General features: G+C 60.6%; 216 protein-coding genes, 1 tRNA gene and 1 pseudogene (1 of these 218 cut by a window edge). 112 read left to right on the top strand and 106 right to left on the bottom strand.

The window, feature by feature from the left end; all coding sequences use genetic code 11:
- Both J5M57_RS20925 and J5M57_RS20920 read right to left on the bottom strand, forming a co-directional pair.
- Window positions 1-65: the beginning of a GyrI-like domain-containing protein gene (locus J5M57_RS20925; RefSeq protein ID WP_207850071.1), read on the bottom strand. 430 nt of this gene lie to the left of the window's left edge; 65 of the gene's 495 nt are visible here — the first part of the coding sequence; its start codon is at window positions 63-65; its stop codon lies off the left edge, out of view.
- A 68-nt stretch (window positions 66-133) separates the two neighbouring features.
- A complete protein-coding gene (locus J5M57_RS20920; protein ID WP_064588848.1) occupies window positions 134-796 on the bottom strand; it encodes a LysE family transporter in 663 nt (220 codons plus the stop codon).
- Between the two features lie 139 nt (window positions 797-935).
- Here J5M57_RS20920 and alaC point away from each other — a divergent pair, with 139 nt between their 5' ends.
- A complete protein-coding gene (gene alaC, locus J5M57_RS20915) occupies window positions 936-2153 on the top strand; it encodes an alanine transaminase (RefSeq protein WP_064588850.1) in 1218 nt (405 codons plus the stop codon).
- Window positions 2154-2377: 224 nt separating this feature from the next.
- Here alaC and J5M57_RS20910 read toward each other — a convergent pair whose 3' ends face one another.
- Both J5M57_RS20910 and J5M57_RS20905 read right to left on the bottom strand, forming a co-directional pair.
- A complete protein-coding gene (locus tag J5M57_RS20910) occupies window positions 2378-3730 on the bottom strand; it encodes a GntP family permease (protein WP_064588852.1) in 1353 nt (450 codons plus the stop codon).
- 82 nt (window positions 3731-3812) lie between these two features.
- On the bottom strand, window positions 3813-4346 hold the full coding sequence (locus tag J5M57_RS20905) for a gluconokinase (RefSeq protein ID WP_064588854.1): 534 nt from the start codon (window positions 4344-4346) through the stop codon (window positions 3813-3815).
- 216 nt (window positions 4347-4562) lie between these two features.
- On the opposite strand from J5M57_RS20905, the gene J5M57_RS20900 reads away from it, so the two are divergent.
- Entirely contained in the window at window positions 4563-5594 is a 1032-nt protein-coding gene (locus J5M57_RS20900; protein ID WP_207850070.1) for a LacI family DNA-binding transcriptional regulator, read from the top strand.
- 106 nt (window positions 5595-5700) lie between these two features.
- On the opposite strand, the gene J5M57_RS20895 is transcribed toward J5M57_RS20900, so the two are convergent.
- On the bottom strand, window positions 5701-6573 hold the full coding sequence (locus J5M57_RS20895) for a LysR family transcriptional regulator (RefSeq protein ID WP_064588857.1): 873 nt from the start codon (window positions 6571-6573) through the stop codon (window positions 5701-5703).
- A gap of 119 nt (window positions 6574-6692) precedes the next feature.
- Between J5M57_RS20895 and J5M57_RS20890 the strand changes: the two genes are divergently transcribed.
- The 3 genes from J5M57_RS20890 to J5M57_RS20880 all read left to right on the top strand — a co-directional run bounded on the left by J5M57_RS20890 (window position 6693) and on the right by J5M57_RS20880 (window position 9387).
- Window positions 6693-7133, top strand: a complete 441-nt coding sequence (locus tag J5M57_RS20890) for a PACE efflux transporter (RefSeq protein ID WP_207850069.1) — start codon at window positions 6693-6695, stop codon at window positions 7131-7133.
- A 126-nt stretch (window positions 7134-7259) separates the two neighbouring features.
- The gene (locus tag J5M57_RS20885; protein WP_207850068.1) at window positions 7260-8684 is read left to right on the top strand and encodes an MFS transporter; all 1425 of its coding nucleotides are present in this window, start codon (window positions 7260-7262) and stop codon (window positions 8682-8684) included.
- Between the two features lie 310 nt (window positions 8685-8994).
- Window positions 8995-9387: a hypothetical protein gene (locus J5M57_RS20880; RefSeq protein WP_207850067.1), complete on the top strand. Its 393-nt coding sequence runs from the start codon at window positions 8995-8997 to the stop codon at window positions 9385-9387.
- Window positions 9388-9468: 81 nt separating this feature from the next.
- Here the strand turns inward: J5M57_RS20880 and J5M57_RS20875 are convergent, their stop codons facing one another.
- On the bottom strand, window positions 9469-10788 hold the full coding sequence (locus tag J5M57_RS20875; protein ID WP_207850066.1) for a PAS domain-containing methyl-accepting chemotaxis protein: 1320 nt from the start codon (window positions 10786-10788) through the stop codon (window positions 9469-9471).
- Between the two features lie 407 nt (window positions 10789-11195).
- Window positions 11196-12086, bottom strand: a complete 891-nt coding sequence (locus J5M57_RS20870; protein ID WP_207850065.1) for a LysR family transcriptional regulator — start codon at window positions 12084-12086, stop codon at window positions 11196-11198.
- Between the two features lie 99 nt (window positions 12087-12185).
- On the opposite strand from J5M57_RS20870, the gene gstA reads away from it, so the two are divergent.
- Window positions 12186-12779: a glutathione transferase GstA gene (gene gstA / locus J5M57_RS20865; RefSeq protein WP_169842234.1), complete on the top strand. Its 594-nt coding sequence runs from the start codon at window positions 12186-12188 to the stop codon at window positions 12777-12779.
- Window positions 12780-12894: 115 nt separating this feature from the next.
- On the opposite strand, the gene J5M57_RS20860 is transcribed toward gstA, so the two are convergent.
- The 4 genes from J5M57_RS20860 to J5M57_RS20845 form a co-directional block, all read right to left on the bottom strand.
- Window positions 12895-13908 carry an ABC transporter substrate-binding protein gene (locus J5M57_RS20860; protein ID WP_207850064.1) on the bottom strand — a complete coding sequence of 338 codons (1014 nt, stop codon included), beginning with the start codon at window positions 13906-13908 and terminating at the stop codon, window positions 12895-12897.
- Window positions 13905-14432, bottom strand: coding sequence for a sigma-70 family RNA polymerase sigma factor (locus tag J5M57_RS20855; protein WP_207850063.1), 528 nt, complete (start codon window positions 14430-14432; stop codon window positions 13905-13907). The genes J5M57_RS20860 and J5M57_RS20855 overlap by 4 nt, the downstream gene beginning before the upstream one ends.
- Window positions 14433-14630: 198 nt before the next feature.
- Window positions 14631-15422 carry a PhnD/SsuA/transferrin family substrate-binding protein gene (locus tag J5M57_RS20850; RefSeq protein ID WP_207850062.1) on the bottom strand — a complete coding sequence of 264 codons (792 nt, stop codon included), beginning with the start codon at window positions 15420-15422 and terminating at the stop codon, window positions 14631-14633.
- Window positions 15423-15475: 53 nt separating this feature from the next.
- On the bottom strand, window positions 15476-16417 hold the full coding sequence (locus tag J5M57_RS20845; RefSeq protein ID WP_207850061.1) for a fatty acid desaturase: 942 nt from the start codon (window positions 16415-16417) through the stop codon (window positions 15476-15478).
- 323 nt (window positions 16418-16740) lie between these two features.
- Between J5M57_RS20845 and J5M57_RS20840 the strand changes: the two genes are divergently transcribed.
- On the top strand, window positions 16741-17148 hold the full coding sequence (locus J5M57_RS20840; protein ID WP_169842239.1) for a GNAT family N-acetyltransferase: 408 nt from the start codon (window positions 16741-16743) through the stop codon (window positions 17146-17148).
- Window positions 17149-17229: 81 nt separating this feature from the next.
- Here the strand turns inward: J5M57_RS20840 and def are convergent, their stop codons facing one another.
- From def to J5M57_RS20825, 3 genes are all read right to left on the bottom strand, one after another.
- Complete coding sequence (gene def, locus J5M57_RS20835) at window positions 17230-17769, bottom strand: peptide deformylase (RefSeq protein WP_003227403.1); 540 nt, start codon at window positions 17767-17769, stop codon at window positions 17230-17232.
- 2 nt (window positions 17770-17771) lie between these two features.
- Window positions 17772-18722, bottom strand: a complete 951-nt coding sequence (locus J5M57_RS20830) for a YihY/virulence factor BrkB family protein (RefSeq protein ID WP_064588868.1) — start codon at window positions 18720-18722, stop codon at window positions 17772-17774.
- Between the two features lie 162 nt (window positions 18723-18884).
- Window positions 18885-19076 carry a CsbD family protein gene (locus tag J5M57_RS20825; protein ID WP_064588869.1) on the bottom strand — a complete coding sequence of 64 codons (192 nt, stop codon included), beginning with the start codon at window positions 19074-19076 and terminating at the stop codon, window positions 18885-18887.
- Between the two features lie 196 nt (window positions 19077-19272).
- Between J5M57_RS20825 and J5M57_RS20820 the strand changes: the two genes are divergently transcribed.
- A complete protein-coding gene (locus tag J5M57_RS20820) occupies window positions 19273-19650 on the top strand; it encodes a hypothetical protein (protein ID WP_041068691.1) in 378 nt (125 codons plus the stop codon).
- Between the two features lie 276 nt (window positions 19651-19926).
- On the opposite strand, the gene fadD1 is transcribed toward J5M57_RS20820, so the two are convergent.
- Together fadD1 and fadD2 are read right to left on the bottom strand one after the other, a co-directional pair.
- Window positions 19927-21624: a long-chain-fatty-acid--CoA ligase FadD1 gene (gene fadD1 / locus J5M57_RS20815; RefSeq protein ID WP_064588870.1), complete on the bottom strand. Its 1698-nt coding sequence runs from the start codon at window positions 21622-21624 to the stop codon at window positions 19927-19929.
- Between the two features lie 349 nt (window positions 21625-21973).
- Window positions 21974-23662: a long-chain-fatty-acid--CoA ligase gene (fadD2, locus tag J5M57_RS20810; protein ID WP_207850060.1), complete on the bottom strand. Its 1689-nt coding sequence runs from the start codon at window positions 23660-23662 to the stop codon at window positions 21974-21976.
- A gap of 217 nt (window positions 23663-23879) precedes the next feature.
- Between fadD2 and J5M57_RS20805 the strand changes: the two genes are divergently transcribed.
- On the top strand, window positions 23880-24824 hold the full coding sequence (locus J5M57_RS20805) for an alpha/beta hydrolase (protein WP_207850059.1): 945 nt from the start codon (window positions 23880-23882) through the stop codon (window positions 24822-24824).
- A gap of 43 nt (window positions 24825-24867) precedes the next feature.
- Window positions 24868-25338: a MaoC family dehydratase gene (locus J5M57_RS20800; RefSeq protein WP_003227420.1), complete on the top strand. Its 471-nt coding sequence runs from the start codon at window positions 24868-24870 to the stop codon at window positions 25336-25338.
- Window positions 25339-25467: 129 nt separating this feature from the next.
- Here J5M57_RS20800 and J5M57_RS20795 read toward each other — a convergent pair whose 3' ends face one another.
- Both J5M57_RS20795 and J5M57_RS20790 read right to left on the bottom strand, forming a co-directional pair.
- Entirely contained in the window at window positions 25468-25935 is a 468-nt protein-coding gene (locus J5M57_RS20795) for a PA2169 family four-helix-bundle protein (RefSeq protein ID WP_169842243.1), read from the bottom strand.
- 37 nt (window positions 25936-25972) lie between these two features.
- On the bottom strand, window positions 25973-26140 hold the full coding sequence (locus tag J5M57_RS20790; protein ID WP_207850058.1) for a hypothetical protein: 168 nt from the start codon (window positions 26138-26140) through the stop codon (window positions 25973-25975).
- 2 nt (window positions 26141-26142) lie between these two features.
- Between J5M57_RS20790 and J5M57_RS20785 the strand changes: the two genes are divergently transcribed.
- Both J5M57_RS20785 and J5M57_RS20780 read left to right on the top strand, forming a co-directional pair.
- Window positions 26143-26379 carry a DUF3820 family protein gene (locus J5M57_RS20785; RefSeq protein ID WP_207850057.1) on the top strand — a complete coding sequence of 79 codons (237 nt, stop codon included), beginning with the start codon at window positions 26143-26145 and terminating at the stop codon, window positions 26377-26379.
- Window positions 26380-26408: 29 nt separating this feature from the next.
- Window positions 26409-27590 (top strand): aminotransferase class V-fold PLP-dependent enzyme, encoded by a 1182-nt coding sequence (locus J5M57_RS20780; RefSeq protein ID WP_064588874.1) that lies wholly within the window; start codon window positions 26409-26411, stop codon window positions 27588-27590.
- A gap of 5 nt (window positions 27591-27595) precedes the next feature.
- Here the strand turns inward: J5M57_RS20780 and J5M57_RS20775 are convergent, their stop codons facing one another.
- The 4 genes from J5M57_RS20775 to zwf all read right to left on the bottom strand — a co-directional run bounded on the left by J5M57_RS20775 (window position 27596) and on the right by zwf (window position 31344).
- Window positions 27596-28321 (bottom strand): intradiol ring-cleavage dioxygenase, encoded by a 726-nt coding sequence (locus J5M57_RS20775; RefSeq protein WP_207850056.1) that lies wholly within the window; start codon window positions 28319-28321, stop codon window positions 27596-27598.
- Window positions 28322-28494: 173 nt separating this feature from the next.
- Window positions 28495-29160, bottom strand: coding sequence for a bifunctional 4-hydroxy-2-oxoglutarate aldolase/2-dehydro-3-deoxy-phosphogluconate aldolase (locus tag J5M57_RS20770; RefSeq protein WP_007969324.1), 666 nt, complete (start codon window positions 29158-29160; stop codon window positions 28495-28497).
- A 17-nt stretch (window positions 29161-29177) separates the two neighbouring features.
- Window positions 29178-29891, bottom strand: a complete 714-nt coding sequence (gene pgl / locus J5M57_RS20765) for a 6-phosphogluconolactonase (RefSeq protein ID WP_207850055.1) — start codon at window positions 29889-29891, stop codon at window positions 29178-29180.
- Window positions 29878-31344, bottom strand: a complete 1467-nt coding sequence (zwf, locus tag J5M57_RS20760) for a glucose-6-phosphate dehydrogenase (protein ID WP_007969322.1) — start codon at window positions 31342-31344, stop codon at window positions 29878-29880. Before zwf ends, pgl begins: the two co-directional genes overlap by 14 nt.
- Before the next feature lie 226 nt (window positions 31345-31570).
- Here zwf and J5M57_RS20755 point away from each other — a divergent pair, with 226 nt between their 5' ends.
- Window positions 31571-32431: a MurR/RpiR family transcriptional regulator gene (locus J5M57_RS20755; protein ID WP_169842436.1), complete on the top strand. Its 861-nt coding sequence runs from the start codon at window positions 31571-31573 to the stop codon at window positions 32429-32431.
- 207 nt (window positions 32432-32638) lie between these two features.
- On the opposite strand, the gene J5M57_RS20750 is transcribed toward J5M57_RS20755, so the two are convergent.
- The 11 genes from J5M57_RS20750 to edd all read right to left on the bottom strand — a co-directional run bounded on the left by J5M57_RS20750 (window position 32639) and on the right by edd (window position 46196).
- Entirely contained in the window at window positions 32639-33493 is an 855-nt protein-coding gene (locus tag J5M57_RS20750; protein WP_064588877.1) for a D-hexose-6-phosphate mutarotase, read from the bottom strand.
- 113 nt (window positions 33494-33606) lie between these two features.
- Window positions 33607-34956, bottom strand: coding sequence for a carbohydrate porin (locus J5M57_RS20745; protein WP_169842247.1), 1350 nt, complete (start codon window positions 34954-34956; stop codon window positions 33607-33609).
- Between the two features lie 139 nt (window positions 34957-35095).
- Complete coding sequence (ugpC, locus tag J5M57_RS20740) at window positions 35096-36256, bottom strand: sn-glycerol-3-phosphate ABC transporter ATP-binding protein UgpC (protein ID WP_207850054.1); 1161 nt, start codon at window positions 36254-36256, stop codon at window positions 35096-35098.
- A 2-nt stretch (window positions 36257-36258) separates the two neighbouring features.
- Complete coding sequence (locus J5M57_RS20735) at window positions 36259-37104, bottom strand: carbohydrate ABC transporter permease (protein WP_047599569.1); 846 nt, start codon at window positions 37102-37104, stop codon at window positions 36259-36261.
- A complete protein-coding gene (locus tag J5M57_RS20730; protein ID WP_007917874.1) occupies window positions 37097-38005 on the bottom strand; it encodes a sugar ABC transporter permease in 909 nt (302 codons plus the stop codon). Before J5M57_RS20730 ends, J5M57_RS20735 begins: the two co-directional genes overlap by 8 nt.
- 114 nt (window positions 38006-38119) lie before the next feature.
- Window positions 38120-39421, bottom strand: coding sequence for an ABC transporter substrate-binding protein (locus J5M57_RS20725; RefSeq protein ID WP_064588880.1), 1302 nt, complete (start codon window positions 39419-39421; stop codon window positions 38120-38122).
- Between the two features lie 118 nt (window positions 39422-39539).
- On the bottom strand, window positions 39540-40799 hold the full coding sequence (locus J5M57_RS20720; RefSeq protein WP_207850053.1) for an AGE family epimerase/isomerase: 1260 nt from the start codon (window positions 40797-40799) through the stop codon (window positions 39540-39542).
- Between the two features lie 220 nt (window positions 40800-41019).
- A complete protein-coding gene (locus J5M57_RS20715; RefSeq protein ID WP_169842251.1) occupies window positions 41020-42489 on the bottom strand; it encodes an ATP-binding protein in 1470 nt (489 codons plus the stop codon).
- Window positions 42479-43210, bottom strand: a complete 732-nt coding sequence (locus J5M57_RS20710) for a response regulator transcription factor (RefSeq protein WP_025112821.1) — start codon at window positions 43208-43210, stop codon at window positions 42479-42481. Before J5M57_RS20710 ends, J5M57_RS20715 begins: the two co-directional genes overlap by 11 nt.
- 197 nt (window positions 43211-43407) lie before the next feature.
- Entirely contained in the window at window positions 43408-44373 is a 966-nt protein-coding gene (locus tag J5M57_RS20705) for a glucokinase (RefSeq protein ID WP_083368106.1), read from the bottom strand.
- Window positions 44370-46196: a phosphogluconate dehydratase gene (gene edd, locus J5M57_RS20700; RefSeq protein ID WP_047599558.1), complete on the bottom strand. Its 1827-nt coding sequence runs from the start codon at window positions 46194-46196 to the stop codon at window positions 44370-44372. The genes J5M57_RS20705 and edd overlap by 4 nt, the downstream gene beginning before the upstream one ends.
- A gap of 220 nt (window positions 46197-46416) precedes the next feature.
- On the opposite strand from edd, the gene gap reads away from it, so the two are divergent.
- The 8 genes from gap to J5M57_RS20660 all read left to right on the top strand — a co-directional run bounded on the left by gap (window position 46417) and on the right by J5M57_RS20660 (window position 57205).
- The gene (gap, locus tag J5M57_RS20695) at window positions 46417-47418 is read left to right on the top strand and encodes a type I glyceraldehyde-3-phosphate dehydrogenase (protein WP_083368105.1); all 1002 of its coding nucleotides are present in this window, start codon (window positions 46417-46419) and stop codon (window positions 47416-47418) included.
- 203 nt (window positions 47419-47621) lie between these two features.
- On the top strand, window positions 47622-48140 hold the full coding sequence (locus tag J5M57_RS20690) for a sigma-70 family RNA polymerase sigma factor (protein WP_207850052.1): 519 nt from the start codon (window positions 47622-47624) through the stop codon (window positions 48138-48140).
- A gap of 124 nt (window positions 48141-48264) precedes the next feature.
- Window positions 48265-49230, top strand: a complete 966-nt coding sequence (locus tag J5M57_RS20685) for a FecR domain-containing protein (RefSeq protein WP_207850051.1) — start codon at window positions 48265-48267, stop codon at window positions 49228-49230.
- 122 nt (window positions 49231-49352) lie between these two features.
- A complete protein-coding gene (locus J5M57_RS20680) occupies window positions 49353-51911 on the top strand; it encodes a TonB-dependent receptor (RefSeq protein WP_169842254.1) in 2559 nt (852 codons plus the stop codon).
- 113 nt (window positions 51912-52024) lie between these two features.
- Window positions 52025-52621: a biliverdin-producing heme oxygenase gene (locus J5M57_RS20675; RefSeq protein ID WP_083368102.1), complete on the top strand. Its 597-nt coding sequence runs from the start codon at window positions 52025-52027 to the stop codon at window positions 52619-52621.
- A 165-nt stretch (window positions 52622-52786) separates the two neighbouring features.
- On the top strand, window positions 52787-53182 hold the full coding sequence (locus J5M57_RS20670; RefSeq protein ID WP_064588890.1) for a YbaN family protein: 396 nt from the start codon (window positions 52787-52789) through the stop codon (window positions 53180-53182).
- A 366-nt stretch (window positions 53183-53548) separates the two neighbouring features.
- Window positions 53549-55687 (top strand): methyl-accepting chemotaxis protein, encoded by a 2139-nt coding sequence (locus J5M57_RS20665; RefSeq protein WP_169842257.1) that lies wholly within the window; start codon window positions 53549-53551, stop codon window positions 55685-55687.
- 171 nt (window positions 55688-55858) lie between these two features.
- Window positions 55859-57205, top strand: coding sequence for a CoA transferase (locus J5M57_RS20660; RefSeq protein WP_207850050.1), 1347 nt, complete (start codon window positions 55859-55861; stop codon window positions 57203-57205).
- 118 nt (window positions 57206-57323) lie between these two features.
- Here the strand turns inward: J5M57_RS20660 and arcD (J5M57_RS20655) are convergent, their stop codons facing one another.
- Window positions 57324-58751 (bottom strand): arginine-ornithine antiporter, encoded by a 1428-nt coding sequence (gene arcD, locus J5M57_RS20655; RefSeq protein ID WP_064588893.1) that lies wholly within the window; start codon window positions 58749-58751, stop codon window positions 57324-57326.
- 422 nt (window positions 58752-59173) lie between these two features.
- On the opposite strand from arcD (J5M57_RS20655), the gene arcD (J5M57_RS20650) reads away from it, so the two are divergent.
- The 12 genes from arcD (J5M57_RS20650) (at window position 59174) to J5M57_RS20595 (ending at window position 73855) form a co-directional block, all read left to right on the top strand.
- On the top strand, window positions 59174-60601 hold the full coding sequence (gene arcD, locus J5M57_RS20650; RefSeq protein ID WP_207871990.1) for an arginine-ornithine antiporter: 1428 nt from the start codon (window positions 59174-59176) through the stop codon (window positions 60599-60601).
- A 33-nt stretch (window positions 60602-60634) separates the two neighbouring features.
- The gene (arcA, locus tag J5M57_RS20645) at window positions 60635-61891 is read left to right on the top strand and encodes an arginine deiminase (protein ID WP_207848013.1); all 1257 of its coding nucleotides are present in this window, start codon (window positions 60635-60637) and stop codon (window positions 61889-61891) included.
- 68 nt (window positions 61892-61959) lie between these two features.
- Entirely contained in the window at window positions 61960-62970 is a 1011-nt protein-coding gene (locus J5M57_RS20640; protein ID WP_064588896.1) for an ornithine carbamoyltransferase, read from the top strand.
- 149 nt (window positions 62971-63119) lie between these two features.
- Window positions 63120-64049 carry a carbamate kinase gene (arcC, locus tag J5M57_RS20635; RefSeq protein ID WP_207848012.1) on the top strand — a complete coding sequence of 310 codons (930 nt, stop codon included), beginning with the start codon at window positions 63120-63122 and terminating at the stop codon, window positions 64047-64049.
- A 62-nt stretch (window positions 64050-64111) separates the two neighbouring features.
- Window positions 64112-64474, top strand: coding sequence for a DUF5064 family protein (locus J5M57_RS20630; RefSeq protein WP_207848007.1), 363 nt, complete (start codon window positions 64112-64114; stop codon window positions 64472-64474).
- 158 nt (window positions 64475-64632) lie between these two features.
- Entirely contained in the window at window positions 64633-66141 is a 1509-nt protein-coding gene (locus J5M57_RS20625; RefSeq protein ID WP_207848001.1) for a sigma-54-dependent transcriptional regulator, read from the top strand.
- A gap of 424 nt (window positions 66142-66565) precedes the next feature.
- Entirely contained in the window at window positions 66566-66949 is a 384-nt protein-coding gene (gene gcvH / locus J5M57_RS20620) for a glycine cleavage system protein GcvH (protein WP_169842263.1), read from the top strand.
- Between the two features lie 11 nt (window positions 66950-66960).
- Window positions 66961-69813 carry an aminomethyl-transferring glycine dehydrogenase gene (gene gcvP, locus J5M57_RS20615; RefSeq protein WP_207848000.1) on the top strand — a complete coding sequence of 951 codons (2853 nt, stop codon included), beginning with the start codon at window positions 66961-66963 and terminating at the stop codon, window positions 69811-69813.
- A gap of 206 nt (window positions 69814-70019) precedes the next feature.
- Entirely contained in the window at window positions 70020-71396 is a 1377-nt protein-coding gene (locus J5M57_RS20610; protein WP_207847999.1) for an L-serine ammonia-lyase, read from the top strand.
- 131 nt (window positions 71397-71527) lie between these two features.
- Window positions 71528-72652 (top strand): glycine cleavage system aminomethyltransferase GcvT, encoded by a 1125-nt coding sequence (gene gcvT, locus J5M57_RS20605; protein WP_169842266.1) that lies wholly within the window; start codon window positions 71528-71530, stop codon window positions 72650-72652.
- 404 nt (window positions 72653-73056) lie between these two features.
- Window positions 73057-73269 carry a cold shock domain-containing protein gene (locus J5M57_RS20600; RefSeq protein ID WP_003175786.1) on the top strand — a complete coding sequence of 71 codons (213 nt, stop codon included), beginning with the start codon at window positions 73057-73059 and terminating at the stop codon, window positions 73267-73269.
- A gap of 97 nt (window positions 73270-73366) precedes the next feature.
- The gene (locus J5M57_RS20595; protein WP_083368093.1) at window positions 73367-73855 is read left to right on the top strand and encodes an RDD family protein; all 489 of its coding nucleotides are present in this window, start codon (window positions 73367-73369) and stop codon (window positions 73853-73855) included.
- A gap of 121 nt (window positions 73856-73976) precedes the next feature.
- Here J5M57_RS20595 and nadA read toward each other — a convergent pair whose 3' ends face one another.
- From nadA to J5M57_RS20500, 19 genes are all read right to left on the bottom strand, one after another.
- Window positions 73977-75035: a quinolinate synthase NadA gene (nadA, locus tag J5M57_RS20590; RefSeq protein WP_122880485.1), complete on the bottom strand. Its 1059-nt coding sequence runs from the start codon at window positions 75033-75035 to the stop codon at window positions 73977-73979.
- Between the two features lie 271 nt (window positions 75036-75306).
- Window positions 75307-75382, bottom strand: a tRNA-Lys gene (locus J5M57_RS20585).
- 62 nt (window positions 75383-75444) lie between these two features.
- The gene (gene queC / locus J5M57_RS20580; protein ID WP_131671159.1) at window positions 75445-76137 is read right to left on the bottom strand and encodes a 7-cyano-7-deazaguanine synthase QueC; all 693 of its coding nucleotides are present in this window, start codon (window positions 76135-76137) and stop codon (window positions 75445-75447) included.
- A 1-nt stretch (window position 76138) separates the two neighbouring features.
- Window positions 76139-76786: a 7-carboxy-7-deazaguanine synthase QueE gene (queE, locus tag J5M57_RS20575; RefSeq protein WP_207847997.1), complete on the bottom strand. Its 648-nt coding sequence runs from the start codon at window positions 76784-76786 to the stop codon at window positions 76139-76141.
- 167 nt (window positions 76787-76953) lie between these two features.
- The gene (gene ybgF / locus J5M57_RS20570; protein ID WP_064588907.1) at window positions 76954-77790 is read right to left on the bottom strand and encodes a tol-pal system protein YbgF; all 837 of its coding nucleotides are present in this window, start codon (window positions 77788-77790) and stop codon (window positions 76954-76956) included.
- 6 nt (window positions 77791-77796) lie between these two features.
- Window positions 77797-78294, bottom strand: coding sequence for a peptidoglycan-associated lipoprotein Pal (gene pal / locus J5M57_RS20565; protein ID WP_003178634.1), 498 nt, complete (start codon window positions 78292-78294; stop codon window positions 77797-77799).
- A gap of 52 nt (window positions 78295-78346) precedes the next feature.
- Window positions 78347-79627, bottom strand: a complete 1281-nt coding sequence (gene tolB / locus J5M57_RS20560; protein WP_164747834.1) for a Tol-Pal system beta propeller repeat protein TolB — start codon at window positions 79625-79627, stop codon at window positions 78347-78349.
- 17 nt (window positions 79628-79644) lie between these two features.
- Complete coding sequence (gene tolA / locus J5M57_RS20555; protein WP_064588908.1) at window positions 79645-80721, bottom strand: cell envelope integrity protein TolA; 1077 nt, start codon at window positions 80719-80721, stop codon at window positions 79645-79647.
- Window positions 80721-81173, bottom strand: coding sequence for a protein TolR (gene tolR, locus J5M57_RS20550; protein ID WP_162276309.1), 453 nt, complete (start codon window positions 81171-81173; stop codon window positions 80721-80723). The genes tolA and tolR overlap by 1 nt, the downstream gene beginning before the upstream one ends.
- A gap of 23 nt (window positions 81174-81196) precedes the next feature.
- Window positions 81197-81892, bottom strand: coding sequence for a protein TolQ (gene tolQ / locus J5M57_RS20545; protein ID WP_003227517.1), 696 nt, complete (start codon window positions 81890-81892; stop codon window positions 81197-81199).
- Window positions 81882-82349, bottom strand: a complete 468-nt coding sequence (ybgC, locus tag J5M57_RS20540; protein ID WP_047599520.1) for a tol-pal system-associated acyl-CoA thioesterase — start codon at window positions 82347-82349, stop codon at window positions 81882-81884. Before ybgC ends, tolQ begins: the two co-directional genes overlap by 11 nt.
- 127 nt (window positions 82350-82476) lie before the next feature.
- Window positions 82477-83538 carry a Holliday junction branch migration DNA helicase RuvB gene (gene ruvB, locus J5M57_RS20535; protein WP_064588910.1) on the bottom strand — a complete coding sequence of 354 codons (1062 nt, stop codon included), beginning with the start codon at window positions 83536-83538 and terminating at the stop codon, window positions 82477-82479.
- Complete coding sequence (ruvA, locus tag J5M57_RS20530) at window positions 83539-84147, bottom strand: Holliday junction branch migration protein RuvA (RefSeq protein WP_123467207.1); 609 nt, start codon at window positions 84145-84147, stop codon at window positions 83539-83541.
- Window positions 84148-84261: 114 nt separating this feature from the next.
- Window positions 84262-84789, bottom strand: a complete 528-nt coding sequence (gene ruvC / locus J5M57_RS20525) for a crossover junction endodeoxyribonuclease RuvC (RefSeq protein WP_025112787.1) — start codon at window positions 84787-84789, stop codon at window positions 84262-84264.
- A 156-nt stretch (window positions 84790-84945) separates the two neighbouring features.
- Entirely contained in the window at window positions 84946-85692 is a 747-nt protein-coding gene (locus J5M57_RS20520) for a YebC/PmpR family DNA-binding transcriptional regulator (protein WP_064588911.1), read from the bottom strand.
- A gap of 128 nt (window positions 85693-85820) precedes the next feature.
- A complete protein-coding gene (aspS, locus tag J5M57_RS20515; protein WP_064588912.1) occupies window positions 85821-87596 on the bottom strand; it encodes an aspartate--tRNA ligase in 1776 nt (591 codons plus the stop codon).
- Window positions 87597-87696: 100 nt separating this feature from the next.
- Complete coding sequence (locus J5M57_RS20510) at window positions 87697-87918, bottom strand: zinc ribbon domain-containing protein (protein WP_003227532.1); 222 nt, start codon at window positions 87916-87918, stop codon at window positions 87697-87699.
- Between the two features lie 133 nt (window positions 87919-88051).
- A complete protein-coding gene (locus J5M57_RS20505; protein WP_169842269.1) occupies window positions 88052-88387 on the bottom strand; it encodes a ribbon-helix-helix domain-containing protein in 336 nt (111 codons plus the stop codon).
- Between the two features lie 182 nt (window positions 88388-88569).
- Window positions 88570-89040, bottom strand: a complete 471-nt coding sequence (locus J5M57_RS20500; RefSeq protein WP_064588914.1) for a Dps family protein — start codon at window positions 89038-89040, stop codon at window positions 88570-88572.
- Between the two features lie 312 nt (window positions 89041-89352).
- Here J5M57_RS20500 and J5M57_RS29090 point away from each other — a divergent pair, with 312 nt between their 5' ends.
- On the top strand, window positions 89353-89955 hold the full coding sequence (locus tag J5M57_RS29090; RefSeq protein WP_064588915.1) for a cold-shock protein: 603 nt from the start codon (window positions 89353-89355) through the stop codon (window positions 89953-89955).
- 73 nt (window positions 89956-90028) lie between these two features.
- Here J5M57_RS29090 and J5M57_RS20490 read toward each other — a convergent pair whose 3' ends face one another.
- Together J5M57_RS20490 and J5M57_RS20485 are read right to left on the bottom strand one after the other, a co-directional pair.
- Window positions 90029-90235 carry a SlyX family protein gene (locus tag J5M57_RS20490; protein ID WP_207847996.1) on the bottom strand — a complete coding sequence of 69 codons (207 nt, stop codon included), beginning with the start codon at window positions 90233-90235 and terminating at the stop codon, window positions 90029-90031.
- Window positions 90236-90238: 3 nt separating this feature from the next.
- Window positions 90239-90664 carry an HIT domain-containing protein gene (locus J5M57_RS20485; RefSeq protein ID WP_064588917.1) on the bottom strand — a complete coding sequence of 142 codons (426 nt, stop codon included), beginning with the start codon at window positions 90662-90664 and terminating at the stop codon, window positions 90239-90241.
- An 895-nt stretch (window positions 90665-91559) separates the two neighbouring features.
- On the opposite strand from J5M57_RS20485, the gene J5M57_RS20480 reads away from it, so the two are divergent.
- Complete coding sequence (locus J5M57_RS20480) at window positions 91560-92924, top strand: OprD family porin (protein WP_207847995.1); 1365 nt, start codon at window positions 91560-91562, stop codon at window positions 92922-92924.
- A gap of 118 nt (window positions 92925-93042) precedes the next feature.
- Here J5M57_RS20480 and J5M57_RS20475 read toward each other — a convergent pair whose 3' ends face one another.
- Window positions 93043-93885 (bottom strand): mechanosensitive ion channel family protein, encoded by an 843-nt coding sequence (locus J5M57_RS20475; RefSeq protein ID WP_207847994.1) that lies wholly within the window; start codon window positions 93883-93885, stop codon window positions 93043-93045.
- Window positions 93886-94024: 139 nt separating this feature from the next.
- Window positions 94025-94510, bottom strand: a complete 486-nt coding sequence (locus J5M57_RS20470) for a YajQ family cyclic di-GMP-binding protein (protein WP_003227548.1) — start codon at window positions 94508-94510, stop codon at window positions 94025-94027.
- Window positions 94511-94649: 139 nt separating this feature from the next.
- Here J5M57_RS20470 and J5M57_RS20465 point away from each other — a divergent pair, with 139 nt between their 5' ends.
- Genes J5M57_RS20465 through J5M57_RS20455 form a run of 3 tightly spaced genes read left to right on the top strand, consistent with a single transcriptional unit; the run spans window position 94650 to window position 98237 of the window.
- Window positions 94650-95567 carry a putative 2-dehydropantoate 2-reductase gene (locus J5M57_RS20465; protein WP_207847993.1) on the top strand — a complete coding sequence of 306 codons (918 nt, stop codon included), beginning with the start codon at window positions 94650-94652 and terminating at the stop codon, window positions 95565-95567.
- Between the two features lie 45 nt (window positions 95568-95612).
- Window positions 95613-97649, top strand: a complete 2037-nt coding sequence (locus tag J5M57_RS20460; protein WP_064588921.1) for a HAMP domain-containing sensor histidine kinase — start codon at window positions 95613-95615, stop codon at window positions 97647-97649.
- Window positions 97650-97652: 3 nt separating this feature from the next.
- The gene (locus J5M57_RS20455; protein WP_207847992.1) at window positions 97653-98237 is read left to right on the top strand and encodes a cob(I)yrinic acid a,c-diamide adenosyltransferase; all 585 of its coding nucleotides are present in this window, start codon (window positions 97653-97655) and stop codon (window positions 98235-98237) included.
- A 123-nt stretch (window positions 98238-98360) separates the two neighbouring features.
- Here the strand turns inward: J5M57_RS20455 and J5M57_RS20450 are convergent, their stop codons facing one another.
- From J5M57_RS20450 to secA, 4 genes are all read right to left on the bottom strand, one after another.
- Window positions 98361-99305: a Nudix family hydrolase gene (locus tag J5M57_RS20450; RefSeq protein ID WP_207847991.1), complete on the bottom strand. Its 945-nt coding sequence runs from the start codon at window positions 99303-99305 to the stop codon at window positions 98361-98363.
- Complete coding sequence (locus J5M57_RS20445) at window positions 99302-99934, bottom strand: glutathione S-transferase family protein (protein ID WP_064588924.1); 633 nt, start codon at window positions 99932-99934, stop codon at window positions 99302-99304. Before J5M57_RS20445 ends, J5M57_RS20450 begins: the two co-directional genes overlap by 4 nt.
- Before the next feature lie 160 nt (window positions 99935-100094).
- Window positions 100095-101312, bottom strand: coding sequence for a bifunctional glutamate N-acetyltransferase/amino-acid acetyltransferase ArgJ (gene argJ, locus J5M57_RS20440; RefSeq protein ID WP_047296069.1), 1218 nt, complete (start codon window positions 101310-101312; stop codon window positions 100095-100097).
- 122 nt (window positions 101313-101434) lie between these two features.
- Complete coding sequence (gene secA, locus J5M57_RS20435; RefSeq protein WP_064588925.1) at window positions 101435-104170, bottom strand: preprotein translocase subunit SecA; 2736 nt, start codon at window positions 104168-104170, stop codon at window positions 101435-101437.
- A gap of 307 nt (window positions 104171-104477) precedes the next feature.
- On the opposite strand from secA, the gene J5M57_RS20430 reads away from it, so the two are divergent.
- Window positions 104478-104933 (top strand): DciA family protein, encoded by a 456-nt coding sequence (locus J5M57_RS20430; protein WP_169842279.1) that lies wholly within the window; start codon window positions 104478-104480, stop codon window positions 104931-104933.
- A 91-nt stretch (window positions 104934-105024) separates the two neighbouring features.
- Here the strand turns inward: J5M57_RS20430 and J5M57_RS20425 are convergent, their stop codons facing one another.
- Entirely contained in the window at window positions 105025-106512 is a 1488-nt protein-coding gene (locus J5M57_RS20425; protein WP_207847990.1) for a helicase HerA-like domain-containing protein, read from the bottom strand.
- Between the two features lie 186 nt (window positions 106513-106698).
- On the opposite strand from J5M57_RS20425, the gene J5M57_RS20420 reads away from it, so the two are divergent.
- The 4 genes from J5M57_RS20420 (at window position 106699) to J5M57_RS20405 (ending at window position 111636) form a co-directional block, all read left to right on the top strand.
- Complete coding sequence (locus J5M57_RS20420; protein ID WP_064588928.1) at window positions 106699-108588, top strand: methyl-accepting chemotaxis protein; 1890 nt, start codon at window positions 106699-106701, stop codon at window positions 108586-108588.
- 195 nt (window positions 108589-108783) lie between these two features.
- On the top strand, window positions 108784-109875 hold the full coding sequence (locus J5M57_RS20415) for a glycosyltransferase family 1 protein (RefSeq protein ID WP_207848019.1): 1092 nt from the start codon (window positions 108784-108786) through the stop codon (window positions 109873-109875).
- Complete coding sequence (locus tag J5M57_RS20410; RefSeq protein ID WP_169842280.1) at window positions 109868-110644, top strand: polysaccharide deacetylase family protein; 777 nt, start codon at window positions 109868-109870, stop codon at window positions 110642-110644. The genes J5M57_RS20415 and J5M57_RS20410 overlap by 8 nt, the downstream gene beginning before the upstream one ends.
- Window positions 110641-111636 carry a lysylphosphatidylglycerol synthase transmembrane domain-containing protein gene (locus tag J5M57_RS20405; RefSeq protein WP_207847987.1) on the top strand — a complete coding sequence of 332 codons (996 nt, stop codon included), beginning with the start codon at window positions 110641-110643 and terminating at the stop codon, window positions 111634-111636. Before J5M57_RS20410 ends, J5M57_RS20405 begins: the two co-directional genes overlap by 4 nt.
- Window positions 111637-111707: 71 nt before the next feature.
- Here the strand turns inward: J5M57_RS20405 and J5M57_RS20400 are convergent, their stop codons facing one another.
- A complete protein-coding gene (locus J5M57_RS20400; protein ID WP_169842282.1) occupies window positions 111708-111875 on the bottom strand; it encodes a hypothetical protein in 168 nt (55 codons plus the stop codon).
- Window positions 111876-111962: 87 nt separating this feature from the next.
- Window positions 111963-112811, bottom strand: coding sequence for a formyltetrahydrofolate deformylase (gene purU / locus J5M57_RS20395; protein WP_025112763.1), 849 nt, complete (start codon window positions 112809-112811; stop codon window positions 111963-111965).
- A 340-nt stretch (window positions 112812-113151) separates the two neighbouring features.
- On the opposite strand from purU, the gene mvaT reads away from it, so the two are divergent.
- Window positions 113152-113529 (top strand): histone-like nucleoid-structuring protein MvaT, encoded by a 378-nt coding sequence (gene mvaT / locus J5M57_RS20390; RefSeq protein ID WP_003227581.1) that lies wholly within the window; start codon window positions 113152-113154, stop codon window positions 113527-113529.
- A 103-nt stretch (window positions 113530-113632) separates the two neighbouring features.
- On the opposite strand, the gene sbcB is transcribed toward mvaT, so the two are convergent.
- The gene (gene sbcB, locus J5M57_RS20385) at window positions 113633-115063 is read right to left on the bottom strand and encodes an exodeoxyribonuclease I (protein ID WP_207847986.1); all 1431 of its coding nucleotides are present in this window, start codon (window positions 115061-115063) and stop codon (window positions 113633-113635) included.
- A gap of 181 nt (window positions 115064-115244) precedes the next feature.
- Here sbcB and J5M57_RS20380 point away from each other — a divergent pair, with 181 nt between their 5' ends.
- From J5M57_RS20380 to J5M57_RS20345, 8 genes are all read left to right on the top strand, one after another.
- Window positions 115245-115970 carry an RDD family protein gene (locus J5M57_RS20380; protein ID WP_207847984.1) on the top strand — a complete coding sequence of 242 codons (726 nt, stop codon included), beginning with the start codon at window positions 115245-115247 and terminating at the stop codon, window positions 115968-115970.
- Window positions 115967-116944 carry a stage II sporulation protein M gene (locus tag J5M57_RS20375; protein ID WP_169842284.1) on the top strand — a complete coding sequence of 326 codons (978 nt, stop codon included), beginning with the start codon at window positions 115967-115969 and terminating at the stop codon, window positions 116942-116944. Before J5M57_RS20380 ends, J5M57_RS20375 begins: the two co-directional genes overlap by 4 nt.
- On the top strand, window positions 116931-118478 hold the full coding sequence (locus J5M57_RS20370; protein ID WP_207847983.1) for a DUF4129 domain-containing protein: 1548 nt from the start codon (window positions 116931-116933) through the stop codon (window positions 118476-118478). Before J5M57_RS20375 ends, J5M57_RS20370 begins: the two co-directional genes overlap by 14 nt.
- Window positions 118475-119638, top strand: a complete 1164-nt coding sequence (locus tag J5M57_RS20365; protein ID WP_207847982.1) for a DUF4350 domain-containing protein — start codon at window positions 118475-118477, stop codon at window positions 119636-119638. Before J5M57_RS20370 ends, J5M57_RS20365 begins: the two co-directional genes overlap by 4 nt.
- Window positions 119635-120636: a MoxR family ATPase gene (locus J5M57_RS20360; protein WP_064588935.1), complete on the top strand. Its 1002-nt coding sequence runs from the start codon at window positions 119635-119637 to the stop codon at window positions 120634-120636. Before J5M57_RS20365 ends, J5M57_RS20360 begins: the two co-directional genes overlap by 4 nt.
- Window positions 120633-121964 carry a DUF58 domain-containing protein gene (locus tag J5M57_RS20355; RefSeq protein ID WP_207847980.1) on the top strand — a complete coding sequence of 444 codons (1332 nt, stop codon included), beginning with the start codon at window positions 120633-120635 and terminating at the stop codon, window positions 121962-121964. Before J5M57_RS20360 ends, J5M57_RS20355 begins: the two co-directional genes overlap by 4 nt.
- Window positions 121965-122191: 227 nt before the next feature.
- Window positions 122192-122407 carry a hypothetical protein gene (locus J5M57_RS20350; protein WP_064588937.1) on the top strand — a complete coding sequence of 72 codons (216 nt, stop codon included), beginning with the start codon at window positions 122192-122194 and terminating at the stop codon, window positions 122405-122407.
- Between the two features lie 488 nt (window positions 122408-122895).
- The gene (locus J5M57_RS20345; protein ID WP_064588938.1) at window positions 122896-123267 is read left to right on the top strand and encodes a DUF6124 family protein; all 372 of its coding nucleotides are present in this window, start codon (window positions 122896-122898) and stop codon (window positions 123265-123267) included.
- 95 nt (window positions 123268-123362) lie between these two features.
- Here J5M57_RS20345 and J5M57_RS20340 read toward each other — a convergent pair whose 3' ends face one another.
- Together J5M57_RS20340 and J5M57_RS20335 are read right to left on the bottom strand one after the other, a co-directional pair.
- Window positions 123363-123722, bottom strand: a complete 360-nt coding sequence (locus J5M57_RS20340) for a PilZ domain-containing protein (RefSeq protein WP_064588939.1) — start codon at window positions 123720-123722, stop codon at window positions 123363-123365.
- Window positions 123723-123952: 230 nt separating this feature from the next.
- The gene (locus tag J5M57_RS20335; RefSeq protein WP_025112748.1) at window positions 123953-124339 is read right to left on the bottom strand and encodes a hypothetical protein; all 387 of its coding nucleotides are present in this window, start codon (window positions 124337-124339) and stop codon (window positions 123953-123955) included.
- A 189-nt stretch (window positions 124340-124528) separates the two neighbouring features.
- Between J5M57_RS20335 and pyk the strand changes: the two genes are divergently transcribed.
- The gene (pyk, locus tag J5M57_RS20330) at window positions 124529-125980 is read left to right on the top strand and encodes a pyruvate kinase (RefSeq protein WP_003227610.1); all 1452 of its coding nucleotides are present in this window, start codon (window positions 124529-124531) and stop codon (window positions 125978-125980) included.
- Between the two features lie 118 nt (window positions 125981-126098).
- Here pyk and J5M57_RS20325 read toward each other — a convergent pair whose 3' ends face one another.
- The 3 genes from J5M57_RS20325 to J5M57_RS20315 all read right to left on the bottom strand — a co-directional run bounded on the left by J5M57_RS20325 (window position 126099) and on the right by J5M57_RS20315 (window position 129040).
- Window positions 126099-126848 carry an enoyl-CoA hydratase-related protein gene (locus tag J5M57_RS20325; protein ID WP_207847978.1) on the bottom strand — a complete coding sequence of 250 codons (750 nt, stop codon included), beginning with the start codon at window positions 126846-126848 and terminating at the stop codon, window positions 126099-126101.
- Window positions 126849-127005: 157 nt separating this feature from the next.
- Entirely contained in the window at window positions 127006-127941 is a 936-nt protein-coding gene (locus J5M57_RS20320; RefSeq protein ID WP_083368078.1) for an iron-sulfur-binding ferredoxin reductase, read from the bottom strand.
- On the bottom strand, window positions 127934-129040 hold the full coding sequence (locus J5M57_RS20315; RefSeq protein WP_064588943.1) for a GGDEF domain-containing protein: 1107 nt from the start codon (window positions 129038-129040) through the stop codon (window positions 127934-127936). The genes J5M57_RS20320 and J5M57_RS20315 overlap by 8 nt, the downstream gene beginning before the upstream one ends.
- 476 nt (window positions 129041-129516) lie before the next feature.
- On the opposite strand from J5M57_RS20315, the gene J5M57_RS20310 reads away from it, so the two are divergent.
- The 7 genes from J5M57_RS20310 to J5M57_RS20280 all read left to right on the top strand — a co-directional run bounded on the left by J5M57_RS20310 (window position 129517) and on the right by J5M57_RS20280 (window position 137830).
- Window positions 129517-131040, top strand: a complete 1524-nt coding sequence (locus J5M57_RS20310; RefSeq protein WP_064588944.1) for a fumarate hydratase — start codon at window positions 129517-129519, stop codon at window positions 131038-131040.
- 181 nt (window positions 131041-131221) lie between these two features.
- On the top strand, window positions 131222-131416 hold the full coding sequence (locus tag J5M57_RS20305) for a hypothetical protein (protein WP_207847977.1): 195 nt from the start codon (window positions 131222-131224) through the stop codon (window positions 131414-131416).
- Window positions 131417-131494: 78 nt separating this feature from the next.
- Window positions 131495-133255: an ATP-binding protein gene (locus tag J5M57_RS20300; RefSeq protein ID WP_207847976.1), complete on the top strand. Its 1761-nt coding sequence runs from the start codon at window positions 131495-131497 to the stop codon at window positions 133253-133255.
- Entirely contained in the window at window positions 133255-134586 is a 1332-nt protein-coding gene (locus J5M57_RS20295; RefSeq protein ID WP_207847975.1) for a sigma-54 dependent transcriptional regulator, read from the top strand. Before J5M57_RS20300 ends, J5M57_RS20295 begins: the two co-directional genes overlap by 1 nt.
- A gap of 296 nt (window positions 134587-134882) precedes the next feature.
- Complete coding sequence (locus J5M57_RS20290; RefSeq protein WP_083368075.1) at window positions 134883-136202, top strand: MFS transporter; 1320 nt, start codon at window positions 134883-134885, stop codon at window positions 136200-136202.
- Window positions 136203-136668: 466 nt separating this feature from the next.
- On the top strand, window positions 136669-136944 hold the full coding sequence (locus J5M57_RS20285; protein WP_207847974.1) for a hypothetical protein: 276 nt from the start codon (window positions 136669-136671) through the stop codon (window positions 136942-136944).
- Window positions 136945-137200: 256 nt separating this feature from the next.
- Entirely contained in the window at window positions 137201-137830 is a 630-nt protein-coding gene (locus J5M57_RS20280) for a flavin reductase family protein (protein ID WP_064588949.1), read from the top strand.
- A 6-nt stretch (window positions 137831-137836) separates the two neighbouring features.
- Here J5M57_RS20280 and J5M57_RS20275 read toward each other — a convergent pair whose 3' ends face one another.
- Together J5M57_RS20275 and J5M57_RS20270 are read right to left on the bottom strand one after the other, a co-directional pair.
- Window positions 137837-138079, bottom strand: coding sequence for a hypothetical protein (locus J5M57_RS20275; RefSeq protein WP_207847973.1), 243 nt, complete (start codon window positions 138077-138079; stop codon window positions 137837-137839).
- A 43-nt stretch (window positions 138080-138122) separates the two neighbouring features.
- On the bottom strand, window positions 138123-138476 hold the full coding sequence (locus tag J5M57_RS20270) for an antibiotic biosynthesis monooxygenase family protein (protein WP_083368073.1): 354 nt from the start codon (window positions 138474-138476) through the stop codon (window positions 138123-138125).
- Between the two features lie 428 nt (window positions 138477-138904).
- On the opposite strand from J5M57_RS20270, the gene J5M57_RS20265 reads away from it, so the two are divergent.
- Entirely contained in the window at window positions 138905-139834 is a 930-nt protein-coding gene (locus J5M57_RS20265) for an AraC family transcriptional regulator (RefSeq protein WP_083368072.1), read from the top strand.
- A 125-nt stretch (window positions 139835-139959) separates the two neighbouring features.
- On the opposite strand, the gene J5M57_RS20260 is transcribed toward J5M57_RS20265, so the two are convergent.
- The 6 genes from J5M57_RS20260 to J5M57_RS20235 all read right to left on the bottom strand — a co-directional run bounded on the left by J5M57_RS20260 (window position 139960) and on the right by J5M57_RS20235 (window position 147389).
- On the bottom strand, window positions 139960-141015 hold the full coding sequence (locus tag J5M57_RS20260; protein ID WP_169842297.1) for an ABC transporter ATP-binding protein: 1056 nt from the start codon (window positions 141013-141015) through the stop codon (window positions 139960-139962).
- 13 nt (window positions 141016-141028) lie between these two features.
- Window positions 141029-141877 (bottom strand): ABC transporter permease, encoded by an 849-nt coding sequence (locus J5M57_RS20255; protein WP_207847972.1) that lies wholly within the window; start codon window positions 141875-141877, stop codon window positions 141029-141031.
- Entirely contained in the window at window positions 141874-142782 is a 909-nt protein-coding gene (locus J5M57_RS20250; protein WP_064588954.1) for an ABC transporter permease, read from the bottom strand. The genes J5M57_RS20255 and J5M57_RS20250 overlap by 4 nt, the downstream gene beginning before the upstream one ends.
- Window positions 142783-142982: 200 nt before the next feature.
- Window positions 142983-144086, bottom strand: coding sequence for an ABC transporter substrate-binding protein (locus J5M57_RS20245; RefSeq protein ID WP_207847971.1), 1104 nt, complete (start codon window positions 144084-144086; stop codon window positions 142983-142985).
- A gap of 217 nt (window positions 144087-144303) precedes the next feature.
- A complete protein-coding gene (locus J5M57_RS20240; protein WP_207847970.1) occupies window positions 144304-145755 on the bottom strand; it encodes an aldehyde dehydrogenase family protein in 1452 nt (483 codons plus the stop codon).
- Window positions 145752-147389, bottom strand: a complete 1638-nt coding sequence (locus J5M57_RS20235; protein WP_207847969.1) for a 5-guanidino-2-oxopentanoate decarboxylase — start codon at window positions 147387-147389, stop codon at window positions 145752-145754. Before J5M57_RS20235 ends, J5M57_RS20240 begins: the two co-directional genes overlap by 4 nt.
- Before the next feature lie 229 nt (window positions 147390-147618).
- On the opposite strand from J5M57_RS20235, the gene J5M57_RS20230 reads away from it, so the two are divergent.
- Entirely contained in the window at window positions 147619-148500 is an 882-nt protein-coding gene (locus J5M57_RS20230; RefSeq protein WP_169842303.1) for a LysR substrate-binding domain-containing protein, read from the top strand.
- A 122-nt stretch (window positions 148501-148622) separates the two neighbouring features.
- On the opposite strand, the gene J5M57_RS20225 is transcribed toward J5M57_RS20230, so the two are convergent.
- Together J5M57_RS20225 and J5M57_RS20220 are read right to left on the bottom strand one after the other, a co-directional pair.
- A complete protein-coding gene (locus J5M57_RS20225) occupies window positions 148623-149237 on the bottom strand; it encodes an NAD(P)-dependent oxidoreductase (protein ID WP_207847968.1) in 615 nt (204 codons plus the stop codon).
- A gap of 219 nt (window positions 149238-149456) precedes the next feature.
- Entirely contained in the window at window positions 149457-150335 is an 879-nt protein-coding gene (locus J5M57_RS20220) for an MBL fold metallo-hydrolase (RefSeq protein WP_064588960.1), read from the bottom strand.
- 114 nt (window positions 150336-150449) lie between these two features.
- Here J5M57_RS20220 and J5M57_RS20215 point away from each other — a divergent pair, with 114 nt between their 5' ends.
- Both J5M57_RS20215 and J5M57_RS20210 read left to right on the top strand, forming a co-directional pair.
- Complete coding sequence (locus J5M57_RS20215; RefSeq protein WP_207847967.1) at window positions 150450-151355, top strand: LysR family transcriptional regulator; 906 nt, start codon at window positions 150450-150452, stop codon at window positions 151353-151355.
- A gap of 131 nt (window positions 151356-151486) precedes the next feature.
- The gene (locus J5M57_RS20210; RefSeq protein WP_007964044.1) at window positions 151487-151663 is read left to right on the top strand and encodes a hypothetical protein; all 177 of its coding nucleotides are present in this window, start codon (window positions 151487-151489) and stop codon (window positions 151661-151663) included.
- A 131-nt stretch (window positions 151664-151794) separates the two neighbouring features.
- On the opposite strand, the gene J5M57_RS20205 is transcribed toward J5M57_RS20210, so the two are convergent.
- Window positions 151795-152679 (bottom strand): helix-turn-helix domain-containing protein, encoded by an 885-nt coding sequence (locus J5M57_RS20205; protein WP_003227643.1) that lies wholly within the window; start codon window positions 152677-152679, stop codon window positions 151795-151797.
- 177 nt (window positions 152680-152856) lie between these two features.
- Between J5M57_RS20205 and pobA the strand changes: the two genes are divergently transcribed.
- Together pobA and J5M57_RS20195 are read left to right on the top strand one after the other, a co-directional pair.
- Window positions 152857-154050 (top strand): 4-hydroxybenzoate 3-monooxygenase, encoded by a 1194-nt coding sequence (gene pobA, locus J5M57_RS20200; RefSeq protein WP_083368062.1) that lies wholly within the window; start codon window positions 152857-152859, stop codon window positions 154048-154050.
- Window positions 154051-154129: 79 nt separating this feature from the next.
- Window positions 154130-155647 carry an MDR family MFS transporter gene (locus J5M57_RS20195; RefSeq protein ID WP_207847966.1) on the top strand — a complete coding sequence of 506 codons (1518 nt, stop codon included), beginning with the start codon at window positions 154130-154132 and terminating at the stop codon, window positions 155645-155647.
- A 121-nt stretch (window positions 155648-155768) separates the two neighbouring features.
- On the opposite strand, the gene J5M57_RS20190 is transcribed toward J5M57_RS20195, so the two are convergent.
- The 4 genes from J5M57_RS20190 to J5M57_RS20175 form a co-directional block, all read right to left on the bottom strand.
- Window positions 155769-156617, bottom strand: coding sequence for a cache domain-containing protein (locus J5M57_RS20190; protein ID WP_207847965.1), 849 nt, complete (start codon window positions 156615-156617; stop codon window positions 155769-155771).
- A gap of 231 nt (window positions 156618-156848) precedes the next feature.
- Complete coding sequence (locus tag J5M57_RS20185) at window positions 156849-157703, bottom strand: ATPase (protein ID WP_207847964.1); 855 nt, start codon at window positions 157701-157703, stop codon at window positions 156849-156851.
- Window positions 157704-157819: 116 nt separating this feature from the next.
- Window positions 157820-158812, bottom strand: a complete 993-nt coding sequence (locus tag J5M57_RS20180; protein WP_083368059.1) for an NAD(P)-dependent oxidoreductase — start codon at window positions 158810-158812, stop codon at window positions 157820-157822.
- Between the two features lie 53 nt (window positions 158813-158865).
- A complete protein-coding gene (locus J5M57_RS20175) occupies window positions 158866-159759 on the bottom strand; it encodes a LysR family transcriptional regulator ArgP (RefSeq protein WP_207847963.1) in 894 nt (297 codons plus the stop codon).
- A 96-nt stretch (window positions 159760-159855) separates the two neighbouring features.
- Here J5M57_RS20175 and J5M57_RS20170 point away from each other — a divergent pair, with 96 nt between their 5' ends.
- From J5M57_RS20170 to J5M57_RS20125, 10 genes are all read left to right on the top strand, one after another.
- Entirely contained in the window at window positions 159856-160257 is a 402-nt protein-coding gene (locus tag J5M57_RS20170; protein WP_207847962.1) for an ACT domain-containing protein, read from the top strand.
- A 6-nt stretch (window positions 160258-160263) separates the two neighbouring features.
- Window positions 160264-160866: a LysE/ArgO family amino acid transporter gene (locus J5M57_RS20165; RefSeq protein WP_064588971.1), complete on the top strand. Its 603-nt coding sequence runs from the start codon at window positions 160264-160266 to the stop codon at window positions 160864-160866.
- A gap of 166 nt (window positions 160867-161032) precedes the next feature.
- Window positions 161033-161629, top strand: a complete 597-nt coding sequence (locus tag J5M57_RS20160) for a Fe-Mn family superoxide dismutase (RefSeq protein WP_003227660.1) — start codon at window positions 161033-161035, stop codon at window positions 161627-161629.
- A 417-nt stretch (window positions 161630-162046) separates the two neighbouring features.
- Window positions 162047-164098, top strand: a complete 2052-nt coding sequence (locus tag J5M57_RS20155; RefSeq protein ID WP_064588972.1) for a bifunctional diguanylate cyclase/phosphodiesterase — start codon at window positions 162047-162049, stop codon at window positions 164096-164098.
- Between the two features lie 189 nt (window positions 164099-164287).
- Complete coding sequence (locus J5M57_RS20150) at window positions 164288-165631, top strand: imelysin family protein (RefSeq protein WP_064588973.1); 1344 nt, start codon at window positions 164288-164290, stop codon at window positions 165629-165631.
- 316 nt (window positions 165632-165947) lie between these two features.
- Complete coding sequence (locus tag J5M57_RS20145; RefSeq protein ID WP_207847961.1) at window positions 165948-167375, top strand: di-heme oxidoredictase family protein; 1428 nt, start codon at window positions 165948-165950, stop codon at window positions 167373-167375.
- Between the two features lie 26 nt (window positions 167376-167401).
- Window positions 167402-168466 (top strand): imelysin family protein, encoded by a 1065-nt coding sequence (locus J5M57_RS20140; RefSeq protein WP_064588975.1) that lies wholly within the window; start codon window positions 167402-167404, stop codon window positions 168464-168466.
- Between the two features lie 14 nt (window positions 168467-168480).
- The gene (locus J5M57_RS20135; RefSeq protein ID WP_207847960.1) at window positions 168481-169581 is read left to right on the top strand and encodes a DUF1513 domain-containing protein; all 1101 of its coding nucleotides are present in this window, start codon (window positions 168481-168483) and stop codon (window positions 169579-169581) included.
- A gap of 235 nt (window positions 169582-169816) precedes the next feature.
- A complete protein-coding gene (locus J5M57_RS20130; protein ID WP_207847959.1) occupies window positions 169817-170965 on the top strand; it encodes an efflux RND transporter periplasmic adaptor subunit in 1149 nt (382 codons plus the stop codon).
- A gap of 13 nt (window positions 170966-170978) precedes the next feature.
- The gene (locus J5M57_RS20125) at window positions 170979-174014 is read left to right on the top strand and encodes a multidrug efflux RND transporter permease subunit (protein WP_207847958.1); all 3036 of its coding nucleotides are present in this window, start codon (window positions 170979-170981) and stop codon (window positions 174012-174014) included.
- Between the two features lie 81 nt (window positions 174015-174095).
- Here the strand turns inward: J5M57_RS20125 and J5M57_RS20120 are convergent, their stop codons facing one another.
- The 5 genes from J5M57_RS20120 to colR form a co-directional block, all read right to left on the bottom strand.
- On the bottom strand, window positions 174096-174323 hold the full coding sequence (locus tag J5M57_RS20120; RefSeq protein ID WP_169842315.1) for a hypothetical protein: 228 nt from the start codon (window positions 174321-174323) through the stop codon (window positions 174096-174098).
- A 2-nt stretch (window positions 174324-174325) separates the two neighbouring features.
- Window positions 174326-175039 (bottom strand): lipopolysaccharide kinase InaA family protein, encoded by a 714-nt coding sequence (locus J5M57_RS20115; protein WP_027612049.1) that lies wholly within the window; start codon window positions 175037-175039, stop codon window positions 174326-174328.
- A gap of 4 nt (window positions 175040-175043) precedes the next feature.
- On the bottom strand, window positions 175044-175712 hold the full coding sequence (locus J5M57_RS20110) for a class I SAM-dependent methyltransferase (RefSeq protein ID WP_064590073.1): 669 nt from the start codon (window positions 175710-175712) through the stop codon (window positions 175044-175046).
- Window positions 175713-175863: 151 nt separating this feature from the next.
- Entirely contained in the window at window positions 175864-177138 is a 1275-nt protein-coding gene (locus tag J5M57_RS20105; RefSeq protein WP_169842317.1) for a HAMP domain-containing sensor histidine kinase, read from the bottom strand.
- Entirely contained in the window at window positions 177128-177811 is a 684-nt protein-coding gene (gene colR, locus J5M57_RS20100; protein WP_064588981.1) for a two-component system response regulator ColR, read from the bottom strand. Before colR ends, J5M57_RS20105 begins: the two co-directional genes overlap by 11 nt.
- Window positions 177812-178014: 203 nt before the next feature.
- Between colR and J5M57_RS20095 the strand changes: the two genes are divergently transcribed.
- A complete protein-coding gene (locus J5M57_RS20095) occupies window positions 178015-179964 on the top strand; it encodes an LTA synthase family protein (protein WP_207847957.1) in 1950 nt (649 codons plus the stop codon).
- A gap of 261 nt (window positions 179965-180225) precedes the next feature.
- Here the strand turns inward: J5M57_RS20095 and groL are convergent, their stop codons facing one another.
- The 4 genes from groL to J5M57_RS20075 form a co-directional block, all read right to left on the bottom strand.
- Window positions 180226-181872: a chaperonin GroEL gene (gene groL, locus J5M57_RS20090; RefSeq protein WP_207847956.1), complete on the bottom strand. Its 1647-nt coding sequence runs from the start codon at window positions 181870-181872 to the stop codon at window positions 180226-180228.
- A gap of 49 nt (window positions 181873-181921) precedes the next feature.
- A complete protein-coding gene (locus tag J5M57_RS20085; RefSeq protein ID WP_007916610.1) occupies window positions 181922-182215 on the bottom strand; it encodes a co-chaperone GroES in 294 nt (97 codons plus the stop codon).
- A 259-nt stretch (window positions 182216-182474) separates the two neighbouring features.
- Window positions 182475-182951: an FxsA family protein gene (locus J5M57_RS20080; protein WP_064588984.1), complete on the bottom strand. Its 477-nt coding sequence runs from the start codon at window positions 182949-182951 to the stop codon at window positions 182475-182477.
- A gap of 65 nt (window positions 182952-183016) precedes the next feature.
- The gene (locus J5M57_RS20075; protein WP_207847955.1) at window positions 183017-183748 is read right to left on the bottom strand and encodes a HugZ family protein; all 732 of its coding nucleotides are present in this window, start codon (window positions 183746-183748) and stop codon (window positions 183017-183019) included.
- 164 nt (window positions 183749-183912) lie between these two features.
- Here J5M57_RS20075 and J5M57_RS20070 point away from each other — a divergent pair, with 164 nt between their 5' ends.
- Window positions 183913-184671: an SDR family oxidoreductase gene (locus tag J5M57_RS20070; RefSeq protein ID WP_016773416.1), complete on the top strand. Its 759-nt coding sequence runs from the start codon at window positions 183913-183915 to the stop codon at window positions 184669-184671.
- A gap of 129 nt (window positions 184672-184800) precedes the next feature.
- Here the strand turns inward: J5M57_RS20070 and apbC are convergent, their stop codons facing one another.
- Window positions 184801-185895 (bottom strand): iron-sulfur cluster carrier protein ApbC, encoded by a 1095-nt coding sequence (gene apbC / locus J5M57_RS20065; RefSeq protein WP_169842321.1) that lies wholly within the window; start codon window positions 185893-185895, stop codon window positions 184801-184803.
- A 341-nt stretch (window positions 185896-186236) separates the two neighbouring features.
- Here apbC and metG point away from each other — a divergent pair, with 341 nt between their 5' ends.
- From metG to J5M57_RS20025, 8 genes are all read left to right on the top strand, one after another.
- Entirely contained in the window at window positions 186237-188288 is a 2052-nt protein-coding gene (gene metG / locus J5M57_RS20060; protein WP_207847954.1) for a methionine--tRNA ligase, read from the top strand.
- Window positions 188289-188421: 133 nt separating this feature from the next.
- Window positions 188422-188991 carry an Rnf-Nqr domain containing protein gene (locus tag J5M57_RS20055; protein ID WP_207847953.1) on the top strand — a complete coding sequence of 190 codons (570 nt, stop codon included), beginning with the start codon at window positions 188422-188424 and terminating at the stop codon, window positions 188989-188991.
- Entirely contained in the window at window positions 188988-190208 is a 1221-nt protein-coding gene (gene rsxB / locus J5M57_RS20050; protein ID WP_169842323.1) for an electron transport complex subunit RsxB, read from the top strand. The genes J5M57_RS20055 and rsxB overlap by 4 nt, the downstream gene beginning before the upstream one ends.
- A complete protein-coding gene (locus J5M57_RS20045; protein ID WP_207847952.1) occupies window positions 190195-191178 on the top strand; it encodes an RnfABCDGE type electron transport complex subunit D in 984 nt (327 codons plus the stop codon). Before rsxB ends, J5M57_RS20045 begins: the two co-directional genes overlap by 14 nt.
- Window positions 191175-191780 (top strand): RnfABCDGE type electron transport complex subunit G, encoded by a 606-nt coding sequence (locus J5M57_RS20040; RefSeq protein ID WP_207847951.1) that lies wholly within the window; start codon window positions 191175-191177, stop codon window positions 191778-191780. The genes J5M57_RS20045 and J5M57_RS20040 overlap by 4 nt, the downstream gene beginning before the upstream one ends.
- Window positions 191777-192358 (top strand): Rnf-Nqr domain containing protein, encoded by a 582-nt coding sequence (locus J5M57_RS20035; protein ID WP_207847950.1) that lies wholly within the window; start codon window positions 191777-191779, stop codon window positions 192356-192358. Before J5M57_RS20040 ends, J5M57_RS20035 begins: the two co-directional genes overlap by 4 nt.
- Complete coding sequence (gene nth / locus J5M57_RS20030) at window positions 192355-192993, top strand: endonuclease III (protein WP_064588993.1); 639 nt, start codon at window positions 192355-192357, stop codon at window positions 192991-192993. Before J5M57_RS20035 ends, nth begins: the two co-directional genes overlap by 4 nt.
- Window positions 192994-193100: 107 nt before the next feature.
- On the top strand, window positions 193101-193280 hold the full coding sequence (locus J5M57_RS20025) for a hypothetical protein (RefSeq protein ID WP_064588994.1): 180 nt from the start codon (window positions 193101-193103) through the stop codon (window positions 193278-193280).
- Window positions 193281-193366: 86 nt separating this feature from the next.
- On the opposite strand, the gene J5M57_RS20020 is transcribed toward J5M57_RS20025, so the two are convergent.
- Window positions 193367-193993, bottom strand: a complete 627-nt coding sequence (locus J5M57_RS20020) for a response regulator transcription factor (protein WP_064588995.1) — start codon at window positions 193991-193993, stop codon at window positions 193367-193369.
- 477 nt (window positions 193994-194470) lie between these two features.
- On the opposite strand from J5M57_RS20020, the gene J5M57_RS20015 reads away from it, so the two are divergent.
- Window positions 194471-195163, top strand: a complete 693-nt coding sequence (locus J5M57_RS20015) for a hypothetical protein (RefSeq protein ID WP_207847949.1) — start codon at window positions 194471-194473, stop codon at window positions 195161-195163.
- A gap of 121 nt (window positions 195164-195284) precedes the next feature.
- On the opposite strand, the gene J5M57_RS20010 is transcribed toward J5M57_RS20015, so the two are convergent.
- Both J5M57_RS20010 and J5M57_RS20005 read right to left on the bottom strand, forming a co-directional pair.
- Entirely contained in the window at window positions 195285-196502 is a 1218-nt protein-coding gene (locus J5M57_RS20010; RefSeq protein WP_025112375.1) for an argininosuccinate synthase, read from the bottom strand.
- Between the two features lie 129 nt (window positions 196503-196631).
- The gene (locus J5M57_RS20005; RefSeq protein WP_083368041.1) at window positions 196632-197540 is read right to left on the bottom strand and encodes an OmpA family protein; all 909 of its coding nucleotides are present in this window, start codon (window positions 197538-197540) and stop codon (window positions 196632-196634) included.
- A gap of 160 nt (window positions 197541-197700) precedes the next feature.
- Between J5M57_RS20005 and pyrC the strand changes: the two genes are divergently transcribed.
- Window positions 197701-198747: a dihydroorotase gene (pyrC, locus tag J5M57_RS20000; RefSeq protein ID WP_047296199.1), complete on the top strand. Its 1047-nt coding sequence runs from the start codon at window positions 197701-197703 to the stop codon at window positions 198745-198747.
- Window positions 198744-199421, top strand: a complete 678-nt coding sequence (gene rnt / locus J5M57_RS19995) for a ribonuclease T (protein ID WP_003227721.1) — start codon at window positions 198744-198746, stop codon at window positions 199419-199421. The genes pyrC and rnt overlap by 4 nt, the downstream gene beginning before the upstream one ends.
- Before the next feature lie 74 nt (window positions 199422-199495).
- Here the strand turns inward: rnt and J5M57_RS19990 are convergent, their stop codons facing one another.
- Window positions 199496-200098 (bottom strand): peroxiredoxin, encoded by a 603-nt coding sequence (locus tag J5M57_RS19990; RefSeq protein WP_007963972.1) that lies wholly within the window; start codon window positions 200096-200098, stop codon window positions 199496-199498.
- 312 nt (window positions 200099-200410) lie between these two features.
- Between J5M57_RS19990 and J5M57_RS19985 the strand changes: the two genes are divergently transcribed.
- Together J5M57_RS19985 and bfr are read left to right on the top strand one after the other, a co-directional pair.
- Complete coding sequence (locus J5M57_RS19985; RefSeq protein ID WP_003227725.1) at window positions 200411-200629, top strand: bacterioferritin-associated ferredoxin; 219 nt, start codon at window positions 200411-200413, stop codon at window positions 200627-200629.
- Between the two features lie 201 nt (window positions 200630-200830).
- Window positions 200831-201304, top strand: coding sequence for a bacterioferritin (bfr, locus tag J5M57_RS19980; protein WP_007963971.1), 474 nt, complete (start codon window positions 200831-200833; stop codon window positions 201302-201304).
- 131 nt (window positions 201305-201435) lie between these two features.
- Here bfr and grxD read toward each other — a convergent pair whose 3' ends face one another.
- The 3 genes from grxD to J5M57_RS19965 all read right to left on the bottom strand — a co-directional run bounded on the left by grxD (window position 201436) and on the right by J5M57_RS19965 (window position 204408).
- A complete protein-coding gene (gene grxD / locus J5M57_RS19975) occupies window positions 201436-201777 on the bottom strand; it encodes a Grx4 family monothiol glutaredoxin (protein ID WP_016773402.1) in 342 nt (113 codons plus the stop codon).
- A 97-nt stretch (window positions 201778-201874) separates the two neighbouring features.
- Complete coding sequence (locus J5M57_RS19970; protein ID WP_207847948.1) at window positions 201875-203980, bottom strand: molybdopterin oxidoreductase family protein; 2106 nt, start codon at window positions 203978-203980, stop codon at window positions 201875-201877.
- A 137-nt stretch (window positions 203981-204117) separates the two neighbouring features.
- Window positions 204118-204408, bottom strand: coding sequence for a hypothetical protein (locus J5M57_RS19965; protein ID WP_064588999.1), 291 nt, complete (start codon window positions 204406-204408; stop codon window positions 204118-204120).
- Between the two features lie 404 nt (window positions 204409-204812).
- Between J5M57_RS19965 and argF the strand changes: the two genes are divergently transcribed.
- A complete protein-coding gene (argF, locus tag J5M57_RS19960; RefSeq protein ID WP_207847947.1) occupies window positions 204813-205733 on the top strand; it encodes an ornithine carbamoyltransferase in 921 nt (306 codons plus the stop codon).
- Window positions 205730-206839, top strand: a complete 1110-nt coding sequence (locus J5M57_RS19955) for an ABC transporter ATP-binding protein (protein WP_064589000.1) — start codon at window positions 205730-205732, stop codon at window positions 206837-206839. The genes argF and J5M57_RS19955 overlap by 4 nt, the downstream gene beginning before the upstream one ends.
- A 76-nt stretch (window positions 206840-206915) precedes the next feature.
- On the opposite strand, the gene J5M57_RS19950 is transcribed toward J5M57_RS19955, so the two are convergent.
- Both J5M57_RS19950 and ybaK read right to left on the bottom strand, forming a co-directional pair.
- Window positions 206916-207698 (bottom strand): PhzF family phenazine biosynthesis protein, encoded by a 783-nt coding sequence (locus tag J5M57_RS19950; RefSeq protein WP_064589001.1) that lies wholly within the window; start codon window positions 207696-207698, stop codon window positions 206916-206918.
- A 95-nt stretch (window positions 207699-207793) separates the two neighbouring features.
- A complete protein-coding gene (gene ybaK, locus J5M57_RS19945; RefSeq protein WP_207847946.1) occupies window positions 207794-208264 on the bottom strand; it encodes a Cys-tRNA(Pro) deacylase in 471 nt (156 codons plus the stop codon).
- A 362-nt stretch (window positions 208265-208626) separates the two neighbouring features.
- Between ybaK and J5M57_RS19940 the strand changes: the two genes are divergently transcribed.
- The 14 genes from J5M57_RS19940 to J5M57_RS19875 all read left to right on the top strand — a co-directional run bounded on the left by J5M57_RS19940 (window position 208627) and on the right by J5M57_RS19875 (window position 223083).
- Window positions 208627-209478, top strand: coding sequence for an MIP/aquaporin family protein (locus tag J5M57_RS19940; RefSeq protein WP_169842333.1), 852 nt, complete (start codon window positions 208627-208629; stop codon window positions 209476-209478).
- A gap of 78 nt (window positions 209479-209556) precedes the next feature.
- Complete coding sequence (gene glpK / locus J5M57_RS19935; RefSeq protein ID WP_016986644.1) at window positions 209557-211059, top strand: glycerol kinase GlpK; 1503 nt, start codon at window positions 209557-209559, stop codon at window positions 211057-211059.
- A 95-nt stretch (window positions 211060-211154) separates the two neighbouring features.
- Window positions 211155-211910, top strand: a complete 756-nt coding sequence (locus J5M57_RS19930; RefSeq protein ID WP_007916700.1) for a DeoR/GlpR family transcriptional regulator — start codon at window positions 211155-211157, stop codon at window positions 211908-211910.
- A 329-nt stretch (window positions 211911-212239) separates the two neighbouring features.
- A complete protein-coding gene (glpD, locus tag J5M57_RS19925) occupies window positions 212240-213775 on the top strand; it encodes a glycerol-3-phosphate dehydrogenase (RefSeq protein ID WP_207847945.1) in 1536 nt (511 codons plus the stop codon).
- Between the two features lie 440 nt (window positions 213776-214215).
- Window positions 214216-215142: a glutamate/aspartate ABC transporter substrate-binding protein gene (locus tag J5M57_RS19920; protein ID WP_207847944.1), complete on the top strand. Its 927-nt coding sequence runs from the start codon at window positions 214216-214218 to the stop codon at window positions 215140-215142.
- Window positions 215143-215335: 193 nt separating this feature from the next.
- Window positions 215336-216082 carry an amino acid ABC transporter permease gene (locus J5M57_RS19915; RefSeq protein WP_064589006.1) on the top strand — a complete coding sequence of 249 codons (747 nt, stop codon included), beginning with the start codon at window positions 215336-215338 and terminating at the stop codon, window positions 216080-216082.
- Window positions 216082-216753, top strand: a complete 672-nt coding sequence (locus J5M57_RS19910) for an ABC transporter permease subunit (RefSeq protein ID WP_169842335.1) — start codon at window positions 216082-216084, stop codon at window positions 216751-216753. The genes J5M57_RS19915 and J5M57_RS19910 overlap by 1 nt, the downstream gene beginning before the upstream one ends.
- The gene (locus J5M57_RS19905) at window positions 216750-217484 is read left to right on the top strand and encodes an amino acid ABC transporter ATP-binding protein (protein WP_207847943.1); all 735 of its coding nucleotides are present in this window, start codon (window positions 216750-216752) and stop codon (window positions 217482-217484) included. Before J5M57_RS19910 ends, J5M57_RS19905 begins: the two co-directional genes overlap by 4 nt.
- 218 nt (window positions 217485-217702) lie before the next feature.
- Window positions 217703-219604 (top strand): ATP-binding protein, encoded by a 1902-nt coding sequence (locus tag J5M57_RS19900; protein WP_207847942.1) that lies wholly within the window; start codon window positions 217703-217705, stop codon window positions 219602-219604.
- Entirely contained in the window at window positions 219601-220929 is a 1329-nt protein-coding gene (locus J5M57_RS19895) for a sigma-54 dependent transcriptional regulator (RefSeq protein ID WP_064589009.1), read from the top strand. The genes J5M57_RS19900 and J5M57_RS19895 overlap by 4 nt, the downstream gene beginning before the upstream one ends.
- 8 nt (window positions 220930-220937) lie before the next feature.
- Window positions 220938-221267: a GlpM family protein gene (locus J5M57_RS19890; protein WP_169842439.1), complete on the top strand. Its 330-nt coding sequence runs from the start codon at window positions 220938-220940 to the stop codon at window positions 221265-221267.
- A 109-nt stretch (window positions 221268-221376) separates the two neighbouring features.
- Window positions 221377-222297, top strand: coding sequence for an arginase (locus tag J5M57_RS19885; protein WP_207847941.1), 921 nt, complete (start codon window positions 221377-221379; stop codon window positions 222295-222297).
- The gene (locus J5M57_RS19880; protein ID WP_003227768.1) at window positions 222294-222668 is read left to right on the top strand and encodes a hypothetical protein; all 375 of its coding nucleotides are present in this window, start codon (window positions 222294-222296) and stop codon (window positions 222666-222668) included. The genes J5M57_RS19885 and J5M57_RS19880 overlap by 4 nt, the downstream gene beginning before the upstream one ends.
- A 31-nt stretch (window positions 222669-222699) precedes the next feature.
- On the top strand, window positions 222700-223083 hold the full coding sequence (locus tag J5M57_RS19875) for a transporter (protein ID WP_207847940.1): 384 nt from the start codon (window positions 222700-222702) through the stop codon (window positions 223081-223083).
- A gap of 90 nt (window positions 223084-223173) precedes the next feature.
- Here the strand turns inward: J5M57_RS19875 and J5M57_RS19870 are convergent, their stop codons facing one another.
- Both J5M57_RS19870 and J5M57_RS19865 read right to left on the bottom strand, forming a co-directional pair.
- Window positions 223174-224046, bottom strand: coding sequence for a fatty acid desaturase (locus J5M57_RS19870; protein ID WP_207847939.1), 873 nt, complete (start codon window positions 224044-224046; stop codon window positions 223174-223176).
- A gap of 72 nt (window positions 224047-224118) precedes the next feature.
- Window positions 224119-224880, bottom strand: coding sequence for a MipA/OmpV family protein (locus tag J5M57_RS19865; RefSeq protein WP_207847938.1), 762 nt, complete (start codon window positions 224878-224880; stop codon window positions 224119-224121).
- Window positions 224881-225110: 230 nt separating this feature from the next.
- On the opposite strand from J5M57_RS19865, the gene J5M57_RS19860 reads away from it, so the two are divergent.
- The 5 genes and pseudogenes from J5M57_RS19860 to J5M57_RS19840 all read left to right on the top strand — a co-directional run.
- A complete protein-coding gene (locus J5M57_RS19860) occupies window positions 225111-225821 on the top strand; it encodes an HAD-IB family phosphatase (protein WP_207847937.1) in 711 nt (236 codons plus the stop codon).
- Window positions 225814-227208: an aminotransferase class III-fold pyridoxal phosphate-dependent enzyme gene (locus tag J5M57_RS19855; protein WP_064589017.1), complete on the top strand. Its 1395-nt coding sequence runs from the start codon at window positions 225814-225816 to the stop codon at window positions 227206-227208. Before J5M57_RS19860 ends, J5M57_RS19855 begins: the two co-directional genes overlap by 8 nt.
- The gene (locus tag J5M57_RS19850) at window positions 227205-228083 is read left to right on the top strand and encodes an alpha/beta fold hydrolase (RefSeq protein WP_207847936.1); all 879 of its coding nucleotides are present in this window, start codon (window positions 227205-227207) and stop codon (window positions 228081-228083) included. The genes J5M57_RS19855 and J5M57_RS19850 overlap by 4 nt, the downstream gene beginning before the upstream one ends.
- A gap of 36 nt (window positions 228084-228119) precedes the next feature.
- A complete protein-coding gene (locus tag J5M57_RS19845) occupies window positions 228120-229247 on the top strand; it encodes a GNAT family N-acetyltransferase (RefSeq protein ID WP_207847935.1) in 1128 nt (375 codons plus the stop codon).
- Window positions 229244-229495: pseudogene (locus J5M57_RS19840) on the top strand (two-component sensor histidine kinase); the annotation flags it as partial. The gene J5M57_RS19845 and the pseudogene J5M57_RS19840, both read left to right, overlap by 4 nt.

Below are 229495 nucleotides of genomic sequence, written 5' to 3'. Positions count from 1 at the left end.
ATCAGCAGGAAGTGTCCATGTTCGAAGCGAGGTTCAGCCACTTCGACGCGTTTTTGCTCATCCATGACTCGACTCCTGGAACAAAAAAAGGGGTTCGGCAGGTGAGTATAGAAGCCAAACCCGATTCGCAATGTTACAAGGCGTGCAACTGGTCGGCGGCCCCGGAACCGATGAACTCGTTATAACCGGATACGATCACGTAAACCGCGAAATAGCAGAAGATCGCTGCAGATGCCATGTACGAATAGCGCAGCAGCTTGTCACCCAGCAGCTTGCCACCGTGGCTCGCGGCGAAGCACAGACCGGCCGACCACAGCAGCCCGGCGCAAAGAAAACCACCAAGGAACAGCGCCGAGCTCACCGGGCCACCGCCGCCAGACCGCGCGATCAAGGTGCCACCGACGGCGGCGAACCACAGAATCGCGCTCGGCGAGGACATGGCGAGGAAGATCCCGCGAAAGAATTCCTTGCGATGCGAGTTCTGCCCCACTTGCGCCGTCGCCGCCAGTTGCGCCTCGTGGTGAATCGCCGAATAGATCATCTTTGCCGCGAAATAGATCAACAGCGCCGAACCGCCGATCCACAGCACCCAGCGCACGCTTTCGTACTGCAGCAGCACGGTCATCCCGGCCAGCGCCAGCACCGCGTAGATCAGGTCACCGACGCAGGTACCGAGGCCCAATGCGAAGCCCTGAAAGTAACCGCGCTGCATCGCCAGGGTGATCATCGCGATGTTGGCCACGCCGATGTCCAGGCACAGCGAAAGGCTCAGCAAGAAGCCGCTGGTGAATTCCATCTACCGATTTCCTTGGGAAAAATTTGTTTACGCACAGGCTGGACAGTCTGCCATCACAGCCCTTATCTTCGCCAACAGGTCACCGCAGTGACCAGCGTCGCTCGGACGGTTCCGGGCGCTTACGTTATCCGAGGCAACAATGGCCGAACAAGGTTCGCCGCGCCGCTTTGCGCGCATAGATCGACTCCCCCCTTACGTTTTCAACATCACCGCCGAGCTGAAGATGGCCGCGCGGCGTCGTGGTGAAGACATCATCGACTTGAGCATGGGCAACCCCGATGGGGCCACGCCGCCGCACATTGTCGAAAAACTCGTGCAGGTTGCGCAGCGCGAAGACACCCACGGTTACTCCACGTCCAAGGGCATTCCGCGCCTGCGCCGGGCGATTTCCAACTGGTACAAGGAACGCTACGCGGTCGATATCGACCCGGAAAGCGAAGCCATCGTCACCATCGGTTCCAAGGAAGGCTTGGCGCACTTGATGCTGGCGACCCTGGACCAGGGCGACACGGTGCTGGTGCCGAACCCGAGCTACCCGATTCACATCTACGGGGCGGTGATTGCCGGCGCCCAGGTGCGTTCGGTGCCGCTGGTGCCGGGCGTGGACTTCTTCGCCGAACTTGAGCGTGCTATTCGCGGTTCGATCCCGAAGCCGAAAATGATGATCCTCGGCTTCCCGTCCAACCCCACCGCGCAGTGCGTGGAGCTGGATTTCTTCGAACGAGTGATCGCCCTCGCCAAGCAGTACGACGTGCTGGTGATTCATGATCTGGCCTACGCCGACATCGTCTACGACGGCTGGAAAGCCCCGTCGATCATGCAGGTGCCGGGCGCCAAGGACATTGCGGTGGAGTTTTTCACTCTGTCCAAGAGCTACAACATGGCCGGCTGGCGCATCGGTTTCATGGTCGGCAATCCCGAGTTGGTCAACGCCCTGGCGCGGATCAAGAGCTACCACGACTACGGCACCTTCACCCCGCTGCAAGTGGCGGCGATTGCCGCGCTCGAAGGCGATCAGCAATGCGTGCGCGACATCGCCGAGCAGTATCGCCAGCGCCGCAACGTGCTGGTCAAAGGCCTGCATGAGCTGGGCTGGATGGTCGAGAATCCGAAGGCTTCGATGTACGTCTGGGCGAAAATCCCCGAGGCCTACGCGCACCTCGGCTCGCTGGAATTCGCCAAGAAGCTGCTGGCCGAGGCCAAGGTCTGCGTCTCGCCGGGCGTGGGTTTTGGTGAGTATGGCGACGACCACGTGCGCTTCGCGCTGATCGAAAACCAGGACCGGATCCGTCAGGCCGTGCGCGGGATTCGCGGGATGTTCCGGGCGGATGGCCTGGCCCCGAAAACTACCGGCTAACGCAATTTCTGCGCAAGGGCACTTATGTGGCGAGGGAGCTTGCTCCCGCTGGACTGCGCAGCAGGCCCCAATCCTGCAATCACGGTCTGTCTGACTCACTGATACGACTGCTGCGCAGCCGAGCGGGAGCAAGCTCCCTCGCCACAAAAAAGCGCATTACCGCAAAAAGCTCAGGCACAAAAAAACCGCATCGCTGCGGTTTTTTTGTGCCTGCAAGAAGCTGCTTAGACGAACAGCGACAACAACAGGATAAAGCCCAACGCAACCACCGACAGGATGGTTTCCATCGCCGTCCAGGTCTTGAAGGTCTCGGCCACGGTCATGTTGAAATACTGCTTCACCAGCCAGAAACCGGCGTCGTTCACATGGGACAGGATCAACGAACCGGCACCGGTGGCCAGTACCAGCAGCTCACGGTTGACGCCCGGGATCATCCCTACCACCGGCACCACGATGCCCGCGCCAGTGATGGTTGCCACCGTCGCCGAACCGGTGGCGATACGGATCACCGCCGCCACCAGCCACGCCAGCAGGATCGGCGAGATCTGCGCGCTGACCGCCATGTGGCCGATCACGTCGCCCACGCCGCTGGTCACCAGCATCTGCTTGAAGCCACCGCCGGCGCCGATGATCAGGATGATCGCGGCGGTCGGTGCCAGGCTTGCGTCCAGCCACTTGAGCATCTGCTGCGAACCGATGCCCTGCTTGTGACCGAAGGTGTACAGCGACAGCAGCAGGGCCAGCAACAATGCCGAGATCGGGTGGCCGATCATGTCCATCCAGGTGCGGAAGAAATGACCGTCCGGCAGCGCCACGTCAGCGAAGGTTTTCAGCAGCATCAGGAACACCGGCAGCAGCACGGTGATCAGGGTGATGCTGAAGCTCGGCAGGTTCTGCGAGTCGGTTTCACGGGCCAGTTGATCGACCAGTTCCTGATTCGGGTGACCCGGAATGTGCTTGGCGATGAAGGTACCGAAGATCGGACCGGCAATAATCGCGGTCGGCAGCGCAACGATCAGACCGTAGAGAATGGTCTTGCCGATGTCGGCACCGAACACGCCGATCGCCAGCAACGGGCCCGGGTGCGGCGGCACCAGACCGTGTACCGCGGACAGGCCGGCGAGCAGCGGGATACCGATCTTGATGATCGACACGCCGGTACGCCGGGCGACAATGAACACCAGCGGAATCAGCAACACGAAGCCGATTTCGAAGAACAGCGGAATGCCCACCAGGAACGCGGCGAACATCATCGCCCACTGCACTTTGTCCTTGCCGAAGGCGCGGATCAGGGTCTGGGCGATCTGATCGGCACCACCGGACTCGGCCATCATTTTGCCGAGCATGGTGCCCAGCGCGAGGATGATGCCGACGAAACCGAGCACGCCACCGAAGCCGTCCTGGAACGCCTTGATGATGGTGCCGATCGGCATGCCGGACGTCAGGCCGAGGAACGCGGCCGCAATGGTCAGGGAGATAAAGGGGTGAATCTTGAATTTGGTGATCAGGATAATCAGGCCGATTACCGTGACCACTGCATCGAGCAGCAGGTAGGCGTCGTGGGACATGCCAAACATTGGGGGTGTCTCCTGGCTTGTTGTTGTTATTAAAGCGGGTTAAACAGAATTCGTGAGGACAGCGCTAGCTCTTTCAACACACTCATACCGCCTGTTTCAGACCGTGGGCCTGCCACCAGACGTGAGCCTGGGACGCCAGTTCTTCAACGCTGTGGATCGAAGCATTCAGGGCCAGGGTCAACGGCTCGCCGACCGGCGATTCGAGGGTGGCGAACTGGCTTTCGATCAACGTCGCCGGCATGAAGTGGCCCGGGCGGTGGGACACGCGGTCGGCGGCCACTTCAGGGGTCAGCTCAAGGAACACGAAGCCCAGGCCCGGCAAGGCACTGCGCAGCACTTCGCGGTAACTGTGTTTGAGAGCCGAGCAGGTCAGCACCGGGCGTTCGCCCAGTGCATCGACACGACGCAATTCAACGCACAGGCTGTCGAGCCAGCCGGCACGGTCTTCGTCGTTCAAGGGGATCCCCGCGCTCATCTTTTCGATGTTGGCGGCCGGATGAAAAGTATCGCCTTCAATGGCAGTGGCGCCGCTCAATTGGCACAGGGCCTCGCTGACGCACGTCTTGCCGCAACCGGCAACGCCCATGATGACCAGGGCGGTGATGGGATGACTCATATAACACCTCAGCGCGCAGACAGCGCTACCTTTGCTAGCTATGACTCTAGTGCACAGGCAGAAGTTGCCGACGCCTTCTTGTCGTTTTTTTGGGTTGCAGCAGGTTTGCGCCCAACGCCAAAAAGCGAGGATCAGGCAGGACCTCGCTTACGCATTTGCAGCTGCATCAGGACAGCGCTACCTTAGTGCCTTGATTTTTGTTTGGCAAGCCGCCCGATGACCACCTCTAAAAACGATAAAAACACTCGCACCACCGGCCGTCCCACCCTTAATGAAGTTGCCCGCCTCGCTGGCGTGAGCCCGATTACCGCGTCCCGCGCCTTGCGCGGGGTCAGCACCGTGGCCACCGAACTGGTGGAAAAAGTCCGCAAAGCCGCGCTCGAACTCAACTACGTGGTCAACCCTGCCGCCCGCGCTTTGGCCTCGGCGCAGAGCCATTCGGTGGTGGTGTTGGTGCCTTCGCTATCCAACTTGCTGTTCATCGATACGCTGGAAGCCATCCATCGGGTCTTGACGCCCAAGGGCTTCGAAGTGCTGATCGGCAACTTCCACTACTCACGCGACGAAGAAGAAAACCTGCTGCGCAACTACATGGCCTATCAGCCCCGGGGTTTTCTGCTGACCGGGTTTGATCGCACGGAAAGTTCGCGGCGGATGATCGAGGCCAGCAACATTCCCTGCGTGTACATGATGGAACTGGACAGCGCCGCCGGGGTGAACTGCGTGGGGTTCTCCCAACTCAGCGCCGGCGAAACAGCGGCCGAGCATTTGCTTTCTCGTGGGCGCAAGCGCCTGGCCTACATCGGTGCACAACTCGATCAGCGCACCTTGTTGCGCGGCGAAGGTTTCCGCAAAGCCCTGCAGAAGGCCGGTCGTTATGACCCGGACCTGGAAGTGTTGACCCCGCGTGCGTCATCGGTAGGCCTGGGCGGCGAGTTGTTCCTGCAACTGCTGGCGGCGCATCCGGACGTTGATGCGATCTTCTTCGGTAACGACGACCTGGCGCAGGGTGCCCTGCTTGAAGCGCTGCGCAACGGCATCAGGATTCCCGAGCAGGTGGCGATCCTCGGCTTCAACGACTTGCCGATGTCCGAACACATGGTGCCGCGCCTGAGCAGCATCAATACCCCGCGCGAGGCGATCGGCCGGCGCGCGGCGGAACAGATGTTGACGTTGATGGCGGGTAACAGCGTGGCACGGCCGGTGGAAGACATGGGTTTTGAACTGAAGATTCGCGAGAGTACCTGACCCCACCTTTCCCATGTAGGAGCTGCCGAAGGCTGCGATCTGTTGATGTTGATCTTGAAAAACAAGATCAAAAGATCGCAGCCTTCGGCAGCTCCTACAGGGAGGGTCAGTGACCGAGCAATTCAACCAGCGCCAACGCGCCCTTCTGCAGTGGCTGGCTCTTCAGCCACACCGCATGCACCGGCAACACCAACCCATTCTCGATGTTGCGGAAATTCAGCCGTTTCAAGCGTCCGCTGTCCAGCCACGGCTGCACCACTGACAACGGAAAATTGCCCCAGCCCAGTCCGGCCTCGACCATCTCCAGCGCCGCTTCCAGGGTGTCGGTGCGCCAGTGGGATTCGGCCACCAGCGGCCGGGTTTCGCTGATCGGCAAATCCCGGCTGGCGACGACAATCTGCCGCACGTGCACCAGGTCTTCAAGAAACAGATCCTGCCCCTGCAACAACGGACTGTCCGCCGCCAGCGTGGCGATCATCCGTTCGCTGCCGACAAACTGAAAACGCTCCAGCACGTTCATGCTCAACCCGGCAAACGCCAGACAGACGCTGACGCGCCCACTGTGCAGCATCGCCAGCACGTCGTCCTGCGGTGCGGTCAGCACTTCGATGTCGAGCAGCGGATGGCGCTCGGCGATGACTTTGATCGCGGCGAGCAAGCGGCGGCGGTCGATATCCGCCACCACGCCAATCGACAGCTTGCTCTCCAGTCCCAGCGACAGCTCCACCGCGTGCACTTGCAACTGCTTGAGCTGCTCGGCAATCAGCCGTGCATGGGGCACCAGTGACAGCGCCATGGCCGTCGGCTGTGGTTCGCGATGGCTCCGGTCGAACAGCGGATAACCCAGTTCCGCTTCCAGATTGCCGATGCCCATGCTGACCGCCGATGGCACCCGACCCAGCGCCCGGGCCGCCGCGGAAAACGAGCCGCGTTCGATCACGGCGAGAAACAATTCGATGCTGTCGCTGTTGAAATTCACACCACCACCTATCACCAAAACTGAAAGCTACTGACTTTTTCTGTCACCTCTATTGAAGCTATCTTTCGCCGCCTCCGCCAGTCCCGCTGGCCATCGACTGCAAACAGAGGCAAATCCCCATGCAAGGCGTCAAACGCAAACTGGTCTACGTGTCGCTCTACGAAGTGATCGGCATGACCTTCTCCGCCCTCGGTCTGGCGCTGCTCTCCGGCACCTCGCCGGGCAGCACCGGCCCATTGGCGGTGATCATCACCACCATCGCCGTGACCTGGAATTTCATCTACACCTCGCTGTTCGAGCGCTGGGAAAGCCGCCAGCAGTCGCGCACGCGTACGGTCAAACGGCGCATTGCCCACGCGGTCGGCTTTCAACTGACGCTGATCGTGTTCCTGATCCCGTTGATCGCGTGGTGGATGAACATCAGCCTGGTGCAGGCGTTTCTGCTGGATCTGGCGCTGATCATTTTCATCCCGTGCTACACGTTCGCCTTCAACTGGCTGTTCGATCGCGTCTTCGGCTTGCCGGCCTCAGCGCTGCCAGATTCGGCCGCTGCGGCATAAATCGTTAACCTGTAAGCAGTTATTGCAAGAAATCGGCGGTTTTTCCGGGTAAACCGCCGATATTCACAATCCGTTAACTCCGATAGCAGGCTAAGCTTTTCCATCAATAAAAAATGGACCTGCCCCATGACTGCTCACGCCCCTGCCGCCGCGCAACGCGATGGCATTGACCCGATACGCGCCGCCGAGATTTCCGCCCGCATCGACCGCCTCCCTGCCGTCGCCACGATCTGGCGGCTGGTGGCGCTGTTGTCGATTGGCGGCTTCTTCGAGCTCTACGACTTGTTCCAGACTGCCTACATCAGCCCCGGGCTGATCCGCGACGGGATCTTTGCCACCGGCAACCAGGGCGTGTTCGGTTTCTCCGATCAGGCGGCATTTGCTTCGGCGACCTTCCTGGGCCTGTTCCTCGGCGCCAGCCTGCTGAGCCCGTTGGCCGATCGTTTCGGTCGGCGCGCGATCTTCACCTTTGCCCTGGTCTGGTACACGGTGGCCACGGTGCTGATGGGCATTCAAAGCTCGGCGCTGGGGATCATCTGCATGCGCTTTCTGGTGGGCATCGGCCTCGGTATCGAACTGGTGACCATCGACGCCTACCTCTCGGAACTGGTGCCCAAGCGCATGCGCAGTTCGGCGTTTGCCTTTGCGTTTTTCGTGCAGTTTCTGTCAGTGCCTGCGGTGGCGCTGATGTCGTGGTGGCTGGTGCCACAGGCGCCGTTCGGTGTCTCCGGCTGGCGTTGGGTGGTGCTGGCGAGTGCGGTGTTCGCGCTGTTCATCTGGTGGCTGCGCAAGCGCCTGCCGGAGTCGCCACGCTGGCTGGCGCAGCATGGGCGGTTCGAGGAAGCGAACAGGATTCTCGACGACATCGAAGTCCGCTGCGAGAAGGATCACCGTCAACCGCTGGACGCCCCCGAAGCAGTGCCCGTGGATGTCGAGGGCAAGGGCCGCTTCGCCGATATCTGGCAACCGCCGTATCGGCGTCGGGCGTTGATGCTGATCGTGTTTCACGTGTTCCAGGCGATTGGTTTTTTCGGCTTCGGCAACTGGCTGCCGGCGCTGCTGTCCGGCCAGGGCGTGAGCGTCACCCACAGCCTGATGTACGCGTTCATCATCACCCTCGCCTACCCGCTCGGGCCGTTGCTGTTCGTGAAGTTCGCCAACCGTTTCGAGAACAAATGGCAGATCGTCGGCTCGGCCCTCGGCGCCATGACTTTCGGCACCTTGTTCGCCCTACAGACCAGCGCCTTCGGCCTGATCTTCTGCGGGGTGATGATCACCTTCTGCAACGCCTGGCTGAGCTTCAGTTATCACTCGTACCAGAGCGAACTGTTCCCGACCAACATCCGCGCCCGGGCGGTGGGCTTCTGCTATTCGTTCAGCCGTTTGTCGACGGTGTTCAGCAGCCTGCTGATCGGGCTGTTCTTGGATAACTTCGGTACGCCCGGGGTGCTGGCGTTCATCGTCAGCAGCATGCTGATCGTGATGCTGACCATCGGTTATTTCGGCCCGCGCACGCGCAACCTGGCGCTGGAAAACATTGCCCATCGGTAATGGCCGCGCGGCTGGCGGACGACGCGACCACGACCGCCGCTGCCGGTCTGCAAAGCGGCCTGCATGACGCCATGCTGCAACCGTAGCAGAATCAGGCCCAGTCGCAGCCACCGATGCATTCAAGAACTCCATGAGCAAGTCGTCGGAACAGCGTCTGCACGACAGCTCTGTCCGATGGCGTCGGTTAGATACCGTTCATCAGAAACAACGCTGCACCTGTCAGAGCTGACAGTAGTTTTCTTATCGCGCTACCCGGTTCAATAGGTGAGTGATCACATCCGTGTTCACCTAACAGGAACTGGAGTTCATCATGAATACTGACAACTTCACCGGTCGTTGCGAAGCCACGTTCATGTTCAATGGAAACCCGGCAGGCGAAGATTTTTCCGCGGACAACCTTTATTTCGAAAGGAGAGCTTTCCAGGCCAAGCAAGGCGTTAGAGTAATTCAAATCAATTATGGCGAAGATCTTGAACCAGGAACGAAACCCCTGGTCTTCAGTGGCAGAGAGGATGATTTTCCCATATTCGAATACCATGACAGTCAAGGCAGAAAAAGGTTGAGTGGAACGGGAGAGGTCACTATTGGTGAAAATCTCGATCACCAAAAGGGCTCTTTCGATATGACCATGGTGGACAACATAGGCCGGCTGATCGCCGTAAAAGGAGTGTTTGATGTGTCATATGAAGTGAAAAAATCCTGACCTGAATGTCCTGCAAACAAGACAAAGATCAACCGCCTTGTTTGCTGGACAAACTACCTCAGACATTTCGAATTGAAATTATCAATTCAACTGCAGCGTCGCATTGAACTGCCCGATCGCATCCACCACATGCCGTGATCCCTGCTGAATCTCCAGGATCACCTCCCCCGCCTCGTTCGCCAGCTCCACTCCCAGCCCGGTGCGGCTCAGACTGGATTGCATGCTCGACACCGCACTCAGCGACAGGTCATGGTTTTTGCGCACCACTTCGACAATCTCCAGCGTCGCCTGACTGGTACGCGCAGCAAGGCTGCGCACTTCGTCCGCCACCACCGCAAAGCCGCGCCCGTGCTCGCCGGCCCTGGCGGCCTCGATGGCCGCGTTGAGCGCCAGCAGGTTGGTCTGATCGGCGATGCCGCGAATGGTCTGGACGATGGTGCCGATGATGTCCGACTGTTTGCTCACCGCATCGATGCTCAGCGCCGCTTCGTTGAGGTCGCGGGAAATGTCCTGAATGATCTGCACCGTTTGTTGCACGACCTGCGAACCTTTTTGCGCGCAGGCGTCGTTTTGCACCGAGGTGCTGTGAGCCGATTCCGCAGCGTTCTGCAGCGTAGTCATCTGCTGGGTGATGTCGCTGGCGAACTTCACGACCTTGTACAAGCGGCCCTTGGTATCGAACAGCGGGTTGTACGAGGCTTCGAGATAAACCATTTGCCCGGACTTGTTCTTGCGCTCAAAACGGTGCGAGTGATATTCGCCGCGATTGAGTGACGCCCAAAATGCCTTGTACTGCGCCGACTCGGATTCGGAACGGTGACAGAACATACTGTGGTGATGGCCAACGATTTCGTTGAGCGAGTACTGCATCGTTTTCAGAAAGTTTTCGTTGGCGGTAATCACGTTGCCTTCCGGGGTGAACTCGATCACCGCCATCGAGCGACTGATCGCCGCCAGCATGCTTTCTTCTTCGTGTTCCTTGTTGACCCGTGCGGTGATGTCCGACGCCACCTTGATCACACTTTTGACTTGTTTGTCGGCGCCATACACCGGCATGTAACTGGCTTCGAGCCAGATCTCCTTGCCGCTCTTGTTCAAGCGTAGAAACGTGCCGCTGATCGGCTCTCCCCGGGCCAGGTCGCGCCACAACCTGGCGTATTCCTCGCTGCGGTAATACGCCTCGTCACAAAACACCCGGTGATGTTTGCCGCGCACTTCTTCGGCGCTGTAACCCATGGTCCTGCAAAAGTTTTCATTGGCATCCAGAACAATGCCTTCGGGGGTGAATTCGATCATTGCCATCGAGCGGCTGATCGCTTCGAGCTTGGCGTTGGCTTCGGTCAAGGCGCAGCTGAAACGCTCGATTTCCTGCAGGTCAGCCTTGTGATGTAGGTTGAACATGGTTGTATCACCTTCCGCGCGGTCTTTTGATTTGATGAAAGTTCAGGTCTTTCAGAATCCACCACTACGTTCCACAGAACAGGCACACGCATTCCTCCACAGGAGGAAGTTGTCAGGTGATAAATGATGTTTAATCCGAGAGTCCATGCAACGACGCTCTAATCAAGACATCCTTCTCTTGATAGCCCGCGAACGGGCCAGCCCTAACGCGTAGAAGAACTTCCATGTCAAAACAGCTCCTTGTTGGTTCAGTGTCCGGTGCCTTTGAAATGCGCACTCTGGCAGCGTTGAATCACGGCTAACCGATGACGATCGACATGGTTAGTACAGCTCAGCATAGCCAGCGCAAAGCCTAGTGCAAGGCCACTAGTCGGCCAGTATCTGGCACTTTTCGCACAAGAATCGGTTCAGCGGATCGTTGCGCGAGCCGTATCCGCCACCAGATCCAACAGCGCCTGCACCGCCGGTGAAGCCGCCTGCCCCGCTGGCAGCACCAGCGAAAACACCCGTTCGATGGGTGGCGACAGGGCGATCACGCGCAGTCCTTGTCTGTCGGCCGGCAAGGTCATTTCCGGCACCAGGGTCACGCCGAGATTTTCCCGAACCAGGGTGAACGCGCTGCTCCATTCGCGCACCTCGACCCGCACATCCTGCAACGGCAATCCGGCTTCAGCGGCGAGACTGCGGGCGTGGGTCGAGCAACCACCGGTGGCCAGCACAAACGGCAATGTCGCCAGCTCTCGCAGGCTGACGCCCTGCTCGGTTCCTCGCAGCGCGAGCGGGTGCCCCGCCGGCACCACCGCCACCCAGGCATCGCGCCCCAACGGCCCGGCATTGCGCTCGGGGGCCGGGTTGAGCACCACGCCAACGTCCACCAGACCAGCAGCCAACAGGGTTTCGACCTCGTCGTCGCTGACCTCCAGCGCCACCACTTCGATGCCTGGGTACAGCCGATTGAACTGGCGCAGCAGCGGCGGCAGAAAACTCGCTAGCACCATGGGGAAACTCGCCAGTCGGATCGTCCCACGCAGCATCGGACGCACGCTGTCGACAGTCTGGCGAATGGTTTGAAGCGCGCCGAGCATGACCCGCGCCTGTTCGATCACCGGCAAGCCGATGGCGGTGGGCAGGGTCTGCCGGCTCTCGCGACTGAACAGTTGCACGCCGAGGGTTTCCTCCATCAGCGCCAGCGCCTGACTGGCGCCGGACTGCGTCATGCCGACCCGTTCGGCCGCGCGGGTGATGTTGCCGTGATCAGCCACGGCGACCACCAGCCGCCAATGCATCAGGTTCATCATGCCAGTAGCTGTCCTTATGGCTGTTTTCTGAAAGATTAATTTTACCGAGGGTGCGTCGCACTATGACACTGGCGCCAAATCCCCACCAGAGAGCTGCCGATGAAGCTGTATTACGCCCCGCAAGCCTGTTCGCTGGCGCCGCACATTGTCCTGCGCGAACTGAAGTTGCCCTTCGTACTGATTCGCGTCGACAACCGCAGCAAACGCACCGCCAGCGGCGAAGACTTCCTCGCGATCAACCCCAAGGGCTACGTCGCCGCCCTGCAACTGGACAACGGCGCGGTGCTGACCGAAGGCCCGGTGATCCTGCAGTATCTGGCGGACCTGCAACCGCAATCGGGGCTGGCTCCAGCACCTGGCAGTTTCGAACGGCTGCGCCTGCAGGAGTGGTTGAATTTCATCTCGAGCGAGATTCACGGCGGACTCGGCGCGCTGTTCGACGAGCGCCTGCCGGCCGAGGTGATCAAGGAAAAGTTGTTCAGGCGTTTTGCCGTGCTGGTGACGGCGCTGGAGCAACACGACTATCTGCTGCCGAGCGGCTTCAGCGTGGCCGATGCGTTGCTGTTTGTGGTGCTGCGCTGGGCCGGGTTGTTTGGCATCGAACTGGCGCAGTGGCCGGCATTGGCGCGGTTTCAAGCGCGGATTGAGCAGCGGCCGAGCGTGATGGCCGCGTTGGCGGCGGAAGCGGCGTAGGTCGGAAAAACCAATCGCCAGCAGGCTGGCTCCCACAGGGATTTGTGCACGAAAACAGATCCACTGTGGGAGCCAGCCTGCTGGCGATAGCTATCGAACCTTCAACGCAAAATCCCTAGAGACTCCCGCTCACTTTGCTCGCCACCGCCCCCGGCACCCACGCCTGCCACACCTGCGGCTGATCGCGCAAAAACGCTTCGGCGAGCTGCCGCGGTGGCTGGCGTTTTTCGCTCATTCCGGCCAGCGTGCGGTTCAGCAGATCAATCGGCAAATCGACCTTTTCAAAGAACGTCACCAGCTCCGGGTACTGCGCCTTGAACGGTGCCGACACGCCAATCGCCAGACTCGCCGGCATTGAGCGGGTGCCCTTGGGATTGGGGTTGTTGGCATCGGCCAGGGTCTTCCAGGCTTCGGCATCGAATGGCGGTTCTTCGAGCTTCACCAGTTTGAATCGACCGAGCAGCGGCGTCGGCGACCAGTAGTAGAACAGCACCGGTTTGCCACGCTTGATCGACGACGCGACCTCGGCATCCAGGGCTGCGCCGGAGCCGGTGCGGAAGTTGACGTAGCTGTCGTTCAGCGCGTAGGCCTTGAGCTTCTGGCTGTTGACGATCTCCGAGGTCCAGCCGGTCGGGCTGTTGAGGAAGCGTCCGCGGCTCGGGTCTTCCGGGTCGCGGAACACATCTTTGTAGCGCGGCAGGTCGGCCACCGATTTCAGCTCCGGGGCCAACGGTTTGATCCCGCGTTCGGGGTCGCCCTTGATCACGTATTCCGGCACCCACCAGCCTTCGGTCGCGCCTTTGACCGTATCGCCGAGGCCGAACACCTTGCCTTCAGCGGCGGCTTTGACCCACGCCGGACTGCGCCCGGCCCATTCTTCGCCGATCACCTGGATATCGTTTTTCGCCAGCGCCGCTTCCAGGCTGACGGTGCTGCCCGGCAGCGTATCGGTCGGGTAGCCGTAGCCTTTTTCGACGATCAGGCGCAGCACTTCAGTGATGAAACTGCCGCTCTCCCAAGTGATGTCACCAAAGTGGATCGGCGCGGTTTTCTCCGCCGCCGAAACAGCGCCGACGCTCAGGCTCAGCGCCAGCAGCGAACTGCCGAGCAGGGTTTTGATCGATCTCATGCGGACCTCTTGTCTGTCAGGATTTGATTGGCACTGTGGCGATCGCACAGGGCCTGGGAACGGCTCATGTAAACGCTGACCGACCGTTGCGAGATGCCCAGTTCGGCGGCGATTTGCGGGTAGGTCAGGCCATCGATCCGCGCCAGCAAAAAGGTCGAGCGGACCTTGCCGGGCAGGCGCTGCAGGCTGCGGTCGAGGCGGCTCAGGGTCTGTCTCTGCTGCGTGAGTTCTTCCGGCGACGCGGCACACTCGGCCTCGAACTGCTGCGCATAGCGCCGCGCCAGATCGGCACGCCGCCAATGCTGATAAAGCAGGCGCTGGGCGATGGTGGTGAGCAAGGCGCGGGGCTCGCGGATGGCGCTCAGTGCGGGCGCTTCGAGCAGTTGGGCGAAGGTTTCGCAGGTCAGGTCTTCAGCACTTGCCGTGTCTTGCAGTTGGCGGCGCAGGTAATTGCGCAGCCAGTGGTAGTGGGCGCGGAACAGGCCGTCAACGGTGTGGCGATGGGATGAATCGGCGCCGGACATAGGGGCTCCTGGGTAAGGGGTCGCTGAATGTCCGGTGATCCGGTGGCGCGATCCTAGCAAGGCGCCTTATGCATTAATAATATTTATATTTCATTTTTATATTCCTTTTGGAGATATAAAAGCCAAATATCGCAGCCTTCGACTGCTCCTGCATTGGAATGCGGTCAACCTGTAGGAGCTGCCGAAGGCTGCGATCTTTTAGCGCAAGCGGCCATAGCCCGACTCTTCCGCCTCATGTTGATAGTCGAGCACAATCTGATAATCGCTTTCGCTGGCGACCAGCACCTCAGGCAATCCCAACGTCTGTGCAACATCCGGCAGCTCACGCAACGCCTGATTCATCACCCGGTGCAATTTTTCGATCTGCTCATCAGTGGCAGTAGCGACGGTGATAAAAGGCAAGGTCGGGCTGAACGCGCTGCGCGCCACAACCCGCAATCCACTGACCTCCTGAGGGGCATATTGCGCAAGGTACGCATAGGTCACGCTGTCGATGGCCGCAAGATCGGCGCGATCTTCACGCAGCCAGCGCAGACTCTCACGGTGCGCCCCGCTGATGCCGAGCGTGGCGAAGAACTGCCCGTCGTGCTGCAACGGCGCCAGACGCTGACGCAACAGATTCATGCCGCTGTTGGAGTCGTCACTGTTGATCACCCCACGGCTGCCGCGAAAATCCGCCAGGGTTCGGCGTGCATCGTCTACACGACTGAGGATCAGGCTGCAGTGATTGCCAGCACTGGCGTCAGGCAGTTCGTAGCGGGGCCGCCCGACGATCCGCACCTGACCGCGCAGCAAGGTCATCAGCGGATAGCCGCAGGTTTGCGTGAGCAGTAGATCGGGGGATAACCAGAGTTCGGGCAGCGACAGGCCTTCGGCATTCAGCCGCGAATGGCCGAGGTGTTCGAGGATGCGCGCGATCCACTGCTCGTTGGCCGCGCGGATGGGCTCGGGGGCGGTGTACATCAGGAGTTCGGTGAGGTGTTGGGGCATACCCGGTATCCCTGCAAATCAATAACCCTGTGGGAGCGGCGGTGTTCTTGATATTAGTGAAAGGGGTGCTGCGGACTGTCGATCGGTTTGAACCCGTTCTGCCGCCACAACTGCCCATAGCCCTGCACCAGAAACCCGCCGCTGCGCGCCACCCATTGCGCGCGGCGCATCCGGTAGGCCTTGGGCAAGTCGTACCACGCCAGCCCCGGCAAGTCGTGATGCACCAGATGAAAATTCAGGTTCAGAAACAGCCGGCGCCACGGCCAGCCGGCCTCATTGAGCACGGTGCGCTGCTCCGGTTGTGTGTGCGGGCGGTGTTCATAGTAGGAGCGGATCATCGCAATCGACAGCGCCGGCACACTGATCAGCAGCAGGTAGTGCCAGACCGGCAACACGCTGAAGCGCGCGATAAACCACAGCATCAACAGGGTGAATGCGCCGTGGGTCAGCCACATCCGCCAGGCCTGGCGCTCGCCTTTCTTCAAGCGTTGCCACTCTTCGGCGGCCAGCGCCAGTAACGCCAGCGGTGCGCCAATCGCGAAACGGCCGAGCACGGTTTTGTTCAGCCAGTGCAGGCTGCGCTCGAACAGCGAACTGCCCTGCCAGCGCGACGCGGTCAGGTAACGGCTTTCCGGATCGACACCGGGCACGGTCAGGTCTTCATCGCGGTGATGCAACAGATGGCTGTCACGGTAGAGCGTGTACGGATACCACACCGCAAAGGGCGCGTAGCCGAGCAGTTTGTTGACCCCTGTCCAGCGCGTCGGGTGACCGTGCAGCAACTCGTGCTGCACCGACAGCCACAACACCAGCAGCGGAATCAGCAGCAATGTGCTCACGCCACGGCCGAGCCATTGGCTGTTGAGCAGGATGGCGAACCAGCCGGCGTAGACGCCGATCAACAGCAACCAGGTCGGCCATTCGGTACGGGCCGTGAAACGTTGGCGCAGGGTTTCGATCTGTTGCCGATGATCGGCGTCGAAGTAATGGGACATGGCGTCGCTCGGAACGGAAATCTTCCCCTTCTGTGCAACGAGCCCGCGCAATCTTGCAGATTATTTTTCGCTGAGGCGGGAGCCCGAGAACCGGGCTCCCGAGGGACGTGATCAATGACCGAAAATATCGACCTTCTTGGCCTTCTTCTCTGCACGTTTTTCAATGGCGGTCTTGGCCGGTTTCTTCTTCGCGGCTTTCTTTGAATCCATACCTTTGGACATGATGCGTACTCCACTCACAGGGATGTAGGTTCAGGTATACACCTATCCTGCGACGCCCGTTCTTTTATAATCGGCGCTTTGCCCGCCGCCAGTCCGATCCCATGCCCGATACCCAGTACAGCCAGCTCGACGCGTCTCTATGGCCGTTGATGAACAAGTTTTACCGCAGCCACCAATCGTCGATGAAGGCGGTGCGCGATGCGCAACTGTGGGTGGCACGGCGCGAAGAGATCGTCGCCGCGTTGTGCTTGCGGCCGGTGGCGGGCGGGTATTGGCTGACCGGGTTGTTTGTCGATCCGGGTTGCCGTGAGCAAGGGATTGCGGCGCAGTTGATCGCGGCGGCGGTGCAGGATTTGCAGGAACCGGTGTGGCTGTTCTGCCATCCGGATTTGCGCGGATTCTATGAGCGGCGCGGTTTCAGCTTCGACCCTGCCCTGCCCTACGCGCTGGCCGAGCGGTTGAGCCGGTATGCGCGAAGCAAGCCGATGATTGCGATGGGGCTTGTTTGAAGATCAAAAGATCGCAGCCTGCGGCAGCGCCTGCACCGATCTCTGTAGGCGCTGCTGCAGGCTGCGATCTTTTGATTTTGCTTAATCGTCGGCTGTGGGATCGAGATCCGGGAACATCACTTCGGTAAAGCCGAACTTGCTGAAATCGGTAATGCGCGACGGATACAGACGGCCGATCAGGTGATCGCACTCGTGCTGCACCACCCGTGCATGAAAGCCCGACGCCACGCGCACGATCGGCTCGCCCTTGGGATCGAAGCCTTCGTAGCGAATCTGCTGATAACGATCCACCGCGCCACGCAGGCCGGGCACCGACAGACAGCCTTCGAAGCCCTCTTCGGTCAGCGGACTCAGCGGGGTGATCAGCGGATTGATCAGAATGGTCTGCGGCACCGCTTCGGCGTCGGGGTAGCGTTCACTGTGCTCGAAACCGAAGATCACCAATTGCAGGTCAACGCCGATCTGCGGCGCGGCCAGGCCGACACCGCCGACGCTTTCCATGGTCTGGAACATGTCATCGATCAGTTGCCACAGCTCGGGGCTGTCGAACATTTCCGGCGGTACCGGCGGGGCGATGCGCAGCAGGCGTTCGTCGCCCATTTTGAGGATTTCACGGATCATGATCAGACTTCGTCAGTGTCCGGCTTGAGCGAGTGGTCACGCCCCAGGCCAGAGACATGTTGTTTGGGATGCTCATCGAGTTCGCCGGGGACTTTCTCGCCCTCGTCCTTGCCCTCGCTGGACATGTGTTCGATCACCGCATTCATCTCGGCACCGAGCAGCAGCACCGCCGACGAAATGTAGAAATACAGCAACAGCACGATGATCGCTCCGATGCTGCCATACATCGCGTTGTAGTTGGCGAACGTCTTGACGTAAAACGCAAAACCCAACGAAGCGATGATCCACACCACCACGGCCAGCACCGAGCCGGGGGTGATGAAACGGAATTCCTGTTTGACGTCGGGCATCACGTAGTAGATCAGTGCCACGGCGACCATCATCAGAATCACGATCACCGGCCAACGGGCAATCGTCCAGACGGTGACAATAAAGTCTTCGAGCCCTACCTGCGCAGCAATCCAGCCCATCACCTGCGGCCCAAGCACCATCAGCGCCGCGGCCACCAGCAACATGCCGGCAATGCCGATGGTGTAGAACACCGACAACGGAAAGCGCTTCCAGATCGGCCGGCCTTCGACCACATCGTAAGCGGCGTTCATCGCGCTCATCATCAGGCGCACGCCGGCAGACGCGGTGTACAGGGCGATGACGATACCGACCGAGAGCAGGCCGCCCTTGGACTGCTGCAACTGGTCGATCACCGGGTTGACCTGCTCCAGCGCCTGCGGCGGCAACACCAGTTCCGATTGCAGGCGCAGCCAGGTGAAAAAGTCCGGCAGGTGCAGGAAACCGATCAGGGCGATCAGAAACAGAATGAACGGGAATAGCGAGAACAGCATCTGGTAGGCCAGCGCCGAGGCGTAGGTCGACATCTCGTCGTCGACGAACTCAGTGACCGTGCGCACCATGACCCGGTGCAGGGGCAGACCTTTCATGTCTGGAAAAATCATTCGCGTCTCCTTTCGCCGCAATACAGGTTGAAGTCGTGGCGACTCAGGGGCCGTTTTTACATCACGGTAGCCTACTTGGCGACCTTCGTGGATGAGCGTCGGGTTTTGACACAAAAACGGCCATCCTTGGATGGCCGTTCCTGTGTTTCGTTCAAGGCTGGATTACGCCTTGTCGATGGTCTTCTTCACTGCGTCTTTGGCTTTGCCGACTGCTTGCTGGGCTTCGCCTTTTTTCTCTTGAACCTTGCCTTCGGTCTGCAGCTTGGTGTTGTCGGTGGCTTTACCGACGCCTTGCTTGATGTTGCCGACGGCTTCATTGGCCATGCCTTTTACTTTATCGCCAGTGCTACTCATGGTGTTTCTCCTTGGTGCATTGAAGAGGAAAAGTCAGTACGTAATGATTGACCGGGCGGGTTTGCCACGAGTTTCATTTATTTTTGCCGTTCATTTCGTCGTGCAATGCAGGTTGGGCTTTATGTTTGCCCCGCAAGCCCCGAGAATGCGCACCTATGGGCGCCGTGCGCCAACGATCAGATCCCGCAGGAATGTTATGAAACTCGATAAAAAGCAGGCCATTGCCCGTCGTAACCAGGAACTGGGCGGCGCTGTGCTCGGCACCAACAACTGCCACTTCGCCGAACTGAACCGCAACCGCAACATCTGGTGGTTCGACCTGCCGGTATCGCGCCTGGCCGTCGGTCAGTACGAGTGGATTCACCTGCTGATGCACACCCCGGCCACCGACGAACTGCTGCACCTGAAAGTGCCGACGGTGTTCCTGCGGGAAAAACTCGAAGGCCTGGTGATTCGCAACGAAGGCAAGCGCAAGGCGGCGTTGAGCCTGGAGCTGAGTGCGGACAAGGATTCGTACCTGCAGGACATGCGTCCGGCGGGGACCAACGTGAATTTTGCGCCGTTCCGTCAGTAGGATTTGTACGCTAATCGTTACCACGCAGAGCGTGGGAACGATTAATCAAGAAAGCCCCACCTCACTAACAAAAAGCCCCGCATCTGCGGTAATGCTGCTCACTTAAGAAATTTTCCGTTCAATTGAAACCCGTGGCGAGGGAGCTTGCTCCCGCTGGGTTGCGAAGCGGCCCCAAAAGAGGGACTGCTACGCAGTCCAGCGGGAGCAAGCTCCCTCGCCACAGTCACAGTGTCGGACTTAAGTGAACAGCATTACTCATCTGCGGGGCTTTTTGTTTTACGCGGCGTTCTTCGCCTTGATCTTCTTCAGCTCTTCGTCACGCAACTCGCGGCGCAGGATCTTGCCGACGTTGGTGGTCGGCAGCGCGTCGCGGAACTCCACCGAACGCGGCACCTTGTAACCGGTAACGTTGGCGCGCATGTGCTCCATGACGGTTTCCTTGGTCAGGGTCACGCCTGGCTTGGCGACGATGAAAATCTTGATCGCCTCGCCTGATTTCTCGTCCGGCACGCCGATGGCCGCGCACTGCAACACGCCCGGTAGCGTCGCCAGCACGTCTTCCAGTTCGTTCGGATAAACGTTGAAACCGGAGACCAAAATCATGTCTTTCTTGCGATCGACAATGCGCATGTAGCCATCGGGCTGGATCAGCGCGATGTCACCGGTCTTCAGCCAGCCTTCGCTGTCGAGGATCTCGTCGGTGGCTTCCTGACGCTGCCAGTAGCCCTTCATCACTTGCGGGCCCTTGACGCACAGTTCGCCGATTTCGCCCATCGGCTGCTCGACACCGGCATCGTCGATGACTTTGCACAGAGTCGACGGCACCGGAATGCCGATGGTGCCGATCTGGATGTTCTGGATCGGATTGACCGTCGCCACCGGACTGGTTTCGGTCATGCCGTAACCTTCGCAGATCGAGCAACCAGTCACGGCTTTCCAGCGCTCGGCAGCGGCCAGTTGCAGGGCCATACCGCCGGACAGGGTGACTTTCAGGTTGGAGAAATCCAGCTTGCGGAAACCTTCGTTGTTGCACAGCGCCACGAACAGCGTGTTCAGGCCGACGAAACCGCTGAACTTCCACTTCGACAGTTCCTTGACCATCGCCGGCAGGTCACGCGGGTTGCTGATCAGGATGTTGTGGTTGCCGATCAACATCATCGCCATGCAATGAAAGGTGAACGCATAGATGTGGTACAGCGGCAGCGGCGTGATCAGAATCTCGCAGCCTTCGTTGAGGTTGGAGCCCATCAACGCCTTGCACTGCAGCATGTTGGCGACGAGGTTGCGATGGGTGAGCATCGCGCCCTTGGCCACGCCGGTGGTGCCGCCGGTGTATTGCAGCACCGCGACATCACTGCTGTGCGGATTGGCTTCGGCCACAGGCTGGCCCTGGCCCTTGCTCAGCACGTCGTTGAACTTGACGGCTTTGGGCAGGTGATAAGCCGGCACCATCTTCTTCACGTACTTGATCACGCTGTTGATCAGCAAGCGCTTGACCGGCGGCAGCAGGTCGGCCACTTCGGTGACGATGACGTGCTTGACCCCGGTTTTCGGCACCACGGCTTCCGCCAGGTGCGCCATGTTGGCCAGGCAAACCAGGGCTTTGGCGCCGGAGTCGTTGAATTGGTGTTCCATTTCCCGCGCGGTGTACAGCGGGTTGGTGTTGACCACGATCAGCCCGGCGCGGATCGCACCGAAGACGGCGACCGGGTACTGCAGGACGTTGGGCAGTTGCACGGCGATTCGATCACCGGGCTGCAAGTCGGTATGCTGTTGCAGATACGCGGCAAATGCACCGGACAATTCGTACAGTTCACCGTAGGTGATTGTTTTGCCCAGGTTGCTGAAAGCCGGTTTGTTGGCGAAGCGTTGGCAAGATTGCTTCAACACTGCCTGAATATTCGGGTACTCGTCTGGATTGATGTCGGCAGCAATTCCAGCCGGGTATTTATCCTTCCAAAAGTCTTCGATCATGGAAGCCCACTCCTCAGCAACGCGAATTCTTCACCGCATTTGATGCGATTATTATTGGTGTGTGTTTTGTATTGGTGAATCTGGCTTTTATACAGGCCGAGAAGTCACAAAGCGCGCCGAGAGTAGCAGCTTTGCCAAGGGCCGACTAGAGCCAAAAGCGGCCTCCATGGTCACTTTAGTGACTCAAGACTTGCCAGCAGTCATTTTAGAGCAAAAATCCTATACCACCCTGAAAGCCTTGATTTCCCGGGCCTTGAACGCAAAAGATCGCGGCCTTCGGCAGCTCCTACATTGGAACCCATTTCCTGTAGGAGCTGCCGCAGGCTGCGATCTTTTCGCTTCCGGGTTTCTACGCGATATCCCGCAACTCGCGCCGCAGAATCTTCCCGACCGGCGTCATCGGCAACGACTCGCGCAGCACGATGTGCTTCGGCACTTTATAGGCGGTGAAATTCTCTTTGCAGTACGCCTTGAGCTCCTCAAGGCTGACCCCGGTTTCCCGCGCCACGACGAACAGCTTCACCGCCTCGCCCGAACGCTCGTCCGGCACGCCGATCACCGCGCAGTTGGCGACTTTCGGGTGTGCCATGACCACGTCCTCGATCTCGTTGGGGTAAACGTTGAAACCGGAGACGATGATCATGTCCTTCTTGCGATCGACGATGCGCACGAAACCGTCCGGGTCGATCACAGCAATGTCACCGGACTTGAACCAGCCCTCGGCATCCAGCACTTCGGCGGTGGCTTCGGGCTTTTGCCAGTAGCCTTTCATGATCTGCGGGCCTTTGATGCACAGTTCACCGCGCTCGCCCATCGGCTGCTCGACGCCCTCGTCATCGATGACTTTGAGCAGCGTACCCGGCACCGGCAGGCCGACGGTGCCCAGGCGCGACTGGTCGCCATACGGGTTGGTGCAGGCCACCGGCGAGGTTTCGGTCAGGCCGTAACCTTCGGTGATGCGGCAACCGGTGAGCTGCTCCCAGCGCTCGGCGGTGGCCTTGACCAACGCAGTACCACCGGAGTTGGTCAGCTTGAGGCTGGAGAAATCCAGGGTCTTGAAGTCCGGGTGATCCATCAGTGCGACGAACAGGGTGTTGAGCCCGAGCAGCGCCGAGAAGCGCCAGTTCTTCAGTTCCTTGATGAAGCCTGCGATGTCCCGCGGGTTGGTGATCAGCACGTTGTGGTTGCCGGAGACCATCATGCACATGCAGTTCGCGGTGAAGGCATAGATGTGGTACAGCGGCAGCGGCGCCACCATCACTTCCTGCCCTTCGCGCAACAGTGGCTGACCGTCAGGCCCCAACTGCGCGAGACACGCGCGCACCTGCTGCATGTTCGCCACGAGGTTGCCATGGGTCAGCATCGCGCCCTTGGCCAGCCCTGTGGTGCCACCGGTGTATTGCAACACGGCGATGTCGTCGAGGCCGACCTTCAGCGGCTTGATGCCCAGACCGCGGCCCATGCGCAGCGCAGTCTTGAACGAGATCGCCTGCGGCAGCGAGTACGCCGGGACCATTTTCTTCACTTTGCTGACCACGGTGTTGACCAGCCAGCCCTTGGCGGTGGGCATCAAGTCGCCCATCTTCGCTTCGATCAGGTATTGCAGGTCCGTGTCGGGCAGCACTTCCTGGACCTTCTGCCCGAACATGTTCAGGTACACCAGCGCCCGGGCACCGGAATCCTTGAACTGGTGGCGCATCTCGCGCGCGGTGTACAACGGGTTGGTGTTGACCACGATCAGCCCGGCGCGCAAGGCGCCGAACACGGCAATCGGATATTGCAGGACATTGGGCATCTGCACCGCGATGCGATCCCCCGGCACCAGATCGGTGTGGGCTTGCAGGTAACCGGCGAACGCCGCGCTGTAGCGCTCCAGTTCGGCGTAGGTCAGGGTCACGCCCATGTTGCTGAACGCCGGACGGTCCGCGAACTTCTTGCAGGAACGCTCAAACACCTCGATCACCGACTTGAACTCGCCCATGTCGATGTCCAGCGGTACCCCGGCGGGGCGTTTGTCATTCCAGAAATCAGGTTGCATTGTTCTTGTCCTCTTTACCTGAATCGATCCGGGAGCCGCTTTTCTGTCATTTCTGAATAGCGGAGCTTCACGGACACTAGCAGCTATGCCCAATCAGGCAAATACACACAATGTTGTAATTGATTACATGAATCTTCCTGCCGTGGCGTGGGCGAATAGGACGCGCTATACAATGCAACGATTCGGAGCAAATGCCGCTCAATGAAAAGGAACCGCCATGATCCACCACACCTTCTGGCTGGACGCGAGTGACCGCAGCCGCCTGTTCGTCAACCAGTGGCTGCCCGTCGCGCCCTTGAGAGCGCTGATCCTGCTGGCCCACGGCATGGCCGAACACAGCGCGCGTTACGAGCGACTGGCGCAAGCGTTGTGCGCACACGGTTATGGCGTGTACGCCCCGGACCTGCGCGGCCATGGCAAAACCGCCGAACACGGGACCCTGGGGCATTTCGCCGATGACGATGGCTGGTGCAAGGTGGTGGGCGATCTGGCCAGCCTCAATCAACGCATCGGCCAGCAGCATCCCGGCGTGCCGATCATCCTGCTCGGGCACAGCATGGGCAGCTACCTCGCCCAGGGCTATCTGCTGCATCACAGCGCCAGCCTGCACGGGGCGATTCTCAGCGGTTCGAATTTTCAGCCCGTGGCGCTTTACGGCGCGGCGCGGCAGATCGCCCGTTTCGAGAAACTGCGCCAGGGTGGCACGGGCCGCAGTGCGTTGATCGAGTGGCTGTCGTTCGGCTCGTTCAACAACAAATTCAAACCGGTACGGACAGCGTTCGACTGGCTGAGCCGCGACCCGGTCGAGGTCGATCGGTACGCCAGCGACCCGCTCTGCGGCTTTCGCTGCACCAATCAATTGTGGATCGATCTGCTCGGTGGCTTGCAGCAGATCAGTAAAGCGTCCAATCTCGCGCAGATCGACCCGGGCCTGCCGCTGCTGGTGATCGGCGGTGAATGTGATCCGGTGAGCGAAGGCAAGCGTCTGACAGATCTGGCCAATGCGTTGCGCGCGGCCGGCAGCCAGAACCTGCAACTGAAGATCTACCCGCAGGCGCGGCACGAATTGTTCAATGAAACCAATCGCGATGAAGTGATTGCCGATGTGCTGACCTGGATCGACCAGGCGCTGAGCCATCGTCGCCCTCATCGCAGCGAATAATGTTTTGTGGATTCACTTTAATCCGTCACAGGAATCAAGACCGATGACCCAGGTTACCAACATCCCTTACGAAGCCCTCGAAGTCGGCCAGACCGCCAGCTACAGCAAGACTGTCGAAGAGCGCGACATTCAGCTGTTCGCCGCGATGTCGGGCGACCACAACCCGGTGCACCTGGACGCCGAGTTCGCGGCCGCCAGCATGTTCAAGGAACGCATCGCCCACGGCATGTTCAGCGGTGCACTGATCAGCGCTGCGGTTGCCTGCGAGCTGCCTGGCCCGGGCACCATCTACATCGGCCAGCAGATGAGCTTTCAGAAGCCGGTGAAGATTGGCGACACCCTGACCGTGCGCCTGGAAATTCTTGAGAAGCTGCCGAAGTTTCGCGTACGCATCGCCACTCGCGTGTTCAACCAGCGTGATGAGTTGGTAGTGGATGGCGAGGCTGAAATTCTGGCACCGCGTAAACAGCAGACGGTGACGTTGCCGACTTTGCCAGCCATCAGCATCGGCTGATTGTTTTGTTGTTTCTCGGTAAGAGCTTTCCCCTCTCCCTCCGGGAGAGGGCTTGGGTGAGGGGCTTCTGCTTTTTCCAGGCACAAAAAAACGCCAGACTAGCTGGCGTTTTTTGTGACCGGCGAACGCTTACGAGTTTGCACGAGCCTGGTTACGCAGGGCTTTCACCTGGTCGTGATTGCGTTGTACGCCGTGGTATTGGCGTTCAACCAGGTCACGAATACCCACCAGGTTGTGCTTGGTGATTTTCTCGAGAGCTTCTTTGTAGGCCTTCAGTGCGTGGTCTTCACCGCGCTCGGCTTCGTTCAGCACAGCCTCTTCGTCCTTGCCGGTGAACATGGCTTTGACGTCGACCCAGCGACGGTGCAGGTCACCGCTGACGCTGGTCGAGGTTTCCGGATCACCGCCCAGTTTACGCACTTCAGCCTGCAGTTCAGCGGCGGCGGTTGCGCAATCGGCAGAACGGGTCACAAACAGGGTTTTGAGTTCTGGATGCTTGATGTCTTCAGCGCAAGTCTTGAACCCTTCCTGGCCGTCCTTGCAGGTTTCGATCAGGTCGTTGAGTACAGAGATGGCTTCTTTATTGATATCAGTCATTTTTTCAATTCCTTGCGGTTGGTTGAAGATGCAAGGGTTATTGCAGTGTGCGTGCCAGCTTTTCAAAAAGATTATTTTCTTTATTTTTCAATAACTTAAAAATAAATGAACCATCTGTATCACGGTTATTTGCATGATCTGTCATTTGGCCTGCATGCAGAATGCCTGTATTTTCCAGCGTGATTAGAATCCAGATGATTGCCACTGATGAATCCTGAAAAACTCGAACTGCTGATCACCCGTGAAATGCCCTTCGGCAAGTACAAGGGCCGGATCATTGCCGATCTGCCGGGGCCATACCTGAACTGGTTCGCCCGCGAAGGTTTCCCTCACGGCGAACTCGGCGGACTGCTGGCGCTGATGCAGGAAATCGAACATAACGGCCTGTCGGACCTGCTTGAACCGCTACGCGCCAAACACGGCAAACCTGCCCCGCGCCACTGAAGCGCCCTCCTCCCTGAGCCGAATCGATCATGCCTGACAACACCCGCCGTGCCCGTGACGAAGCGTTCTGGCAAACCTTCGCCGATCGCTACGAGGCCCAGACCGGACCGCTGAACCTGGAGAACGGTTACTTCGGGCGCATGTCGCGCACGGTGATCGAGGACTACCAGCGCAACATCGAGCTGATCAACACCAGCAACTCGGTGTATGTGCGCCAGCGATTCGAACAGCACGACAGCCTGGAGATCCGTGCGCAACTGGCCGAGATGATCGGCGTGCGCGCACAGAGCGTGGCCTTCACCCGCAATGCCACGGATGCCCTGCAGTCGCTGATCCGCAACTACAATCGCCTGCTGCCCAACGACCAGGTGCTGATCAGTGATCTGGAATACGACACGGTCAAAGGCGCCATGCGCTGGCTGTCGCGGCATCGCGGCGTGGACGTGATCGAGATCAACCACACTCATCCGGCGAGCTTCGACAGCCTGCTGGACACTTACCGCGAAACCTTCATCCGCTACCCGAAAATCAAGCTGATGGCCCTGACCCATGTGACCCACCGCAGCGGGCTGGTGATGCCGGTACAGGCGATTGCCGCGCTGGCGAAGCAACATGGTGTAGACATTATTCTCGATGGCGCCCACGCCCTCGGCCAGATCGAGTTCAACCTCGAAGCAATGGGCATCGCCTTCGCCGGCTTCAACCTGCACAAGTGGATCGGCGCGCCGCTGACTTTGGGCTTTCTGTACATCGCGCCGCAGCGTCTGGCCGACATCGATCCGGACATGGGCGAAATGCACTTCCCTGCCAACGATATCCGCGCACGCACGCCGTACAGCACGCCGAACATTCCAGCCCTGATGTCCCTGCCGCTGGTGTTCGAGGAGCACCGCTCGCTCGGCGGCGCCGCGGCCAAAGGCGCACGGCTCAACTATTTGCGTAACCTGTGGGTCAGCGCGGTGCGGCACCTGCCGGGGATCGAAGTCATGACCCCGGACGATCCACGCCTGTATTGCGGCATCACCTCGATGCGCTTTACCCGCCACGCCGATCAACAGGCGATGGTCGAGCGCCTGCTCAACGACTACAACCTGTTTACGGTGGTGCGCAACGGTGCGGCGAGCGGGCCGAGCATCCGTATCACGCCGGGGCTGACCACCACCGCCGCCGACATGCAGACGCTGACCCGCGCGCTCAACGAGCTGCGCTGATCCGTTCACACGGTGTATTTGTCGAAGTCCTCGGGCTTGATCTGCGATGAGGCCGCGAAGGTGTCTATGCCGATGGTCAGGTGGCCGAAATAACCGTCCTCGTGAGATTCACGGCCGATCGGCCACACGGTCAGCGTCGAGCCATCGCCGCCCATGTTCGTGAAATAGCTGTCTTCGGCGTTGTTCAGTGGCGTCGAAGCCCGCCCGCGGTAGTCCCGGGCGCTGAGTACCGAGCGCGAAACGACTTCAGGGAAATACAACTGGCCGACCCAGGCCACGTTGCGCTCCTCCAGATACTCACTGCCGGCAACGATGCGCACCGCGACATGAATGTGCAGCGCTCGACCGGCGTAGAACCCTGGATAAATCGTGGTAAATCGTGCCCGCCCCTGCTGATCGCAGAACTGGCTGCCGCGCAGGTAGGTGTCGTCGTCGGTGCGCGGGATCGAGCCGATGGCCTCGGCATCGACTTCAAGATCGGGGTTGACCCGGCTCCAACCCGAATAGGCGCCACGTGCGTTGCAGTGCCAGATATCCACCAGCGCCCCGCTCACCGGCTCGCCGGTCATGGCGTCGACGATGGTCAGGCGCAACAGCAAGGGCAGGCCTTCGGCACCTTCGCTGATGTTGCGCCTGAGCAGCTTGGGATTGCGAAAATACGGCCCGGCGATTTGCTCCGGGGCCAGTTGATACACCGGCTTGGGTGATGCGGCTGAAGTCTCTCGTTCCATGACACGTTCTCTCTTCCATAAGATGAACGCAGATTAACGACGCGCGAGCGCTTCGGTGCGGTAACTATGTATCGCGCCATTTCCCACGGCTTTTTCCAGGCAAAAAAAAACGGTGCACCGACCAAGCGCACCGTAAAGCCGTAGAACACACAACGAAGTGTCAGGTAAAGCGTTTAGTCCAGCAGTGCCAGGGCCTCGGCGGTGCATTCCTGAATGCGCGCCCAGTCGCCGTTCTTGATCCACTCAGGATCGAGCATCCAGCTGCCGCCCACGCACATGACGTTTTTCAGCGCCATGTAGCTCTTGATGTTGGCCGGGCCGACGCCGCCGGTCGGGCAGAATTTCACTTCGCCGAACGGGCCGCCGAGGGCTTTGATGGCTGCGACGCCACCACTGACTTCAGCCGGGAACAGCTTGAAGCGGCGATAGCCCAGGCCATAGCCTTCCATGATGCCGGAGGCGTTGCTGATGCCCGGCAACAGCGGAATCGGGCTGTCGACACTGGCTTCGAGCAGGTCACGGGTGATGCCCGGGGTGACGATGAATTGCGAACCCGCCGCTTCGGCCGCCGCGAGCATGTTGCGATCGAGCACAGTGCCGGCACCGGTCACCAGTTCCGGACGCTGCTCGCGCAGAATCTGGATCGCCTTGAGACCGAACTGCGAACGCAGGGTCACTTCCAGCGCTGTCAGGCCACCGGCAGCCAGAGCGTCGGCCAGCGGCAGCACGTCCTGTTCGCGAGCGATGGTGATCACCGGCAGGATCCGCGCCTTGGCGCAGAGGCTGTCGATCAGGGCAACTTTGTCCGCCATGGAAACGGTCGGGGATGGGGTTGTCATAGCGGCTGTTCCTTGGCTCATGGGCACCAGTAAATCTCTAACGTAGGTTGCAGAAACGCGCGAACCGGCATGGCCGCGACGTCGTCGGATGCCAGTGCGGCATTCAGGGTGGTCAGTTTCGATTGACCGGAAATCGACAGAATCTTGTGCTTCGCCGACGCCAGCAGCGCACGGCTCATGGTCAGGCGCTGACGCGGCACACTTGGCGCCAGCATCGGCCAGCAGCGACGGCTGCCGTCCGCCTGCAAGGCTTCAGTCAGGTTCGGGCTATCGGGGAACAGCGACGCGGTGTGACCGTCATCGCCCATGCCCAGCACCAGCACATCAATCGGCGGCAATTCGGCCAGCAAACGGTCGGCTTGTTCGGCAGCCTGCTCGACGTTGGCCGCCGCGCTATAGAGGCTGAGAAACTGCGCCTCGGCGGCCGGGCCCTTGAGCAGATGTTGCTTGAGCAGGCCGGCGTTGCTGTCGGCGTGTTCAACCGGCACCCAGCGCTCGTCGGCGAGGGTCACGACGACCTTCGACCAGTCCAGCGCCTGCTTGGCCAGATGCTGGAAAAACGCCACCGGGCTGCGACCACCGGACACCACCAGCACTGCGTTGCCGCGTGCCGCAATGGCATCAGTCAGTTGCTTGGCCACGTTCAGTGCCAGACCTTCGGCCAACAGCACCGGGCTCTTGAATTCGTGGGCGTTCACGCCCGCAGGCAGTTTCACATCAGATATCGCCATACCACGACCTCCCGTCCCGCGTGATCAATGCAATGGAGCTCATCGGCCCCCACGACCCGGCCGCATACGGCTTGGGCGCGTCACCGGATTTTTTCCACCCGGCGATCAGCTGGTCACACCACTTCCACGCGGCTTCGATTTCATCTTTACGGACAAACAGGTTCTGATTGCCGTTCATCACTTCCAGCAACAACCGCTCGTAGGCGTCGGGGATCCGCGCGCTGCGCCAGGTGTCGGAGAAATTCAGTTGCAGCGGACCGCTGCGCAGTTGCATGCCTTTGTCCAGACCTTGTTCCTTGGTCATCACGCGCAAGGAAATGCCTTCGTCCGGTTGCAGACGGATGATCAGTTTGTTGCTGATCTGCAGGCGTTGCTCCGGCGCAAAAATGTAGTGCGACGGTTCCTTGAAGTGGATGACGATCTGCGACAGTTTCTGCGGCATGCGCTTGCCGGTCCGCAGGTAGAACGGCACACCAGCCCAGCGCCAGTTGCGGATATCGGCCCGCAGGGCGACGAAGGTTTCGGTGTCGCTCTGGGTGTTGGAATTGGGTTCTTCCAGGTAGCCCGGGACGGACTTGCCTTCGCTGTGACCGGCGATGTACTGGCCGCGCACCACTTGCGTGGTCAGGCCTTCCGGACTGATCGGCGCCAGGGCCTTGAGCACTTTCACCTTTTCGTCACGGATGCTGTCGGCGGACAGGTCGGCCGGCGGGTCCATGGCGATCAGGCACAGGAGCTGCAGCAGGTGGTTCTGGATCATGTCGCGCAGTTGGCCGGCCTTGTCGAAGTAGCCCCAACGGCCTTCGATGCCGACCTTCTCGGCCACGGTGATTTCCACGTGGGAGATGTAATTCTGGTTCCACTGGGTTTCGAACAGGCTGTTGGCGAAACGCAGGGCGATCAGGTTCTGGACGGTCTCTTTGCCCAGGTAGTGGTCGATGCGGTAGGTGCGATTCTCCGGGAAGAATTGCGCCACGGCGTCGTTCACTTTGCGCGAGGATTCCAGATCGGAACCGATCGGCTTTTCCAGGACTACGCGGGTGTTTTCTGCCAGGCCGACTTTCGCCAGGTTCTCGCAGATCGCGCCGTACACCGCCGCCGGGGTGGCGAAGTAGGCAATCATGCGTTGCGCAGTGCCGGCAGCTTCGGCCAGCGCTACATAATCTTCAGCCTTGAGGAAGTCGACGTGCAGGTAGCTCAGGCGCGCGAGAAAGCGCTCGGCCACGGCTTCGTCCAGCTCTTTGCCAACGTAACGGCGCAATTCGGCGGCGATGAACGCCAGGTGCTGCTGCTCGGAGCCGGGTTCACGGGCCAGCGCGATGATGCGCGTGTCTTCGTGCAACAGGTCGGCGCCATCGAGGTGATAAAGGGCAGGAAACAGCTTGCGCAGGGCCAGATCGCCGAGAGCGCCGAACAAGGCAAAGGTGCACGGTTCAACCGTAATCGAAGGCATGATGTTTGTTCTTTTATCAAGTTAAGCTACAAATACCTTTTTTCAAGGCATCACTCAAGGGAAAATGTAGTAATAACTACAACATTTTCGCAAAATACAGATTCCGAGTGGTGGTCGGTCGGAGCCATCAGTAGGATAGGCCACCGTCACGGGCCATATCAAAGGCCCAATTTGCATAGCCCGGCGCACCTTTGCGCAGGTGAATTAGGAATTCCATATGGACCGCGTGCGAAATTTACTGGAACAGATCCAGAGTCGCCTTGAAGAGCTGAACAAGGCCGAACGCAAAGTCGCCGAGGTGATCCTGCTCAACCCACAGCAGGCCACTCGCTTCAGCATCGCCGCCCTCGCCCAGGCGGCGTCGGTGAGCGAGCCGACGGTCAACCGTTTCTGCCGCTCGTTCGGTGTCAGCGGCTACCCTGAGCTCAAGCTGCAACTGGCGCAGAGCCTGGCCAGTGGCGCGGCGTATGTCAGCCGCGCGGTAGAGGCCGACGACAACCCCGAGGCGTACACGCAGAAGATTTTCGGCAGCGCCATCGCCTCGCTGGACAGCGCTTGCCAGGCACTCGATCCGAACCTGATCAGCCGCGCCGTCGACCTGTTGATTCAGGCGCGGCAGATCCACTTCTTCGGCCTCGGCGCTTCGGCACCGGTGGCGCTGGATGCGCAGCACAAGTTCTTCCGTTTCAACCTGGCGGTCACCGCGCATGCCGATGTGCTGATGCAGCGGATGATTGCGTCGGTGGCGCACACCGGCGAGCTGTTCGTGATCATTTCCTACACCGGCCGCACCCGCGAACTGGTGGAAGTGGCGCGCATCGCCCGGGAGAACGGCGCTTCGGTGCTGGGCCTGACCGCCGAGAATTCGCCGCTGGCCAAGGCCAGCACCTTGAGCCTGAACATTCCGCTGCCGGAAGACACCGACATCTATATGCCGATGACTTCGCGGATCATTCAGTTGACCGTGCTGGATGTGTTGGCAACCGGCATGACCCTGCGCCGCGGGGTGGATTTCCAGCCGCATCTGCGCAAGATCAAGGAGAGCTTGAATGCGAGCCGGTATCCGGTTGGGGATGAATTCAACTAAAGATCAAAAGCCCCTCACCCCAGCCCTCTCCCCGAGGGAGAGGGGGGCCGACCGAGGGGTCTTGCGCGGTACATCGACCTGAAATATCCAGTCGATCATGGATTCGGAACTGCACTTTCACGTCGGCGTAACTCTTGAGCATCCCCCATTCGGTCCCCTCTCCCTCTGGGAGAGGGCTAGGGTGAGGGTATCGGTGTACTTGACGCACTAAGCCGCCGCCCACGCCTGCAAACTCAAATGCGCCTTCTCCCCCGGCGCCAGATGCAGGCTGTCCGTCCCGCCCGCCGCCGCTTCGACACAGACAAACTCGGTCACTTCATCCCAGCTCACGCCCAGCAACGGCCGTGAACCCGGGTGCCAGACCACGGTGTCGGCACTGTCGCCGGTATCGATGCACAGCTCGCGCTGCCAGGCGTGATCCTTGAGCTGCAATTCGCCGTCGTGCTGGAACACCCGCTGACAACCGCCATCGACGCGCAACTCGCCTTCCTGCTGGCAGGACTGGCGGCTCAACTGGTCGTAACCCTGCGCACCTTCCAGCCCAGACAGCGCTATCTCACCGACATCGCCAATACGCCAGTAAGCGTGCAAAGCCTGGCTCAACTGGCACGGCATGTCGTCCTGATGCTCGGTGCTCAGACGCAATTCCATACGCTCGCCCAGGTGCGCATGCAGGTCCGCCTGCCAGTCGCACAACTGCAACTGCCAATGCAGGCGCACGCCGTCGTCGGCACTGCTGCTGTCGATCAATTTCCAGTCGAGCAGCCGCGCCCACCCATGGGACGGCCAGGCGTTTTCACTCGGATGACGGCCATACCACGGCCAGCACACCGGCACGCCACCGCGAATGGCGCCAACGTGCGGCCACTTCGCCGCGCACCACAACCACGGTTTCTGCCCGCGTGGCTGAAAGTGCAGCAACTGCGCGCCCTGCCGACTGAACACCGCCTGACACAGCGGATGGTCGATCACCAGCACATCGCGCATCTGATAGCGCTCCCAGGCGAACACCGGTCGTTCGCGCAGGGATTTGAAGAAGCGTTGCAGCGGATGCTCATGCATTGGCCACGGTTCCGAATTCGACTGTCATGGGTTGCGCCACCCTCCAAAAAAAAGCGGACAGCCTGGGCTGTCCGCAAATATGCGCACATAGAGAGGAGCTTATCGCAACAGCGTTAGAACACCGACTGAATTTTCAGGCCGGCGACCAAAGCGTTGTCCACTGCGTCAACGCCACCCGGGTGAGTGATGTATTGCAGGTTAGGACGCACCGTCAGCCAGTTGGTGACGTGGAAGCCGTAGTTGATCTCGTAGTTGTATTCGGTTTCACGAATCGGCGAGAACACCGGATTGTCGTAGTCCGAGACACCGTTGGAAGCATTCAGCAGTTCGGCGTTTTTCTTCACGTCATCGTTGACGTGGATGCGCGCCGCGCCAATGCCGACATCATCCTTCGGACGCGCGTCGAACGGGCCTTTGTAGACAAACATCACCGACTGGTAGTTGTCGATGAAGTTGGTGTCCTTGTCGTGGAACGTGGCGTTGGCCGCAATGTTCAGACCGCGAGACGCATCACCGTTGTGACTGGTGAGTTGCTGCTGCGCGACGAACCAGTAGCCGTGTTTGCTGCTGTGGGTCTTGTACGCATCGCCAGTTTTTGCCGCGTCGAGACCGTTGACGTCTTCACGGACGTCGCTGGCATCAGCGGTGCTCTTGTAGTAACCGACGCGGTATTCGCCCGGCAGGCTGTTGACCTTCGGCGACCAGACCAATTCAACCGGCAGAACAGTACCGGCGGTGCCGCTGCCACTGAGCTTGAAGCCGTTGCCGTGTTCCAGCTGCGACGGGTTCTGGTTGTACGCACCGATCTGCGCGTAGAGCTCGTCGTTGATGTTGTACTTGACGCGGATCGCGGCCTGGCTGACGGGCCAGTTGTACCAGATGTTGGTCGCCCAGTTACCCACCTGCGAGCCGCAGAACGCCAGGTTCTGGAAGTCGCACGGGAAGGTGTTGAAGTCTTCGCCTTCGCCGAAGTAACCGGCCTTGACGTCGAGCTTGTTGTCGAAGAACTGGTGCTGAATCCACAACTGGGTCAGACGCACCATGTGGCCACGACCGTAGACTTCCTGCGAGGACGACAGGGTGCCGGCACGCGGATCGCCCACACGATCGTTGGAGATGTTGTAACCGTTACGGTTGGTCAACTGGATCTTGGCCTGAGTGTTGTCCCAGCCCCACAGTTTTTGCAGATCAAGTGCCACGCCCAGACCGAACTGGTCAGCGTAACGCGCAGTCTTGTCGTCGTTGTAGCCGCCATGCAGGTTGCCACCGACTTCCCCAACGTAGTCAGCCTTGATGTCGATACCTTGCTCGATCAGCTTGGTCCGCTCGCCACCCCAGTCGCCGGTCATCCATTTCGAATCGGAGCTGAATGCATCGGCAGCCATTGCATTGCCGGCCAGCACCAATGCCGCCGCAGCTGACACTTGGCAGATCAACCGGGCATTGACGTGTTTCTTTTTCATCCCTACATCCTCGTCTTTATTGTTATTAACTGTTTTTTTCCAACGTGGTTTACATAATTTGCGATGGACTACAGGCAACCCACCGCGTGCTCCTTTTGGAATCCAGCTCCCACATGACTGCATTCCAGCATTTATCTGTTTACCGGCCTTTGAACTGCGCCACGTTCGCAGACCGCGCATCGGTCTGCGGTTGCCCGGCAACGCCCAGACGCTCGCCAGTCTTGGCATCGAACAACAACACTTTTGACGGATCGAATTGCAGGGTCAGGGTCTCGCCCACCTGCGGCGCCACGTCCGGTGCCAGGCGGCAGCAGACCTTGGTGTCATTCAGGTTGACGAACACCAGCGTGTCCGGACCGGTCGGCTCGGTGACCTGCACTTCGGCCTTGATGCTCGGCAGACCATTGCCATCGCCGCTCGCCAGAACAATCTGTTCAGGGCGCAGGCCGAGGATCACTTCGCGATCTTCCAGCCCGGCGTCCTGCATGCTCATCGGCAGCTCGCAGCGAGCCTGACCGCTGTCGAGCAGTGCCAGCAGACGACCGTCCTTGCGTTGCAGACGCAGCGGGATGAAGTTCATCGGCGGCGAACCGATGAAGCTCGCCACGAACAGGTTGGCCGGATCGTTGTAGATCTCTTTCGGCGTGCCGAACTGCTGGATGATCCCGTCCTTCATCACCGCCACTTTGTCGCCCAGGGTCATCGCTTCGATCTGGTCGTGGGTCACGTAGACCGTGGTGGTTTTCAGGCGCTGGTGCATCAGTTTCATTTCGGTGCGCATCTCGACGCGCAGCTTGGCATCGAGGTTGGACAGCGGTTCGTCGAACAGGTAGATCTTTGGCCGCCGCGCCAGGGCCCGGCCCATCGCCACACGCTGTTGCTGACCACCGGAGAGCTGGCCCGGCTTGCGGTTGAGCAGGTGTTCGATCTGCAACAGCTTGGCCACGCGTGCGACTTCTTCGTCGATCGCCGACTGCGGCATCTTGCGGATCTTCAGACCGAACTCGATGTTCTCGCGCACGCTCATGGTCGGGTACAGCGCGTAGGACTGGAACACCATGGCGATGTCGCGATCCTTCGGGCTCATGCCGCTGACGTCCTGGTCGCCGATCATGATCGCGCCACCGGTGATGGTCTCGAGGCCGGCGATGCAGTTCATCAGGGTCGACTTGCCGCAGCCCGACGGGCCGACCAGGATCAGGAACTCACCGTCCTTGATCGACAGTTCGATGTTCTTCAGGGTGTCCGGCAGGCCGGCACCGTAGGTCTTGTTGACGTTGCGAAGTTCGAGCGTTGCCATGATTACCCCTTGACTGCGCCGGCCGTCAGCCCGCGCACGAAATACTTGCCTGCGACCACATAGACCAGCAGGGTCGGCAGCCCGGCGATCATCGCCGCTGCCATATCAACGTTGTATTCCTTGGCCCCGGTGCTGGTGTTGACCAGGTTGTTCAGCGCCACCGTGATCGGTTGCGAATCGCCGCTGGAGAACACCACACCGAACAGGAAGTCGTTCCAGATCTGGGTGAACTGCCAGATCAGGCAGACCATGATGATCGGGGTCGACATCGGCAGAATGATCCGCCGGAAAATCGTGAAGAAACCCGCGCCATCCAGGCGTGCGGCTTTCACCAACGCATCGGGAATGCTCACGTAGTAGTTACGGAAGAACAGCGTGGTGAACGCCAGACCGTAGACCACGTGGACAAACACCAGGCCGGTGGTGGTGCTCGCCAGGCCCATCTTGCCGAGGGTGAACGAGGCCGGCAGCAGCACGGTCTGGAACGGCAGGAAGCAGCCGAACAGCAGCAGACCGAAGAACAACTGCGAACCGCGGAAGCGCCACATCGACAACACGTAACCGTTCAAAGCGCCAATGGCAGTGGAGATGACCACGGCCGGCACGGTGATCTTGATCGAGTTCCAGAAGTAACCGTCAACGGTGGCCCAGGCCTTGACCCAGCCGATGCCGCTGACCACGGTCGGCCAGCTCAGCAGGTTGCCGGTGCTGATGTCTTCCGGGGTCTTGAAGCTGGTCAGCAGCATCACCACCAGCGGAATCAGGTACAGCAGGACCGCGAGGATCAGCACCGCGTAGATCGCCACGCGACTGAGGCTGAAGGCGGGTTTGGCAGCGAGACTAGTCATTACGCTTGGTCCTCAGCTCGGAGTACAGGTAAGGCACGATGATCGCGAGAATCGCACCGAGCATCAGAATCGCACTGGCCGAGCCCATGCCCATCTGGCCGCGACTGAAGGTGAACGAGTACATGAACATCGCCGGCAGGTCAGAGGAATAACCCGGGCCACCGGCCGTCATCGCCGCGACCAGGTCGAAGCTCTTGATCGCGATGTGCGCGAGGATCATCACCGCACTGAAGAACACCGGGCGCAGGCTTGGCAGCACCACTTTCCAGTAGATGGTCGGCATGCTCGCGCCGTCGATCTGCGCTGCACGGATGATCGATTGATCAACACCGCGCAGGCCGGCGAGGAACATCGCCATGATGAAGCCCGAGGCTTGCCAGACAGCGGCGATCACCAAGCAATAGACCACGCGATCAGGGTCAATCAGCCAGTCCAGACGGAAGCCTTCCCAGCCCCAGTCACGCAACAATTTGTCCAGGCCCATGCCCGGGTTGAGCAGCCATTTCCACGCGGTACCGGTGACGATCATCGAGAGCGCCATCGGGTAGAGGTAAATGGTGCGGATAAAGCCTTCACGACGGATGCGCTGGTCGAGGAACACCGCCAGCAGCACGCCGATCACCAGAGTGATGCCGATGAACATGCCACCGAACACCGCCAGGTTCTTGCTCGCCACCCACCAGCGATCGTTGTCGAACAGCCGTGCGTATTGCGCCAGGCCGGCCCACTTGTAGTTGGGCAGGAACGTCGAGGTGGTGAACGACAGCACGAACGTCCACAGGATGTAGCCATAGAAGCCCACCAGCACGATGAACATGCTCGGCGCCAGCACCAGTTTCGGTAGCCAGCGCTGCAGTGCATCGAACGGCGAGGCTTTGCTGAACACAGCAACAGAACTCATGGGGAAATCCAGTACAGGGAATTAGGATTACAAAGAGGTTCCCTGTGGGAGACCGCCTGTGGTGAGGGGATTCATCCCCTCACCACACAGGCTCACTCCTACAGGGGCCAAGGATTACTTGGCCGACTGAACCGCCGCGCCGAGTTTCTTGGCCGCATCGGCCGGGTCGGCTTTCGGGTCGTTGATGTAGTTGGTCACGACATCAAAGAACGCGCCCTGCACTGCCAGCGTGGTCGCCATGTTGTGCGCCATGCTTGGTTGCAGACCGCCGGACTTGGCGTCAGCCAGGAAGTCCTTGGCAGCGGTTTGCGCGCAGGAGTCAAAGCCGAGCTTTTCCATGTCGTTCAACATGTCGTTGCGAACCGGGATCGAGCCCTTGTTGATGCTGAAGACTTTCTGGAAGTTTTCACCCAGCACGACTTTGGCGATGTCCTGCTGACCGGCAGCAGTGCCTTTGTCTTTCTGCTTGAACACCGCCAGCGAGTCGATGTTGTAGGTGAATGCCTTGTCGGTGCCCGGGAACGCTACGCACTCGTAGTCCTTGCCGGCGACTTTCTTGGCAGCGGTCCATTCGGACTTGGCCCAGTCACCCATGATCTGCATGCCGGCCTTGCCGTTGATGACCTTGGCCGCTTCCAGGTTCCAGTCCTGGCCCTTGCCGTCGGCGTCCATGTAGGTCGCGACTTTCTTCAGCTCGGTCAGCGCCTTGACCATTTCCGGACCGGTCAGCGCTTTGTTGTCCAGCTCGACCAGGGCTTTCTTGTAGCCATCAACGCCCATGACCGAAAGCACCACGGCTTCGAACACGGTGCTGTCCTGCCAAGGCTGACCGCCGTGGGCCAGCGGGATGAAGCCCGCGGCCTTGAGCTTGTCGCCAGCTGCGTAGAATTCTTCGAGGGTGGTCGGGTTCTTGGTGATGCCGGCTTTCTTGAAGACTTCCGGGTTGATCCACAGCCAGTTCACACGGTGAATGTTCACCGGCACGGCCACGTAATCACCGTCGTACTTCACGGTATCGGAGACTTTCTTGTCGAGCAGGCTGTCCCACTTCTCTTCTTTGGCGACGTCCTTCAGAACGTCGGTGTCGAGCAGACCGGTCGACGCCCATTCCTGGATGTCCGGACCTTTGATCTGGGCAACGCCCGGCGGGTTGCCGGCAACGGCACGGCTTTTCAGCACGGTCATGGCCGTGGCACCGCCACCGCCGGCGACAGCGCCGTCTTTCCAGGTGAAACCGTCTTTTTCGACTTGCGCCTTGAGCACATCAACGGCGGCTTTTTCGCCACCGGACGTCCACCAGTGCACGACTTCGACCGAACCTTTGGATTCGGCAGCTGAAACACTGAGAGGCAGAATTGCGAGCGGGAACAGGGAGGCGACAGAAATGACAGTAGCGAGGCGAGAAATCGCATTCATCTGAGATGTACCTTTCTTGTTGTTATGCATGCAAGTCTGGTGCTTGCGCTGCACAGGAGTTTAAACAGGACGTTTCCCCCCGCAGGTAACGAAGGGATGCGCAAATGTCACCACATGGTTACACAGGAACGCTCCGCGACCATTGCGCCAGAGCCGTTGCCATACTGGGTGACAAGGGTAGACGAGGAATCAGCACCGCCTGCCAGGCATGGTACAGGTCGGGTTTGCCCGGCCAGATATCGGCGCTCGGACGGTTTTGCGGATCGAGTTCGTGATGCCAACTGCCATCGCAGCGATCGATGAAATGGTTTTCGCAGAACTCCCAGAACCGTCGGTACCAGGTTTCGTATTGCGCATCGCCGGTACGCTTGAGCAAGGCACTCGCGGCAGCGCTGGCCTCGGCATGGGTCCAGTGCAAGCGATGGCGGACCACGGCTTTGTTGTCCCAGTCGAGGGTGTAGACGATCCCCGGCGCGCCATCGACGTCCCAGCCGTGACGGCAGTTCTGCTCGAAGAGTTTTTGCGCATCGGTCGCCAGCCAGCCAGGCGTGAGCATCCCGGCCTGAACCCGCGCCGCTTCGAGGTGCAGCAACAGCCGCGCCCACTCGAAACCGTGGCCTGGGGTGGTGCCGTAAGGGCGGAAGCCGTCGGCCGGGTTATCGTGGTTGTACTCGCGCTGCGGTTGCCAGTCGCGGTCGAAGTGTTCGATGACCAGGTAACCATTGGCGGCGGCGTGGCCGTGAATCACCCGCTCGACGATGCGTTGCGCACGCACCAGCCAGCGCGGGTCTTCGGTGACATCGGCCAGCGCGAGGAACGCTTCGGTGGCGTGCATGTTGCTGTTGGCGCCGCGATAGGCTTCTTCTTCACGCCAGTCGCGATTGAAGCATTCGCGCATGGCGCCCTCTTCTTCGCTCCAGAAATACGTGTCGATGATGTCGATGGCGTCATCCAGCAATGCCTGGGCACCGGGGCGTTGCGCGACCACCGCAGAACTGGCCGCGAGCGCGACAAAAGCATGCAGATAGGCATTCTTGCCGGTGTTACCATCGCGATGCTCAGCGACCGCAAACCAGCCGCCGTGCAGGGCATCGCGCAATGGCCCGCGCAGGGCTGCGATGCCGTGATCGACCAGTTCGGCAAACCCCGGCAGGCCCTGAATGTGGGCCATGGCGAAGCTGTGGGTCATGCGTGCGGTATTCATGGTTTCGGCGTGCGCGTGCGCCGGCAGACGGCCGCGCTCGTCGAGGTTGCCGAAACCTTCGGGCAGCTTTGAAGCCTTGGCGAATGCCAGCAGGCGCAGACCTTCGTCGGCGAGCCATTGCTGGTGGGCAGGGGCGTTCAGCCAACTGCTGAAGCCTGGGTGAAAGGTGTCCATGGAGTGGCCCTTTTTTGTTGTTATGACTGCGGGCAGTCTAAACAACGGGCCGGGGTGGTCTTGTAACGAAGGGGGCGGGTTTTGTCACCAGCCAGTGACATAGGTCCGAAGTGAAACCTGTGGCGAGGGAGCTTGCTCCCGCTGTGGCGCGACGCGGCACCCAAAAGACGGCCTGCTGCGCAGTCCAGCGGGAGCAAGCTCCCTCGCCACAGGGGTGGTATCAGTCAACACTGCGCGGCAACTGCAACGTCACCCGCAACCCACCCTCACGCAAATTCTGCAACGTCACCTCCCCCCCATGGCTGTGGGCAATGTTGCGCGCAATCCCGAGGCCGAGCCCGTAACCCTGCTGCTGCCCCGCCAAGCGAAAGTGTGGCTCGAACACCTGCTCCAACCGTTGCTCCGGCACACCCGGGCCTTCATCGTCGACGTGCAGGACAAACGCGCGCTCATCGTCGTCGATGTGCAGATGCGCGTTTTGTCCGTACTTCAACGCGTTGTCGATCAGGTTGCCGATGCAGCGTTTCAACGCCAAAGGCTTGCCCGGATACGCCGCCAGTGCCTTGCCTTGCAGGGTCACGCGGCCATTGCCGTTGGGCGCCAGATACGGCTCTACCAGACAGTCGAGCACATGGTTGAGGTCCACCGGCTCGATGTTCTCGTGGATGTCGGTGTCTTTCACGCACTGCAGCGCGCCTTTGACCAGCAGCTCCAGCTCATCCAGATCACGGCCGAACTTGGCTTGCAGCTTCTCGTCTTCGAGCAGTTCGACGCGCAAACGCAGGCGAGTGATCGGCGTGCGCAGGTCATGGGAAATCGCGCTGAACAACTGGCTGCGCTCGGTCAGGTAACGGCTGATGCGCTCGCGCATGGTGTTGAACGCACGGCCCACTTCCACCACTTCACTGCCGCCGCCCTCGGCCACCGGTTCGACGTCGGCACCCAACGACAGATCCCGCGCCGCCCGCGCCAGACGCTTGAGCGGCCGGCTCTGCCAGTGCACCAGCAGGCCGATGAACAACAGCAGAAAGCCGCTGGTGAGGACAATGAACCACACCTGCTGCGCCGGCAGGCCTTGCTCTTCAAGACTGGTGTAGGGCTCGGGCAACAGCGATGCGATGTACAGCCATTCGCCCGGGGCCATTTGAATCTGGGTGACCAGCACCGGCGGGTTCACCGGTTCCAGGGTCAGCGCGTAATGCGCCCAGGAACGTGGCAGTTCGTCGAGTTTCAGTCCGGCGTTGAAGATCCGCAGGTCTTCGGGGCTGACGAAGGTCACCGAGATATCGGCGTCATGGCCCAGCGACTGACGCAGCACCTCGTCCACCGCTTGAATCACCGCGGCCTTGCGCGGAGTAATCGGCAGCACGTCCATGCCCAGCGGCTTGTCGTTGAGCGTGACCACGAAACGGGTGCCGCCCATGCTGCGCAACTGATCGAGCACCAGCGGCCGGTACGCCACCGGCAGTGAACGGAAATAGCTGACGCTGGCGGTCATCGAATGGGCGAGGCTGCGGGCGCTGGTGACCAGACCTTCGAGCTGAGTCGCGCGCAATTGCGAGACCCAGATCACGCTCGACAAGGTCTGCGCGAACAGCACCGCCAACAAGGTCAGCAGGAGCATCCGCCCGAGCAGCGAACGCGGCACCGGCACTTTGCTGGCGAGCCGGCGCAGCGACTCAGTGACCATTGCCGGCAACCACATTGGCTGCCAGTTGGTAGCCACTGCCGCGCACGGTGCGGATCAGGCGTGGCGGTTTCTCGGTGTCGCGCAGGCGCTGGCGCAAGCGGCTGACGGCCATGTCGACGATGCGGTCGAGCGGCATCAGGTCACGGCCACGGGTGGCGTTGCCGATGGTGTCGCGGTCGAGGATTTCCTGGGGATGGTCGAGGAACAGCTTCAGCAGCGCGAAGTCGGCGCCGGAGAGAATCACTTCCTCGCCGTCGGTGTGGAACAGCCGATGGCTGACCATGTCCAGCCGCCACTCGTCGAAGGCCAGCACTTCACTGCCGCTGCGCTCCTGACCGAACTGCGCACGACGCAGCAACGCCTTGATCCGCGCTTGCAGTTCGCGCGGGCTGAAGGGTTTACCGAGGTAGTCGTCAGCGCCAAGCTCCAGACCGATCACCCGGTCGGCTTCGTCGGAACTGGCGGTGAGCATGATGATTGGCACTTGCGCCTGACGCGGATGCTGGCGCACCCAACGACACAGGCTGAAACCGTCCTCGTCGGGCAGCATCACATCGAGGATCACCAGATCGCTGGGCGCCTCGTTGAGGGCCTGGCGGAAACTGGCGCCATCGGCCGTGGCCCGCACCTGAAACCCGGCACGGGTCAGGTAGGTTTCCAGCAACTCGCGTATTTCCTGGTCGTCATCGACCAACAATATCGACTTGTTGACTGAGCTCACTTCGAAGGCATCCTTGTTGTTGGAATTGGGGCGGATTATGCCTGAGCAAAAACAGATGGCGTACGAGCTTTTGTGGCGAGGGAGCTTGCTCCCGCTGGGCTGCGAAGCGGCCCGATGTTCTTTCAATGACATCGAGCTTGCCGAAGTTACGACTGCTGCGCAGTCGAGCGGGAGCAAGCTCCCTCGCCACAGGTGACTTATTTCACCACAAGAGTGGATTGCTCCAGTGCCACGCCGGCACCGACAAGCCCGGAATACGGCGCCGTCACCAGCCACACCGGAATGCCCTTGAAGTAATCGCTCATGCAGCCCTTGTCAGCGAAGCTGCGAGCAAAACCGCTTTCGAGGAAGAAGTCGGCAAAGCGCGGAATCACCCCGCCAACGATATACACCCCGCCGCGTCCACCGGTGGTCAGCACGTTGTTGCCCGCCACACGGCCGAGCCAGCAGCAGAACTGCTCCAGCACTTCCAGGGCAATCGGGTCACCCGCCAATCCTGCAGCGGTGATCGATTCAGGGGTATCCAGCGTCGGCACATGCCCGTCCACCGCGCAGATCGCCCGGTAAACCCGGGGCAAACCACCGCCACTCAACGCAGTTTCCGCGCTGACATGGCCGATTTCGTTGTGGATGTGCTGCCACAGCTGCGTTTCACGCGGGCTGCTCAGCGGCAGATCGACATGACCACCCTCCCCCGGCAATGCCGCGAAACGGCCCTCGCCAAGATCAAGCAGGGTGCCGACGCCAAGGCCGGTGCCTGGGCCGATCACCACCGCAGGACGCAACGGCTCCGGCGTGCCTTCGCAGACCACGCGGAATTCGTCGGGCTGCAAACGGGTCATGCCCAGCGCCATCGCCGAGAAGTCGTTGATCAGCAGCAGTTGCTCGACCTGCAAGGTCTGGCAGAACGCCGTGCGACTCAGGCGCCAGTGGTTGTTGGTGAACTTGAATTCATCACCACTCACGGGACCGGCCACCGACAGGCACACCGAACCGATCGAACCCGGCGCCAGACCGAGGCCGCTCAGATAGAGGCTGATCGCCTCCTCCGGGCCGGCATGGTCGGCCGTGGCCAGCACTTGAACCGATTCCAGTTGCTGATCTTTCCACAACGCGAACCGCGCGTTGGTGCCTCCGATGTCACCGACCAAAGCCAGTTTCAATTAAGCGTCTCCAGGGCAGAAGTGAAGGCGCTGGCGCCCTGCTCCGCCGAGCTGAAGGCCAAACGCATGAAGCCAAACAGTTCGCGGCCGCTGCCGATGTTGTTGCCCAACAGGCCTTTGGCGGGTTCGCGCGCTGCAAATTCGGCGGCGTCGACCTTGAGTTCCAAAGTGCCTTTGACGCCATCGACGCGGATGATATCGCCCTCTTGCACCCGCGCCAAAGCACCACCGACATAAGCTTCAGGGCTGACGTGGATCGCCGCCGGGATTTTCCCCGACGCGCCGGACATGCGCCCGTCGGTGACCAGCGCGACTTTGAAGCCGCGATCCTGCAGCACGCCGAGGAACGGCGTCATCTTGTGCAGCTCGGGCATGCCGTTGGAACGCGGGCCCTGGAAGCGCATCACTGCGACAAAATCTTTCTCCAGCAAACCGGCCTTGAACGCATCGGCCAGGTCCTGCTGATCTTGGAACACCATTGCCGGTGCTTCGACGATCTGGTTCTCCAGCGCTACGGCGGAAACTTTCATCACGCCGCGCCCGAGGTTGCCTTCCATCACCCGCAAGCCGCCCTCGGCCGAGAACGCACGGGCCACAGGACGCAGGATGTTTTCGTCGAGGCTTTCGATCGGGCCTTCGCGCCACACCAGCTCGCCGTTATCAAGGAACGGCTCTTTGGTGTAGCGGCTCAGACCATGGCCGAGCACAGTGTTGACGTCTTCGTGCAGCAGACCGGCTTCGAGCAGTTCGCGGATCAGGAACGACATGCCGCCTGCCGCCTGGAAGTGGTTGATGTCGGCTTTGCCGTTCGGGTAGACGTGGCTCAGGGTCGGCACGACTTCGGAGAGGTCGGCCATGTCCTGCCAGGTCAGCTGGATGCCCGCGGCCATGGCGATCGCCGGCATGTGCAGGGTGTGGTTGGTCGAGCCGCCGGTGGCGTGCAGCGCGACGATCGAGTTGACCAGCGCCTTCTCGTCGACGATTTCGCCGATCGGCATGAAGTTGCCGTTCTGTTTGGTCAGGCGCGTGACCTGATGCGCGGCTTCACGGGTCAGGGCATCGCGCAGCGGCGTGTTCGGGTTGACGAAAGACGCGCCCGGCAAGTGCAGGCCCATGACTTCCATCAGCAACTGGTTGGTGTTGGCGGTGCCGTAGAAGGTGCAGGTGCCCGGGCTGTGGTAGGACTTCATCTCCGATTCCAGCAGCTCTTCGCGGGTCGCCTTGCCTTCGGCGTATTTCTGCCGGACGTCGGCTTTTTCCTTGTTGGAAATCCCCGACACCATCGGTCCGCCCGGGACGAAGATCGTCGGCAGATGACCGAAGCGCAGCGACCCCATCATCAGGCCCGGCACGATCTTGTCGCAGATGCCGAGCATCAGCGCGCCGTCGAACATGTTGTGCGACAGCGCCACCGCCGTGGACATGGCGATCACTTCGCGGCTCGGCAGGCTCAGCTCCATGCCCGGCTCGCCCTGGGTCACGCCATCGCACATCGCCGGTGTACCACCGGCGAACTGGCCGACCGAGCCGATTTCGCGCAGAGCGTTCTTGATCTGTTGCGGGAACACTTCGTACGGCTGGTGCGCCGAGAGCATGTCGTTATACGAAGAAACAATGGCGATGTTCGCCGAGTTCATCATCCGCAGGCTGTGCTTGTCTTCACTGCCACACCCGGCCACGCCGTGGGCGAAGTTGGCGCATTGCAGCTTGCCGCGCATCGGCCCGTCGGTTGCGGCCCCGCGAATCAGTGCAAGGTAAGCCTGACGCGTGGCGCGGCTGCGGGCGATAAGCCGTTCGGTGACCTCAAGAACGCGGGGATGCATGTGTAGAACTCCAGGCTAACGGATGTGGCGACCTGATTGTCTATGCTGATCAAACGCCGTTGTTGTTGGAATGACAGACGGCTTTTTTGACCATTCGGACCAGTTGATTCAGGTCACTCGTTGTAGATAAAACAAAATATTGCCACTAAAAAGGCTTGTTTTCTATTTTTATGCGAATAATCTTGTAATTCCAACAACAAAACGACGGCGGCGCTGTTCAATGACTCTTCGAATCGCAATCAATGGTTTTGGCCGCATCGGCCGTAATGTCCTGCGTGCACTGTATACCCAAGGCTATCGACAGGATTTGCAGATCGTCGCCATCAACGATCTGGGCGACAGCGCCATCAACGCCCATCTGCTCAAATACGACACCGTTCACGGCACATTCGACGCCGAAGTGGCCCATGACAATGAAAGCCTGACGGTCAACGGCGACCGCATTTCGGTCAGCGCCATTCGCAATCCAGCCGACCTGCCGTGGGCTGCGGAAAAAATCGATGTGGTGTTCGAGTGCACCGGTCTGTTCACCGACCGTGCCAAAGCCGCTGCGCATCTTACTGCCGGCGCGCGCAAAGTGATCATCTCGGCCCCGGCCAAAGGTGCCGACGCCACCGTGGTTTATGGTGTGAACCACGACATTCTGCGCCAGTCGCACCAGATCATCTCCAACGCCTCGTGCACCACCAACTGCCTGGCGCCTGTCGCGCAAGTGCTGCACCGCGAGCTGGGCATCGAAAGCGGGCTGATGACCACCATCCACGCCTACACCAACGACCAGAACCTCACCGACGTCTACCACACCGACCCGTACCGCGCGCGTTCGGCCACGCAGAACATGATCCCGAGCAAGACCGGCGCCGCTGAAGCGGTAGGCCTGGTGCTGCCGGAACTGGCAGGCAAACTGACCGGCATGGCCGTGCGCGTACCGGTGATCAATGTGTCGCTGGTGGACCTGACCGTGCAGCTGAAGAAAGAAGCCACTGCCGAGGAAGTCAACGCGCTGATGAAGGCTGCCAGCCAGCACTCGAAAATTCTCGGTTACAACACGTTGCCGCTGGTTTCCAGCGACTTCAACCACAACCCGCTGTCGTCGATCTTCGACGCCAACCACACCAAAGCCAGCGGCAAACTGCTGAAAGTGCTGGCCTGGTACGACAACGAGTGGGGCTTCTCCAACCGCATGCTGGATAACTGCCTGGCGCTGTGTAACGCCGAGTAAGGTTTTTCCGCCCCCTGTAGGAGCTGCCGAAGGCTGCGATCTTTTGATGTGGTTTTTAAGATCAACATCAAAAGATCGCAGCCTTCGGCAGCTCCTACATTTCGATCCGCACAAGACCTTTACCCTTCTTTGACAAATCAAGGCTTGACCATTCAGCTAGATGATAAGCATTATCATTCGCTCAAAATGGATCAGGTTCCCCCGTGAGTCAATCGCGCTTCAACCACGTCTTCCTCTCTCAGCGCACGTCCCTGCTGCGCACGATCGAGCGGATGGTCAACAACCACAGCACCGCCGAAGACCTGCTGCAGGAAACCTACCTGCGCGTCACACGGGCGCTGAGCGAGCGTGCCATCGATCACCTTGAACCCTTTGTGTTCCAGACTGCGCGCAACCTGGCGCTGGATCATTTGCGCGCGCGCAAGATTCATTCGCGGACCATGGTTGATGACGTGCCGCAGGACGTGGTGCACAGCGTCGCCGCCCCCGCCAGCAGCGCCGAAGACGCCGCCCACGCCGAACAATTGCTGGAGCGCCTGAACGTGAGCCTCAGTCAACTCAGCCCGCGGCAACAGCAGATATTCATCCTCAGCCGCCTGCACGGACACAGCTATCAGGAAATCGCCGACGAGCTGAATGTCTCCCTCAGCACAGTGCAGAAAGAACTGAAACTGATCATGAGCATTTGCATCGGCGTCGCCGAGCGCCTGAATGTCGACTGAGGCTTCAGGCACTTTTCGTCAGCGCATGGATCGACTGCACTGATCATCGGGCTTTGTTACCCTTGCCCGGCTTTTACGCTTCACTAAAAAAACAGCCGTGCGCAGACACTGCCGAGGAAACACCGTGACGGACACCCACCGCTCGCCTTCGCCCGAAACGGCGCAGGATGCTGCAAGTGCAATGGACCAGGCCCTGGACTGGCTCATCGTGCTCGGCACTCCGGACGAAGAGCAGACCCGGCAATTTCACGCGTGGCTGGCGGCTGATCCGTTGAATGCCGAGGCGTTCGCCAAGGCCCAGGCGATCTGGGATGGCCCGCAGATTGCCCTGTGCGCACAAAACCTCGCGGCGAAACCTGCAAAAGTCACTGTCCTCCAACGTCTGCGCCCGCACTGGAAACCGCTGGCCACCGCTGCGGTACTGATCCTCGGCCTGTTCAGTTTCAGCAATCTGCCGATGCGCTTGCAGGCCGATCACCTCACCGTGGTCGGCGAGCGCCAGCGCCTGCAACTGGAGGACGGCTCGAAAGTCCTGCTCAATACCAATTCGGCGTTTTCCAGCACCATCAATGATCAACAACGCGTCGCGCGCTTGTATCAGGGGGAGGCATTTTTCGAGATTGCCGGCAGCCGCAACCAGCCGCTGGAAATCGATGCCGGCCCGGTCAAGGCCAGTGTGCATGACACTGCATTTGCCGTGCGCTACCTGGACGGCGTGGCGCAGGTCAACGTGCAGCGCGGCGATGTCGATCTGCGCGCCACTCATAATGATGCGCGGGTGCGCCTGTCCGCCGGGGAAAGCATCCGCGTCGGCCCCAACGGCTTCGACCGCCCGGCCAAACTCGACGCGAATACCGATCTGGCCTGGGTCCAGGGCCGCCTGGTGTTCGAGAACTGCCCGCTGAATCAGGTGCTGGCCGAACTGCGCCGCTACTACCCGGGCTGGATCATCAACACCAACGAGCAACTGGCCGACATCAATGTCACCGGCAATTACCGCCTGGACCAACCGCTCGACGTGGTGCGCTCCCTCGCCCACATCACCTCCGCGCGCCTGCAGGAATTCCCGGCGCTGGTGATCCTGAACTAAATGAGAATTATTTTTACTCGATAGCGAAACCCCGTTCGTCTCGTTATAGCCAATGCAATTGATTCGCATCTTCGGACGTGAATCAGCACCTATAAAGATTCGTGCGACACGGAGCGCTATCGATGTCCTCTCGCCTTACCCGCCAGACTGCTTCCCCTTCCCGCGTATTGTCATTGCTGACCGCCGCCATCCTCATGGCCGGCACCGCACCGCTGATGGCTGCCACCGAACAACCGGCGCGCAACATGGGTGATTATTCGTTCTCGATTGGCCAGCAACCGCTGGTGTCGGCGCTCAACGCCTTCACCGGCGTGACCGGCTGGCAGGTCGGCTTGCCGGCAGAACTGGGTCAGGGCGTATCGTCGCCGGGCGTGCGTGGTTCGCTACCACCGGAAAAAGCCCTTGAGCGCTTGTTGGTGGGGACCAACCTGAGCTTCCGCAAGCTGAGCAACAACAACGTCGTGCTGGAAAAACGCAGCAGCAGCGGCGCACTGAATCTGGATCAGGTGACCATCAGCGCCACCCGCCAGGAACAGTCGGTCAACAGCGTGCCGGCCACCGTCAGCGTGCAGACCCGCGAGGATCTGGATCGCAACAACGTCAACTCGATCAAGGATCTGGTGCGTTACGAGCCGGGTGTTTCGGTGGGCGGTGCCGGTCAACGTGCCGGCCTGACCGGCTACAACATCCGTGGCATTGACGGTGACCGCGTCCTGACCCAAGTCGACGGCGTGCAAGTGCCGGACAGCTTCTTCAACGGCCCTTACGCACAGACCAACCGCAATTACGTCGACCCGGAAATCGTCAAACGCGTGGAAATCCTCCGTGGCCCGGCGTCGGTGCTGTACGGCAGCAATGCAATTGGCGGCGCCGTCAGCTACTACACCCTCGACCCGGACGACATCATCAAGCCTGGCCAGGACGTCGGCGCACGTCTGAAAACCGGTTACAGCTCGGCCGACGACAGCTGGCTGACCTCCGGCACCGTTGCCGGGCGCACCGGCGACTTCGATGGTCTGCTGCACCTGAGCCAGCGCAACGGCCATGAAACCGAGTCCTACGGCGAAACCGGTGGCACCGGCCTGAACCGCACCGAGGCCAACCCGGAAGATGTGCGCACCACCAACGTGCTGGCCAAACTCGGCTGGAACTACGCTGACGACGCGCGCTTTGGCCTGACCTACGAACACTACAAAGACGATCGCGACACCAACCAGTTGAGCGCCGTCGGCGGCCCGTTCAACGCTGGACGCGGGTTTGGTTTCTACAAGGCACGCACCGGCAACGACACCGTCACGCGCGAGCGTTTTGGCCTGGAGCACCGCTTCGCACTGGACACTGCGCTGGCCGACAACATCAAGTGGTCGCTCAACTACCAGATCGCCAAGACCGACCAGAGCACCCAGGAAATCTACGCACCGTCGCGTACCGTGCTGCGCAACCGCGACACCAATTACAAAGATCGCCAATGGGTGTTCGATGCGCAGGCTGACAAGTCGTTTGCCATCGCCGACACCGATCACACCGTTACCTACGGTACGACCATCAAGCAGGACAAAGTCACCGGACTGCGCACCGGCAACGGCACCTGCCTGACCGTCAGCGGCGCCTGCCGCGTGATCGGTGCGCCAAGCGCCGCCGACACCTTGAAACCGGCCAGCGACTTCCCGGACCCGACCATCAACAGCTACAGCCTGTTCGCTCAGGATCAGATCAGCTGGGGTAACTGGACGTTCCTGCCGGGCGCACGTTACGACTACACCGAACTCAAGCCGCACATCACCGATGAGTTCCTCGCCACTGCCGACCAAAGTGGTAACGGTGAGGTCAGCGACAAGAAGAAAACCTGGCATCGTCTGTCGCCGAAATTCGGCACCACCTACAGCTTTAACGATCACTACACCTGGTACGGCCAGTACGCCGAAGGCTTCCGCACGCCGACCGCCAAGGCCTTGTACGGTCGATTTGAAAACCTCGCGGGCGGCTATCAGGTCGCGCCGAACCCGGACCTTGAACCGGAAAAAAGCAAAAGCTATGAAACCGGTCTGCGTGGTCAATTTGCAGCGGGCACGTTCGACGTCGCGGTGTTCTACAACAAGTACCGTGATTTCATCGATGAGAACGCCATCACCCCCGGCTACACCGAGACCACGTTCCAGAGCAACAACATCAAACACGCCACCATCAAAGGTGTTGAGCTCAAAGGTCGCCTGAACCTCGACACCTTTGGCGCGCCGACCGGCCTCTACACCCAAGGCTCGATGGCGTACCTGTACGGGCGCAACGACGACAGCGGCCAGCCACTGAACAGCGTCAATCCGCTGACCGGCGTGTTCGGTCTCGGTTATGACCAGGACAACTACGGTGCGCTGCTGAGCTGGACGCTGGTCAAGCGCAAGGATCGTGTCGACAGCACTCAGTTCAAGACACCGGACGGCACCAGCACCCAGTTCAAGACGCCGGGATATGGCGTGCTCGACCTGGCCGGCTTCTACAAAGTCACCGACGACGTGACCGTCAATGCCGGCCTCTACAACCTGACCGACAAGAAGTACTGGCAGTGGGATGACGTGCGCGGTTACGACAGCGTCGGCGAAGCCTCGGTGACGCAACCGGCCAACCTTGATCGCCTGACCCAGCCGGGCCGCAACTTCGCGATCAATCTGGTCTGGGACATCTGATCCGCACGGCCCTACGACGCGCGCATTGATCAGCGCGTCGCGGGGCTTTTTTTACGGTTCGGCACCTGCCCGTTCGTCTCGTTATCAAGCGCCTCTTTTATCAAGGACCTCTCATGACCACTTCGGAAAAAGCCCTGCGTTCACAACGCCTGAACCAGATCACTCACGAGCCGCACAGCAAGCTCGACGCCCTGGTCAAGGCTCACGCGCCGTTCGAAACCCGCGCCAGTTTTGCGCGCTTCGTCGTCGCGCAATATCTGTTTCAGTCGGAACTGGTCGACCTCTATAACAACGCCGAACTGACAGCCATCGTCCCGGACCTGCCGGCCCGCTGCCGCGCTGCAGCGGCCAAGGCTGACCTGGCGGACCTGGACACTGAAGTCCCGGCCCCCGTTGCTGGCGCCGTGAAGAATCCGGGCAAGGCCCGTGCTTTGGGCTGGCTGTTCGTCTCCGAAGGCTCGAAGCTTGGCGCAGCGTTCCTGATCAAGCGCGCCGTAGCGCTGGAACTGAGCGAAACCTTCGGCGCCCGGCACCTGGGCGAGCCCGAGGGCGGTCGTGCCGAAGGCTGGAAAAGCTTCGTGCGCACCCTCGACTCGCTGCAATTCACGGCCGAAGAGGAAGCCGAAGTCGAGCAAGGCGCGCTGGATGCATTCAACCGCTTCACTGTGCTGCTGGAACAGGCTTACGCCACCGAAGCCGAGCCGGCCTGATCCAGCACAAATCCCCTTGTAGGAGTGAGCCTGCTCGCGATGGCGGTGTATCAGTCGACATTGATGTTGAATGACCGGACGCCATCGCGAGCAGGCTCACTCCTACAGGGGAACTGTGTAAGCCTGTAAGATCCCGATTCCGCTTCAGAAGCCACCGCTGAACCCATGCCGCAACCAGCCTCCTCCAAACTCGCCCGTCTGCTGTTCGGCCTGCTGGCCTACGTCAGCCTCGGCATCGGCCTGATTGCCATCGTCGTGCCAGGCTTGCCGACCACCGAGTTCATCCTGCTCGCCGCCTGGGCCGCCACGCGTAGCTCGCCACGCCTGAGCGCCTGGCTGGAAAACCATCGGCTGTTCGGACCGATCCTGAGCAACTGGCGCAACGGCAAGATCATCGCGCGCAAGGCCAAGGTCAGCGCCACGATCAGCATGCTGCTGTGTGCGACGCTGATGCTGGTGATGCTTGATCACGGCTGGCCGGTGTACCTGGCGATTGCCGGCATGACCCTGGGCAACCTGTGGATCTGGTCGCGCCCGGAAGCCATCACCTCCTCTTCCTGACTTCACAGCCCCTCTGTGGCGAGGGAGCTTGCTCCCGCTCGGCGGCAAAACCGTCGCAAAACCTTTGCACAGGGTGACTCGACAAGAATGCAGCGGAGCGCTTCGCACTCCAGCGGGAGCAAGCTCCCTCGCCACAAAAGCCTCATCACCCCACAAGCACTCCGTCATTCATCAGGCTGAAACTTCCCTGTAATTAATCGCCTTTTCAGCACAATCCCCTGCGCAAACGTTTAGCGCTGACCGTTCGTCGGCAAGGGCCTCATGCGCCCTCGCCCGGCGCCGATGAGCATTGAATGGCGCTGAATGGATTTGGCGAACCGGTTACTCCGCCCGGGCCAACCGCTCATTCATTCACGAGATCGCCCCATGTTCGACTCTCTCTCCATTCGCCTGAAAATCGTCCTGCTCTCCGGTCTGTGCCTGCTCGGTGTGGTTGCGCTGATCGTCGGCATGAACATTTACCAGACCAACCAGAACGACGAACTGGTCAGCGACTCGAGCAACAAGCTGCTCACCGCCAGTGTGCAGAACCTGTTGCAAGCCAAGGCAGCCGAGCAGGCGGTGCGGGTGCAGAAGACGTTTGGCGAAAGCCTGACGGTGATCACCGCCCTGGCCGATCAGATCAAGGACATGCGCGTGATGGCCGCCAAGCGTTCGCTGGACGCTGGCGCCCTGCGTGAAGAGTTGAACCTGAGCCTGAAAACCGCGTTCGAGCGCAACGACAAGGTGCTCGGCATCTGGCTCGCCTTCGAACCCAACGGCCTCGATGGCAAGGACAGCGAATTCGTCAACGATGCCGCGCGCCAGTCCAACGAAGCCGGGCGTTTTGCGACGTATTGGAGCCGCGCTGCCGGTTCTGCGCTGAACACAATCATGGTCGAAGAAGACATGACCAAGACCACCCTCAGCCTCAGCGGCACGCCGTACAACAGCTGGTACACCTGCCCTCGCGACAACAAGCGCACCTGCCTGCTCGACCCGTATGCCGACACTGTGGGCACCAAGGAAATGTTGATGACCACCATTTCCGTGCCGCTGATCGTCGACGGCAAGGCCATCGGCGTGGTCGGTGTCGACATCGCCCTTGATGCCCTGCAAGCGGCGGCCGTGGAGTCCCAGCGCAACCTGTTCAACAACGCCGGGCACATGCTGATTGTTTCCGGCAGCGGCGTGCTCGGTGCCGACAGTTCCGATGCGACCAAGGTCGGCAAAAAGATCACGGACACCCTTGGCGCCGACGGCAAAGACCTGCTGCAACTGGTCAGCAGCGGCACGCCGAAGATTCTCGAACAGGGCGACTTGATTCGCGCCGTGTATCCGGTCGATCCGATTGGCAACTCACGGGCCTGGGGCGTGGTCATCGACCTGCCGAAACAGGTGCTGCTGGCCGATTCGGTCAAGCTGCAAGCGGTGCTCGACGATGCTCAGGAAACCGGCGTGTTTACCGCATTGGCAGTGGCAGTGGTGGCCGGTCTGATTGGCCTGCTGCTGATCTGGCTCACCGCTTCCGGCGTCACGCGCCCGATCAACAGCGTTGCCGAGATGCTGAAAAACATTGCCAGCGGTGAAGGCGATCTGACCCAGCGCCTGAACTACAGCAAGCAGGATGAACTGGGCGAACTGGTGAACTGGTTCAACCGCTTCCTCGACAAGCTGCAACCGACCATCGCCCAGATCAAGCAGAGTATCACCGAGGCCCGTGGCACCGCCGACCAGTCTTCGGAAATCGCCCGCCAGACCAGCGAAGGCATGCAGGTGCAGTTCCGCGAAATCGACCAGGTCGCCACCGCGTCCAACGAAATGAGCGCTACCGCCCACGACGTCGCCAACAGTGCCTCGAACGCGGCCAACGCGGCCAAGGGCGCCGATCAGTCGGCCAAGGACGGCATGTCGATCATCGAACGCAGCACCCGCGACATCAATCAACTGGCCGACGAAGTCAGCAAAGCGGTGACCGAAGTCGAAGCGCTGGCAGTCAACAGCGAGCAGATCGGCTCGGTGCTGGAAGTGATCCGCAGCATCGCCGAACAGACCAACCTGCTGGCCCTCAACGCCGCCATCGAAGCGGCCCGCGCCGGTGAGAGCGGGCGTGGTTTCGCGGTGGTCGCCGATGAAGTGCGCAACCTCGCCAAGCGCACCCAGGATTCGGTGGAAGAAATCCGCATCGTCATCGAGCGCATCCAGACCGGCACCCGAGGCGTAGTCGCGACCATGCATTCGAGCCAGACCCAGGCCCACAACAACGCCGGGCAGATCCGTCAGGCGGTGGATGCGCTGGGCAAGATCAGCGATGCGGTGACGGTGATCAGCGACATGAACCTGCAGATCGCCAGCGCCGCCGAACAGCAAAGCGCCGTGGCCGAAGAGGTCAACCGCAACGTCTCGGCGATTCGCACCGTGACTGAAACCCTGACCGAGCAAGCCACCGAGTCGGCGGCGATCAGCAGCCAGCTCAATGCCTTGGCCAGCCAGCAGATGAAATTGATGGATCAGTTCCGCGTATAACGCCACGCAGTTCCCCTGTAGGAGTGAGCCTGCTCGCGATAGCGGTGAATCAGTTAACCGATGCATCAACTGATACGACGCAATCGCGAGCAGGCTCACTCCTACAATTGAGTTTCATCTGGCCCAAGATTCTTTTGCACTATCATCGCCCTCTCTCCCGGAGGGCCTTCGATGACTGATTTACTCACGTCCATTCAAGCCGCACTCGGCTTGCCCCACACGCCGATTCCGTTCACCGGCAGCGGCGCCCTGCCCTCGGCGTTCGCCGTCACCGATCTGGCCTGCGCCAGCATTGGCGCAGCCGGGCAGGCCGTCGCCGAGCTGCTCCGGCAGCAGACCGGGCACGTGCCCGCTGTCGAAGTCGACCGAAGGCTGGCTTCGTTCTGGTTCGCCACCTCACTGCGCCCGATTGGCTGGGACGTCCCGCCGCTGTGGGATCCGGTCGCCGGCGATTACGCGACCCGGGACGGCTGGATCCGCCTGCACACCAACGCCCCGCACCACCGCGCCGCCGCCGAACGTGTGCTGGGTGCCTGCGCCGACCGTGCCGCGATGGCGGCGAAAGTCGCGCAATGGAGCAGTGCCGAGCTGGAGCAAGCGGTGGTCGAGGCCAAGGGCTGCGCCGCCCAAATGCGCAGTTGGGCACAGTGGCAGCAGCACCCGCAGGGGCTGGCGGTGAATGCCGAACCGCTGGTGCATTTCACTGCTGATCACGATGAAATCGCGTCATCGTGGTCCGGTTCGCAGACGCAACCGCTGGCCGGCCTCAAGGTGCTGGACCTGACCCGGGTGCTCGCCGGCCCCACCGCCAGCCGTTTTCTCGCCGGCCTCGGTGCCAATGTGCTGCGCATTGATCCGCCGAGCTGGAACGAACCGGGCGTGGTGCCGGAAGTCACCCTCGGCAAACGCTGCGCACGGCTTGATCTGCATGTTCCGGCGGATCGCGCGCTGTTTGAAAACCTGTTGAAGGGCGCCGACATTCTGCTGCACGGCTACCGCGCCGACGCACTGGAACGCCTTGGCTTCGGCGCCGAGCGCCGCCGGCAACTGGCGCCGGGGCTGATCGATGTCTGCCTCAACGCCTACGGTTGGAGTGGCCCATGGCAGAACCGCCGTGGCTTCGACAGCCTGGTGCAGATGAGCAGCGGCATCGCCGAGGCCGGACAGCGCTGGAAGCACGCTGACAAACCCACGCCGCTGCCGGTGCAGGCACTGGATCATGCGACCGGCTATCTGATGGCGGCGAGTGCGCTCCGTCTTCTGACGGAACGTTTCAAGACAGGCCGGGGTGGTTCGGCGCGTTTGTCATTGGCGCGAACCGCCAAGCTGTTGATCGAACAGGGGCCGGGACCGAACGAAGCCCTGCGCGCCGAGGATGAGCAGGATCAAAACCCTCGGGTGGAACAGACCCCGTGGGGGCCGGCGCACCGCTTGCTGGCACCCGTGACGATCAGCGGGACGCCGCTGCACTGGGCGCTGCCGGCCACCGAATTGGGTTCACATCGCCCGCAGTGGTGAATTTGAAACCGCTATCGCGAGCAGGCTCGCGCCCACATTTGCAATGCGTTCCCCTGTGGGGGCGAGTCTGCTCGCGAAGAGGTCCGCACTGACACCAACGAGTCAGGATCAACTTGCCTCACAACGACAGCACCCCGCTGTACAAACCATACGCCGCCAACCCTGCACCAATGACCACGGCAGTAAAAATCCCCTTCTCGACAGGGGTGAACAACGGCTCGCCCTGCTCATGCTTGGCCTTGGCAAACAGCACCACCCCCGGCGCATACAGCAGCGCCGACAGCAGCAAATACTTGACCCCGCCGGCATACAACAACCACACCGCATAACACAGGGCGATGCCGCCGATCAGCAAGTCCTTGGTGCGTTCGGCCGAGGCGTGTTCATAGGTTTCGCCGCGTCCGCTGAGCAACACCGCGTAAGCTGCCGACCACAGGTACGGCACTAGAATCATCGAAGAGGCAAGGTAAATCAGGCTGGTGTAGGTGCCGGCGGAAAACAGCGTGATCAGCAGGAAAATCTGAATCATCACGTTGGTCAGCCACAGCGCATTGACCGGCACATGGTTGGCGTTTTCCTTTTTCAGAAACGCCGGCATGGTCTTGTCCTTGGCCGTGGCAAACAGGATCTCGGCGCACAGCAGCGCCCACGACAGCAACGCGCCGAGCAGCGACACCGCCAGGCCGAGGCTGATCAGCAGCGCGCCCCATGGCCCGACGATGTGTTCCAGCACCGCCGCCAGCGACGGGTTCTGCAGTTTCGCCAGTTCCGGCTGGCTCATGATCCCCAGCGACAACACATTGACCAGCACCAGCAGCGCCAGCACGCCGATGAAACCGATCACCGTGGCACGGCCGACATCGCTGCGTTTCTGCGCCCGCGCCGAGTACACGCTGGCGCCCTCGATGCCGATGAACACGAACACCGTTACCAGCATCATGTTGCGCACCTGATCCATCACCCCGCCGAAGCTCGGGTTGCTGCGGCCCCAGATGTCGCGGGTGAAGATGTCGGCCTTGAACGCCAGCGCCGCAATGACGATGAACATGATCAGCGGCACGATCTTGGCGACCGTGGTCACCTGATTGATGAACGCCGCCTCCTTGATCCCGCGCATCACCAGAAAATGCACGGCCCACAGCAGCACCGACGCGCAACCGATGGCGACCGGCGTGTTGCCCTGGCCGAACACCGGGAAGAAATAACCGAGGGTGCTGAACAGCAATACGAAATAACCGACGTTGCCCAGCCAGGCGCTGATCCAGTAACCCCAGGCGGACGAGAAACCCATGTAGTCGCCGAATCCGGCCTTGGCGTAGGCGTAGACGCCGGAGTCCAGTTCGGGCTTGCGGTTGGCCAGGGTCTGGAACACGAAGGCCAGGGTCAGCATGCCGATGGCGGTGATGCCCCAACCGATCAGGATCGCCCCGGCATCGGCGCGGGCGGCCATATTTTGTGGCAGGGAAAAAATCCCTCCTCCAATCATCGAACCCACCACCAGGGCGATCAACGCACCCAGTCGCAGCTTTTGCGTCGGTTGCGACATTCTTGTCTCCCTTAATTTATTTGTAACAACTATTAACTAAACGGCTAATACCGAATCACGTTTATCAGGGAAAGCCGAGAAACACCCTCTTATATATAGCGACTGATGCTAACGGCTATCACGCCTAGACAGTTTTGTTGGCGAATCCTGATAAATCAATTCTGTACTGAAAACAGACGCCGAAATTTGCCAAAAGCTGAAAAAGAACTAGCGTGTTAATTCCATAGTAATAAGACCAATTCCCAACCACATCAGGCAAAAGCCTCTAGGACGGGCTTTCCAGGCAATAGCGTTATGCCTCCAGTTGTTTCGTAAGTCATTCATTAACAATGGAATGTGACCATGCACTGATCTACGTCAGCTGTTTGAACAGACAACAGATCTACGCTGTGAACTCTTCTCTCCTGCAATGGAGTCATGCAATGTCTGAAGCTCCCGGAAAACTACGACTAGGTGCACTGGTTGCCTTGGTAGTCGGCTCAATGATTGGTGGCGGGATATTTTCTTTGCCACAAAACATGGCCGCCAGCGCCGACGTCGGCGCGGTGCTGATTGGTTGGGCCATCACCGCTGTCGGCATGCTCACCCTCGCTTTTGTTTTTCAGACCCTCGCCAATCGCAAGCCTGACCTGGACGGCGGTGTCTACGCCTACGCCAAGGCCGGATTCGGCGATTACATGGGTTTCTCCTCCGCCTGGGGTTACTGGATCAGCGCCTGGCTGGGCAACGTCGGTTACTTTGTTCTGTTGTTCAGCACCCTCGGCTATTTCTTTCCGGTGTTCGGCGAAGGCAACACGGTGGCGGCGGTCATCGGCGCATCCGTGCTGCTGTGGGCCGTGCATTTCCTGGTGCTGCGCGGGATCAAGGAAGCGGCGTTCATCAACCTGGTGACCACCGTCGCCAAGGTCGTGCCGCTGCTGCTGTTCGTGATGATCGCGTTCTTCGCGTTCAAACTGGACATCTTCACCGCCGACATCTGGGGCGTGAAAAACCCCGACCTGGGCAGCGTGATGAACCAGGTGCGCAACATGATGCTGGTCACCGTGTGGGTGTTCATCGGCATCGAGGGCGCGAGCATCTTCTCGGCCCGCGCCGAAAAACGCTCGGACGTGGGTAAAGCCACCGTCATCGGTTTCATCACCGTGCTGCTGTTCCTGGTGCTGGTCAACGTGCTGTCGCTGGGCATCATGACTCAGCCGGAACTGGCGAAACTGCAGAACCCGTCGATGGCCGCCGTGCTCGAGCACGTGGTAGGTCATTGGGGTGCGGTGCTGATCAGTGTCGGTCTGATCATCTCGTTGCTGGGCGCCCTGCTGTCGTGGGTGCTGCTGTGTGCGGAGATCATGTTCGCCGCCGCCAAAGACCACACCATGCCGGAGTTCCTGCGCAAGGAAAACGCCAACCACGTACCGGTCAACGCCCTGTGGCTGACCAACGCGATGGTGCAGGTGTTCCTGATCATCACCCTGTTCTCTGCCAGCACTTACCTGTCGCTGATCTACCTCGCCACCTCGATGATTCTGGTGCCTTACCTGTGGTCGGCGGCCTACGCCCTGCTGCTGGCGGTGCGCGGCGAAACCTATGAGGGCTTCGCGGCCGAGCGGCGCAAGGACCTGATCATTGGCGGCATCGCCCTGATCTATGCGGTCTGGCTGCTGTACGCCGGCGGCGTGAAATACCTGCTGCTCTCCGCCCTGCTGTATGCCCCCGGCGCGATCCTGTTCGCCAAGGCCAAGCTCGAACTCAAACAAGCGGTTTTCACCAACGTCGAGAAGCTGATTTTCGCTGCGGTGGTCGTCGGTGCCCTGGTGGCAGCCTACGGTCTCTACGACGGCTTCCTGACTCTGTAACCCCTGATTGTTTTGTTATCTGGAGGATCTGAAATGACCACGGAAAAAGTTAAGTACGGCGTCCATTCCGAAGCCGGCAAACTGCGCAAAGTCATGGTTTGCTCCCCAGGCTTGGCCCACCAGCGGCTGACCCCGAACAACTGCGATGAACTGCTGTTCGACGACGTGCTGTGGGTCGCCCAGGCCAAACGCGACCACTTTGACTTCGTGACCAAAATGCGTGAGCGCGGCATCGACGTGCTGGAAATGCACAACCTGCTGACCGACATCGTCGCCATCCCGGAAGCGCTGGACTGGATTCTCGATCGCAAGGTCACCGCCGATTCGGTGGGTCTGGGCCTGATCAGCGAAGTCAAATCCTGGCTGAAAAGCCTTGAGCCGCGACACATCGCCGAATACCTGATTGGCGGCGTGTCCGCCGATGATCTGCCGGACAGCTTCGGTGGCAAGACCATCCAGATGTTCCGCGACTTCCTCGGCCACTCGAGCTTCATCCTGCCGCCGCTGCCGAACACCCAGTTCACCCGCGACACCACCTGCTGGATCTACGGCGGCGTCACCCTGAACCCGATGTACTGGCCGGCGCGCCGTCAGGAAACCCTGCTGGCCACGGCCATCTACAAATTCCACCCGCAGTTCACCAACGCCGATTTCGAGATCTGGTACGGCGACCCGGACAAGGACCACGGCAGCTCGACCCTGGAAGGCGGCGACGTGATGCCGATCGGCAACGGCGTGGTGTTGATCGGTATGGGCGAACGCTCATCCCGGCAGGCCATCGGCCAACTGGCGCTGAACCTGTTCAAGAACAACGCCGTGGAAAAAGTCATCGTCGCCGGCCTGCCGAAGTCCCGCGCGGCGATGCACCTGGACACCGTGTTCAGCTTCTGCGACCGCGACCTGGTGACGATTTTCCCGGAAGTGGTGAACCAGATCGTCGCGTTCACCCTGCGGCCTGACGAAAGCAAACAGGGCGGCATCGACATTCGCCGCGAAGAAACCAACTTCCTCGACACCGTCGCCAAAGCCCTCAACCTGCCGAAACTGCGCGTGGTGGAAACCGGCGGCAACAGCTTCGCCGCCGAACGCGAACAATGGGACGACGGCAACAACGTGGTGGCCGTGGAACCGGGCGTGGTCATCGGCTACGACCGCAACACCTACACCAACACCCTGCTGCGCAAGGCCGGCGTGGAGGTCATCACCATCAGCGCCGGCGAACTGGGCCGCGGCCGTGGCGGTGGCCACTGCATGACCTGCCCGATCATCCGCGACCCGATCGATTACTAATCTTTGAGCCTTGGCCGCGACTTATCGAGCGCGGCCAAGGGGATAACCGAAACCCAAGGAGATCCATCATGGCTTTTAACATTCACAACCGTAACCTGCTCAGCCTGGAACACCACACACCACGTGAGCTGCGTTACCTGCTCGACCTGTCCCGCGACCTGAAACGCGCCAAGTACACCGGCACCGAGCAGCAACACCTGAAGGGCAACAACATCGCCCTGATCTTCGAAAAAACCTCGACCCGTACCCGCTGCGCGTTCGAAGTGGCGGCCTACGACCAAGGCGCCAACGTCACCTACATCGACCCGAACTCCTCGCAGATCGGCCACAAGGAAAGCATGAAAGACACGGCCCGCGTGCTGGGTCGCATGTATGACGCCATCGAATACCGTGGCTTCAAACAGGAAATCGTCGAAGAACTGGCGAAGTTCGCTGGCGTGCCGGTGTTCAACGGCCTGACCGATGAATATCACCCGACCCAAATGATCGCCGACGTGCTGACCATGCGTGAGCACGCCGACAAGCCGATCCACGAGATCAGCTACGCCTACCTCGGCGATGCGCGTAACAACATGGGTAATTCGCTGCTGCTGGTCGGCGCCAAACTCGGCATGGACGTGCGCATCTGCGCGCCGAAAGCGCTGTGGCCGCATGACGATCTGGTCGAGCGCTGCCACAAATACGCGGAAGAATCCGGCGCACGCATCACCCTGACCGAGGATCCGAAAGCCGCAGTCAAAGGCGTCGACTTCATCCACACCGACGTCTGGGTGTCGATGGGCGAACCGGTCGAGGCATGGGCCGAGCGTATCCAGCAACTGCTGCCGTACCAGGTCAACAAAGAGCTGATGAAAGCCACCGGCAACCCACGCACCAAGTTCATGCACTGCCTGCCGGCGTTCCACAACAGCGACACCAAGGTCGGCAAACAGATCGCCGAACAGTATCCGCACCTGGCGAACGGCATCGAAGTGACCGACGACGTGTTCGAGTCGCCAGCCTGCATCGCCTTCGAGCAAGCGGAAAACCGCATGCACACCATCAAGGCGATCCTGGTCTCGACCCTGGCTGATCTATAAAAGCTGATCGGGATTTCCTGATCGACCACTGACCTGTAGGAGCTGCCGAAGGCTGCGATCTTTTGATCTGTTTTTCTACAATCAAAGTCAAAAGATCGCAGCCTTCGGCAGCTCCTACAGGGGTTAACGAACTCTGAAAGGATTGCACCATGCGTATCGTCGTAGCTCTGGGCGGTAACGCCCTGCTCCGCCGTGGCGAACCGATGACCGCTGACAACCAGCGCGCCAACATCCGCATCGCCACCGAGCAAATCGCCAAGATCCATCCCGGCAACCAACTGGTCATCGCCCACGGCAATGGTCCGCAAGTCGGCCTGCTGTCGCTGCAAGCGGCGGCGTACACCTCCGTCACCCCTTACCCGCTGGACGTGCTCGGCGCCGAAACCGAAGGCATGATCGGCTACATCATCGAACAGGAACTGGGCAACCTGCTGGACTTCGAAGTGCCGTTCGCCACCCTGCTGACCCAGGTCGAAGTCGACGCCAACGATCCGGCGTTCAAGAGTCCGACCAAACCCATCGGCCCGGTCTACGAAAAGGCCGAAGCAGAAAAACTCGCCGCCGAAAAAGGCTGGGCGATTGCGGCGGATGGCGACAAATTCCGCCGCGTGGTCGCCAGCCCACGGCCGAAACGCATCTTCGAAATCCGTCCGATCAAGTGGCTGCTGGACAAGGGCAGCATCGTCATCTGCGCCGGTGGCGGCGGGATTCCAACCATGTACGACGAGCACCGCCACCTCAAGGGCATCGAGGCGGTGATCGACAAGGACTTGTGCTCCTCGCTGCTCGCCGAGCAACTGGAGGCCGACTTGCTGGTGATCGCCACCGACGTCAACGCGGCGTTCATCGATTTCGGCAAACCGAGCCAGAAAGCCATCGCCGAGGCGCATCCGGATGAACTCGAACGACTGGGTTTTGCCGCGGGGTCCATGGGACCAAAGGTTCAGGCAGCCTGCGAATTCGCGCGCCATACTGGCAAGGTTGCGGTGATCGGCTCGCTGGCGGACATCGAAGCCATCGTCCAGGGCACCGCCGGTACTCGCGTCAGCACCGCGAAGCCGGGCATCAGCTATCGATAATTAGAAACTCCCGGGGCAGACTCAGGGTCTGCCCTTCTCCCATGCCTTGAAAGGAGAAACCCATGGCCCAGTTTGAACCCGGTCATTTGCATATCGAGCGGCACGCGTTGACCGACGACGACGTCAACTACAACGTGTGCCTCGACTATGAAATGTTCACCGATCCGGAAAAAGGCAAAGGGATGCAGTTCACTCTGCATGGAAAAATGCAGGGCAAAGACGTGAAGGAAACGTTTTTCCTGCCCAAGGAAGAGGTTTACAACTTCGCCCGCGACGTGACCCGGATCGCCGAGAAATACGGGATTCCCAAGACCCACAGCCAGATCGGCTCGGATCACAAACATTACGACATGATGTTTGAAGACATCCGCAAGCAGTTGGATATGAAATCCGGGGATCCGGTTAATCCCGAGCATTTCGAATAACCCCGGAATCAAAAGATCGCAGCCTTCGGCAGCGCCTGCATTTATCGCGTTTCTCTGTAGGAGCTGCCGAAGGCTGCGATCTTTTGATCTGATTTCACCATTGCCCCGCCCCAAGGCATACTTGCCACCCTCCGCTCTGCAGAACACTGAACCGCCCCATGCGTATCCACGTCAGCTTCATCGACCGCGTCGGCATCACCCAGGAAGTCCTGGCTATCCTCGGTGGGCGCAATCTCAATCTGGATGCGGTGGAGATGATCCCGCCCAACGTCTACATCGACGCCCCGACGTTGAGCCCGCAAGTGCTCGAAGAACTCAAAGATGCGTTGTTTCGGGTGCGCGGTGTAGAAGCGGTCACCGTGGTCGACATCCTCCCCGGCCAGCGTCGGCACTTGCAGCTTGACGCCTTGCTCGCGGCGATGACCGATCCGGTGCTGGCGCTCGACAGCGCGGGCAAGGTGCTGCTGGCCAACCCGGCATTGATCGCGCTTTACGGCCGCGAACCGGCGGGCGAAAGCGTTTCTGAGCTGTTCAACGATCCCGGCCTGCTCGACACCCTGCTCGAACAAGGCTTTCGCCTGCCGCTGCGGGAAATCACCGTCAACGGCCAGACTTTGCTGCTGGACGCGACGCCGATCACTGACGCCGGCGCCCTGCTCACCTTGTATCAACCGAACCGCATCGGCGAACAACTCTCGGCGTTGCACCACGACCATGCTGAAGGTTTCGATGCGCTGCTCGGCGAATCCCCGGCGATCCGCACCCTCAAGGCCCGCGCACAACGGGTCGCGGCCCTTGATGCACCGCTGCTGATTCAAGGCGAAACCGGCACCGGTAAAGAGCTGGTGGCCCGTGCGTGCCACGCCATCAGTGCGCGGCACAGTGCACCGTTCCTGGCCTTGAACTGCGCGGCGCTGCCGGAGAACCTCGCCGAAAGCGAACTGTTTGGCTACGCCCCCGGCGCCTTTACCGGCGCACAACGAGGCGGCAAACCGGGGCTGATGGAACTGGCGAACCAGGGCACGGTGTTCCTCGACGAGATCGGCGAGATGTCGCCGTACTTGCAGGCCAAGTTATTGCGTTTTCTGAATGACGGCAGTTTCCGTCGCGTCGGCGGTGATCGCGAGGTCAAGGTCAACGTGCGGATCCTCAGCGCCACCCACCGCGACCTGGAAAAAATGGTCAGCGAAGGCCTGTTCCGCGAAGACCTGTTCTATCGCCTCAATGTGCTCAACGTTGAAGTGCCGCCACTGCGCGAGCGCGGTCAGGACATCCTGCTGCTGGCGCGCTACTTCATGCAGCAGGCTTGCGCGCAGATCCAGCGTCCGGTCTGCCGCCTCGCCCCTGGCACCTATCCGGCGCTGCTCGGCAACCGCTGGCCGGGCAACGTGCGGCAACTGCAGAACGTGATCTTCCGCGCCGCCGCGATCTGCGAAAGCAGCCTGGTCGATATCGGTGATCTCGATATTGCCGGCACCTCCGTGGCGCGCCAGACCGACAGCGACGTCGACAGTCTCGAACAAGCCGTCGAGTCGTTCGAAAAGTCGCTGCTGGAAAAGCTCTACATCAGCTACCCCTCCACCCGCCAACTGGCCAGCCGCCTGCAAACTTCACACACGGCGATTGCCCATCGCCTGCGCAAGTACGGCATTCCCAACAAGCCCTGACCCCCCTTGTAGGAGTGAGCCTGCTCGCGATAGCGGTCTGACATTCACCATTTGCGGCGTCTGACACACTGCTATCGCGAGCAGGCTCACTCCTACAAGGATCTGTGGCGGATTCGAAATCCGTTCAAAAACGACCTCCATCTGTACTGAAAGCGCTACAGCGGAACGATATCGCTACACCCTCCTCCGATCACCGCTGTGCAAGGCTTTGATCCGCTTCAGCTTTTCTCCCTGCCCCAAGCTGTAGCGATTTCGCTACAGGAGCTCGATTTCGAACACTCCTCAATGTAGCTAACCATCTGATTTATATAGATAAATTCAAGATGGCCGCGTTCTTGCTAAGTAACCGCTCATAAAATCAGGGCTTTCCCGCCCAAGCCTTCCACCGCGTCCACCAGACGAGTCTGGCCCCTTAGGAGTTTCCATGAGCGAGTTGCGTTTTACTGAAGATCACGAATGGCTGCGCACTGAAGCTGACGGCAGCGTTACGGTCGGCATCACCGCTTTCGCGCAGAACGCCTTGGGCGACGTGGTGTTCGTGCAACTGCCTGAGCTGCAGGCTTACGAAAAAGGCGCCGAAGCCGCCACCGTGGAATCGGTCAAAGCCGCCAGCGGCGTTTATATGCCCCTCGATGGTGAAGTGCTGGCAGTCAACCCGGCACTGGAAGACGCCCCGGAACTGGTCAACGAAGATCCGCTGGGCGAAGGCTGGTTCTTCCGCTTTAAGCCAAGCGACGCCGCCGCTGTCGGCAAACTGCTGGATCAGGACGCCTACGACCGTCTGATCAAAGCCCAAGCCGAAGCCTGAGGAACACCGACATGACTCAAGTAAACCTTGGCACCGCCAACGAATTCATCGCCCGTCACATCGGCCCGCGCGCCGGTGACGAGCAAGCCATGCTCAACAGCCTCGGCTTCGATTCGCTCGAAGCCCTGAGCGCCAGCGTCATTCCGGAAAGCATCAAGGGCACCAGCGTGCTCGGCATGGACGACGGCCTCAGCGAAGCCGACGCCTTGGCGATGATCAAATCCATCGCCGGCAAAAACCAGCTGTTCAAGACCTACATCGGCCAGGGCTACTACAACTGCCACACGCCGTCGCCGATCCTGCGCAACCTCCTGGAAAACCCGGCCTGGTACACCGCTTACACCCCGTACCAGCCGGAAATCTCCCAGGGCCGTCTCGAAGCGCTGCTGAACTTCCAGACGATGATCAGCGACCTCACCGGCCTGCCGATCGCCAACGCCTCCTTGCTCGACGAAGCCACCGCCGCTGCCGAAGCCATGACCTTCTGCAAACGCCTGAGCAAGAACAAGGGCAGCCACCAATTCTTCGCCTCGATCCACAGCCACCCGCAAACCCTCGACGTGCTGCGCACCCGTGCCGAGCCGCTGGGCATTGAAGTGGTTGTCGGCGATGAGCGCGAACTGACCGACGTCACCCCGTTCTTCGGTGCGCTGCTGCAATACCCGGCGAGCAACGGTGACCTGTTCGACTATCGCGAACTGACCGAGCGCTTCCACGCCGCCAACGCGCTGGTCGCCGTGGCTGCCGACCTGCTGGCCCTGACCCTGTTGACCGCCCCGGGCGAGTTCGGCGCGGACGTTGCCATCGGTTCCGCGCAACGCTTCGGCGTGCCGCTGGGCTTTGGTGGCCCGCACGCGGCTTACTTCTCCACCAAGGATGCGTTCAAGCGCGACATGCCGGGCCGTCTGGTCGGTGTTTCGGTTGACCGTTTCGGCAAGCCGGCCCTGCGTCTGGCGATGCAGACCCGCGAGCAGCACATCCGCCGCGAGAAGGCCACCTCGAACATCTGCACCGCGCAAGTGCTGCTGGCCAACATCGCCAGCATGTACGCCGTGTACCACGGCCCGAAAGGCCTGACCCAGATCGCCAACCGCGTGCATCACCTGACCGCGATTCTCGCCAAAGGCCTGAGCGCACTGAGCGCGAAAGTCGAGCAAGCAAGCTTCTTCGACACCCTGACCGTAGCCACCGGCGCACACACCGCCACGCTGCACGACAAGGCGCACGCTCAGCAGATCAACCTGCGCGTGATCGATGCCGAGCGTCTGGGCCTGTCGGTCGACGAAACCACCACTCAGGCGGACATCGAAACCCTCTGGGGCCTGTTCGCCGACGGCAAGACCCTGCCGGACTTCGCTGCGCTGGCCGCTTCGGTGCACAGCACCATCCCGGCTGCGCTGGTACGCCAGTCGCCGATCCTCAGCCACCCGGTGTTCAACCGTTATCACTCGGAAACCGAGCTGATGCGCTACCTGCGCAAACTGGCGGACAAGGACCTGGCGCTGGATCGCACCATGATTCCGCTGGGCTCGTGCACCATGAAACTCAACGCCGCCAGCGAAATGATCCCGGTGACCTGGGCCGAATTCGGCGCCCTGCACCCGTTCGCCCCAGCCGCACAAAGCGCCGGTTATCAGCAACTGACCGATGAACTGGAAGCGATGCTCTGCGCCGCCACCGGTTACGACGCGATCTCGCTGCAACCGAACGCCGGTTCACAGGGCGAATACGCCGGCCTGTTGGCGATCCGCGCCTACCACCAGAGCCGTGGCGATGAGCGTCGCGACATCTGCCTGATCCCGTCGTCCGCTCACGGCACCAACCCGGCCACCGCCAACATGGCCGGCATGCGCGTAGTCGTGACCGCGTGCGATGCGCGCGGCAACGTCGACATCGAAGACCTGCGCGCCAAAGCCATCGAGCACCGCGAACACCTCGCCGCGCTGATGATCACCTACCCGTCGACCCACGGTGTGTTCGAAGAAGGTATCCGCGAAATCTGCGGGATCATTCACGACAACGGCGGCCAGGTGTACATCGACGGCGCCAACATGAACGCAATGGTCGGCCTCTGCGCTCCGGGCAAGTTCGGCGGCGACGTTTCGCACCTGAACCTGCACAAGACGTTCTGCATTCCGCACGGCGGTGGCGGCCCTGGCGTCGGCCCGATCGGCGTCAAATCGCACCTGACGCCGTTCCTGCCGGGCCATGGCCAGATGGAACGCAAAGAAGGCGCGGTGTGCGCGGCACCGTTCGGCAGCGCGAGCATTCTGCCGATCACCTGGATGTACATTCGCATGATGGGTGGCGCGGGTCTCAAGCGTGCTTCGCAACTGGCGATCCTCAACGCCAACTACATTTCCCGTCGTCTGGAAGAGCACTACCCAGTGCTGTACACCGGCAGCAACGGCCTGGTCGCGCACGAATGCATCCTCGACCTGCGTCCGCTGAAAGACAGCAGCGGCATCAGCGTCGATGACGTTGCCAAGCGTCTGATCGACTTCGGCTTCCACGCCCCGACCATGTCGTTCCCGGTCGCGGGCACGCTGATGATCGAACCGACCGAAAGCGAATCCAAGGAAGAACTGGACCGCTTCTGCGACGCCATGATCCGCATCCGCGAAGAAATCCGCGCGGTGGAAAACGGCACGCTGGACAAGGACGACAACCCACTCAAGAACGCTCCGCACACTGCGGCAGAGCTGGTTGGCGAATGGACGCACCCGTACAGCCGCGAGCAAGCGGTGTATCCGGTGGCGTCGTTGATCGAAGGCAAATACTGGCCGCCGGTCGGTCGCGTCGACAACGTGTTCGGCGACCGCAACCTGGTGTGCGCCTGCCCGTCGATCGAAAGCTACGCTTAAAAGAACGGGGGGCGGTTCGTCGCCCCACCGCTCGACCGCTTTATCGCTTTACCTGTAGGAGCTGCCGAAGGCTGCGATCTTTTGATCCTGGTTTTTTAGAAACAAGATCAAGATCAAAAGATCGCAGCCTTCGGCAGCTCCTACAGGGCAATGAAACCAGCCTGATATTCCGCCAATTCCTATAACAAGAAACCGGAGAACCACTCATGTCGTTAAGCGTGTTCGACCTGTTCAAGATTGGCATCGGCCCCTCCAGTTCCCACACCGTCGGCCCGATGCGTGCCGCTGCGCGCTTCGCCGAAGGCCTGCGCCGGGAAGACCTGCTGACCGCCACCGCCAGCGTGCGCGTCGAACTGTACGGTTCCCTTGGCGCCACCGGTAAAGGACACGGCAGCGACAAAGCCGTGCTGCTCGGCCTCGAAGGCGAACATCCCGATACCGTCGATACCGAAACCGTCGCCGCGCGCCTGCAAGCCATTCGCGGCAGCGGCCGACTGAACCTGCTCGGCGAACACAGCATTGCGTTCAACGAAAAAGAACACCTGGCGATGATCCGCAAACCGCTGGCCTATCACCCCAACGGCATGATTTTCCGTGCGTTCGATGCGGCGGGAATCCAGATCCGCAGCCGCGAGTATTACTCGGTGGGCGGCGGCTTCGTGGTCGACGAGGATGCCGCCGGCGCCGACCGCATCGTTGAAGACGCCACCCCGCTGACCTTTCCGTTCAAAAGTGCCAAGGACTTGCTCGGTCATTGCGCCACCTATGGGCTGTCGATCAGCCAGGTGATGCTGACCAACGAAAGCGCCTGGCGCCCGGAGGCGGAAACCCGCGCCGGTCTGCTGAACATTTGGCAAGTGATGCAGGACTGCGTCGCCGCCGGGTGCCGCAACGAAGGCATTCTGCCGGGCGGGCTGAAGGTCAAACGCCGGGCGGCAGCGCTGCATCGGCAACTGTGCAAGAACCCGGAATCGGCACTGCGCGATCCGCTGTCGGTGCTCGACTGGGTCAACCTGTATGCGCTGGCAGTCAACGAAGAAAACGCCAACGGTGGTCGCGTGGTCACCGCGCCCACCAACGGCGCGGCCGGGATCATCCCGGCGGTGCTGCATTACTACATGCGCTTTATCCCCGGGGCCAACGATGACGGCGTGGTGCGCTTTCTGCTGACCGCCGCCGCGATCGGCATTCTGTACAAGGAGAACGCTTCGATCTCCGGTGCCGAAGTCGGCTGTCAGGGCGAGGTCGGCGTGGCCTGCTCGATGGCGGCGGGTGCGTTGTGCGAAGTCCTTGGCGGCAGCGTGCAGCAAGTGGAAAACGCTGCGGAAATCGGCATGGAACACAACCTCGGCCTCACCTGCGACCCGATTGGCGGGCTGGTGCAGGTGCCGTGCATCGAGCGCAACGCGATGGGTTCGGTGAAAGCCATCAACGCGGTGCGCATGGCCATGCGCGGGGACGGGCAACACTTCGTCTCCCTCGACAAGGTCATCCGCACCATGCGCCAGACCGGCGCCGACATGAAAAGCAAATACAAGGAGACCGCCCGTGGCGGTCTGGCAGTCAACATTATCGAATGCTGATCATTTAACTCCCTCTCCCTCGAGGAGAGGATCGTATTTAGCCCCCTCTCCCTCAGGGAGAGGGCTGGGGTGAGGGGCTTTTGATCTTGATCTTGCCCCCGATCCCGAACCACATTTTCAAGGAGCCACGCATGTCCACCGAACAACTGTCGAAAACCCCGCTACACGCTCTGCACATCGAACTGGGCGCCCGCATGGTGCCGTTCGCCGGCTACGACATGCCGGTGCAATACCCGCTGGGCGTGATGAAAGAACACCAGCACACCCGTGAGCAGGCCGGGCTGTTCGATGTCTCGCACATGGGCCAGATCCGCCTGACCGGCGCCAATGCCGCCAAGGCCCTGGAAACCCTGGTGCCGGTGGACATCATCGACCTGCCGGTGGGCATGCAGCGTTACGCGATGTTCACCAACGATAACGGCGGCATCCTCGACGATCTGATGGTCGCCAACCTTGGTAACGATGAACTGTTCCTGGTGGTCAACGCCGCGTGCAAGGATCAGGATCTGGCGCATCTGCAAAAACACATCGGCGATCAGTGCACCATTACGGAGCTGTTCGAAGCCCGTGCCCTGCTCGCTCTGCAGGGTCCAGCAGCAGTTACCGTGCTGGCGCGCCTCGCGCCTGAGGTCGCGAAAATGACCTTCATGCAGTTCAACCGTGTACAACTGCTGGGCGTGGATTGCTTCGTCAGCCGCTCGGGTTACACCGGTGAAGACGGTTTCGAAATCTCGGTGCCCGCCGCCGATGCGGAAAAACTCGCGCGCGCCCTGCTCGCCGAACCGGAAGTCCAGGCCATCGGCCTCGGCGCCCGCGACTCGCTGCGCCTGGAAGCCGGCCTGTGCCTGTACGGCCACGACATGAACACCGAGACCACGCCGATCGAAGCCAGCCTGTTGTGGGCGATCTCCAAGCCACGCCGTGCCGACGGCGCGCGGGCCGGCGGTTTCCCGGGGGCGGAAACGGTTTTCGCCCAGCAGCAGAACGGTGTCGCACGCAAACGCGTCGGCCTGCTGCCACAGGAACGGACCCCGGTGCGTGAAGGCGCAGAAATCGTCAATGAGGCCGGCGAGATCATCGGCAGCGTGTGCAGCGGCGGCTTCGGACCGACCTTGGGCGGGCCACTGGCGATGGGTTATCTCGACAGCGCTTATGTCACCCTCGATACGCCAGTCTGGGCCATCGTTCGTGGGAAAAAGGTGCAAATGCTTGTAAGCAAAATGCCATTTGTTCCACAACGCTACTACCGTGGTTGATTGACTGTTTCTATAAGTAACGCGATTGCGTTATGCGTGCACTAATGTGTAACGCAATCGCCACAAAAAAGTGCATTTTCTAACATCTGATTCGAATATGAACTTTGCTTATAACGTTCGAAAACACTTGAACAAGCTAATCGTCTAAGCCGCACTAGTGAATTGACTAACTGCCAGCAAGCGCAGGAAAACCGGGGCCTTCGCGGGGCTTGTTTTTTCTCCCGTAGTTGGCGTAGAGTTTGTCTACTGTGTTTGCATGGGTCAGCTTTGAATCGTGACCTGGGCAGTAGCCTACAAAGTTAGCTACATCCCGTTCGACGTCTTCTTACTCTCCTGCAACCAGCCCCAGTACTCTTTCATGAGAAAGAGACTGTCATCAATTTTTGCGTCAAAGGAAATAAGAAATGTCCCAACGTCAGAGCGGTACCGTCAAGTGGTTTAACGACGAGAAAGGTTTTGGTTTTATCACTCCAGAGAGCGGTCCGGATCTGTTCGTGCATTTCCGCGCTATTCAGGGCAACGGCTTCAAGAGCCTGAAAGAAGGCCAGAAAGTGACCTTCGTTGCAGTGCAAGGCCAGAAAGGCATGCAGGCTGACGAAGTACAAGCTGAAGCCTGATCTTCTGTTACGAAAAAGCCCCTGATATTGATATCAGGGGCTTTTTTGTGCGCGCGAATCCGTAAAATGGCGCTTCATTTTGCGTCCAGAGGCTGCCATGTCGAAAAACCTGCTCACACCCCAGGGCGACTTTCCTGCCGTTGGCCTTGGCCGTCGTCTGGCGGCGATGTTCTATGACTTCCTGCTGTGCACCGCCCTGCTCATCGTCACGGGATTCGTCTACAAGTTGATCCAGGCAGCAGTCATCGGCGAAGAACGCCTGCGGGTGCTGACCGACGCCGGGAAAATGGATGGCGATCCGCTGTACTCCACGGTGTTGCTGCTGGTGCTGTTCGCGTTCTTCGCCAAGTTCTGGACTCACGGCGGGCAGACGCTGGGCATGCAGGTGTGGGGGATTCGCGTGCAGAACGCCGATGGCAGCGCAATCAGCCTGTGGCAGGCGCTGCTGCGCTTCATGGTGTCGATCGCTTCCTGGCTGTGCGTGGGGCTCGGGTTCTTCTGGTCGCTGTACGACAAGCAGAAGCGCACGTGGCACGACATCTATTCCGACACCCGCGTGGTGCGGATTCCGAAGAAGACCAAGTAATTCCAGACACCAGATACCACTGTAGGAGTGAGCCTGTCCGCGATAGCGGTATGTCAGTCAATGTTTAAGTCGACTGATACACCGCTATCGCGAGCAGGCTCACTCCTACAGGTTTTGGCGCTTAGGCGTTCCCGGCCAGCTTCATCCGCGCCGCCTGGGTGAAATCCAGCATGCGCTTCAACGGCCGGATCGCCTGCGGAATCAGCGCCGGATCGACAAAGATCTCGTTCGTCCCTTCCTTCAGGCTCTTGAGCGTGCGCTCAAGGGTGTTCATGGCCATCCACGGGCAATGTGCGCAACTGCGGCATGCGGCGCCGTTACCGGCGGTTGGCGCCTCAATGAAGACCTTGTCCGGGCACAGCTGCTGCATCTTGTAGAAGATGCCGCGGTCGGTGGCGACGATCAGGGTCTTGTTCGGCAGGCTTTGCGCAGCAGCGATCAACTGACTGGTAGAACCGACGGCGTCGGCCAACTCGATTACCGATGTCGGCGACTCCGGGTGCACCAGAATCGCGGCGTCCGGGTACAGCGCCTTCATGTCTTCGAGCTGCTTGGACTTAAACTCCTCGTGAACGATGCAGGCACCGTCCCACAGCAACATGTCGGCACCGGTCTTGCGCTGGATATAAGTGCCCAAGTGCTTGTCCGGCCCCCAGATGATGGTCTCGCCGTTGTCCATCAGGCTTTCGACGATCTCCAGCGCGCAGCTCGACGTCACCACCCAGTCAGCCCGGGCTTTGACCGCTGCGGAGGTGTTGGCATACACCACCACCGTACGCTCCGGGTGCTGATCGCAGAACGCCGAGAACTCATCCACCGGGCAACCCAGATCCAGCGAACAGGTCGCCTCCAGGGTCGGCATCAGCACGCGTTTTTCCGGGTTGAGGATCTTCGCGGTTTCGCCCATGAACTTCACGCCAGCCACCACCACGGTCTTGGCCGGGTGGGCGTTGCCGAAGCGGGCCATCTCCAGGGAGTCGGAAACACAGCCACCGGTTTCTTCGGCCAGGGCCTGAATCACCGGATCGCAATAGAAGTGGGCGACCAGCACCGCGTCCTGAGCCTTGAGCTCGGCAGCGATGGCGGAACGGTAGTAGGCCTCTTCCTCGGCACTCAGCGGTTTGGGCTGTTTGGCGTCGAGGTGGGCTTGAACCAGAAGGCGTTCGGAAATCTGCGTCATGTTCGCAAGACCTGCAGGCGCTTTCGCGCGAAAGTCGAGTATACACCCGGCTCCGGACCGCTTGAGGGTACCGCCGGGAGAGTGAGTATTATCAGGCACGGACAGCGTTGAAGCTGCGCAAGGCTACAGAATATCCCGTTGATACAAAAGATGATTCTGATCTGTGTCAGCACCGACGGCACTGAACGAATGCTCACCGGAATCGCAGGCAAAAAAAAACCCGGAAATCCTCACTTTCGTGGGCCTTCCGGATTTTCTAAACCGCCAAATATGGTGGGTCGTGTGGGATTCGAACCTACGACCAATTGGTTAAAAGCCAACTGCTCTACCAACTGAGCTAACGACCCGCTGTGTGGTGGCGCGTATAATACTGATTTTTAAGGACTATTCAACACCTTTTTGAAAAAAATCAAAAATAAGGTGTTGGATCGCTCACACCGGCCGCCGCAAAGCCCTCTGCACGCAGGCGGCAGCTGTCGCATTTGCCGCAGGCACGGCCGTCATCGTCGGCCTGATAGCAGGAAACGGTCAGGCCATAATCCACGCCCAGCTTCACGCCGGCCTGGACGATCTGCGCCTTGCTCAGGTTTTGCAGTGGCGCCTGGATGCGGAAGCCATTGCCTTCCACGCCCGCCTTGGTCGCCAGATTGGCCATGCGCTCGAACGACTCGATGAACTCCGGGCGGCAATCCGGGTAACCGGAATAATCCACCGCGTTGACGCCGATGAAGATGTCACGGGCGCCGAGCACTTCTGCCCAACCCAATGCCAGCGACAGGAACACGGTGTTGCGCGCCGGCACGTAAGTCACCGGAATGCCTTCACCCAGCTCTTCCGGGATATCGATGCTGGTGTCGGTCAGAGCCGAACCGCCCATGCCGTTCAGGTTCAGACCAATGACCTTGTGCTCGACCACACCCAGATCGCGGGCAACGCGGGCAGCGGCGTGCAGTTCAGCGTGGGAGCGCTGACCGTAATCAAAGCTCATGGTGTAGCAGGCGTAGCCTTCGGCACGGGCCATTGCCACCACGGTGGCCGAGTCCAGGCCTCCCGACAGCAGGATCACCGCACGTTTTTCGTTAGTGTTCAGTTGTTCAGTCATCTCAGCGCCCCGGCTCATCATTCCATAGATATTTATGCAGCTGCAGTTGCAACCGCACTGGCAGGTTATCCGCCACCACCCAGTCCGCCAGATCCCTTGCGTTGAGGTCATGGTGACTTGGAGAAAACAGCACTTCGCCGGCACGCCGGTCGAGCCCGTACTGGATCAGTTTGGAAACCGCCCAGTCATAGTCTTCCCGCGAGCAGATGACAAATTTCACCTGATCGTTGGGCGTCAGCAGTTCGATATTTTCGTAACGGTTGCGGTGGGCTTCTTTCGAGCCCGGCGTCTTCAGGTCGACGACGCGACTGACCCGTGAGTCGACGGCCGAAACATCGAGAGCGCCGCTGGTTTCCAGCGAGACCTCATAGCCGGCATCACACAACCGCTTGAGCAAAGGAATGGCATTGGGCTGTGCCAGCGGCTCACCGCCAGTGACACACACGTAGCGCGGGCGGAACCCGGCCACTTGCTCAAGGATGTCGTCGAGGGTGCGGATCGTACCGCCGGTGAACGCATAAGCGCTGTCGCAGTATTGGCAACGCAATGGGCAACCGGTCAGGCGCACAAAAACAGTGGGCAGCCCGGCAGTCCGCGTTTCCCCCTGCAACGAGTAGAAAACTTCGGTAATTCTCAATGTGTCTTGCATAGTCGCCACGGGCGTAACAGCTAAACAGGCTGTCCGCCTCCGTCAGGCACTTCAAGCAACCCCGCCAACGCGTAGATCACCAGAAGCGTGTTTCAGAAAAAGGGCGTGAATTCTAACGAAAAAACCCGCGACAAGCGCGGGTTTCTTCCAAACGGGGTGAAGCTGGGTTACATGCGTTGCAGATCGCGTTGGGCCAACTGAGCGGCAGAGGTCCCCGGGTATTGGGAAACCACCTGTTGCAGAATGCCTTTGACCTTGTCGGTATGACCGAGGCGGCGCTCTACGTCAGCCAGTTTGTACAGCGAATCCGGCACCTTGGCATGCTTGGGATACAGTTGCGAAACCTTGGCAAACGCTTGACCTGCACCTTGCAGATCACCCTTGGCCAGGTTGACTTCGCCCAACCAGTACTGGGCGTTGCCCGCGTATTGGCTGTTCGGGTACTTGCGCAGGAATGCCGAGAAAGCCTGGCTGGCCTTGTCGAAATCCTTGGCCTTGATCAGGTCGAAAGCCGCATCGTAATACAGCTTTTCCTTGGCCGGATCACCCGGTTCGCTGCTCGCAGCAGGGGCTTGGGCGGCAGCAGCACCGGCACCCGCAGCAGCACCGGCAGCAGCACTTGCATCGCCACCGGCAGAAGAATTCTCAGGAGTCGCGGCAGGTGCAGCACCGGATCCTATGCGCCGATCAAGATCCTGGTATCGCTCCAGGGATTCCTGTTTCATGCGCGCAACCTGATTCTGCAGTTCTTCGATCACACCTTGCTGGCGCGATATCTGATCCTGCATCTGTTGCAGTTGGTTGAACAGCATGCCCTGTGCCGAGGCAGGGGCCGAAGCCGCTCCCCCGGCATAGGCGCCGTTCGTACCGTAACCCGCAGGCGGATAACTGCTCCCGCTATTGTTATAACCGGAGTTGTCATCGACCACAGGAACCGCAGCCCACGCCGCAAGCGGCGCGAGGCTGAGAGCCAGAACAGTTACAGCACGACGGCACGTTCGCATATCGAATTACTTACGCAGTTCGACGCGACGGTTTTGAGCCCAGGACTGCTCGTCGTTGCCGGTAGCAACTGGACGCTCTTCGCCGTAGGAAACCAGTTCCAGCTGAGCTGGGGAAACACCTTGCAGTACCAGGTAGCGTTGAACGGCTTTCGCACGACGCTCGCCCAGTGCCATGTTGTACTCACGAGTACCACGTTCGTCGGTGTTGCCTTCCAGAACAACGCGAGCGCCGTTTGCTTTCAGGTCTTTGGCGTGAACGTCCAGAGCGCGCATGGCTTCTGGCTTCAGGTCCGAGCTGTCGTATTCGAAGTAGAAGGTGGTGATTGCGCGCAGAGCAGCTTCTTCGCTCAGGGAACCGTCAACGGCACCAGTGTTTGCGCCGTAACCAGCGTTTGGATCAACAGCGCCTTCACCGGCGTTGTCGCCGCCTTTGGACGAGCAACCTACAGCTACAGCCATGGCCAGAGCCAGCGCAGCAAATTTACCAAACTTCAGCATTTCCATCGTGAAACTCCTAATGAACCCCAGTGTGTTAAGTAAAACGTAAAGCGCCGCGTCAGTTCAGGTAAGGGGACCAGGACGGTTCTCTGACTTCGCCTTGTGCGGTAGGAAGCGGGAGCCTCACGCGTCCATTAATGGACACGAGCATCAAGACTCCCCGGCCCTGCTGGCGGGTGGCGTAGATTACCATGGTGCCGTTGGGCGCAACAGTAGGCGACTCGTCCAGAGTGCTATCAGTTAGGATTTTTACACTTCCGCGCTGCAAATCCTGAGCCGCCACCTTGAAATTGGTGAAACCGTCCTGGCGATGGATCATCACCAGGGTCTTTTCGTCAGCCGAAAGTTTCGGGTTGGCGTTGTAGTTACCGATGAAGGTCACTCGCTCCGCACCGCCGCCACTGGCGCTGGTTTTGTAGATCTGTGGTTTGCCGCCACGGTCCGAGGTGAAGTAGATGGTCGAGCCATCCTTGCCCCAGTACGGTTCGGTGTTGATGCCAGGACCTGCAGTCACGCGAGTGATCTGACGCGAACCCAGGTTCATCACATAGATGTCAGGGTTACCGTCTTTCGACAGGACGAAAGCCAGGCGATTGCCATCCGGCGACCAGGCTGGCGCGCCATTCAGGCCTTCGAAGTTGGTGATCTGCTCACGGCGACCGGTGTCGATGTTCTGCATGAAGATGCGTGGGCGCTTCTGCTCGAACGACACGTAGGCGATGCGCTTGCCATCCGGTGCGAAACGCGGCGACAGGATCGGCTCGCGCGATTGCAGCAGCGTCACGGCGCGGGCACCGTCGTAGTCCGAACGCTGCAGGGTGTAGCGAGTGTTCTTTTCGGAGAAACGCTCGGCTGTCACGTACAGCAGACGGGTCGAAAACGCACCTTTGATACCGGTGAGTTTTTCGAACGACTGGTCAGAGATGAAGTGCGCCATGTCGCGCAACTGCTCGGTGGTACCGGAAACACTGCCGTCAGCCACTTTCTGCTCGGTGGCCACGTTGAACAGTGCCCACTGCACCTGCAGGCGACCGCCCGCCGGAGCAATGCTGCCGACCATCATGTATTGAGCACCCACCGCCTTCCAGTCACGGAAGATGATTTCGCTCGGCTGGCTTGGCTGGCTGATCATGTTTTGCTTTGGAATCGGCGAGTAGTAGCCCGAGTTCCGCAAATCGTTACCAATGATTTCTGCCATATCGTCCGGCAGCACGGCACCGCCCTGCATGCCGAACGGTACAACGGCGATCGGGGTAGCCCGATCGCTGCCGCTGGTGACCAGAATGTTCTTTTCATCAGCCATCGCGATCCCTGCCATGCAGCAGATCACGACCAGCATTCCTCGAAGAAGGTTTCTCACAAGGCTAGATCCTCAGGTGTGAATGTCATCTTGAATGAACGATACGGAGCGAAATCGCTCGGCTTCATTCCCTGCATTTCCGTCAAACGTCCAATATTCTTGACCGCCGCGACTGCCGAAGCATCGAACGGACCGTCGCCGCTGGACTTGGCCACGCTGACCGAGGTCACCGTACCGTCCGGCAACATGCCGATTTGCAGCACGACCGTCATGCCTTTGCGTGCCGAAGGAGGACGTGCCCAGCCTTCCGCTGCCCGCGCACGAATCAGGTCATCGAAACTGCCCGCGACTTCGTCACCCTGCTCATCGGCCAAGGCCTGCTGACGCTGCGGCGTGTCGGAAAGCAAATCTGCCAGGGCCTGAGCCTTTTTCTCTTCAGCAGATTTACGTGCCGCTTCCTGCGATTTCTTCTTCGCAGCATCGGCAGCAGCTTTCTTCTTCGCTTCGTCGGCGACTTTCTTCTTCGCCTCTTCAGCTTCAGCTTTCTTCTTGGCGTCTTCGGCGGCTTTCTTCTTCGCGTCTTCGACGATCTTTTTCTTCGCTTCTTCAGCGGCCGCTTTCTTGGCCTCTTCTTCAGCAGCCTTCTTGGCTTCTTCTTCAGCTTTCTTTTTGGCTATATCAGCCAATTGTTTCTCTTCGGCCTTTTTGGCTTCGGCTTTCTTCGCGTCGTCGGCTTTCTTGGCTTCATCAGCCTTTTTCGCTTCGTCCGCTTTCTTCGCCTCGTCGGCCTTCTTGGCTTCCTCGGCCTTTTGAGCCGCTTCTTCTTTCTTTTGTTCCGCAGCCTTCACCGCTTCCTGCTCGACCTTTTTCTGTTCCATCTGCTCGACTTCGGTCTGGCGCGCGGCGGATTTCTTCGCCTCACCCGCAATCTTCTGATTGGTCTGGGTGGTTGCCTGACTTTTCGATTTCAGCTGGTACAAGGTCGCCTGGACAATCGGCTTGGCCGGCGGCAGCTCCGGTGTCAGGGCAAAACTGACGAACAGCATGCCGAACACCAGCACGTGCAAGCCGATTGCCAGGACACTAGGCCAGAAGTAGCTTTCCGAGGCGGACGGCTCTCGCTGTTGCTGCATCAGGGGGCCTCGGTAATCAAGCCAACATTACCGACCCCGGCCTTCTGCAACCCGCCCATGGCACCCATGACGGCGCCATAGTCAACCGACTTGTCGCCACGGATGAACACTTGAGTGTGCTTGCCGCCTTCGTTGCCGGAGCGAATGATCTTGGTCACCGCGTCAGTCATCTGCGGCAGCGTCATGGCCCTGTCTTGCTGCTTTTCAGTATCGACTTCGCTGCCAAGGTTCCAGTAGTAGGTCTTGTCAGCCTTGATCGAAATGGTCAGCACCTGAGTGTTGTTGTCCTGCGGCAAGGCTTCACTGGAAACCTTGGGCAGATCCACTTTCACGCCCTGATTGAGCATCGGCGCGGTCACCATGAAGATAACCAGCAGCACCAGCATCACGTCGATGTATGGCACCACGTTCATCTCGGCGACCGGCTTGCGCTTGTTTCGGGCTCGAGCGATTAAAGCCATCGGGAAATACCTGCTTATTCTTCGCTGGTGTGCACTTTGCGGTGCAGGATCGCCTGGAATTCATCGGCGAAGGTGTAGTAGCGGCTCAGCAAGGTTTCGCTGCGGGCAGAGAAACGGTTGTAAGCGATAACGGCCGGGATCGCGGCGAACAGGCCGATCGCGGTGGCGATCAGGGCTTCGGCGATACCCGGGGCCACGGTGGCCAGGGTCGCTTGCTGGGCCTGAGCCAGACCACGGAAGGAGTTCATGATGCCCCATACGGTACCGAACAGACCGATGTACGGGCTGACCGAACCGACGGTGGCAAGGAATGGCAGGCTCTGCTCGAGCTTTTCTTCCTCACGGGAAATGGCAACACGCATGGCCCGGGCCACACCTTCCATCACCGCCTCAGGATCGACGCCCGGCTGCTGACGCAGACGGGAGAATTCCTTGAAGCCGGCACGGAAGATCTGCTCCACGCCCGAATCCGGATCCGGGTTGCTGCCGGCCTGACGGTACAGCTTGGACAGATCGATACCCGACCAGAAGCGCTCTTCGAAGCTCTCCAGGGCACGTCGACCGGCACGCAGCAGATTGCTGCGCTGAAAGATCATGATCCATGAGGTCACCGATGCGGCCACCAGGGTCAACATTACCAACTGCACCACGATGCTGGCATTGCTGACCAGGCTCCACATGGAGGAATGGTCGACGACGTTAGCTTCCACGCTTTATCTCCTGCTTTGAGTGTGTACCCGTGCCGCCCGCGTCGGCAAAGGCCGCACGCAAGGATTCGGGCATGGCCCGGGGTTTCAAACTTTCGGTGCGCACACAGGCCACCAGAAACTGCCCTTCACAGAGCAGCACATTATCCGTGGCCCGCCTGACCTGCTGTTTGAAGCGCAGGCTGGCACGGTTCAATTCGATTACATCAGCGCTTACCAGCAGTTCGTCGTCCAGTCGCGCCGGCGCGTGATAGCGCGCTTCGCTGGAATGCACGACAAACAACAGGTCCTCCCCTGCCAGTTCCGACTGGGCAAAGCCCAGCGTCCGGAGCCGCTCGGTTCGAGCCCGTTCCATAAACTTGAGGTAATTAACGTAATACACGATGCCGCCGGCATCGGTGTCCTCGTAATAAACGCGACAACGATGTGCGAACGGCTCAAGCCCGTTTTGCGCGCGCATACTCTAGTGCTTACTCCTCGGGTTGCCAATCCAGCCAGGCAACTGTTTTTCATTGTTCAAAGGCTTTACCGCAAAAGTACCGTCCTGTGACAGTACAAACGCTGAATAAATCGACAATAAATGTGTACTAATCGTCTACCGCATCGAGAAACTCGTCTACCACGGGCATTTCGCCCATTCGTGACGGAATGTTTAAACCGAAATGCAGGTACGCATGCCGCGTCACCACCCTGCCCCGCGGCGTGCGCATGATGTAGCCCTGTTGAATCAGGTACGGCTCCAGCACGTCTTCGATGGTGTGGCGTTCTTCACTGATCGCCGCCGCCAGGCTGTCGATGCCCACCGGGCCACCGTCGAACTTCTCGATCATGGTCAGCAGCAAGCGCCGGTCCTGATGATCGAAACCGTGTTCGTCGACATCCAGCAGGTTCAATGCCAGATCGGCCACGGCCTTGGTGATGTGGCCCTTGGCCCGGACTTCGGCGAAATCGCGCACCCGACGCAGCAGACGATTGGCAATCCGCGGCGTACCACGGGCGCGGCGAGCCACTTCGAAAGCGCCCTCCGGATCCAGCGGCAAGCCGAGAATATTCGCCGAACGACTGACAATCGTCGACAGGTCAGCGGTGTTGTAGAACTCAAGACGCTGGACGATACCGAAGCGGTCACGCAACGGGTTGGTCAGCATGCCGGCGCGAGTGGTGGCACCGACGAGGGTGAACGGTGGCAGATCCAGCTTGATCGACCGCGCCGCCGGCCCTTCGCCGATCATGATGTCGAGTTGAAAGTCTTCCATGGCCGGGTATAGCACTTCTTCGACGATCGGCGACAGGCGATGGATTTCATCGATGAACAGCACGTCGTGCGGCTCAAGATTGGTCAGCAACGCCGCCAGATCGCCCGGACGCTCCAGCACCGGGCCGGACGTGCTCTTGATCGACACGCCCATTTCCTGGGCGATGATGTTGGCCAGCGTGGTCTTACCCAACCCCGGCGGACCGAAAATCAGCGTGTGATCGAGGGATTCGTTACGGCCACGGGCGGCCTGGATGAACAGTTCCATCTGCTCGCGGACCGTCGGCTGGCCAATGTAGTCGGCCAGGCTGACAGGACGAATCGCCCGGTCCTGGACTTCTTCGCGCTCGCGCGGGCTGTGCGCGGCGGCGATCAGACGATCAGCTTCAATCACTTAAATCATTCCCTTCAGGGCGCGGCGGATCATGTCTTCACTGCTCAGGTTCTTGTCCTTGATGGCGGAAATCGCCTTGCTCGCTTCCTGCGGCTTGTAGCCGAGGGAAATCAGCGCACTGACCGCATCGTTTTCGGCGGTGTTGACCGGCGCCGGGCCATCCGGCTGGTTCGGCACCAGAGCAAACATGGCGGGCGAGGTTTCCCAGGCCTTGAAGCGATCTTTCAGTTCGACCAGCAAACGTTCGGCGGTTTTCTTGCCGACACCCGGGACCTTGGTCAGCGCCGAAGTGTCCTGGGATTGTACGCAGCGGATCAGCTCATCGACTTCCAGACTCGACATCAGGGCCAGGGCCAGTTTCGGCCCGACACCATTGAGACGGATCAACTCGCGAAAAAAGTCTCGCTCACGCTTGCCGGCGAAGCCATAGAGTAACTGCGCGTCTTCGCGTACGACCAAATGGGTGTGCAGCGTCAGCGGTTCACCGACCGACGGCAGACGATAAAGGGTGGTCATGGGCACTTCCAGCTCATACCCGAGGCCGTTTACATCCAGAATCAGGTGCGGCGGCTGTTTCTCAGCCAGGGTGCCGCGCAAGCGTCCAATCACGTTTCAGATCCTTGAGCGTTGACCAGCCGGGGGCTGGCGACAAAACAGAATACGGATTCGGGCCGACGACCCAGGCACAAAACCCATATACCGGAAAATTGATTGCTGATGCTATCAGAGACGCAGGCGCCCGCCACGACTGCGTGCGGCTCCCAAGCCGTGCGGCAGCAGACTGGAGCGGGTGTGCGCGTGACAAATGGCGATCGCCAGGGCATCCGAGGCGTCGATTTGCGGCTTGGCGGTCAGCTTGAGCATGTGCATGACCATCATCTGCACCTGCTCTTTGTTGGCCGCTCCGGTGCCGACCACGGCTTGCTTGACCTGAGTTGCGGTGTACTCGGCAATCTCCAGGCACTCTTCAGCCCCCGCCACAATCGCAGCCCCGCGGGCCTGTCCCAGCTTCAGCGCGGAATCGGCGTTTTTCGCCATGAACACCTTTTCGATGCCCATGGTCACCGGGCCGTAGGTCTGAATGATTTCCCGCACGCCGCGATAAACGATTTGCAGGCGCTCATGCAGCTCGCCCGCGCCGGTACGGATGCAGCCTGAGGCCACGTAAATGCAGCCACCGCGCCCGGTATCGCGAACAATCCCGTAACCGGTGATGCGCGAGCCGGGGTCGATACCAAGAATTAAAGTCATAACGCCTGCAGAAATGGGTGCGAAAGCTGAGGGTACAGGTAGGAGCTGCCGAAGGCAGCGATCTTTTGATCTTTCAAAAACACAAAGATCGCAGCCTTCGGCAGCTCCTACAGGTGAAGTGTAGAGCCAGCAAAAACTGCGACCTTTCTATTTGCATCAACCGAGCTGAGCAGCCACGTCTTCCGGAATATCCGCGTTGGAGTAGACGTTCTGCACGTCGTCCAGGTCCTCAAGCATGTCGATCAGCTTGAGCACCTTCTCCGCACCGTCCAGATCCAGCTCGGCGCTGGTGGTCGGCTGCATGACGATTTCCGCATCATCGCCCTTGAACCCGGCCGCTTCCAGCGCGTTGCGCACGGCATAGAAGCTGGTGAACGAGGTGAACACGTCGATCGAACCGTCTTCATGGGTGACCACGTCGTCGGCATCGGCTTCCAGCGCCGCTTCGGTCAAGGCATCTTCGTCGACGCCCGGGGCGAAGCTGATCTGGCCCTTGCGCTCGAACAGGTAGGCCACCGAACCGTCGGTGCCGAGGTTGCCCCCGCACTTGCTGAACGCGTGGCGTACGGCTGCAGCGGTACGGTTGCGGTTGTCGGTCATGCACTCGACCATCACCGCCACGCCGCCCGGGCCGTAACCTTCGTAGGTCAGTTCTTCAACGTTGTCCGCTTCGGTCGCGCCGGCGCCGCGCGCGACAGCGCGGTCGATGATGTCGCGGCTCATGTTGGCCCCGAGCGCCTTGTCCAGGGCCAGGCGCAAGCGCGGGTTGGAACCCGGATCACCGCCGCCCTGACGGGCCGCAACGGTCAGTTCACGGATCCACTTGGTGAAGATCTTGCCTCTCTTGGCATCCTGACGTTCTTTGCGGTGCTTGATGTTCGCCCACTTGGAATGACCTGCCATAACTCGCTCCGAATTCTTTTTGAAACGTGGCCCGCCCTGCTCATGCAGCGGCCAGCCAACAAAAAATCTCGACCTGCTCTCTATAGATAGAAAAAAGGCGCATCCGAAGATGCGCCTTCAGGCCCGTCTTACTCAGCCTTTGGCGTTTCGCGCAAACGAATGTGCAGCTCGCGCAGTGCCTTGGCATCTACCACACCCGGGGCTTGCGTCATGACGTCCGCAGCGCTCTGGGTTTTCGGGAAGGCGATCACTTCACGGATCGACTGGGCGCCGGTCATCAGCATCACCAGACGGTCCAGACCGAAAGCCAGACCACCGTGCGGCGGTGCACCATACTTCAGCGCGTCGAGCAGGAAGCCGAATTTCTCTTCCTGTTCCGCCTCATTGATACCCAGCAGACGGAACACCGCTTGCTGCATTTCCTTGCGGTGGATACGGATCGAACCGCCACCCAGCTCGGTGCCGTTCAGCACCATGTCGTACGCACGGGACAGCGCGCCGGCCGGGTTGGCTTCCAGCTCTTCAGGAGAGCACTTCGGTGCGGTGAACGGGTGGTGCAGCGCCGAGAAGCTGCCGTCGTCGTTTTCTTCGAACATCGGGAAGTCGACGACCCACATCGGTGCCCACTTGCAGGTCAGCAAGTTCAGGTCGTGACCGAGCTTGATACGCAGCGCGCCCAAGGCTTCGCTGACGATCTTGGCCTTGTCGGCACCGAAGAACACGATGTCGCCATCGACAGCGCCAACGCGGTCAAGGATCACGTTCAGCTTGTCTTCAGGGATGTTTTTCACGATCGGCGACTGCAGGCCTTCAACACCGGCAGCACGCTCGTTGACCTTGATGTACGCCAGGCCCTTTGCACCGTAGATGCCGACGAACTTGGTGTAGTCGTCGATCTGCTTGCGCGGCATGCTTGCCCCGCCAGGAACGCGCAGCGCGGCGATACGGCATTTCGGGTCGTTGGCCGGGCCGCTGAACACCTTGAATTCGACTTCTTTCAGTTGATCGGCAACGTCAACCAGTTCCAGCGGGTTACGCAGATCCGGCTTGTCGGAACCGTAACGACGCATGGCCTCTTCGAAGGTCATGTGCGGGAATTCGCCGAATTCCAGATCCAGCACTTCCTTGAACAGGTTGCGGATCATGCCTTCGGTCAGGCCCATGATGTCTTTTTCGTCGAGGAAGCTGGTCTCGATGTCGATCTGAGTGAACTCAGGCTGACGGTCGGCACGCAGGTCTTCGTCGCGGAAGCACTTGGCGATCTGGTAGTAACGGTCGAAGCCAGCGACCATCAGCAGCTGCTTGAACAGCTGCGGCGATTGCGGCAGGGCGAAGAACGAACCGGCGTGAGTACGGCTTGGCACCAGGTAGTCACGGGCGCCTTCTGGCGTCGCACGGGTCAGGATCGGCGTTTCAACGTCGAGGAAGCCGTTCTCGTCGAGGAAACGACGGATGCTGGTGGTCATGCGCGAACGCAGGCGCAGCTTCTCGGCCATTTCCGGACGACGCAGGTCCAGGAAGCGATAGCGCAGGCGGGTTTCTTCGCCAACGTCGGAGTATTCGTTGAGCGGGAACGGCGGGGTTTCCGACTCGTTCAGCACTTCCAGCTCGTAGCCCAGCACTTCGATCATGCCCGACGCCATGTTGGCGTTGGTGGCACCGGCCGGACGCAGACGCACCTTGCCGGTGATCTTCACTACGTATTCGCTGCGCACACGATCGGCAGCGGCGAAGCTCTCGGCGCGATCCGGGTCGAACACCACCTGAGCCAGACCATCACGATCACGGATATCGAGGAAAATCACCCCGCCGTGGTCGCGACGACGGTGAACCCATCCGCAAAGGGTAATTTCCTGGCCTTCCAGGCTTTCGTTCAGTTGGCCGCAATAATGGCTGCGCATCATGGTAGTGGTTTCGCTTCTCGTAATTCGAAATTCGGTGGAGATCCCGTCGCCATCAAGCATTACGGAATCTCACGCGTGTCGTTCGACCTGGGCCTGAACCCTAGTCAGATTTGTCGCCACCGGCCAGATTCTTCTTGGCTCCGGTCTTGAAATCGGTTTCGTACCAACCGCTGCCGCTGAGGCGAAAACCCGGCATGGACAGCTGTTTCTTGAGCTCTGGCGCCTGACAGGCAGGGCAGTCGACCAGCGGTGCCTCGCTGATCTTTTGAATGGCTTCCAACTGATGACCACAGGAAGCACATTGATAATCGTACATCGGCATGGGGGTGTCTCGGCGATCAGATTGCCACCGCGCGCAGGGCTTTGCGGCGAAAGAGCGGGATTATATCCATTAAATGCGGGCTGTGCAGCCGTAAGACTGCACAGCCCGCCACGTCATTTCAAGTATTGCCCGTTCAGGGCATGACGGCCGACGGAGTATCCCGCAGACCATTCATCACGCACACCACCCGCACCAGGCCACTGAAGTTTTTCACCCCGCCATGGCGCAGGTGCACTTCGCGGTCCACATGGGACAGCAGCGTACTGACCGAACAGCCGTTGTCTTCGGCCATCGCGCCAAGAATGTTCCAGTAAACCTGCTCGAGCCTCAAGCAGGTCGCAAAGCCGTTCAAACGCACCGACCTCGACAACGGCCGGATCAACTCGAAGTCGAAACCGCTGACCAACGGATCGACCTTCATTTCCTGCTGCGAACCGACGCGCTCGCCTCGCCTGTCTCCATCCACCATATCGCTGACACTCCTTTGCCATCCGTGCGTTTTATTAAGGCAACATCCTGTGCCCTCATAAAAACGCAGCCGCAAAGTTAGCGCCAGACGACTAGTTGCCCATCTGCGTAGGATAAGCCGACATCATCGGTAAGATTTGCAACAGTACGCGGACATCTCCCGGACGTCCGCGCACCTGGCTATCAGGTCTCCAGCAACGCGCGCAGCATCCAGGCCGTTTTTTCATGCACCTGCATGCGCTGGGTCAGCAGGTCGGCCGTCGGCTCGTCACTGACTTTGTCCAGCAACGGGAAAATGCCTCGAGCGGTGCGTGTTACCGCTTCCTGCCCCTCGACCAGTTGCTTGATCATGTTTTCAGCACTGGGCACGCCCTCCTCCTCCTTGATCGAGGAAAGACGAGCATAAGTGGCGTAGGCGCCTGGCGCCGGAAAGCCCAGGGCGCGGATGCGCTCGGCGATCAGGTCCACGGCCAGCGCCAGTTCGTTGTACTGCTCTTCGAACATCAGGTGCAGGGTCCTGAACATCGGACCTGTGACGTTCCAGTGGAAGTTATGGGTTTTCAGATACAGCACGTAGGTGTCCGACAGCAGCCGCGACAGCCCCTCGACGATGGACTTGCGGTCTTCTTCACTGATACCGATATCGATTGCCATGTTGACCCCCCTAAGGCGATTGAATTCATCCAGCAGGTGCAGTCCCACTCTAGCAAGGCCACCGCCACCTCGCAGCCTGCAATCGTCTCGCACCGTGCGACAAATCGACCGGGCGAGGTGCCGCTGGCCGGGGTAATTTGAGAACCCGCAGGCTTTGCTGTTAAATAGGCAGTGTGTCGCTACGCCCCATTTTTCGGGGGTATGGCGCATAGGCTGATATGGCGTACGTGTCCAACGCCTCTTTATTGTTCCGAAGCGAACCGTGCGTCTTCAGCTCTTCCTTGTGAGCCGTCATAACGTGAGCCAATCAAAATGTTAAAAATCGTCCACCTGCTAATGGGCGCAGCGGCTTTGCTGCTGTCGTTCATACCTAGCTTGAAATCCGAAGCCGTTCCTTACCTGCAACAACCCGATGCACTTTACCTGGCCTTTCTCGGCCTGCTGAACCTGGTCATCGCTCCAGTGATCCCTTACTGGAACAAAGGCCCGCGCCAGCATCTGCAAAATCTGGTCAGCGCTCTTCTGGTACTGACTGTCGTCCTGCAAACCCTGACCCTGATCGCACCGATGCCCGTCATCGCCGGTCAACCGGCTGTTCTGTTCAGCCTGGTGATTGCCCTGGTTGCCGTGGTTCTGCACCTGGCCGTCAGTTTCTACAAATCGTCGCCAGCTGCCGCACCGACCACCTATGACATGAGCAACCGCGATACCGGGACCGTCAAGTGGTTCAACACGTCCAAGGGCTTCGGCTTTATTTCCCGGGATTCCGGTGATGATATTTTCGTGCACTTTCGTGCAATCCGTGGTGAAGGCCACCGCGTCCTGGTCGAAGGCCAGCGCGTGGAGTTCTCGGTGATGAACCGGGACAAAGGCCTGCAAGCCGAGGACGTGATCGCCGCTCTGCCGCGTCGCTGATCCAAGGCAACAAAAAACCGCGAACAGCCAGACTGTTCGCGGTTTTTTTTATGCCTGCGCCAAGGCCTCGGTATCAGTAGTGCGGTGGTGGCGCCTCTCCCTCGAAAGAGTCGAACTGCCCGACCATCTCTTCCTGACGCTTGAGTAACGCCGCCATTTGCAGTTGCAGGCGTTCAATCACCCGCTGCTGCGCCACCAGTTCGTCATTCAAGGCCTGGATGGTGTCATCCTGAAAAGCCAGACGACTTTCCAGATCGGTAACGCGCGCTTCAAGACTCATGATTCAGCCCTCCAGAAACGTGAAATGCTCGGTCAGTACCAGGCGCAGCCGTTCACGAATGGCCGCTACCTGCTCGGCGCTGTAGGGTTTGGCCGGGTGCTTGCCCCAGACCGGCGCGGGCCATGCCGCATCGTCACGCTTGCGCACGATCACATGCATATGCAGTTGGCTGACGACGTTACCCAGAGTCGCGACGTTCATCTTGTCAGCGTCGAACAAATCCTTGAGCAACTCGGCCAGCGCGGTCGTTTCCTGCCATAACTGCTGCTGGTCGGCGACATCCAACTGAAACAACTCGCTGATATCGTCGCGACGAGGCACCAGGATGAACCATGGGTAATTGGCATCGTTGGACAGCAGCAACCGACACAGCGGGAAGTCGCCGATGGTCAGGGTGTCCTGTCGAAGTTGTGAATCCAAAACAAACACTGCGTGCACTCCCGGCTGATCTACATCATTCAGCTTAGCGGCCATCCCGACGGGCAACGCACCAAGCGACAGGCTGGCAGCATACCTGCGAATGCGCCGGGCTTCACGATGACCGTGCCTGCCCAAGCCTGCACCGCCCTGACAGGAGACATTTGTGTAGACCATGCACCATCACAGCGCCAGGACTGCCCTCGAACACGAGCAAACACCCGAAACCCGCTGAACCGTGCGACAACAGAATCACCCCAAGCTGAATGAATCCGGTACAGCCCGTAAATTTTTTGCACCAAAACCGCACAGTGCGTCTACGCTCAGTGCGTCGAGCATCCGCCAAATACTCACTGGTGGGGTGAACCGGTAACGTTTTTGATTGTCATGCCGCCCTGCGAACGTGAAAACACGATGCAAAGGTATGCGTCAAGCCCCTGATACAAAAGGGCTTGAACCCCCGTCTTTATGCGGTTTTTACGGCTATAGGCAGGTGTTCAGAAAAATAAACGTAGCAACCCTGCACTTTGTGCACGCTTGTTGCATTGATACACACATGATCTATAAGCACACCACGGGAAGTGGCAGCTTGAGATCAACCAAATACGGTGGCAGGGTTGCCCCAATGGAGATTCAAGTGTTTTGCCAGGGACTCTTTTTTACCGATGCAAAAAGGCCCAGAAACAGCGATAAAGTTGTCAGCCCGGCTGCATGGGTAACGTGAATTTGCGACATCAACCCAGCTGTTTGCGACGTCGTCGTAAAGATCATGAAAGGTTGTATGAGCAAGTATCGCCAACATTGTCGGCGTGATATAAGTTTGCGCCGACACAAAAAGAAAGAGCCGCCCAGATAATAAAACAGGTGGGACGGCAGTACTCTTCTAAAACCAAAGGAGCAAATCACGATGCGCGTGATGAAGTGGAGCACAATCGCACTGGCAGTTGCAGCAGCAGCCAGCACTCAGTTGGCTACGGCCGCCCCGTTTGTTAGTGACCAGGCAGAAGCCAAAGGTTTCGTTGAAGATGCAAAACTCACCGAGACGTTGAAGAACTACTACTTCAACCGCGACAACAAGAACGGTGGCCGCGACCAGAAAGACTGGACTCAAGGCTTCCTGACCAATTTCAACTCCGGTTACACCCAAGGCACTGTCGGCGTTGGTATCGATGCATTCGGTTACCTGGCGCTCAAACTGGATGGCGGTGATGGTACTTCCGGCACCGGCAACATGAGCCGTAGCGACACCGTCAAGGCTAACGGTTACTCTCACGATGTTAATGACAGCCAAGGCAAAGCCGGCGCTGCCATTAAATTCCGCATCTCCAAAACCGAGTTGAAAGTCGGCGACCAGCAGCCAAGCACTGCTCCTGTGTTCGCAGTTGGCGGCTCCCGTATCATTCCGCAAACTGCCAGCGGCTTCCAACTGCAGAGCAGCGAAGTCAAAGACCTTGACCTCGAAGCCGGTCACTTCTACTCGGCAACCAGCCAGGACAAAAACGCCCGTGATGGCGGCCTGTACGCCAACTACGCTGGCGTAGAAGCCAAGTCGATCGACTATTTCGGTGGCAAATACGGCATCACCGAAAACCTGAGCGCATCGCTCTACGGTGCCAAGCTGGAAGACGTCTGGAACCAGTACTACGCGAACGTGAACCTCACCACCCCATTCGGTGGCGACACTTCGCTGAACACTGACTTCAACATCTACCGCACGACCGATACCGGTGACAAGCTGGCAGGTGACATCAGCAACACTGCCTTCTCCCTGGCAACCGCGCTGTCGTTCCTGAAGGCACACACCTTCACGCTGGCATTCCAGAAGGTTAACGGCGATACCCCGTTCGACTATGTCGGCGTGGGCAAGAACAACCGTGGCGGCGACTCGATCTTCCTCGCCAACTCCATCCAGTACTCTGACTTCAACGGTCCAGGCGAGAAATCCCTGCAAGCCCGTTACGACCTGAAAATGGCCGAGTACGGCGTACCTGGCCTGAGCTTCATGGTTCGTTACGTTAAAGGTTGGGATATCGACGGTACCGGTCTGGCTGCAAACAGCCAATACCGCACCAGCACTGGCGCGCCGCTGTACGGTGAAGATGGCAAACACCACGAAACCAACTTCGAAGCCAAGTACGTTGTTCAGTCTGGCCCGGCGAAAGATCTGTCGTTCCGCATCCGTCAAGCCTGGCATACTGCCAACGCCGACCAGGGTGAAGGCGACGTTAAAGAGTTCCGCCTGATCACCGAATACCCACTGAACATCTTGTAATCGTCAGTGGTTAGTTTGGAAGCATAAAAAAAGGCCCATCTTCGGATGGGCCTTTTTTATTGCCTGTCACTTGTCATAAATGCCTGACCAACAAGTCAGGCATTTAATTAGCAACCTATCATTGTGTTGCAGATTCCTGAACCACACGAATTACACGCTGCGGAAACGGAATATCAATACCGGCCGTCTTTAAACGATCACGCGACTGTTCGTTAAACATGAACATCACATCCCAGTAGTCTGCGGTTTTAACCCACACACGCAGGGAAACAGTGATCGAACTGTCACCCAATGTCGAAATGACCGCTTGTGGCGCAGGGTCCTGCATCACGCGATCATCTTTGGCCAGATCCAGCAGCACCTGACGCGCCTTCTGCAGATCCGCTTCGTAATCCACACCCACGTCAAACACAACTTTGCGGGTTGGCTGGCGATTGGTATTGGTGATGATGCCGTTCGACAGATTGCCGTTCGGGACGATGATGGTCTTGTTGTCACCGGTACGCAGCACGGTGTGGAAAATCTGGATGCTGTCGACCGTACCCGCCACGCCTTGCGCTTCGATCCAGTCACCGATACGGAACGGACGGAACAGCAGAATCAGCACGCCGCCGGCGAAGTTCGCCAGGCTGCCCTGCAACGCCAGACCGATGGCCAGACCGGCCGCACCGATCGCAGCCACGAACGAGGTGGTTTCCACGCCGATCATCGAGGCCACGCTGACGATCAGCAGCACCTTGAGAATGATGTTCGCCAGGCTGCTGATGAAGCCTTGCAGCGCCAGGTCGGCATTGCGCAGGGCCAGCAGACCACCGAGTTTTTGCGTGACCTTGTTGATCAGCCACCAGCCGATCGCCAGGGTAATCACCGCCAGCAACACGCGGCTGCCGTATTCCATGATCATCGGTATCCACGCCTGGGATGCCTTGACCAGGTTGTCCACCTCAGTATTCAAATCCATCTTCTAACTCCTGATTTCCGGCTACCCGGCCTGTAAAAAATCAACGGCAGAACGACTGAACCTGTTGGGGCTCAATCGTTTCTGCCGCTGCTTGGCCCTCGGACGTTGAAAACACCGAGAGGTTCCCCGACCGGAAAGCTTAGTCGCGGAAATTGTTGAACTGCAGTGGCATGCCGAATTCCTTGGCACGCAGCGCTGCAATGGCTTCCTGCAGGTCATCGCGCTTCTTGCCGGTGACCCGCACCTGCTCGCCCTGAATGGCGGCCTGCACCTTGAGCTTGGCGTCCTTGATGTGAGCGACGATCTTCTTCGCCAGCTCCTTGTCGATGCCTTCCTTGAGAATGGCGTCCTGCTTCATCAGTTTGCCCGAGGCGTAGGCGTCTTTTACTTCAAGGCACTGCACATCGATCTTGCGCTTGGTCAGGGCCAGCTTCAGGATCTCGATCATCGCTTCCAGCTGGAACCCGGCCTCAGCGGTCAGGTTGACGGTCAGGTCCTTTTCCTTGAACTCGAAGCTGCCTTTGCCTTTCAGGTCATAGCGACGATCGAGTTCCTTCACGGCGTTCTCGACCGCGTTGGTCAGCTCGTGTTTGTCCAGTTCGGATACCACGTCGAACGACGGCATGTAATCTCTCCAATAAAAGGCGCGCTCGATCAGGATGGAGCGCGCTTGGCTTGCGGTTAAAATCCGGCCCATTATAACGGGTCTTTTCCCACCGATACGGCGAGCCTTGCATGCCAGTACCTTACCGAGTGAAAAACTGATGTCCACCCCCTGGCACGTTCTCGGCGCCGGCAGCCTAGGCACCCTGTGGGCCACGCGCCTGGCCCGGGCCGGTCTGCCGGTGCGGCTGATCCTACGCGATGCCCAGCGTTTGCGTGGCTATCAGGCGGCCGGTGGCCTGACCCTGGTCGAACATGGCGCAGCCCACACCTACCCCGTCCCTGCACAGACGGCAGACGATCCGCAGCCGATCCGCCGCCTGCTGGTCGCCTGCAAAGCCTATGACGCCGAAAGCGCCGTCGCCCGCCTGTTGCCGCGACTGACTGCAGATGCCGAGTTGATCCTGTTGCAGAATGGCCTTGGCAGTCAGGACGCGGTTGCGGCGCTGGTTCCCCATGCCCGTTGCATCAGCGCGTCCAGCACTGAAGGCGCCTTCCGTGACGGCGACTGGCGTGTGGTGTTTGCCGGCCACGGTTTCACCTGGCTGGGCGATGCTGGCCATCCGGTAGCACCGATCTGGCTGGACGATCTCGACGCGGCGAACATTCCCCACGAGTGGAGCACCGACATCCTCACCCGTTTGTGGCGCAAACTGGCGCTCAATTGCGCGATCAATCCGCTGACCGTGCTCCACGATTGCCGGAATGGCGGGCTTGAGCAGCATCAATGCGAGGTCGCCACGCTGTGCGCGGAACTGGCCGAGTTGCTGGAGCGTTGTGGTCAACCCGCGGCGGCGGTCAATCTGCAACAGGAAGTCGAACGGGTGATCCACGCCACGGCGGCCAATTACTCCTCGATGTATCAGGACGTGGCGAACCATCGCCGCACCGAAATCAGCTATCTGTTGGGCCACGCCTGCAAAGTCGCCACGCGCCATCAACTGAATCTGCCGCACCTCAATCAATTGCAGCAGCGCCTGGTCGGCCATCTGCGCAGCCTTGGATTGCCCAGCGACTGAGCAGCGGCTACGCTGCCCACTTGTTCCTCTGCTGCGATAAACCTGATGCCATTGCGCCAGCGCCTTGAAAACCTGCCGGTCGGCCAGAAACTGCTGGCCGCCCTGCTGGTGTTGATGACCACTGTTCTGCTGGTCGCCAACCTGACCTTTATCAGCGCCGCTTACTACATCTCCCAGGAAAGCATGGCGCCGCAAGCCCTGCAGACCATCGGCCGACTGATTTCCAACCCGAGCCTGGTCTCACAAGCCCTGGAATCGCCGCAAAGCGCCGAACGCCTGCTCAAGGAACTCGACAGCTATTCGCCGTTGCGTGCGGCGGCGCTGTATGACGGCAAGGGTGATCGAATCGCCCAGGTGCAGCGTGGCGACAAGCTCAATCTGCCGGAACGCTATCGGCACATCGAAGCCTGGCAACTCACCGAGTTTCGCAGCAACCAACTGATCACCCTGCCCCGCCCCGGCACCGCGCCAGGGCATTTGCTGCTGGTCGCCAGCAGTGAACTGCCGATGGCGTTCTACACCGGCACCCTGACTGCCAGCCTCGGTATCCTGATTTTCAGTGTGCTGCTGTGGCTGGTGATTGCCCGGCAGATCAAACGCCTGATCACCCGCCCGATTCATGAGCTGGAAGAACTCTCGCGGCAGGTCACCCGTGAAGAGAACTACGCCCTGCGCGCCTCGCGCGGTAACCACGACGAAATCGGCAGCCTAGCCGAGGCGTTCAACACCATGCTCTCGCGCATCGAAGCCCGCGAGCAGCAGCTCAAGCGCGCCCGCGATGACTCGCAAGCCGCCTACGATCAGGCGCAGGGTCTGGCCGAAGAAACCCGCCACACCAACCGCAAGCTGGAGCTGGAAGTCCAGGTGCGCAGCAAGATCGAGAAGAAGCTCACCGGATTCCAGAACTACCTCAACAGCATCATCGACTCCATGCCCTCGGCGCTGATCGCCCTCGACGAACAGCTCTACGTGACCCAGTGGAACCAGGAGGCCAGCGCGCTCTCCGGGACGCGCCTGGATGAAGCGCTGAACCAGCCGATCTTCCTCGCCTTCGAGCCGCTCAAGCCATTCCTGCCGCAACTCAAGCAGACCGTGGAAGAACACACGGTGGCGAAGATCGAGCGGGTGACCTGGTTCAAGGATGACGAACCCAAGCATTACGCGCTGACCTTTTACCCGCTGATGGGCGGCGCCGGACGCGGTGTGGTGATCCGCATCGACGACATCACCCAGCGCCTGTCGCTGGAAGAAATGATGGTGCAATCGGAAAAGATGCTCTCGGTGGGCGGCCTTGCCGCCGGCATGGCGCATGAGATCAACAACCCGCTCGGCGCGATCCTGCACAACGTGCAGAACATTCGCCGACGGCTGTCGACAGACCTGCCGAAAAACCTCGAAACCGCCGAACAACTGGGCATCGAGCTGGACGCGGTCAACCTTTACCTGCAGAACCGCGAAGTGCCAAAACTGCTCGACGGCATCCAGCAGGCCGGTGCCCGCGCGGCAAAAATCGTCACCCACATGCTCAGCTTCAGCCGACGCAGCACCCGGCAAATGGCCCCGTGCGACCTGCCGGCGCTGATCGACCAGGCGGTGGAAATTGCCGGCAACGACTTCGATCTGGCGATCGGTTTCGACTTCAAGGGCCAGGCGATCATCCGTCAGTTCGACCCGGCGCTTGGCCCGGTACCGGGCACCGCCAACGAACTGGAACAGGTGCTGCTCAATCTGCTGAAAAACGCCGCGCAAGCCATTCACCAGCGCGAAGACGACAGCGAGCCGGGGCGGATCATTCTGCGTACCCGACTGAACCCGCCATGGGCCGAGATTCAGGTCGAAGACAACGGCATCGGCATGAGCGAGAACGTGCGCAAGCGCACCTTCGAACCGTTCTTCACCACCAAGGAAATCGGTCAGGGCACAGGCCTGGGGCTGTCGGTGTCGTACTTCATCATCACCAACAACCACAAAGGGCAGATGGAAGTGCAGTCCGCGCCGGGCCAGGGCACCTGCTTCACCTTGCGCCTGCCACTGACCCAACCGGCGGCCGTCGCCGCCGAAACCAATCAACTACCGAGGTAACCCATGGGCTTTCGCTTGTCGAAGATTTACACCCGCACTGGCGACACAGGCGAAACCGGCCTGGGCGATGGCCGCCGCGTCCCCAAGGACCACCCGCGCATCGAAGCCATTGGCGAAGTCGACACGTTGAACAGTCAGGTCGGTGTGCTGCTGGCCGGGTTGATCGCCGAGCGTGAGGCGTTTCCCGGCTTGAATGAACTGATCGACGTGCTCGCCCCCTGCCAGCATCGTTTGTTCGACTTGGGCGGTGAGTTGGCGATGCCGGAATATCAGGCGCTGAACGCGGCGGAAATCGAACGCCTGGAAGCGGCGATCGATGTGTGGAACGAAGAATTGGGGCCACTGGAGAATTTCATCCTGCCCGGTGGTTCAACGCTGATCGCCCAGGCCCATGCGTGCCGCAGTCTGGCGCGCAGTGCCGAGCGGCGTTGTCAGCATTTGAATGCGCTCGAGCCGTTGGCCGGGGTTGGCCTGGCGTATATCAATCGGTTGTCGGATTTGCTGTTTGTGGCGGCGCGGTTGATTGCGCGGCGCCAGGGGGTGGCAGAGATTCTTTGGCAGCCGGCGGCGAAGCCTGAAGAGCAGTAGCGCCTGACAGGACGTCTTCGCGAGCAGGCTCGCTCCCACAGGGAAATGCATTCCTTCAGTTGGAATGCAATCAAATGTGGGAGCGAGCCTGCTCGCGAAGAGGCCATCAGCCTCAATACATAATCAAGCCTCAGGCCAGAACGCCCGAATCCCCGCCACACCCTGCGCCCCGACACGCCAGGCCTTCTCCCGCTCCGCCGGGCCAACCCCACCCAGCAGAAACACCGGCTTGTTGAAGCCCTCGATCAATGTCGACGCCTGCTCCCAGCCCAATGGCTGCGCGTCCGGGTGAGTCAAGGTTGGCTGCACCGGCGACAGAGTGACGAAATCCACGCCCATCTGTTCGGCCAGTGCCAGTTCTTCAGCGTTATGGCACGACGCCGCCAGCCAGCGCTCCGCCGGCAATGGTCGCCCCGCCTCGGCGTATTTGCGCAGTTGCGCGGACGTAATGTGCCAACCGGCAGACGGGAAATCGCCCAGCCATTCGAACGGCCCCTTGATCATCAGTTGCGCCTTGCCGGCACACAGGCCGACCGCATCCACCGCCAGATCGCGGTATTTAGGGTCATAGCCGTTCGGCGCGCGCAGCTGGATCAACTTGATCCCGCCGGCAATCGCCTTCTGGATCCCACGCAGCAGGGCCGGTGCTTCCAGGTCTTCCGGGGTGATCAGGTATTCGCCGGGCAGGCGCGCCGCTGCAACGATCGGCTGATTGGCGGCCGGGAACTCGTAGTTCACCAGTTCCTTCGCGGTGACCCAAGCCAATGGCTGGCCTTCGGCACCGTGCGGGTCGCCGCTGAAGCTCGAGACTTCCCAGACATCCAGCAACACCTGTTTGTCCGGGTAATCGTGGCGGACCTTGATCAGCGGACGCGCAGCGCCAACGACGATGCCCAGCTCTTCGTGCAACTCACGAGCCAGCGCGTTTTCGACGGATTCGTCAGCCTCGACCTTGCCGCCGGGGAATTCCCACAGGCCACCCTGATGCTGGGTGTCGGCACGGCGGGCGATCAGGATCTTGCCACTCTCGTCACGAATGACGGCGGCGGCGACGTGTACGCGTTTCACGGGTTCAACTCCTCCAGTCCAGCCTTTTGCCACGCCTTGAAGGCGGGCCATTGGTAGACGGTTTCAACATAAGCTTGATCGATGGCCGGCAGCTGCACCTGATAAGTCCGCAGACGCACGGCAATCGGCGCGAAGAACGCGTCGGCCAGGCTCACCCGGCCAAACAGATACGGCCCAGGCTCGGTGGCAGCGGCACGGCATTCGGCCCATAGCGCGAGCATGCGCTCGATATCGACCTTCACTTCCGGCGGCACCGGATTGAGCGGTGCATCGTGGCTCAGGTTGAACGGCATGTGATTGCGCATGGCAAAAAAGCCGCTGTGCATCTGCGCGCAGGCCGAACGGGCCTGGGCACGCGCGAAAAGATCGCTTGGCCAAAGCTGTTCGGACGGGAACTGCTCCGCCAGGTATTCGGCAATCGCCAGAGAATCGGCAACGGTGCCACGGGAGGTTTGCAGCAGCGGCACCTTGGCGGTCGGCGAATGCTTGAGCAGCCGCTCGCGGGTGTCGGGCTTGCCGAGCTTGATCAGTTCTTCGGTGTAGGGTGCGCCGGTCAGCTCGACGGCCAGTGCGGCACGCAGCGACCAGGAGGAAAGCAGTTTGTCGCCGATGATCAGGTGCAGGGACATGGTGTGGCGCCTTTTCGTCAGGAGAATCAGGCCAGAATTCCTGGTGCCTGATGGGCCGTCATCGCGAGCAGGCTCACTCCTACAGGGGGTCTGTGGCGTTCACAAAACTACTGTAGGAGTGGGCCTGCTCGCGATGGCATCGACTCGGTCTCAGGTTAGATCAGGTGCGGTACTCGGCGTTGATCTTCACGTATTCATGCGACAGGTCGGTGGTCCAGATGGTTTCGCTGCAATCGCCGCGACCCAGCTCGATACGGATGGTGATCTCTTCCTGCTGCATCACCGCCGAGCCTTGCGCTTCAGTGTAGGTCTCGGCACGGGCGCCACGGCTGGCAATGCACACGTCGCCGAGGAACACGTCGATCTTGCTCACGTCCAGGTTCGGCACGCCGGCACGGCCGACAGCGGCCAGGATACGGCCCCAGTTTGGGTCGGAGGCGAACAGCGCAGTCTTGATCAGCGGCGAGTGCGCCACGGTGTAGCCGACGTCCAGGCATTCCTGATGATTGCCGCCGCCGTTGACTTCAACCGTGACGAACTTGGTCGCGCCTTCGCCGTCACGCACGATGGCCTGGGCCACATCCATGCACACTTCGAACACCGCTTGCTTGAGTTTGGCGAACAGCTCGCCTTCAGCGCGGGTGATTTCCGGCAGTGCAGCCTTGCCGGTGGCAATCAGCATGCAGCAATCGTTGGTCGAGGTGTCGCCGTCGATGGTGATGCGGTTGAACGACTTGTTCGCGCCGTCGAGCATCAGGTTGTGCAGCACGTCGCGGGAGACTTTGGCGTCGGTGGCGATGTAGCCGAGCATGGTCGCCATGTTCGGACGGATCATGCCCGCACCTTTGCTGATGCCGGTAACGGTGATGGTCACGCCGTCATGCTGGAACTGGCGGCTGGCGCCCTTGGGCAGGGTGTCGGTGGTCATGATGCCGGTGGCGGCAGCTTCCCAGTTGTTTTCCGACAGGTCGTCCAGTGCGGCCTGCAGTGCGCCTTCGATCTTCTCGACCGGCAGTGGCTCGCCGATCACCCCGGTGGAGTACGGCAGGATCTGGCTGGCATCGACGCCCGTCAGCTCGGCCAGTTTCGCAGTGGTGCGCTCGGCTGCGGCCAGGCCCGGCTCGCCGGTACCGGCGTTGGCATTACCAGTGTTGGTCAGCAGGTAACGCACGGCGTTCTGCACGCGTTTTTTCGCCAGGATCACCGGCGCGGCACAGAAGGCGTTCAGCGTGAACACGCCGGCCACGGTCGAACCTTCGGCGCAGCGCATCACTACCACATCCTTGCGCCCGGGGCGCTTGATGCCAGCCGAGGCAATACCGAGTTCAAAACCGGCAACCGGGTGCAACGTTGGCAAAGGACCAAGACCAACAGCCATGAATGCGCTCCTTACTCAATGATGTCAGCACCGCTCACAGTGATGGCGGTGGTTTAAATGGCAAAACGCCGCGACGGCAGGAGCCGGTCGCGGCGCGGGTATATCAGCGATTGAAACGGGGTTTACTGGATCTGCCCGTGGCAATGCTTGAATTTCTTGCCCGAACCGCAGTAGCACAGTTCGTTGCGGCCCAGCTTCTGCTCGTTGCGTACCGGCGCGGTGGCGAGGGCCACATCGACCTCTTCACCCAGCACTTCCGGCTGATCCAGACCAGGAGCCTCGGCATGTTCGAACTGCATGCGGGCGGCCAATGCTTCGGCTTCCTCACGCAGACGTTGCTCTTCGGCTTCAGGATCTTCGCGACGGACCTGAACGTGCGACAGCACACGGATCGAGTCGCGCTTGATCGAATCCAGCAGCTCGGAGAACAGCGTGAACGACTCGCGCTTGTATTCCTGCTTCGGGTTCTTCTGGGCGTAGCCACGCAAGTGGATACCGTGACGCAGGTGATCCATGGTCGACAGGTGGTCTTTCCACAGATCGTCCAGCACGCGCAGAACGATTTGTTTCTCGAAGGAGCGCAGCGCTTCGGCACCGGCCTGGTCTTCTTTCTCGTTGTACGCCGCCATCAGCTCGACCATCAGCTTCTCGCGCAGGGTCTCTTCGTACAAGTGATCGTCTTCGTCGAGCCATTGCTGGATCGGCAGTTTCACCCCGAAGTCGCTGGCAATCGACGCTTCCAGACCGGCGACGTCCCACTGCTCAGGCAGCGATTGCGGCGGAATGTGGGCGCTGACCGTCGCGTTGAGCACGTCCTGACGGAAATCGGCGATGGTTTCACCGATGTTGTCGGCGGCCAGCAACGTGTTACGCATGTGATAGATCACTTTACGCTGTTCGTTGTTGACGTCGTCGAACTCGAGCAGTTGCTTACGGATGTCGAAGTTGCGACCTTCAACCTTGCGCTGCGCCTTCTCGATCGCGTTGGTCACCATGCGGTGCTCGATCGCTTCGCCCGGCTGCATGCCCAGGGCTTTCATGAAGTTCTTCACCCGGTCAGAGGCGAAGATGCGCATCAGGCTGTCTTCCAGCGACAGGTAGAAGCGGCTCGAACCGGCATCGCCCTGACGGCCGGCACGGCCACGCAGCTGGTTGTCGATACGACGGGATTCGTGACGCTCGGAGGCGATCACCTGCAGACCACCGGACTCCAGCACTTGCTGGTGACGCTTCTGCCAGTCGGCCTTGATCTGGGCGATCTGCTCGGGGCTCGGGTTTTCCAGGGCCGCGACTTCCACTTCCCAGTTGCCGCCCAGCAGGATGTCGGTACCACGACCGGCCATGTTGGTGGCGATGGTCAGGGCGCCCGGACGACCGGCCTGCGCAATGATTTCCGCTTCTTTTTCGTGGAACTTGGCGTTCAGGACCTTGTGCTCGATGCCTTCCTTGTTGAGCAGGTTGGAAACGTGCTCGGAAGTCTCGATGGTCGCGGTACCCACCAGGATCGGACGGCCCTGGGCCATGCCTTCCTTGATGTCGTTGATGATCGCCGCGTACTTCTCTTCGGCGGTCAGGAACACCAGGTCGTTGTAGTCTTTACGCGCCAACGGCTTGTTCGGCGGAATGACCATGACCTGCAGGCCGTAGATCTGGTGGAATTCGAACGCCTCGGTGTCTGCGGTACCGGTCATGCCGGACAACTTGGTGTACAGACGGAAGTAGTTCTGGAACGTGGTCGAGGCCAGGGTCTGGCTCTCGGCCTGGATGTTCAGGCCTTCCTTGGCTTCGATGGCCTGGTGCAGGCCTTCGGACAGGCGGCGGCCCGGCATGGTACGACCGGTGTGCTCGTCGACCAGCACGACCTGGCCGTCCTGCACGATGTATTCGACGTTGCGGTGGAACAGCTTGTGCGCACGCAGACCCGAATAGACGTGGGTCAGCAGGCCCAGGTTATGCGCCGAATACAGGCTCTCGCCTTCGGCCAGCAGGCCGACGCCGGTGAGCATTTCTTCGATGAACTGGTGACCGGCTTCGTTGAGTTCGACCTGACGGGTCTTCTCGTCGATGGTGTAGTGACCGGCCTTGGTGACCTGGCCTTCGACTTCCTCGACGTGCAGTTCGAGCTGCGGGATCAGTTTGTTGATCTCCATGTACAGCTTGGAACTGTCCTCGGCCTGACCGGAAATGATCAGCGGGGTACGGGCTTCGTCGATGAGGATGGAGTCGACTTCGTCGATCACGGCAAAATTGAGTTCGCGCTGGAATTTCTCTTCCATGCTGAACGCCATGTTGTCGCGCAGGTAGTCGAAACCGAATTCGTTGTTGGTGCCGTAGGTGATGTCGGCAGCATAGGCGGCGCGCTTCTCTTCCGGCGGCTGGAACGGCGTCACGACGCCGACGGTCAGGCCGAGGAATTCATACAGCGGGCGCATCCAGTTGGCGTCACGGCGGGCCAGGTAGTCGTTCACGGTTACAACGTGCACGCCCTTGCCGGACAGCGCGTTGAGGTAAACACCCAGGGTTGCCACGAGGGTTTTACCCTCACCGGTACGCATTTCGGCAATCATGCCTTCATGCAAGGTCATGCCGCCGATCAACTGAACGTCGAAGTGGCGCATGCCCATGACGCGCTTGCCCGCTTCACGGGCGACCGCGAAGGCTTCAGGCAACAGCTTGTCGAGGGATTCCCCTTTGGCGATACGGGCCTTGAACTCGTTGGTCTTGGCACGCAATTGATCGTCCGAAAGGGCCACCATTTGCTCTTCGAAGGCATTGACGAGCTGCACCGTCTTGAGCATGCGTTTGACTTCACGCTCGTTCTTGCTTCCAAAAAGTTTCTTTAACAAAGGCGCAAACATATCGGCAGGATCTTCCACACTAAAGGGATGGAGGGCGGCCCCGTGAGTCGCCCGTGCAGCCCTCATGGCCGCATGCGAACGAGCATTCTACCCGGAAACGGTGGTGAGGAAAGTGGCGATATTCCACGATGCTGGCACTGCGCTTTGACGGGGCTCACTTAAAATAAGGGCGTTTTGCTCAACTTCAACCCATACGGGAAAGAAGTTAGTCGTTGATTTAATGGGTAAAGCAGGGACAAAAGCAATGGGCGAGTGGTTCCGCTGCTTTCTGCTACCATGGCGTTTCTGTTACTTCAGGTGTTCGATCATGGCATTTCGCCCTCTTGCAGCCAGAGCGCCCGCCGTTCTGCTACGCGAAGCCAAGCCGCTCAAAGCCATTCTCGGCCATGCCCAACGACTCGCTCATCTGCAACGCCTGCTCGAAAGCCAGCTGCAACCTGCCGCCCGCGCGCATTGCCATGTAGCCAAATGGCGTGAAGGCGAACTTTCGCTGGTGGTCACTGATGGCCATTGGGCCACGCGTCTGCGCTACCAGCAAAAACGCCTGCAACGGCAACTGCAGCTGTTCGAAGAGTTCGCCAATCTGACGCGGATCAAATTCACCGTGCGCCCCCCCATCGTGCAGCAAGGGGCTGTCGGGCACACGATGGATCTGTCAAGCGATGCGGCGGCGACCATTCAGTCGACGGCGGACGGGATCAGTGATCCGGGGCTGCGTGCGGCGCTGGAGCGTCTGGCGGCGCACGCTAAAGACAAGGCCTGAAGCGAGAGCAAAAGATCGCAGCGATGCGCCAGCGCCTACAGTTGGAACGCGCTTCCCCTGTAGGAGCTGGCGCAGGCTGCGATCTTTGCTTTTAGCGGCGTTTGCTGCCGCCGAGCAACGACCCCATCAGCCCGCGCACCAGTTGTTTGCCGAGATTATTGGCCGCCTGGCGCATCGCCGACTTCAGCGCCTGCCCTGCCGCCGTACCCAGAAACTCCCCCGCTCTGTCGGCCAGGCTTGGCTCTTCAGGCGCAGGCTTGCCCACGGGCGCATCAGCCTGCGGTGCCAGATCCTTACGGCCCATCAGGATTTCATACGCCGACTCACGATCGATCGGCTTGTCATACCGCCCCTTGAACGGCGAGCCGGCGATCAACACCGTACGCTCTGTCTCGCTCAGCGGCCCGATCCGCGATTGCGGCGGCGCCACCAGCACGCGCTGGACCATCTCCGGCGTGCCCCTTTCCTGCAGCGTTCCGACCAATGCTTCGCCGATGCCAAGTTCGGTCAGCACCGACAAGGTGTCGAACGCCGGATTCGGCCGGAAGCCATCCGCCACCGCCCGCAGGGATTTCTGTTCCTTGGCAGTGAACGCGCGCAAGCCGTGCTGGATCCGCAGACCCAGCTGCGCCAGCACATTGTCCGGCAGATCGCCCGGCGACTGGGTGACGAAATACACCCCCACGCCTTTCGAGCGAATCAGCCGTACCACTTGCTCCAGCCGCTCCTGCAAGGCCTTGGGCGTATCGCCGAACAGCAAATGCGCTTCATCGAAAAACAGCGCCAGCAGCGGCTTGTCGGCATCGCCGCGCTCCGGCAACTGCTCGAACAGCTCGGCCAGCAGCCACAGCAGGAACGTCGCGTAGACCTTCGGTGCCTCGTGCACCAGACGACTGGCATCGAGCAAATGAATGCGCCCACGGCCGTCCGCCGCCGGTTGCAGAATATCTTCCAGTTGCAGCGCCGGTTCGCCGAACAACGCTTCAGCGCCCTGCTGTTCCAGGGTCGCCAGCCGGCGCAACAGCGCCTGGCTGGAACCGGTGGTCATCAGCGCGGCGTCTTCGCCGAGCAGTTGCGGGTTGTCCTTGAGGTGATTGAGCAACGCCTTGAGGTCTTTCAGGTCGAGCAGCAGCAGGCCTTCGCGGTCCGCCACTTTAAACGCTGCGTACAGCGCCGACTGCTGGCTGTCGGTCAGTTCCAACAGGCTGCCGATCAACAGCGGGCCCATTTCACTCAAGGTGGTGCGCAAGGGATGACCGGATTCACCGTGAATGTCCCACAGCGTCACCGGATACGCCTGCGGCTTGTAGTCAAGCCAGGGCATCCCGGCGATGCGCTCGGCGACCTTGCCCTGAGGATTGCCGGCGGCGCCGAGGCCGCACAGGTCACCCTTGATATCAGCGGCAAAAACCGCGACGCCGGCGTCACTGAACGCCTCGGCGAGGCGCTGCAAGGTCACGGTCTTGCCAGTCCCGGTCGCCCCGGCGATCAGCCCGTGTCGGTTCGCCAGGCGCATGGCCTGAGCAATCGGTTGCCCCGCCAGATCGGCGCCGATAACGAGTTGCGATGTGTCAGGCATTTTGTCACCTATGGTTAATCTTTAATCCGCTATGGCCGATAGATAAAGGCGAGAACCCGACTGAAAAGTCGGTCGGACATTTCCCTAAGGAGAGTCGGAAATATCAGTTTGTTTCACCCTTGCCCATATTGCGCGTCTTTATAAAAGCACGCCCAGGACATTAAGACCTTAGCGGAACCCCAAGCCATGAACAAAAATCTGCGCTTCAGCCATAAAATTTTGCTTGCCGCCGCCCTCATCGTCATCGCCGCTTTCGCCTCGTTCACGCTGTACAACGACTGGCTGCAACGCAACGCGATTCGCGATGACCTGAACAACTATCTCAACGAGATGGGCGAGGTCACGGCCGACAACATTCAGACCTGGCTCAACGGCCGCATCCTGCTGGTCGAAAACGCCGCCCAGAACATCGCCATCAACCCGGACCCGGCCAACGTCGCCAGCCTGCTGGAACAGAAGTCCCTGACCTCGACGTTCATGGCCACTTACCTGGGTGATGCCACCGGGCACTTCACCATCCGCCCGGATGTGAAGATGCCGGACGGTTTCGATCCACGGGTGCGCCCTTGGTACAAAGGTGCCGAGAGCAGCAGCGCGTCGACCCTGACCGAACCGTACATCGACGCTGCCACCGGGCAGTTGATCATCTCCATCGCCACCGCCTCGAAAAAGGCCGGCCAGAGCGTTGGCGTGGTCGGCGGCGACCTGAGTCTGCAAACCTTGGTCGAGACCCTCACCGCCCGGGACTTCTCCGGCATGGGCTACGCCTTCCTGGTCAGCGCCGACGGCAAGATCCTGGTGCACCCGGACAAGGCACTGGTGATGAAGACGCTGAAAGACGCCTATCCGCAGGACACCCCGCGCATCAGCAGCGACTTCAGTGAAATCACTGTCGACGGCAAGACCCGCATCGTCAGCTTCACCCCGATCAAGGGCCTGCCCTCGGTGAACTGGTACATCGGGCTGTCGGTGGACAAGGACAAAGCCTTCTCGATGCTCAGTGAGTTCCGCACCTCGGCGGTGATCGCTACCGTGATCGCAGTGGTGATCATCATCGCGTTGCTGAGCATGCTGATTCGCCTGCTGATCCAGCCGCTGCACGTCATGACCCGCGCCATGGAGGACATCGCCGACGGCGAAGGCGACCTGACCAAGCGCCTGACCATCGTCAACAACGATGAATTCGGTGTGCTGGGTACCGCGTTCAACCGGTTCGTCGAGCGGATTCACGGTTCGATCCGCGAAGTGTCGTCGGCCACCGGGCAAGTCAACGAGGTCGCCCTGCGTGTGGTCGCGGCTTCCAATTCGTCGATGTACAACTCCGACCAGCAAGCCTCGCGCACCAGCAGCGTCGCCGCCGCGATCAATCAACTGGGCGCCGCCGCTCAGGAAATCGCCCGCAACGCTGCGCAAGCCTCGAACCAGGCCAGTGATGCCCGCGGCCTCGCCGAAGACGGCCAGCAAGTGGTGGATCGCAGCATCAAGGCGATGAATCAACTGTCGAGCATGCTCAGCGCCTCCAGCAGCAACATCGAGTCGCTGAACAGCAAAACCGTGAATATCGGGCAGATCCTCGAAGTGATCACCAGCATCTCTCAGCAGACCAACCTGCTGGCGCTCAACGCCGCCATCGAAGCGGCGCGTGCCGGTGAGGCGGGCCGTGGTTTCGCCGTGGTGGCCGATGAAGTGCGCAATCTCGCGCACCGCACCCAGGAATCGGCGCAGCAAGTGCAGACCATGATCGAGGAGCTGCAAGTCGGCGCCCGGGAATCGGTGAGCACCATGAGCGACAGCCAGCGCCACAGCCAGGACAGCGTGGAAATCGCCAACCTCGCCGGCGAACGCCTCAACAGCGTGACCCAACGCATCGGCGAGATCGACGGGATGAACCAGTCGGTGGCGACGGCGACCGAGGAGCAAACCGCCGTGGTTGAATCGATCAATGTCGACATCACCGAGATCAACACGCTGAATCAGGAAGGCGTCGAGAACCTGCAGGCGACCTTGCGCGCCTGCTCGGATCTGGAACAGCAGGCTGCGCGGCTGAAGCAGTTGGTTGGCAGTTTCCGCATCTAAGATCCAAAGATCGCAGCCTGCGGCAGCGCCTACAGGGTGAACAGAAATCCCGTACAGGCGCTGCCGCAGGCTGCGATCTTTTTGCCCTTGAAACCCACCGCCGATTCCCGACCGAACATCTATTCTGGATAAAGGTCAACCAAGGGAGTGCAACGCAGCGGAGGGTTGATTACCGTGCATATCGCCGACATCACCATGTTCTACGCCCCGGCCAGCGGTGGCGTGCGCACGTACCTGGATGCCAAGCATCGCCGGTTGGGCGTCAAATCGGCCATTCGCCACAGCCTGCTGATCCCCGGCGCCCATTTCGGTGAACACGACGGCGTCTACACCGTGCCCGCCCCGGCCCTGCCCTTCGGCAAAGGCTATCGTTTCCCGCTGCGCCTCGCGCCATGGCGCAATGTCCTGCAGGATTTGCAGCCGGACCTGATCGAAGTCGGCGACCCGTACCTCACCGCGTGGGCGGCGCTCGACGCACGGCGGCAACTGGACGTACCGGTGATCGGCTTTTACCACTCCGACTTGCCGCTGCTGGTCGGCAATCGCATGGGCCATTGGGTCACGCCGAATGTCGAGGCATACGTGACCAGACTCTACGGCAACTTCGACCGGGTGCTGGCGCCCAGCCAAGTGATGGCCGACAAACTCACGGGGCTGGGCGTGCGCAACGTCTTCGTGCAGCCGCTGGGGGTGGACCTGCAAACCTTTCACCCGCAAGCCCGCGACAACGGCCTGCGCGCCGAACTGGGAATTGCCGAGGACACGCGCCTACTGATCTTCGCCGGACGCGGTTCCAAAGAGAAAAACCTGCCCATTCTGCTCAAGTGCATACAACGCCTCGGCCCGCGCTACCACTTGCTGCTGGTCGGCTCGTCGATGCCCGCCGTGGTCCCGGACAATGTCAGCGTGATCGACTCATTCTGCCCGGCGCCCACCGTCGCCCGGTTGATGGCCAGCGCCGATGCCTTGCTGCATGCCGGTGATCAGGAGACCTTTGGCCTGGTGATCCTTGAGGCCATGGCCTGCGGAATTCCGGTCGTCGCGGTGGCCGCTGGGGCGTTCGAGGAAATCGTCAACGAAGCCTGCGGCTTGCTGTGTCTGCCGAACAACCCGCAGGCCATGGCCAACGCGGTCCGCGAGCTGTTCAGTCGCGGCTGCGTAAAGCTCGGCCAACAAGCCCGGCAACATGTCGAACAGTATTACGCCTGGGACACGGTGGTCGACAGCCTGCTCGGTCATTATCACGCGGTGCTCGGTCACTCGCTGCCGAGGGTGGTCAATGGCTGACTCCTCCAATGGCCGCGCCGTATTGCTGGTGCTGCACGATGTAGCGCCGTCGACGTGGGCGGACTATCGGCCGTTTGTCGAAGCGGTCGACGCCATCGGCGGCGTACCGATCACCTGGCTGGTGGTGCCGGATTTCCATGGACACGACGCACTGGAAGACCATCCAGCGTTTTGCCGGATGCTCGACGAGCGGCTGGCCCGTGGCGATGAACTGGCCTTGCACGGCTATTACCATGACGACCGCGAGCCAGCCCCGACCACGCCCCGCGACTGGTTCATGCGTCGGATCTACACCCATGAAGGCGAGTTTTATCGTTTGTCCCGCGACGCCGCGCTGGCTCGCCTGCGCGCCGGCATCGATCAGTTCCAGCGCAATGACTGGCCGTTGCACGGCTTCGTCGCCCCCGCCTGGCTGATGAGTGAGGGCACGCGCCAGGCCCTTCGCGAATTGCCATTGCGCTACACCAGCGATCCACAACACCTCTATCCATTACCGGATTTCACCGCCATCGACGCCCCGGGTCTGGTCTGGAGCGCGCGCAGTGCCTGGCGCCGAGGCTTGTCAAAAATCGTCAGCGATCAACGCGAACAGCAATGGCGCGACGCCCCGGTGATTCGTCTAGGCTTGCACCCGGTAGACATGCGCCACGCATTTTCGCGTGAATACTGGCTGCACACCCTTGAACGGCTGCTGGCGGAAGGACGCAAGCCCATGAACAAAATCGACTGGCTGTTCCAACAACGTGAGCGAATGGGACGCGCGGCATGAGTCGCGGCATTGTTCTGTTGATCGGTCTGCTCGCCGCCGTGCTGATCCCGGTGCTGCTCGGCGGCGGAGAGATCGGCGCGCGGTTGCAGAACTTTCCGCTGCACTGGCTGCTGATCATGTTCGGCATGATCCTGCTCTGCTGGGGCATCAATACCCTGCGCCTGCGGTTGTTGCTGGGCGATCAACGCGAGCGGGTAACGCCGCTGAAAAGCCTGGGCGTGGTCATGGCCGCCGAGTTCGCCTACTGCGCCACCCCCGGCGGCAGTGGCGGGCCGCTGACGATCATGGCGTTGCTGGCGCGCTGCGGCGTGCGCCCGGCCCGGGGCAGCGCGGTGTTTGCCATGGATCAGTTGAGTGATCTGCTGTTCTTCCTCTGCGCCCTGAGCGGGATTCTGATTTACGCGTTGTTTCAGCACCTCAGCGACCGCCTGGAGTGGCTGCTGATGGTCAGCGCGGTGTCGCTGTTCGGCGGTTTGTTCAGTTGTGTGCTGCTGGCGCGCTATCACCGTCGGCTGATTCTGCTGAGCGGGCGCCTGCTCGCCCGTCTGAACGTGCAGCCGGCCACGCGCCGGCGCTGGGCGCGCAAACTGTTGCACTTTCTCGATGCGTTTATCGACACGCTCAAGTTGCCGTGGCAAACCCTGGTCAAGGTGTTCGTCCTGACCTGCCTGCATTGGTTGCTGCGCTACAGCGTGCTGTATCTGGCCTTGCGCGGGCTGGGCGCGGACCTGCAATGGGCCTGGAGCTTTCTGGTACAGATGCTGTCGTTGGGCGCCGGGCAGATGAGCCTGCTGCCCGGTGGCGCGGGCGCGGCGGAACTGACGTCGGCGGCGCTGCTAGCGCCAATGGTCGGCAAATCCACCGCTGCCGCGGCGATTCTGATCTGGCGGGTGGTGACGTTCTACTTCTATCTGCTGGTGGGCGGGCCAATTTTTCTGTTGATGCTGGGACGGCCGCTGCTCAAGAAGCTGCTGAAGATTCGACAAGCGTAAAGATCGCAGCCTTCGGCAGCTCCTGCATAGAAATGCGATCCCTGTAGGCGCTGCCGAAGGCTGCGATCTTTTCAGGCTTCTCCCTCCGGCTCAGGTTTCACCTGTTTCCACAACTCGGCAGCCCCGGGAAACTCGGTGCCGTCGTCCGGGCTCAGGTCATCCGGGTCATAACGACTCAGGCAGCCCTCCCCCAGGGTAGCCGGCGCTTTCGAAGTGGCTTTGTCCAGTGGGTCAGTCACGGGCAGTTCCTCAAGGGCGGAAACGAAAAAGGGCCTGGGACGATTGAACGCCCAGGCCCTTCTTTATTCAAGTACGCGTGCGTTCGATCAGAACACCACGGTCTTGTTGCCGTGCACCAGCACGCGGTCTTCGAGGTGATAACGCAGGCCACGGGCCAACACCATCTTCTCGACGTCACGGCCGAAACGCACCATGTCTTCGATGCTGTCGCTGTGGCTGACACGCACCACGTCCTGCTCGATGATCGGACCGGCGTCCAGCTCTTCGGTGACGTAGTGGCAGGTCGCGCCGATCAGCTTCACGCCGCGCAGCGACGCTTGGTGGTACGGCTTGGCGCCAACGAACGACGGCAGGAAGCTGTGGTGAATGTTGATCACCTTGTGTGCGTACTCACGGCACAGCGACGGCGGCAGGATCTGCATGTAGCGCGCCAGCACCACCACTTCGGCGTCGTGCTGCTTGACCAGACGCGACACCTCGGCGAATGCCGGCTCCTTGTCCTGCGGATTGACCGGGACATGGTAATAAGGAATGCCGTGCCACTCGACCATGCTGCGCAGGTCATTGTGGTTGGAAATCACACAGGAGATTTCGCAGTCGAGCTCATCACTGTGCCAGCGGTGCAACAGGTCCGCCAGGCAGTGGGATTCGCGGCTGGCCATCAGCACCACGCGTTTTTTCTGCTCGGTGTCGGTGATGCGCCAGTCCATCGAGAACTCTTCGGCGATCGGCGCAAACTTCTCGCGCAACACTTCAATACCGAACGGCAGCGAATCGGCACGAATCTCGTGACGCATGAAGAACCAGCCGTTCTGATTGTCCGAATGATGGCTCGCTTCGGTAATCCAGCCGTTGTGGGATGCCAGAAAGTTACTGACTTTGGCTACGATGCCAACGCGGTCAGGGCAGGAAATCACCAACCGAAAGGTGCGCATGGGGGGAAAACTCCAGAACTTCGCAAAGGCGGCCATTCTAGCGATTGTGCGCGCAAACTGCAGTATTGATGACCATGTCTCGCCGAGATGGCGCGATTCACGGGTACTCGGTGCCCTGCGTACCCAAGTGACGGCGCGCCAATGCCACTGTCTCAGGCCGATAATTGTGAATAATCGTGATGACTGCATCACATTATTTAACAGCGCATTCAATTTACCGGTTAATTCTCGTAACTAACTCAAATAAAAAAACCGGTTAAATGTTTACTTGATGAAACAGCCTGACTATTATTGCGGCACTGTCCCCTGCCATTCAACACCTCCACATAAGGTAGTTATCATGTCGTTGATCAACGAATATCGTGCCACTGAAGAAGCCATCAAAGAGCTGCAAGCCCGTTTGAAGAACCTGTCGCAAGACGACAAATTGCAAGCCGAGCTGGAATTCGAAGGCAAACTGCGCACCCTGATGGGCGAATACTCCAAGTCGCTGCGCGACATCATCGCCCTGCTGGATCCAGAATCGAAAACCAAAGGCACCCGTGGCGCCGCTGTAAAAACTACCGGCACCAAGCGCGCACGCAAAGTTAAACAATACAAAAACCCGCACAACGGCGAAGTCATCGAAACCAAAGGTGGCAACCACAAGACTCTGAAAGAGTGGAAAGCCAAGTGGGGCGGTGACGTGGTTGAAGGCTGGGCTACCCTGCTGGGCTAAGCCGCAACGCCGGTCGCCGATTGATTCTGCGGCCCATGAAAAACGCCAGCATACGCTGGCGTTTTTTTATGCGTGGCCTTTCATGGAGGCACTATGTTCGATTTCAAAGATTCAAACGTTTGCGCAATGCCTCGACATAATTTTGCCACTCATTGAGCACTTGATTCTGTATCGGCGTAGCACTAAGTGCCCATTGCTGCGCGGCCTCGGCAAAAGATTCCAGGGTATTAGGCGCGCCCATTTGCGGCTCGGACAAACGCTGCTGGCAGAATATTCTCCAGCGTTCTTGCTCTGCAGAATTCAACGTATCGGGAAAGTTGCGTGCGCGATATCGAAAGAGTAATTCAGGCAGACGTTCATCATCGAACGGCCATTGTTCTTGCGCTAATTGCGCCGGATCCGCCGCTCTCACTTGCTCGCATAGACGCCGATCGCGATCACCGATAAATCCATCGTACAACTGCTGTTCCGGGTCTTCACTCGGGGTGAAATCTTCGCTGGCATAAATCGCCGCAACTTTATCTTTCCAAACTTGTTGTGCGTCACTTAGCCGCAGTGCGCGCGCCTGATAGAGCGCCATGTCCAGACCCAGGCGTTGCTGATCGTCGGCACGCAATACCGACAACGGCGCCACCACCGGGCAGCGATTGATGTGAATCAGTTTGAGCGGCACCGGCAATTCACCCTCGGCCAACTCATCGCGACGGGTGTAAAGACGCTGGCGCAGAGTTTCCGCGTCCAGATCCAGCAAGCCTTGCGGATCAAGGTGCAGGTCACAGACGATCAACGCATTGCGATTGCGCGGATGCCAGGCCAATGGCAACACCACACCCACATAGTGCCGCGCTGCGGAAAAGCGTCCGGAGATATGCACCAGCGGCTGCAACAGGCGAATCTGATCCATGACCTTCTGCTTGCTGCGCAGTTGAAACAGCCAGTCATACAACTTCGGCTGTTTCTCCCGGATCAACCGCGCCAGGGCGATGGTTGCGCGCACGTCCGACAGCGCTTCGTGGGCGTGCCCATGGTCGATGTTGTTGGCGGCGGTCAGGCGTTCGAGCTTGAGGGTGACCTTGCCTTCGGCATCGGTCGGCCACACCAGACCATCGGGGCGCAACGCATAGGCGGCGCGCACCACATCGATCAAGTCCCAGCGACTGTTGCCGCCCTGCCACTCGCGGGCGTACGGGTCAAAGAAGTTGCGGAACAGGCTGTAACGGGTCATCTCGTCGTCGAAACGCAGGGTGTTGTAACCCGCGCCGCAGGTGCCAGGCGCGGCCAGTTGCGCGTGCACCCGGGTCATGAAATCGGCTTCGCTCAAACCCTGTTCGGCAAGCCGGCTCGGGGTGATGCCGGTGATCGCACACGCTGCCGGGTGCGGCAGGATGTCTTCGCTGGGCTGGCAGTAGAGGTTGACCGGTTCGTCGATTTCATTGAGGTCATGGTCGGTGCGAATCCCGGCAACCTGCAGCGGACGATCGTTGCGGGGATTGATGCCGGTGGTTTCGTAGTCGTACCAAAAAATTGAAGTCACGGGCGGTTCCTGAACTGAAGATCGGCGAAGTCTAGGCGTTGAACCGGCATTGCGGCCAGCGCTGTGTCATTCAACCACCGCGCGCCACACGATGTGCAATACATAGTTATGTCGTTTTCCCCCAAGAGGCTGCTAGCATCGGACAGACCTCGCCTCCCGATCCGGCCCCATCAGGTAGCCCATGCTCGAGAACACAGCACCGCCACGGAAAGCACCGCTGAACCCGCCACTCGATACCCGCCATCAAGTGGAAACCCCGGAGGGCATCGACCTGCCGTTGCGCCCGGCCGGTCTGATGGTGCGCACCCTGGCCTTCAGCATCGACCTGGGCATTCGCGGCGCCATCCTCGGCGTGTTGTTCCTGGCTTTGGCGTTTCTCGGCCAGCTCGGCATGGGCCTCGGTTCACTGCTGCTGTTTGCCGTCAGCTGGTGGTACATGGTGCTGTTCGAAGTGCTGCGCCAGGGCCGTTCGCCGGGCAAGCAATGGATGGGCCTGCGGGTGATCCACGATAACGGCACCCCCATCGGCTGGTCAGCCTCGCTGCTGCGCAACCTGTTGCGCTTCGTCGACCTGCTGCCGTTCGGCTATTGCCTCGGCGCCATCAGTTGCCTGCAACATCCGACCTTCAAGCGCCTGGGCGACATCGCCGCCGGTACCCTGGTGGTCTACAGCGAACGCCCCCTGCTGCGTCCGCAATTACCCGACGCCCAGCCGCGCAGCGCGCCGGTGCCACTCAACCTCAGCGAGCAACGCGCGCTGCTCGCCTTTGCCGAACGCCAGACAGAACTGTCACCGGCGCGAGTCAATGAGCTGGCCGCCCTGCTGGCCCAGCCGCTGCACATCTCGACGCCCAAAGCGGTCAGCGAACTCAACGGCATCGCCCGCGGCTTGTTGGGTCCGACATGAAGCAGAGTCTTTTCGAAGCCCGCCACAAGGCCGAATGGGAGCGTTTCACGCTGGCCCTCGAACGCCTCGAACACGGCAAGGACACTTCGCAGGTGGCCGCTTTCCCCAAGGCTTATCGACGTCTGTGCCAGCATCTGGCGCTGGCGCAGGAACGTGGCTACAGCAGTTTTCTGATCGATTCGCTGCAACAACAGGTGTTGCGCGGCCACCAGCAGCTGTATCGGCATCGCAGTCGATTCGGCGCCAACCTGCTGGGTTTCATCCTCGCCGACTTCCCCCGACGGGTGCGCGCCGAATGGCCCTTCGTGCTGGCCGCCGCGCTGTTGTTTTTCGGCAGCCTGATCGGCTTTGCGCTGCTGGTGTATGGCTATCCCGAGCTGATCTACAACCTGATCCCCGCCGAACAGGTGCGCGAGATGCAGAGCATGTACGACCCGGTGGCCGGCCACCTCGGACGCTCCGCCGAACGCGCCGCCAGCGAAGACTGGGTGATGTTCGGTTACTACGTGATGCACAACATCGGCATCGCCTTTCAGACCTTCGCCAGTGGCTTGCTGCTGGGAGTGGGCAGTGGGTTTTTCCTGTTCTACAACGGCTTGATCATCGGCGCGGTGGCCGGGCACCTGAGCGAAATCGGTTTCGGGCAGACGTTCTGGTCGTTCGTGATCGGCCACGGCGCGTTTGAGCTGACCGCGATTGCCCTGGCCGGCGCCGCGGGCCTGAAACTGGGCTGGGCGGTGATTGCACCGGGACGACTGACGCGTGGCGAAGCGCTGGTGGAAGCGGCGCGCAAAAGCGTCCTGCTGGTGTGCGGAGTCATGCTTTTACTGTTGATCGCGGCCTTCGTCGAAGCCTATTGGTCATCGAAAACCAGCGTCACCCCGCAGACCAAATACCTGGTCGGTGCGGCGCTGTGGGCAGCGGTGGCGGCGTACTTGCTGTTCGCCGGAAGGACCCGCCATGCGCCTGAGTGACGCCACCGTCGCAATCCGCCCGCGCAGCACCTGGGAAGCCATGGACCTGGGCGTGCTCATGAGCCAGCAGCACCGACGCCTGCTGATGACCAGTTGGGCCATCGTCACCCTGCCGCTGTTCGCCCTGCTGACGTTGTCGCTGTGGGATTCGCCGTCGCTGGCCGTGTTCATTTTCTGGTGGCTGAAACCGGCGTACGAACGCCTGCCGCTGTACATCCTGTCCAAGGCCCTGTTCGGCGAAACACCGACCCTGAAACAGGCCTTGCGCGAATTTCCCCGGTTGCTCAAACCGCAACTGCTGGCCAGCCTGACCTGGCGTCGCATGAGCCTGAGCCGCAGCTTCCTGCTGCCGGTGCTGCAACTCGAAGGCCTGGACGGCACGGCCCGCCAGCAACGCCTGCAGGTGCTGCTGCAACGCAATGCCGGCGCCGCGCAATGGCTGACGATCATCGGCGTGCACCTGGAGACCGCGCTGTGGATCGGCCTGATGGTGCTGTTCTACATGCTGCTGCCGCAGCAGATCGAAACCGACTGGGACTGGCAGTCATTGATCCTCGACGCCGATCACCATTGGCGCTGGCTGGAGCACCTGACCAATGCCTTCTATGCGCTGGTGCTGGTGGTCTGGGAACCGCTGTATGTCGCCTGCGGTTTCAGCCTGTATCTGAACCGGCGCACCACCCTCGAAGCGTGGGACATCGAGCTGGTGTTCCGCCGTCTGCGCCAGCGCCTGAACAGCAGCGCCCTCGGTCTGTTGCTCGCCGTCTGCCTGTTGCTGCCAGCGCTGCCACCGGTTTGGGCTGCGGTCGATCCCGCCAGCGCACCGGAGGCGCCACGCCTGCTGCAGCAACCACTGACCAGCCAGGCCGCGCACGACAGCATCAAGGCGTTGCTGGAACAACCGCCGTTCAAGAACAAAGAAAGCGTGACCCGTTATCGCTTCGGCGACGACCCGGCCGCCCCGGCCGAAACCAAGCCCGGTGAGGCGCCGCAATGGCTGAAAACCCTGCTCGGCTGGCTCGACGGGCAACGTTTCAATGCGCTGGCCAGTCTGATTGAGGTGCTGCTGTGGGGCGCATTGATCGCCGCTGTCGGCTGGCTGATCTGGCACTATCGCGAATTCCTGCGCACCTTCGTCAGCCGCCGGGTAAAACTACCCGCCCGCGTCAGGCCAGCCGCGCCGCAGCAAGCGTTCGGTCTGGACCTGACCCCGCAAAGCCTGCCCGACGACATCGCCGCCAGCGCCGAACAACTCTGGCACACCCAGCCACGCGCCGCGCTGGGTCTGCTCTATCGCGGCTTGCTCAGCCGCCTGCTGCACGACTTTGACCTGACCTTGAAGCCCGCCGACACCGAGCACCAAGTGCTACTGCGGGTCGAACAATTACAGCGCCCCGAACTGCTGAGCTTCAGCCGCACGCTGACGCTGCACTGGCAGAACATGGCCTACGGTCATCGCGTACCGGCGGCGCATCTGCAACAGGAACTGTGTGACGGCTGGCGTGCCCTGTTCGGCCAGGGAGCGCGCCCTTGAACCGGCGCAACGCGTGGTTGATCGGCGGGCTGCTCGTCGCCCTGCTCGCAGCGTTGAGCCTCTATCTGTACTTCAAGGCCAGGCCCTATCAGGAAGTGATCGACCACGGCCCCTCGCCGCTCGCCCAGGCCAACCCGTATCTGGCGGCGGAAATGTTCCTGCGCGAGCGCGGCCTCACCGTCAGCCATGCCGAAACCCTGGCGGTGCTGCCCGACATCGATCCGCGTCGGCACACCCTGCTGTTGTTCGGCGAGCGCTCGCGGATGACCCCGCGACAGGTCGATCAGGTGCTGAACTGGGCCCGCGCCGGCGGACGTCTGGTGTTCGTTGCCGAAGCCCTGTGGGATAAACAAGCCGGACAGAGCGAGGACCTGTTGCTCGACCGAGTGCAGTTGCACCAGTCCCTGAGCAAAAACCTCAAGGCGCCGCCGGCAGAACTGGCCGATGATCCGTACCCAGAACTGACCAAGCTGTACCTGGAAGATGAGGACGCCCCGGCCTACGCCGGCTTCGACACCGCGTTTCATCTGGAAGACCCGAAGAATCTCGCGCAAGCCTGGGCCAACAGCGCCAAGGCCACGCACATGATGCAACTGGCCTACGGCCTCGGCTCCATTACCGTGGTCACCGATGCCGAGCTGTGGAAGACCCCGTCCATCAGTCAACACGACAACGCCTGGCTGCTCTGGTACCTGAGCGCCGACACCGACGTCACGCTGGTTTTCAGCACGGAACACGACAGTCTGCCCGCCCTGCTCTGGCGTTATTTCCCGCAAGCCATCGTTGCCCTGCTGGCGCTGATTGCCCTGGGCTTGTGGCACGTCGGTGTACGCCATGGCCCACTGCTCGCGCCCGCCCCACGTGCTCGCCGGCAGTTGCAGGAACACCTGCGCGCCAGCGCCGATTTCATCCTGCGCCACAACGGCCAGCACCTGCTGTTGCAAGCCCTGCAACAGGACGTGCTGCGCCGTGCCCGACGACGCCATCCCGGCTTCGACCAGTTGAACGTGGCCGAGCAATGGCTGGTGCTGTCGCGCCTGACCCGACAGCCGACACGCGCCATCAGCCAGGCCCTGAGCCCGGTGCCGAAACAGCGCATGAGCAGCGCTGATTTCAGCCGCCAGGTGGCCCACCTGCAAACCTTGAGGAACACGCTATGAGTGAACAGATCGAGCCCGGCAGCGCCAGCCACGCCGCCCAGCAACGCCAGCGTGCCAGCCAGCTGGCGCAAGCGGTGCGCGGAGAATTGCAAAAGGCCCTGATCGGCCAGAACGGCGTGATCGATGACGTGCTGACGGCGTTGATTGCCGGCGGTCACGTGCTGCTTGAAGGCGTCCCCGGGCTGGGCAAGACCTTGCTGGTGCGGGCACTGGCGCGATGCTTCGGCGGCGAGTTTGCGCGCATCCAGTTCACCCCGGACCTGATGCCCAGCGACGTCACCGGCCACGCGGTGTACGACCTGCACACCGAGCAGTTCAAGCTGCGCAAGGGGCCGCTGTTCACCAACCTGCTGCTGGCCGACGAGATCAACCGCGCACCGGCGAAAACCCAGGCGGCGTTGCTCGAAGCGATGCAGGAACGCCAGGTCACCCTGGAAGGCCGGGCGCTGCCCATCGCCCAGCCGTTCATGGTGCTCGCCACACAAAACCCGATCGAACAGGAAGGCACGTACCCACTGCCGGAAGCCGAACTCGACCGCTTCATGCTCAAGGTGCGCATGGACTACCCGGATGCCGAGCAGGAGCTGCACATGGTGCGTCAGGTCAGCCGCTCGACTCGCGCCGACATGCTCGATGTGCAGCCGCTGCGCACGGTCCTGCAAGCCAAGGATGTGCAGGCCTTGCAACGGATTGCCAGCGACCTGCCGCTGGACGATCAGGTGCTCGACTACGCCGTGCGCCTGGCGCGCAGCACCCGCTCCTGGCCCGGCCTGACCCTCGGTGCCGGGCCACGCGCGTCAATCGCACTGGTGCGTTGCGCCCGCGCCCGGGCGTTGCTGCGCGGCGGCGAATTCGTGATCCCCGATGACATCAAGGGCTGCGCACTGTCGGTGCTGCGCCATCGGGTGCGCGTGGCGCCGGAGCTGGACATCGAAGGCCTGCAGGTGGATCAGGTGCTGCAGCAATTGCTCGACCAAGTGCCGGCGCCGCGCCTGTGAAACCGTCCCGCCTGCTGCTGATCTGGCTGGCCGTTCTGCTGGCCATCGGCACACTGCTGGGCACCGTGCAGGCACTCGACATGCCGACACCCGCCAGCCTGTCGGCGATCAGTTGGGGGTTGCTGCTGGCCCTGCTGTTGCTGGCCCTGCTCGACGCCATTCGCCTGCAGCGCCTGCCCTCGCCCCGGGTGCATCGGCAGATGCCCGGCAGCCTGGCACTGGGTCGCTGGAGCGAAGTACGGCTGCAGGTCAGTCATGACTTCCGTGAGCCGATCACCCTGGCGATGTTCGATCACGTGCCACAGGGGCTGACCTTCGACAACCTGCCGCTGTCGGTCGCGCTGGAACCCGGCCAGTTCAGCGAAGTGGGCTATCGCCTGCGCCCGCTCAGTCGCGGTCACTTCAGCTTCGCCCAGTGTGAAATCAACCTGCCCAGCCCGCTGGGTCTGTGGTCAGGCAAACGCCTGCTCGACGTACCCGCACAAACCCGTGTCTACCCGGACTTCGCGCGCCTGTACGGCGGTGAACTGCTGGCGGTGGACAACTGGCTGAGCCAGCTCGGTGTGCGCCAGCGCCAACGGCGCGGGCAAGGCCAGGAGTTTCATCAACTGCGCGAATTTCGCGAAGGCGACAGCTTGCGCCAGATCGACTGGAAAGCCACCGCCCGCCAGCGCACACCGATCGCCCGGGAATACGAAGACGAGCGCGACCAGCAAATCATCTTCATGCTCGACTGTGGCCGGCGCATGCGCAGTCAGGATGGCGAGCTGTCGCATTTCGACCATGCGCTGAATGCCTGCCTGCTGCTGAGCTATGTCGCCTTGCGTCAGGGCGATGCCGTGGGATTGAGTACATTTGCAGACGATCAACCGCGATATCTAGCTCCGGTAAAAGGCAGCGGGCAACTCAACGTCCTGCTCAACACGGTCTACGATCTGGCGAGTAGCCAACGTCCGGCGGACTATCAGGCAGCCATTCGGCAACTACTGACACGTCAGAAACGACGGGCACTGGTCATCCTTATGACCAACCTGCAGGATGAGGACCATGGCGAACTGACCAACGCAGTCCAATACCTGAGCCGCCAGCATCAAGTGCTAGTGGTCAGCCTGCGTGAAGAAACGCTCGACCAAATGCGCCAAGACTCGGTACAAACCCTTCCTGAAGCATTGGCCTATTGCGGCGCAGTGGATTACCTAAACGCTAGGGCCGAACTGAATGAGCGCCTGATTGCTCATGGCACACCTGTGTTGGATGTCCCTACCAGTAAGCTAAACACTGAACTAGTATCAATGTACTTAAGCTGGAAGAAAGCTGGAGCCCTATAGACGTTGTAGATTTCACGCTGACGGGGTGTTTCAAATTGGCAAGCGGGTGTAGATTTCTTAACAGGAAATACCGCTGATACAAGGGCTTTTCCATTGATCGGTATCTCACTCCACTTATTTAAAGGAGTGCCAGTCCGCTCCTTGAAGCGGCCCATCCCGCGCTATCGGATTGCCCGCTAAATTTTCCCATGCAGCCATGCTCGAAGCCTCTCGAACGGAGTCGAAGAATGCCCACTAAATATTCATTATCTGATGTGTTGGAAAGGATTTATCAGAATCAGCTTGGGCTGGAGGCAGCCCTAATGGAGCTAACACTCCAGGTCGAAGAAAGTGGGTTTACCGAGACCGGAGAAAACGTCCGCTCTGCGCTTTTTGTCATTGGAGAAAATGCCGGCTATATCAAGCAGGGCTTGGCGAAACTCAGAGCAAAGGAAACGGACTAGGCCTCAAAAACTCAATGAATTTTGTCGACCGCTTTGGTGTTATCCACAGGGTGATTATCGAAGCGATTTGACGATTGAAACACCTTCCAACACCCCACCTAAAATCCCCCCCGTCTCATATCGAAATGAAACAGATGGATGCGTACGGCTACACATATCCGTCATCCGAATGAAGTCTTCCCCAAATCTAGGAATTTAGGCTACACGACGTGGCGCCTTTGCCTACGAACACACCAGAATGCTCTGTCTTGTACGCATTGGTGAGGCTCCGTAACTTGATCTTGGCCGCTGACGATCAGCGGTCGAAATTAATTGTCCGGGGCAATGTCGAGGCAGTAGCTTCAGTCAGGCTAGTAACATTTTAGCTGTTAGCAGGACGTCTCTAGGTGAGCCGAACAGCTCACCTCCCCCCGGCCGAATAACCTCTTCATAGCAGTTTCCATTCGCGTTCACCCGAACTGGAAGCCAAGCAAAAAGGATATAAAGCCATGAACAGTACAACATCAAATCCTCCAGAATCTGACGCGACTTCCAGCTGTCTCCCCCCTGATTCAGAGAGGTTTCAGGAAGCCGCAGAACGCGCCCTCGACCACTACCTTAAACCCAAATCGCCCTCACGCAATTCCGTGGATCGCGGCATGCAGATGTTCGTTGTCGCCCCCGACCTCAACCCCGAAGCCATCGCCATCCAGACCTACGAAACCTTCTCGTCGGTAAGCATTCTGCTGCTGGATCTGGCGGACAGCCTGGAAGACAAACCACGGCATCTGGCGATGGCGATCTATCAGTTGAGCGAGATGGGTTTGTTGCTGGCGGAGAAGACACTGGACAGTGAGCGGGCGATTGCCTTGAAGGCTTGAAGATCAAAAGATCGCCGCCTGCGGCAGCTCCTGCAGGAAAATGGCATTCCCACTGTAGGAGCTGCCGCAGGCGGCGATCTTTGGTTTTGGCTGTATCAGGCGGACGCCGGCAGGGGCTGAAAACTGAAGTACTGCTTCAACGCCTGCACCAGTTGCGCATATTCCGGCGGCGGGCGTTGCAGGCTGAAGCCGGCGTCGTAGTGCATCGGGGTCGCGTCTTCATGGCACCACAGGCAGTACGCAGTCAGGTCGATGACCTGCTGGCAGCCATCGCCGAACGGGATTTTGAGACGCAGGCTGAAATCGACACCGGTCATCATCGGCAACTGGCTGATGAGCATCAGCCCGTCTTCGGACACATTGCCCAGAAAACCGATGGGTTTGTCGGTGACGCTGTTGAACACCCTGAGGAAGTACGGCAACTGGTGCCGTTCGATTCGTCGGTCGGTAAACATGCGAGGTACGCCATGCAAGGCTCCATTACAGAGCCGCACCTTTGCTTCGGAACACGCCTGTGTCTCAGGCACGCTCTCCCCGCTTCCGGTGGCATGGTCGCCAATACGCCATCGCCTCAACATCAACCAGTCGCAGGTGTTGCCCCATGTTTAGAGGCCAGACTCTAAACCGGATCACTGGACTATAGCTCAACCTGTACAGTCAGCCAGCGTTTGTATGGCACCCGACATCAAAAGCGTTGCGGACTCGGCACCGCCGCCGCACTGCGCGTCGGGTAATGGCCCAGGCTCTGCAAGGTTTCCAGGCGCGCACGGGCGCGGAAGGCATATTCGCTGTTGGGGTACGAGGCGATGATGAACTGGTAGGTCTGCGCCGCGTCGATGTACATCTTTTGCCGTTCCAGGCACTGACCGCGCATCATCGACACTTCTGGCCACACATAAGGACGGGCGCGGCTGTCGCGCTCGACCTTGGACAGTTCGAGCATCACTTGCTCGCAATTGCCCCGGTCATAGGCGCTGTAGGCGTTGTTCAGATGATGGTTCATCGCCCAACGGGTACATCCCGTGGCAGCAAGGGCGCTGAGGGCAAGGGCGGCAATGGGCAACAATCGCATGAGGGTTCTCCTGTCTTGAGCAGTGTATCGACCCGGAGCCGAAAATCTTCAGAACCGATTGCGCCGATTGTCGTGTTCAAAAAAAGAATGCATTAACGAAGCGCTTCACAAAAAGTAGTGCAAACGAACAATGACTACACCCGTCGAGCATAGTAGCCTCTGCTAGCGCTTGAACTCAGGAGTCTTTGCATGTCCGTCCGTCGTACCAAAATCGTCGCCACCCTTGGCCCGGCCAGTAACTCGCCGGAAGTTCTCGAACAGCTGATTCTGGCTGGTCTGGACGTTGCCCGTCTGAACTTCTCCCACGGCACCCCCGACGAGCACAAGGCTCGCGCGAAGCTGGTGCGTGACCTGGCTGCCAAGCACGGTCGCTTCGTCGCCCTGCTGGGTGACCTGCAAGGCCCGAAAATCCGTATCGCCAAATTCGCCAACAAGCGCATCGAGCTGAAGATCGGTGACAAGTTCACCTTCTCCACCAGCCATCCGCTGACCGAAGGCAACCAGCAAGTGGTCGGCATCGACTACCCGGATCTGGTCAAAGACTGCGGTGTGGGCGACGAGCTGCTGCTCGACGACGGCCGCGTAGTGATGCGCGTCGAAACCGCCACCGCTACCGAACTGCACTGCGTGGTGACCATCGGCGGCCCGCTGTCCGACCACAAAGGCATCAACCGTCGCGGTGGCGGCCTGACCGCTCCGGCCCTGACTGAAAAAGACAAGGCCGACATCAAGCTCGCTGCGGAAATGGAAGTCGACTACCTCGCCGTATCCTTCCCGCGTGACGCGGCCGACATGAACTACGCCCGTCAGCTGCGCGACGAAGCCGGCGGCACCGCCTGGCTGGTGGCGAAGATTGAACGCGCCGAAGCCGTGGCCGACGACGAAACCCTCGACGGTCTGATCAAGGCGTCCGACGCGGTGATGGTTGCCCGTGGTGACCTCGGTGTAGAAATCGGCGATGCCGAGCTGGTGGGCATTCAGAAGAAAATCATTCTGCACGCACGCCGCCACAACAAGGCTGTGATTGTTGCGACCCAAATGATGGAGTCGATGATCCAGAACCCGATGCCGACCCGCGCCGAAGTGTCCGACGTGGCCAACGCCGTGCTCGACTACACCGACGCCGTGATGCTCTCGGCCGAATCCGCTGCCGGTCTGTACCCGTTGGAAGCCGTTCAGGCGATGGCGCGCATCTGCGTCGGCGCTGAAAAGCACCCGACCAGCAAGACCTCCAGCCACCGTATCGGCAAAGAGTTCGAGCGCTGCGACGAAAGCATCGCCCTGGCGACCATGTACACCGCCAACCACTTCCCGGGCGTGAAAGCGATCATCGCGCTGACTGAAAGCGGCTACACCCCGCTGATCATGTCGCGTATTCGTTCCTCGGTGCCGATCTACGCCTTCACCCCGCACCGCGAAGCCCAGGCCCGCGCGGCGATGTTCCGTGGCGTGTATACCGTTCCGTTCGACCCGGCTTCGCTGGCACCGAACGAAGTCAGCCAGAAAGCGATCGACGAGCTGGTCAAGCGCGGCGTTGTGGAAAAAGGCGACTGGGTCATCCTGACCAAGGGCGACAGCTACCACACCACCGGTGGCACCAACGGCATGAAGATCCTGCACGTGGGTGACCCGCAGGTCTGAGTGACGCGCTGAAAAACGAAAGCCCCGGCATGTGAGTGTCGGGGCTTTTCATTTTCTGCTCCGGAAGGTGTTGCGTCTATTCAGGCCTCATCGCTGGCAAGCCCAGTCAGCGAAGCTTTCAATGCCGTTTGATAAACCCGGTCAACGCCGCCAGCGCCTCCGGCGAGCGCAACCGCTGGGTGAACAATGCGCCCTCCTCCTCGATCACCTGACGGATCAGCTCGCGGTCCGGCGCTTTCATCAGTTGTTTGCTGATACGCACAGCTTCCGGCGGCAGTTCGTCGAAACGCAATGCCATCTCCCGCGCCTTGTTCAGTGCCGCTTCGCCGCTGCCCAACGCCTCGCTGGCAATGCCCCACTGCGCCGCCTGTTCACCGGTAAAACCTTCGCCGAGCAGCAACAACTCCGCCGCTTTGGCTTGGCCAAGCAAACGCGGCAGGATCAGACTGGAGCCGAACTCCGGACACAAACCGAGATTGACGAACGGCATGCGCAAGCGAGCATCGCGGGCGACGTAAACCAGATCGCAGTGCAGCAGCAACGTGGTGCCGATGCCCACCGCTGCGCCGGCCACGGCGGCGATCACCGGTTTGCGGCATTCGAGCAGGTTGAGCATGAAGTGGAACACCGGGCTGTCGAGGTCGCTCGGCGGTTGCTGGATGAAGTCGGCGATGTCGTTGCCGGCGGTGAAACAATCGGCGCTGCCGGTGATCAGCACGGCATTGATTTCAGGATCGCTGTCGGCCTGCTTCAAGGCTTGGGCGAGACGGCTGTACATCGCGCCGGTCAGGGCGTTTTTCTTGTCGGGGCGGTTGAGGCGAAGGGTCAGTAAACCGCGTTCGCGTTCCAGCAGAATGGCGTCGGTCATGGTATGTCTCGACAGTGCAGGCCAGCGAAGATCACTGGGGCGAGGGAGCTTGCTCCCGCTGGGCTGCGCAGCGGCCCCAAGCGTTTGTGAGCGCTGCGCACTCAAACGAGAGCAAGCTCCCTCGCCACAGAAACTCACGAACCAATGAATTCAGCATTCAACCACGGCTCAGAAACACGTCTGCCAGCAGTTGATTACGCGGCAATCCGGCCAGATACAGACGCCGGGCAAAGGCATCGACGCTGGTCGGTGAGCCGCAGACTAAGGCCAGGGTTTGCCGGGAAACAAGGCGCAGTTGCGCCAAAGCGGCGGCTGACTCGGCCGCGGTCCACAGCTCGACACTGAGGTTTTCGCGCTGCGCGGCAAGCGCCGCAAGGGGTTTGGCCAGATAGTGCTCGCGCGCGTCATGGGCCAGGTGAATGACGCGGATGGCGCCCTGGTGATCCTGACGCAAGGCCTCGCGCAATACACCGAACAATGGCCCCAAACCGGTGCCGGCCGCCAGCAGCCACAGCGGTCGGGTGTGCCAGTCCGGGTCGTAATGCAACGCGCCGCCGCGCAACTCGCCGAGGCGGATCGGGTCACCGATCTGCAGGCGCCGCGCCGCATCGCTGAATTCGCCGGGCTGGCGGCAGTCGAGGTGGAACTCGAGAAAGCGGTCTTCTTGCGGCAGGCTCGCCAGCGAGTAAGGCCTGGCGATGTGGTTGATCCACAGCACCAGATGCTGCCCGGCGCTGTAGCGCAGCGGACGTTGCGGGGTCAGGCGCAGACGCAGGACGTTGTCGCTGAGCCAGTCCAGCGCCTCGACCACCGCCGGCCGACCGTCGGTAATCGGGTCGAACGTGTGCACCTGCAAGTCTTCGGTCACCTGACACTGACAGGCCAGACGCCAGCCTTCCTGCCGTTGCTCGGCGCTCAAGGCGTCGGGGCGATTATCCGCAGGCAAGCCGTTGACGCACTGCACCAGACAGGCATGGCAACTGCCGGCGCGGCAGCTGTAAGGCACCGCGACACCGCGCTGATTCAGGGCATCGAGCAGGTTACTGCCCGCCGCCACCGACCATTGCTGCTCACCCACCCGAAGTTCAGGCATCCACATTCTCCCACGCGGCCGCACAGCGATTGCGCCCGTCGCGCTTGGCCCGGTACAGCGCCTGATCGGCACGCTGCAAGGCATCGTCCAGATCGTCGTCCAGTTCCAGCAGGGTCATGCCCGCCGAGAGGCTGAGGTTACGCACGTTCAGGCCCACCAGCTCGACGTCGGTGAAGGCAATGCGCAGGCGTTCACAACAGGCGGTCAGACGTTCGGCATCGCAGTCGGGCAGCAACACCACAAATTCCTCACCACCGTATCGCGCCAGTACGTCGCCGTCACGCAGGCAGGCACCCGCCACTCCGGCGAACGCCTGCAACACCTGATCACCGGCAGCATGGCCATGCAAATCATTGATGCGTTTGAAGTGGTCGAGATCGATCAGCGCCAGGCCATGCACCACACCCGGTTCCATCTCGCCCAGCTCGCGGGAGGCCAGGCGCAGAAAATGCCGGCGGTTGAACAGCCCGGTCAGTTCATCGGTGGCGACCAGGTCTTCGAGCTGGCGCATCATCCCGCGCAGGGTGTCCTGATGCGCCTGCAAGGCAAACCGCCGCTGGCGCATGCGCTGGCGCGACACCTGGACAAAGCGTGCGTAGATCACCAGCCACGCCAGCACCATCGCCAGAATGCACACCTGCAATATCGCCAGCGCCGGGTCCGGGAGCCGGAATTGGTAACCCTCCCACAGGGTGATCGCACAGAAACTGAAGAACACCAGCAGCGCGCAACGAATGAACGCGCGGCGGGATAAATGAAACAGGCCGAACAGCAGGATCAGCACATAAAACACCAGAAATGCGCCGCGGGCCTCGTCCAGATGGGCGATCAGCCAAGTCTGCCAGCCGAGCCCGAGCAGCACTTGCGCCTCGGTCATGCTGGGGTCATCAAAACGCAGATTGCGCCCAGACCAGAACAACGCAAACAACGTGGCCTGACTGATGACCACCAACGCGCTGCCGACGGCCACGCTGCTCAAGGAATGCGGGTAATGACCGGTAAAAAATGCCAGCCACAGCAGCAGCAAAGCCAATCCGTAGGTGGCTGCAGCGAGGGCAAAGCGCTTGAGCAGAAGGCGTTGAATGGCGTTATGGGTCAATCGTTGACTCACCGTGCGATAGGAGGCTGACCGAGTGTCCTACTCTACAGACCGGATGCCACTTTAGAGGCGTAGTCGATAAATGACCATTGATTTTCGGCGCCAAAATTTGACGTCAAATGCATGACCCGATGACCGGATTGATGCCACCCACCTGTGGCGAGGGAGCTTGCTCCCGCTCGGCTGCGCAGCAGTCGTAAATCCTGTGCACCCGGTTTGCCTGAAGGACTACAGGGGACCGCTTCGCGCCCCATCGGGGATAAATCCCCTCACCACAGGGGCCGGCAGTGTTCGGTATGCGACCAACGAATGACTGCCGGCGCGTGTATGCCCTGAAGAGGCGCGGTATACTGCCGCGCCTTTTTAGCGTCGCGCCAGCAGCCCCGGCGTGCCTTGAAAGGTGCTTGCGACCGACCGATGCACCCAAGCCGCAGGCACCTTATTGAATGTTCCCGTCTTTTAGAGGAGCGCGACTCATGACCGTGATCAAGCAAGATGACCTGATTCAGAGCGTTGCCGACGCCCTGCAATTCATTTCCTACTACCACCCCGTGGATTTCATCCAGGCGATGCACGAAGCCTACCTGCGCGAAGAATCGCCAGCGGCCCGTGACTCGATCGCTCAGATCCTGATCAACTCGCGCATGTGCGCCACCGGCCACCGGCCGATCTGCCAGGACACCGGCATCGTGACCGTGTTCGTGCGCGTAGGCATGGACGTGCGTTGGGATGGCGCGACCATGAGCCTGGACGACATGATCAATGAAGGCGTGCGCCGCGCCTACAACCTGCCGGAAAACGTGCTGCGTGCCTCGATCCTCGCCGACCCGGCGGGCGCTCGTAAAAACACCAAGGACAATACCCCGGCGGTGATCCACTACTCCATCGTCCCGGGCAACACCGTGGAAGTGGACGTGGCGGCCAAGGGTGGCGGTTCCGAGAACAAGTCGAAAATGGCCATGCTCAACCCGTCCGACTCGATCGTTGACTGGGTACTGAAGACCGTTCCGACCATGGGCGCTGGCTGGTGCCCACCGGGCATGCTGGGCATCGGCATCGGCGGCACCGCCGAGAAAGCCGCGGTCATGGCCAAGGAAGTGTTGATGGAATCCATCGACATCCACGAACTGAAAGCCCGTGGCCCGCAGAACCGCATCGAAGAGATCCGTCTGGAGCTGTTCGAGAAGGTCAACCAGTTGGGCATCGGCGCCCAGGGCCTCGGTGGCCTGACCACCGTGCTCGACGTGAAGATCATGGACTACCCGACCCACGCCGCGTCCTTGCCGGTGTGCATGATCCCGAACTGCGCCGCCACCCGTCACGCGCACTTCGTGCTCGACGGTTCCGGCCCTGCCTCGCTGGAAGCACCATCGCTGGACGCCTATCCGGAAATCGTCTGGGAAGCCGGCCCGTCGGCCCGCCGCGTCAACCTCGACACCCTCACCCCGGAAGAAGTGCAGAGCTGGAAGCCGGGCGAAACCGTCCTGCTCAACGGCAAGATGCTCACCGGTCGCGACGCGGCGCACAAGCGCATGGTCGAGATGCTGAACAAGGGCGAAACCCTGCCGGTGGACCTCAAGGGTCGCTTCATCTACTACGTCGGCCCGGTTGATCCAGTCGGTGACGAAGTGGTTGGCCCGGCTGGTCCGACCACCGCCACGCGGATGGACAAGTTCACCCGTCAGATCCTTGAGCAGACTGGCCTGCTGGGCATGATCGGCAAGTCCGAGCGCGGCCCGACCGCCATCGACGCAATCAAGGACAACAAGGCCGTGTACCTGATGGCCGTCGGCGGCGCCGCTTACCTGGTGGCCCAGGCCATCAAGAAGTCCAAGGTGCTGGCGTTCGCCGAGCTGGGCATGGAAGCGATCTACGAGTTCGAGGTCAAGGACATGCCAGTCACCGTCGCGGTGGACAGCAACGGTGAATCGGTGCACATCACCGGCCCTGCGATCTGGCAGCAGAAGATCGCCGAGAGCCTGGCGGTAGAAGTGCAGTAAGCGTTTCGCAGCCGTAAGAAAGGCCGGCCCGTCACTCGACGGGCCGGCCTTTTTTTCTGCCTGGGAGAACGACGCACACCTTGGGCCTGAATACACCTGTCAGATCTGACAGGTGTGCGCTGCCGAGATTGTTGTTAGCGTCAATCCATCTGCGTCTTCGCCTGTGCAATGGATGTGACTCATGGCCGATCAAGACCTCAGTATCACCCCGCCGTCCATCACCAAGAGTTCGACGATTGCCACTTTCAGCAAGCGTTTGGTTTGTTCGAGTGACAGCGTCGAAAGCCTGACGCAGGCCACGCAAGCCGTCATCGGCGAGCTGGCTTACACCCGCACCATGCTGCTTTCACACTCACACCGGTTCACGGCGGTCTGATCAGGTAACGCGTCAGACGAGAAGGACGGGCAGGCCCATGCTATCGTGCCCGCCCGTCCCTTTATCCATTAGCCCAGCATGCTGCCGACTTCCCGTACTTTGCGCCTGTCGTTGTATACCCTGCTGATCATCGCCGGTGCCGTGCTTGCGGCCACCCTTGCCATCCGCCACGCCGAACGCCAGGCGATGGAGGAAGACGCGACTCGTGCCAGCCAGCAGCTGGCGTTGTATGCCAATTCCCTGCACACCCTGATCGACCGCTATCGCGCGCTGCCCGCCGTGCTGGCGCTGGACCCGCAATTGCGCGGCGCGCTGGCCGGACCGGTCGATGCCGAGCAACAGAACGCGCTGAACCTGAAGCTGGAAAAGATCAACGGCGCGGCACAGTCCTCGACGCTCGAACTTCTGGATCACACCGGCCTCGCGGTGGCGGCGAGCAACTGGCGTTTGCCCAGCAGCTATGTCGGCCACAACTACGGTTTCCGTCCGTATTTCAGTCAGACCCGCACCCAGGGCAGCGGACGCTTTTACGCGGTGGGCGTGACCAGCGGCATCCCCGGTTACTTTCTGTCCAGTGCCGTGCTGGACGACAACGATCAGTTCCTCGGGGCGATGGTGGTCAAGCTGGAGTTCCCGGAGCTGGAGCGCGAATGGAGCCAGGGCAGCGACACGTTGCTGGTCAGCGATGCGCGCGGGATCATTTTCATCGCCAACCAGCCGGGCTGGCGCTATCGCTCGCTGCGGCCGCTGGACAGCCGCGATATGGCCGAGATAAAGCGCACGCGGCAGTACGACAAGCAATCGCTGCTGCCGTTGACGCATCTGTCCCTGCGCCACTTCGACGACAACAGCGACCTGCGCCGGGTCGAAGGCCCGGACGGGACTGCCGACTACTTGTGGGAATCTCTGCCGCTGGCCGCCGAAGGCTGGACCCTGCATTTGTTGCGACGCCCGCAAGTGGCCTTCGAAGATTTGCGCAACGCCGGACTGGCCGCTGCCGGGGTGTGGCTGGCGCTGGTGTTTCTGCTGTTGTTCCTCAACCAGCGCTGGCGCCTGTCGAAAGTCCGCCAGCGCAACCGCGAAGAACTCGAACAACTGGTCGAAGCACGCACCCGCGACCTGCGCACCGCCCAGGACGGACTGGTGCAATCGGCCAAGCTCGCAGCGCTGGGGCAGATGTCCGCGGCACTGGCCCATGAAATCAATCAGCCGCTGACTGCGCAACGGATGCAGCTGGCGACGTTGCGGCTGCTGCTGGAGCATGGCCGCGTCGATGATGCCTACAAGGCGCTCAAACCGGTGGATGAAATGCTCACGCGCATGGCCTCGCTCACCGGGCACTTGAAGACATTTGCCCGCAAGAGTCCCAGCGGCCTGCGCGAACGGCTGGATCTGGCGACAGTGGTCGATCAGTCGCTGCAATTGCTCGACGCCCGCCTGCGCGATGAACAGGTCAGCCTGGTGCTGCACCTGACGCGTCCGGCGTGGGTCCGTGGCGATGCGATTCGTCTCGAACAGGTGCTGATCAATCTGCTGCGCAACGCCCTCGACGCGATGCAGGGCAAACCGGGCAAGCGCCTGGAAATCCGCCTGGAGGTGGACGAACAATTGTGGCGCCTGAGCGTGATCGACAATGGCGGCGGGATTGCCGAAGAACACCTGAACCAGGTGTTCGACCCGTTCTTCACCACCAAACCGGTGGGTGACGGCCTCGGCCTGGGGCTGGCAGTATCGTTCGCAATCGTGCATGAATCCGGTGGGCGCCTGAGCGTTGAAAATGGCGCGGCCGGCGCCGTGTTCAGCGTGACCCTGCCGATCGATCTGGAGGCGCACATCTGATGCTCAATTCGGTGATGGTGGTCGATGACGAAAGCAGCATCCGCAGCGCCGTCGAACAGTGGCTGAGCCTGTCGGGGTTCGAGGTGCAACTGTTCAGCCGCGCCGAAGATTGCCTGGCGGCGCTGCCCGCGCACTTCCCCGGGGTGATCCTCAGCGATGTGCGCATGCCCGGGCTCAGTGGCCTGCAGCTGTTGGCCGAAGTGCAACGCCGTGACACCGACCTGCCGGTGATTCTGCTGACCGGCCACGGCGATGTGCCGATGGCGGTCGAAGCCATGCGCGACGGCGCCTACGACTTTCTGGAAAAACCGTTCAGCCCGGAAAACCTGCTCGGCAGCCTGCGCCGGGCGTTGGACAAACGTCGACTGGTTCTGGAGAACCGCGCCCTGCACGAGCAGGCCGACCACCGCGCCAGACTCGATGCGACGTTGCTCGGCGTGTCCCGTGGCATGCAGACCTTGCGCCGACAGGTGCTGGATCTGGCGGCGCTGCCGGTCAACGTGTTGATCCGTGGCGAAACCGGCAGCGGCAAGGAACTGATCGCCCGCTGCCTGCACGACTTCGGCCCGCGCGCGGACAAACCGTTTGTGGCGCTCAACTGCGCGGCGATCCCTGAGCAGTTGTTCGAAGCCGAGTTGTTCGGCCACGAGAGCGGCGCGTTCACCGGGGCGTCCGGCAAGCGCATCGGCAAGCTCGAATACGCCGACGGCGGCACGTTGTTTCTCGACGAAATCGAAAGCATGCCGCTGGCCCAGCAGGTGAAACTGCTGCGGGTGTTGCAGGAGCAGAAGCTGGAACGGCTGGGGTCGAACCAGAGCATTCGCGTCGACCTGCGGATTGTCGCCGCGACCAAGCCCGACCTGCTCGATGAAGCCCGGGCCGGACGCTTTCGTGAAGACCTGGCGTATCGCCTGAACGTCGCCGAGCTGCGTCTGCCGCCGTTGCGTGAGCGCCGCGAAGACATTCCGCTGCTGTTCGAAGCCTTTGCCTTCAGCGCCGCCCAGCGTCTGGGCCGCACCTTCCCGCCGTTGAGCGGGGCGCAATTGAGCCACCTGCTCAGCCACGACTGGCCGGGCAACGTGCGTGAACTGGCGAACGTCGCCGAGCGTCAGGTGCTGGGACTGGATGAGCCGGTGCAAGGCATCGACCCGGGCCAGTCGCTGGCCGCGCAGCAGGAGGCCTTCGAAGCGCAATGTCTGCGTGCAGCATTGACCCGGCACAAGGGCGATGTGAAAGCGGTGCTGGAAGAGTTGCAGCTGCCGCGCCGCACGTTCAATGAAAAGCTGCAGCGGCATGGGTTGAGTCGGGAGATGTTTGTTCAGGGCAGTTGATTTTTTTGTTGTCGCTGATGGCCCTTTCGCGAGCAGGCTCGCTCCCCCAATGAGAATGCGTTTCCCCTGTGAGAGCGAGCCTGCTCGCGAAGGGGCCGGCACAGCCAACGATGATCAACCGGCCTGAATGCGCGATTTTCCGCTCACTACAATCCAGCCATAAGCGGATTTCCGCTCACCAGATCCCGTCACCCCCTCTAAACCGGCCCTCTCCCCGTTGGCACAGCTCCTGCTATAGCCCCTGCAGGCTGCGTTCTAACGCGCTCCACAAAAACAATTAAACGAAGGATCCTTCAATGGATAACTCCAACGCCCTGCCCCTTGGGTCGGCTGCCGCGCCCGCCAAAGAAAGAACCACCGCCAGCCGGATCAAATCGATCTTCAGCGGCTCGGTCGGCAACATGGTCGAGTGGTACGACTGGTACGTCTACGCCGCTTTCTCGCTGTACTTCGCCAAGACCTTCTTCCCCGCCGGTTCCACCACCGCCCAGTTGATGAACACCGCCGCGATCTTCGCCGTGGGCTTCCTGATGCGCCCGATCGGTGGCTGGCTGATGGGCCTGTACGCGGACAAAGTCGGTCGCAAGAAAGCCTTGATGGCCTCGGTCTACCTGATGTGCTTCGGCTCGCTGCTGATCGCCCTGAGCCCGAACTACGAAACCATCGGCATCGGCGCGCCGATCCTGCTGGTGTTCGCGCGACTGCTGCAGGGCCTGTCGGTCGGCGGCGAGTACGGCACCTCGGCCACCTATCTGTCGGAAATGGCGACCAGGGAACGTCGCGGTTTCTTCTCCAGCTTCCAGTACGTGACCCTGATCTCCGGCCAGCTCATCGCGCTGGGCGTGCTGATCGTGCTGCAGAACATGCTGACCACCGAACAGCTGTACGCATGGGGCTGGCGTATTCCGTTTGCCATCGGCGCACTGTGCGCCGTCGTCGCGCTGTACCTGCGTCGCGGCATGGAAGAAACCGAATCGTTCACCAAAAAAGAGAAGTCCAAGGAAAGCGCAATGCGCACCTTGATGCGTCACCCGAAAGAACTGCTGACCGTGGTCGGCCTGACCATGGGCGGTACGCTGGCGTTCTACACCTACACCACCTACATGCAGAAATACCTGGTGAACACCGTCGGCATGAGCATCTCCGATTCGACCACCATTTCTGCCGCCACGCTGTTCCTGTTCATGTGCCTGCAACCGATCATCGGTGGCCTGTCCGATAAAATCGGTCGGCGTCCGATCCTGATCGCCTTCGGCGTGCTCGGCACGATCTTCACCGTGCCGATCCTGATGACCCTGCACACCATCCAGACCTGGTGGGGCGCGTTCTTCCTGATCATGGCGGCACTGATCATCGTCAGCGGCTACACCTCGATCAACGCCGTGGTGAAGGCCGAACTGTTCCCGACCGAAATCCGCGCCCTGGGCGTCGGCCTGCCGTACGCACTGACCGTGTCGATCTTCGGCGGTACGGCCGAATACATCGCGCTGTGGTTCAAGAGCATCGGCATGGAAACCGGTTACTACTGGTACGTGACCGCGTGCATCGCGGTGTCGCTGCTGGTGTACATCACCATGAAAGACACGCAGAAACACTCGCGGATCGTGACTGACTGATCGGGCTTTAAAAGCAAAAGATCGCAGCCTTCGGCAGCTCCTACAGGGAAACACATTCCCATGCAGGAGCTGCCGGAGGCTGCGATCTTTTCGCTTCAACCGATTATCAAGTCAACTCGGCAACCTGCCGCTTGCCCGCCTGCGACGCTCCGATCGGTTCCTGGAGTTCTGGCCGTGGGCAGACTGGCGTTGCATCGGTGAAAAACCGGTCAGCCCCGGATGAAAAATCCGTCATCTCGCGAAAACAGCGATTAATCCCCCATTAATGCTGCCCTTGCATCCTGCCAATACCTGATCGATGACCTGCGCGGCGTTCGCTCCTGACAGTGGAAGCCTCTCAATGCGCCGCCCTTAATATCAATTTAATCGATAACTTTTAGCATTATTTTGCGCTTTTTAATCAATTTAGTTGGCGTAGCATTAACCCCAAGCAAGACACACCGCCAACCTATCTGGAGTTACCCACATGAAAACCAAACTGATCCTCGCCCTGACCCTGTCCGTACTGGCCGCCAACACCTTCGCTGCCGATGGCTCGGACAAAACCAAATCGTCCGACTTCATCTCCGGTGGCACTGCCGCCATCGAAACCAGCCATTCGGACACTTACGCCGCTGACGGTTTCGATAAAACCAACATCGGCAAAACCGTTGCCGCTGACGGCTTCGACAAAACCGGCACCGCCAACGCTATCGCGGCCGATGGCTTCGACAAAACCGGTACTGCTGCAGCCATCAGCTAAGTATCGGCAGTCCCTCCACAGCCCGGCTTCGGCCGGGCTTAGTCATTTCTGGGGCATGACAATTTTCTCGAATCCATACAAATCACCTGTAGGAGCTGCCGAAGGCTGCGATCTTTTGATCTTGATCTTTAAAAACAAAATCAAAAAATCGCAGCCTTCGGCAGCTCCTGCAGCGGAATCAGCGTTTGACTGGAAATACGCGGTGCGCTCTTACACTATGGCGTCTTTCAGAATGCCCTCTTGAGGAACCACAGCCATGTCCGATGACATCCACTTCTATGAACCCGCCAACGGCCACGGCCTGCCTCACGACCCGTTCAACGCCATCGTCGGCCCGCGTCCCATCGGCTGGATCTCTTCGCAGGATGCTCACGGCCGGCTGAACCTGGCGCCTTACAGCTTCTTCAACGCCTTCAACTACATTCCGCCGATCATTGGTTTTTCCAGCGTCGGGCGCAAAGACAGCCTGAACAACATCGAGCAGACCGGCGAATTCGCCTGGAACCTCGCCACCCGGCCGCTGGCCGAGCAGATGAACCAGAGCTGCGCGATGGTCGCGCCCGAGGTCAACGAGTTTGAATTGGCGGGACTGACGCCAGTGGCGTCGAAGGTGATTGCAGTGCCACGGGTAGCCGAAAGCCCGGTGTCCTTCGAATGCAAGGTCACGCAGATCATTCAGTTGCAGCGTGCCGATGGCGAAACCGTGCCGAGCTGGCTGATTCTCGGCGAAGTGGTCGCCGTGCATATCGCCAAATGGCTGTTGAAGGACGGGATCTACGACACCGCCGCGGCAGAACCGATTCTGCGCGGCGGCGGGCCGGCGGATTATTTCCAGTTGGGGCCTGAAGCCCTGTTCAAGATGTGGCGCCCGGGTGCGGGCAAATAAGCGCAGTTACCAGATCAGCTCGGCGTCATCAGTGACGCCCTGCAGACGGTTCAGTTCTTGGGTCGCGGCTTCATCGGCGGCGATGGCGCCGGGGAACACCTGATCATCCAGCAGTTTATGAAAGCGTGGCGCCCCGCCATCGACCAAGGCCTTGACCGCGATGGCCGCGTGATAACCCTTGTTGCCGCCCAACTCGACGGGGACGACTGCGGAGACTGCTTCGAAGTGTTCGAACTCTTTACGTGCCATGGCACACATCCTGGCTCAGACGAATAAGCCGGACATTAAACCCTCAACCGGCGAGTTTGTGTATCGGTGCCGGGCATTGTCCGAGGGCCTGCGCCGCCGACACCTCTTTAAAGGTGTGGAAATCCAGGCTGTTGACCACCAGGTCCTGAACCAATTCGGCAAAGATCTGCATCGACGGACTGTTGAAATACGCGGTCATTGCCTGTTGATGGCTCCAGAAACCGGAGACCAGCCACAGGTCCGGATCGCACTGCGAATGCTGCAGGGCAAAGTTCAGGCAACCGGGGGCGGTGCGCGACGGTTCGATCAAGGCACTGAGGCGTACACCCAGTTCGGCGGAGCGGCCGGCGCGCGCTCGAACGAAAGCCATATGACTGACGGGAATCTGCTTGGACATGTTCAACCCTCCCAGGGAGTCGCGTGGCAGCCGGGGGACGGGCTGCGACAGGATCCAAGGTTAAGGGCCGGGCGCAAGGTGCCGTTAGTCGATTCCTGCCGTTGCGTTGCACAATCCTGCGAGACTGCACACAGGCCCGGTAATAACCGGTAAACCCTGTCACACCGCTGTCATACGAGCTTTGTGTAGGAGCTGCCGCAGGCTGCGATCTTTTGACTTTCGCTTTTAAAATCAAAAGATCGCAGCCTGCGGCAGCTCCTACAGGGGTATTCGGCCCAAGCGGTAAAGTGGCGGTCACCGGCTGGTGGCCGGCGCGCAAAAGCCGCCATGCAGAATCAGGCAAGCATTTGACAGGATGTGTCTACCGCTCGCGCTTGCACAAACATAAGCTCTGCCTCATTCCACCTCCCTTGCCGAGGATGCCGTGCATGACGTCATTCGATCGTTTCCAAACCCCGCCCGATGCCGACATGGAGAAACAGCGCGCAGAACTGGCGGCGATCATCCGTCGCAACACCACCGACGATGGCAGCTACCAGACTGCGGTCGGCTCGCTGTTCATGTCGCGCCACACCCAGTCCCACGAATTCGCCCCGGTGCTGGCGCAACCGGCGCTGTGCATCATGGCTCAGGGTCGTAAAGAAGTACGCTTGGCAGATGAGTTCTTCAATTATGACCCGCTGAATTACCTGGTGGTCTCGGTCTCGATGCCGCTCAGCGGACGGGTGGTGAATGTCTCGCCGGAGGAGCCGATCCTCGCCGTGCGCCTGGACATCGACCCGGCCGAAATCACCGCGCTGATTGCCGACGCTGGCCCGATGGGCGTGCCGACTCGACCAACCGGGCGCGGCCTGTATGTGGAAAAGATCGACAGCGCGATGCTCGACGCGGTGCTGCGCCTGGCACGGCTGCTCGACACCCCGAAAGACATCGCCATGCTCGCGCCGCTGATTCGCCGGGAGATTCTCTATCGCCTGCTGCGCAGTCCGCAGGGCCATCGTTTGTATGAAATCGCGATTGCCAACAGCCAGAGCCACCGCATCAGCCAGGCGATCAAATGGCTCAACGGCAACTTCGAACAGCCACTGCGCATCGATGATCTGGCGAAAGAAGTGAACCTCAGCGTTTCGACCCTGCATCACCGTTTCAAGGCGATGACCGCGATGAGTCCGCTGCAGTATCAGAAGCAGCTGCGCCTGCAAGAGGCGCGGCGCCTGATGCTGACCGAAGGCCTGGAAGCGTCGGCGGCGGGGTATCGCGTGGGGTATGAAAGCCCGTCGCAGTTCAGCCGCGAGTACAGCCGATTGTTTGGTGCGCCGCCGTTGCGGGATCTGGCGCGGTTGCGGCTTTCGGTCTGATCCGGAATTTGCGTTGAGGCGTATGGCCCTATCGCGAGCAGGCTCACTCCTACAGTTGAAATGCGTTCCCCTGTAGGAGTGAGCCTGCTCGCGATGGCGTCGGCAAAGCCAACATCAAATCCGGATCAAGCCCCCAACACCCGACATGCCTCCGCCGGCAACGTCACCGACACCGGATGCCCGATCCCCAAACCAATCCCCTGACACGGCGTGCTCAGCGCCGTAAACGTCACCCCGGAACACTCCACCGTGGTCTCGATGGTCGCGCCGATGTCGCGCACGAACGTCACCTTGCCGAGCAAGCGATTGCCCGCCGTCGCCTGTGGCGCAGACAGTTGCAGGTCTTCCGGACGAATCAGCATTTTGACTTTCTGCCCTACCACGATGCTGCTGCAGATCGGCACGTGCAGCGCATCACCACCGGGCAGGCTGACCTTGCCGTCACCCAGCGCGGTAGCCGGGAAAATGTTGCCCGAGCCGATGAAGTCGGCGACAAACTCGTTGGCCGGGTGCCGGTAGATTTCGATCGGCGTACCCACCTGCTGCACCTTGTGCTCGCCCAACACCACGACGATATCGGCCATGGTCATGGCTTCGCGCTGGTCGTGGGTGACCATGATCGTGGTGATGTTCAGACGTTGTTGCAGTTGGCGAATCTCCACCTGCATCGACTCGCGCAGCTTGGCGTCGAGCGCCGACAGCGGTTCGTCGAGCAGAAGGATTTTCGGCCGCGAGGCGATGGCCCGGGCAATCGCCACCCGCTGCCGCTGCCCACCGGAGAGCTTCGCCACCGGACGGTCGATCATCGCTTGCAGCTGGATCAGCTCCAGCAACTCGACCACCCGCGCCTGCTGCTCGGCCTTGCTCACGCCGCGCAGTTTCAGCGGATAGGCGATGTTCTCGCCGACAGTCATGTGCGGGAACAGCGCCAGCGACTGGAACACCATGCCGAAGTTGCGCAGGTGCGCCGGGGTGTGGCCGATGTTCTCGCCGTCCAGGCGAATCTCGCCGCCGGTGAGGGTTTCCAGCCCGGCGATCATCCGCAGCAAGGTGGTTTTGCCGCAACCCGACGGGCCGAGAAAACACACCAGTTTGCCTTCCGGCAAATGCAGGTTGACGTCTTGTACCGCGCAAGCCGAGCCATAGAATTTCTCGACGTTTTCCAGAATCAGACCAGTCATGTTGCACCTCAAATCAAAAGGAAACGCCGCCCTCGCCCACCAGCTTCTCCAGCGCCCAGATCAGGACGAAGTCGATCAGCACGATCAGCACGGCAAACGAGAACACGGTAGGGTCGAGCGATGACACGGTGCGGCTGTACATCCAGATCGGCACGGTCATGACGTCGATGGTGTAAAGGAAATAGGTCACGGTGAATTCGTTGAACGAGACGATGAACGCCAGCAGCATCCCCGCGAGAATCCCCGACTTCATCAACGGCACCACCACGTCGACAATCGCCCGCAACGGCGAGGCGCCAAGCATCCGCGCCGCTTCCTCGACTTCGCTGCCGATGGACAGCATCGCCGCGGTGCAGTTTTTCACCACGAACGGCAGCGCCAGAATCACGTGGGCAATCACCAGCCGTGAGGTGGTCAGGTGGAACGGCAGGCTGTCGAACACCAGCAGCAAGGCCAGGCCCAACACCACCATCGGAAACACCAGCGGCAGCGACATCAGTTGCAGCGCGACAGCTTTGCCACGGAACTCGCAACGGGTCAGCGCATAGGCGGCAGGCACGGCGATCAGCGTGGCGAAGACCATGGTCAGGCACGACACCAGCAGGCTGGTAGCCATGGCCTGGCCGAGGCTCAACACGTCGCTGGCGTCCGGCGACACGAAGGTGTGCCAGGCCGCCTTGTACCATTGCAGGCTGTAGCTGCTCGGCGGGAAATCGAGGTTCGACGCCCCGCTGAACGACATCACGATCATGGTCAGGATCGGCAACACCGCCAGCAGCAAAATGAACCCGGAAAGAATCCCGGCAAACTTGCCGGTGTCGCCGGGCAACAGCGCCATGCGCTTCTTGGTCAAGGAACTCATTGCGAAGCCTCCAGCAGGCGCCGACGGCGGCCAGTGATGTATTCGGACAGGGTCATGATCGCCAGCGTGGTGACGATCAGCACCACCCCGGCCGCCGACGCAGCAGGCCAGTTCATCAGCGGCGCGATCTGGTCATGCACCATCACCGCGAGCATCGGCACACGGCGGCCACCGAGCAGCAACGGCACGACAAAACTGCTGGCGTTGTAGGCGAACACCAGCGTCGCCCCGGTGATGATCCCCGGCAGACTCATCGGCAACACCACCTGCCGGAACACCTGAAAACGGCTGGCGCCCAGCGTTGCCGCCGCCTCTTCGTAGGTGCGCGCGACGCCGCGCATGGCGCTGGCAATCGGCAGCACGGCGAGCGGAAATGCGGTCTGCACCAGGCCCATCAGCACACCGTTCTGGTTGTACAGCAACATGATCGGGCGCTTGATCAGGCCCAGGCCCATCAGCGCCTGATTCAACATCCCGCCGGGGCCGAGAATCACCAGCCAGCCGTAACTTTGCAGCAGCAGATTGACCAACAGAGGCAACAACACCGCCGCCAGAAAAATCCGCCGCACAAAGGGCGAGGTCAGCCGCGACATGGTGTACGCCACCGGGATCGCCAGCAGCACGGCGATCACCGCGCTGATCAGCGCCAGACGCAGGGTCAGCAGCAGCGACTTGAGGTAATAGGGTTCGAGCAATTGCGCGTAACTGGCGAGGCTGAACCCGCTCCACTCGGCACCTTTGCTGCCGACGCTCATGCGCAGCACCAGCAGGCTGGCGGCGATCAGCACACCTAGAAACAGCATCGACGGCGTGAGGAAAAACCACGCCCGGGCGGTCGGCGAAATACCGCGCGCCGGGCGCACGTCGGCGGCACCGACCGGTTGGGTCAGGGATTGATGTTCCATAGCAATGATCTCGTCAATGGAAAACAACAGGATGCAAATCCGGGCAAAAACCTGTGGCGAGGGAGCTTGCTCCCGCTGGGTCGCGAAGCGGCCCCATCAATGAGTGAATGCACTCGCGAGGTTGCCGTTCAGATTGCGGCTGCTTCGCAGCCGAGCGGGAGCAAGCTCCCTCGCCACAACAGTTCTTCAGGCCTCGGAAATCAGGAAGAAAAGATTTCCGTATAGCGACGAATCCATTGGTCATGCACGGTCGCCAGGAAGGCGTTGTCGTGCATGATCGCCTTCTCGGCAATCTGCTCCGGGGTGAGGATGTACGGGCTCTTGCGCGCTTCGGCAGAGATGATTGCCTTGGCGTTGACCGGGCCGTTGAAGATGTCTTCGGCCATCTTGCCCTGCACCAGCGGGTCCAGAGAGTGGTCGATGAAGGCGTAGGCCAGGTCGGTGTCGCCCGGACGGTTCTTCGGCATCACCGAGAGCATCAGGTCGGTGTAGAAACCTTCCTTCATACCGAACGTGGCACCGAGGCCGTAGTTCGGATCGCGGATCTGCTTGGGGAAGAATGCCGGGGCGTACAAGCCGCCCATGTCCAGCGAACCGGTGCGGAACAGCTCGGCGATCTGGTTCGGGTTTTCGCCGAGGGTGACCACGCGAGCCTTGAGTTCAGCGAGCTTCTTGAAGCCCGGTTCGATGTTGTGTTCATCACCGCCGGCGAGTTTCGCGGCGATGATGATCAGGTCCATGGCCTCCGTCCAGTTCGGCGGCGGCAGGAAAATGTTCGGCGCCAGATCGGCGTCCCACAGCGCGGCGTAACTGTCCGGTGCCTGTTTGAGGGTGCGGGTGCTGTAGACCAGGCTGTTGCACCACAGCAGGTAACCGATGCCGTGGCCATTGGCGCCAGTGCGGTATTTTTCCGGTACGTCGATCAGGTTGGGAATGCGGTTGAGGTCGGGTTTTTCCAGCAGCCCGGCGGCGGCCAGACCTTCGGCGCCAACCCCGGCCAGGGTGATGATGTCGTACTGCGGACGATCACCGCCGGCCTTGAGTTTGGCGACCATTTCCGAGGTGCTGCCGGTGCGGTCGGCGATGACCTTGGCGCCGGTCTTGGCCTCGAACGTCGCGGCGATATTGCGCAGTGCAGCGAGGCCGGTGTCATCCGACCAGGTCAGTAAACGCAGGGTCTTGCCGGCAAAACGCGTGTCGCTGGCACTGGCCCGGATGAAGGGCATGCTCAGGGCCGCCGCCGCTACCGAGGCGACGCCGACGGTTTTAATGAATTGACGCCTGTTCAGATCATGCTCGCCCATGAAGGACTCCCTTTGTTCTTTTAAGTATGAGGTTGGTCGCAACCGTTGCATCCGCGCGGCCGGATCCGCTGCAGGCCTTGTTTTCAAAGGCCTGCAGCGCTGCCGACGGGTTCATCCTGAGGTCGTGCAATACACCTGACTATCGATAAAAACTCATCGAAGCCATGACACCGACGCATGCCTTATTGCGAGGCATGCGCTCACCTTTTTCGGGCGTTCAGAGCGCCCGGATCACGTGTTTGATTTCCTGAAACGCGGCCAGGCCCCACGGTCCCAACTCGCGGCCGATGCTGCTCTGCTTGTAGCCGCCCCACGCTGTCTGCGGGAAGATCACTTGCGGCGCGTTGAGCCACACCAGCCCCGCCTGCAGGGCATTGGCGACCCGGTCGGCGGTCTCGGCGTTACGCGTCACCACACTGGCGACCAGCCCGAACTGGCTGTCGTTGGCCAGGGCAATCGCCTCGGCTTCGCTGCTGAAACTGCGCACGCAGAGCACCGGGCCGAAAATCTCTTCGCACCACAGCGCACTGTCGAGGGGCACGTCAGTGAACACCGTCGGCTGCAAAAAATAGCCGCGCGGCAGATCCGCCGGACGATTGCCGCCGCACACCAGCTTGGCTCCGGCGCTCAGACCACGGTCGATGTGGCCGAGCACGCGCTGGTATTGCGCCTGATTGACCAGTGCGCCCATCTCGACGTCCGGATCGAACGGATCAGCCACGCGAATCGCTTGCGCGCGTTTTTGCAGACGCTCGAGGAATTGCTCCGCCAGCTCATCAGCGACCAGCACCCGGCTGGTGGCCGAGCACATCTGCCCGGCGTTGAAAAAACCGCCACCGCAGGCCAGTTCCACCGCCAGTTCCAGATCGGCATCTTCAAGCACCAGCAGTGAAGATTTGCCGCCCAGTTCCAGGCTCACGCCCTTCACCGTTTCGGCGGCGCGCTGCATCACCTGCACGCCGACGGCATTGCTGCCGGTGAAGGAAATCTTGGCGATGCGCGGGTCCGCCGACAGCGGTGCACCGACCGCCAGACCGCTGCCGCAAACCAGGTTGAACACACCGTCTGGCAGGCCGGACTCGGCAATGATCGCCGCCAGTTCCAGCTCCGGCAGTGGCGTGACTTCCGACGGTTTGAGCACCACGCAGCACCCGGCGGCCAAGGCCGGGGCGAGCTTCCACGCGGTGGTGACCATCGGGAAATTCCACGGCACGATCAGCCCGACCACACCGCACGGTTCGCGGCGCAGACGTGCGCTGAAATCGTCGCTGGGCAGCGCCACATTGCTGTCGAGTTGTGCATCGAGACCTTCGGCCAACCCGGCGTAATACTCGAACGTGGCGATCACATCATCGACGTCGATGGCCGCTTCGAACTGCGGTTTGCCGTTGTTGCTCGACTGCAACTTCATCAGGTGGTCGCGACCGTTGCGCACGCCGTTGGCGATGTTGCGCAGGATCGCACCGCGCTCGGCACCGGTGGTTTTCGACCAGCGCTTGAATGCTTGAGTGGCCGCGCTGACGGCCAGATCAACCGCGTTTTCATCGCCGCCATTGACCGTGGTCAGCAGCGCTTCGGTGGCCGGGTTGATCACCCGCAAATGCTCGCGACCGGCCGACCATTGGCCATTGATGTACAGGCCGTCGAGTGTGGTTGGGAAATTGATCATTGAGCCACCGCCTGCATCCATTGGCTCTGGTCGATTTCGATCAGGGTCGGGCCCTGACGATCAGTGGCGGCACGCAGCGCGCCGCGCAGTTGTTCGACCGAGCTGATCGCTTCGGCAGCGCACCCCAAGGCCTTGGCAACGCCGATGAAGTCCGGGGTGTAGATGTCGACGCCCACCGGCTCGATGGCGCGGTTGACCATGTACTTCTTGATCTCCTCGTAACCCTGGTTATTCCATAGCAGGATGATCACCGGGGTGCGCGCTTCGACCGCGCTCGCCAGTTCCGGCAGGGTGAACTGCAAACCGCCGTCGCCGATCAGGCACACCACGGGCGGCCGCGCACCACCTTCGATGCTGCCGCCGAGCCAGGCGCCGATTGCCGCCGGCAAGGCGTAGCCGAGGGTGCCGTAACCGGTGGACGAGTTGAACCAGCGGCGTGGACGTTCCGGGTTGAAGGTGAGGTTGCCGGTGTACACCGGTTGCGTGGAGTCGCCGACGAATACTGCATCCGGCAACTCGTGCAGGACGGTTTCGAGGAAACGCGTCTGCGCCAGTGTGGGTGCATCCCAGGTCGCGGCCAGATCATCGCGCAGACGCGCCGCACGCACCTGACCCCAATCGTTGCGACGTCCGGCCAACGGCTGATGCGCCAGCGCACTGAGCAGCGCCTGTGCAGCGTTGCGCGAGTCGGCGACCAATGCCACGTGCGGCGGATAGTTGCGCACGGTCTGATCGGCGTCGATATCGATGCGCAGCAACTTGCCGGGAATCTCGAAGCCGCCGGCGAAGGTCACGTCGTAATCGGTCTCGGCCAGTTCGGTGCCAATCGCCAGCACCACGTCGGCATCGGCTACCAGTGCACGGGTCGCGACCAGGCTTTGCGTCGAGCCGATCAGCAGTGGATGGCTGGACGGCAGCATGCCTTTGGCGTTGATGGTCAGCGCCACCGGGGCGTCGAGCAGTTCGGCCAGTTCGGTGAGCTCGGCGGCGGCCTCGATGGCACCGCCACCGGCAAGAATCAGCGGACGTTGAGCGCCGGCCAGCAACTCCGTCATGCGGCGTACGGCAGCCGGTGCAGCGCCGGCGCGGTCGATATGCACCGGGACGCTGGCGAGCAGCTCATCGGCGTCTTCCACCAGCACGTCCAGTGGAATCTCGATGTGCACCGGGCGCGGACGTCCGGCCTGAAACAGTGCGAAAGCACGGGCCAACACGCCCGGCAACTCCGCCGCCGACATCAGGGTGTGAGAGAACGCGGCCACGCCACCGACCAGTGCGCTCTGGTTCGGCAGCTCGTGGAGCTTGCCGCGACCGCCGCCCAACTGGCTGCGCGTCTGCACGCTGGAGATCACCAGCATCGGGATCGAGTCAGCGTACGCCTGGCCCATCGCGGTGGTGATGTTGGTCATGCCCGGGCCGGTAATGATGAAGCACACACCCGGTTTGCCGCTGGTGCGCGCATAGCCGTCGGCCATGAAACCGGCACCCTGTTCATGCCGTGGGGTGACGTGGCTGATGCTCGAACGGGCCAGCCCGCGATACAGCTCCACGGTGTGTACCCCGGGAATACCGAACACCTGCTCGACCCCATAATCCTCGAGTAACTTGACCAGTACTTCGCCACACGTCGCCATGTCGATTGCCCTTCTTGTTCATTTGAGACACAAGGCCTTTGTGTAGGAGTGAGCCTGCTCGCGATGGCGTCTTCGCCTTCAACATTACGGTGACTGACACACCGCTATCGCGAGCAGGCTCACTCCTGCAAAGGGCCCTTCAATGGGCTCATTGAACGGGCGGCAGGTAGCGGCAACAATCGATTAAAAGTCATACTAGCCATGTCCTCACGTCATACCTTGGATCCACATGAAACGACTGCCTCCCCTGCCCGCCCTGCACACGTTTCTGATCACCGCGCAGTGCTGCAATTTCACGCGGGCAGCCGAGCAGTTGCACATCACCCAGGGGGCCGTGAGCCGGCAGATCGCCGGGCTGGAGGATCATCTGGGGTATGAGCTGTTCATTCGCCTGGCCCGGGGCCTTGAGCTGACGGCCGAAGGGCGCGAGTGGCTGCCCAGGGTGGAGAAGGTCTTCGGCCTGATCAGCGAAGCCACCGAGCAGATTGGTCTGAAGCGCGAAACCCTGCAGCTCAAGGCACCGAGCTGCGTGATGCGCTGGCTGGTACCGCGCCTGCTGCAATGGCAAAAGGAACGCCCGGATGTGCCGGTCAAACTGACCACCACACTGGCCCACGGCGTCGACTTCCAGCGCGAGCAATTCGATGCCGCTGTGATCTACGGCACGCCGCCCGACAACTCGTCGACCGCCCTGCACCTGTTCGATGAGCAACTGACGCCGGTGTGTTCGCCAGCCTTATTGAAAGGCCCGCCGGCATTGAGCGAACCGGCCGATCTGCAACAGCATCTGCTGCTGCATCCGACCCGCGACACACAGGACTGGACGGTGTGGCTGACCGCTGCCGAATTGCAGTTGAGCAATGTCAACACCGGGCAGCATTTCGAGACACTGGATCAGGCGATGTCGATGGCGTCCCACGGGACGGGGGTGGCGATTGGCGACTGGTCGCTGATCGGCGATGACCTGCGCGCCGGGCGGCTGGTGATGCCGTTTGAGCTGAAGGTGAAGACGGGGTTGGGCTACTACGTGGTGATGCCGCAGGGCGGTGACGCTTCGCCGCAGCTGGAGGAATTGATGATCTGGCTGGTGGAGCAGGCGCATACCCGCTAAAGCACCACATTCCCCTGTAGGAGTGAGCCTGCTCGCGATGGCGGTGGGTCAGTGACATTTACTTCGACTGACACACTGCTATCGCGAGCAGGCGAAGGCCTACAATTGGAACGTGGGGAGCATCAGTAGCCGACCGTAAACCGCTGACGCGAATGCTTCGGCGTTTCCACTTCGTCGATCAGCGCAATCGCGTAATCGGCAAAGGTGATCCAGCTACGACCTGCGGCACTCACCAGCAAGTGATCCTTGCCGACGCGGAACGTGCCGGTGCGGTCGCCTTCGACGAACTCGGCCGAGGGCGAGAGAAAGGTCCAGTCCAGATCCTGCTCCGAACGCAAGGCATCGAGAAACGCCGCGCCAGCGCTGGCCTCGGTTTTGTATTCGGCCGGGAAACCGGCGCTGTCGATCACCCGGGTGTCGTCCGGCAGCAACAGCGAACCGGCACCGCCAACCACCAACAGACGCTTCACACCTGCCTGCTTCACCGGCCCAACCACGGCACTGGCCGGCACGGTGGCGAAATGCGCGGCGCTGATCACCACGTCGTGACCGGCCACAGCGGCTTGCAGCGCCGCCGAATCCAGCACATCGACATTCTTGCTGACCACACCGGCGCGCGCGCCGATCTTCGAAGTATCGCGAGCGATAGCGGTAACGCTATGGCCACGACGCAGGGCTTCTTCCAGCAGTTGGCTACCGGCACGGCCGGTGGCACCAATGATTGCGATCTTGCTCATGACATTCTCCAGTTGGCTTGAGAGTTTCAACGACGGCATAAATCTAATCTTGAAGCGGTATTCCCTGTGGCGAGGGAGCTTGCTTCCGCTGGAGGGCGAAGCACTCCCCGCCTCTTTCAGATTCAACGCATTTTCAGTTTTACGCCTGCTGCGCAGGCGGGCGGGAGCAAGCGCCCTCGCCACGAAAGTCCTCTCGACCTCTGCTTCAGATAAAGCGGCTTACCACTGCATCTCGCCCTTGGCGACTTTGGCGCTCAGCTCCAGCGAGCTTTCTTCGCCGAGTTTCGGGTAGCGCTTTTGCATGGCCTTGATCAGTGCGGCGGAATCCTTGGCCTTGGCGGTTTCGGCGTCGAAAGCCTTAATGTAGTCGGCGGTGAATTTCACGCTGGCCAACGAGCGGCTGCTTTCGCCCAGGTAGTGCCCCGGGACCACGGTTTTCGGCTTCAGGGTTTCGATCGAGTGCAGGGTTTGCAGCCAGTCGGCGTGGGATTGCGCGGTCTGGGTGTCGGCCATCCACACATGGATGTTCTCGGCGACCACGACGCCACCGACCACGGCCTTGAGCGACGGAATCCACACGAAGCTGCGATCCGGTTGTTTGCCCTCAAGCCCGACCACCTGCAACTTCTGCCCTTCGAGCATCAGGCTGTCGCCCTTGAGCACGCCCGGCACGATGGTTTTGGCCGGTACGTCGGCGCCCATTTTCGGGCCCCAGAAGGCGAGCTTGCCGGCGACGGTTTTGTTGATGTGGTCCACGGTCGGCTGCGAAGCCAGCACCTCGGCGTCGGGGAAGGCCTTGGTCAGGGTGTCGAGGCCGAAGTAGTAATCCGGGTCACCGTGGCTGATGTAAATGGTGGTCAGGTGCTTGCCGCTGGCGCGGATCTTTTCCACCACCTGCTCGGCCTGGGCCTTGCCGAATTGGGCGTCGACCAGAATCGCGTCTTTCTCGCCGCTGACCAATACCGAGGTCACCGGAAAAATCGCCTGGGTGCCTGGGTTGTAGACATCCAGGGTCAGGTTGGCGGCAGCGGCATGGGCCGCGAAGCCGAGGGTGGCGGTGGCCAGCAAAATGCGCTTGAGGGTAGTGAAGCCGATCATCTGTTGCTCCGTGGTCCGAATGCCGTGTTTGGCGATGGGACAGAGCTTAGTTGCCTGACTCGGTACAAAAAATGCGATGCTTGAACATAGTTTGTTTCTGAAAGCGGGCAAATCATGGATCGTCTTCAAGCAATGCGGGTGTTTGTCACGGTGGTGGATCTGGGCAGCCAGTCGGCGGCGGCCGATCATCTGGACCTGTCGCGGCCGGTGGTGTCGCGCTATCTGGCGGAGCTGGAGGATTGGGTCGGCGCACGCCTGATGCACCGCACCACGCGCAAGTTGAGCCTGACCGCCGCCGGCAGCGAAATCCTGCCGCGCTGCCGGCAGATGCTCGAACTCTCGACCGACATGCAGGCCGCCGTCAGCGAACCCGACGAGGCACCGCGCGGACTACTGCGCATCAGCGTCAGCACCTCGTTCGGCCAGGCGCAACTGGCCGATGCCATGGCGGCGTACGTCAAGCGCTACCCCGGGGTCAGCATCGACATGCAGATGCTCGACCGCACGGTGAACCTGGTGGATGAGCGCATCGATCTGGCGATCCGCACCAGTAATGACCTGGACCCGAACCTGATTGCCCGACGCCTGACGGTGTGCCGTTCGGTGGTCTGCGCCGCGCCGGCGTACCTGCGCGACAATCCGCCACCGCAGCGGGTCGAGGACCTGAGCCGGCACAACTGCCTGACCCACTCGTATTTCGGTAAAAGCCTGTGGCACTTCGAGGAACATGGCGAACCGGTGTCGGTGCCGGTGCAGGGCAACATCAGCGCCAACGAGGCCAGCACCCTGTTGCGCGCCACCCTGGCCGGTGCGGGCGTGGCGATGCTGCCGACCTATCAGGCCGGGGTGCATGTGCATGCCGGTGAACTGGTGCGCCTGCTGCCGGATGCCGAGCCACGGCAGATGAACATCTACGCGGTGTACGCCTCGCGCAAGCACATGCCGGTGGCGTTGCGCAGCATGCTGGATTTTCTGGTGCAGCGATTTCCCGAAAATCCGGCGTGGGATGTCGGGTTGTAGAAAAGCAAAAGATCGCAGCCTGCGGCAGCTCCCACAAAGGTCATATGCAGGAGCTACCGCAGGCTGCGATCTTTTGATCTTGTTCTATGCTGAAAGTAATACCGCAGGGTATGCGTTCAGAGGTCAACGCCATGAACATCAGAACAAGAAGGTATTTCGCCATTTTCATCACCTGTGCCGCCACGCTGGCGCTGTACGGCACTGCGGCCTGGCGGGTGGAGCAACTGCGACAACTGCCGCGCGAATACGCCAGCTGCAATTTCGAGCGCTGCATTCCGCATAACGCGACGCTTAATGCGTTGCGCTGATGTAGCTGAAGCGAACCCTGTAGGAGTGAGCCTGCTCGCGATAGCGGTGTGCCAGTCACCTGCAATATTGATCATGACGGCGCTATCGCGAGCAGGCTCACTCCTACAAGGGATATGTGGCGGTTACAGATTCACTGCTCGGCCTTGAGGCGGTCACGAAACGCCTTTGGCGAAATCCCAACCCGGCGCCGGAACAGGCGCGTGAAGTTGGTCGGATCGGAAAACCCCAACAACTCCGACATCTCGTAAATGGTCATGCTGGTGTAGGTCAGCAAACGTTTGGCTTCCAGTAACTGGCGCTCGTGCATGATCTGCAGCGCTGGCTGCCCGGCCAGTTCCCGGCAGGTGCCGTTGAGGTGCGACACGGAAATCCCCAGACGATGGGCCAGGTCCTCGACCTTCACATGCTGACGATACGTTTCCTCCACCAACTGAATAAAACCGTTGAGGTATTCGCGCTGGCGTTGCGGCCGCTGGCTGGCGTTGTGGCGCACGATCGCCTGACGGCTGACCCAGACCATGATCACGCTGACCAGCGAATGCATGAGCATTTCCCGCGCGGGTTGATGGCCGTTGTATTCGGCCTGCAACGCTGCAAACAGACTGTTGAGGTACTCCGCATCCTTGCCCGCCGGGTAATGCTCGGCCTGGGCCAAGGCGTGCACCGAGTTGCCCAGTTGCGCCTGCAGGTGGTTGATCAACGGATTGGCGAGGGTGACGACGAAGCCTTCGACGTCCTCGGAAAAACGAAAGCCATGCACCGACAACGGGGGCAGGACTTGAATGGCGGGTTCGTTGAGTTGCGTGCGTTGACCTTCGATTTCAAGCTCTGCCTGACCTTTGAAAACGAAGAGTAATTGGCACAAATCGGCGTGACGGTGGGGTTTGATTTCCCATTGATGTTCGCGGCTGCGTTTGGAAATGGTTTCACAGTGCAGCAAGTCAGGGGTCGGCCAGTCCAGGCTTTCACCGTAGAGCTTGAACACCGGAATCGAAGGCAGGTCAGGCTTGTTCATCACTTCAATCCAGGCCTCGAGGTTGCGGGCGATAATCGCACCGATTGGCAGAATGTACAGGTATCGGCTCAGTTTTCACCTTCAATTGACAGACCCGCGAGGGAAAAATGCAAGCACTCGATCCATAAAAATCATTCACCGGTTCATGCCGCGTGAAGCTTGCGAGTCATAAAAACAATGAAAACGCTGAAAACCCAAGTCGCCATCATCGGCGCCGGTCCATCCGGATTGCTCCTCGGGCAGTTGCTGCACAACGCCGGCATCGACACCTTGATTCTGGAACGCCAGACACCCGATTATGTGCTCGGACGCATTCGCGCCGGCGTGCTTGAACAAGGCATGGTAGAGCTGTTGCGTCAGGCCGGGGTCGGTCAGCGCATGGACGCCGAAGGGTTGGTGCACACCGGCTTCGACCTCGCGTTGGATGGGCGTCTGGCGCACATCGATCTGCAGGCATTGACCGGTGGAAAAACCGTGATGGTCTACGGCCAGACCGAAGTCACCCGCGACCTGATGGCCGCTCGTCGGGAGGCGGGCGCGCTGTCGTTTTATGAGGTGAGCCATGTCGTTCCTCACGGCATGAAAAGCGACGAGGCGTTTGTCACCTTCGAAAAGGACGGTGAAACCTGGCGCGTCGATTGCGATTACATCGCCGGTTGCGACGGTTTTCACGGTGTGGCCCGACAGTCGATTCCCGAGGACTGCCTGAAGATTTTCGAACGGGTCTATCCATTCGGCTGGCTGGGGATTCTCGCCGACACCCCGCCGGTGCATGAGGAGCTGGTCTACGCCCGGCATGAACGCGGCTTTGCCCTGTGCAGCATGCGTTCGGCCACGCGCACCCGCTACTACCTGCAAGTGCCGGCTGAAGAAAACGTCGCGGACTGGTCCGATGAGCGCTTTTGGGCTGAGCTGAAAACACGCCTGCCGGTGGAGCTTGCCGAGAAACTGGTGACCGGCCCGTCGATTGAAAAGAGCATCGCACCGCTGCGCAGTTTTGTCGTCGAGCCGATGCAGTACGGGCGGATGTTTCTGGTCGGGGATGCCGCGCACATTGTGCCGCCCACCGGTGCCAAGGGCCTGAACCTGGCTGCCAGCGATGTCAGTACGCTGTTCAATATTCTGCTGAAGGTCTATCGCGACGGCCGCACCGATCTGCTGGAGAAGTATTCGGAAATCTGCCTGCGCCGGGTATGGAAGGCCGAGCGGTTTTCCTGGTGGATGACCTCGATGCTGCATCGTTTCGACGCGCATGATGACTTCAGCCAGCGGATCAGCGCCTCGGAACTGGACTACTTTGTCAGTTCAGAAGCGGGTCGAAAAACCATTGCAGAAAATTACGTCGGACTTCCTTATGAGGCTATCGAATAGCTTCCTACCGACTTACACTGGCGAGCATCCCCGCTCGCCCGATGGCCTGCGGGATTCTCACTGCCCGCAGGTTCCGCCCGTGACCAATCTTCACCAGCCTGAAACACCCAAACCGGCCATTCGCAGCGTGCTGGTCGCGCTGATGCTGGCGATCTTTCTCGGCGCACTGGACCAGACCATCGTCGCCGTCTCGATGCCCGCCATCTCTGCCCAATTCAAGGACGTCAGCCTGCTGGCCTGGGTGATTTCCGGCTACATGGTGGCGATGACCGTGGCCGTGCCGATCTACGGCAAGCTCGGCGATCTGTACGGGCGGCGCAAACTGATGCTGTTCGGCATGGGCCTGTTCACCCTCGCCTCGCTGTTTTGCGGCATGGCACAAAGCATGGAGCAACTGGTGCTGGCGCGGATTCTCCAGGGCATCGGCGCCGGCGGGATGATTTCGGTCAGCCAGGCGATCATCGGCGACATCGTTCCGCCCCGCGAGCGTGGGCGTTATCAGGGTTATTTCAGCAGCATGTACGCGGTCGCCAGCGTCGCCGGACCGGTGCTCGGCGGCTACATGACCGAATACCTGTCGTGGCGTTGGGTGTTTCTGATCAACCTGCCGCTGGGGCTTGGCGCCTATTGGGTGGCGCGGCGCAACCTGCGCGGGCTGCCGATTCCGCAGCGCAAGCCGATCATCGACTACCTGGGCACCCTGCTGATGATCATCGGCCTGACCGCGTTGCTGCTGGGCATCACTCAGGTCGGCCAGGGCCATTCATGGCGCAGCCGCGAAGTGCTCGGCTTGTTCGCCTGTGCGGTGCTGGTGCTGGCGGTGTTCGTCTGGCATGAACGCCGAGCGCGCGAGCCGCTGCTGCCCATGCACTTGTTCACCAACCGCAATGCGTTGCTGTGCTGGTGCACGATTTTCTTCACCAGTTTCCAGGCCATTTCGTTGATCGTGTTGATGCCGCTGCGCTTCCAGAGCGTCACTGGCGCCGGGGCCGACAGTGCCGCGTTGCACCTGTTGCCATTGGCGATGGGCCTGCCGATCGGTGCCTATTTCGCCGGCCGGCGCACCTCGATCACAGGGCGCTACAAGCCGCAGATCCTGACCGGGGCGCTGCTGATGCCGCTCTCGATTCTCGGCATGGCCTTCAGTCCACCCGAAGCGACGTTGCTCAGTGGTCTGTTCATGCTGCTCAGCGGTATTGCCGGCGGCATGCAGTTCCCGACTTCGCTGGTGGGCACGCAGAACTCGGTGGAACAACGCGACATCGGTGTCGCCACCAGCACCACCAACCTGTTCCGCTCACTGGGCGGCGCGGTGGGCGTAGCGTTGATGTCGGCGCTGTTGCTGGCCTTGTTGCAGGACTCGAGTTTCGCCCATCTGGCGAGCAGTTCGCTGATCAGTGAAGGGCATTCGGGCAACGTGCTGCTGGATGGTTTGAACGCGGCCCCGGGGGATGCGCAGAACGCCTTGCGCGCCGAGCTTTCGGTGACGTTCCGGCATTTGCTGTGGGTGAGTACAGCGGTGTCGCTGCTGGGGCTGGCGGCGGCGATTGCGATGCCGAATAACTTGCTGCGCGGGCGGGAGCACGGCGCCAAGTAACAGCAACAACGCGATCCCCTGTAGGAGTGAGCCTGCTCGCGATGAGGGTGTGTCATTCAACTGTGATGTCCACTGACACACCCCCATCGCGAGCAGGCTCACTCCTACAAAGGCAGTTCACTCAAGGGCTGTAGTAACCCACTGCCACCAGAAAATGCCCGACCTTCTTCAGGTAGGCATGCTTGTCTTCGACCTTGCCGGTCACCGGGTTTTTCCAGCGGTATTCGTATTCGCCGTCATCCTGTTTGGCGATCAATGCCAGAATCGGCTCGCCCACCGGTTTGCCTTCCGGGTCCTTGATCTTGCTGAAATCGGTATTGGTCAGCCGCAGGTTGGTGCCGTGGGCAACATAGCGCTGGTTGTCCAGATTGACCACGAACACGTACAGGTCATCCTGCAGGTATCCGCCCTTGAGCGAGTTGATGGCCGTCAGGGTTCCCTTCTCGTCTTTGCCCAGATCGGTTGCAGCCTTGTCGAGGAGCGCCTTGGCCTGCTCGGCTGAAGCACGCGGCAGGTAATAACCGACCGCCAGAATCCGCTTACCGATGCGCTGATAGTAGACATGCTTGCGCTCGACCTTGCCATCGGACCAGTTCTGCCAGCGGTAGTCGGCCTGTTGAATGCCGTTACCTTCTGGCACCAGCAAGGCGTCCTTGAAGGCTTTCTGCAAATCCGGTGCAAGCACTTCGCTGACATCACGACCGATCAAGGCTGACGATGGCCCGCCGCTGGCGAGCATCACGCCTTGGGTGTCGACCACGAACACGTAGCGATCCTTGTCGACGAATTCACCCTGACGGCTGAACGCGGCGAAGGCCTTGTCGCCGTTATCGTGGTAATAGGCCAGGGCCTTTTCCAGCAAAGCGATGGCGGCTTTGCTGTCGTCCTTTTGCGTGGTGGCGGCGCTGACCTGCCCCGCCCCCACAAGCAGCATCACCCCGAGCCACGCCACTTTATGCAAAAACCCCATCACGCATCCCTCGTTCTTGTTGGTGTTTCAAGAGCGTAGACGGCTTGGGACAGGACGGAGGTCGAAGATGAATCCAGAAGTTGCGGTATGCCCTGTGGCGAGGGAGCTCGCTCCCGCTCGGCTGCGAAGCAGTCGTAAATCCTGAAACCAGGATCTACGGGGAAACTCAAGGAGCGCTTCGCACTCCAGCGGGAGCAAGCTCCCTCGCCACAAAGGTTTCTGAGTCGGGCGCTATGGCCGGGCGTTGATCTGCTGCTGCAAGTTCTGGATCTGTGCCTGCAGGGTGTTGAGGTTGCGGGTCATCTGGCCGCGAAACGCATCGAACTCGGCGGTATTGCCGCCACCCTGTGGCGTTGCCGGACGGTTGTCCTGCTCGCTTTTGAGGACGACGATTTCCTGCTCCAGACGCTCGAGCGCCGCGCTCGGGTTGCCCTGCTTTTTCAGCGCGGTGATATCAGCGCCGAGGATTTTCAGCTGGGCGTCATAACTCTTGAGCTGCGCATCGAACTTGCCGGTGTCGGCCGGTGCGCTTTTCAGCGTCGCCAGTTCGGCGCTCAAGGCTTTGACCTGAGCCTGCAACTGGCTGTTGGCATTCTGCTGTTCGGTGGTCTGCGCGGTCATCTGCGCCAGACGCTTGTCCAGATCGCTGGTCTGACCGACCACGCCTTGCTGCTGTTTACTCTGATCCAGCAACTGGGTTTCCAGCTGTTTGATCTGCAACTTCAAGGCTTCGCTGTCGCTGTTGACGTTGCTCTGGCTGGCGACGACCTTGCCGGAAATGTCCTGCAGGCGCCCCGCCGCTTCCTCGCTGATGCGCGCAAAACTTTCCTGGGTCGCGACCAACTGCTGCTCCATCAGTGAAATCTGCTGGAAACTCCACCAGGCCAGACCGATAAAGGCAAAGAACAATGCGCCGACCAGTGCCCACAACGGCCCGGTGCTCGCGGCCTTGACCTTGACCACCGGCGGCGTGCGCGAGTGCACGGAGGTACGGGCGGTAGGCGGAATGTCATCGTCGTCAAAGGTGTCGGCCCGCAGGCTCGGTACATCGTCGAAATCGTCGTTGGCATCGTTACGCATGGACATTGAGGCAACCTTTGTGGAACGCGGTGATGGCTAAATGCTGCGAAGTATAACCGCCGCAGCCGCAGGGATTGACCCTCAAGCGGCAGTGCGGTTCATTGCCGGCCGGCCGACTTGTATCAACGGATGTCCTGAGCTTTCCACCAACTGCAGAACTCATCGAGGGCCGACCACAGGCTGACTTGCGGATCGTAGTCCAGATAATGCCGGGCGCGACTGATGTCGAGGGTGAAATTTTTCTTCATGACCTGCATGCCCAACCGCGACAGGGTCGGCTCCGGACGTCCCGGCCAGAGTTTGCACGCGCCTTCGTTAAGCGCGGCGACGCTGTAGGCCAGACCGTACGAGCGATACTTGGTGACTTGCGGCACATCCATTTTGCGCATCACGTAATTGACCACATCCCACAACGGCACCGGCGCGCCGTTGCTGATGTTGTAGGCCTTGCCCAACGCCGAACCGGCCGCCAAAAGGCTGCTGAGCAGCGCTTCGTTAAGGTTCTGCACGCTGGTGAAATCGACCTTGTTCAAGCCGTCGCCGATGATCGCCAGACGGCCCTTGCGTTGCATGTTCAGCAGACGCGGGAAGATGCTCATGTCACCGGCGCCGGTGACAAAGCGCGGGCGCAGGGCGATGGTTTCCAGACCGAATTCCTGGGCGCCGAAGACCTTTTGCTCGGCCAGGTATTTGGTCGCCGCGTAGTGATGTTTGAAGCGCTTGGGCACTTGCTCTTCGGTCAGGCCAAGGTGATCGCGGCCATCGAAGTAGATCGACGGCGACGACAGATGCACCAGCCGCCGCACACGCTGCTTGAGGCAGGCTTCAACGATGTTTTCCGTGACCTGCACGTTACCCTGATGAAAGTCCTGATAACGCCCCCACAAACCGACGGCACCGGCACAGTGCACCACCGCTTCGACGTCGGCGCAGAGCTCGCGTGCCAGATCCGCATCGGTGAGGTCGCCCGGGACGAACTCGGCGCCACGGCGCACCAGATGCTCGACGCTTTCGGCCCGGCGACCGTTGACCCGCACGTCCAGGCCCTGCTCAAGGGCAAAACGCGCAAAGCGTCCGCCAATGAAGCCGCTTGCGCCGGTGACCAGAATTTTCATGTAAAGCTCCGATGTCTTTCGTTTACCTGATACGTCTGTCTTGACGCTGACCGTCAGCCCAAGGGCACCAGCCAGCGTGATGAAGAACGTACCAATTGCTCGGTCAGCAACCCCAGCAACTGACCGCCATTGCGCCAATGATGCCAGTACAACGGCACATCGATCGGTTTATCTGGCAACAGTTCGCGCAGCACACCGCGTTGCAATTGCTCGCGCACCTGCAGTTCCGGCACCAGGCCCCAACCGAACCCGGCTTCAGTCAGGCGCACAAAACCTTCGGAAGACGGACACAAATGGTGCTCGAAACCACCATCGACACCGAGCGATGCGAGGAAGCGATGCTGGAGGAAATCGTCCGGGCCGAACACCAGCGCCGGGGTGCGCGGCAACTGTTCGGCGCGCACGCCATCAGGAAAATGCCGCTCGATGAACGCCGGGCTGGCCAGCGCCCGGTAACGCATCGCCCCGAGCAACACACTGCGCGCGCCGGCCACCGGGCGTTCGCTGGCGCAGACACACGCCGCGACTTCCCCGGCACGCATGCGCTTGAGACCGACGGTTTGATCCTCCACCACCAGATCCAGCAATAAATGCTGCTCGGCACAAAAATCGCCCACGGCTTCGGCCCACCAGGTGGCGAGGCTGTCGGCATTGAGCGCAATGCGCAGGCGTTCCGGCAGGCCCTCTTCGTCGAGCGCCGGCACCAGCGTCTGCAAGTCACGTTCGAGCAGGCGCACCTGCTGCACATGGTTGAGCAGGCGCCGGCCGATCTCGGTCGGCGACGGCGGCGTGCCGCGTACCAGCACCGGCTGGCCGACCCGCGCTTCCAGCAGTTTGATCCGCTGGGAAATCGCCGATTGCGAAAGGCCCAGCACCTGCGCGGCGCGTTCGAACCCGGCCTGTTCGACCACGGCGGCGAGAGCGGAAAGCAATTTGTAGTCGAACATCAGTTTTCCTAATGAGCGATCAGCACTATTGGTTTTTCTTATACCGCTTTGCACCGGAGAATAGCCAGCAAGCACTCTTTATCAAGGACCACCCACATGGCTGGCGAAACTTCACTCACGACCTTGCTGCGCAGCATGAGCCCGCAGCTCAACGCCGGCGAATACGTGTTCTGCACCCTGCGCGACGGCCAGTTACCGAGCGGTCTGGAGATTGTCGGCAGTTTCCGTGAACAGGAAGGCCTGACCGTGATTCTGCAACGCGCCCACGCCGAACAGGCGGGGCTGAGCTTCGACTATATAGCCGCGTGGATCACCCTCAACGTGCATTCGGCCTTGGAGGCGGTCGGCCTCACTGCCGCGTTCGCCACGGCGCTGGGCAAGGCCGGGATCAGTTGCAACGTGATCGCCGGTTACTACCACGATCACCTGTTCGTCGGTCAGGCCGACGCCGACCGCGCCATGCAGGTGCTGCGCGATCTCGCAGCCAACGTGGAGTAACTCGTTATGTGGCAGAGCTATGTGAATGGGCTGTTGGTGGCGTTCGGGCTGATCATGGCGATCGGCACCCAAAACGCATTTGTATTGGCGCAAAGCCTGCGCCGTGAACATCACCTGCCGGTGGCGGCACTGTGCGTGGCGTGCGATGCGCTGCTGGTGGCGGCCGGGGTTTTCGGTCTGGCCACGATCCTCGCGCAGAACCCGACCTTGTTGGCGATTGCCCGTTGGGGCGGCGCGACCTTCCTCATCTGGTACGGCAGCCAGGCGCTGCGCCGGGCATGCGCAAAACAGAGCATGAACCAGGGCGAAAACCAGACCGTGCGCTCGCTGCGGGCGGTGATGCTCAGTGCACTGGCGGTGACGCTGCTCAACCCGCACGTCTATCTGGACACCGTGTTGCTGATCGGCTCCCTCGGTGCACAACAGTCGGTACCGGGCGCTTATGTCGTCGGCGCGGCGAGTGCCTCGCTGCTGTGGTTTTTCACCCTTGCCCTCGGTGCGGCATGGCTGGCGCCGTGGCTGGCGCGACCGAGTACCTGGCGGATTCTTGATCTGGTGGTGGCGTTGATGATGTTCACGGTGGCGGGCCAATTGATTATCGCCAACTGATTTATTCCGGAACCTCTATCCCACACAGTTGTTGCGTGGTTAAGCCTTGACCCCGGTGCTATGATCCGAACCCTGCGCCGCAAAGAGTAAAAACTCGTCGGTGCATTTCTGGCCGCCCGTGATCGGCCTTGCGCTCACCGCAACAGACCTGATTAGGAGAATCATCATGGCTTTCGAATTGCCGCCGCTGCCTTACGCACACGATGCCCTGCAGCCGCACATTTCCAAGGAAACCCTGGAATTTCACCACGACAAGCACCACAACACCTATGTCGTGAACCTGAACAACCTGGTGCCAGGCACCGAGTTCGAAGGCAAGACCCTGGAAGAGATCGTCAAGACTTCCTCGGGCGGCATCTTCAACAACGCCGCTCAGGTCTGGAACCACACTTTCTACTGGAACTGCCTGGCGCCAAACGCCGGCGGTCAACCAACCGGCGCACTGGCTGAAGCCATCAACGCGGCTTTCGGTTCGTTCGACAAGTTCAAGGAAGAGTTCAGCAAAACCTCGATCGGCACCTTCGGTTCCGGCTGGGGCTGGCTGGTGAAAAAGGCTGACGGTTCCCTGGCCCTGGCCAGCACCATCGGCGCCGGCAACCCGCTGACCAGCGGCGACACCCCGCTGCTGACCTGCGACGTCTGGGAACACGCTTACTACATCGACTACCGCAACCTGCGTCCGAAGTACGTTGAAGCGTTCTGGAACCTGGTCAACTGGAAGTTCGTTGCCGAGCAGTTCGAAGGCAAAACCTTCACCGCTTAAGCTGCGCGCCAGACAAAAAACCCGGCATTGCCGGGTTTTTTTATGCCTTTGATTTATGTAGGAGCTGCCGCAGGCTGCGATCTCTTGATCTTGATCTTCTAAAAAAGCAAAAGATCGCAGCCTTCGGCAGCTCCTACAATGAGACGGCTTTTTTCATACAGTAAATGCAGCCTCACGTTGCTTGCTGCCATGCCACAGCGGACTAACCTCAAACAGAGGAAAATTGTTCCGAAGCGCTCAAGTTGAGGGCCGAAACTACCGACACAGTACAAATAGAGCTGACACTCCAGACAGCTGCATTTCGGCCAACGCCACAGGCAAATATCCTTGGGCTTGATTGTCCCTTTGACTGCCAACCCGGGATTGCCAATACTCATGGCAACTTGACGCTACCCGCACGGAACAAGGAATAACCCTTTGAAGCTGGAACTCAAGAACAGCTTGTCGGTGAAGTTGCTCCGGGTCGTGCTCCTTTCGGCATTGATCGTCGGCGTGGTCTTGAGCTGCGCCCAGATCGTCTTCGACGCCTACAAGACCCGCCAGGCCGTGGCCGGGGACGCGCAACGGATCCTCGACATGTTCCGCGATCCGTCCACCCAGGCGGTCTACAGCCTTGACCGGGAAATGGGCATGCAGGTGATCGAAGGCCTGTTCCAGGACGACGCCGTGCGTCAGGCCTCCATTGGCCATCCCAACGAAGCGATGCTCGCGCAAAAATCCCGTGAGTTGCAGCAGTCCAACAGCCGCTGGCTGACCGATCTGATTCTCGGCCAGGAACGCACCTTCACCACGCAATTGGTCGGTCGCGGCCCGTACAGCGAGTATTACGGCGACCTGAGCATCACCCTCGACACCGCCACCTACGGCGAGAGTTTCATCGTCAGCTCGGTGATCATTTTCATTTCCGGCGTGCTGCGCGCCCTGGCCATGGGCCTGGTGCTGTATCTGGTCTATCACTGGCTGCTGACCAAACCGCTGTCGCGGATCATCGAGCACCTGACCGAAATCAATCCGGACCGTCCCAGCGAACACAAGATTCCGCAGATCAAGGGCCACGAGAAAAACGAACTGGGCATCTGGATCAACACCGCCAACCAGTTGCTCGAATCCATTGAACGCAACACTCATCTGCGCCACGAAGCGGAAAACAGCCTGCTGCGCATGGCCCAGTACGACTTCCTCACCGGCCTGCCCAATCGCCAGCAACTGCAGCAGCAACTGGACAAGATTCTGGTAGACGCCGGCAAGCTGCAACGCCGGGTCGCGGTGCTGTGCGTGGGGCTGGATGATTTCAAGGGGATCAACGAACAGTTCAGCTACCAGACCGGCGACCAGTTGTTGCTGGCACTGGCCGATCGCCTGCGTGCCCACAGCGGCCGCCTTGGCGCCCTCGCCCGTCTGGGCGGCGACCAGTTCGCACTGGTGCAGGCCGATATCGAACAGCCTTACGAAGCGGCGGAACTGGCGCAGAGCATCCTTGATGATCTGGAAGCGGCGTTTGCCCTCGATCATCAGGAAATCCGCCTGCGCGCGACCATCGGCATCACCCTGTTCCCGGAGGATGGCGACAGCACCGAGAAGCTGTTGCAGAAGGCCGAGCAGACCATGACGCTGGCCAAGACCCGCTCGCGCAACCGCTATCAGTTCTACATCGCCAGCGTCGACAGTGAGATGCGGCGGCGCCGCGAACTGGAAAAAGACCTGCGCGACGCGCTGATTCGCGACCAGTTCTACCTCGTCTATCAGCCGCAGATCAGCTACCGCGATCACCGCGTGGTCGGGGTCGAAGCGCTGATCCGCTGGCAGCACCCGGAACACGGCCTGGTGCCGCCGGACCTGTTCATCCCGCTGGCCGAGCAGAACGGCACGATCATCGCCATCGGCGAATGGGTGCTCGATCAGGCCTGCAAGCAACTGCGCGAATGGCACGATCAGGGCTTCGCCGATCTGCGCATGGCGGTCAACCTGTCCACCGTGCAACTGCACCACGCCGAGTTGCCGCGGGTGGTCAACAACCTGCTGCAGATCTACCGTCTGCCGCCGCGCAGCCTGGAGCTGGAAGTCACCGAAACCGGCCTGATGGAAGACATCAGCACCGCCGCCCAGCACCTGCTGAGCCTGCGTCGCTCCGGGGCGCTGATCGCCATCGACGACTTCGGCACCGGCTACTCATCGCTGAGCTATCTGAAGAGCCTGCCGCTGGACAAGATCAAGATCGACAAGAGCTTCGTTCAGGACCTGCTGGATGACGACGACGATGCGACCATCGTTCGCGCGATCATTCAACTGGGCAAGAGCTTGGGCATGCAGGTCATTGCCGAGGGAGTGGAGACCGCCGAGCAAGAGTCCTACATCATCTCCGAAGGCTGCCACGAAGGTCAGGGTTACCTCTACAGCAAGCCGCTGCCGTCTCGGGAACTGAGCGCCTATCTCAAGCAGGCCCAGCGCAGCAACGCGGCGATTCTCTAGACGATCAAATGATCCAGCCTTTGGCAGCTTCCAGAGGTATTGCGCGCCGTTGGCTGCGTTTTTTGATCTGCGTAAATAAGAAATATTTCCAGCCACAGCCCTTTACACATAATGCGAAAGATTTGCATTATGTCGCAGTTTTGCGCCCCCAGCGTGAGTCCACTCAATTACCGAAGCAGGATGTTCGCCATGATTCGTATGCCTCTGGCTACCGCCAGTCTGCTGGCCATCGCTATTTCCCTCGCCGGTTGCGGCGAAGGCAAAGACAAGGCTGCCGCCCCGGCCGCGCCGACTCCGGCCGCCAGCACCGCCGCTGCAGCAGCACCTGCCGCTGCCGGTAAAGTCGATGAAGCTGCCGCCAAGGCGGTGGTCGCGCACTACGCCGACATGGTCTTCGCCGTTTACAGCGACGCCGAATCCACCGCGAAAACCCTGCAAACCGCCGTCGATGCGTTCCTCGCCAAGCCGAACGCCGACACCCTGAAAGCCGCTCGCGCTGCCTGGGTTGCCGCGCGCGTGCCTTACCTGCAGAGCGAAGTGTTCCGCTTCGGCAACACCATCATCGACGACTGGGAAGGTCAGGTGAACGCCTGGCCGCTGGACGAAGGCCTGATCGACTACGTCGACAAATCCTACGAACACGCACTGGGCAACCCGGGTGCCACCGCCAACATCATCGCCAACACTGAAGTGCAGGTCGGCGAAGACAAGGTCGACGTAAAAGACATCACCCCGGAAAAACTCGCCAGCCTCAACGAGCTGGGCGGTTCCGAAGCCAACGTCGCCACCGGCTACCACGCCATCGAATTCCTGCTCTGGGGCCAGGACCTGAACGGCACCGGCCCGGGCGCCGGCAACCGTCCGGCTTCGGACTACCTGGAAGGCGCAGGCGCCACTGGCGGTCACAACGATCGTCGCCGTGCGTACCTCAAAGCCGTGACCCAGCTGCTGGTCAGCGACCTGGAAGAAATGGTCGGCAACTGGAAGCCGAACGTGGCCGACAACTACCGCGCCACCCTGGAAGCCGAGCCGGCTGAAACCGGTCTGCGCAAAATGCTGTTCGGCATGGGCAGCCTGTCCCTGGGTGAACTGGCGGGCGAGCGCATGAAGGTTTCCCTGGAAGCCAACTCCCCTGAAGACGAACAGGATTGCTTCAGCGACAACACCCACAACTCGCACTTCTACGATGCCAAAGGCATTCGTAACGTGTACCTGGGCGAGTACACCCGTACCGACGGCACCAAGATGACCGGCGCCAGCCTGTCGTCGCTGGTGGCCAAGGCCGACCCGGCTGCCGACACCGCGCTGAAAGCCGATCTGGCTGCTACCGAAGCCAAGATCCAGGTCATGGTTGATCACGCCAACAAGGGTGAGCACTACGACCAGCTGATCGCGGCCGGCAACACGGCGGGTAACCAGATCGTGCGTGACGCCATCGCCGCACTGGTCAAGCAGACCGGTTCGATCGAAGCCGCTGCCGGCAAACTGGGCATCAGCGACCTGAACCCGGACAACGCTGATCACGAGTTCTGATCACAGCGTCTGAGTAAAAAAGGCGACCTTCGGGTCGCCTTTTTCATGCCTGCCCTACACAAAGCCCTTCTCCATGGTGTGTTCGATATCAGGTGCACCACCAATCCCTGTGGGAGCGAGCCTGCTCGCGAAGGCGTCATCTGGCGCAACATCGTCAGCGCGGCAGACACCGCTTTCGCGAGCAGGCTCGCTCCCACAGGGTTTGCATGAGCTTCAAGGCTTGCCTTGTATCAAGCAAACGATAATTCCTCTTATTCAAACTCCCACGCCCTGTTAGACTTTGCGCCTTTGTTTTCGCCCGTCCGCAGGATGTCTGATGCCCTCGCTGCCTCTTCGCTTGTCCGCACTGATTCTGGCCCTGGGCCTGAGTGCCTGCGATGACGCCCCGCGCTTTACCAAGGCTGAGCCCGGTGAAGCGCGTTCGGGCGGGGCGACGACCGTGCGCAAGACCGACCAGAACGCGTTCTCGCTGCCCTCGGCCAACCTGCCACCGTCGCGCCGGGTCGATTTCAGTGTCGGCAACAGCTTCTTCCGCAGTCCGTGGGTGATCGCCCCGTCGACCACCACCGCCCGCGATGGCCTTGGCCCGTTGTTCAACACCAACGCCTGCCAGAACTGCCACATCAAGGATGGCCGCGGCCATCCACCCGCGCCGGATGCAGCGAACGCGGTATCGATGCTGGTGCGCCTGTCGATTCCTGATGCGCCGGAGTTCGCCAAGCTCATCGAGCAGGTCGGCGTGGTGCCGGAACCGGTCTACGGTGGTCAGTTCCAGGACATGGCGGTGCCCGGCGTCACGCCGGAAGGCAAGGTGCGCGTCGAGTACAGCGCGGTGCCGATCCGCTTCAAGGACGGCACCGAAGTGGAACTGCGCAAACCGCTCCTGCAATTCACTCAATTGGGCTACGGCCCGATGCACCCGGACACGCGTTTCTCGGCCCGCGTCGCGCCGCCGATGATCGGCCTCGGCCTGCTCGAAGCGATCCCTGAGGAAGCAATCCTCGCCAACGCCGCTGCACAGGCCAAGGAAAACAACGGCATCAAGGGCCGGGCGAATCGGGTCTGGGACGATGAGATGCAGAAAACCGTGGTCGGGCGATTCGGTTGGAAAGCCGGGCAGCCGAACCTCAATCAGCAGAATGTCCACGCGTTTTCCGGTGACATGGGCCTCACCACAAGTCTGAGACCCTTCGATGACTGCACCGACGCGCAAACTGCTTGCAAACAGGCGCCGAACGGCAATGGTCCGGACGGCGAGCCGGAAGTCAGCGACAACATCCTGCGCCTGGTGCTGTTCTACACCCGCAACCTCGCGGTGCCGGCGCGCCGTGGCGTCAATGACGAACAAGTGCTGGCCGGCAAGAACCTGTTTTTCCAGGCCGGCTGCCAGTCGTGCCATACACCGAAATACACCACCGCCGCCAACGCGGCCGAACCTGAACTGGCCAATCAAGTGATTCGCCCGTACAGCGATCTGCTGCTGCATGACATGGGCGACGGTCTGGCTGACAACCGTACTGAATTCCAGGCCTCCGGCCGCGACTGGCGCACCCCGCCGTTGTGGGGGATCGGTCTGACGCAAGCGGTCAGTGGTCACACTCAGTTTTTGCATGACGGCCGCGCCCGCAATCTGCTCGAAGCCGTGCTTTGGCATGGCGGCGAAGCGCAGAAGGCGCAGCAACAGGTTTTGTCTTTCAACGCCGAACAGCGTGCCGCGCTGCTGGCGTTCTTGAACTCACTTTAAACACTTAAAAGAATCGGGAGCCCGACATGTTCCGTCCCAAGTTGTTGTTCACCAGCCTTGCCGCGCTCGCCCTCGGCGCCTGCTCGCCGCAGGATCCGCAAGCGGTCACCTCGGCGGCGATCGCCAAATCAGTGATCCTGCCGACCTACACCCGTTGGGTCGAAGCCGACAGACAACTGGCCGTCAGCGCCCTCGCCTATTGCCAGGGCAAGGAAACCCTGGAAACCGCCCGCGCCGACTTCCTGCATGCGCAGAAAGCCTGGGCCGAGCTGCAACCGTTGCTGATCGGGCCGCTGGCCGAGGGCAACCGTTCGTGGCAGGTGCAGTTCTGGCCGGACAAGAAAAACCTCGTTGGCCGTCAGGTCGAGCAACTGGTCGTCGCCCAGCCGCAGATCGATGCCGCTGCCCTGGCCAAATCGAGCGTGGTGGTGCAAGGCCTGTCGGCTTACGAATACATCCTGTTCGATGAAAAGCCGGACGTCGCCAACGCCGAGCAGAAGGCCAAATACTGCCCACTGCTGATCGCCATCGGCGAGCGTCAGAAGCAATTGGCCGAAGAGATTCTGCAGAGCTGGAACAACACCGACGGCATGCTCGCGCAGATGAGCAAGTTCCCCAACCAGCGCTACGCCGACTCCCACGAAGCGATCGCCGATCTGCTGCGTGTGCAGGTCACCGCCCTCGACACCCTGAAGAAAAAACTCGGCACGCCCATGGGCCGCCAGAGCAAGGGTGTGCCGCAGCCGTTCCAGGCGGATGCCTGGCGCAGCCAGTCGTCGCTGACCGCGCTGGAAGCCAGCCTTGCCGCCGCCAAAACCGTCTGGGAAGGCGTCGACAACAAAGGCCTGCGCGGTCTGTTGCCGGCCGAGCAAAAGCCACTGGCGGACAAGATCGACGCCGCCTACGCCGCATCGCTGGAACTGTTCGGCAGCACTCAGCGCTCGCTGACCGAAATGCTCGGCGACGACGCCGGTCGCCAGCAACTCAACGATCTCTACGACAGCCTCAACGTCGTCCATCGCCTGCACGAAGGCGAACTGGCCAAGGCGCTGGGCATTCAACTGGGCTTCAACGCCAACGACGGTGACTGATGAGGGCAAGTGCCATGCTGCGACGCCAGGCTCTGACTTTAGGTAGTTTGCTGCTGGGAGCAGTGACACTGGGCGGCTGGACGCTGTTCAAGCGCAAGGATCAGAGCCCGTTGTTGCTCTCGGCGCGCGATGACACCGACGGCAAGCACTACGCCGTCGGATATCGGCTGGACGGCACCCGGGTATTCGCCACCGAGGTCGGCCAGCGCTGTCACGACATCATCAACCACCCGACGCTGCCCATCGCACTGTTCGTCGCCCGTCGCCCGGGCACCGAGAGCTATCTGATCGACCTGCGCGACGGGACGTTGCTGCAAATCGTGACGTCGCAGCCGAACCGGCATTTCTACGGCCACGCCGTGGTGCACAAGGACGGCGAATACCTGTACGCCACCGAGAACGACACAACCGACCCGGGTCGCGGCCTGCTCGGCGTGTACAAGTTCGAAGGCGAGCGGCTGGTGCACAGCGGCGAGATTTCCACCCATGGCCTCGGTCCGCATCAGGTGTCTTGGATGCCCGATGGCGAAACCCTGGTGGTGGCCAACGGCGGGATTCGCACCGAGGCAGAAAGCCGCGTCGACATGAACCTCAACGCCATGGAACCGAGCCTGGTGCTGATGCAGCGCGACGGCACCCTGCTGAGCAAGGAAACCCTGGCCCAGCAGATGAACAGCGTGCGCCACCTGGGCATTGCCAGCGACGGCACTATCGTTGCCGGTCAGCAATTCATGGGCGCCTCGCACGAGCGCTCGGAACTGCTGGCGATCAAGCGTCCGGGACAGCCGTTCGTGGCGTTCCCGGTGCCGGATCATCAGTTGCAGTCGATGGGGCACTACACCGCGAGCGTCGCCGTGCACAGCGAACTGCGCCTGGTGGCGTTGACCGCGCCGCGCGGCAACCGGTTCTTCATCTGGGACCTGGACAGCGGCGAAGTGCGTCTCGACGCACCGCTACCCGATTGTGCCGGTGTCGGTGCCGTGCAGGATGGCTTTGTCGTGACCTCGGGTCAGGGCCGTTGCCGTTACTACGATTGCCGCCAGGATGAGCTGCTGGCCAAACCGCTGGAGCTGCCGGCGGGGCTCTGGGACAACCATCTGCACTTGATCGCCTGAACCAACACTTGAAGCTGATACTGAAACTTGTGGCGAGGGAGCTTGCTCCCGCTGGACTGCGCAGCAGGCCCTGCTTTTGATAAAAGAGCGGGGCCGCTTCGCGACCCAGCGGGAGCAAGCTCCCTCGCCACAGGGGAAGTGTCATCTCAACGGTAGTAATGGCAGTTGGATTCCCTACCTCTCTCGGAGTAATGTTCGGGACTGTCTCACCTGATTTATCCAAGGAACTGGAAATATGCTGCGTCGCCGCATGCTGATCATGTTGGGTGTTGTCTTGCTGGTCGTCCTGATATTGGGCGGATACAAAGCCTTTTCGATCTACACCATGATCCAGGGCTTTTCCAAACCCAAACCGCCGATCAGCGTTGCCGTGGCCAGTGCCACCGAGCGGCCGTGGCAGATGCGTCTGCCTACCGTCGGCACGCTCAAGGCGCTGCAAGGCGTCGAGCTGAGCCTGGAAGTCGCCGGCACCGTCACTGAACTCAAATTCGAATCCGGGCAGAAGGTCAAGGCCGGGCAACCGCTGCTGCAACTCGACAGCGCAGTGGAAACCGCCTTGCTGGAAACCGCCAAGGCTGACCTGGGCCTGGCGCAACTGGATTTCGGTCGCGGCAGCCAACTGGTCGACAGTCGTGCCATTTCCAAGGGTGAATATGATCGGCTCTCGGCGGTTCTGCAAAAGAACCGCGCCACGGTCAATCAGCTCAATGCCTCGCTGGCGAAAAAACGCATCGTCGCGCCGTTCAGCGGCACCATCGGCATCCGCCAGGTGGATGTCGGCGACTACCTCGCCAGCGGTACCAGAATCGCCACGCTGCAAGATCTGAGCAGTCTCTACGCCGACTTCTATATGCCTGAGCAATCGGTGCCGAAACTGGCCATCGGCCAACCGGTGCAGATCAGCGTCGCGGCCTATCCCGGCCAGAACTTCCCCGGCGCCATCAGCGCGATCAACCCGATCGTCGAGAGCAGCACGCGCAACATTCTGGTCCGCGCGACCCTGGCCAACCCCGACGGCAAACTGCTGCCGGGCATGTTCGCCAGCCTTGAGGTGTTGCTGCCCGATCCCAAGAAACACATCGTCGTGCCGGAGAGCGCGATCACCTACACCCTCTACGGCAACTCGCTGTACGTGGTCGGGCAAAAGAAGGCCGAGGACGGCAGCGTCGAAAAAGACGACAAGGGCCAGCCGGTGCTGATCGCCGAACGACGCTTCATCGAGACCGGCGAACGCCGCGATGGCCTGGTGATGATCAACAAGGGCGTGCAGAACGGCGAACAAGTGGTGACTGCCGGCCAGATCAAACTGGACAACGGCGCACACATTGCCATCAGCGACGACAAGACCCTCGGCGAGCAGAACAGTCCGCCTCGCGCCGACTGATCAAGGAATCCCCATGGCTTTTACCGATCCGTTCATCCGCCGCCCGGTGCTCGCCACCGTGGTCAGCCTGCTGATTGTGCTGCTGGGTTTCCAGGCCTGGAGCAAACTGCCGCTGCGCCAATACCCGCAAATGGAGAACGCCCTGATCACGGTGACCACCGCCTACCCCGGGGCCAACGCCGAGACCATTCAGGGCTACATCACCCAGCCGATGCAGCAGAGCCTGGCGAGCGCCGAAGGCATCGACTACATGACCTCGGTCAGTCGGCAGAACTTCTCGGTGATCTCGATCTACGCACGCATCGGGTCCAACACCGACCGTCTGTTCACCGAACTGCTGGCCAAGGCCAACGAGGTGAAAAACAAGCTGCCGCAGGACGCCGAAGACCCGGTGCTGAGCAAGGAATCGGCCGACGCCTCGGCGCTGATGTACATCAGTTTCTTCAGCAAGGACTTGAGCAATCCGCAGATCACTGACTACCTGTCGCGGGTGATCCAGCCGAAACTGGCAACGCTGCCGGGCATGGCCGAGGCGGAAATTCTCGGCAACCAGGTATTCGCCATGCGCCTGTGGCTCGACCCGGTGAAGCTCGCCGGTTTCGGTCTCAGCGCCAGCGACGTGACCAACGCCGTGCGCCAGTACAACTTCCTCTCCGCCGCCGGTGAGGTGAAAGGCGAGTACGTGGTCACCAGCATCAACGCCAACACCGAACTGAAGTCCGCCGAAGCGTTCGCGGCGATTCCGCTCAAGGTCAGTGGTGACAGCCGCGTGCTGCTCAGCGATGTGGCGCGGGTCGAGATGGGCGCGGAAAACTACGATTCGATCAGCTCGTTCGGCGGCACGCCGTCGGTGTACATCGGCATCAAAGCCACGCCCGGGGCCAACCCGCTGGACGTGATCCGGGAAGTGCGCAAGCTGATGCCGGAACTCGAAGCCCAGTTGCCGCCCAACCTCAAGAGCGAGATCGCTTACGACGCCACCCTGTTCATCCAGGCCTCGATCGACGAAGTGGTGAAAACCCTGTTCGAGGCGGTGCTGATCGTGATCGTGGTGGTGTTCCTGTTCCTCGGCGCGCTGCGCTCGGTGGTGATCCCGGTGGTGACCATCCCGCTGTCGATGATCGGCGTGATGTTCTTCATGCAGATGATGGGCTACTCGATCAACCTGCTGACCCTGCTGGCGATGGTCCTGGCAATCGGGCTGGTGGTGGACGACGCGATTGTCGTGGTGGAGAACATTCACCGGCATATCGAGGAAGGCAAGACGCCGCTGGAGGCAGCATTGGAAGGCGCGCGGGAAATCGCCATGCCGGTGGTGTCGATGACCATCACCCTGGCGGCGGTGTATGCGCCGATCGGTTTCCTCACCGGACTGACGGGGGCATTGTTCAAGGAGTTCGCCTTGACCCTGGCCGGCGCCGTGGTGATCTCCGGGATCGTCGCCCTGACCCTGTCGCCGATGATGTGCGCCCTGCTGTTGCGCCACGAGGAAAATCCCAGTGGCCTCGCGCATCGCCTCGACCGCCTCTTCGACGGTCTCAAGCGCCGCTACCAGAGCGTGCTGCACGGCACACTGAATACGCGGCCGGTGGTGCTGGTCTTCGCGGTGATCGTGCTGTGCCTGATCCCGGTGTTCCTCAAGTTCACCAAGTCGGAACTGGCGCCGGATGAGGATCAGGGCATCATTTTCATGATGGCCACCGCTCCGCAGCCGACCAACCTCGACTACCTGAACACCTACACCGACGACTTCATCAAGATCTTCAAGGAGTTTCCGGAGTACTACTCGTCGTTCCAGATCAACGGCTACAACGGCGTGCAAGCGGGTATCGGCGGCTTCCTGCTCAAGCCGTGGAACGAGCGCAGTCGCACGCAGATGCAGATCCTGCCCGAGGTGCAGAGCAAACTGGGCGCTATCCCGGGCCTGCAGATCTTCGGCTTCAACCTGCCCTCGCTGCCCGGTACTGGCGAAGGTTTGCCGTTCGAGTTCGTGGTCAACACCGCCAATGACTACGAGCTGCTGCTGCAAGTCGCCGACCGGATCAAGAAGCGCGCCATGGAGTCGGGCAAGTTTGCCTTCGTCGATCTCGACCTGGCGTTCGACAAGCCGGAAGTGGTGGTCGACATCGATCGCGCCAAAGCCGCACAGATGGGCGTGTCGATGCAGGATCTGGGCAGCACCCTGTCGACGCTGCTGGGCGAGGCGGAAATCAACCGGTTCACCATCGAAGGCCGCAGTTACAAGGTGATTGCTCAGGTCGAGCGACCGTTTCGCGAGAACCCCGGCTGGCTGAACAATTACTACGTGAAAAACACCCAGGGCGAGCTGCTGCCGCTGTCGACCCTGATCAAGGTCACCGATCGGGCGCGACCGCGTCAGCTCAACCAGTTTCAGCAACTCAACGCCGCGAAGATCTCCGGATTCCCGTTGGTGAGCATGGGCGAGGCCATCGACACCGTGTTGCAGATCGCCCGGGAAGAAGCACCGGCCGGTTTTGCCTTCGACTATGGCGGCGCCTCACGTCAGTACGTGCAGGAAGGCAGCGCCCTGTGGGTAACCTTCGCCCTTGCGCTGGCGATCATCTTTCTGGTGCTGGCGGCGCAGTTCGAAAGCTTCCGCGATCCGTTGGTGATTCTGGTGACGGTGCCGCTGTCGATCTGTGGTGCGTTGATTCCGCTGTTCCTGGGCTGGTCGAGCATGAACATCTACACCCAGGTCGGGCTGGTGACGTTGATCGGCTTGATCAGCAAGCACGGGATCCTGATCGTCGAATTCGCCAACCAGTTGCGCAAGGACAAAGGCCTTACCGCACGCGAGGCGGTCGAGGAAGCGGCGGCGATTCGATTACGCCCGGTGCTGATGACCACGGCGGCGATGGTGTTCGGCATGGTGCCACTGATTCTGGCGACCGGTGCCGGCGCTGTCAGCCGCTTCGATATCGGGATGGTGATTGCCACCGGGATGTCGATCGGCACCTTGTTTACGCTGTTCGTGCTGCCGTGCATCTACACCCTGCTGGCCAAACCTGATCCGCAAGAACCCGCATAACCCCTGTAGGAGGATTCATGTTGGCCAGGGAATAAAAAAGGCCTCGCATCTGCGAGGCCTTTCATTTGGGCTTCAATCGATTCAACTCTGTGGCCTCATCCCTTGAGACAATCCAAACATGAACAGCAACAAATCATGATCAGGTTTAGTGGCCACGGAGGCTTTCGCCACCCGTGGTACTGTGCAGCGAGCATCGGCCGTGGTGGCACCGATCACCTGCATGCGGGGCTGCTCCCAGGCCGCCACCGCCAATGAAGCAACTGCCAAGGCCCCAACCAAAAACAAACCTCGTGCAATTTCGAGTTTCATCGCTATAAACCTTTGATAGCGCTGCCAAACGCCGTCTCATAAAAGTAGACGAGTTTTTTCCAGTCGGTGTCGCTGAACGACGAATGGCGACGCAATTGCTTCATGTCATGGGAGGCCGCGCGATAAGCGGTCAGACGCTGGCGGCATTTTTCCAGATCGATCAGTGCCACTTCGACCTGAGCCGAATCGCCCTCGCCGGTCACCCGTACGAATACGTGTTTGATGTAGATGCAGCTGTGCTGCCAGCGGCCCTTGTGCATGCGCGCCAGGTTTTCCGCGAGGTCTTTGAGAACGCGCTCGTAGACGGCTTCACCGTATTGGGCACGACCACCCGCGGCTTCCCATTTTTCCAGCTCATCGAAACCGTCCAGCGACTTGGTCACCAACAGGGCACGCCACTTGTATTGCGGATCAGGCTGCGCACCGCAGAAGACGATTTGCGGTACACGCACACCGAGACGGCTGACGCCGGTCAGGGCATCCAGCTCACGCAATACCGTCGGGCGGCCGAAAGGATGCAACCAACTGCGATAGATATGTCCGGTCTGGCGCTTGGCATAAAGCAACTGGCCGTCACGGCCCACGACTCGTTGCACACCACTTTCCCCACCCCGGCGGACGTTGGGTTCTTCCACCCATTCACCGCGCTGGTTCCAGTAGTAGTCGAAGCGATCCTGGGGAGCGACTTCCGTTTCTGCTGCTATTTGCACCGCCATCCTGTTACCTCTTGCGTAATACGTAAACCCGCCACATGGCATAGAGCGGAATAAAGTCCAGTTGTTCCTGAATGCGAAAACCTGCCGCTTCGAATTCCTTTTCCACTGTAACAGCCGGTAACACAAATCGGTTCTGGTAACCTTCCTGCCCGCGACGCTGCTCGGCACGTTTGCGTTTCCAGGCCTTGAAATTACCGTCTACCCACAACGAAATGATCACGCTGTCGCGGGTGACACGTTCGAACTCACGCAAAATCGCCCGTCGATGCTCGGCTTCACCGATGTGGTGCAACAAACGCATGCAGAAAATGCTGTCGACGGCGTTATCAGGCAAGGCAATGTCGAACGCTGACGTGTGCAAGGGTTGTACCCGTTTCACCACATCGGCCGGTTGCGACTGCATCGCGGTCTTGATCATCGATTCGGAATTGTCCGCACCAATGATCACCCGGTTGGGCTTTTCCGCCAGTAAAGGCCAGAACCGCCCTGCACCGCACGGCAGGTCCAGAACCAGACCCGGCTCGCCGGCCAGAGTCAGCGCCTTGCGAGCTACCTGCTCATCCCGCCAGTGAGACAACCGACGACCGAGACCGTCCTGGTGCTTGCGCAAATATTTTTGTGCATGCTGGTCATCATACTTTTCGGAAAAATCGAGCTTGATCGGGCTGCTCATCATCGGGACTCCTGAATAACTGATGCCCCTACCATAGGTAGAGGCATGTCAGCGTCAGGTCGTCCCTTTGTGAAAATTACGTCAGGTAAACCGGCAATCTATTACAGGGTTTTACAGGGAGAAAGCAATAGCGCAGGGCCATCAGTGGGGCTCAGCGTAGCCCCAGCGTGACTTCAAAGCGGCAGCCATTGGGCTGCATGGTGCTCAACGTCACCTCCCAGCCCTGGTTTTCACAGATCCGCTGCACCAGCGACAGGCCCAGCCCAAGGCCCTCGCCACGCTTTTCATTACCGCGCACAAAAGGCTGGAACATGGCTTCGCGCTTTTCCTCGGGGATGCCGACACCCGAGTCTTCGACGACAAACCCGTTGTCATTGAGGGTCAGGCGAATGAATCCCTGCTCGGTGTAGTGGCAGGCGTTGCGCAGCAGATTGCCCATGACCGCGCTGAGCAGAGTGGCATTGAAGCGGGTGTCCGGCGGGTTGCCCGGCTCGAACAGCAGGCGCAGGCCTTTGGACTCGATCGGTTCGCGCCAGATGCTCAACAGGCCGTCAGCCACTTGGGAGAGATTCTGCTGCGGCGCGGACCCGGCATCTTCACGCTGGGCGCGGGCGAGCATCAGGAAGGTCTGCACCAGTTCGCGCATTTCCTCGCTGGCCCGGGCGATACGCTCGACCTGGGCCCGGCCGCGTTGATCCAGCCCCGGGTTTTCCAGAAGCAATTCGCAGGAGCTGGCCAACACCATCAACGGTGTGCGCAGTTCGTGGCTGACGTCGCTGGTGAACAGCCGCTCGCGGGTCAGCGCCTGGCGCAGACGCCCCAGCGTGGCATCGAACGCCACCGCCAGTTCGCCGACTTCGTCAGCCGCATAGTCCGGGGCCAACGGCGGTGCCAGACCGAGCAGTTGATCGCGGTGCCGCACTTGTCGCGCCAGTCGCACCACGGGCGCCATGACCTTGCGCGCCAACACCCAACCGAGGAACACCGCCAGCGCCAGACTGAGCACGAAGCCCACCAGCACCACGGCGAACAGCACGCGCTCGCGCTCTTCGAAATCGCTTTGATCCTGCAGCAAGACGTAGCGACGACCGTCGACGACCTCGACCATCGCGTGATACGACAGATTCTCGCGGAACACTTCGTGGAAGCCCGCATCGAGGTGGCGCAGGTCTTTCGGTAACTCGAAATCACCCGGGCCGCCGCTGAAATAGAACAACTGATCCGGTTCCGGACGATGGCTCCAGTCCGAGACGTTGTCCATCAGCAGCAGACGCTGCAGGTCGCCGCCCAGCCCCGCCGAAATCAGTTTTTCCTCCACCAGGTGCACGGTCGCCACAATGCCCATGGCGAAGGCCCCGGCCACCAGCGCACTCATCAGCGCAAAGGCGATGATGATCCGCTGGGAAAGGCTTTGCTTAAACTCCATCACGCCCCTCGGCCAGGCGGTAACCCACGCCGTGCACGGTTTGCAGCAACGGTTTGGCGAATGGCTTGTCGATCACCTGACGCAATTGGTGGACATGGCTGCGCAGGCTGTCGCTGTCCGGGCAGTCGTCGCCCCACAGCGCCTCTTCGAGAATTTCCCGACGCAGGACATGCGGGCTCTTCTGCATCAACACCGCCAGCAGTTTCAGGCCGACCGGGTTGAGCTTGAGCAGCTTGCCCTCGCGGGTCACTTCCAGGGTGTCGAGGTCGTAGCTCAGGTCGCCGACCTGCAGCGCGCGACGTCCGCCGCCTTGGGTACGGCGCATCACCGCTTCGATCCGCGCCGCCAGTTCGGACAAGGCGAACGGCTTGACCAGATAATCATCCGCGCCGGACTTGAAGCCCTGCAGGCGGTCGTCCAGTTGATCGCGGGCGGTGAGCATGATCACCGGGGTGTCGCGGCGGGCGTCTTCACGCAGGCGCTTGCACAGGGTGTAGCCGTCGATTCCGGGCAGCATGATATCGAGCACGATCAGGTCGTAATGCTCGGTGGCAGCCAGATGCAGGCCCGACAAGCCGTCCTGGGCGCAATCGACGGTATAGCCTTTGAGCCCCAGGTAATCGGCCAGGTTGGCCAGGATATCGCGGTTGTCTTCGACCAATAGAATTCGCATTGGCATCTCCTCCGTACACAGTTACGGCCGTCTTGGCCCGCGCAGCTTAAGGCCAACGCGGTTTCAGGGCTAGGGCCGGCGAGCGCGCAAGTCCATTTGCCCAGGCCAATTAAATATTTAACAAAGTTTTCACTATCGATTCACAACCTGACTACAGTGGCGCCGCGACACTCGCGCGCCATTGATATAAGGAAAACGAAACAATGGACTCTTTCAAGACGGCGCCCATGCGCTTTCTGCTGCTTATCACCGGCGCCTGGCTGGTCATTTTTCTCCTGACTCGTGCGGTATTGCTGCTGACTCACCTGGATGAGGCCGGTGGCTTTGCGCTTTCCGTGTTCGGTATCGGCGCGCTCTATGACCTGGGGTTTCTCGCCTACGCAGCGCTGCCGATGGGCTTGTATCTGCTGCTGTGCCCGCCGGGCCTGTGGCGCCGCCAAGGGCATCGCGGGTTCCTGCGCGTCCTGCTGACCATCAGCCTGTTCGCGATGCTGTTCGTGGCGGTGGCCGAGTGGCTGTTCTGGGACGAGTTCGGCGTGCGCTTCAACTTTATCGCCGTCGACTACCTGGTGTACTCGGACGAAGTGTTGAACAACGTCCTCGAGTCGTACCCGATCGGCAAACTGCTGAGCCTCCTCGCCGTACTGGCCGTGGTGATCAGTTTTGCCCTGCGCAAGCCGTTCAATGCCGCCATGAATGCCCCCCTGCCAGCGCTGCGCGGACGCCTGCTCAGCGCTCTGGGCCTGCTGATCGTCACCGGGCTGAGCCTGCAACTGCTCAGCCAGGACGCCCCGCGTGCGCAGGGCGGCAACGCTTACCAGAACGAACTGGCCAGCAATGGTCCGTACCAGTTCTTCGCAGCGTTCCGTAACAATGAACTGGACTATGCCCAGTTCTACAAGAGCCTGCCGGCGGAAAAGGTCGCCGGTCAGATCCGTGCCGAGCTGAGTGAAAGCAACGCTCGTTTCATCGGCCAGGATCCGCAGGATATTCGTCGGGTGATCGACAACCCGGGCACCGCGCGCAAGCCGAACATTGTGCTGGTGACCATCGAAAGCTTGAGCGCCAAGTACCTGGGCAGCAACGGTGACGGGCGCAACCTGACGCCAAACCTCGACGCCTTGCGCAAGCAGAGCCTGTATTTCAATAATTTCTACGCCACCGGCACCCGCACCGACCGAGGTCTGGAAGCCATCACCCTGGCCATCCCGCCGACGCCGGGCCGCTCGATCGTCAAGCGCATCGGCCGTGAAAGCGGTTTCGCCAGCCTTGGCCAGCAGCTCAGCGCCGTGGGTTACGACAGTGTGTTCGTCTACGGCGGACGCGGTTACTTCGACAACATGAACGCCTTCTTCAGCGGCAATGGCTATCGCGTCGTCGATCAGAGCAGCGTCGATGAAGCCGAGATCCACTTCAAGAACGCCTGGGGCATGGCCGACGAGGATCTGTATCGCCAGACCCTGAAACTGGCGGATGCCGATTACGCCAGGCAGCAACCGTTCCTGTTGCAGTTGATGACCACGTCCAACCACCGTCCTTACACCTATCCGGACAACCGGATCGACATCAAGTCCGGCAACGGTCGTGATGGCGCGGTGAAGTACACCGACTACGCCATCGGTCAGTTCCTCGAGCAGGCGCGGCAAAAACCGTGGTTCGACAACACGATCTTCATTTTCGTCGCCGACCACACGGCGGGCAGCGCCGGTAAAGAAGACTTGCCGATCACCAACTATCAGATCCCGCTGTTCATCTACGCGCCGAAAATGATCGAAGCTCGCGAGAGCGCGCAACTGGCCAGCCAGATCGACCTCGCCCCGACCCTGTTGGGCTTGCTGAACCTGGACTACACCTCGACATTCTTTGGCCGCAACCTGTTGCAGGACAACCCGCTGCCACCGCGCGTGGTGGTCGGCAACTACCAGCATCTGGGTCTGTTCGACGGCAAGGATCTGGCGATCCTCAGTCCGCGCCAGGGCTTGCGCCGGCATGACGATGCGTTGACCGAGAGCCGTGAGTCGCGGGTCACCAGCGACGACCCGCTGGTCAGCCGGGCGATCACCTATTACCAGACCGCCAGCTATGGCTTCAAACAGCAGTTGTTGAGCTGGAAGCCTGTGAAGGAAGACACCTCGCAAGTCAGCGATCGTTAAGCGTTCATCGTTAATAGAAACGCCCCGGGCTGATGCTCCGGGGCGTTTTTCTTTGCGCACCCGGTTAGCACAGGAAACACAGATCCCAATGTGGGAGCGAGCCTGCTCGCGAATGCGGTGTATCCGTCGCTGCTGTGGTGATGGGTGAATTGCTTTCGCGAGCAGGCTCGCTCCCACAGGGAGACAGTGTGAAATCCGGGCAATAAAAAACCCCGCCTGCTCATCGCAGGCGGGGTTTTTCGTTACGGGGGTAAGGCTGGCTTACATCATGCCGCCCATGCCACCCATGCCGCCCATGTCTGGCATACCGCCGCCAGCCGAGCCTTCTTTCTTCGGTGCGTCAGCAACAGCAGCTTCGGTGGTCAGGATCAGACCGCCGATCGAGGCTGCAGCTTGCAGAGCGGAACGGGTTACCTTGGTTGGGTCCAGGATGCCCATTTCGATCATGTCGCCGTATTCGCCGGAAGCAGCGTTGTAACCGAAGTTACCTTTGCCGTTCTTCACTTCGTTGACGACTACGCTTGGCTCGTCGCCGGAGTTGGCAGCGATCTGACGCAGCGGCGCTTCAACAGCGCGACGCAGCACAGCGATACCGACGTTCTGGTCAGCGTTGTCGCCGGTCAGTTCGGTCAGGGCTTCCAGAGCGCGGATCAGCGCTACGCCACCGCCAGGTACCACGCCTTCTTCAACGGCTGCACGGGTTGCGTGCAGGGCGTCTTCAACGCGGGCCTTCTTCTCTTTCATTTCAACTTCGGAACCCGCGCCAACCTTGATCACTGCAACGCCGCCGGACAGCTTGGCCAGACGCTCTTGCAGTTTTTCACGGTCGTAGTCCGAGGACGTTTCAGCAACCTGGGCGCGGATCTGAGTGATACGTGCTTCGATGTCAGCTTGTACGCCAGCACCGTCAACGATGATGGTGTTTTCCTTGGACAGGGTTACACGCTTGGCGTTACCCAGGTGCTCCAGAGTGGTGCTTTCCAGGCTCAGGCCGATCTCTTCGGAGATGACGGTACCACCGGTCAGAACGGCGATGTCCTGCAGCATGGCCTTGCGACGGTCGCCGAAGCCTGGAGCCTTGACGGCTGCAACCTTGACGATGCCACGCATGTTGTTCACTACCAGAGTCGCCAGGGCTTCGCCTTCAACGTCTTCGGCAACGATCAGCAGTGGGCGGCCGGCTTTGGCAACGGCTTCCAGCACTGGCAGCATTTCGCGGATGTTCGAGATCTTCTTGTCGACCAGCAGGATCAGCGGGCCGTCGAGCTCGGCAACCATGGTGTCCGGCTTGTTCACGAAGTACGGGGACAGGTAACCACGGTCGAACTGCATGCCTTCTACAACCGACAGTTCGTTTTCCAGGCCCGAGCCTTCTTCAACGGTGATCACGCCTTCTTTACCGACTTTATCCATGGCTTCGGCAATGATGTCGCCGATGGAGGTGTCGGAGTTGGCGGAGATGGTGCCGACCTGAGCGATCGCCTTGGTGTCAGCGCATGGCTTGGACAGGGCTTTCAGCTCTTTGACGATCGCGATGGTCGCTTTGTCGATACCGCGCTTCAGGTCCATCGGGTTCATGCCGGCAGCGACGGCTTTCAGGCCTTCGTTGACGATCGACTGAGCCAGAACGGTAGCGGTGGTAGTACCGTCACCAGCGTCATCGTTGGCACGGGAGGCAACGTCTTTGACCAGCTGCGCGCCCATGTTTTCGAAACGATCTTCGAGTTCGATTTCCTTGGCGACGGAAACGCCGTCCTTGGTGATGGTCGGAGCGCCGAAGCTCTTCTCGAGAATCACGTTACGGCCTTTCGGGCCCAGGGTCGCTTTTACCGCGTCAGCCAGAACGTTGACGCCTTTGAGCATCTTGGAGCGAGCGGCATCGCCGAACTTAACTTCTTTAGCAGCCATGATCGATATTCCTTAAATACTTTGTAGTAACGGGAAAATGAGCGGGGTATCAGCCTTCGATAACAGCGAGGATTTCGTTCTCGCTCATTACCAGCAGGTCTTCGCCGTCGACTTTCACAGTGTTGCTGCCGGAGTAAGGACCGAACACAACCTTGTCGCCTTCCTTCACGGACAGTGCACGCACTTCACCGTTTTCCAGAGCCTTGCCCGGGCCTACAGCGAGAATCACACCGTGGTTGGCTTTTTCAGCAGCCGAACCTGGCAGGACGATACCGCCAGCGGTTTTCTTTTCTTCTTCGCTGCGACGGATGACGACGCGGTCATGCAGAGGACGAAGCTTCATTGTCGATCTCTCCTAATTGTGGTTTTCATCGGCCGGTGTAGTCCCGGCGGGTTTAACAAATCCGGCCTGCGCCGGTTGCGGTTCGTCGAGCGAACCGCGGAAGTCTGTCCGACTCGAATGCCGGAAACCTTTCGGTGACCGATACATAAGGGCACATGAGCTGATTACAAGGGCGGGGGCAGAAAATTTTTCATCGATTTGCCCCCTGAATGCCGCGCATAAAGAAACGGCACCCGAAGGTGCCGTGTCGATGCAGGGGTTATTTGCTGTCGCGATGTTCGAACTCGCCTTCGATCACATCACCCTCGCGGCCCAGAGGCTGACGCGGTGCAGGACCGCCACGGGGTTGCAGGTCGTCGGCGAAGGCACGCTGGCGAATCGCCTGTTCTTCGGCGCGCTGGCGCATTTTGTTCGCCAGCAGGCGACGGGTGAACGGCAACAGCATCACCAGACCGACCACGTCGCTGACGAAGCCCGGCAGGATCAACAGGCCGCCGGCCAGGGCCAGCATCAGGCCTTCGAGCATGGTCTGCGCGGGCAGTTCACCGCGATTCAGGCTTTCACGGGCACGCAGTGCCGTGGCCAGACCGGCGATGCGCAGCACGAACACGCCGAACATCGAGCCGAGAATGATCAGCAGCAGGGCCGGGAAAAACCCGATAGCCCCTGCCACTTTGACGAATACGAACAGCTCCAGCACCGGAAACAGCAGAAAGAGCAACAAAAAAGGGCGCATCAAAGATTCCTCAACGCAAGAAATGCCTTGCAGTAAGCCTTAGATGACGTCGCCCTTTCGTGAATTCAAGCGTCGGCCACTGCATTTTTTGGCCAAACCTCGGCGTGAGCCAGAGAAACCAAGGCTTCGCGCACTTGTATCGGCGTATGACAAGGCGCTTGAAACGGCAACCAGTACAGCGCCTGACCAATGCGCAAGTGCATGCCTTCGCTGTCGATCCCGGCCAGTTGCGCCGGCACGGTTTGCGGCAGACGGGCGAGTTCCACGTAGTGAGCGATGGCCTTGGCGTGATCGCTGTTCATGTGCTCGACCATGCTGATTTCAGCCTTGCCGGCGAACGGGTTGGCCAGGGTCAGTTGCTCGACCCAGTGAATCGCGCCGAAGCCGCCGATGTAGCGATGACGCACCGGGTTGAGCACCCAGAAATCGAAATCGTGAGCCTTATGGTAGTTCTGCGAATCGGGGAAATAGCGGTAGTAACGCTCGGCGGCGGCTTCGATGGCGAGCGGATCTTCGAGCTTCTGGGCTTCGGCCAGATAGGTCAGGCGACCCACAGCCTGCACGTCGTCGGCCTCACGCTCACCCACCAGCAGCGAACATTTCGGGTCCTTCTGCAGGTTGTGGGTGTGCTGGGCGATACGGCTGATGAGGATCAGCGGGCGGCCCTGCTCGTCCAGGCAATACGGCACCACCGAGCCGAACGGGAAACCGGGCATCGATTTGGAGTGGGTGGACAATACGCCACGGTATTCCTTGAGAAGCAATTCTCGGGCATTCTTGGCCGCTTCAACGCTCAATTTATGACTCCTTATATAGAATCCGTCGAAAAAACGGACAGGCGCCTGGGGATAAGTCCCGGTCACGCCATCGGGCAATGCTCATGTGCAATCTGGCCGTAACCGGTCCAGATCGAGCGTCGCCAATAACAAAAACCACTCAGACCGGCTATCGGGGCATGCGAATGCAACTCAACGACAAAGTAATCATTATCACCGGCGGTTGCCAGGGTTTGGGCCGCTCCATGGCCGAGTATTTCGCCGGCAAAGGCGCGAAGCTGGCCCTGGTAGACCTCAATCAGGAAAAACTCGATGACGCGGTCGCGGCCTGCAAGGCCAAGGGCGTCGAGGCACGCAGCTATCTGTGTAACGTGGCCAATGAAGAACAGGTCGAACACATGGTTGCCCAGGTGGCCGAAGACTTCGGCGCGATCCATGGCCTGATCAACAACGCCGGGATCCTGCGCGATGGCCTGCTGCTCAAGGTCAAGGACGGCGAAATGACCAAGATGAGCCTGGCCCAGTGGCAGGCGGTGATCGACGTCAACCTGACCGGCGTGTTCCTGTGCACCCGTGAAGTCGCGGCGAAAATGGTCGAGCTGAAGAACAGCGGCGCGATCATCAACATCTCGTCGATCTCCCGCGCCGGTAACGTCGGCCAGACCAACTATTCTGCCGCCAAGGCTGGTGTGGCAGCGGCCACCGTGACCTGGGCCAAGGAACTGGCGCGTTACGGGATTCGCGTGGCTGGCATCGCGCCGGGCTTCATCGAAACCGAGATGACCCTGGGCATGAAGCCGGAGGCGTTGGAGAAAATGACCTCGGGGATTCCGCTCAAGCGCATGGGCAAGCCGGAAGAGATCGCCCATTCGGCGGCGTATATCTTCGAAAACGACTACTACACCGGGCGAATTCTGGAGATGGATGGCGGGTTGCGTATCTAACCCCCACAGAACCCACTGTAGGAGTGAGCCTGCTCGCGATTGCGGTCATTCATTCAACCCATCTGTTGAATGTTAATCCGCTATCGCGAGCAGGCTCACTCCTACAGGTCTTTCAGTGTTGCTGGTCGATCAATCGTCGCTGATGCTGATATTCGGCATCGCTGGCGTCGCCGCTTCCTGCAACACAATGCGCGCGCCGACGTGGCGGGCCAGTTCCTGGTAGACCATGGCGATCTGGCTGTCCGGTTCAGCGATCACCGTCGGCTTGCCACCATCGGCCTGCTCCCGGATCAGCATCGACAACGGCAGCGAGGCCAGCAGTTCGACGCCGTACTGGGTCGCCAGCTTCTCTCCCCCGCCCTCACCGAACAGATGCTCGGCATGCCCGCAGTTCGAGCAGATGTGCACCGCCATGTTTTCCACCACGCCCAGCACCGGAATGTTGACCTTGCGGAACATTTCCACGCCTTTACGCGCGTCCAGCAGCGCCAGATCCTGCGGCGTGGTGACGATCACCGCACCGGCCACCGGGACTTTCTGCGCCAGGGTCAGCTGGATGTCGCCGGTGCCTGGCGGCATGTCGATGACCAGATAATCCAGATCGCCCCACGCGGTTTGCGTGACCAGTTGCAGCAGTGCACCGGAGACCATCGGTCCGCGCCAGACCATCGGCGTGTTGTCATCAGTCAGGAACGCCATCGACATGACTTCGACACCGTGGGCCTTGAGCGGCACGAACCACTTCTGATCCTTGACCTCCGGGCGGGTGCGCTCGGGGATGCCGAACATGATGCCTTGGCTCGGGCCATAGATATCGGCGTCGAGAATGCCGACCTTGGCGCCTTCGCGGGCCAGAGCCAGCGCGAGGTTGGCGGCGGTGGTCGACTTGCCCACGCCACCCTTGCCGGAGGCCACGGCGACCACGTTCTTGACGTTGGCCAGGCCCGGGATCTGTGCCTGGGCCTTGTGCGCGGCGATCACGCTATTGACCTCGACCTTGGCGATCACCACGCCTTCGAGGTTTTCGATGGCCAATTGCAGCAATTGCGCCCAGCCGCTCTTGAACAGGCCGGCGGCATAGCCGATTTCCAGCTGAACCTTGACGCGGTCACCATCGATCTCGATGTGCTTCACGCATCCGGCGCTGACCGGGTCCTGGTTCAGGTAAGGGTCGGTGTATTGGCTGAGGACGGCTTCCACCGCTGCGCGAGTGACGGCACTCATGGGCAACTCCGATAACAAGACTGGAAAAGATGGCGGGTATCGTACCCCGCGGATTCGTTTGTGGTCAGGCGATTTATAATTCACCGCGCCTTTGTGGCGAGGGAGCTTGCTCCCGTTCGGCTGCGCAGCAGTCGCAATCAGGCTGATGCGGTGCATCTGACATTGCCGGGATGGGGCGGCTGCGCCACCCAGCGGGAGCAAGCTCCCTCGCCACAATGTATAGGGCTCTGTCCATCCGGTTATTGCGGTTGCCGCATCCGGAAACAGGCGCACAGGGTGAAAAATATGCGCCGGCGCTTTATAGTGGCCGACCTCCGTTTCATCAAGTAGCGAAGCCCCACATGTCCGAACCACGCAAGATCCTCGTCACCAGCGCCCTGCCCTACGCCAACGGTTCGATTCACCTTGGCCATATGCTGGAATATATCCAGACCGATATGTGGGTGCGCTTCCAGAAGCATCGCGGCAACCAGTGCATCTATGTCTGCGCCGACGACGCCCACGGTTCGGCGATCATGCTGCGCGCGGAAAAGGAAGGCATCACCCCGGAACAACTGATCGCCAACGTGCAGGCTGAACACAGCGCCGACTTTGCCGAGTTCCTGGTCGACTTCGACAACTTCCACTCCACTCACGCCGAAGAAAACCGTGAGCTGTCGAGTCAGATCTACCTGAAACTGCGTGACGCCGGGCACATTGCCACGCGCTCGATCACCCAGTATTTCGACCCGGAAAAGAAAATGTTCCTGGCCGACCGCTTCATCAAGGGCACCTGCCCGAAATGCGGCACCGAAGACCAGTACGGCGACAACTGCGAAAAATGCGGTGCAACCTACGCCCCTACCGATCTGAAGGATCCGAAGTCGGCCATCTCCGGCGCCACCCCGGTGCTCAAGGATTCCCAGCACTTCTTCTTCAAGCTGCCAGACTTCCAGCAGATGCTGCAGACCTGGACTCGCAGCGGCACCCTGCAGGACGCCGTGGCGAACAAGATCGCCGAGTGGCTGGACGCCGGTTTGCAGCAGTGGGACATCTCCCGCGATGCGCCGTACTTCGGTTTCGAGATTCCGGACGAGCCGGGCAAATACTTCTATGTGTGGCTGGACGCGCCGATCGGCTACATGGCCAGCTTCAAGAACCTCTGCAACCGCACGCCGGAGCTGGACTTCGACGCGTTCTGGGGCAAGGACTCCACCGCCGAGCTGTACCACTTCATCGGCAAGGACATCGTCAACTTCCACGCCCTGTTCTGGCCAGCGATGCTCGAAGGCGCCGGTTTCCGCAAGCCGACCGGGATCAACGTGCACGGCTACTTGACGGTCAACGGCCAGAAGATGTCCAAGTCCCGCGGCACCTTCATCAAGGCCCGTACCTACCTGGACCACCTGTCGCCGGAATACCTGCGCTACTACTACGCGGCCAAACTGGGCCGTGGCGTCGATGACCTCGACCTGAACCTCGAAGACTTCGTGCAGAAGGTCAACTCCGACCTGGTCGGCAAAGTGGTCAACATCGCCAGCCGTTGCGCCGGTTTCATCCACAAGGGCAACGGCGGCCTGCTGGTCGACAACAATGCCGCACCAGAGCTGACCGAGGCCTTCCTCGCCGCCGCGCCAAGCATTGCCGACGCCTATGAGGCTCGCGACTTCGCCCGTGCCATGCGTGAAACCATGGCCCTGGCCGACCGCGCCAACGCATGGATCGCCGACAAGGCCCCGTGGTCGCTGAACAAGCAGGAAGGCAAACAGGATGAAGTCCAGGCGATCTGCGCCACCGGCATCAACCTGTTCCGCCAGTTGGTGATCTTCCTCAAACCGGTGCTGCCGCTGCTGGCCGCCGATGCCGAGGCGTTCCTCAACGTCGCCCCGCTGACCTGGAACGACCACACCACGCTGCTGGCCAACCATCAGCTGAACGAATTCAAACCGTTGATGACCCGCATCGACCCGGTAAAAGTGCAAGCCATGACCGACGCCTCGAAAGAAGACCTGACCGCCAGCCAGACCGACACCGGCGCTGCCGCACCTGCGGGCAACGGCGAACTGGCCAAGGATCCGCTGTCGCCGGAAATCGACTTCGACACCTTCGCCGCCGTCGACCTGCGCGTCGCCCTGATCGTCAAGGCTGAACACGTCGAAGGCGCGGACAAGCTGCTGCGCCTGACCCTGGACATCGGTGACGAGCAGCGCAACGTGTTCTCCGGAATCAAGAGCGCCTACCCGGACCCGTCGAAACTCGACGGTCGCCTGACCATGATGATCGCCAACCTCAAGCCACGGAAAATGAAATTCGGCATCTCCGAAGGCATGGTGATGGCCGCCGGCCCTGGCGGTGAAGAAATCTACCTGCTGAGCCCGGACAGCGGCGCCAAGCCGGGTCAACGCATCAAGTAAGACCCAGCGCTGAAAACGATCCCACAGGCATGTTCTGCAGGCCTGTGGGATTTTTCATATCTGGCCCACCCTTCGCGGGTGCCGGATAATGCCTAACCTTAGATGACACCCGCCCGTTGCTGCCGGCAGAACCATGACCGAACTTGCGCTTACGCTGATCAGTGCCGCCCTGCTCAACAACTTCGTGTTGCACTGGCCGCTGGGCGTCGATCCGTTGCTGGCCGGCAGTCGGCGCCAGGTGCATGCGTTGGGCCTGGCGACGTCGTGCCTGATGCTGAGCGTCGGCGTCATCGGTCATGTGCTCTGGCACTGGCTGCTGGTGCCGCTGCAACTGCTGGCCCTGCACCTGTTCGTGTTCTTGCCGCTCAGCGTGCTGCTGATCGCACCGCTGCTGAAACTGCTGGCACGTGCACTGCCCGACTGGCCGTTCGACGGGCTGTGGCCGTTGTTGCTGGGCAATGCCGGTGTGCTGGGGCTGGCCTTGATCAATGCGCAACATGATCGAGGCCTGTTGCAGGCAACGGCGCTGAGCCTTGGCGCCGGACTGGGTTTCTGGCTGGTGCTGAGCCTGTTCAGCGACTTGCGCGAGCGCACGGCCGACAACGACATTCCCCTGCCCTTTCGCGGCTTGCCGATCGACCTGATCGGCGCCGGACTGATTGCAGTGATTTTTCTCGGATTCAGTGGACTGATCAAAACATGAGTCTGATTCAACTCATCGATGCCCTCCTGCCGCAGACCCAGTGCGGCAAATGCGGCCACCCCGGCTGCAAGCCCTATGCGCAAGGCATCGTCGACGGCGAACCGATCAACAAGTGCCCACCCGGAGGCGACGAGACCATCGCGGCCCTGGCTGAACTGCTGAAGGTGCCGGTGCTGGAGCTGGACGTCAGCCGTGGTTCGGCACCGCCACAAGTGGCATACATCCGCGAAGCTGAGTGCATCGGCTGCACCAAGTGCATTCAGGCCTGCCCGATCGACGCCATTGTCGGCGCGGCGAAACTGATGCACACCGTGTTGATCGACGAATGCACCGGTTGCGACCTGTGCGTGGCGCCGTGCCCGGTGGATTGCATCGAGATGCATCCGCTGCCGCCCGGCACCTTGCCGGTGGTCGGCGGCCTGGCGTCCAGCCTGGAGGAGCAACGCGCACGCACGGCCAAACGTGATCATGCGCGCCAGCGCTTCGAACGCCGCAACGCCCGCCTGCAACGCGAAGAGCAGCAGAAACAGGCGGAGCGCGAGGCCCGAGCGCAGCGGGCGGCGCAACCGGCGGTGGCAACCCTTGATCCGGTGCAGGCAGCCCTTGAGCGCGTGCGTGCGCAGAAAGCCGCGAACTCTGACGCCGCGCTGAAAAAAGCCAAGATCGACGTCGCCATGAGCCGAGCGCAATTGCACAAATCGCTGAAAGCCTTCGGCCATCCACCGACGTTCGAGCAGCAGGCGCAACTGGTGGTGTTGCAACAGCAATTTGAAGCCGCCGAGCAGGCGCTGGCGAAACTCGAAAGCAGCGTCGCCACCGTTCCAGCGGCTGCGGCAGCGGCACCGGTTCCGGCGAAAGACGCGGATCTGAAACGGGCGAAAATCCAGTTGGCGATGCGCCGTGCCGAACTGAAAAAAGCCCAGACCGCCGAGGCACCCGCGCAGCAGATCGCTTCACTGGAACAGGCCCTGCGTGACGCCGAGCAGGCCCTTCACGCTGCCGAAGCTGGCAGTGAGCAACCGGTGCCTGACCTCGTGCGCGTGGAAAAACGTCCGATCGACAGCCAACTGCGCCAGTTGAAAACCGAACTGGCCTACGCCCGCGCCGACCTGAGCAAACTCGAACGCCGCGCCGACACGCCGAGCGAAGTCCTCGACAAGGCCCGCGCTCGTCTGCAGGACGCCGAGCGTCAGGTGCACGACCATGTCGCCCCGTGAAGCACCGGACGATCGCCTGCAGCAGGCGATGAAGCTAGTGCTGCTCGCCGCGCTGCCGGGGTTGCTGGCGTTGTTCTGGCTGTACGGCTGGGGCGTGTTGATCAATCTGCTACTGGCGATAGCCGCCGCGCTGCTGGTCGAGGCTGGCGTCACCCGCCTGCGCCGCCTACCGCTGCAACCGACGCTGAGCGACGGCAGCGCGCTGGTCAGCGCCACCCTGCTGGCGGTGGCCCTGCCGCCTTACTGCCCGTGGTGGCTGACTGTAACGGCAGTTGCCTCGGGCCTGCTGTTCGGCAAGCACCTGTACGGCGGCATCGGCAAAAATCCATTCAATCCGGCCATGCTTGGCTTTGCGCTGGCGATGGTGCTGTTTCCACAACCGATGACGCACTGGCCGGCGCACGGCATGAATCTGTGGGCGAGCTTTGAGCAAATCTTCAATGTGGGCCAGGCGCCGGACGCCTGGGTGCAGGCCACGGCGCTGGACAGCCTGCGGATCAACAAAAGCCTGACCATAGATGAGCTGTTCGCCAGCAACCCGGCGTTCGGGCGTTTCGGCGGGCACGGCATGGAGTGGGTCAATCTGGCGTTTCTCGCCGGAGGGCTGTTGCTGTTGCAACGTCGAGTGATTGGCTGGCAAGCACCGGTCGGCATGTTGGTCAGCCTGTTTGTCATCAGTCTGCTGTGCTGGAACGGTTCGGGCTCCGACTCCCACGGCTCGCCGCTGTTTCATCTGCTGAGCGGCGCAAGCATGCTCGGGGCGTTTTTCATCATCACTGAACCGGTGTCCGGCGCAAAAAGTCCGTTGGCCCGCTTGTTGTTCGGCGTCGGTGTCGGGCTGCTGACCTACTTGATCCGCACCTGGGGCGGCTACCCGGATGGCGTCGCGTTTGCGGTGTTGCTGATGAATCTCTGCGTGCCGGCGCTGGAGCGTTTCGCCGCATCGCGCCAGGCCCAGGTGAGCCCATGAACCGCACTGCCTCAGTCATGACCCTGGTGCTGATCGCCGGAATCGGTCTGGGCCTGAGCTATTGGCTGCAGCGCAGCAGCGCGCCGCAGATTGCCGTCGAACAACGCTTGCTCGACAGTCGCCAGTTGCTGGATGTGCTCGCCACCGATGCCTACGACAATCAACCGCTGGAGCAGCCGCTGACGCTGGCTGACACCGCGTTGAGCCACAGCACGCTGCTGGGCGGTTACCGCGCGAGCAAATCCGGGCAGCCGGTGGCGGTGTTGTTGCGCACTCAGACCGAGGGTTATGCCGGCGCCATCGAGTTGCTGGTTGCCATTGATGCCAACGGCCGACTGCTGGGTGTCAAAACCCTGCGGCAAAACGAAACGCCGGCGCTCGGCGGGCACCTCGGCGACTGGCCGAATGCCTGGCTGGACACGTTTACCGGCACGTCGCGCAGCGCCCCCGATGACGCAGGCTGGGCACTGAAAAAGGATCGGGGACAGTTCGATCAACTGGCGGGCGCGACCATCACCTCTCGCGCCACCGTCAATGCCATCCATGATGCCCTGCGCTACTTTGATCAGCATCGGGCAACCTTGCTGGGGATCGCACCATGAACCGGCCGACGAATCTGACCAATACGTTGTTGCTGACGTTGCTGCTGGGCACCAGCGCCACACTGGCTGGCGCGCTGGGCATGCTGTTGATGTCGAGCGTGGTTGTGGCGGTTTACGCAGTGTGCATCGGTCCGCTGCGCGTGCGACTGTCTGACCGTGGCGTGCTGCTGGCCAGCCTGTTGCTGGCCGCCACCCTGACCAGTTGCGCCAATATTCTCGCGCAGCGCTGGGCGTTGCAGTGGCACTTGGCAATCGGCATCTATCCCGGGCTGATCGCCTTGCAGTGTGTGGTGCTGGAATACAATGGCTTCTTTCGTCAGGCACTGACCGAACGCCTGAAGTTTTTTGGCCTGTCGAGCGGGTTGCTCCTGACGCTTGCCGTTGTGCGTGAGCTGTTCGGTCAGGGGCATCTGGGTCGTGGTCTGTCAGAACACTGGCAAGGTCTGGTCCTGTTCAACCAAGGGCTGCACCTGATTACCCTGGTTCCCGGCGCCTTCATACTGCTGGGACTGCTGCTGGCTGCCCGCCAGGCATTGACTCGCTTGAGCGCTCTTTCCAAGGAAACACATCACCCATGAATGCCGCAAAACGCCTTGAGATTTTTCGCAGGCTGCATGAAGACAATCCCGAGCCGAAAACCGAACTGGCCTACTCCTCGCCCTTCGAACTGCTGATTGCGGTGATTCTATCGGCGCAGTCGACTGACGTTGGCGTGAACAAGGCCACGGCCAAACTGTTTCCGGTGGCCAATACGCCGGCAGCGATTCACGCCTTGGGCGTCGAAGGGCTGTCTGAATACATCAAGACCATCGGCCTCTACAACAGCAAAGCCAAGAACGTGATCGAGACCTGCCGCATGCTGGTCGAACTGCACAATGGCGAGGTCCCGCAAACCCGCGAAGCCCTGGAGGCACTGCCCGGTGTCGGCCGCAAGACCGCCAACGTGGTGCTCAATACCGCTTTTCGCCAGTTGACCATGGCGGTCGACACGCACATTTTCCGCGTCAGCAATCGCACCGGCATCGCTCCGGGTAAAAATGTGGTTGAAGTGGAAAAGAAGCTGATGAAGTTTGTACCTAAAGACTACCTGCTGGACTCTCACCACTGGCTGATTCTGCACGGTCGCTACGTGTGTCTCGCCCGCAAGCCGCGCTGTGGCAGTTGCCGGATTGAGGATTTGTGCGAGTACAAACACAAAACCTCGGACGATTGATTGGCTATTGCTTTTATTGATCCGTCGATTGAAAAAATCTTTTTTACCCGCAGCAGGAATATCGATATAAGGAGCGCCAAAGGCAGTCTTAGCCTGGAGTTCACCTTATGACTGAAAGCAAAGAACAACTGGATGTAGATGACGATTTCACCGCTGCGGAAACCGACGACGCCGAACCGGTGGTCGAAGTCGCCAAGACCAACCTGAGTAAACGCCGCACCATCGATAACCTGCTTGAGGAGCGCCGACTGCAAAAGCAATTGGCCGATTACGATTTTGATCTCTGACACTTAAAAGCCTCCCGAACCGGAGGCTTTTTACTTTCTGACGAATCTGGCACCCGACGCCCCACCCTCCAATGGCTGCAAGCCCATCAGACCAGACCGTTGCGTTGTGCCAGTTCGATCAGGTCCACCAGCGAGCGGGCATTGAGCTTCAACAGCAGACGGGTCTTGTAAGTGCTGACCGTCTTGTTGCTGAGAAACATGCCATCGGCAATTTCCTTGTTGGTCTTGCCACGCGCCAGTTGCTGCAACACCATCATTTCCCGCCCGGAGAGGCGGTCTACCATATCGGACTCACTGGCATTACCGAGACTGGTACGCACGGTGTGCAGGGCCTGGTTTGGAAAATAGCTGTAACCGGACAGCACCGCTTTGATCGCACTGAGCAATTCGGTCAGGTCCTGTTGTTTGCAGACATAGCCCGCCGCTCCCGATTGCATGCAGCGCATCGAAAAGTGTCCCGGTGCCTGTGAAGTCAACACCAGAACTTTCAATGGCATGGCCGTCGCGTTCAGACGCGCAATAACTTCAAGACCATCAAGTTTCGGTATTCCAATATCCAGGATGACGATATCCGGCATCTGATCCCGCGCAAGTTGTAACGCATCCACACCGTTATCCGTTTCGGCAATAACTTCGTAGCCATGACGTTCCATCAGCATACGCACAGCCAGACGAATGACGGGATGATCATCCACGATCAGCACTTTATTCATGGGCAAGTCCAGTTTCGCTGTTCGAATTTTTAGAGCACGCACAATAGCGTAGTCATCTACTTGATGGCACATCAGAGCGATCGGGCACTTGCAGCAAAAGACATGCCCTACAAGCATTGAAGATTATTCCTACAAAAAAACGCTAGCCTGCTGTGGCAATCAAAAAAACATTCACACCACTCGCATTTTCTGGAAAGAAAATGTCGCAGATTGTTTAAAAAACCCACCTGAACTTCGTGCTGAAACCGAAGTAAACATCTGTTAATGGATCCCTTCAGAAAGGTTTGCGGACCAATCTAAAACTGCCAGCTGCCGCGCCCTCTCAGGATTAACGCAACTCCGACTTGCAATCTGAAATCAACAAAAGTTCGTCGCAATGAATTTACTTGCTATAAATATTCGCGCAACCTGCAAAACAATGCAGACCCAGCAACTAACAACAGCCATTTACAACTCACAAGTCCGACGAGAAAAAACATGCTAAAACTCAAAAACAAAATCACCAACCCAATGACAGTGATTGCTATATTCGCAGTCATTTCCGAAACTTCCGCAGCCGTCTCCTTGCCCTTTCTTGCCAACAAGGAACGGGAAATCTATGTCTGGTTTCTGATCAGCTTTCCGTTTTACTTACTGTTTCTGTTCTTTCTTACTCTGAACTTCAACTATCGTTCTTTGTATGCGCCTTCTGATTTCGACAAGGACAAGAACTTTCTCAAGGCTGGTAAAGCGAATAACGATAAACCTCCATCAGCACATCAGGCGCAGCACATCGATCCCCCAACGGACGGCGGCTACCGGTCCGTGGCTGGGGCCAGTGATGAAGTGTGCCGCCCGCATAACGTGGCTGACCCTCCAGACCCGGGCACCCTCGCTCACGTCGTCTTTCAACACTTCATTCATTTGCCCGTCACCACCAGCGATCTGCAGTTTGTCGATGCGCGGCGGATAAAGCTCAAGAGCGAGCTTGCCGGGATCCTGGTTCCCCCAGGCCCGCGGAACAAGAGAGCGATACGAATCATTGTGCTGCTGTCCTGCCACACCACGAACGAGTTGCTCAAACGTCATGTGGCCAGGCAATTCAAACACGCTGGAAAAGGCACGATCACAACGCTCTGTATTATTTACAACGTGTGCTCGCAAGAACTGACGGTACTGCGAAGACGCTGACGCCAAAACGTTTCCGTGAGAATGCCCCGTGAAAACCGATAAGCCGTGTCAGCAAGACAATCAAAAAAAATGGCGGCCTGTTTGAAAACAGTGCCGCCATTTCTTTATGCGCCTGAAAGCATCAGAACAACTTGCGACCCTTGTTGGCCGCAATGCGCATGCGCAGCGCGTTGAGCTTGATGAAGCCCGCCGCGTCCGCCTGGTTGTAAGCACCGCCGTCTTCTTCGAAGGTCGCGATGTTGGCATCGAACAGCGAATCGTCGGACTTGCGGCCGGTCACGATCACGTTGCCCTTGTACAGCTTCAGACGAACCACACCGTTCACGTTGACCTGCGAAGCGTCGATCATCTGTTGCAGCATCAGACGCTCCGGGCTCCACCAGTAGCCGGTGTAGATCAGGCTGGCGTACTTCGGCATCAGCTCGTCTTTGAGGTGAGCGACTTCGCGGTCCAGGGTGATCGACTCGATGGCGCGGTGCGCGCGCAGCATGATCGTGCCGCCCGGGGTTTCGTAGCAGCCACGGGACTTCATGCCGACGTAACGGTTTTCAACGATATCGAGACGGCCGATACCGTGAGCACCACCGATCTGGTTCAGCGTCGCCAGTACGGTGGCCGGAGTCATTTCGACGCCGTCCAGCGCAACGATGTCGCCGTTGCGGTAGGTCAGTTCCAGGTACTGCGGCTTGTCAGGCGCGTTCTCCGGGGAGACGGTCCAGCGCCACATGTCTTCTTCGTGCTCGGTCCAGGTGTCTTCCAGCACGCCGCCTTCATAGGAGATGTGCAGCAGGTTGGCATCCATCGAGTACGGGGATTTTTTCTTGCCGTGACGCTCGATCGGGATCGCATGCTTCTCGGCGTAGTCCATCAGCTTCTCGCGGGACAGCAGGTCCCACTCGCGCCATGGTGCAATCACTTTCACGCCCGGCTTGAGTGCGTAGGCACCCAGTTCGAAACGCACCTGGTCGTTGCCCTTGCCGGTGGCGCCATGGGAAATGGCGTCGGCGCCGGTTTCGTTGGCGATTTCGATCAGGCGTTTGGCGATCAGCGGACGTGCGATGGAAGTACCCAGCAGGTACTCGCCTTCGTAAACGGTGTTGGCGCGGAACATCGGGAACACGAAATCGCGCACGAATTCTTCGCGCAGGTCATCGATGTAGATTTCTTTGACGCCCATGGCCTGAGCCTTGGCGCGAGCCGGCTCGACCTCTTCGCCCTGACCCAGGTCAGCGGTGAAGGTCACCACTTCACAGTTATAAGTATCCTGCAGCCACTTGAGGATCACCGAAGTGTCCAGGCCGCCGGAATACGCCAGAACGACCTTGTTTACGTCCGCCATGCCATCACTCCACGGGGTTCTACGGAAAGCCGAGGAGTCTACCGCTCAAATGCGATAATTTACAGAGGCGCGACAGCTTAAGACGACAAAGCGACAGAATCTGTCGAGAGCGCGACGATGACCGGCGGGTCAGGAAGTCGCCGCGGTGCTGGCTGGCGTACTGGCCTGCGGCGCTGGCGCGGTGGTCGGCGCCACCCGCGCCAGTTTCACGCTGACCCGGCGGTTCTTCGCCCGGTTGGCCGCGTTGCTGTTCGGCACCAGCGGATATTGCTCGCCATGGAAGCGCACGGTGATCTGCGACTCGGCGATGCCATTGGCCTTGAAGAAGTCGACCACGGCCAGCGCACGACGGCGGGAAAGTTCACGGTTGGTCAGACGATTGCCGCTGTTGTCGGAGTAGCCATCGAGTTCGATGTGATTGACCGTCGGATCGGCCTTCATGTACTCGAGCATCACTTGCAGCCGGGCCTTGGCGGCGGCGTCCAGATCGGTGCCTTCACCCGGGAAGCCGACCTGCGACTGTTTCACCTGATCGAAATTCTGCGGCAGCAACTTCGCCACACAAGTCTGGTATTCGTTGAAAGCCTTGCTGAACTTGACGGGCAGCAAGCGCACCTCAGACACCCGGCCATCGCCGGACGCACGGCGTACCACCGGGCTGCGACCGTCGAGCAGACCGCTGATCAGCCCCCCGGCCTGCGATTGCGAACTGTTGAACAGCACGTTGCCGGTGCCGATCCTGACGCTGCCCAGGTAAATGTCGTTGCGCCCCGGCTGCCACGGCGCGGCCGCCGCAAGCAGGGTCGCCGAACCGCCGCCGAGCATGGCGTTGTAGGCGTTCAGACGAAAAATCGCCTGCTCGCCAGCCTTGCGCACGAACTGGCCCGAGCCGAAATCAGTGATCGGCTGGGTCAGGCGGCACTCGAACTTGTCGCCCTCGACCGTCCACTCAATGTTCTCCAGACGTGTCTGGTAGGTGAGCGCCATCGCGGGGAGGCTGGCAAACACACTGAGCAAGGCTAAATATCGCTGGCGCACGGGAGGCTCCATTGGCTTCTGTAACACAAAGACCGATTCACACTATGTTTACGGCATACCTACGGGATATCGGAAGGTTCCTGCAAAACTTGATAGCGAGTGCCTGCAAGAGTCTTTTCCGGTAGCATTCCCCTCAGTTTGACCCGCCTGGAATCCCCTCATGTCCGACCGCCTGACCCTGCTGCGTCCCGACGACTGGCACATTCATCTTCGCGATGGTGCCGTGTTGACCAATACCGTTGCCGATGTTGCGCGCACCTTTGGCCGCGCCATCATCATGCCCAACCTGGTACCACCGGTGCGCAACGCCGCCGAAGCCGACGGCTATCGCCAGCGGATTCTCGCTGCCCGCCCGGCCGGCAGTCGCTTCGAACCGCTGATGGTGCTGTACCTCACCGACCGCACCCAGCCCGAAGAAATTCGTGAGGCCAAGGCCAGCGGTTTCGTGCACGCCGCCAAGCTGTACCCGGCCGGCGCCACCACCAACTCCGATTCCGGGGTGACCAGCATCGACAAGATCTTCCCGGCGCTGGAAGCCATGGCCGAAGTCGGCATGCCGCTGCTGATCCACGGCGAAGTCACCCGTGGCGATGTCGACGTCTTCGACCGCGAAAAGATTTTCATCGATGAGCACATGCGCCGTGTGGTCGAGCGTTTCCCGACGCTCAAAGTGGTGTTCGAACACATCACCACCGGCGACGCCGTGCAGTTCGTCAACGAGGCTTCGGCCAACGTCGGCGCAACCATCACCGCGCATCACCTGCTGTACAACCGCAACCACATGCTGGTGGGCGGGATCCGGCCGCACTTCTATTGCCTGCCGATCCTCAAGCGTAATACCCATCAGGAAGCCCTGCTCGACGCCGCCACCAGCGGCAGCGCGAAGTTCTTCCTCGGCACCGACTCGGCGCCGCACGCCCAGCACGCCAAGGAAGCCGCCTGCGGCTGCGCCGGCTGCTACACCGCGTACGCCGCCATCGAGCTGTATGCCGAAGCCTTCGAACAGCGCAACGCGCTGGACAAGCTCGAGGCGTTTGCCAGCCTCAACGGCCCGCGCTTCTACGGTCTGCCGGCCAACACCGATCGCATCACCCTGGTTCGCGAAGAATGGACCGCCCCGACCAGCCTGCCATTCGGCGAGCTGAACGTTATCCCGCTGCGCGCCGGTGAAAAACTGCGCTGGCGCCTGCTGGAGGAACACGCGTGAGTGAAGACCATTTCGACGACGAACTGGACGGTCAAGGTGGCGGCGGCGGTTCCCGTCATCCAATGGCAGCGCGTTTTCGCGGTTACCTGCCGGTTGTCGTCGACGTAGAGACCGGTGGCTTCAATTCGGCCACCGACGCTCTGCTGGAGATTGCCGCGACCACCATCGCCATGGATGAAAAGGGTTTCGTTTACCCGGACCACACCTACTTCTTCCGCGTTGAGCCGTTCGAAGGCGCCAACATCGAAGCGGCGGCGCTGGAGTTCACCGGGATCAAGCTCGATCACCCGCTGCGCATGGCCGTCAGCGAAGAAACCGCGCTGACCGACATCTTCCGCGGCGTGCGCAAGGCGCTGAAGGCCAACGGCTGCAAACGGGCGATCCTGGTCGGCCACAACAGCAGCTTCGACCTCGGCTTCCTGAATGCCGCCGTGGCGCGCCTGGACATGAAACGCAACCCGTTTCATCCGTTCTCCAGCTTCGACACCGCGACGCTGGCGGGCCTGGCTTACGGTCAAACCGTACTGGCCAAAGCCTGTCAGGCAGCCGACATCGACTTCGATGGCCGTGAAGCGCACTCGGCGCGTTACGACACCGAGAAGACTGCCGAGCTGTTCTGCGGCATCGTCAACCGCTGGAAACAGATGGGCGGCTGGGAAGACTTCGACGACTGATGGTCGTCGGATTAAATCCTGCGCATGAAAAAACCGGCTCAAGAGCCGGTTTTTTTGTACCTCGACGTTGCGCCTTACAAGGCAGCAGCGTTCTCGGTCAGGTAAGCCGCAACGCCTTCTGGCGAAGCGTTCATGCCTTTGTCGCCTTTCTTCCAGTTGGCAGGGCAGACTTCGCCGTGCTCTTCGTGGAATTGCAGAGCGTCGACCAGACGGATCAGCTCTTCCATGTTACGGCCCAGCGGCAGGTCGTTGATGATCTGCGAGCGGACAACGCCCTTGTCGTCGATCAGGAACGCGCCACGGAAAGCCACGCCGCCTTCGGACTCAACGTCGTAGGCCTTGGCGATTTCGTGCTTCATGTCGGCAGCCATGGTGTATTTCACCTGGCCGATGCCGCCGTTGTTGACCGGGGTGTTGCGCCAGGCGTTGTGGGTGAAGTGCGAGTCGATCGACACGGCGACCACTTCCACGTTACGCGCCTTGAAGTCGGCCATGCGGTTGTCCAGAGCGATCAGCTCGGACGGGCAGACGAAGGTGAAGTCCAGTGGGTAGAAGAACACCAGGCCGTATTTGCCTTTGATGGCCGAGGACAGGGTGAAGCTGTCAACGATCTCGCCATTGCCGAGTACGGCCGGGACGGTGAAGTCAGGGGCTTGTTTGCCTACGAGTACGCTCATGGATATCTCCTGGTGAATAACTTGAAGTTCAGGGTCCGGGCCAGCCTGCCACCCTCAGGCGACAGCCCTGTGACACGAACCCTCTTCGCAAGGGCCGACCATCATACACTGCGTTTTTCGCCTGTCCTTAACGGTTTTTGCCCAAGGCGGATAACGGACCAGCATTTTCGGGGCCAGGCAAATCGCCATTAACCACCGTTCGTCAGTGACCCGCGTTTCGATCGAAAACCATTCAGAAAGCACTTTGACAATCATTCTCGTTAACATTAAGATCCATCGCAATTGAGTCACAACCAGCGACGGTTCTCACTTATGTATGTTTGTCTCTGCACTGGCGTCACCGACGGACAGATCCGCGAAGCGATCTATGAAGGTTGCTGCAGCTATAAAGAAGTTCGCCAGGCCACCGGCGTCGCCAGCCAATGCGGCAAATGTGCGTGCCTTGCCAAGGAAGTGGTTCGCGAAACCCTGACCAAGCTGCAAACCGCTCAGGCTGCGATCCCCTACCCTGTAGAATTTACAGCGGCGTAATCCCCCCCTATTTCAAAAAACCGGACATATGTCCGGTTTTTTTATGCCTGCAAATCAAGCGCTTAGGCGCTAGACGCGGAACACAAACATTCTTATTCAGATTTAATTTCATTTATTATTCAATAACTTAGGTTTGACACTTATAAGTACCAAGCTCAAACTCCGCCTTATATACAGCTATTACAGGGCAGGACACCCATCATGAAAGGCGACATTACAGTCATCCAGCATCTCAACAAGATCCTTGCCAATGAACTGGTCGCGATCAATCAGTACTTCCTGCATGCCCGCATGTATGAAGATTGGGGCCTGAACAAGCTGGGCAAGCACGAGTACCACGAGTCCATCGACGAGATGAAACACGCGGACAAGCTGATCAAGCGCATCCTGTTCCTCGAAGGCCTGCCGAACGTGCAGGACCTGGGCAAGCTGCACATCGGCGAGCACACGCGGGAAATGCTGGAATGCGACCTGCGCATCGAGAAGACCGGTCACGCTGACCTGAAAGCCGCCATCGCGCATTGCGAATCGGTGGGCGATTTCGGCAGCCGTGAACTGCTCGAAGACATTCTTGAATCCGAAGAAGAACATATCGACTGGCTGGAAACCCAACTGGGCCTGATCGATAAAGTCGGTCTTGAAAACTATCTGCAATCGCAGATGGGCGAAGAGTAAGTTAGCGCCCGCTGAACCCGAGACACTAAAAAGCCCCGCCCTCTTTCGAGGCGCGGGGCTTTTTATTGCCCGGATTTCAATCAAGGCTGAAATCCCTGAGGGAGCGAGCAAGCCCGCCCCCAAAGCCGGGATCAGGCTTCGGACTTGTTCGCAGCAGCCGCTTCGACAGCCGCCTTGATGGTGCTTTGCAGCGAACCGTCTGCTGCCATCTCGGTCATGATATCGCTGCCGCCGACCAGCTCACCGCCGACCCACAGTTGCGGGAAAGTCGGCCAGTTGGCGTACTTCGGCAGGTTGGCGCGGATTTCCGGGTTCTGCAGGATGTCCACGTACGCAAACTTTTCGCCACACGCCATCACAGCCTGCGCAGCTTTCGCGGAGAAGCCACACTGCGGGGCATTCGGCGAGCCTTTCATGTAAAGCAGAATGGTGTTGTTGGCAATCTGCTCTTTAATCGTTTCGATGATATCCATGGAGCACCTCGGCTGAACTTTCCGACTCATGGGTCGGCACGGTGGCGCATTGTAACGGAATCCCGAGCGCGCTGCTCGGTCTCCCCGACAGACATGCTCAAGCCGCCGCCACCGTCACCGGTACGCCATTGAGCGCCGCATTGCCCGACAACTCGTCGAGCTGGCATTCATCGGTCAGGTCGTTGGCACTCGACCCCGGCTGGCCGCTGGCAATCGTCATCTGCACCCCCGGCCGCGCATGCCCCCAACCGTGCGGCAGGCTGACCACGCCCTTCATCATGTCCAGACTGCCAAGCACCTCGACTTCAATCTGCCCGACCCGCGAACTGACGCGCACCCGTTGCCCATCGCTGAGCCCGCGACTGGCGAGGTCATCCGGGTGCATCAGCAATTGATGCCGTGGCTTGCCCTTCACCAGCCGATGGTAGTTGTGCATCCAGGAATTGTTGCTGCGCACATGCCGGCGGCCAATCATCAGCAGCTCATCGGCGGCGGGCGCCTGCAGTGCCGCGAAGCGTGCGAGGTCCGCGAGGATCTCTGGCGGCGCGGCCTGCACATGCAGATTCGGCGTTTTCAGGCGCGATGCCAGATTGGGCTGCAACGCGCCCAGGTCAATGCCATGCGGATGATCGAACAGCGTCGCCAACGAGAGTTTCTGCTCGGACGCATCCCCGTACAGGCCCATGCGCAGGCCCATGTCGATCATCTTCGAGGGCGGCATCGTCGGTTTCAGTTCCTTGCCGGTCTTTTCGGCAAAGGCCTTGGCCAGGCCGACGAAGATCTCCCAGTCGTGCAACGCGCCTTCGGGCTTGGCGAGTATCGCCCGATTGAAGCGGGTGACGTTGCGCACCGCGAACAGATTGAATGTGGTGTCGTAGTGATCGTTTTCCAGCGCCGAAGTCGACGGCAGGATCAGGTCGGCGTAACGCGTGGTTTCGTTGATGTACAGGTCGATGCTGACCATGAATTCCAGCCCGTCCAGCGCTTGCTCCAGTTGCCGTCCGTTCGGCGTCGACAGCACAGGGTTACCGGCCACGGTGATCAATGCGCGAATCTGCCCTTCGCCTTCGGTGAGCATCTCCTCGGCCAGCGCCGACACCGGCAGCTCGCCGCCGTACTCGGGGCGCCCGGACACCCGGCTCTGCCACTTGTTGAAATGCCCGCCCGAGGTCGATGCCACCAGATCCACCGCCGGCTCGGTGCACAACGCACCGCCAACCCGATCGAGGTTGCCGGTGACCAGGTTGATCAACTGCACCAGCCAGTGGCACAAGGTGCCGAACGCCTGGGTGGAAACGCCCATGCGTCCGTAGCACACCGCGCTCGGCGCTGCGGCGAAATCCCGCGCCAGTTGGCGGATCTGCTCGGCTGGCACGGCGCACAATGGACTCATGGCCTCGGCGGTAAACGTCGCCACCGCCGCGCGCACCTCATCGAGGCCTTCGACCGGCAAGTGACTGCCACGCGTCAGGCCTTCACTGAACAGCGTATTGAGCAATCCGAACAGCAGCGCCGCGTCGCCGCCCGGGCGCACGAACAAGTGCTGATCGGCGATGGCCGCGGTTTCGCTGCGACGTGGATCGACCACCACCACTTTGCCGCCGCGCGCCTGAATCGCCTTCAGGCGTTTCTCGACATCGGGCACGGTCATGATGCTGCCGTTGGACGCCAGCGGATTACCGCCCAGAATCAGCATGAAATTGGTGTGATCGATGTCCGGAATCGGCAGTAACAAGCCGTGGCCGTACATCAGGTAACTGCTCAAGTGATGGGGCAACTGATCGACCGAGGTCGCGGAGTAGCGATTGCGCGTCTTCAACAGGCCGAGGAAGTAGTTACTGTGGGTCATCAGCCCGTAATTGTGCACGCTCGGGTTGCCCTGATAGACCGCCACCGCGTTCTGCCCGTGACGCTCCTGGATCGCCGCCAGACGCTCGGCCACCAGCGCAAAGGCCTCGTCCCACGCGATCGGCAGCCATTCACTGCCAACTCGGCGCATCGGCTGGCGCAGGCGGTCGGGATCATTCTGGATGTCTTGCAGAGCCACGGCCTTGGGACAGATGTGTCCACGGCTGAACGTATCGAGGGCATCGCCCTTGATCGAGGTGATCGCGACATTGCCATCGGTTTCAGTGGTTTCGATGGTCAGGCCGCAGATGGCTTCGCACAAGTGGCAGGCACGGTGGTGGAGAGTCTTGGTCATGGCCAGTCTCTGTCTTGTTCTGGGCAGGCAACGGTGATGCCTGCGGGAACAAAACTATGGCCCGTGCACGGGAACGATGCCAGCGACGTTCGTCTTGTGAATCGACGGTTATCAGGCGAGCCGATAGCCCGCCACGTTCAGTTGGACGGCAACTGCGGCGGTGGCTGCAGCTGGATTTCCTGAATGGTTTCGATCTGCTCGTGGGCGACGTGCACGCCGGTGAGTTCGCCGATCAGTCGCCAGTGTTCATCGAGCCCGGCACTGATGGTCGCCATGCGATCGATCATGTGGCGGCCGGCGGTCTTGACCACGTCGTCTTCGCTACGCAGCAACTCGAAGGACATCGAAGTCACCGACGCGGTGAGATGAGTCAGTGAGCGAGCCGTGTGGCCCAGCAATTCCATTAACAGTTTTTCTTTCGATTCCATGCGGAGGCTTCCTGCGTCGCTCGAAACTTATTTATAACCCAGCACTTTGCTTTAGCAAATGTTTCAGCCTGCGCATCCGACCAAGCGAAACCGCAACCGCACAGTCTCGAAGCGACCCGAGTGCCACTCTGCCCGCCACGCCGGATTGCCAAGCCCGCCGGGGCCAGTGTACAAAGAGGCTCGCTGCTGCCCTGAACCCGGCTTCAACTGCGTGACTGCCACCGGCGGTTCGCTCTGCGAATTCTGCAAAAACCGTAGCCTATTGGAAAAACGCGACATTTAGTGTCAATATCGCGCCTCCCCCTATTTCGTCGCCCCGTGCGGCTTACGCCGCAGGTCTCGCCCGTTGTTCCGTTAAACAAGGCTTTGAGCATCTGCGGTTTGTAGCAAAAAGGTAGTCAATGATGAGCGCAAGGCACTTTCTCTCCCTGATGGATTGCACGCCCGAAGAGCTGGTCAGCGTGATCCATCGAGGCGTTGAGCTCAAGGACCTGCGTAACCGCGGCGTACTGTTCGAGCCTCTGAAAAACCGCGTCCTGGGGATGATCTTCGAGAAATCCTCGACCCGTACCCGGATCTCTTTCGAGGCCGGCATGATCCAGCTCGGTGGCCAGGCAATCTTCCTGTCGCCCCGTGACACCCAGCTGGGTCGTGGCGAGCCGATCGGCGACTGCGCCATTGTCATGTCGAGCATGCTCGATGCGGTGATGATCCGTACCTTTGCCCACAGCACCCTGACCGAATTCGCCGCCAACTCGCGCGTGCCCGTGATCAACGGCCTGTCCGATGACCTGCACCCGTGCCAGTTGCTGGCCGACATGCAAACTTTCCTTGAGCACCGTGGCTCGATCCAGGGCAAGACCGTGGCCTGGATCGGCGACGGCAACAACATGTGCAACAGCTATATAGAAGCGGCGATCCAGTTCGACTTCCAGTTGCGCGTTGCCTGCCCGGAAGGTTACGAGCCGAATCCTGAATTCGTGGCCAAGGCCGCCGATCGTGTGGCCATCGTCCGCGATCCGCAGGACGCCGTGCGCGGCGCGCATCTGGTCAGCACCGACGTCTGGACCTCGATGGGCCAGGAAGAAGAGACTGCCAAGCGCCTGAAGCTGTTCGCGCCATTCCAGGTGAATCGCGCCCTGCTCGACCTGGCGGCGGAAGACGTGCTGTTCATGCATTGCCTGCCTGCCCACCGCGGCGAAGAAATCAGCCTCGACCTGCTCGATGACCCGCGCTCCGTCGCCTGGGATCAGGCAGAAAACCGTCTCCACGCACAGAAGGCCCTGCTCGAGTTCCTCGTCGAACCGGCATATCACCACGCATGAGCCATGAATTACTGCTGAACCTGCGCAACCTCGCTTGCGGCTACCAAGATCAACGTGTGGTGCAGAACCTCAATCTGCACCTCAACGCCGGTGACATCGGCTGCCTGCTCGGTTCTTCCGGCTGCGGCAAGACCACCACCCTGCGCGCCATTGCCGGTTTCGAACCGGTGCACGAAGGGGAAATCACCCTCGGCGGCGAGACCATTTCCAGCGCCGGCTTCACCCTGGCCCCGGAGAAACGCCGGATCGGCATGGTGTTCCAGGATTACGCGCTGTTCCCGCACCTGAGCGTCGCGGACAACATCGCCTTCGGTATCCGCAAGCATCCGCACAAAGAGCGGGTTACCGAAGAACTGCTGGAACTGGTCAACCTGAAGAACCTCGGCAAGCGTTTCCCGCACGAGTTGTCCGGCGGCCAGCAACAGCGTGTCGCCCTCGCCCGCGCTTTGGCACCAGAGCCGCAATTGCTGCTGCTCGACGAGCCGTTCTCCAACCTCGACGGCGAGTTGCGCCGCAAGCTCAGCCACGAAGTGCGCGACATCCTCAAGGCCCGTGGCACCAGTGCGATTCTGGTGACCCACGACCAGGAAGAAGCCTTCGCCGTGAGTGATCACGTTGGCGTGTTCAAGGAAGGCCGGCTGGAGCAGTGGGACACGCCCTACAACCTCTACCACGAGCCGGCGACGCCATTTGTCGCCAGTTTTATTGGTCAGGGCTATTTCATTCGCGGCCAGCTCGGCAGCCCGGAATCGGTGCAGACCGAACTCGGCGAACTGCGCGGCAACCGGGCCTACACCTGGCCGGTGGGCGGTGCGGTGGACGTGTTGCTGCGTCCGGATGACATCGTTTATGCGCCAGACAGTGCATTGAAAGCCCGGATCGTCGGCAAGACCTTCCTTGGCGCGTCAACCCTGTATCGCCTGCAGTTGCCGACGGGTGCGCAGCTGGAATCGATCTTCCCCAGTCATGCTGATCATCAGGTGGGGGCGGAGGTGGGCATTCGCGTTGCCGCTGAACACCTCGTATTGTTCCAGGCTTCGGGCAGCACCGCTGCGCAAATCCCGGCGGTGGAAAACGGCGTCCGTCGCTTCAGCACCGCCCTCTAAGATCAAAAGATCGCAGCCTGCGGCAGCTCCTACAGGAATCAATGTAGGAGCTGCCGCAGGCTGCGATCTTTTGACTTTAAGCTAGCAACAACCTACCGCTGGCAACCAGCGTGGCGTTCCCGCCAATCTTCACCCGCTCACCTTCCAGCCGGCAGAACAACTCCCCGCCCCGCGCCGAACGCTGGCACGCAGTCAAACTGGATTTGCCCAGACGTTTCGACCAATACGGGATCAGGCTGCAATGCGTAGAACCGGTGACCGGGTCTTCATTGATGCCAATCGCCGGGGCGAAATAGCGCGAGACGAAATCATGCTGATTACCGCGCGCCGTCACGATGGCGCCGAGCCACGGCAGTTTCGCCAGCGCGACCATGTCCGGTTTGCAGTCGAGCACCGCTTGCTCCGACTCCAGCACCACAAACAGCTCGTTGGAACCGAGCACATCCACCGCCTCGACGCCCAGCGCGCGCTCGACATCCAGCGTCACGCCAATCTCTGACGGCACGATTGACGGGAAATCCAGCCACAGACGATCACCCTCGCGACTGACGCTCAGCGGCCCGGACTTGCAGACGAAGTCCAGACGCTCGGCGTTTTCCTTATAGATTTCGAACAACACGTAGGCGCTGGCCAGCGTCGCATGCCCGCACAGCGGCACTTCGGTGGTCGGGGTGAACCAGCGAATGTGCCACGCCGCGCCTTCGCGCACCACGAAGGCGGTTTCCGCCAGATTGTGCTCGGCGGCGATCTTCTGCATCAACTCATCCGCGAGCCATGCGTCCAGTCGATAAACCATCGCCGGATTGCCACTGAATGGCCGATCACTGAACGCGTCGACCTGATGAAACTCGAGCTGCATAACCTTCTCCCTGAGTCAGTCGGCAGAGCATGCGGCCACACGGCGCTGAGCACCAGTGACAGAACCGAGCCATTTTCTTCATACAGCGTGCAGCGTCAGGCGCGACCGATGTCGGCGAATTTGCCTTGGGTATGTTCGGCCAGCACTGCCGGCGCCAGTTCGACTTCCAGACCGCGGCGGCCGGCACTGACATAAATGGTCGTAAAGCCCTGAGCCGAGTGATCAATGAAGGTGCGCAGGCGCTTCTTCTGCCCCAGCGGGCTGATGCCGCCCAGCAGGTAACCAGTTGAACGTTGTGCAGCGGCCGGGTCAGCCATTTCGACTTTCTTCACACCTGCCGCGTGTGCCAGGCCCTTGAGGTCAAGGCTTCCGACGACCGGCACCACAGCCACCAACAATTCGCCTTTTTCGCTGGCCGCCAGCAGCGTCTTGAACACCTGCGCAGGCGCCAGTGCCAGTTTTTCCGCGGCCTCCAGCCCGTAGGAGGCCGCCTTGGGATCATGTTCGTAACTGTGCACGCGATGTTCGGCACGAACTTTTTTCAACAAGTCCAACGCAGGGGTCATGGCAGCTCCAGGCTCAGCATCAACAGAAAAATCCTGCCCCGGATTCTAGGCCATCACTTGGCAAAAGGCTCTAGCGCAAGCCCCGTTTTCCGGGCTTTGCAGGCGAAACGCCGAACTATCGCCGCAGTCACCCGCAGGATCATTCAGCAAGCTGATAGTTGAATTGTGACCGATGGTTCACTTTCGACCTTTGACAGGTTTGTTTCTTGTCTATATTTTTTCGAATCTGAATAATGTAAGAATTATGGTCACCGCAGCACCCAGCAGTAAACCGGGAACAGGATGGGGATCCTGCCTCGGTGAAAATCGCGCCTTGCCCTGTCGGCAAACGCGCCAGACAACAACAAAAATCGAGGTTTTCAATGACAACTGCTTTACAGCAACCATCGCTATCGAGCCAATGCATGGCCGAGTTTCTGGGTACTGCACTGCTGATCTTTTTCGGCACCGGTTGTGTCGCCGCGCTCAAGGTCGCGGGCGCCAGCTTTGGCCTGTGGGAAATCAGCATCATCTGGGGCGTCGGCGTGAGCATGGCGATCTACCTGACCGCCGGCGTCTCCGGCGCGCACTTGAATCCCGCCGTGAGTATCGCCCTGAGCATTTTCGCTGACTTCGAAAAGCGCAAACTGCCGTTCTACATTCTGTCGCAGATCGCCGGTGCATTCTGCGGCGCGCTGTTGGTTTACACGCTGTACAGCAATCTGTTCTTCGATTACGAACAAACCCACCACATGGTGCGTGGCACGGCGGCAAGCCTTGAACTGGCGTCGGTGTTCTCGACCTTCCCGAACCCGGTGCTGTCCACCGCCCAGGCGTTCCTGGTCGAGGTGATCATCACCGCGATTCTGATGGGCGTGATCATGTCCCTGACCGACGACAACAACGGCCTGCCGAAAGGCCCGCTGGCGCCGCTGCTGATCGGTTTGCTGATCGCGGTGATCGGCAGCTCGATGGGCCCGCTGACCGGTTTCGCGATGAACCCGGCCCGTGACTTCGGTCCGAAACTGATGACTTTCTTCGCTGGCTGGGGTGAAATTTCGTTCACTGGCGGTCGCGATATTCCGTACTTCCTGATTCCGATTTTTGCACCGATTGTCGGTGCCTGCCTCGGCGCTGCCGGGTATCGCGGGCTCATCGCCCGTCACCTGACCGGCGCCACACCTGCTACAAAGGATGCAGAACCGGCCATTGACGGCAAACCAAGAACTTCTTGAAACAGTCGGCGCGGGTTCCTGCCCATATAGAGCCCGCGCCCCGGCCCACTCTCCCTTATTTCGTCCAAGGCAATCGACATGACCGACATTCAGAATAAGAACTACATCATTGCCCTCGATCAGGGTACGACCAGCTCCCGCGCGATCATTTTCGACCGCGACGCGAACGTGGTCTGCACCGCCCAGCGCGAATTCGCTCAGCACTACCCGCAAGCCGGCTGGGTCGAACACGACCCGATGGAAATCTTCGCCACCCAGAGCGCAGTGATGGTTGAAGCACTGGCCCAGGCCGGTCTGCATCACGACCAGGTGGCGGCCATCGGCATCACCAACCAGCGTGAAACCACCGTGGTCTGGGACAAGACCACCGGTCGTCCGGTGTACAACGCCATCGTCTGGCAGTGCCGCCGCAGCACCGAGATCTGCCAGCAGCTCAAGCGCGATGGCCACGAAGACTACATCCGCGACAACACCGGCCTGGTCACCGATCCGTACTTCTCCGGCACCAAGCTGAAGTGGATCCTCGACAACGTCGAAGGCAGCCGCGAACGTGCGCGCAACGGCGAACTGTTGTTCGGCACCGTCGATAGCTGGCTGATCTGGAAATTCACCGGCGGCAAGGTGCACGTCACCGACTACACCAACGCCTCGCGCACCATGCTCTTCAACATCCACTCGCTGGAGTGGGACTCGAAGATGCTGGAAATTCTCGACATCCCGCGCGAGATGCTCCCGGAAGTGAAGGCTTCTTCGGAAATCTACGGCCGCACCAAGAGCGGCATCGCCATCGGCGGTATCGCCGGTGACCAGCAAGCGGCACTGTTCGGCCAGATGTGCGTCGAGCCGGGCCAGGCGAAAAACACCTACGGCACCGGTTGCTTCCTGCTGATGAACACCGGCGACAAAGCGGTGAAATCCCAGCACGGCATGCTCACCACCATCGCTTGCGGCCCGCGTGGCGAAGTGGCTTACGCCCTGGAAGGCGCGGTGTTCAACGGCGGTTCGACCGTGCAGTGGCTGCGCGATGAACTGAAGATCATCAACGACGCCCACGACACCGAATACTTCGCCAATAAAGTGAAGGACAGCAACGGCGTGTACCTGGTGCCGGCGTTCACCGGCCTGGGCGCTCCGTACTGGGACCCTTATGCCCGTGGCGCGCTGTTCGGCCTGACCCGCGGCGTGCGCGTGGATCACATCATCCGTGCCGCCCTGGAATCGATCGCCTACCAGACCCGCGACGTTCTCGACGCCATGCAACAGGACTCCGGCGAACGCCTCAAGGCCCTGCGTGTGGACGGCGGCGCGGTGGCGAACAACTTCCTGATGCAATTCCAGGCCGACATCCTCGGTACGCAGGTCGAGCGCCCGCAAATGCGCGAAACCACGGCACTCGGTGCAGCATACCTGGCCGGTCTGGCGTGCGGTTTCTGGGGCAGCCTGGACGAACTGCGCGGCAAGGCTGTGATCGAGCGTGAGTTCGAACCGAGCCTGGATGAAGTGGAGAAAGAGAAGCTGTACAAAGGCTGGAAAAAAGCCGTCAGCCGTACCCGTGACTGGGCACGTGAAGACGCTGAATAAGCCAACCTTCAGATCCAGATAGGCATCTAACTGGTAGGGAGGAGATTCCTGCGGCATCATGGGCAAATTTTGCACGGCAGCCCAAAGGAAGCCCCATGAATCTGCCTCCCCGTCAGCAGCAAATCCTCGAGCTGGTCCGCGAACGCGGCTATGTGAGCATCGAGGAAATGGCCACGCTGTTCGTTGTTACCCCGCAAACCATCCGCCGCGACATCAATCAGCTCGCGGAGGCCAATCTGTTGCGTCGCTACCATGGCGGCGCGGCCTACGATTCCAGCGTCGAAAACACTGCCTATGCGATGCGCGCCGACCAGATGCGCGACGAAAAACAACGCATCGGTGAAGCCATCGCCGCGCAGATCCCCGATCATGCCTCGCTGTTCATCAACATCGGCACCACCACCGAATCCATCGCCCGCGCCCTGCTCAACCACAATCACCTGAAGATCATCACCAACAACCTGCACGTCGCCTCGATGCTCAGCGCCAAGGATGATTTCGATGTGCTGCTGACCGGCGGCAATGTGCGCCGTGACGGCGGCGTGGTGGGTCAGGCGAGCGTGGACTTCATCAATCAGTTCAAGGTGGATTTTGCACTGGTGGGCATCAGCGGTATCGACGAAGACGGCAGCCTGCTCGACTTCGACTATCAGGAAGTGCGCGTCTCCCAGGCGATCATCGCCAATGCACGGCAGGTGATCCTGGCAGCCGACTCAAGCAAATTCGGGCGCAATGCGATGATCCGCCTCGGCCCGATCAGCCTGATCGATTGCCTGGTCACCGACCAGCAGCCGGTGCCGGCGTTGGCGCAGTTGTTGAGTCAGCACAAGATTCGCCTGGAAGTCGTTTAAACCCTACTTGGCGCAGCTCCCCTGTGGCGAGGGAGCTTGCTCCCGCTGGGCTGCGAAGCGGCCCCAAAACCATCCAACCTAATTCATCCAGCCACGCCTTGCGCACCGGATTCACGACGGCTGCGCCGCCGAGCGGGAGCAAGCTCCCTCGCCACAAAAAGCATCCCCCCGCCTAAACATGTTCGGAAATTTTCTTTTAACTTCCCTTCGATGAGTTTTTTCAATCGAAGTTGACTGGCTGTGCGCGTCTTTATGGGCTACCATTTTCGCAAATGAACATTAATGTTCGATTTCCAAGACAGAAAATCAAAAGAGCCCGAGGCCAGCCGATGTCCACATCTACCTTGCGTACGCCCCCTATCTCCGAGATCTACGACGTTGCCGTAATTGGCGGCGGGATCAATGGCGTGGGGATCGCAGCGGATGCCGCCGGTCGCGGTCTCTCGGTGTTCCTTTGCGAAAAGGATGACCTGGCCAGCCATACCTCGTCGGCCAGCAGCAAGCTGATCCACGGTGGCCTGCGCTACCTTGAACATTACGAATTCCGTCTGGTGCGTGAAGCGCTGGCCGAGCGCGAAGTGCTGCTGGCCAAGGCGCCGCACATCGTCAAGCCGATGCGCTTCGTGCTGCCACACCGTCCGCACCTGCGTCCGGCGTGGATGATCCGCGCCGGGCTGTTCCTGTATGACAACCTCGGCAAGCGCGAAAAACTGCCGGGCTCGAAAAGCCTGAAGTTCGGTGCCGACAGCGCGCTGAAAAGCGAAATCACCAAAGGCTTCGAATACTCCGATTGCTGGGTCGATGACGCCCGTCTCGTGGTCCTGAACGCCATGGCCGCCCGGGAACAAGGCGCCCATGTACACACCCAGACCCGTTGCGTCAGTGCTCGCCGCGCCAAGGGCCTGTGGCACCTGAACCTGGAACGTGCCGACGGCAGCCTGTTTTCGATCACCGCCAAAGCGCTGGTGAACGCGGCCGGCCCGTGGGTCGCCAAGTTCATCCGTGACGACCTGAAGATGGAATCGCCGTACGGCATCCGCCTGATCCAGGGCAGCCACATCATCGTGCCGAAACTGTACGAAGGTGAACACGCGCACATCCTGCAAAACGAAGATCAGCGCATCGTTTTCACTATTCCGTACCTGAATCACTTCACCCTGATCGGCACCACTGACCGCGAATACACCGGCGACCCGGCCAAAGTGGCGATCACCGACGGCGAAACCGATTACCTGCTCAAAGTGGTCAATGCCCACTTCAACAAGCAGATCAGCCGCGACGACATCCAGCACAGCTACTCGGGCGTGCGTCCGCTGTGCAATGACGAATCCGACAACCCTTCGGCCGTGACCCGCGATTACACCCTGGCGTTGTCCGGTGGCGGCGAAGAGGCACCGCTGCTGTCGGTGTTCGGCGGCAAACTGACCACTTACCGCAAACTGGCTGAATCGGCGATGGCGCAACTGCTGCCATTCTTCACCCAGATGCGCCCGAGCTGGACGGCAACCGCCACCCTGCCCGGCGGCGAAGACATGACCACCCCGCAGGCCTTGAGCGCGCAGATCCGCGACAAGTTCGACTTCGTGCCGAGCGAAATCGCCCGCCGCTGGGCCACCACCTACGGCAGCCGCACCTGGCGCATGCTCGAAGGCGTGGAAACCCTGGCAGACATGGGCGAGCACATCGGCGGCGGGCTCTACACCCGTGAAGTCGATTACCTGTGCAGCGAAGAATGGGCCACCACTGCCCACGACATCCTCTGGCGTCGCAGCAAACTGGGCCTGTTCACCACCCCGGTCGAGCAGGAGAAGCTGGCGGCTTACCTGGGCAAGGTCGAGCAGAATCGCAAGATTGAAGCGGCCTGATTTGAACATCGCTTAAAACGAAGCCCCTGAATCTCACGATTCAGGGGCTTTTTTTATGGGGCGTACATGCTCCCTGTAGGAGTGAGCCTGCTCGCGATAGCAGTGCATCAGGCACCCTCCGTTTGACCGTTCGACCGTGATCGCGAGCAGGCTCACTCCTACAGGGCATCGGTTCTCACTGAACTACGTTCGGTTTTCCGAACGCGACCTCCCGGTCAATTCGGATAACCGGATCAGTTTCAGCCAAAAACATCGACACAAAACTTTAATACCCTTAAAAATCAAACAGTTAAACTTCTACAACTGGTCTGGCACGACTCATGCTCTACACTCTCTCGACGAATGCCTGCCGTGCCAACACTTCAGGAGCCGTCAGGCATTCGAAGCACAAAAGGGCCGACGAACTGGCTCCATAAAAAAAACAATTCGAGGAAAATTTGATGCGCATCGTTCCCCATATCCTGGGCGCAGCCATTGCTGCCGCTCTGATCAGCACACCAGTTTTCGCCGCCGAACTCACCGGCACCCTGAAGAAAATCAACGATTCCGGCACCATCACGCTCGCTCACCGCGACAGCTCCATCCCGTTTTCCTACATCGCGGATGCTTCCGGCAAACCCGTGGGCTACTCCCACGACATTCAAGTGGCCATCGTTGAAGCCCTGAAAAAAGACCTGAACAAGCCAGACCTGAAGGTCAAGTACAACCTGGTGACCTCGCAAACCCGTATCCCGCTGATCCAGAACGGCACCGCGGATATCGAGTGCGGCTCCACCACCAACAACGCCGAACGCGCCCAGCAAGTCGACTTCACCGTCAACATCTTCGAAATCGGCACCCGTCTGCTGGTCAAGAAAGACAAGGATGGCAACCCGTCCTACAAGGACTTTGCCGACCTCAAAGGCAAAAACGTCGTGACCACCGCGGGCACCACGTCCGAGCGCATCATCAAAGCGATGAACGCCGACAAGCAGATGGGCATGAACATTATCTCCGCCAAGGACCACGGTGAGTCCTTCCAGATGCTGGAAAGCGGCCGCGCCGTTGCCTTCATGATGGACGACGCCCTGCTGGCTGGCGAAGAAGCCAAGGCCAAGAAGCCGGACGACTGGGTCATCACCGGTACGCCGCAGTCCTTCGAAGCCTATGCGTGCATGGTTCGCAAAGACGACCCGGCCTTCAAGAAAGCTGTCGATGACGCCATCGTTGGCCTGTACAAGTCCGGCGAGATCAACAAGATCTACAGCAAGTGGTTCGAGAGCCCGATCCCACCGAAAGGCCTGAACCTCAACTTCCCGATGAGCGACAAGGTCAAAGAGCTGATCGCCAACCCGAGCGACAAGCCGGCGCCTGACGTAAAAATCTGATTCCTGACTAACCTTATCGCCTGAGGGAGCCACCCTCCCTCAGGCGTCTGTTACTACCTGCTGGCTTTACTGTGGAACACTCGACCTGGCGGTTTCCGAGCCGATCGCGTGTGCCCGGCGTTCAACGTCGGACGGGAAAGGATCTTCCCCAAGCGGGTGCTTGTACATCGATCGATTTCGAGGGGAGACCCTAATGAATTACAACTGGGACTGGGGCGTGTTCTTCAAGTCCACCGGCGTGGGCAGCGAGACTTATCTCGACTGGTTCATTTCCGGTCTGGGCTGGACCATTGCCATCGCCGTCGTGGCATGGATCATCGCCTTGCTGCTGGGCTCCATTCTGGGGGTCATGCGCACCGTGCCGAGCCGCCTCGTATCGGGCATCGCGACCTGCTACGTGGAACTGTTTCGCAACGTGCCGCTGCTGGTTCAGCTGTTCATCTGGTACTTCCTGGTACCCGATCTGCTGCCGCAAAACCTGCAGGACTGGTACAAACAGGATCTGAACCCGACCACCTCGGCCTACCTGAGCGTCGTCGTGTGCCTGGGCCTGTTCACTGCCGCTCGCGTCTGTGAACAAGTGCGTACCGGCATCCAGGCGCTGCCACGCGGCCAGGAATCTGCCGCTCGCGCCATGGGTTTCAAGCTGCCGCAGATCTACTGGAACGTGCTGCTGCCCCAGGCCTACCGCATCATCATTCCGCCGCTGACCTCGGAATTCCTCAACGTCTTCAAGAACTCCTCCGTGGCGTCCCTGATCGGCCTGATGGAACTGCTGGCGCAAACCAAACAGACCGCCGAATTTTCGGCCAACCTGTTTGAAGCCTTCACCCTGGCCACGCTGATCTACTTCACCCTGAACATGAGCCTGATGCTGCTGATGCGCCTGGTCGAGAAGAAAGTCGCAGTGCCCGGCCTGATCTCCGTGGGGGGTAAATAATGGACTTCGATTTCAGCGGCATCATCCCCGCGATCCCGGGCCTGTGGAACGGCATGGTCATGACCCTGCAGTTGATGGTCATGGGCGTGGTCGGCGGCATCGTGCTGGGGACCCTCCTCGCGCTGATGCGCCTGTCGTCCAGCAAACTGCTGTCACGCGTGGCCGGCGCCTATGTGAACTACTTCCGCTCGATCCCGCTGCTGCTGGTGATCACCTGGTTCTACCTGGCGGTACCGTTCGTGCTGCGCTGGATCACCGGCGAAGACACCCCGATCGGCGCGTTCACCTCCTGCGTCGTGGCCTTCATGATGTTCGAAGCCGCGTACTTCTGTGAAATCGTCCGGGCCGGCGTGCAGTCGATCCCCAAAGGCCAGATGGCCGCCGCGCAGGCGATGGGCATGACCTATGGCCAGACCATGCGTCTGATCATCCTGCCCCAGGCGTTCCGCAAGATGACTCCGTTGCTGCTGCAACAGTCGATCATCCTGTTCCAGGACACCTCGCTGGTCTACACCGTGGGCCTGGTGGATTTCCTCAACTCCGCCCGCTCCAGCGGCGACATCATCGGTCGTTCCAACGAGTTCCTGATCTTCGCCGGTGTCGTCTACTTCATCATCAGCTTTTCCGCCTCGCTGCTGGTCAAGCGTCTGCAAAAAAGGTTCGCCGTATGATCTCTATCAAAAACATCAACAAGTGGTATGGGGACTTCCAGGTGCTGACTGATTGCAGCACCGAGGTCGAGAAAGGCGAAGTGATCGTGGTCTGCGGCCCGTCGGGTTCCGGCAAGTCGACCCTGATCAAGTGCGTCAACGCGCTGGAGCCGTTCCAGAAAGGCGACATCGTCGTCGACGGCACCTCGATTGCCGACTCCAAGACCAACCTGCCGAAACTGCGCTCGCGCGTCGGCATGGTGTTCCAGCATTTCGAACTGTTCCCGCACCTGACCATCACCGAAAACCTGACCATCGCGCAGATCAAGGTGCTCGGCCGCAGCAAGGAAGAGGCGACCAAGAAAGGTCTGCAACTGCTCGAGCGCGTCGGCTTGTCGGCGCATGCGCACAAGCACCCGGGGCAACTGTCCGGCGGTCAGCAACAGCGTGTGGCGATTGCCCGTGCGCTGGCGATGGACCCGATCGTCATGCTGTTCGACGAACCGACTTCGGCGCTCGACCCGGAAATGGTCAACGAAGTGCTCGACGTGATGGTGCAACTGGCCCACGAAGGCATGACCATGATGTGCGTGACCCACGAAATGGGCTTTGCCCGCAAAGTGGCCGACCGCGTGATCTTCATGGACGCCGGCAAGATCATCGAAGACTGCCCGAAAGAGGAGTTCTTCGGCGACATCAAGGCCCGCTCCGAACGCGCGCAGCATTTCCTCGAGAAAATCCTGCAGCACTAAAAGCAATACCGATTTGCCCTTGTGGCGAGGGAGCTTGCTCCCGCTGGGTCGCGCAGCGGCCCCAAAACCTGCCAATGCAATCTATCTGAAACACCGCATTGAATGGATTGACGACTGCTTCGCAGTCGAGCGGGAGCAAGCTCCCTCGCCACAGGTTCCAGGCTCGACCAAACCAGTGCGCCGTCCGCGGCAGCGCTGGTTGACCCAAGGCAACTGTGATGAAATGCGACCCCAATCTCTATCGCGCAGCGCCGCCATCACTTGCCGTGAAGCCCCGTCTGATTCGCCATCTGTTCCTGCCGCCGCTGATCATCGTGCTGATGATCGGACTGGGTTACGCCGGCTTCTGGACCAGTGAACACTTCGGCATCCGCAGCCTCAGCGAAAGCGGCCAGCGCCAGCTGGAACTGCATGCGCGCACGGTCGAAAGCGAGATCAGCAAATACACCTACCTGCCCAGCCTGCTGGAACTGGAAACCAGTGTCCCGCAACTGCTGGCCGACCCGACCGCGGAACACCGGCAAACGGTCAATGCGTACCTTGAAGGCCTGAACCGGCGCAGCCGCAGTCGGGCCATCTACGTGATGGACACCACCGGCCGCGTGATGGCCACCAGCAACTGGCGCGACGTCGACAGTTATCTGGGAGAAGACCTGTCCTTTCGCGCCTATTTCCAGAAAGCCGTGCGCGGCGAACCCGGGCGTTTCTACGGAATCGGCAGCACCAGCGGCGAACCCGGCTACTACCTGGCCCATGGCCTGGAAGAGCACGGCAAGATCATCGGCGTCGCCGTGGTCAAGGTGCGTCTCGAAGCGCTGGAAGAACGCTGGCAACGGGCGCGCCTGGAGGCCTTCGTCAGCGACGAGAACGGCATCATCATCCTCTCCAGCGACCCGGCGCGACGCCTGAAATCAGTGGTACCGCTGAGCGACGAAACCAAGGAAAAACTCGCCCGCAGCCTGCAGTATTACTGGTTCCCGCTCAACGAACTGCAACCACTGGCCCGCGAGACCCTGGCCGAGGGCGTGGAGAAACTGACCTTCCCGGCCAACAGCGAACTGAGCGCCGACGACGACAGCATCAGCTACCTGGCGCAAACCCGGCCGCTGAGCGACACACCGTGGAATTTCACCCTGCTCACGCCGTTGCAGGACTTGCGCCGCGAGGCGATCAACCAAGGGATTCTGGTGTCGGTGGCCTTCGCCCTGGTGGCGTTCCTACTGATCGCCTGGAACGAGCGGCGCAAGGTCATCGCCACCCGCCTCGCCGCCCGCGAAGCCTTGCAGGAAGCCAACAATCAACTGGAGCGTCGGATTACCGAACGCACCACCGACCTGCGCGCCAGCAACGAACGCCTCAAGAGCCAGATCCGCGAACGGCGGCAGGCCGAAGAAACCCTGCGTCGCGCCCAGGACGAACTGGTGCAGGCCGGCAAACTCGCGGCCATCGGCCAGATGTCGACGAGCATCGCCCACGAGCTGAACCAGCCGCTGGCGGCGATGCGCACGCTGTCGGGCAACACCATTCGTTTCCTTGAACGCGGTCAGCTCGACGTCGCCAGCACCAACCTCAAGACCATCAACGACCTGATCGACCGCATGGGCCGGATCACCGCCAGCCTGCGCTCGTTCGCCCGCCGCGGTGACGACAAGGGTCAGGCCAGTCTAGGCAAAGCGGTGGAGGCGGCGCTGCAATTGCTCGGCGCGCGGGTGGACAGCATGGCGCTGCAACTGCACCGCCAGTTCAGCGACGTGCAGGTACAGATCGACCAGACCCGCCTCGAACAGATTCTGGTCAACCTGATCGGCAACGCCCTCGACGCCATGCAGGCGCAGCCACAGCCGGAACTGTGGCTGGAGGGCGAAGAATTCAACGGCAAATATCGCCTGCGGGTGCGTGACAACGGTCACGGTGTCGATGCCGAGGCGCGCAAGCATCTGTTCGAGCCGTTCTTCACCACCAAACCCGGCGAGCAGGGCCTGGGCCTCGGCCTGACCCTCTCCGCCAGTCTCGCTGCCGCCACCGGCGGGCACCTGGGTGTCGAACACCCGGCCAACGGTGGCACCACCTTCGTCCTCAGTTTACCGTTGGTAAGCCCTACTCCTGCCGAGCCAATATGAACCACGACCTTAGTGTGCTGATCGTCGAAGACGACCCCCATGTGCTGCTCGGCTGCCAGCAGGCGCTGACCCTGGAAGACATTCCCTGCATCGGCGTCGGCAGTGCCGAAGAAGCGCTGGAGCAGGTCGGCGACAACTTTGCCGGGATCGTCATCAGCGACATCCGCCTGCCGGGCATCGATGGCCTGGAACTGCTGACCCGCCTCAAGCAACGCGACCGCAGCCTGCCGGTGGTGCTGATCACCGGCCACGGCGACATTTCCATGGCGGTCGGCGCGATGCAGAAAGGCGCCTACGACTTCATGGAGAAACCCTTCTCGCCGGAGCGTCTGGTGGACGTCGCCCGGCGTGCGCTGGAGCAACGCAGCCTCGCCCGGGAAGTCTCCTCGCTGCGCCGACAACTGGCCGAACGCGATTCACTCGAAGGGCGGATCATCGGTCGCTCACCCGCCATGCAGAACCTGCGCGAGCTGATCGCCAACGTCGCCGACACCTCGGCCAACGTGCTGATCGAAGGTGAGACCGGCACCGGCAAGGAACTGGTCGCGCGCTGCCTGCACGACTTCAGCCGCCGGCACACCAAGCAGTTCGTCGCGCTGAACTGCGGCGGCCTGCCGGAAAACCTCTTCGAAAGCGAGATCTTCGGCCACGAGGCCAACGCCTTCACCGGCGCCGGCAAGCGGCGCATCGGCAAGATCGAACACGCCGACGGCGGCACGCTGTTCCTCGACGAAGTGGAAAGCATGCCGCTGCCGCTGCAGATCAAACTGCTGCGCGTGTTGCAGGAGCGCACCCTCGAACGCCTCGGTTCGAACCAGAGTGTGGCGGTGGACTGCCGGGTGATTGCAGCGACCAAGTCCGACCTCGACGACGCGAGCAAGGCCGGCGAATTCCGCAGCGACTTGTACTACCGCCTCAACGTGGTGACGCTGGAACTGCCGCCACTGCGCGAGCGGCGCGAAGACATCCTGCAACTGTTCGAACACTTCACCCAGCAGTCGGCGCTGCGTTTTGACCGGGTGCTGCCGGAACTGGACAACCAGACCCTGTCGAACCTGATGAGCCACGACTGGCCGGGCAACGTGCGTGAACTGCGCAACGTCGCCGAACGCTTCGCCCTCGGCCTGCCGGCGTTCAAGAAGTCCGGCGCCAGCAGTGGCGGCCAGGGCCTGGCGTTTGCCGAAGCGGTGGAAGCGTTCGAGCGCAACCTGCTCAGCGATGCCTTGCAGCGCAGCGGCGGCAACCTGACCCAGGCCAGCCTGGAACTGGGCATGGCCAAGACCACGCTGTTCGACAAAGTGAAAAAATACGGGTTGAGCCACTGATGGATCTGATTCTCAAAGCAGCACTCGGCGCGGCAGTGGTGGTGATCCTCGCCGCACTGTCGAAGACCCGAAACTATTACATCGCCGGGCTGGTGCCGCTGTTTCCGACCTTTGCCCTGATCGCCCATTACATCGTCGGCAAGAGCCGCTCGATCGACGATCTGAAGGCGACCATCGTGTTCGGCATGTGGTCGATCATTCCGTACTTCATCTACCTGGCGACGCTGTACGTGATGGTCGACCGCATGCGGCTGGAGGCGTCACTCGCGGTGGCGGTTGTGGCGTGGTTGATCGCCGCGACCGTGCTGGTCACGGTGTGGGTGCGCCTGCACGCCTGAGCCGGACGCTGGCCCGCCCCTTGCATTTACCCCCAAAGCCCTGCCCGGCTGGCGCTCATGATCGATGAGGCCGGTGTCTGGCAGGGTCTGCCAAGGGTGAATAGCGACCTTGAACATTTTAGATCTCGACCACAGCCTGACTGCCCAGGCGCCCATTGCGCGACTGCTCGACAGTGGCCGCGCCCGCCGCCTGGACCTGCTCGACCTCGGCCCGAAACTCAGGCTCTGGTCCAGCGAACGCACCTGGCGGCGTTTCGCCGAACGCTTGCAGCAACGGCCACGGCATACCGGCCCAACGCCGGAAATCTTCTTCGTCGGCTCCGGTGATTATCACCACCTGACCCCGGCGTTTCTCAGCGACCTGCCCGAGCCGGTCAGCCTGATCCACTTCGACAATCACCCCGACTGGGTGCGTTTCGCGCCGCGTCGGCATTGTGGTTCCTGGGTCAATCAGGCGCTGAAACTGCCGAACATCCGCCGCATCGTCACCCTGGGCCCGTGCAGCGATGACCTGCAGAATCCACAGCTCAAGGGCGGCAACCTCGCAGCCCTCAGACGCGGGGTTCTACAGTTGTTTCCGTGGCAGCATGCGCCCTCCAGAGTCTGGGGACGGGTAGGCGACGGCGCCGGCCATGAGCAGCAGGAAAACATGCTGCACTGGCGCAATTTGTCCGAAGTGGACTGGAGCCTGTTCCTCGACCACCTGATCACCGGCCTGCCCACCGATGCGGTGTGGATCACCATCGACAAGGACGTGCTCGCCAGCGAAGACGCCGCCACCAATTGGGATCAGGGCGGCATGCGCCTGAGCCATATGCTCCAGGCCCTGCGCGCGCTGGCGGCGAGCAAGCGGATCATCGGCATCGACATCTGCGGCGAATACGCCCGCCCGGCCTTCAGCAACCTGCTCAAACGCTGGGAGGCGAAGACCGACCAGCCGCCGGCCGAGCGCTGGAGCGACGCCGATATCCTGCGCAATTCGACGACCAATCAAGCCTTGATCGAGCTGTTCGAGGAGCTGTTTCCATGACGTTTACCGTGATTGTGCTGGTGGCCCTGTCGATTGTTCTGGATGTGATCGGCCAGCTCTGTTTCAAACTGGGCCTGGATCGACTGCCGGAACTGGAAGGTGGTTTTCGCCTTCAGGTGTTCTGGGGGCAGGTGTTCAACGCGCCACTGCTGTGGGCCGGGATCGGCGCTTACGCCATCGAGTTTTTCGTCTGGCTCGGCGCCCTGTCGCGGGCACCGCTGAGCCTGCTGTTTCCGGCGGCGGCGCTGGCTTATTGCGGCGTGGTGCTGGCGGGCAAACTGGTGCTCGGTGAAACCGTCAGCCGGCGGCGCTGGCTGGGCACGCTGGTGATTACGGCGGGCGTGATGCTCGTGTGTGCCGGCCATGTCTGAAGTTCGCCTGGAACTGCAAAGGAACGACGCAATGCATTGGCTACACGGGCGCCTGGGCACCATCGTGCTATGGGCGCTGTTGATCATTCTGGAAAGTGGCGGACAGATCGCGAGCAAGGTCGGTGGCGATCAACTGGGGCAGATGGACTTCACCCTGCAATGGCTGCAAGGCATCGTCATGACGCCCGGCGTGTGGGTCGCGATTGCCTGCTACATCGGCGCGTTTTTTGTCTGGATGCTGATCCTGCGCCGCAGCAGCCTGTCACTGGCGTTTCCGCTGAGTTCGCTGGTGTTTGTCGGCGTGCTGCTGGGGTCGTGGCTGGGGCTGGGCGAGCAGATCAGCCTGCTGCACTGGGTTGGCGTGGCGGTGATCATGGGCGGGATTGCCTTGCTTGCCGAAGGCGAAGAACACTGAAAATCACCCGGTAGGAGCTGCCGCAGGCTGCGATCTCTTGATCTTTAAAGACAAAAGATCGCAGCCTGCGGCAGCTCCTACACAAATCGGTCAGGCGTCAGGCTTTTGGTGTTTCAGCAGAAACCCCAATCCGTGCGCCAGCGGAATATCCTTCACCCCCGCCTCCTGCTGTTGCCGGGCGATCTGCCGGTGATAGGCCTTGACCTGCGTCCAGTGCATTTTCGGCCGGTAGTGGTGTTCGGCGTGATAGCCGTTGTTCATCCACAGCAGGTTGTACAGCGGGCTGTAGGCACTCACGCCCCAGGCCATCGGCAAGTCCGGGTTGCCGCCAAAATGTTCGTAGTAACCGTTGAGCGACGACAACGCCTGCCCCAGATACCAGAACGGCAGCAGCACCAGCACCGCCTGCCAGTCGAACACCGCCAGCAGCAGATAAAACGCCACCGTCACATAGATTTCCACCTGAACCCAACGCGCGTCCTGCGGCCGTTTGCGGCGCATCTCGGTGTAGATCGGTTTGGGATCGTCGCGGAAAAAACTCAGGAAGGTATAAGCCCAGAGATTCTCCGGCTGACCGTCCTTGCCGCGTTGATAAATCGACAGCGGATCAATGGTCTTGCCGTCCGGCCCCGGCCGGTCCGAGTTGCCGCGGTGATGGCGGTTATGGATATCGCGATAGAGGGTTTGCGAAAAACCGATGGTCACCGACAGCAACAGATCGAACGCCCGGTTCAGCCACGCCGGGGTGAAGTAGGCGTTGTGAATCTGGTTGTGGGAAATGCTGTTGATGCTCCACGACAGGCTGATCGCATAGCCTAGCGCCAGCGGCACGAAGGCCCACCAGGACAGGTCGTGGAAAGCCGAAACCAGCCACAGGACAAAAGCAAAATGGGCCAGGCCCAAAGCGATGGGGATCAAATCCCATAACGAATGGGCCAACAAACGATAAGCGGGGCGAGCCATGAAGAACATCCTGAAGGAATGGATTCGACATGGCTGTCTGCAAACCGCAGACCAATTCGCCCGTGGCTGAAATCAGTCGAACTTGTAGGCGATGGCCGCCTGCACTTCGCCCTGATTGGTATCGCCCACCGCCTTGACGATGCTGCTGTCTGCCGCCGAGCGCGTCAGGTGAATCCAGCTCGCGCTGGTGACCAGAGACCAGTGCGGCGCCAGTGGAAACTCGAAGCTCTGGGTCAGCGCCACGTTCTGCAAACCGCCACCGGCGTTGTAGGCGCGCAATCCCGAAGCCTGCGCCTCGCGATCACTGACGCCGAAGAAGGTCTGTGTGCCTTGAGCATCGGCGAAATGCGCGGTCAGGTTGCTGCTGCCAATCACCCCGCCGCCCAGTGGATAGCCGATTTCACCCCCCACTTTGCCAAACACACCGCCCTGCCCGCTGCCACCGCCGACGGCTTGGCCAACGAAGGCGAACACGCGCCAGAAATCGGCCGGTGCGTACTGCACGAAACCGCCGGCTTCGGCCATGTCCGGCACATCCCGCAGGCCGCGCAATTCGCCATTGGCGGTACGCCCCGCGAGGTAATTGAGATACGGCCCGGCGCTGAAGCCGTTGCTTTTCAAGGCGCTCCAGGTCAGGCCGTCGTCGGTGCCGAGGCTGACATCGCCCCAGTCCAGATCCAGATACGGGATCGGCCGGGTTTCGTAACGGCTGCCGCTCGGATCATGCGGTTGATACCCCAGGCCCAGACCCGCTTCGCCCGTGATGCCATCCGCCACGGCGGCCCCGGAAAAGCAGACCAGGGCGCTCAATAACGCCAGTGTTTTCCTCTGCATGAGGTGATTCCTTTTCTGAACTTGCGCGCATCAATCCCCGGATACCGTCCTTGGCGCAAGCACTCATGTTGTTTGTAGCAAGCTACAAAAATTGTAGCTGCACTTCGCAAAAATCCCGTATCGCCCCCGCCATTACGGGGCCTGGGCCATTTGGCACAGTCCCTGCTCCCACCCTTGCCAGGCGCAGACCGCGCACCCTGACAACGGCCTCGACCCAACAGGTACCGCAGATGATTGACTGGCATATCGTGTGTGATTTCGACGGGACGATCACCCATACCGACGTGATCGACAGCATCCTTGAACGCTTCGCCGACCCGAGTTGGGAAGCCATCGAAAACGAATGGCTGGAGGGCAAGATCGGTTCCCGTGAATGCCTCAGCCGTCAGCTGGCGCTGATCCAGGCCACGCCTGCGCAACTGCTCGAGTTCTTCGACAGCATCGAGATCGATCCCGACTTCCCCGATTTCGTCGACCACGTGATCGGCCTCGGCGCTTCGCTGGAAGTGGTCAGCGATGGCATCGAGCAAGGCATCGCGCGGATCCTTGCGCGCAACTACGTGACGCTGCTGCCGATCCTCGCCAACCGCCTGCGCCAGATCGATCACGACAAGTGGCGCATCGATTTCCCTTACGCCAGCGACGCCTGCCGCGCCGCCGCCGGCAACTGCAAATGCAAATCCACCCCCACCAGCAAACGCGTGCTGGTGATCGGTGACGGCCAGTCCGACATGTGCGTGGCGTCCACCGCCGATTTCGTCTTCGCTAAGGATCGCCTGGCCGAGCATTGCGAGCGCAACGGCATCGCCTACGCGCGCTTCGAGAGCTTCGCCGAACTGCCACAACTGTTGGCCCGCCTGCCGCTGGCCGCGGCCGCCAACGCCGTCACTTTCAGCACCGAATCCACTTCTGAAGCACAGGAAACCCTGCACCATGTCTGATATCCGCATCGCGACCGCCGAAGACCAGGTCCTTCTGGAAAAAGAAGCCAAATACTGCTCCTACGGTGACACCGTTCACTACATCGAACCGCCGCGCATCTTCAGTCGCTGCGAAGGCTCCTACGTCTGGGACACCGAAGACCAGGCCTACCTCGATTTGCAGATGTGGTACTCGGCGGTCAACTTCGGTTACGCCAACCCGCGCCTGAACAACGCGCTGAAACAGCAGATCGACACCCTGCCGCAGATCGCCAGCCAATACCTGCACAAGGGCAAGATCGAGCTGTCGGAAATGATCGCGGTCGACGCCAAGAAAAAATTCGGCCTCGACGGCCGGGTGCATTTCAACGTCGGCGGCTCGCAGTCGATCGAAGACTCGTTGAAAGTCGTGCGCAACGCCACCAACGGCAAGAGCCTGATGTTCGCCTTCGAGGGCGGCTACCACGGGCGCACCCTCGGTGCTTCGTCGATCACCTCCAGCTATCGCTATCGCCGCCGCTACGGTCACTTCGGTGAACGTGCGCAGTTCATCCCGTTCCCGTATCACTTCCGTGGCCCGAAAGGCATGACCAAGGAAGAGTACGGCAGCCACTGCGTGCAGCAATTCGCGCGGTTGTTCGAGACCGAATACAACGGTGTCTGGGACCCGAAAGTCGGCCAGAGCGAATACGCCGCGTTCTACGTCGAACCGATCCAGGGCACCGGCGGCTACGTGATCCCGCCGATGAACTTCTACAGCGAACTCAAGCACGTTCTGGATCAGCACGGCATCCTGATGGTCGTTGACGAAATCCAGATGGGCTTCTACCGCACCGGCAAGCTGTGGTCGATCGAACACTTCGACGTCAAACCCGACGTGATCGTCTTCGGCAAGGCGCTGACCAACGGCCTCAACCCGCTGGGCGGCATCTGGGCTCGTGAAGAACTGATCAACCCGAAAGTCTTCCCGCCAGGCTCGACCCACTCGACCTTCGCCTCCAACCCGCTGGGCACGGCAGTGGGTCTGGAAATGTTCAAGATGACCAGCGAAGTCGACTACGGCGCGATGGTCATGGCCAAGGGCAAATACTTCCTCGAAGGCCTGCAGGATCTGCAAAAACGCTACCCGATCATTGGTGATGTCGACGGCCTCGGTCTGGCGCTGCGCTGCGAGATCTGCACCGCGGACGGCTTCACCCCGGACAAGGCCACCCTCGACTTCATGGTCGAAGAAGGCATGAAGGGCGACATCGAAATCGACGGCCGTCGCCTGGGCCTGATTCTCGATGTGGGCGGTTACTACAAGAACGTCATCACCCTCGCGCCGTCGCTGGAAATCAGCTATCCGGAAATCGATCTGGGCCTGGCCCTGCTCGACCGCCTGCTGCATCGGGCGATGAAACGATGATCGACGCAGAGATCGACATGGGCGAAGGCAACGCCGGTTTCGTTCTCGGCAACGGGGAGGTCGCGGTGCTGTTGATCCACGGCCTCACCGGCACCCCGACGGAGTTGCGTCGGGTGGCCGTGGGCCTGGCGAAAGCCGGGCACACGGTCTATGTGCCGACCCTGGCCGGGCACTGCGGCGGCAATGCCGACCTGCAGGCCACCGGCTGGCGCGACTGGTACGAAAGCGCGCGCAACACCTTCGTCGGCGTACGCCGCAAACACCGCAAGGTGTATGTCGGAGGCTTGTCCATGGGCGCGGTGTTGTCGATGTACCTGGCCGCCGAACACCCCGGGCAGATCGAAGGCTTGCTGCTGTATTCGACCACCCTGCGCTACGACGGCTGGAGCATCAACAAACTGGCGTTTCTCACCCCGTTGCTGATGAAAATCCCGTTCGGTGTGCACCTGTGCAGTTTCGAAGAAAAGCCGCCCTACGGGATCAAGAACGAGCGCCTGCGCGCCATCGTCGAACGCCAGATGAAAGAAGGCCAGAGCACTCAGGCCGGTCTGCTGACCATGGAAGGCGTCACGGTACGGGAACTGCACCGGCTCAATGCCGTGGTGAAAAAACGCATGCCGTCGATCACCACGCCGGCGCTGGTGCTGCACTCCATCGAGGACGACATCACCAGCCGCTGGAACGCCGATTACGTCGAACGCACACTCGGCGGGCCGGTGACCAAGGTGCTGCTCGACGACTGCTATCACATGATCACCGTGGATTTGCAGTACCGCCGGGTCGTGGAGTTGAGCGCCGATTTCATCGAGCGCGGCGTCACGCAACCGGTCGCCATGGCCGATACGCCGTCACTGGAAACCCGGCAACTGGCTTGAGCAGTTGCAGCCGACTCGCCGACACAAGGAACCGACGTGATCACCGCTCAAGCCTTTTCAACGATCGAAGCGATCGACCGCTGCGCCTGGAATGACTGCTTTGCCGATGAGCTGGAAGACTGGGATTACTACCGCGCGGTAGAACGTGCAGGGATTGACGGTTTTCATTGGCGTTACCTGACGCTGCATGAAGACGGCCGAGTGATCGCAGCCGCCGTGGCGTTCACCACCGCCTATTCGCTGGACACCACGCTGCAGGGCACGGGCAAACGCGTCAGCCAATGGCTGCGCCGGTGCCTGCCCGGGCTGTTCGACATCCGTCTGTACGCCCTCGGCTCGCCGGTGGCCGAGCAATGCCATGTCGGTACCGCGTCGCAGGTTGATCAGGCGCGGCGCCCGGCGTTGCTCGCGCAATTGCTGGCGCTGGCAACAGAGGATGCCGATCAGCTCGGGATCGGCCTGTTCGCGGTCAAGGACGCCTCGCATCGCGACCGACAATGGCTGCAGGTCTGCGCCCAGTCCGGTTTGCAAAGCATGCCCGGCCTGCCCGGCGCCGAGCTGCCCATCACCTTCGCCTCGGTGGATGCGTACCTCGGCAGCCTCGGCAAATCCACGCGCAAAGACCTGCGCCGGACCTTGCGCAACCACGGCCCGCGCACGGAGTGGCGACGTTCGGTGCACGACGTGCTGCCGCGCATGATGGAGCTCTACGAAGCCACCCTCGCCCGCAGTGACCTGGCCTTCGAATGCCTGCCCGCCGCGTACTTTCGCGAAGTGCTCGCGCACCTCGACGAGCGCGCGGCGTGCGTGCTCTATTGGCTCGACAATGAACTGGTGGCATTCAACCTGGTGCTGCTCGACGGGCGGCGGATGGTCGACAAGTTTTTTGCCCACGATCTGGCCCGTACCCGCGAATACAACCTTTACACCCGCAGCTGGCTGTTCAATGTCGACTACTGTATTGAACACAATCTGGCGATCTACGCGTGCGGGCAGGCCGGCTATGCCAGTAAGCTGCGCCTGGGTTGCTCGTTTGTTGGCAACACAGTGTTCTTCCGCCATCGCAACCCGCTGTTCGATCAACTGTTGCGTCTGGTGAAAATATTCGTTCGCCCGGATCGCTCCGATCCGGCCATGGCCGCTGCAATAAGCGAAATCCGATGATCAATGACCGCCGCACCACGCCCCGACCTTTTGCCCTTTCCGGCTGGAGCCTGCAACGCAAACTGGTGCTGGCGTTCTGGCTGGTGAGCGTGATTCCGACCATGATCGCGGCCGAACTGGCGGCCACCACGCTGTCGCAGATCTTCGACAGCAACGTGCGCATCTGGCTGCAGGAATCGTCGAAGATCGTCGAGGACGAGATCAGTGAAATCCTCCGTGACAACGCCCGGGCCGCGCAGTTGTTCATG

The organism is Pseudomonas sp. 86_A, from assembly GCF_017491705.1.
Classification (GTDB): Bacteria; Pseudomonadota; Gammaproteobacteria; order Pseudomonadales; family Pseudomonadaceae; genus Aquipseudomonas; species Aquipseudomonas koreensis.
Note: the sequence above shows the minus strand (reverse complement) of the source record. Positions and strands in the feature narration are given on the sequence as shown.

Coding starts and splice junctions, on each gene's coding strand:
- nth (WP_064588993.1), top strand. CDS start 192,355: ATGAATGCCGCAAAACGCCTTGAGATTTTTCGCAGGCTGCATGAAGAC.
- J5M57_RS20180 (WP_083368059.1), bottom strand. CDS start 158,812: ATGAAAATTCTGGTCACCGGCGCAAGCGGCTTCATTGGCGGACGCTTT.
- J5M57_RS20135 (WP_207847960.1), top strand. CDS start 168,481: ATGCTGCGACGCCAGGCTCTGACTTTAGGTAGTTTGCTGCTGGGAGCA.
- gcvP (WP_207848000.1), top strand. CDS start 66,961: ATGACTCAAGTAAACCTTGGCACCGCCAACGAATTCATCGCCCGTCAC.
- J5M57_RS20795 (WP_169842243.1), bottom strand. CDS start 25,935: ATGACTGATATCAATAAAGAAGCCATCTCTGTACTCAACGACCTGATC.
- J5M57_RS20095 (WP_207847957.1), top strand. CDS start 178,015: ATGGACTCTTTCAAGACGGCGCCCATGCGCTTTCTGCTGCTTATCACC.
- J5M57_RS19855 (WP_064589017.1), top strand. CDS start 225,814: ATGTCTGATATCCGCATCGCGACCGCCGAAGACCAGGTCCTTCTGGAA.
- J5M57_RS20920 (WP_064588848.1), bottom strand. CDS start 796: ATGGAATTCACCAGCGGCTTCTTGCTGAGCCTTTCGCTGTGCCTGGAC.
- J5M57_RS19920 (WP_207847944.1), top strand. CDS start 214,216: ATGCGCATCGTTCCCCATATCCTGGGCGCAGCCATTGCTGCCGCTCTG.
- J5M57_RS20040 (WP_207847951.1), top strand. CDS start 191,175: ATGAACCGCACTGCCTCAGTCATGACCCTGGTGCTGATCGCCGGAATC.
- J5M57_RS20850 (WP_207850062.1), bottom strand. CDS start 15,422: ATGCCCCAACACCTCACCGAACTCCTGATGTACACCGCCCCCGAGCCC.
- J5M57_RS20670 (WP_064588890.1), top strand. CDS start 52,787: ATGCCGCAACCAGCCTCCTCCAAACTCGCCCGTCTGCTGTTCGGCCTG.
- J5M57_RS20165 (WP_064588971.1), top strand. CDS start 160,264: ATGTGGCAGAGCTATGTGAATGGGCTGTTGGTGGCGTTCGGGCTGATC.
- J5M57_RS20470 (WP_003227548.1), bottom strand. CDS start 94,510: ATGCCGTCGTTCGACGTGGTATCCGAACTGGACAAACACGAGCTGACC.
- J5M57_RS20490 (WP_207847996.1), bottom strand. CDS start 90,235: ATGAGTCTTGAAGCGCGCGTTACCGATCTGGAAAGTCGTCTGGCTTTT.
- J5M57_RS20870 (WP_207850065.1), bottom strand. CDS start 12,086: ATGATGAACCTGATGCATTGGCGGCTGGTGGTCGCCGTGGCTGATCAC.
- tolA (WP_064588908.1), bottom strand. CDS start 80,721: ATGCAGCAACAGCGAGAGCCGTCCGCCTCGGAAAGCTACTTCTGGCCT.
- J5M57_RS20360 (WP_064588935.1), top strand. CDS start 119,635: ATGAGTGAACAGATCGAGCCCGGCAGCGCCAGCCACGCCGCCCAGCAA.
- J5M57_RS19850 (WP_207847936.1), top strand. CDS start 227,205: ATGATCGACGCAGAGATCGACATGGGCGAAGGCAACGCCGGTTTCGTT.
- J5M57_RS20150 (WP_064588973.1), top strand. CDS start 164,288: ATGATTCGTATGCCTCTGGCTACCGCCAGTCTGCTGGCCATCGCTATT.
- J5M57_RS19990 (WP_007963972.1), bottom strand. CDS start 200,098: ATGAGCGTACTCGTAGGCAAACAAGCCCCTGACTTCACCGTCCCGGCC.
- J5M57_RS20890 (WP_207850069.1), top strand. CDS start 6,693: ATGCAAGGCGTCAAACGCAAACTGGTCTACGTGTCGCTCTACGAAGTG.
- edd (WP_047599558.1), bottom strand. CDS start 46,196: ATGCATCCCCGCGTTCTTGAGGTCACCGAACGGCTTATCGCCCGCAGC.
- J5M57_RS20325 (WP_207847978.1), bottom strand. CDS start 126,848: ATGACCGACGCCATTCTGCTGGAACGCGAACGCGGTTTACTGACCCTT.
- ybgC (WP_047599520.1), bottom strand. CDS start 82,349: ATGCGCGCGCAAAACGGGCTTGAGCCGTTCGCACATCGTTGTCGCGTT.
- gap (WP_083368105.1), top strand. CDS start 46,417: ATGACTCTTCGAATCGCAATCAATGGTTTTGGCCGCATCGGCCGTAAT.
- J5M57_RS20340 (WP_064588939.1), bottom strand. CDS start 123,722: ATGTTTACCGACCGACGAATCGAACGGCACCAGTTGCCGTACTTCCTC.
- J5M57_RS20205 (WP_003227643.1), bottom strand. CDS start 152,679: ATGAACAAGCCTGACCTGCCTTCGATTCCGGTGTTCAAGCTCTACGGT.
- J5M57_RS20020 (WP_064588995.1), bottom strand. CDS start 193,993: ATGAATAAAGTGCTGATCGTGGATGATCATCCCGTCATTCGTCTGGCT.
- J5M57_RS20445 (WP_064588924.1), bottom strand. CDS start 99,934: ATGTCCCTGCACCTGATCATCGGCGACAAACTGCTTTCCTCCTGGTCG.
- J5M57_RS20785 (WP_207850057.1), top strand. CDS start 26,143: ATGAATCCTGAAAAACTCGAACTGCTGATCACCCGTGAAATGCCCTTC.
- gcvT (WP_169842266.1), top strand. CDS start 71,528: ATGTCCACCGAACAACTGTCGAAAACCCCGCTACACGCTCTGCACATC.
- arcD (WP_207871990.1), top strand. CDS start 59,174: ATGTCTGAAGCTCCCGGAAAACTACGACTAGGTGCACTGGTTGCCTTG.
- J5M57_RS20820 (WP_041068691.1), top strand. CDS start 19,273: ATGAAACTCGATAAAAAGCAGGCCATTGCCCGTCGTAACCAGGAACTG.
- J5M57_RS20745 (WP_169842247.1), bottom strand. CDS start 34,956: ATGAAAAAGAAACACGTCAATGCCCGGTTGATCTGCCAAGTGTCAGCT.
- J5M57_RS20140 (WP_064588975.1), top strand. CDS start 167,402: ATGTTCCGTCCCAAGTTGTTGTTCACCAGCCTTGCCGCGCTCGCCCTC.
- def (WP_003227403.1), bottom strand. CDS start 17,769: ATGATCCGTGAAATCCTCAAAATGGGCGACGAACGCCTGCTGCGCATC.
- J5M57_RS20425 (WP_207847990.1), bottom strand. CDS start 106,512: ATGCCTGACACATCGCAACTCGTTATCGGCGCCGATCTGGCGGGGCAA.
- alaC (WP_064588850.1), top strand. CDS start 936: ATGGCCGAACAAGGTTCGCCGCGCCGCTTTGCGCGCATAGATCGACTC.
- tolB (WP_164747834.1), bottom strand. CDS start 79,627: ATGCTGGTCGTGATCTGCTGCATGGCAGGGATCGCGATGGCTGATGAA.
- J5M57_RS20660 (WP_207850050.1), top strand. CDS start 55,859: ATGACTGATTTACTCACGTCCATTCAAGCCGCACTCGGCTTGCCCCAC.
- J5M57_RS20300 (WP_207847976.1), top strand. CDS start 131,495: ATGCTGCCGACTTCCCGTACTTTGCGCCTGTCGTTGTATACCCTGCTG.
- J5M57_RS20480 (WP_207847995.1), top strand. CDS start 91,560: ATGCGCGTGATGAAGTGGAGCACAATCGCACTGGCAGTTGCAGCAGCA.
- J5M57_RS20275 (WP_207847973.1), bottom strand. CDS start 138,079: ATGGCACGTAAAGAGTTCGAACACTTCGAAGCAGTCTCCGCAGTCGTC.
- aspS (WP_064588912.1), bottom strand. CDS start 87,596: ATGATGCGCAGCCATTATTGCGGCCAACTGAACGAAAGCCTGGAAGGC.
- pobA (WP_083368062.1), top strand. CDS start 152,857: ATGAAAACGCTGAAAACCCAAGTCGCCATCATCGGCGCCGGTCCATCC.
- J5M57_RS19985 (WP_003227725.1), top strand. CDS start 200,411: ATGTATGTTTGTCTCTGCACTGGCGTCACCGACGGACAGATCCGCGAA.
- J5M57_RS29090 (WP_064588915.1), top strand. CDS start 89,353: ATGTTAAAAATCGTCCACCTGCTAATGGGCGCAGCGGCTTTGCTGCTG.
- J5M57_RS20085 (WP_007916610.1), bottom strand. CDS start 182,215: ATGAAGCTTCGTCCTCTGCATGACCGCGTCGTCATCCGTCGCAGCGAA.
- J5M57_RS20130 (WP_207847959.1), top strand. CDS start 169,817: ATGCTGCGTCGCCGCATGCTGATCATGTTGGGTGTTGTCTTGCTGGTC.
- J5M57_RS20455 (WP_207847992.1), top strand. CDS start 97,653: ATGGGCTTTCGCTTGTCGAAGATTTACACCCGCACTGGCGACACAGGC.
- J5M57_RS20190 (WP_207847965.1), bottom strand. CDS start 156,617: ATGGGGTTTTTGCATAAAGTGGCGTGGCTCGGGGTGATGCTGCTTGTG.
- J5M57_RS20900 (WP_207850070.1), top strand. CDS start 4,563: ATGACCACCTCTAAAAACGATAAAAACACTCGCACCACCGGCCGTCCC.
- J5M57_RS20295 (WP_207847975.1), top strand. CDS start 133,255: ATGCTCAATTCGGTGATGGTGGTCGATGACGAAAGCAGCATCCGCAGC.
- J5M57_RS20110 (WP_064590073.1), bottom strand. CDS start 175,712: ATGAGCAGCCCGATCAAGCTCGATTTTTCCGAAAAGTATGATGACCAG.
- J5M57_RS20845 (WP_207850061.1), bottom strand. CDS start 16,417: ATGTCCCATTACTTCGACGCCGATCATCGGCAACAGATCGAAACCCTG.
- J5M57_RS20145 (WP_207847961.1), top strand. CDS start 165,948: ATGCCCTCGCTGCCTCTTCGCTTGTCCGCACTGATTCTGGCCCTGGGC.
- J5M57_RS19915 (WP_064589006.1), top strand. CDS start 215,336: ATGAATTACAACTGGGACTGGGGCGTGTTCTTCAAGTCCACCGGCGTG.
- J5M57_RS19880 (WP_003227768.1), top strand. CDS start 222,294: ATGACGTTTACCGTGATTGTGCTGGTGGCCCTGTCGATTGTTCTGGAT.
- J5M57_RS20770 (WP_007969324.1), bottom strand. CDS start 29,160: ATGACAACCCCATCCCCGACCGTTTCCATGGCGGACAAAGTTGCCCTG.
- J5M57_RS19970 (WP_207847948.1), bottom strand. CDS start 203,980: ATGACCAAGACTCTCCACCACCGTGCCTGCCACTTGTGCGAAGCCATC.
- J5M57_RS20250 (WP_064588954.1), bottom strand. CDS start 142,782: ATGGAACATCAATCCCTGACCCAACCGGTCGGTGCCGCCGACGTGCGC.
- J5M57_RS20885 (WP_207850068.1), top strand. CDS start 7,260: ATGACTGCTCACGCCCCTGCCGCCGCGCAACGCGATGGCATTGACCCG.
- J5M57_RS20630 (WP_207848007.1), top strand. CDS start 64,112: ATGGCCCAGTTTGAACCCGGTCATTTGCATATCGAGCGGCACGCGTTG.
- J5M57_RS19955 (WP_064589000.1), top strand. CDS start 205,730: ATGAGCCATGAATTACTGCTGAACCTGCGCAACCTCGCTTGCGGCTAC.
- arcD (WP_064588893.1), bottom strand. CDS start 58,751: ATGTCGCAACCGACGCAAAAGCTGCGACTGGGTGCGTTGATCGCCCTG.
- groL (WP_207847956.1), bottom strand. CDS start 181,872: ATGGCTGCTAAAGAAGTTAAGTTCGGCGATGCCGCTCGCTCCAAGATG.
- J5M57_RS20210 (WP_007964044.1), top strand. CDS start 151,487: ATGAACATCAGAACAAGAAGGTATTTCGCCATTTTCATCACCTGTGCC.
- J5M57_RS20825 (WP_064588869.1), bottom strand. CDS start 19,076: ATGAGTAGCACTGGCGATAAAGTAAAAGGCATGGCCAATGAAGCCGTC.
- J5M57_RS20860 (WP_207850064.1), bottom strand. CDS start 13,908: ATGAGATCGATCAAAACCCTGCTCGGCAGTTCGCTGCTGGCGCTGAGC.
- J5M57_RS20625 (WP_207848001.1), top strand. CDS start 64,633: ATGCGTATCCACGTCAGCTTCATCGACCGCGTCGGCATCACCCAGGAA.
- colR (WP_064588981.1), bottom strand. CDS start 177,811: ATGCGAATTCTATTGGTCGAAGACAACCGCGATATCCTGGCCAACCTG.
- J5M57_RS20160 (WP_003227660.1), top strand. CDS start 161,033: ATGGCTTTCGAATTGCCGCCGCTGCCTTACGCACACGATGCCCTGCAG.
- J5M57_RS19865 (WP_207847938.1), bottom strand. CDS start 224,880: ATGCAGAGGAAAACACTGGCGTTATTGAGCGCCCTGGTCTGCTTTTCC.
- pyrC (WP_047296199.1), top strand. CDS start 197,701: ATGTCCGACCGCCTGACCCTGCTGCGTCCCGACGACTGGCACATTCAT.
- J5M57_RS20510 (WP_003227532.1), bottom strand. CDS start 87,918: ATGCCGATGTACGATTATCAATGTGCTTCCTGTGGTCATCAGTTGGAA.
- J5M57_RS20840 (WP_169842239.1), top strand. CDS start 16,741: ATGCCCGATACCCAGTACAGCCAGCTCGACGCGTCTCTATGGCCGTTG.
- rsxB (WP_169842323.1), top strand. CDS start 188,988: ATGAGTCTGATTCAACTCATCGATGCCCTCCTGCCGCAGACCCAGTGC.
- J5M57_RS20725 (WP_064588880.1), bottom strand. CDS start 39,421: ATGAATGCGATTTCTCGCCTCGCTACTGTCATTTCTGTCGCCTCCCTG.
- apbC (WP_169842321.1), bottom strand. CDS start 185,895: ATGAGTGCCGTCACTCGCGCAGCGGTGGAAGCCGTCCTCAGCCAATAC.
- arcC (WP_207848012.1), top strand. CDS start 63,120: ATGCGTATCGTCGTAGCTCTGGGCGGTAACGCCCTGCTCCGCCGTGGC.
- secA (WP_064588925.1), bottom strand. CDS start 104,170: ATGTTTGCGCCTTTGTTAAAGAAACTTTTTGGAAGCAAGAACGAGCGT.
- J5M57_RS19860 (WP_207847937.1), top strand. CDS start 225,111: ATGATTGACTGGCATATCGTGTGTGATTTCGACGGGACGATCACCCAT.
- nadA (WP_122880485.1), bottom strand. CDS start 75,035: ATGACGCAGATTTCCGAACGCCTTCTGGTTCAAGCCCACCTCGACGCC.
- J5M57_RS20235 (WP_207847969.1), bottom strand. CDS start 147,389: ATGGCGACGTGTGGCGAAGTACTGGTCAAGTTACTCGAGGATTATGGG.
- glpD (WP_207847945.1), top strand. CDS start 212,240: ATGTCCACATCTACCTTGCGTACGCCCCCTATCTCCGAGATCTACGAC.
- J5M57_RS20715 (WP_169842251.1), bottom strand. CDS start 42,489: ATGGTCACTGAGTCGCTGCGCCGGCTCGCCAGCAAAGTGCCGGTGCCG.
- J5M57_RS20080 (WP_064588984.1), bottom strand. CDS start 182,951: ATGCGCCCTTTTTTGTTGCTCTTTCTGCTGTTTCCGGTGCTGGAGCTG.
- J5M57_RS20750 (WP_064588877.1), bottom strand. CDS start 33,493: ATGCATGAGCATCCGCTGCAACGCTTCTTCAAATCCCTGCGCGAACGA.
- J5M57_RS20595 (WP_083368093.1), top strand. CDS start 73,367: ATGTCGAAAAACCTGCTCACACCCCAGGGCGACTTTCCTGCCGTTGGC.
- J5M57_RS19950 (WP_064589001.1), bottom strand. CDS start 207,698: ATGCAGCTCGAGTTTCATCAGGTCGACGCGTTCAGTGATCGGCCATTC.
- J5M57_RS20010 (WP_025112375.1), bottom strand. CDS start 196,502: ATGGCGGACGTAAACAAGGTCGTTCTGGCGTATTCCGGCGGCCTGGAC.
- J5M57_RS19905 (WP_207847943.1), top strand. CDS start 216,750: ATGATCTCTATCAAAAACATCAACAAGTGGTATGGGGACTTCCAGGTG.
- J5M57_RS20245 (WP_207847971.1), bottom strand. CDS start 144,086: ATGGGCGAGCATGATCTGAACAGGCGTCAATTCATTAAAACCGTCGGC.
- J5M57_RS19940 (WP_169842333.1), top strand. CDS start 208,627: ATGACAACTGCTTTACAGCAACCATCGCTATCGAGCCAATGCATGGCC.
- pal (WP_003178634.1), bottom strand. CDS start 78,294: ATGGAAATGCTGAAGTTTGGTAAATTTGCTGCGCTGGCTCTGGCCATG.
- J5M57_RS20735 (WP_047599569.1), bottom strand. CDS start 37,104: ATGACTAGTCTCGCTGCCAAACCCGCCTTCAGCCTCAGTCGCGTGGCG.
- J5M57_RS19930 (WP_007916700.1), top strand. CDS start 211,155: ATGAATCTGCCTCCCCGTCAGCAGCAAATCCTCGAGCTGGTCCGCGAA.
- J5M57_RS20370 (WP_207847983.1), top strand. CDS start 116,931: ATGCGCCTGAGTGACGCCACCGTCGCAATCCGCCCGCGCAGCACCTGG.
- J5M57_RS20610 (WP_207847999.1), top strand. CDS start 70,020: ATGTCGTTAAGCGTGTTCGACCTGTTCAAGATTGGCATCGGCCCCTCC.
- ugpC (WP_207850054.1), bottom strand. CDS start 36,256: ATGGCAACGCTCGAACTTCGCAACGTCAACAAGACCTACGGTGCCGGC.
- J5M57_RS20405 (WP_207847987.1), top strand. CDS start 110,641: ATGAGTCGCGGCATTGTTCTGTTGATCGGTCTGCTCGCCGCCGTGCTG.
- J5M57_RS20520 (WP_064588911.1), bottom strand. CDS start 85,692: ATGGCAGGTCATTCCAAGTGGGCGAACATCAAGCACCGCAAAGAACGT.
- J5M57_RS20035 (WP_207847950.1), top strand. CDS start 191,777: ATGAACCGGCCGACGAATCTGACCAATACGTTGTTGCTGACGTTGCTG.
- J5M57_RS20215 (WP_207847967.1), top strand. CDS start 150,450: ATGGATCGTCTTCAAGCAATGCGGGTGTTTGTCACGGTGGTGGATCTG.
- J5M57_RS20675 (WP_083368102.1), top strand. CDS start 52,025: ATGACCACTTCGGAAAAAGCCCTGCGTTCACAACGCCTGAACCAGATC.
- J5M57_RS20375 (WP_169842284.1), top strand. CDS start 115,967: ATGAAGCAGAGTCTTTTCGAAGCCCGCCACAAGGCCGAATGGGAGCGT.
- J5M57_RS20875 (WP_207850066.1), bottom strand. CDS start 10,788: ATGTTCAACCTACATCACAAGGCTGACCTGCAGGAAATCGAGCGTTTC.
- J5M57_RS20380 (WP_207847984.1), top strand. CDS start 115,245: ATGCTCGAGAACACAGCACCGCCACGGAAAGCACCGCTGAACCCGCCA.
- J5M57_RS20320 (WP_083368078.1), bottom strand. CDS start 127,941: ATGCCTGAACTTCGGGTGGGTGAGCAGCAATGGTCGGTGGCGGCGGGC.
- J5M57_RS20720 (WP_207850053.1), bottom strand. CDS start 40,799: ATGGACACCTTTCACCCAGGCTTCAGCAGTTGGCTGAACGCCCCTGCC.
- J5M57_RS20015 (WP_207847949.1), top strand. CDS start 194,471: ATGCTAAAACTCAAAAACAAAATCACCAACCCAATGACAGTGATTGCT.
- J5M57_RS19965 (WP_064588999.1), bottom strand. CDS start 204,408: ATGGAATCGAAAGAAAAACTGTTAATGGAATTGCTGGGCCACACGGCT.
- arcA (WP_207848013.1), top strand. CDS start 60,635: ATGACCACGGAAAAAGTTAAGTACGGCGTCCATTCCGAAGCCGGCAAA.
- J5M57_RS20730 (WP_007917874.1), bottom strand. CDS start 38,005: ATGAGTTCTGTTGCTGTGTTCAGCAAAGCCTCGCCGTTCGATGCACTG.
- J5M57_RS19875 (WP_207847940.1), top strand. CDS start 222,700: ATGCATTGGCTACACGGGCGCCTGGGCACCATCGTGCTATGGGCGCTG.
- J5M57_RS20260 (WP_169842297.1), bottom strand. CDS start 141,015: ATGACTGGTCTGATTCTGGAAAACGTCGAGAAATTCTATGGCTCGGCT.
- argF (WP_207847947.1), top strand. CDS start 204,813: ATGAGCGCAAGGCACTTTCTCTCCCTGATGGATTGCACGCCCGAAGAG.
- J5M57_RS20465 (WP_207847993.1), top strand. CDS start 94,650: ATGTCCACCCCCTGGCACGTTCTCGGCGCCGGCAGCCTAGGCACCCTG.
- ybgF (WP_064588907.1), bottom strand. CDS start 77,790: ATGCGAACGTGCCGTCGTGCTGTAACTGTTCTGGCTCTCAGCCTCGCG.
- J5M57_RS20305 (WP_207847977.1), top strand. CDS start 131,222: ATGGCCGATCAAGACCTCAGTATCACCCCGCCGTCCATCACCAAGAGT.
- J5M57_RS20430 (WP_169842279.1), top strand. CDS start 104,478: ATGGCATTTCGCCCTCTTGCAGCCAGAGCGCCCGCCGTTCTGCTACGC.
- zwf (WP_007969322.1), bottom strand. CDS start 31,344: ATGCCTTCGATTACGGTTGAACCGTGCACCTTTGCCTTGTTCGGCGCT.
- purU (WP_025112763.1), bottom strand. CDS start 112,811: ATGCGCACCTTTCGGTTGGTGATTTCCTGCCCTGACCGCGTTGGCATC.
- J5M57_RS20460 (WP_064588921.1), top strand. CDS start 95,613: ATGCCATTGCGCCAGCGCCTTGAAAACCTGCCGGTCGGCCAGAAACTG.
- J5M57_RS20105 (WP_169842317.1), bottom strand. CDS start 177,138: ATGGAGTTTAAGCAAAGCCTTTCCCAGCGGATCATCATCGCCTTTGCG.
- queE (WP_207847997.1), bottom strand. CDS start 76,786: ATGCAAGACACATTGAGAATTACCGAAGTTTTCTACTCGTTGCAGGGG.
- J5M57_RS20880 (WP_207850067.1), top strand. CDS start 8,995: ATGAATACTGACAACTTCACCGGTCGTTGCGAAGCCACGTTCATGTTC.
- gcvH (WP_169842263.1), top strand. CDS start 66,566: ATGAGCGAGTTGCGTTTTACTGAAGATCACGAATGGCTGCGCACTGAA.
- J5M57_RS20220 (WP_064588960.1), bottom strand. CDS start 150,335: ATGATCGGCTTCACTACCCTCAAGCGCATTTTGCTGGCCACCGCCACC.
- J5M57_RS20780 (WP_064588874.1), top strand. CDS start 26,409: ATGCCTGACAACACCCGCCGTGCCCGTGACGAAGCGTTCTGGCAAACC.
- J5M57_RS20410 (WP_169842280.1), top strand. CDS start 109,868: ATGGCTGACTCCTCCAATGGCCGCGCCGTATTGCTGGTGCTGCACGAT.
- mvaT (WP_003227581.1), top strand. CDS start 113,152: ATGTCGTTGATCAACGAATATCGTGCCACTGAAGAAGCCATCAAAGAG.
- J5M57_RS20800 (WP_003227420.1), top strand. CDS start 24,868: ATGACCCAGGTTACCAACATCCCTTACGAAGCCCTCGAAGTCGGCCAG.
- J5M57_RS20120 (WP_169842315.1), bottom strand. CDS start 174,323: ATGAAACTCGAAATTGCACGAGGTTTGTTTTTGGTTGGGGCCTTGGCA.
- J5M57_RS20830 (WP_064588868.1), bottom strand. CDS start 18,722: ATGATTTTTCCAGACATGAAAGGTCTGCCCCTGCACCGGGTCATGGTG.
- J5M57_RS20240 (WP_207847970.1), bottom strand. CDS start 145,755: ATGATCAATTTCCCAACCACACTCGACGGCCTGTACATCAATGGCCAA.
- J5M57_RS20905 (WP_064588854.1), bottom strand. CDS start 4,346: ATGAGTCATCCCATCACCGCCCTGGTCATCATGGGCGTTGCCGGTTGC.
- J5M57_RS19895 (WP_064589009.1), top strand. CDS start 219,601: ATGAACCACGACCTTAGTGTGCTGATCGTCGAAGACGACCCCCATGTG.
- J5M57_RS20230 (WP_169842303.1), top strand. CDS start 147,619: ATGAAACGACTGCCTCCCCTGCCCGCCCTGCACACGTTTCTGATCACC.
- grxD (WP_016773402.1), bottom strand. CDS start 201,777: ATGGATATCATCGAAACGATTAAAGAGCAGATTGCCAACAACACCATT.
- J5M57_RS20475 (WP_207847994.1), bottom strand. CDS start 93,885: ATGGATTTGAATACTGAGGTGGACAACCTGGTCAAGGCATCCCAGGCG.
- pgl (WP_207850055.1), bottom strand. CDS start 29,891: ATGGCGATATCTGATGTGAAACTGCCTGCGGGCGTGAACGCCCACGAA.
- pyk (WP_003227610.1), top strand. CDS start 124,529: ATGTCCGTCCGTCGTACCAAAATCGTCGCCACCCTTGGCCCGGCCAGT.
- J5M57_RS20070 (WP_016773416.1), top strand. CDS start 183,913: ATGCAACTCAACGACAAAGTAATCATTATCACCGGCGGTTGCCAGGGT.
- J5M57_RS20125 (WP_207847958.1), top strand. CDS start 170,979: ATGGCTTTTACCGATCCGTTCATCCGCCGCCCGGTGCTCGCCACCGTG.
- J5M57_RS20170 (WP_207847962.1), top strand. CDS start 159,856: ATGGCTGGCGAAACTTCACTCACGACCTTGCTGCGCAGCATGAGCCCG.
- glpK (WP_016986644.1), top strand. CDS start 209,557: ATGACCGACATTCAGAATAAGAACTACATCATTGCCCTCGATCAGGGT.
- queC (WP_131671159.1), bottom strand. CDS start 76,137: ATGACTGAACAACTGAACACTAACGAAAAACGTGCGGTGATCCTGCTG.
- J5M57_RS20185 (WP_207847964.1), bottom strand. CDS start 157,703: ATGTCCATGCGTAACGATGCCAACGACGATTTCGACGATGTACCGAGC.
- J5M57_RS20310 (WP_064588944.1), top strand. CDS start 129,517: ATGACCGTGATCAAGCAAGATGACCTGATTCAGAGCGTTGCCGACGCC.
- J5M57_RS20265 (WP_083368072.1), top strand. CDS start 138,905: ATGACGTCATTCGATCGTTTCCAAACCCCGCCCGATGCCGACATGGAG.
- ruvC (WP_025112787.1), bottom strand. CDS start 84,789: ATGACTTTAATTCTTGGTATCGACCCCGGCTCGCGCATCACCGGTTAC.
- J5M57_RS20855 (WP_207850063.1), bottom strand. CDS start 14,432: ATGTCCGGCGCCGATTCATCCCATCGCCACACCGTTGACGGCCTGTTC.
- J5M57_RS20665 (WP_169842257.1), top strand. CDS start 53,549: ATGTTCGACTCTCTCTCCATTCGCCTGAAAATCGTCCTGCTCTCCGGT.
- J5M57_RS20255 (WP_207847972.1), bottom strand. CDS start 141,877: ATGAGTTCCTTGACCAAGAAGCGCATGGCGCTGTTGCCCGGCGACACC.
- J5M57_RS20280 (WP_064588949.1), top strand. CDS start 137,201: ATGTCCGATGACATCCACTTCTATGAACCCGCCAACGGCCACGGCCTG.
- bfr (WP_007963971.1), top strand. CDS start 200,831: ATGAAAGGCGACATTACAGTCATCCAGCATCTCAACAAGATCCTTGCC.
- fadD2 (WP_207850060.1), bottom strand. CDS start 23,662: ATGCAACCTGATTTCTGGAATGACAAACGCCCCGCCGGGGTACCGCTG.
- J5M57_RS20500 (WP_064588914.1), bottom strand. CDS start 89,040: ATGGCAATCGATATCGGTATCAGTGAAGAAGACCGCAAGTCCATCGTC.
- J5M57_RS20350 (WP_064588937.1), top strand. CDS start 122,192: ATGCCCACTAAATATTCATTATCTGATGTGTTGGAAAGGATTTATCAG.
- J5M57_RS20680 (WP_169842254.1), top strand. CDS start 49,353: ATGTCCTCTCGCCTTACCCGCCAGACTGCTTCCCCTTCCCGCGTATTG.
- J5M57_RS20805 (WP_207850059.1), top strand. CDS start 23,880: ATGATCCACCACACCTTCTGGCTGGACGCGAGTGACCGCAGCCGCCTG.
- J5M57_RS19870 (WP_207847939.1), bottom strand. CDS start 224,046: ATGGCTCGCCCCGCTTATCGTTTGTTGGCCCATTCGTTATGGGATTTG.
- metG (WP_207847954.1), top strand. CDS start 186,237: ATGTCCGAACCACGCAAGATCCTCGTCACCAGCGCCCTGCCCTACGCC.
- J5M57_RS20415 (WP_207848019.1), top strand. CDS start 108,784: ATGTTCTACGCCCCGGCCAGCGGTGGCGTGCGCACGTACCTGGATGCC.
- J5M57_RS20270 (WP_083368073.1), bottom strand. CDS start 138,476: ATGTCCAAGCAGATTCCCGTCAGTCATATGGCTTTCGTTCGAGCGCGC.
- J5M57_RS20640 (WP_064588896.1), top strand. CDS start 61,960: ATGGCTTTTAACATTCACAACCGTAACCTGCTCAGCCTGGAACACCAC.
- J5M57_RS20910 (WP_064588852.1), bottom strand. CDS start 3,730: ATGTTTGGCATGTCCCACGACGCCTACCTGCTGCTCGATGCAGTGGTC.
- J5M57_RS20290 (WP_083368075.1), top strand. CDS start 134,883: ATGGATAACTCCAACGCCCTGCCCCTTGGGTCGGCTGCCGCGCCCGCC.
- J5M57_RS20505 (WP_169842269.1), bottom strand. CDS start 88,387: ATGGTGGATGGAGACAGGCGAGGCGAGCGCGTCGGTTCGCAGCAGGAA.
- J5M57_RS20335 (WP_025112748.1), bottom strand. CDS start 124,339: ATGCGATTGTTGCCCATTGCCGCCCTTGCCCTCAGCGCCCTTGCTGCC.
- J5M57_RS20345 (WP_064588938.1), top strand. CDS start 122,896: ATGAACAGTACAACATCAAATCCTCCAGAATCTGACGCGACTTCCAGC.
- J5M57_RS20420 (WP_064588928.1), top strand. CDS start 106,699: ATGAACAAAAATCTGCGCTTCAGCCATAAAATTTTGCTTGCCGCCGCC.
- J5M57_RS20775 (WP_207850056.1), bottom strand. CDS start 28,321: ATGGAACGAGAGACTTCAGCCGCATCACCCAAGCCGGTGTATCAACTG.
- J5M57_RS20115 (WP_027612049.1), bottom strand. CDS start 175,039: ATGGCGGTGCAAATAGCAGCAGAAACGGAAGTCGCTCCCCAGGATCGC.
- J5M57_RS20025 (WP_064588994.1), top strand. CDS start 193,101: ATGACTGAAAGCAAAGAACAACTGGATGTAGATGACGATTTCACCGCT.
- J5M57_RS20045 (WP_207847952.1), top strand. CDS start 190,195: ATGTCGCCCCGTGAAGCACCGGACGATCGCCTGCAGCAGGCGATGAAG.
- gstA (WP_169842234.1), top strand. CDS start 12,186: ATGAAGCTGTATTACGCCCCGCAAGCCTGTTCGCTGGCGCCGCACATT.
- J5M57_RS20175 (WP_207847963.1), bottom strand. CDS start 159,759: ATGTTCGACTACAAATTGCTTTCCGCTCTCGCCGCCGTGGTCGAACAG.
- fadD1 (WP_064588870.1), bottom strand. CDS start 21,624: ATGATCGAAGACTTTTGGAAGGATAAATACCCGGCTGGAATTGCTGCC.
- J5M57_RS19910 (WP_169842335.1), top strand. CDS start 216,082: ATGGACTTCGATTTCAGCGGCATCATCCCCGCGATCCCGGGCCTGTGG.
- J5M57_RS20225 (WP_207847968.1), bottom strand. CDS start 149,237: ATGAGCAAGATCGCAATCATTGGTGCCACCGGCCGTGCCGGTAGCCAA.
- J5M57_RS20285 (WP_207847974.1), top strand. CDS start 136,669: ATGAAAACCAAACTGATCCTCGCCCTGACCCTGTCCGTACTGGCCGCC.
- J5M57_RS20055 (WP_207847953.1), top strand. CDS start 188,422: ATGACCGAACTTGCGCTTACGCTGATCAGTGCCGCCCTGCTCAACAAC.
- J5M57_RS20600 (WP_003175786.1), top strand. CDS start 73,057: ATGTCCCAACGTCAGAGCGGTACCGTCAAGTGGTTTAACGACGAGAAA.
- argJ (WP_047296069.1), bottom strand. CDS start 101,312: ATGGCTGTTGGTCTTGGTCCTTTGCCAACGTTGCACCCGGTTGCCGGT.
- ybaK (WP_207847946.1), bottom strand. CDS start 208,264: ATGACCCCTGCGTTGGACTTGTTGAAAAAAGTTCGTGCCGAACATCGC.
- J5M57_RS19900 (WP_207847942.1), top strand. CDS start 217,703: ATGAAATGCGACCCCAATCTCTATCGCGCAGCGCCGCCATCACTTGCC.